215 protein-coding genes, 2 tRNA genes, 5 pseudogenes, 2 riboswitches and 3 other annotated features are annotated in these 230,686 nt (G+C 48.1%); of the genes and pseudogenes, 53 read left to right on the top strand and 169 right to left on the bottom strand.

Going from position 1 to position 230,686, the window contains the following annotated elements; genetic code table 11:
- Positions 1–26 precede the first annotated feature (26 nt).
- From AC15IQ_RS10555 to istA (AC15IQ_RS10545), 3 genes are all read right to left on the bottom strand, one after another.
- On the bottom strand, positions 27–1,217 hold the full coding sequence (locus AC15IQ_RS10555) for a macrolide family glycosyltransferase (protein ID WP_483179018.1): 1,191 nt from the start codon (positions 1,215–1,217) through the stop codon (positions 27–29).
- Between the two features lie 695 nt (positions 1,218–1,912).
- A complete protein-coding gene (gene istB / locus AC15IQ_RS10550; RefSeq protein WP_483176950.1) occupies positions 1,913–2,662 on the bottom strand; it encodes an IS21-like element helper ATPase IstB in 750 nt (249 codons plus the stop codon).
- The gene (istA, locus tag AC15IQ_RS10545; protein ID WP_483176949.1) at positions 2,619–4,175 is read right to left on the bottom strand and encodes an IS21 family transposase; all 1,557 of its coding nucleotides are present in this window, start codon (positions 4,173–4,175) and stop codon (positions 2,619–2,621) included. The genes istB (AC15IQ_RS10550) and istA (AC15IQ_RS10545) overlap by 44 nt, the downstream gene beginning before the upstream one ends.
- Positions 4,176–4,311: 136 nt before the next feature.
- Here istA (AC15IQ_RS10545) and AC15IQ_RS10540 point away from each other — a divergent pair.
- A pseudogene (locus AC15IQ_RS10540) lies at positions 4,312–4,437 on the top strand (ATP-binding protein); the annotation flags it as partial.
- Positions 4,438–4,484: 47 nt separating this feature from the next.
- Here the strand turns inward: AC15IQ_RS10540 and istB (AC15IQ_RS10535) are convergent.
- The 21 genes from istB (AC15IQ_RS10535) to istA (AC15IQ_RS10435) form a co-directional block, all read right to left on the bottom strand.
- Positions 4,485–5,120, bottom strand: coding sequence for an IS21-like element helper ATPase IstB (gene istB / locus AC15IQ_RS10535; protein WP_483177252.1), 636 nt, complete (start codon positions 5,118–5,120; stop codon positions 4,485–4,487).
- Positions 5,077–6,633, bottom strand: a complete 1,557-nt coding sequence (istA, locus tag AC15IQ_RS10530) for an IS21 family transposase (RefSeq protein ID WP_483176949.1) — start codon at positions 6,631–6,633, stop codon at positions 5,077–5,079. Before istA (AC15IQ_RS10530) ends, istB (AC15IQ_RS10535) begins: the two co-directional genes overlap by 44 nt.
- Before the next feature lie 249 nt (positions 6,634–6,882).
- Positions 6,883–7,236, bottom strand: a complete 354-nt coding sequence (gene tnpB, locus AC15IQ_RS10525; RefSeq protein ID WP_483179017.1) for an IS66 family insertion sequence element accessory protein TnpB — start codon at positions 7,234–7,236, stop codon at positions 6,883–6,885.
- Complete coding sequence (gene tnpA / locus AC15IQ_RS10520) at positions 7,233–7,544, bottom strand: IS66 family insertion sequence element accessory protein TnpA (protein WP_483179016.1); 312 nt, start codon at positions 7,542–7,544, stop codon at positions 7,233–7,235. Before tnpA ends, tnpB begins: the two co-directional genes overlap by 4 nt.
- Positions 7,545–7,811: 267 nt before the next feature.
- Positions 7,812–7,973, bottom strand: coding sequence for a hypothetical protein (locus AC15IQ_RS10515; protein WP_483179014.1), 162 nt, complete (start codon positions 7,971–7,973; stop codon positions 7,812–7,814).
- A gap of 236 nt (positions 7,974–8,209) precedes the next feature.
- On the bottom strand, positions 8,210–8,692 hold the full coding sequence (locus tag AC15IQ_RS10510; RefSeq protein ID WP_483179013.1) for a hypothetical protein: 483 nt from the start codon (positions 8,690–8,692) through the stop codon (positions 8,210–8,212).
- Positions 8,693–9,184: 492 nt separating this feature from the next.
- The gene (locus AC15IQ_RS10505) at positions 9,185–9,652 is read right to left on the bottom strand and encodes a hypothetical protein (RefSeq protein ID WP_483179011.1); all 468 of its coding nucleotides are present in this window, start codon (positions 9,650–9,652) and stop codon (positions 9,185–9,187) included.
- A 126-nt stretch (positions 9,653–9,778) separates the two neighbouring features.
- Complete coding sequence (locus tag AC15IQ_RS10500; RefSeq protein ID WP_483179010.1) at positions 9,779–11,419, bottom strand: transposase; 1,641 nt, start codon at positions 11,417–11,419, stop codon at positions 9,779–9,781.
- Between the two features lie 122 nt (positions 11,420–11,541).
- Complete coding sequence (locus AC15IQ_RS10495) at positions 11,542–11,883, bottom strand: hypothetical protein (protein WP_483179009.1); 342 nt, start codon at positions 11,881–11,883, stop codon at positions 11,542–11,544.
- A gap of 898 nt (positions 11,884–12,781) precedes the next feature.
- A complete protein-coding gene (locus AC15IQ_RS10490) occupies positions 12,782–13,468 on the bottom strand; it encodes an ATP-binding protein (protein ID WP_011641594.1) in 687 nt (228 codons plus the stop codon).
- On the bottom strand, positions 13,461–14,933 hold the full coding sequence (gene istA / locus AC15IQ_RS10485; protein ID WP_483179007.1) for an IS21 family transposase: 1,473 nt from the start codon (positions 14,931–14,933) through the stop codon (positions 13,461–13,463). Before istA (AC15IQ_RS10485) ends, AC15IQ_RS10490 begins: the two co-directional genes overlap by 8 nt.
- Before the next feature lie 253 nt (positions 14,934–15,186).
- The gene (locus tag AC15IQ_RS10480) at positions 15,187–15,756 is read right to left on the bottom strand and encodes a TIR domain-containing protein (RefSeq protein ID WP_483179005.1); all 570 of its coding nucleotides are present in this window, start codon (positions 15,754–15,756) and stop codon (positions 15,187–15,189) included.
- Entirely contained in the window at positions 15,757–17,190 is a 1,434-nt protein-coding gene (locus tag AC15IQ_RS10475) for an SIR2 family protein (protein WP_416197191.1), read from the bottom strand.
- A 154-nt stretch (positions 17,191–17,344) separates the two neighbouring features.
- Complete coding sequence (locus AC15IQ_RS10470) at positions 17,345–20,500, bottom strand: type I restriction endonuclease subunit R (protein WP_483179003.1); 3,156 nt, start codon at positions 20,498–20,500, stop codon at positions 17,345–17,347.
- 13 nt (positions 20,501–20,513) lie between these two features.
- Positions 20,514–21,584: a restriction endonuclease subunit S gene (locus tag AC15IQ_RS10465; RefSeq protein WP_483179001.1), complete on the bottom strand. Its 1,071-nt coding sequence runs from the start codon at positions 21,582–21,584 to the stop codon at positions 20,514–20,516.
- Complete coding sequence (locus AC15IQ_RS10460; protein WP_483179000.1) at positions 21,581–23,539, bottom strand: type I restriction-modification system subunit M; 1,959 nt, start codon at positions 23,537–23,539, stop codon at positions 21,581–21,583. The genes AC15IQ_RS10465 and AC15IQ_RS10460 overlap by 4 nt, the downstream gene beginning before the upstream one ends.
- Positions 23,540–23,581: 42 nt before the next feature.
- Positions 23,582–23,791: a helix-turn-helix domain-containing protein gene (locus tag AC15IQ_RS10455; RefSeq protein WP_058259153.1), complete on the bottom strand. Its 210-nt coding sequence runs from the start codon at positions 23,789–23,791 to the stop codon at positions 23,582–23,584.
- A 440-nt stretch (positions 23,792–24,231) separates the two neighbouring features.
- Positions 24,232–25,032 carry an ExeA family protein gene (locus tag AC15IQ_RS10450; RefSeq protein WP_483176941.1) on the bottom strand — a complete coding sequence of 267 codons (801 nt, stop codon included), beginning with the start codon at positions 25,030–25,032 and terminating at the stop codon, positions 24,232–24,234.
- Positions 25,025–25,492 (bottom strand): Mu transposase C-terminal domain-containing protein, encoded by a 468-nt coding sequence (locus tag AC15IQ_RS10445; RefSeq protein WP_483177253.1) that lies wholly within the window; start codon positions 25,490–25,492, stop codon positions 25,025–25,027. The genes AC15IQ_RS10450 and AC15IQ_RS10445 overlap by 8 nt, the downstream gene beginning before the upstream one ends.
- Positions 25,493–25,507: 15 nt before the next feature.
- On the bottom strand, positions 25,508–26,257 hold the full coding sequence (gene istB / locus AC15IQ_RS10440) for an IS21-like element helper ATPase IstB (RefSeq protein WP_483176950.1): 750 nt from the start codon (positions 26,255–26,257) through the stop codon (positions 25,508–25,510).
- Positions 26,214–27,770: an IS21 family transposase gene (gene istA, locus AC15IQ_RS10435; protein WP_483176949.1), complete on the bottom strand. Its 1,557-nt coding sequence runs from the start codon at positions 27,768–27,770 to the stop codon at positions 26,214–26,216. Before istA (AC15IQ_RS10435) ends, istB (AC15IQ_RS10440) begins: the two co-directional genes overlap by 44 nt.
- An 85-nt stretch (positions 27,771–27,855) precedes the next feature.
- Between istA (AC15IQ_RS10435) and AC15IQ_RS10430 the strand changes: the two genes are divergently transcribed.
- The 3 genes from AC15IQ_RS10430 to AC15IQ_RS10420 are packed head-to-tail and all read left to right on the top strand — an operon-like array spanning position 27,856 to position 31,129.
- Positions 27,856–29,142, top strand: coding sequence for a recombinase family protein (locus tag AC15IQ_RS10430; protein ID WP_483179056.1), 1,287 nt, complete (start codon positions 27,856–27,858; stop codon positions 29,140–29,142).
- Positions 29,143–29,574 (top strand): recombinase, encoded by a 432-nt coding sequence (locus AC15IQ_RS10425; protein WP_483178999.1) that lies wholly within the window; start codon positions 29,143–29,145, stop codon positions 29,572–29,574.
- A complete protein-coding gene (locus AC15IQ_RS10420) occupies positions 29,561–31,129 on the top strand; it encodes a recombinase family protein (protein WP_483178997.1) in 1,569 nt (522 codons plus the stop codon). Before AC15IQ_RS10425 ends, AC15IQ_RS10420 begins: the two co-directional genes overlap by 14 nt.
- A 74-nt stretch (positions 31,130–31,203) precedes the next feature.
- Here AC15IQ_RS10420 and AC15IQ_RS10415 read toward each other — a convergent pair whose 3' ends face one another.
- Both AC15IQ_RS10415 and rlmD read right to left on the bottom strand, forming a co-directional pair.
- On the bottom strand, positions 31,204–33,582 hold the full coding sequence (locus AC15IQ_RS10415) for a hypothetical protein (RefSeq protein ID WP_483178996.1): 2,379 nt from the start codon (positions 33,580–33,582) through the stop codon (positions 31,204–31,206).
- Positions 33,583–33,891: 309 nt separating this feature from the next.
- Positions 33,892–35,157, bottom strand: a complete 1,266-nt coding sequence (gene rlmD / locus AC15IQ_RS10410) for a 23S rRNA (uracil(1939)-C(5))-methyltransferase RlmD (protein WP_483178994.1) — start codon at positions 35,155–35,157, stop codon at positions 33,892–33,894.
- A 285-nt stretch (positions 35,158–35,442) separates the two neighbouring features.
- Between rlmD and AC15IQ_RS10405 the strand changes: the two genes are divergently transcribed.
- Both AC15IQ_RS10405 and AC15IQ_RS10400 read left to right on the top strand, forming a co-directional pair.
- Entirely contained in the window at positions 35,443–36,990 is a 1,548-nt protein-coding gene (locus tag AC15IQ_RS10405) for a helicase HerA-like domain-containing protein (protein WP_483178992.1), read from the top strand.
- Positions 36,991–37,402: 412 nt separating this feature from the next.
- Positions 37,403–37,930: a hypothetical protein gene (locus tag AC15IQ_RS10400; protein WP_483178991.1), complete on the top strand. Its 528-nt coding sequence runs from the start codon at positions 37,403–37,405 to the stop codon at positions 37,928–37,930.
- A gap of 135 nt (positions 37,931–38,065) precedes the next feature.
- Here AC15IQ_RS10400 and AC15IQ_RS10395 read toward each other — a convergent pair whose 3' ends face one another.
- The 3 genes from AC15IQ_RS10395 to AC15IQ_RS10385 are packed head-to-tail and all read right to left on the bottom strand — an operon-like array spanning position 38,066 to position 41,022.
- Complete coding sequence (locus AC15IQ_RS10395; RefSeq protein ID WP_483178990.1) at positions 38,066–38,980, bottom strand: glycine betaine ABC transporter substrate-binding protein; 915 nt, start codon at positions 38,978–38,980, stop codon at positions 38,066–38,068.
- Positions 38,981–39,002: 22 nt separating this feature from the next.
- A complete protein-coding gene (locus AC15IQ_RS10390) occupies positions 39,003–39,833 on the bottom strand; it encodes an ABC transporter permease (protein WP_483178989.1) in 831 nt (276 codons plus the stop codon).
- On the bottom strand, positions 39,826–41,022 hold the full coding sequence (locus AC15IQ_RS10385) for a quaternary amine ABC transporter ATP-binding protein (protein ID WP_483178987.1): 1,197 nt from the start codon (positions 41,020–41,022) through the stop codon (positions 39,826–39,828). Before AC15IQ_RS10385 ends, AC15IQ_RS10390 begins: the two co-directional genes overlap by 8 nt.
- Positions 41,023–41,210: 188 nt before the next feature.
- Positions 41,211–41,346: riboswitch (cyclic di-AMP (ydaO/yuaA leader) on the bottom strand.
- 266 nt (positions 41,347–41,612) lie between these two features.
- Here AC15IQ_RS10385 and AC15IQ_RS10380 point away from each other — a divergent pair.
- Both AC15IQ_RS10380 and AC15IQ_RS10375 read left to right on the top strand, forming a co-directional pair.
- The gene (locus tag AC15IQ_RS10380; protein ID WP_483178985.1) at positions 41,613–41,822 is read left to right on the top strand and encodes a CDGSH iron-sulfur domain-containing protein; all 210 of its coding nucleotides are present in this window, start codon (positions 41,613–41,615) and stop codon (positions 41,820–41,822) included.
- Between the two features lie 233 nt (positions 41,823–42,055).
- Positions 42,056–42,751 carry a LolA family protein gene (locus tag AC15IQ_RS10375; RefSeq protein ID WP_483178984.1) on the top strand — a complete coding sequence of 232 codons (696 nt, stop codon included), beginning with the start codon at positions 42,056–42,058 and terminating at the stop codon, positions 42,749–42,751.
- A gap of 96 nt (positions 42,752–42,847) precedes the next feature.
- On the opposite strand, the gene AC15IQ_RS10370 is transcribed toward AC15IQ_RS10375, so the two are convergent.
- The 8 genes and pseudogenes from AC15IQ_RS10370 to AC15IQ_RS10335 form a co-directional block, all read right to left on the bottom strand.
- A complete protein-coding gene (locus tag AC15IQ_RS10370) occupies positions 42,848–43,687 on the bottom strand; it encodes a phosphoenolpyruvate hydrolase family protein (RefSeq protein ID WP_483178983.1) in 840 nt (279 codons plus the stop codon).
- A 26-nt stretch (positions 43,688–43,713) separates the two neighbouring features.
- Positions 43,714–45,096, bottom strand: a complete 1,383-nt coding sequence (locus tag AC15IQ_RS10365) for a Tm-1-like ATP-binding domain-containing protein (RefSeq protein WP_483178981.1) — start codon at positions 45,094–45,096, stop codon at positions 43,714–43,716.
- Complete coding sequence (locus tag AC15IQ_RS10360; protein WP_483178979.1) at positions 45,080–45,820, bottom strand: 2-phosphosulfolactate phosphatase; 741 nt, start codon at positions 45,818–45,820, stop codon at positions 45,080–45,082. Before AC15IQ_RS10360 ends, AC15IQ_RS10365 begins: the two co-directional genes overlap by 17 nt.
- Before the next feature lie 101 nt (positions 45,821–45,921).
- Positions 45,922–46,770, bottom strand: a complete 849-nt coding sequence (locus AC15IQ_RS10355; RefSeq protein WP_483178978.1) for a phosphoenolpyruvate hydrolase family protein — start codon at positions 46,768–46,770, stop codon at positions 45,922–45,924.
- A 15-nt stretch (positions 46,771–46,785) separates the two neighbouring features.
- Positions 46,786–47,634 (bottom strand): annotated as a pseudogene (locus AC15IQ_RS10350) (RuBisCO large subunit C-terminal-like domain-containing protein); the annotation flags it as partial.
- Between the two features lie 109 nt (positions 47,635–47,743).
- Positions 47,744–47,878 carry a hypothetical protein gene (locus AC15IQ_RS10345; protein ID WP_483178977.1) on the bottom strand — a complete coding sequence of 45 codons (135 nt, stop codon included), beginning with the start codon at positions 47,876–47,878 and terminating at the stop codon, positions 47,744–47,746.
- A 42-nt stretch (positions 47,879–47,920) separates the two neighbouring features.
- The gene (locus AC15IQ_RS10340; RefSeq protein ID WP_483178976.1) at positions 47,921–48,079 is read right to left on the bottom strand and encodes a hypothetical protein; all 159 of its coding nucleotides are present in this window, start codon (positions 48,077–48,079) and stop codon (positions 47,921–47,923) included.
- 196 nt (positions 48,080–48,275) lie between these two features.
- Positions 48,276–49,307, bottom strand: a pseudogene (locus tag AC15IQ_RS10335) (NRDE family protein).
- A 266-nt stretch (positions 49,308–49,573) separates the two neighbouring features.
- Between AC15IQ_RS10335 and AC15IQ_RS10330 the strand changes: the two are divergent.
- Complete coding sequence (locus AC15IQ_RS10330) at positions 49,574–50,035, top strand: CBO0543 family protein (protein ID WP_483178974.1); 462 nt, start codon at positions 49,574–49,576, stop codon at positions 50,033–50,035.
- A 94-nt stretch (positions 50,036–50,129) separates the two neighbouring features.
- Here the strand turns inward: AC15IQ_RS10330 and AC15IQ_RS10325 are convergent, their stop codons facing one another.
- The 12 genes from AC15IQ_RS10325 to AC15IQ_RS10270 all read right to left on the bottom strand — a co-directional run bounded on the left by AC15IQ_RS10325 (position 50,130) and on the right by AC15IQ_RS10270 (position 62,360).
- Complete coding sequence (locus AC15IQ_RS10325; RefSeq protein WP_483178973.1) at positions 50,130–50,720, bottom strand: indolepyruvate oxidoreductase subunit beta; 591 nt, start codon at positions 50,718–50,720, stop codon at positions 50,130–50,132.
- A 2-nt stretch (positions 50,721–50,722) separates the two neighbouring features.
- Positions 50,723–52,480, bottom strand: a complete 1,758-nt coding sequence (gene iorA / locus AC15IQ_RS10320; RefSeq protein WP_483178972.1) for an indolepyruvate ferredoxin oxidoreductase subunit alpha — start codon at positions 52,478–52,480, stop codon at positions 50,723–50,725.
- Between the two features lie 144 nt (positions 52,481–52,624).
- On the bottom strand, positions 52,625–53,173 hold the full coding sequence (gene yyaC / locus AC15IQ_RS10315; RefSeq protein WP_483178971.1) for a spore protease YyaC: 549 nt from the start codon (positions 53,171–53,173) through the stop codon (positions 52,625–52,627).
- A gap of 7 nt (positions 53,174–53,180) precedes the next feature.
- On the bottom strand, positions 53,181–54,293 hold the full coding sequence (gene hisC / locus AC15IQ_RS10310) for a histidinol-phosphate transaminase (RefSeq protein WP_483178969.1): 1,113 nt from the start codon (positions 54,291–54,293) through the stop codon (positions 53,181–53,183).
- A gap of 185 nt (positions 54,294–54,478) precedes the next feature.
- The gene (speE, locus tag AC15IQ_RS10305) at positions 54,479–55,309 is read right to left on the bottom strand and encodes a polyamine aminopropyltransferase (protein ID WP_483178968.1); all 831 of its coding nucleotides are present in this window, start codon (positions 55,307–55,309) and stop codon (positions 54,479–54,481) included.
- Between the two features lie 17 nt (positions 55,310–55,326).
- Positions 55,327–55,638 carry a hypothetical protein gene (locus AC15IQ_RS10300; RefSeq protein ID WP_483178967.1) on the bottom strand — a complete coding sequence of 104 codons (312 nt, stop codon included), beginning with the start codon at positions 55,636–55,638 and terminating at the stop codon, positions 55,327–55,329.
- Positions 55,638–57,005, bottom strand: a complete 1,368-nt coding sequence (locus AC15IQ_RS10295; protein ID WP_483178966.1) for a replicative DNA helicase — start codon at positions 57,003–57,005, stop codon at positions 55,638–55,640. Before AC15IQ_RS10295 ends, AC15IQ_RS10300 begins: the two co-directional genes overlap by 1 nt.
- Before the next feature lie 44 nt (positions 57,006–57,049).
- Positions 57,050–58,204: a DnaD domain protein gene (locus tag AC15IQ_RS10290; RefSeq protein WP_483178965.1), complete on the bottom strand. Its 1,155-nt coding sequence runs from the start codon at positions 58,202–58,204 to the stop codon at positions 57,050–57,052.
- Between the two features lie 224 nt (positions 58,205–58,428).
- Positions 58,429–60,027 (bottom strand): MBL fold metallo-hydrolase RNA specificity domain-containing protein, encoded by a 1,599-nt coding sequence (locus AC15IQ_RS10285; RefSeq protein WP_483178964.1) that lies wholly within the window; start codon positions 60,025–60,027, stop codon positions 58,429–58,431.
- Between the two features lie 52 nt (positions 60,028–60,079).
- Positions 60,080–60,556: a hypothetical protein gene (locus tag AC15IQ_RS10280; RefSeq protein ID WP_483178963.1), complete on the bottom strand. Its 477-nt coding sequence runs from the start codon at positions 60,554–60,556 to the stop codon at positions 60,080–60,082.
- Positions 60,557–60,699: 143 nt separating this feature from the next.
- A complete protein-coding gene (locus AC15IQ_RS10275) occupies positions 60,700–61,866 on the bottom strand; it encodes an aminotransferase class I/II-fold pyridoxal phosphate-dependent enzyme (protein ID WP_483178961.1) in 1,167 nt (388 codons plus the stop codon).
- A gap of 5 nt (positions 61,867–61,871) precedes the next feature.
- Complete coding sequence (locus AC15IQ_RS10270) at positions 61,872–62,360, bottom strand: Lrp/AsnC family transcriptional regulator (protein ID WP_483178960.1); 489 nt, start codon at positions 62,358–62,360, stop codon at positions 61,872–61,874.
- Between the two features lie 77 nt (positions 62,361–62,437).
- Positions 62,438–62,646, bottom strand: a binding site (T-box leader).
- A gap of 99 nt (positions 62,647–62,745) precedes the next feature.
- On the opposite strand from AC15IQ_RS10270, the gene AC15IQ_RS10265 reads away from it, so the two are divergent.
- Positions 62,746–63,069 (top strand): hypothetical protein, encoded by a 324-nt coding sequence (locus AC15IQ_RS10265; RefSeq protein WP_483178959.1) that lies wholly within the window; start codon positions 62,746–62,748, stop codon positions 63,067–63,069.
- Between the two features lie 29 nt (positions 63,070–63,098).
- Here AC15IQ_RS10265 and AC15IQ_RS10260 read toward each other — a convergent pair whose 3' ends face one another.
- The 3 genes from AC15IQ_RS10260 to AC15IQ_RS10250 form a co-directional block, all read right to left on the bottom strand.
- A complete protein-coding gene (locus tag AC15IQ_RS10260; RefSeq protein WP_483178957.1) occupies positions 63,099–64,244 on the bottom strand; it encodes an alkaline phosphatase family protein in 1,146 nt (381 codons plus the stop codon).
- A 62-nt stretch (positions 64,245–64,306) separates the two neighbouring features.
- Positions 64,307–65,971, bottom strand: coding sequence for an ABC1 kinase family protein (locus AC15IQ_RS10255; protein WP_483178955.1), 1,665 nt, complete (start codon positions 65,969–65,971; stop codon positions 64,307–64,309).
- A gap of 64 nt (positions 65,972–66,035) precedes the next feature.
- Positions 66,036–66,332: a phasin family protein gene (locus AC15IQ_RS10250; RefSeq protein ID WP_483178954.1), complete on the bottom strand. Its 297-nt coding sequence runs from the start codon at positions 66,330–66,332 to the stop codon at positions 66,036–66,038.
- Between the two features lie 314 nt (positions 66,333–66,646).
- Between AC15IQ_RS10250 and AC15IQ_RS10245 the strand changes: the two genes are divergently transcribed.
- Positions 66,647–66,723: transfer RNA gene (locus AC15IQ_RS10245), tRNA-Lys, on the top strand.
- Between the two features lie 173 nt (positions 66,724–66,896).
- Here AC15IQ_RS10245 and AC15IQ_RS10240 read toward each other — a convergent pair.
- The 4 genes from AC15IQ_RS10240 to AC15IQ_RS10225 all read right to left on the bottom strand — a co-directional run bounded on the left by AC15IQ_RS10240 (position 66,897) and on the right by AC15IQ_RS10225 (position 70,224).
- Positions 66,897–67,190, bottom strand: a complete 294-nt coding sequence (locus AC15IQ_RS10240; RefSeq protein ID WP_483178953.1) for a ferredoxin family protein — start codon at positions 67,188–67,190, stop codon at positions 66,897–66,899.
- Positions 67,187–68,485 carry an FAD-dependent oxidoreductase gene (locus AC15IQ_RS10235; RefSeq protein WP_483178951.1) on the bottom strand — a complete coding sequence of 433 codons (1,299 nt, stop codon included), beginning with the start codon at positions 68,483–68,485 and terminating at the stop codon, positions 67,187–67,189. Before AC15IQ_RS10235 ends, AC15IQ_RS10240 begins: the two co-directional genes overlap by 4 nt.
- Positions 68,486–68,549: 64 nt before the next feature.
- Positions 68,550–69,455 (bottom strand): electron transfer flavoprotein subunit alpha/FixB family protein, encoded by a 906-nt coding sequence (locus tag AC15IQ_RS10230; protein WP_483178950.1) that lies wholly within the window; start codon positions 69,453–69,455, stop codon positions 68,550–68,552.
- Between the two features lies 1 nt (position 69,456).
- A complete protein-coding gene (locus tag AC15IQ_RS10225; RefSeq protein ID WP_483178949.1) occupies positions 69,457–70,224 on the bottom strand; it encodes an electron transfer flavoprotein subunit beta/FixA family protein in 768 nt (255 codons plus the stop codon).
- 303 nt (positions 70,225–70,527) lie between these two features.
- Here AC15IQ_RS10225 and AC15IQ_RS10220 point away from each other — a divergent pair, with 303 nt between their 5' ends.
- From AC15IQ_RS10220 to AC15IQ_RS10210, 3 genes are read left to right on the top strand one after another with little or no spacing between them, the layout of a single operon-like run.
- Positions 70,528–71,739 carry an efflux RND transporter periplasmic adaptor subunit gene (locus tag AC15IQ_RS10220; RefSeq protein WP_483178947.1) on the top strand — a complete coding sequence of 404 codons (1,212 nt, stop codon included), beginning with the start codon at positions 70,528–70,530 and terminating at the stop codon, positions 71,737–71,739.
- The gene (locus tag AC15IQ_RS10215) at positions 71,736–72,959 is read left to right on the top strand and encodes an ABC transporter permease (protein WP_483178945.1); all 1,224 of its coding nucleotides are present in this window, start codon (positions 71,736–71,738) and stop codon (positions 72,957–72,959) included. The genes AC15IQ_RS10220 and AC15IQ_RS10215 overlap by 4 nt, the downstream gene beginning before the upstream one ends.
- Positions 72,952–73,689 carry an ABC transporter ATP-binding protein gene (locus AC15IQ_RS10210; protein ID WP_483178944.1) on the top strand — a complete coding sequence of 246 codons (738 nt, stop codon included), beginning with the start codon at positions 72,952–72,954 and terminating at the stop codon, positions 73,687–73,689. Before AC15IQ_RS10215 ends, AC15IQ_RS10210 begins: the two co-directional genes overlap by 8 nt.
- 26 nt (positions 73,690–73,715) lie before the next feature.
- On the opposite strand, the gene wsfD is transcribed toward AC15IQ_RS10210, so the two are convergent.
- On the bottom strand, positions 73,716–75,236 hold the full coding sequence (gene wsfD, locus AC15IQ_RS10205; protein ID WP_483178942.1) for a glycan biosynthesis hexose transferase WsfD: 1,521 nt from the start codon (positions 75,234–75,236) through the stop codon (positions 73,716–73,718).
- A 216-nt stretch (positions 75,237–75,452) separates the two neighbouring features.
- Here wsfD and AC15IQ_RS10200 point away from each other — a divergent pair, with 216 nt between their 5' ends.
- On the top strand, positions 75,453–75,845 hold the full coding sequence (locus tag AC15IQ_RS10200) for a GtrA family protein (RefSeq protein WP_483178940.1): 393 nt from the start codon (positions 75,453–75,455) through the stop codon (positions 75,843–75,845).
- Positions 75,842–76,783, top strand: coding sequence for a glycosyltransferase family 2 protein (locus AC15IQ_RS10195; protein WP_483178939.1), 942 nt, complete (start codon positions 75,842–75,844; stop codon positions 76,781–76,783). Before AC15IQ_RS10200 ends, AC15IQ_RS10195 begins: the two co-directional genes overlap by 4 nt.
- Before the next feature lie 74 nt (positions 76,784–76,857).
- Here AC15IQ_RS10195 and AC15IQ_RS10190 read toward each other — a convergent pair whose 3' ends face one another.
- Positions 76,858–77,316 carry a ferritin-like domain-containing protein gene (locus AC15IQ_RS10190; protein ID WP_483178938.1) on the bottom strand — a complete coding sequence of 153 codons (459 nt, stop codon included), beginning with the start codon at positions 77,314–77,316 and terminating at the stop codon, positions 76,858–76,860.
- Between the two features lie 269 nt (positions 77,317–77,585).
- On the opposite strand from AC15IQ_RS10190, the gene AC15IQ_RS10185 reads away from it, so the two are divergent.
- Entirely contained in the window at positions 77,586–78,278 is a 693-nt protein-coding gene (locus AC15IQ_RS10185; protein WP_483178937.1) for a DNRLRE domain-containing protein, read from the top strand.
- 96 nt (positions 78,279–78,374) lie between these two features.
- Complete coding sequence (locus AC15IQ_RS10180) at positions 78,375–78,752, top strand: hypothetical protein (RefSeq protein WP_483178935.1); 378 nt, start codon at positions 78,375–78,377, stop codon at positions 78,750–78,752.
- A 559-nt stretch (positions 78,753–79,311) separates the two neighbouring features.
- Here AC15IQ_RS10180 and AC15IQ_RS10175 read toward each other — a convergent pair.
- The 11 genes from AC15IQ_RS10175 to metA all read right to left on the bottom strand — a co-directional run bounded on the left by AC15IQ_RS10175 (position 79,312) and on the right by metA (position 90,804).
- Positions 79,312–80,598 carry a homocysteine synthase gene (locus tag AC15IQ_RS10175; protein WP_483178934.1) on the bottom strand — a complete coding sequence of 429 codons (1,287 nt, stop codon included), beginning with the start codon at positions 80,596–80,598 and terminating at the stop codon, positions 79,312–79,314.
- A 32-nt stretch (positions 80,599–80,630) separates the two neighbouring features.
- Positions 80,631–81,017, bottom strand: coding sequence for a Fe-S cluster assembly scaffold protein NifU (gene nifU, locus AC15IQ_RS10170; protein WP_483178933.1), 387 nt, complete (start codon positions 81,015–81,017; stop codon positions 80,631–80,633).
- Positions 81,017–82,189 carry a cysteine desulfurase NifS gene (nifS, locus tag AC15IQ_RS10165; protein ID WP_483178932.1) on the bottom strand — a complete coding sequence of 391 codons (1,173 nt, stop codon included), beginning with the start codon at positions 82,187–82,189 and terminating at the stop codon, positions 81,017–81,019. The genes nifU and nifS overlap by 1 nt, the downstream gene beginning before the upstream one ends.
- Positions 82,190–82,240: 51 nt before the next feature.
- Complete coding sequence (locus AC15IQ_RS10160) at positions 82,241–82,663, bottom strand: RrF2 family transcriptional regulator (protein WP_483178930.1); 423 nt, start codon at positions 82,661–82,663, stop codon at positions 82,241–82,243.
- Between the two features lie 281 nt (positions 82,664–82,944).
- Positions 82,945–83,880, bottom strand: coding sequence for a cysteine synthase A (cysK, locus tag AC15IQ_RS10155; protein WP_483178929.1), 936 nt, complete (start codon positions 83,878–83,880; stop codon positions 82,945–82,947).
- A 95-nt stretch (positions 83,881–83,975) separates the two neighbouring features.
- Positions 83,976–84,515 (bottom strand): response regulator transcription factor, encoded by a 540-nt coding sequence (locus AC15IQ_RS10150; RefSeq protein ID WP_483178927.1) that lies wholly within the window; start codon positions 84,513–84,515, stop codon positions 83,976–83,978.
- 86 nt (positions 84,516–84,601) lie between these two features.
- Complete coding sequence (locus tag AC15IQ_RS10145; protein WP_483178926.1) at positions 84,602–87,169, bottom strand: heavy metal translocating P-type ATPase; 2,568 nt, start codon at positions 87,167–87,169, stop codon at positions 84,602–84,604.
- Positions 87,170–87,330: 161 nt separating this feature from the next.
- Positions 87,331–88,056 carry an urease accessory protein UreH domain-containing protein gene (locus AC15IQ_RS10140; RefSeq protein ID WP_483179055.1) on the bottom strand — a complete coding sequence of 242 codons (726 nt, stop codon included), beginning with the start codon at positions 88,054–88,056 and terminating at the stop codon, positions 87,331–87,333.
- Positions 88,057–88,109: 53 nt separating this feature from the next.
- Positions 88,110–89,036: a quinolinate synthase NadA gene (gene nadA, locus AC15IQ_RS10135; protein WP_483178925.1), complete on the bottom strand. Its 927-nt coding sequence runs from the start codon at positions 89,034–89,036 to the stop codon at positions 88,110–88,112.
- Complete coding sequence (gene fdhD / locus AC15IQ_RS10130; protein ID WP_483178923.1) at positions 89,033–89,842, bottom strand: formate dehydrogenase accessory sulfurtransferase FdhD; 810 nt, start codon at positions 89,840–89,842, stop codon at positions 89,033–89,035. The genes nadA and fdhD overlap by 4 nt, the downstream gene beginning before the upstream one ends.
- A 14-nt stretch (positions 89,843–89,856) precedes the next feature.
- A complete protein-coding gene (metA, locus tag AC15IQ_RS10125) occupies positions 89,857–90,804 on the bottom strand; it encodes a homoserine O-acetyltransferase MetA (protein WP_483178921.1) in 948 nt (315 codons plus the stop codon).
- Positions 90,805–91,129: 325 nt separating this feature from the next.
- Here metA and mnmA point away from each other — a divergent pair, with 325 nt between their 5' ends.
- Positions 91,130–92,263: a tRNA 2-thiouridine(34) synthase MnmA gene (mnmA, locus tag AC15IQ_RS10120; RefSeq protein ID WP_483178919.1), complete on the top strand. Its 1,134-nt coding sequence runs from the start codon at positions 91,130–91,132 to the stop codon at positions 92,261–92,263.
- A gap of 87 nt (positions 92,264–92,350) precedes the next feature.
- Here mnmA and istB (AC15IQ_RS10115) read toward each other — a convergent pair whose 3' ends face one another.
- On the bottom strand, positions 92,351–93,100 hold the full coding sequence (istB, locus tag AC15IQ_RS10115) for an IS21-like element helper ATPase IstB (RefSeq protein ID WP_483176950.1): 750 nt from the start codon (positions 93,098–93,100) through the stop codon (positions 92,351–92,353).
- Positions 93,057–94,613: an IS21 family transposase gene (gene istA / locus AC15IQ_RS10110; RefSeq protein ID WP_483176949.1), complete on the bottom strand. Its 1,557-nt coding sequence runs from the start codon at positions 94,611–94,613 to the stop codon at positions 93,057–93,059. Before istA (AC15IQ_RS10110) ends, istB (AC15IQ_RS10115) begins: the two co-directional genes overlap by 44 nt.
- Before the next feature lie 136 nt (positions 94,614–94,749).
- Between istA (AC15IQ_RS10110) and AC15IQ_RS10105 the strand changes: the two are divergent.
- Positions 94,750–94,875 (top strand): annotated as a pseudogene (locus AC15IQ_RS10105) (ATP-binding protein); the annotation flags it as partial.
- Positions 94,876–94,922: 47 nt separating this feature from the next.
- Here AC15IQ_RS10105 and istB (AC15IQ_RS10100) read toward each other — a convergent pair.
- From istB (AC15IQ_RS10100) to AC15IQ_RS10090, 3 genes are all read right to left on the bottom strand, one after another.
- Positions 94,923–95,558, bottom strand: coding sequence for an IS21-like element helper ATPase IstB (gene istB / locus AC15IQ_RS10100; protein WP_483177252.1), 636 nt, complete (start codon positions 95,556–95,558; stop codon positions 94,923–94,925).
- Positions 95,515–97,071 (bottom strand): IS21 family transposase, encoded by a 1,557-nt coding sequence (gene istA, locus AC15IQ_RS10095; protein ID WP_483178918.1) that lies wholly within the window; start codon positions 97,069–97,071, stop codon positions 95,515–95,517. Before istA (AC15IQ_RS10095) ends, istB (AC15IQ_RS10100) begins: the two co-directional genes overlap by 44 nt.
- Before the next feature lie 331 nt (positions 97,072–97,402).
- On the bottom strand, positions 97,403–97,843 hold the full coding sequence (locus AC15IQ_RS10090; RefSeq protein ID WP_483178917.1) for an RrF2 family transcriptional regulator: 441 nt from the start codon (positions 97,841–97,843) through the stop codon (positions 97,403–97,405).
- Between the two features lie 286 nt (positions 97,844–98,129).
- On the opposite strand from AC15IQ_RS10090, the gene AC15IQ_RS10085 reads away from it, so the two are divergent.
- The 3 genes from AC15IQ_RS10085 (at position 98,130) to AC15IQ_RS10075 (ending at position 101,230) form a co-directional block, all read left to right on the top strand.
- Entirely contained in the window at positions 98,130–98,321 is a 192-nt protein-coding gene (locus AC15IQ_RS10085; RefSeq protein WP_483178916.1) for a prolipoprotein diacylglyceryl transferase family protein, read from the top strand.
- Between the two features lie 88 nt (positions 98,322–98,409).
- Positions 98,410–98,811 (top strand): ArsR/SmtB family transcription factor, encoded by a 402-nt coding sequence (locus tag AC15IQ_RS10080; RefSeq protein WP_483178914.1) that lies wholly within the window; start codon positions 98,410–98,412, stop codon positions 98,809–98,811.
- Between the two features lie 37 nt (positions 98,812–98,848).
- On the top strand, positions 98,849–101,230 hold the full coding sequence (locus tag AC15IQ_RS10075) for a heavy metal translocating P-type ATPase (RefSeq protein WP_483178913.1): 2,382 nt from the start codon (positions 98,849–98,851) through the stop codon (positions 101,228–101,230).
- 157 nt (positions 101,231–101,387) lie between these two features.
- Here the strand turns inward: AC15IQ_RS10075 and AC15IQ_RS10070 are convergent, their stop codons facing one another.
- The 7 genes from AC15IQ_RS10070 to AC15IQ_RS10040 all read right to left on the bottom strand — a co-directional run bounded on the left by AC15IQ_RS10070 (position 101,388) and on the right by AC15IQ_RS10040 (position 107,775).
- Positions 101,388–102,449 (bottom strand): acyltransferase, encoded by a 1,062-nt coding sequence (locus tag AC15IQ_RS10070; protein ID WP_483178911.1) that lies wholly within the window; start codon positions 102,447–102,449, stop codon positions 101,388–101,390.
- Between the two features lie 134 nt (positions 102,450–102,583).
- The gene (locus tag AC15IQ_RS10065; protein WP_483178909.1) at positions 102,584–104,245 is read right to left on the bottom strand and encodes an ABC1 kinase family protein; all 1,662 of its coding nucleotides are present in this window, start codon (positions 104,243–104,245) and stop codon (positions 102,584–102,586) included.
- Between the two features lie 198 nt (positions 104,246–104,443).
- Positions 104,444–105,241: an energy-coupling factor ABC transporter ATP-binding protein gene (locus AC15IQ_RS10060; RefSeq protein ID WP_483178908.1), complete on the bottom strand. Its 798-nt coding sequence runs from the start codon at positions 105,239–105,241 to the stop codon at positions 104,444–104,446.
- On the bottom strand, positions 105,222–106,136 hold the full coding sequence (cbiQ, locus tag AC15IQ_RS10055; protein WP_483178906.1) for a cobalt ECF transporter T component CbiQ: 915 nt from the start codon (positions 106,134–106,136) through the stop codon (positions 105,222–105,224). Before cbiQ ends, AC15IQ_RS10060 begins: the two co-directional genes overlap by 20 nt.
- 4 nt (positions 106,137–106,140) lie before the next feature.
- Positions 106,141–106,452, bottom strand: a complete 312-nt coding sequence (locus AC15IQ_RS10050; RefSeq protein ID WP_483178904.1) for a PDGLE domain-containing protein — start codon at positions 106,450–106,452, stop codon at positions 106,141–106,143.
- Entirely contained in the window at positions 106,445–107,161 is a 717-nt protein-coding gene (cbiM, locus tag AC15IQ_RS10045) for a cobalt transporter CbiM (RefSeq protein WP_483178903.1), read from the bottom strand. Before cbiM ends, AC15IQ_RS10050 begins: the two co-directional genes overlap by 8 nt.
- Before the next feature lie 17 nt (positions 107,162–107,178).
- Positions 107,179–107,775 (bottom strand): FmdE family protein, encoded by a 597-nt coding sequence (locus AC15IQ_RS10040; RefSeq protein ID WP_483178902.1) that lies wholly within the window; start codon positions 107,773–107,775, stop codon positions 107,179–107,181.
- 75 nt (positions 107,776–107,850) lie between these two features.
- On the opposite strand from AC15IQ_RS10040, the gene AC15IQ_RS10035 reads away from it, so the two are divergent.
- On the top strand, positions 107,851–108,063 hold the full coding sequence (locus AC15IQ_RS10035; RefSeq protein WP_483178900.1) for a hypothetical protein: 213 nt from the start codon (positions 107,851–107,853) through the stop codon (positions 108,061–108,063).
- On the opposite strand, the gene AC15IQ_RS10030 is transcribed toward AC15IQ_RS10035, so the two are convergent.
- The 5 genes from AC15IQ_RS10030 to AC15IQ_RS10010 form a co-directional block, all read right to left on the bottom strand.
- On the bottom strand, positions 108,056–108,202 hold the full coding sequence (locus AC15IQ_RS10030; protein WP_483178899.1) for a hypothetical protein: 147 nt from the start codon (positions 108,200–108,202) through the stop codon (positions 108,056–108,058). The genes AC15IQ_RS10035 and AC15IQ_RS10030 overlap by 8 nt on opposite strands.
- A 267-nt stretch (positions 108,203–108,469) precedes the next feature.
- Positions 108,470–109,234 carry an exodeoxyribonuclease III gene (locus AC15IQ_RS10025; RefSeq protein ID WP_483179054.1) on the bottom strand — a complete coding sequence of 255 codons (765 nt, stop codon included), beginning with the start codon at positions 109,232–109,234 and terminating at the stop codon, positions 108,470–108,472.
- A gap of 26 nt (positions 109,235–109,260) precedes the next feature.
- Positions 109,261–110,100 carry an Mrp/NBP35 family ATP-binding protein gene (locus AC15IQ_RS10020; protein WP_483178897.1) on the bottom strand — a complete coding sequence of 280 codons (840 nt, stop codon included), beginning with the start codon at positions 110,098–110,100 and terminating at the stop codon, positions 109,261–109,263.
- Positions 110,101–110,103: 3 nt separating this feature from the next.
- The gene (locus AC15IQ_RS10015) at positions 110,104–110,556 is read right to left on the bottom strand and encodes a YaiI/YqxD family protein (protein ID WP_483178896.1); all 453 of its coding nucleotides are present in this window, start codon (positions 110,554–110,556) and stop codon (positions 110,104–110,106) included.
- Positions 110,553–110,738 carry a hypothetical protein gene (locus AC15IQ_RS10010; protein ID WP_483178894.1) on the bottom strand — a complete coding sequence of 62 codons (186 nt, stop codon included), beginning with the start codon at positions 110,736–110,738 and terminating at the stop codon, positions 110,553–110,555. The genes AC15IQ_RS10015 and AC15IQ_RS10010 overlap by 4 nt, the downstream gene beginning before the upstream one ends.
- A 433-nt stretch (positions 110,739–111,171) precedes the next feature.
- Here AC15IQ_RS10010 and AC15IQ_RS10005 point away from each other — a divergent pair, with 433 nt between their 5' ends.
- The 3 genes from AC15IQ_RS10005 to AC15IQ_RS09995 are packed head-to-tail and all read left to right on the top strand — an operon-like array spanning position 111,172 to position 113,555.
- Positions 111,172–111,768 carry an RNA polymerase sigma factor gene (locus AC15IQ_RS10005; protein WP_483178893.1) on the top strand — a complete coding sequence of 199 codons (597 nt, stop codon included), beginning with the start codon at positions 111,172–111,174 and terminating at the stop codon, positions 111,766–111,768.
- Positions 111,746–112,843 carry an anti-sigma factor family protein gene (locus tag AC15IQ_RS10000; protein WP_483178892.1) on the top strand — a complete coding sequence of 366 codons (1,098 nt, stop codon included), beginning with the start codon at positions 111,746–111,748 and terminating at the stop codon, positions 112,841–112,843. The genes AC15IQ_RS10005 and AC15IQ_RS10000 overlap by 23 nt, the downstream gene beginning before the upstream one ends.
- Positions 112,821–113,555, top strand: a complete 735-nt coding sequence (locus AC15IQ_RS09995; RefSeq protein WP_483178890.1) for an SIMPL domain-containing protein — start codon at positions 112,821–112,823, stop codon at positions 113,553–113,555. The genes AC15IQ_RS10000 and AC15IQ_RS09995 overlap by 23 nt, the downstream gene beginning before the upstream one ends.
- A gap of 70 nt (positions 113,556–113,625) precedes the next feature.
- Here the strand turns inward: AC15IQ_RS09995 and AC15IQ_RS09990 are convergent, their stop codons facing one another.
- Positions 113,626–114,183 carry a hydrolase gene (locus tag AC15IQ_RS09990; protein WP_483178889.1) on the bottom strand — a complete coding sequence of 186 codons (558 nt, stop codon included), beginning with the start codon at positions 114,181–114,183 and terminating at the stop codon, positions 113,626–113,628.
- A 156-nt stretch (positions 114,184–114,339) separates the two neighbouring features.
- The gene (locus AC15IQ_RS09985) at positions 114,340–114,534 is read right to left on the bottom strand and encodes a hypothetical protein (RefSeq protein WP_483178887.1); all 195 of its coding nucleotides are present in this window, start codon (positions 114,532–114,534) and stop codon (positions 114,340–114,342) included.
- 295 nt (positions 114,535–114,829) lie between these two features.
- On the opposite strand from AC15IQ_RS09985, the gene AC15IQ_RS09980 reads away from it, so the two are divergent.
- Positions 114,830–114,915, top strand: a tRNA-Leu gene (locus tag AC15IQ_RS09980).
- A gap of 28 nt (positions 114,916–114,943) precedes the next feature.
- On the opposite strand, the gene mnmL is transcribed toward AC15IQ_RS09980, so the two are convergent.
- A complete protein-coding gene (mnmL, locus tag AC15IQ_RS09975; protein WP_483178885.1) occupies positions 114,944–115,663 on the bottom strand; it encodes a tRNA modification radical SAM protein MnmL/YtqA in 720 nt (239 codons plus the stop codon).
- Here mnmL and AC15IQ_RS09970 point away from each other — a divergent pair.
- Complete coding sequence (locus tag AC15IQ_RS09970; RefSeq protein ID WP_483178883.1) at positions 115,653–115,889, top strand: hypothetical protein; 237 nt, start codon at positions 115,653–115,655, stop codon at positions 115,887–115,889. The genes mnmL and AC15IQ_RS09970 overlap by 11 nt on opposite strands.
- 727 nt (positions 115,890–116,616) lie before the next feature.
- On the opposite strand, the pseudogene ribH reads toward AC15IQ_RS09970, so the two are convergent.
- The 34 genes and pseudogenes from ribH to AC15IQ_RS09800 all read right to left on the bottom strand — a co-directional run bounded on the left by ribH (position 116,617) and on the right by AC15IQ_RS09800 (position 150,635).
- Positions 116,617–117,064, bottom strand: a pseudogene (gene ribH / locus AC15IQ_RS09965) (6,7-dimethyl-8-ribityllumazine synthase).
- Positions 117,065–117,093: 29 nt separating this feature from the next.
- Entirely contained in the window at positions 117,094–118,290 is a 1,197-nt protein-coding gene (locus AC15IQ_RS09960; protein WP_483178882.1) for a bifunctional 3,4-dihydroxy-2-butanone-4-phosphate synthase/GTP cyclohydrolase II, read from the bottom strand.
- Between the two features lie 14 nt (positions 118,291–118,304).
- Entirely contained in the window at positions 118,305–118,940 is a 636-nt protein-coding gene (locus AC15IQ_RS09955) for a riboflavin synthase (protein WP_483179053.1), read from the bottom strand.
- A 47-nt stretch (positions 118,941–118,987) separates the two neighbouring features.
- The gene (ribD, locus tag AC15IQ_RS09950; protein WP_483178881.1) at positions 118,988–120,103 is read right to left on the bottom strand and encodes a bifunctional diaminohydroxyphosphoribosylaminopyrimidine deaminase/5-amino-6-(5-phosphoribosylamino)uracil reductase RibD; all 1,116 of its coding nucleotides are present in this window, start codon (positions 120,101–120,103) and stop codon (positions 118,988–118,990) included.
- An 85-nt stretch (positions 120,104–120,188) separates the two neighbouring features.
- Positions 120,189–120,304, bottom strand: a riboswitch (FMN riboswitch).
- 50 nt (positions 120,305–120,354) lie between these two features.
- Entirely contained in the window at positions 120,355–121,008 is a 654-nt protein-coding gene (gene rpe, locus AC15IQ_RS09945; protein WP_483178879.1) for a ribulose-phosphate 3-epimerase, read from the bottom strand.
- On the bottom strand, positions 121,005–121,895 hold the full coding sequence (gene rsgA / locus AC15IQ_RS09940) for a ribosome small subunit-dependent GTPase A (RefSeq protein ID WP_483178878.1): 891 nt from the start codon (positions 121,893–121,895) through the stop codon (positions 121,005–121,007). The genes rpe and rsgA overlap by 4 nt, the downstream gene beginning before the upstream one ends.
- A 31-nt stretch (positions 121,896–121,926) precedes the next feature.
- A complete protein-coding gene (locus AC15IQ_RS09935; protein ID WP_483179052.1) occupies positions 121,927–123,750 on the bottom strand; it encodes a protein kinase domain-containing protein in 1,824 nt (607 codons plus the stop codon).
- A gap of 21 nt (positions 123,751–123,771) precedes the next feature.
- Positions 123,772–124,485 carry a Stp1/IreP family PP2C-type Ser/Thr phosphatase gene (locus AC15IQ_RS09930; RefSeq protein ID WP_483178876.1) on the bottom strand — a complete coding sequence of 238 codons (714 nt, stop codon included), beginning with the start codon at positions 124,483–124,485 and terminating at the stop codon, positions 123,772–123,774.
- A 73-nt stretch (positions 124,486–124,558) separates the two neighbouring features.
- A complete protein-coding gene (gene rlmN / locus AC15IQ_RS09925) occupies positions 124,559–125,629 on the bottom strand; it encodes a dual-specificity RNA methyltransferase RlmN (protein ID WP_483178875.1) in 1,071 nt (356 codons plus the stop codon).
- On the bottom strand, positions 125,622–126,968 hold the full coding sequence (gene rsmB / locus AC15IQ_RS09920; RefSeq protein ID WP_483178873.1) for a 16S rRNA (cytosine(967)-C(5))-methyltransferase RsmB: 1,347 nt from the start codon (positions 126,966–126,968) through the stop codon (positions 125,622–125,624). The genes rlmN and rsmB overlap by 8 nt, the downstream gene beginning before the upstream one ends.
- A 55-nt stretch (positions 126,969–127,023) precedes the next feature.
- A complete protein-coding gene (locus AC15IQ_RS09915; RefSeq protein WP_483178872.1) occupies positions 127,024–127,698 on the bottom strand; it encodes a zinc metallopeptidase in 675 nt (224 codons plus the stop codon).
- Positions 127,699–127,700: 2 nt separating this feature from the next.
- The gene (locus AC15IQ_RS09910; RefSeq protein ID WP_483178870.1) at positions 127,701–128,453 is read right to left on the bottom strand and encodes a DUF116 domain-containing protein; all 753 of its coding nucleotides are present in this window, start codon (positions 128,451–128,453) and stop codon (positions 127,701–127,703) included.
- 11 nt (positions 128,454–128,464) lie between these two features.
- On the bottom strand, positions 128,465–129,397 hold the full coding sequence (gene fmt / locus AC15IQ_RS09905; protein WP_483178869.1) for a methionyl-tRNA formyltransferase: 933 nt from the start codon (positions 129,395–129,397) through the stop codon (positions 128,465–128,467).
- Positions 129,398–129,410: 13 nt separating this feature from the next.
- Positions 129,411–129,863, bottom strand: coding sequence for a peptide deformylase (gene def, locus AC15IQ_RS09900; protein WP_483178868.1), 453 nt, complete (start codon positions 129,861–129,863; stop codon positions 129,411–129,413).
- Positions 129,864–129,907: 44 nt separating this feature from the next.
- Positions 129,908–132,292, bottom strand: coding sequence for a replication restart helicase PriA (priA, locus tag AC15IQ_RS09895; protein ID WP_483178866.1), 2,385 nt, complete (start codon positions 132,290–132,292; stop codon positions 129,908–129,910).
- A 114-nt stretch (positions 132,293–132,406) separates the two neighbouring features.
- Entirely contained in the window at positions 132,407–133,597 is a 1,191-nt protein-coding gene (gene metK / locus AC15IQ_RS09890) for a methionine adenosyltransferase (RefSeq protein WP_483178865.1), read from the bottom strand.
- Positions 133,598–133,620: 23 nt separating this feature from the next.
- On the bottom strand, positions 133,621–134,823 hold the full coding sequence (gene coaBC / locus AC15IQ_RS09885) for a bifunctional phosphopantothenoylcysteine decarboxylase/phosphopantothenate--cysteine ligase CoaBC (RefSeq protein ID WP_483178863.1): 1,203 nt from the start codon (positions 134,821–134,823) through the stop codon (positions 133,621–133,623).
- 1 nt (position 134,824) lies between these two features.
- A complete protein-coding gene (gene rpoZ / locus AC15IQ_RS09880) occupies positions 134,825–135,034 on the bottom strand; it encodes a DNA-directed RNA polymerase subunit omega (protein ID WP_483178861.1) in 210 nt (69 codons plus the stop codon).
- A 7-nt stretch (positions 135,035–135,041) separates the two neighbouring features.
- Positions 135,042–135,632: a guanylate kinase gene (gene gmk / locus AC15IQ_RS09875; RefSeq protein WP_483178860.1), complete on the bottom strand. Its 591-nt coding sequence runs from the start codon at positions 135,630–135,632 to the stop codon at positions 135,042–135,044.
- 19 nt (positions 135,633–135,651) lie between these two features.
- Positions 135,652–135,912, bottom strand: coding sequence for an extracellular matrix/biofilm regulator RemA (gene remA / locus AC15IQ_RS09870; RefSeq protein ID WP_483178858.1), 261 nt, complete (start codon positions 135,910–135,912; stop codon positions 135,652–135,654).
- Positions 135,913–135,942: 30 nt separating this feature from the next.
- Complete coding sequence (locus tag AC15IQ_RS09865) at positions 135,943–136,821, bottom strand: YicC/YloC family endoribonuclease (protein ID WP_483178857.1); 879 nt, start codon at positions 136,819–136,821, stop codon at positions 135,943–135,945.
- 101 nt (positions 136,822–136,922) lie between these two features.
- On the bottom strand, positions 136,923–139,631 hold the full coding sequence (locus AC15IQ_RS09860; RefSeq protein ID WP_483178855.1) for a calcium-translocating P-type ATPase, SERCA-type: 2,709 nt from the start codon (positions 139,629–139,631) through the stop codon (positions 136,923–136,925).
- Positions 139,632–139,816: 185 nt separating this feature from the next.
- A complete protein-coding gene (locus AC15IQ_RS09855) occupies positions 139,817–140,446 on the bottom strand; it encodes a uracil-DNA glycosylase family protein (protein WP_483178853.1) in 630 nt (209 codons plus the stop codon).
- A 67-nt stretch (positions 140,447–140,513) separates the two neighbouring features.
- Complete coding sequence (locus AC15IQ_RS09850; protein ID WP_483178852.1) at positions 140,514–140,906, bottom strand: hypothetical protein; 393 nt, start codon at positions 140,904–140,906, stop codon at positions 140,514–140,516.
- 13 nt (positions 140,907–140,919) lie between these two features.
- Positions 140,920–141,798 carry a C40 family peptidase gene (locus AC15IQ_RS09845; protein ID WP_483178850.1) on the bottom strand — a complete coding sequence of 293 codons (879 nt, stop codon included), beginning with the start codon at positions 141,796–141,798 and terminating at the stop codon, positions 140,920–140,922.
- A 220-nt stretch (positions 141,799–142,018) separates the two neighbouring features.
- A complete protein-coding gene (locus tag AC15IQ_RS09840; RefSeq protein WP_483178849.1) occupies positions 142,019–142,864 on the bottom strand; it encodes a PHP domain-containing protein in 846 nt (281 codons plus the stop codon).
- A 64-nt stretch (positions 142,865–142,928) separates the two neighbouring features.
- Complete coding sequence (locus AC15IQ_RS09835; RefSeq protein WP_483178848.1) at positions 142,929–143,846, bottom strand: dipeptidase; 918 nt, start codon at positions 143,844–143,846, stop codon at positions 142,929–142,931.
- Positions 143,847–143,963: 117 nt separating this feature from the next.
- Entirely contained in the window at positions 143,964–144,224 is a 261-nt protein-coding gene (locus tag AC15IQ_RS09830) for a stage V sporulation protein S (protein WP_054694695.1), read from the bottom strand.
- 117 nt (positions 144,225–144,341) lie between these two features.
- Positions 144,342–145,127 (bottom strand): TIGR00282 family metallophosphoesterase, encoded by a 786-nt coding sequence (locus tag AC15IQ_RS09825; RefSeq protein WP_483178846.1) that lies wholly within the window; start codon positions 145,125–145,127, stop codon positions 144,342–144,344.
- 10 nt (positions 145,128–145,137) lie between these two features.
- Complete coding sequence (locus tag AC15IQ_RS09820) at positions 145,138–145,632, bottom strand: hypothetical protein (protein WP_483178845.1); 495 nt, start codon at positions 145,630–145,632, stop codon at positions 145,138–145,140.
- A 134-nt stretch (positions 145,633–145,766) separates the two neighbouring features.
- Positions 145,767–147,296, bottom strand: coding sequence for a ribonuclease Y (rny, locus tag AC15IQ_RS09815; RefSeq protein WP_483178844.1), 1,530 nt, complete (start codon positions 147,294–147,296; stop codon positions 145,767–145,769).
- 382 nt (positions 147,297–147,678) lie between these two features.
- Complete coding sequence (gene recA, locus AC15IQ_RS09810) at positions 147,679–148,704, bottom strand: recombinase RecA (protein WP_483179050.1); 1,026 nt, start codon at positions 148,702–148,704, stop codon at positions 147,679–147,681.
- A gap of 102 nt (positions 148,705–148,806) precedes the next feature.
- Positions 148,807–149,367, bottom strand: a complete 561-nt coding sequence (gene thpR / locus AC15IQ_RS09805; RefSeq protein ID WP_483178842.1) for an RNA 2',3'-cyclic phosphodiesterase — start codon at positions 149,365–149,367, stop codon at positions 148,807–148,809.
- A complete protein-coding gene (locus tag AC15IQ_RS09800) occupies positions 149,364–150,635 on the bottom strand; it encodes a competence/damage-inducible protein A (protein ID WP_483178841.1) in 1,272 nt (423 codons plus the stop codon). The genes thpR and AC15IQ_RS09800 overlap by 4 nt, the downstream gene beginning before the upstream one ends.
- Positions 150,636–150,800: 165 nt before the next feature.
- Between AC15IQ_RS09800 and AC15IQ_RS09795 the strand changes: the two genes are divergently transcribed.
- Genes AC15IQ_RS09795 through AC15IQ_RS09785 form a run of 3 tightly spaced genes read left to right on the top strand, consistent with a single transcriptional unit; the run spans position 150,801 to position 152,639 of the window.
- Entirely contained in the window at positions 150,801–151,172 is a 372-nt protein-coding gene (locus AC15IQ_RS09795; RefSeq protein ID WP_483178839.1) for a GntR family transcriptional regulator, read from the top strand.
- On the top strand, positions 151,172–151,867 hold the full coding sequence (locus AC15IQ_RS09790) for an ABC transporter ATP-binding protein (RefSeq protein ID WP_483178837.1): 696 nt from the start codon (positions 151,172–151,174) through the stop codon (positions 151,865–151,867). The genes AC15IQ_RS09795 and AC15IQ_RS09790 overlap by 1 nt, the downstream gene beginning before the upstream one ends.
- A complete protein-coding gene (locus AC15IQ_RS09785) occupies positions 151,857–152,639 on the top strand; it encodes a hypothetical protein (protein WP_483178836.1) in 783 nt (260 codons plus the stop codon). Before AC15IQ_RS09790 ends, AC15IQ_RS09785 begins: the two co-directional genes overlap by 11 nt.
- 104 nt (positions 152,640–152,743) lie before the next feature.
- On the opposite strand, the gene AC15IQ_RS09780 is transcribed toward AC15IQ_RS09785, so the two are convergent.
- From AC15IQ_RS09780 to AC15IQ_RS09745, 8 genes are all read right to left on the bottom strand, one after another.
- A complete protein-coding gene (locus tag AC15IQ_RS09780) occupies positions 152,744–154,213 on the bottom strand; it encodes an AAA family ATPase (protein WP_483178835.1) in 1,470 nt (489 codons plus the stop codon).
- 16 nt (positions 154,214–154,229) lie between these two features.
- Positions 154,230–154,757 (bottom strand): hypothetical protein, encoded by a 528-nt coding sequence (locus AC15IQ_RS09775; protein ID WP_483178834.1) that lies wholly within the window; start codon positions 154,755–154,757, stop codon positions 154,230–154,232.
- A gap of 166 nt (positions 154,758–154,923) precedes the next feature.
- Complete coding sequence (gene pgsA, locus AC15IQ_RS09770) at positions 154,924–155,463, bottom strand: CDP-diacylglycerol--glycerol-3-phosphate 3-phosphatidyltransferase (protein WP_483178832.1); 540 nt, start codon at positions 155,461–155,463, stop codon at positions 154,924–154,926.
- Positions 155,447–156,784 carry a 30S ribosomal protein S12 methylthiotransferase RimO gene (gene rimO, locus AC15IQ_RS09765; RefSeq protein WP_483178831.1) on the bottom strand — a complete coding sequence of 446 codons (1,338 nt, stop codon included), beginning with the start codon at positions 156,782–156,784 and terminating at the stop codon, positions 155,447–155,449. Before rimO ends, pgsA begins: the two co-directional genes overlap by 17 nt.
- A gap of 14 nt (positions 156,785–156,798) precedes the next feature.
- Positions 156,799–157,551 carry a helix-turn-helix domain-containing protein gene (locus AC15IQ_RS09760; RefSeq protein ID WP_483178830.1) on the bottom strand — a complete coding sequence of 251 codons (753 nt, stop codon included), beginning with the start codon at positions 157,549–157,551 and terminating at the stop codon, positions 156,799–156,801.
- Positions 157,552–157,593: 42 nt separating this feature from the next.
- Positions 157,594–158,559 (bottom strand): winged helix-turn-helix transcriptional regulator, encoded by a 966-nt coding sequence (locus AC15IQ_RS09755; RefSeq protein ID WP_483178828.1) that lies wholly within the window; start codon positions 158,557–158,559, stop codon positions 157,594–157,596.
- A gap of 42 nt (positions 158,560–158,601) precedes the next feature.
- A complete protein-coding gene (locus AC15IQ_RS09750) occupies positions 158,602–160,851 on the bottom strand; it encodes a DNA translocase FtsK (protein WP_483178827.1) in 2,250 nt (749 codons plus the stop codon).
- Between the two features lie 102 nt (positions 160,852–160,953).
- A complete protein-coding gene (locus AC15IQ_RS09745; RefSeq protein WP_483178825.1) occupies positions 160,954–161,736 on the bottom strand; it encodes an undecaprenyl-diphosphate phosphatase in 783 nt (260 codons plus the stop codon).
- 131 nt (positions 161,737–161,867) lie between these two features.
- On the opposite strand from AC15IQ_RS09745, the gene AC15IQ_RS09740 reads away from it, so the two are divergent.
- Together AC15IQ_RS09740 and AC15IQ_RS09735 are read left to right on the top strand one after the other, a co-directional pair.
- Positions 161,868–162,608 carry a ClpP family protease gene (locus tag AC15IQ_RS09740; protein WP_483178824.1) on the top strand — a complete coding sequence of 247 codons (741 nt, stop codon included), beginning with the start codon at positions 161,868–161,870 and terminating at the stop codon, positions 162,606–162,608.
- A 2-nt stretch (positions 162,609–162,610) separates the two neighbouring features.
- Positions 162,611–162,829: a YlzJ-like family protein gene (locus AC15IQ_RS09735; protein ID WP_483178823.1), complete on the top strand. Its 219-nt coding sequence runs from the start codon at positions 162,611–162,613 to the stop codon at positions 162,827–162,829.
- Between the two features lie 158 nt (positions 162,830–162,987).
- Here AC15IQ_RS09735 and AC15IQ_RS09730 read toward each other — a convergent pair whose 3' ends face one another.
- The 8 genes from AC15IQ_RS09730 to AC15IQ_RS09695 form a co-directional block, all read right to left on the bottom strand.
- The gene (locus AC15IQ_RS09730; RefSeq protein ID WP_483178822.1) at positions 162,988–164,652 is read right to left on the bottom strand and encodes a ribonuclease J; all 1,665 of its coding nucleotides are present in this window, start codon (positions 164,650–164,652) and stop codon (positions 162,988–162,990) included.
- Between the two features lie 217 nt (positions 164,653–164,869).
- Positions 164,870–165,748: a 4-hydroxy-tetrahydrodipicolinate synthase gene (dapA, locus tag AC15IQ_RS09725; RefSeq protein ID WP_483178820.1), complete on the bottom strand. Its 879-nt coding sequence runs from the start codon at positions 165,746–165,748 to the stop codon at positions 164,870–164,872.
- A gap of 21 nt (positions 165,749–165,769) precedes the next feature.
- Entirely contained in the window at positions 165,770–167,005 is a 1,236-nt protein-coding gene (gene dapG / locus AC15IQ_RS09720; protein ID WP_483178818.1) for an aspartate kinase, read from the bottom strand.
- Positions 167,006–167,009: 4 nt separating this feature from the next.
- Positions 167,010–168,026 carry an aspartate-semialdehyde dehydrogenase gene (locus tag AC15IQ_RS09715; RefSeq protein ID WP_483178817.1) on the bottom strand — a complete coding sequence of 339 codons (1,017 nt, stop codon included), beginning with the start codon at positions 168,024–168,026 and terminating at the stop codon, positions 167,010–167,012.
- A 72-nt stretch (positions 168,027–168,098) separates the two neighbouring features.
- Entirely contained in the window at positions 168,099–168,704 is a 606-nt protein-coding gene (locus AC15IQ_RS09710) for a dipicolinate synthase subunit B (RefSeq protein WP_483178816.1), read from the bottom strand.
- A gap of 17 nt (positions 168,705–168,721) precedes the next feature.
- Positions 168,722–169,636 carry a dipicolinate synthase subunit DpsA gene (gene dpsA / locus AC15IQ_RS09705; RefSeq protein WP_483178814.1) on the bottom strand — a complete coding sequence of 305 codons (915 nt, stop codon included), beginning with the start codon at positions 169,634–169,636 and terminating at the stop codon, positions 168,722–168,724.
- A gap of 228 nt (positions 169,637–169,864) precedes the next feature.
- The gene (gene dapB / locus AC15IQ_RS09700) at positions 169,865–170,662 is read right to left on the bottom strand and encodes a 4-hydroxy-tetrahydrodipicolinate reductase (RefSeq protein WP_483178813.1); all 798 of its coding nucleotides are present in this window, start codon (positions 170,660–170,662) and stop codon (positions 169,865–169,867) included.
- 173 nt (positions 170,663–170,835) lie between these two features.
- Positions 170,836–171,261 carry a hypothetical protein gene (locus AC15IQ_RS09695; protein WP_483178812.1) on the bottom strand — a complete coding sequence of 142 codons (426 nt, stop codon included), beginning with the start codon at positions 171,259–171,261 and terminating at the stop codon, positions 170,836–170,838.
- 151 nt (positions 171,262–171,412) lie between these two features.
- Between AC15IQ_RS09695 and AC15IQ_RS09690 the strand changes: the two genes are divergently transcribed.
- Positions 171,413–173,188, top strand: a complete 1,776-nt coding sequence (locus tag AC15IQ_RS09690; protein ID WP_483178811.1) for an Rqc2 family fibronectin-binding protein — start codon at positions 171,413–171,415, stop codon at positions 173,186–173,188.
- Between the two features lie 26 nt (positions 173,189–173,214).
- On the opposite strand, the gene AC15IQ_RS09685 is transcribed toward AC15IQ_RS09690, so the two are convergent.
- From AC15IQ_RS09685 to htpG, 16 genes are all read right to left on the bottom strand, one after another.
- Positions 173,215–173,508, bottom strand: a complete 294-nt coding sequence (locus AC15IQ_RS09685; protein ID WP_483178810.1) for a hypothetical protein — start codon at positions 173,506–173,508, stop codon at positions 173,215–173,217.
- Between the two features lie 20 nt (positions 173,509–173,528).
- The gene (pyrE, locus tag AC15IQ_RS09680) at positions 173,529–174,104 is read right to left on the bottom strand and encodes an orotate phosphoribosyltransferase (RefSeq protein ID WP_483178808.1); all 576 of its coding nucleotides are present in this window, start codon (positions 174,102–174,104) and stop codon (positions 173,529–173,531) included.
- Positions 174,098–174,832: an orotidine-5'-phosphate decarboxylase gene (pyrF, locus tag AC15IQ_RS09675; RefSeq protein WP_483178807.1), complete on the bottom strand. Its 735-nt coding sequence runs from the start codon at positions 174,830–174,832 to the stop codon at positions 174,098–174,100. Before pyrF ends, pyrE begins: the two co-directional genes overlap by 7 nt.
- A gap of 125 nt (positions 174,833–174,957) precedes the next feature.
- The gene (locus AC15IQ_RS09670; protein WP_483178806.1) at positions 174,958–175,902 is read right to left on the bottom strand and encodes a dihydroorotate dehydrogenase; all 945 of its coding nucleotides are present in this window, start codon (positions 175,900–175,902) and stop codon (positions 174,958–174,960) included.
- A 154-nt stretch (positions 175,903–176,056) separates the two neighbouring features.
- Positions 176,057–176,839, bottom strand: a complete 783-nt coding sequence (locus AC15IQ_RS09665) for a dihydroorotate dehydrogenase electron transfer subunit (RefSeq protein ID WP_483178804.1) — start codon at positions 176,837–176,839, stop codon at positions 176,057–176,059.
- Between the two features lie 27 nt (positions 176,840–176,866).
- On the bottom strand, positions 176,867–180,091 hold the full coding sequence (carB, locus tag AC15IQ_RS09660; RefSeq protein WP_483178803.1) for a carbamoyl-phosphate synthase large subunit: 3,225 nt from the start codon (positions 180,089–180,091) through the stop codon (positions 176,867–176,869).
- 24 nt (positions 180,092–180,115) lie between these two features.
- Entirely contained in the window at positions 180,116–181,180 is a 1,065-nt protein-coding gene (locus AC15IQ_RS09655) for a carbamoyl phosphate synthase small subunit (RefSeq protein ID WP_483178802.1), read from the bottom strand.
- A 7-nt stretch (positions 181,181–181,187) separates the two neighbouring features.
- Complete coding sequence (locus AC15IQ_RS09650; RefSeq protein WP_483178801.1) at positions 181,188–182,480, bottom strand: dihydroorotase; 1,293 nt, start codon at positions 182,478–182,480, stop codon at positions 181,188–181,190.
- Complete coding sequence (locus AC15IQ_RS09645) at positions 182,464–183,405, bottom strand: aspartate carbamoyltransferase catalytic subunit (RefSeq protein ID WP_483178800.1); 942 nt, start codon at positions 183,403–183,405, stop codon at positions 182,464–182,466. Before AC15IQ_RS09645 ends, AC15IQ_RS09650 begins: the two co-directional genes overlap by 17 nt.
- 251 nt (positions 183,406–183,656) lie before the next feature.
- Positions 183,657–184,211: a bifunctional pyr operon transcriptional regulator/uracil phosphoribosyltransferase PyrR gene (gene pyrR, locus AC15IQ_RS09640; protein WP_483178798.1), complete on the bottom strand. Its 555-nt coding sequence runs from the start codon at positions 184,209–184,211 to the stop codon at positions 183,657–183,659.
- A gap of 173 nt (positions 184,212–184,384) precedes the next feature.
- Positions 184,385–185,488 (bottom strand): glycosyltransferase family 4 protein, encoded by a 1,104-nt coding sequence (locus AC15IQ_RS09635; protein WP_483178796.1) that lies wholly within the window; start codon positions 185,486–185,488, stop codon positions 184,385–184,387.
- Positions 185,489–185,516: 28 nt separating this feature from the next.
- A complete protein-coding gene (locus AC15IQ_RS09630) occupies positions 185,517–186,044 on the bottom strand; it encodes a phosphatase PAP2 family protein (protein ID WP_483178795.1) in 528 nt (175 codons plus the stop codon).
- Between the two features lie 340 nt (positions 186,045–186,384).
- On the bottom strand, positions 186,385–187,296 hold the full coding sequence (locus tag AC15IQ_RS09625) for an RluA family pseudouridine synthase (protein ID WP_483178794.1): 912 nt from the start codon (positions 187,294–187,296) through the stop codon (positions 186,385–186,387).
- A complete protein-coding gene (gene lspA, locus AC15IQ_RS09620; protein ID WP_483178792.1) occupies positions 187,293–187,739 on the bottom strand; it encodes a signal peptidase II in 447 nt (148 codons plus the stop codon). Before lspA ends, AC15IQ_RS09625 begins: the two co-directional genes overlap by 4 nt.
- A gap of 229 nt (positions 187,740–187,968) precedes the next feature.
- Positions 187,969–189,819, bottom strand: a complete 1,851-nt coding sequence (locus AC15IQ_RS09615; RefSeq protein WP_483178791.1) for a PAS domain-containing protein — start codon at positions 189,817–189,819, stop codon at positions 187,969–187,971.
- Between the two features lie 237 nt (positions 189,820–190,056).
- The gene (gene htpG, locus AC15IQ_RS09610) at positions 190,057–191,952 is read right to left on the bottom strand and encodes a molecular chaperone HtpG (protein ID WP_483178790.1); all 1,896 of its coding nucleotides are present in this window, start codon (positions 191,950–191,952) and stop codon (positions 190,057–190,059) included.
- 385 nt (positions 191,953–192,337) lie between these two features.
- Here htpG and AC15IQ_RS09605 point away from each other — a divergent pair, with 385 nt between their 5' ends.
- From AC15IQ_RS09605 to AC15IQ_RS09595, 3 genes are all read left to right on the top strand, one after another.
- Positions 192,338–192,910 (top strand): nitroreductase family protein, encoded by a 573-nt coding sequence (locus tag AC15IQ_RS09605; protein WP_483178789.1) that lies wholly within the window; start codon positions 192,338–192,340, stop codon positions 192,908–192,910.
- A 362-nt stretch (positions 192,911–193,272) separates the two neighbouring features.
- Positions 193,273–194,532 carry a peptidase T gene (gene pepT / locus AC15IQ_RS09600; RefSeq protein WP_483178788.1) on the top strand — a complete coding sequence of 420 codons (1,260 nt, stop codon included), beginning with the start codon at positions 193,273–193,275 and terminating at the stop codon, positions 194,530–194,532.
- Between the two features lie 347 nt (positions 194,533–194,879).
- On the top strand, positions 194,880–196,574 hold the full coding sequence (locus tag AC15IQ_RS09595; protein WP_483176844.1) for an IS1634 family transposase: 1,695 nt from the start codon (positions 194,880–194,882) through the stop codon (positions 196,572–196,574).
- Between the two features lie 174 nt (positions 196,575–196,748).
- Here AC15IQ_RS09595 and AC15IQ_RS09590 read toward each other — a convergent pair whose 3' ends face one another.
- Positions 196,749–197,561, bottom strand: coding sequence for a peptidoglycan-binding protein (locus AC15IQ_RS09590; RefSeq protein WP_483178786.1), 813 nt, complete (start codon positions 197,559–197,561; stop codon positions 196,749–196,751).
- A 439-nt stretch (positions 197,562–198,000) separates the two neighbouring features.
- Between AC15IQ_RS09590 and AC15IQ_RS09585 the strand changes: the two genes are divergently transcribed.
- Positions 198,001–198,210 carry a hypothetical protein gene (locus AC15IQ_RS09585; protein WP_483178784.1) on the top strand — a complete coding sequence of 70 codons (210 nt, stop codon included), beginning with the start codon at positions 198,001–198,003 and terminating at the stop codon, positions 198,208–198,210.
- Positions 198,211–198,263: 53 nt separating this feature from the next.
- On the opposite strand, the gene AC15IQ_RS09580 is transcribed toward AC15IQ_RS09585, so the two are convergent.
- The 4 genes from AC15IQ_RS09580 to AC15IQ_RS09565 all read right to left on the bottom strand — a co-directional run bounded on the left by AC15IQ_RS09580 (position 198,264) and on the right by AC15IQ_RS09565 (position 201,759).
- On the bottom strand, positions 198,264–198,710 hold the full coding sequence (locus AC15IQ_RS09580) for an Hsp20/alpha crystallin family protein (RefSeq protein ID WP_483178782.1): 447 nt from the start codon (positions 198,708–198,710) through the stop codon (positions 198,264–198,266).
- A gap of 243 nt (positions 198,711–198,953) precedes the next feature.
- Entirely contained in the window at positions 198,954–199,430 is a 477-nt protein-coding gene (locus AC15IQ_RS09575) for a MaoC family dehydratase (RefSeq protein WP_483178781.1), read from the bottom strand.
- Between the two features lie 127 nt (positions 199,431–199,557).
- Positions 199,558–200,628 carry a class III poly(R)-hydroxyalkanoic acid synthase subunit PhaC gene (phaC, locus tag AC15IQ_RS09570; RefSeq protein ID WP_483178780.1) on the bottom strand — a complete coding sequence of 357 codons (1,071 nt, stop codon included), beginning with the start codon at positions 200,626–200,628 and terminating at the stop codon, positions 199,558–199,560.
- A 24-nt stretch (positions 200,629–200,652) separates the two neighbouring features.
- Positions 200,653–201,759 carry a poly(R)-hydroxyalkanoic acid synthase subunit PhaE gene (locus AC15IQ_RS09565; protein ID WP_483178778.1) on the bottom strand — a complete coding sequence of 369 codons (1,107 nt, stop codon included), beginning with the start codon at positions 201,757–201,759 and terminating at the stop codon, positions 200,653–200,655.
- Between the two features lie 276 nt (positions 201,760–202,035).
- On the opposite strand from AC15IQ_RS09565, the gene AC15IQ_RS09560 reads away from it, so the two are divergent.
- Together AC15IQ_RS09560 and AC15IQ_RS09555 are read left to right on the top strand one after the other, a co-directional pair.
- Positions 202,036–202,626 (top strand): TetR/AcrR family transcriptional regulator, encoded by a 591-nt coding sequence (locus tag AC15IQ_RS09560; protein ID WP_483178776.1) that lies wholly within the window; start codon positions 202,036–202,038, stop codon positions 202,624–202,626.
- Between the two features lie 113 nt (positions 202,627–202,739).
- Positions 202,740–204,917, top strand: a complete 2,178-nt coding sequence (locus AC15IQ_RS09555) for a PocR ligand-binding domain-containing protein (protein ID WP_483178775.1) — start codon at positions 202,740–202,742, stop codon at positions 204,915–204,917.
- 154 nt (positions 204,918–205,071) lie between these two features.
- Here AC15IQ_RS09555 and AC15IQ_RS09550 read toward each other — a convergent pair whose 3' ends face one another.
- The 8 genes from AC15IQ_RS09550 to AC15IQ_RS09515 form a co-directional block, all read right to left on the bottom strand.
- The gene (locus tag AC15IQ_RS09550) at positions 205,072–205,614 is read right to left on the bottom strand and encodes a nitroreductase family protein (RefSeq protein ID WP_483178774.1); all 543 of its coding nucleotides are present in this window, start codon (positions 205,612–205,614) and stop codon (positions 205,072–205,074) included.
- A 256-nt stretch (positions 205,615–205,870) separates the two neighbouring features.
- The gene (ccsB, locus tag AC15IQ_RS09545) at positions 205,871–206,710 is read right to left on the bottom strand and encodes a c-type cytochrome biogenesis protein CcsB (protein WP_483178773.1); all 840 of its coding nucleotides are present in this window, start codon (positions 206,708–206,710) and stop codon (positions 205,871–205,873) included.
- Complete coding sequence (locus tag AC15IQ_RS09540) at positions 206,697–208,055, bottom strand: cytochrome c biogenesis ResB family protein (RefSeq protein WP_483178771.1); 1,359 nt, start codon at positions 208,053–208,055, stop codon at positions 206,697–206,699. The genes ccsB and AC15IQ_RS09540 overlap by 14 nt, the downstream gene beginning before the upstream one ends.
- Before the next feature lie 176 nt (positions 208,056–208,231).
- Positions 208,232–209,038 carry a formate dehydrogenase subunit gamma gene (locus AC15IQ_RS09535; protein ID WP_483178770.1) on the bottom strand — a complete coding sequence of 269 codons (807 nt, stop codon included), beginning with the start codon at positions 209,036–209,038 and terminating at the stop codon, positions 208,232–208,234.
- Between the two features lie 16 nt (positions 209,039–209,054).
- A complete protein-coding gene (locus AC15IQ_RS09530) occupies positions 209,055–209,720 on the bottom strand; it encodes a multiheme c-type cytochrome (RefSeq protein WP_483178769.1) in 666 nt (221 codons plus the stop codon).
- Between the two features lie 24 nt (positions 209,721–209,744).
- A complete protein-coding gene (locus AC15IQ_RS09525; RefSeq protein ID WP_483178767.1) occupies positions 209,745–210,374 on the bottom strand; it encodes a TorD/DmsD family molecular chaperone in 630 nt (209 codons plus the stop codon).
- 51 nt (positions 210,375–210,425) lie between these two features.
- The gene (locus tag AC15IQ_RS09520; protein ID WP_483178766.1) at positions 210,426–211,130 is read right to left on the bottom strand and encodes a 4Fe-4S dicluster domain-containing protein; all 705 of its coding nucleotides are present in this window, start codon (positions 211,128–211,130) and stop codon (positions 210,426–210,428) included.
- Positions 211,131–211,145: 15 nt separating this feature from the next.
- The gene (locus tag AC15IQ_RS09515) at positions 211,146–213,743 is read right to left on the bottom strand and encodes a molybdopterin-dependent oxidoreductase (RefSeq protein ID WP_483178764.1); all 2,598 of its coding nucleotides are present in this window, start codon (positions 213,741–213,743) and stop codon (positions 211,146–211,148) included.
- A gap of 360 nt (positions 213,744–214,103) precedes the next feature.
- Between AC15IQ_RS09515 and AC15IQ_RS09510 the strand changes: the two genes are divergently transcribed.
- From AC15IQ_RS09510 to AC15IQ_RS09460, 11 genes are all read left to right on the top strand, one after another.
- Entirely contained in the window at positions 214,104–214,808 is a 705-nt protein-coding gene (locus AC15IQ_RS09510) for a FadR/GntR family transcriptional regulator (protein WP_483178763.1), read from the top strand.
- A gap of 136 nt (positions 214,809–214,944) precedes the next feature.
- On the top strand, positions 214,945–216,900 hold the full coding sequence (locus tag AC15IQ_RS09505) for a sigma-54-dependent Fis family transcriptional regulator (RefSeq protein ID WP_483178762.1): 1,956 nt from the start codon (positions 214,945–214,947) through the stop codon (positions 216,898–216,900).
- Between the two features lie 433 nt (positions 216,901–217,333).
- Positions 217,334–217,589: a binding site (T-box leader), on the top strand.
- A 121-nt stretch (positions 217,590–217,710) separates the two neighbouring features.
- Positions 217,711–218,253: a 2-oxoacid:acceptor oxidoreductase family protein gene (locus AC15IQ_RS09500; protein ID WP_483178761.1), complete on the top strand. Its 543-nt coding sequence runs from the start codon at positions 217,711–217,713 to the stop codon at positions 218,251–218,253.
- Between the two features lie 42 nt (positions 218,254–218,295).
- Complete coding sequence (locus tag AC15IQ_RS09495; protein WP_483178760.1) at positions 218,296–218,553, top strand: 4Fe-4S binding protein; 258 nt, start codon at positions 218,296–218,298, stop codon at positions 218,551–218,553.
- A 4-nt stretch (positions 218,554–218,557) separates the two neighbouring features.
- Entirely contained in the window at positions 218,558–219,703 is a 1,146-nt protein-coding gene (locus tag AC15IQ_RS09490; RefSeq protein WP_483178759.1) for a hypothetical protein, read from the top strand.
- Between the two features lie 116 nt (positions 219,704–219,819).
- Entirely contained in the window at positions 219,820–220,758 is a 939-nt protein-coding gene (locus AC15IQ_RS09485; protein WP_483178758.1) for a thiamine pyrophosphate-dependent enzyme, read from the top strand.
- 230 nt (positions 220,759–220,988) lie between these two features.
- On the top strand, positions 220,989–222,509 hold the full coding sequence (locus tag AC15IQ_RS09480; protein ID WP_483178757.1) for a spore germination protein: 1,521 nt from the start codon (positions 220,989–220,991) through the stop codon (positions 222,507–222,509).
- On the top strand, positions 222,506–223,747 hold the full coding sequence (locus tag AC15IQ_RS09475; RefSeq protein WP_483178756.1) for a Ger(x)C family spore germination protein: 1,242 nt from the start codon (positions 222,506–222,508) through the stop codon (positions 223,745–223,747). The genes AC15IQ_RS09480 and AC15IQ_RS09475 overlap by 4 nt, the downstream gene beginning before the upstream one ends.
- The gene (locus AC15IQ_RS09470) at positions 223,725–224,849 is read left to right on the top strand and encodes a GerAB/ArcD/ProY family transporter (RefSeq protein WP_483178754.1); all 1,125 of its coding nucleotides are present in this window, start codon (positions 223,725–223,727) and stop codon (positions 224,847–224,849) included. The genes AC15IQ_RS09475 and AC15IQ_RS09470 overlap by 23 nt, the downstream gene beginning before the upstream one ends.
- A gap of 29 nt (positions 224,850–224,878) precedes the next feature.
- Entirely contained in the window at positions 224,879–225,049 is a 171-nt protein-coding gene (locus AC15IQ_RS09465; protein WP_483178753.1) for a hypothetical protein, read from the top strand.
- A 271-nt stretch (positions 225,050–225,320) separates the two neighbouring features.
- A complete protein-coding gene (locus AC15IQ_RS09460; RefSeq protein ID WP_483178752.1) occupies positions 225,321–226,001 on the top strand; it encodes a GNAT family N-acetyltransferase in 681 nt (226 codons plus the stop codon).
- 156 nt (positions 226,002–226,157) lie between these two features.
- Here AC15IQ_RS09460 and AC15IQ_RS09455 read toward each other — a convergent pair whose 3' ends face one another.
- Positions 226,158–228,713, bottom strand: a complete 2,556-nt coding sequence (locus AC15IQ_RS09455) for a PocR ligand-binding domain-containing protein (protein ID WP_483178751.1) — start codon at positions 228,711–228,713, stop codon at positions 226,158–226,160.
- 166 nt (positions 228,714–228,879) lie between these two features.
- Positions 228,880–229,122 (top strand) — a binding site (T-box leader).
- Positions 229,123–229,218: 96 nt separating this feature from the next.
- Here AC15IQ_RS09455 and AC15IQ_RS09450 point away from each other — a divergent pair.
- Positions 229,219–230,586 carry a TrpB-like pyridoxal phosphate-dependent enzyme gene (locus AC15IQ_RS09450; RefSeq protein WP_483178749.1) on the top strand — a complete coding sequence of 456 codons (1,368 nt, stop codon included), beginning with the start codon at positions 229,219–229,221 and terminating at the stop codon, positions 230,584–230,586.
- The last annotated feature ends 100 nt before the right edge of the window (positions 230,587–230,686 follow it).

Raw genomic sequence — 230,686 nt, 5'->3', positions numbered from 1 at the left:
GTTTATCGACAAACTGAAATTTGGCTCTATTTCACGATTTTCTCCAGAAATGCTCTGCCTTCTTTTACTCCACCGCATCTTTTGAACCCATTCGAGATTTCGGTTGCCGCTGCTTTATAAGAACCATCATTCAGCACCTTCTCGATGGCATTCCTAATCTCCTCCACTGACCTTCTGGAAGCTGGCAGCATCACACCTGCCCCCAGTTCTTCCGTGCGTTTTGCCACAGCCCACTGCTCCGGTGTCTGTGGTGACAGAACTAGCGGAACCTCGAAATACAGTCCTTCTGATGCAGAATTCATACCGCAGTGTGTGACAAATGCATCCGCAATATTCAATACCGCCATCTGATCCACAGAATCATACACCTGTATATTCTCAGGAAGATTCGTGAATTCATTGGCTGTCTCACCCATGGATACAATCACTTGATAGTCCGTTCCCCGAAGCGCTTCCACGCAGTTCTCATACATCTCCCTGTTGCTTACAACCGTACCCATGGAGATATACACCGTCTTCTCTGCAGCCTTTTCCATAGGATGCTTCACTGGACGAATGGATGGACCGATGAAGCAGTATTTACCAGAGAAAGTCTCGGCATAGGGCTGAAACTCTTTCGATGTATATACAATCGTATTGGTCTGATTGTCATTTGAAATCAGTTCTAAAAAGCTTTTTACCGGATATCCCATCTCCTGAAGCCTTTTCAACTGCCTTTTGATTTTTGGCAGAGCAAGAAGCGTGCTGAACAAACCTCCCATGCCCTGATCCATGTATTTCGCAGAGTATCGGTTAAATGCAAATGTGGTAGTGGAACAAACGTAAGGAATTCCAAACTTCATTGCCGCCAATTTACCACTGAAAGCCATGGAATCCGCAACAATCAGGTCTGGCTTCATGTCCGGTATTACCCGACCCATCAGACCATCCATTGCCAAAGTGGATGCAACAATCAACTCGATGGAGAAAGCAAGATCCTTTCCTACTCTGTTGCCGCCGTCCTTTGCGTCGATATCCAGATCATATGCATCGCAGGGAACAAATGTCGCTCCCGTACCCTCAATCTTTTCCCTGAATTTCTCAAAAGAAAAATAAGTCACCTCATGTCCTGCCTCAATCATCTCTTTCACAAGTCCTAGAGTAGGATTGGTATGACCGTGGGCAGGAATACAAAACCATGCAATCTTCATCCTATTCACCAGCCTTTCCAGCAGCACTCAATATCCTCCGAAGCATTTCTTCAAAAATCTCTGCCTTCTGCAGTCATTTTCCACGTACGGGATAGAAGTACCCTTCTCACCCTATCGTTATTCTAGGGGCTCATTTTCATCAATCCTGTCGCCTCAACTCAACCTGGTCAGCGCCTATATGGACGCCTATTACACCGTCGATATGTTTCCATAAACACACTAAACTTGAGTAGATAAGATTGTTGTAGCCCCTACAAACCTTGATTTTAAGCCGTTTTCTAAAGACTACTTTCTTGACAAAAGGCACACTGTCTCCACTGGCTCGAGTTGATGTTATTGATGTCTGCGTCCTTGGGAACAGGTCAACCGGTTTTAGTGTTTTCGAGGTATGAGGGAACAAATTAACTATTTTATAGTTCTCGGGAACAAGTCCACCGCTTTTTCTCGTTATTGAAAACGATTTGAAATCGTGTGGTAAACTATTAACCGTAATCAGATTTGAAAATGATTGCAACATTTTATTGAACTATTTGATTTTCGAATAGTTCAACTATACCTCTCTTATTCCAATTTCCTTTAAATAGTTATATATGTGATCGTAAAATTCTGGCTTTCTGGTTTTGTCATTTTCGTCACCATAGGGAACAAATATAATAAACCCTTGGCGAGCTGTAAGCGGTCAAGTATTTTGGAGAAATTTTGGCCAATAATTTTCCATAGGACTACAGTCTTAGTATAGAATCTCGATGTTTAAGGCGGTAACTGTCGCCGGTCAGATTGAATATCTCACTATGATGAGCGATTCGATCCAGGATAGCGGTAGTTATAACCGGGTCTCCCATCAATTCGGCCCAGTCTTCAAAACCCTTGTTTGAAGTTATTATTAAGGCCGTCTGTTCATAAAGTGATGATATCAATTGAAAAAACAAATTAGCTTCCTGCCTGGTAATGGGGACAAAACCTATCTCATCAATTACCACTAAATCTGAAGCCATGATCCGTTTCATCCTCTGGCGGCTCCGGGTTGAGGTAGTTTCCAGCTTAAGATGCTTGATTAAATCATCCATATTTACGAAGCTTACCTTGTAACCTTTTTTCACAGCCTCAAGCCCGATAGCTACAGCCAAATGAGTTTTCCCCACTCCCGGAGGCCCAAGGAAAATCAGATTGTAGAACTTCTCAATCCATTGCATATCCAGCAATTGATTAACCTGTTTACGGGTAATAGAACGCTGAAATGCAAAATCGAATTCATCTATGCTTTTAACAAAGGGAAACCCCGCCATCTTCATCCGGCGCTCTTCAGATCTTTTTTCACGGTAGTTTATCTCTCCCTGCAGCAGCCGGTTAAGAAAATCCAGATAGGATATGTCGGTACTGCTTGCTGTCTGCAGGGTTTGATCCAGGTTGTCTCTGCACCAGGAAAGGTTAAGGCTTCTTAAATAAGTCCTGGTTTCTTCGGCCTTGTTCAATACTCATACCTCCATAAATAGCGGCGTATTCGCTAATATTTCTGATCTCGGTTTTAATCCGATAGGCAAGAGGTATGGCAGACGTATCAAGTATAGTTTCCGCCGGGCTGTTGTTTTGCTGGGCAAAATACTCCAGGGCGGTCTTGAATTCAACTGCGCTAAAAATACTCCTTTCCACACAATAATCTAATGCCTGGGATATTGTTTCCAAAGAGTAATTTTTAATCGTTTGGATAATGAGATTATACTGGTCACGAACATATCTGGGTTTTTCTTTACGAATACCATCGAGGAAAACAGCTGCTATTTCACTTCCTCCCATATTGGCCAGGGTATCTTGATATAATTCGGCTATCCGGGCAGAATGGTCGCGTTTATGATTGTTATTCCTGATCAATCGGCCTTTATCCAGAGATATTTCATGACGGGCCAGCTCTTCATCGGTTTCAAGGTCAAAAACGATTAGTATGCCCTGGTCTGCTTTAATCTTCACTTCTCTTTCAGGATGGTAAGTGCCCAGGGGCAAAGTATATCGGTTGCTGTTGTACCAAATGATATTGTCTTTGCGTACCTGTCTTGTTATAATTTCTTCAGGTTGATTAATTATGGTCGGTATCGGTTTTAAGTGTTTTTGTTCTTCTTTAAACACTTCTGCCGGTACCTTTTTTGTTGTGCCATGTATATTGGCGTTTGCTGTTCTGTTCAGCCATTCTATACACCCCTGATTAAATGCTTGAATGTTGTCAAATATCCGGTGCCTGGCGTAGTTGCCTTTGGCATATTTGATAACTGCCTCAATTTTGCCCTTGGTCTCCGGATCACTTTTGCGGCAAAGATATATCTTAAAACCCATCTGCTGCCGGAATCTCTCGAATTCTGCTGTGTATATGATATCCCCAAAGTTTTCGTTTATAGCCAGGAGCCTGTCCTGATCGTACACAATTTCTTCTGGCACCCCTCCTATGTATTCAAAGGCCCGATAATGCACCTGTATGAATCTGGCTGCTGTAAGTGGCTTATCGTCCCATTCAACATATTTATAACGGCTGTGTGAGAGAACCAGCCCAAATCCTGTGAGCTTTACCCGCTGCCCCTGGGTATTTACCAGGGTGGTAAAACCTAAATCTACTTGTGCCTGATAACCCATGGGCAGTTCTTCCACTGCTTGGTATTGACGCTGGATAATAGGCTTCTTAATGTTATACTGAATCCGTAAACTCCTGATAAATCGTCTAAGCGTTCTCTCCTTTCCCTGATAATCTAAATAATGCTGTTTAAGCCAATCTTGTATTTGTGCTGATGACATGTCGGGATGTTCCTGTAACCACCTCACAATTTGTTCTTCGTATTTTTCAAGCTTTCTGGTTCTTTTTGTGTTTTTTCTTATTTCGTCATATTCGTCTGGCGTCACCTCCCAATAACGATCAACTGTTTTCCAATCTATGCCCAACTGCCGTTGAACTTGTGATTTATTAAGCCCCATCTCCTTTAGCTGCTGTAATTCTTGATACATCGGCCACCCCTTCACCTGGTTCCTCTCCTCGCATAATTGTAGTCTTTTACCCTACAATTTTAGCTGGTTTGGAACATTAAGGTAAATATTCTCCGTTTTTAGTGGCCAATTTTTCTCCCTTTTATTTTACCGTTTACAATTGATGGGAGACCCGGTTATAACTACCGCTATCCTGGATCGAATCGCTCATCATAGTGAGATATTCAATCTGACCGGCGACAGTTACCGCCTTAAACATCGAGATTCTATACTAAGACTGTAGTCCTATGGAAAATTATTGGCCAAAATTTCTCCAAAATACTTGACCGCTTACATCAATTCGGCCCAGTCTTCAAAACCCTTGTTTGAAGTTATTATTAAGGCCGTCTGTTCATAAAGTGATGATATCAATTGAAAAAACAAATTAGCTTCCTGCCTGGTAATGGGGACAAAACCTATCTCATCAATTACCACTAAATCTGAAGCCATGATCCGTTTCATCCTCTGGCGGCTCCGGGTTGAGGTAGTTTCCAGCTTAAGATGCTTGATTAAATCATCCATATTTACGAAGCTTACCTTGTAACCTTTTTTCACAGCCTCAAGCCCGATAGCTACAGCCAAATGAGTTTTCCCCACTCCCGGAGGCCCAAGGAAAATCAGATTGTAGAACTTCTCAATCCATTGCATATCCAGCAATTGATTAACCTGTTTACGGGTAATAGAACGCTGAAATGCAAAATCGAATTCATCTATGCTTTTAACAAAGGGAAACCCCGCCATCTTCATCCGGCGCTCTTCAGATCTTTTTTCACGGTAGTTTATCTCTCCCTGCAGCAGCCGGTTAAGAAAATCCAGATAGGATATGTCGGTACTGCTTGCTGTCTGCAGGGTTTGATCCAGGTTGTCTCTGCACCAGGAAAGGTTAAGGCTTCTTAAATAAGTCCTGGTTTCTTCGGCCTTGTTCAATACTCATACCTCCATAAATAGCGGCGTATTCGCTAATATTTCTGATCTCGGTTTTAATCCGATAGGCAAGAGGTATGGCAGACGTATCAAGTATAGTTTCCGCCGGGCTGTTGTTTTGCTGGGCAAAATACTCCAGGGCGGTCTTGAATTCAACTGCGCTAAAAATACTCCTTTCCACACAATAATCTAATGCCTGGGATATTGTTTCCAAAGAGTAATTTTTAATCGTTTGGATAATGAGATTATACTGGTCACGAACATATCTGGGTTTTTCTTTACGAATACCATCGAGGAAAACAGCTGCTATTTCACTTCCTCCCATATTGGCCAGGGTATCTTGATATAATTCGGCTATCCGGGCAGAATGGTCGCGTTTATGATTGTTATTCCTGATCAATCGGCCTTTATCCAGAGATATTTCATGACGGGCCAGCTCTTCATCGGTTTCAAGGTCAAAAACGATTAGTATGCCCTGGTCTGCTTTAATCTTCACTTCTCTTTCAGGATGGTAAGTGCCCAGGGGCAAAGTATATCGGTTGCTGTTGTACCAAATGATATTGTCTTTGCGTACCTGTCTTGTTATAATTTCTTCAGGTTGATTAATTATGGTCGGTATCGGTTTTAAGTGTTTTTGTTCTTCTTTAAACACTTCTGCCGGTACCTTTTTTGTTGTGCCATGTATATTGGCGTTTGCTGTTCTGTTCAGCCATTCTATACACCCCTGATTAAATGCTTGAATGTTGTCAAATATCCGGTGCCTGGCGTAGTTGCCTTTGGCATATTTGATAACTGCCTCAATTTTGCCCTTGGTCTCCGGATCACTTTTGCGGCAAAGATATATCTTAAAACCCATCTGCTGCCGGAATCTCTCGAATTCTGCTGTGTATATGATATCCCCAAAGTTTTCGTTTATAGCCAGGAGCCTGTCCTGATCGTACACAATTTCTTCTGGCACCCCTCCTATGTATTCAAAGGCCCGATAATGCACCTGTATGAATCTGGCTGCTGTAAGTGGCTTATCGTCCCATTCAACATATTTATAACGGCTGTGTGAGAGAACCAGCCCAAATCCTGTGAGCTTTACCCGCTGCCCCTGGGTATTTACCAGGGTGGTAAAACCTAAATCTACTTGTGCCTGATAACCCATGGGCAGTTCTTCCACTGCTTGGTATTGACGCTGGATAATAGGCTTCTTAATGTTATACTGAATCCGTAAACTCCTGATAAATCGTCTAAGCGTTCTCTCCTTTCCCTGATAATCTAAATAATGCTGTTTAAGCCAATCTTGTATTTGTGCTGATGACATGTCGGGATGTTCCTGTAACCACCTCACAATTTGTTCTTCGTATTTTTCAAGCTTTCTGGTTCTTTTTGTGTTTTTTCTTATTTCGTCATATTCGTCTGGCGTCACCTCCCAATAACGATCAACTGTTTTCCAATCTATGCCCAACTGCCGTTGAACTTGTGATTTATTAAGCCCCATCTCCTTTAGCTGCTGTAATTCTTGATACATCGGCCACCCCTTCACCTGGTTCCTCTCCTCGCATAATTGTAGTCTTTTACCCTACAATTTTAGCTGGTTTGGAACATTAAGGTAAATATTCTCCGTTTTTAGTGGCCAATTTTTCTCCCTTTTATTTTACCGTTTACATCAATTATCAAGTCCGAATTTTCTTGCATATCCATAGCTATATTATACCGTAAAATCGGCCTTTTTGCACTATGAAAATGCCTAAATATCCGGGTTTAGAGCCGTTTTCTGTTAAAGAATAATTCGTTGTTTAACTGCTTTATGAGCCTGAGTTTGTTTTATAGATAAGCCATCCAGCAGCCAGCGGAATTCGCGGTAGCTGATGCTAACCACCTCGGTTTTATCTGTCGGCCAGTTAAACTTGCCGCGCTCCAAACGCCGGTAATGCAACCAGAAGCCATTATGTTCCCATTGTAATATCTTGAGTTTGTCACGCTTGCGATTGCAGAACACAAATAGACTCGGGCTAAACGGATCCAGATCAAACGATTCTTTGACTAACACTGCCAATCCGTCAATCGATTTTCTAAGATCAGTACTGCCGCAGGCCAGATAAACCTGCCTGCTTGATATTTCACTTATCATATTGTCTGCAGGACCTGCATGATCTCGCGCAACAGCTGCTGATCAAATCCTTTTTTGACCTCAATTGTTGCTTGTCCGATATGCACTGCTATGGTGTCTGGGTCAAGACTTACCCGGTCTAATCCCAGGGCAAGCCATTTTACAGGTTGATTGTTGTCCACCTGGCCGAAGCGCAGCTTCTTACGCCAATAGTAAAATTGATGTACTTTGATTGAATGATCATTGCACCAGGCAGCTATGCTTTTATCGCTGACTTGATGTTCTGCCAGACGCTGTTCCCACAGGCTGCGCAGATCATTGCCTATCATTCCTGAACACCTCCTTGTTTTTGTGTTCAGGTTATTTTCTCACCTTTTGTTGCTGCGTTCATATGTGTGAAGTTTTTGACGCTTACCTTGATTTATAGGTGTTCGCTGTTTGACGCTTACAGCCCTATGCCACTATCAGGCAGCGCATTGACCGGCACCGCATCTGGACCGATCCCAAGTCGGGGAGTATGTAAAACGGCACCTGGCTTATGCAGGCGCCGAACGGAATATTTTCTCGGATAATCTGTTGACGAGATATTTAAGTTTTCAGGTGGAGCAGTTGGAATGGTCAACAGGACCTGCGCTCACTGCTTGCTCTATGGGGCGCAGAACAAACGAAATATCATTGATGATCATATGGTTAAATTGGTTGTTAAGGGAGAATTGAATTAGTTCTCCCTGCCCCGATGGGGCATCTATTGCCGACATCACGCCCGTCAATTTTTGGACAATTTACACCGTCTATCGCTGGACATTATGCGGGAGCAGTAACACAATAACGCTTAAAATGGCCAGTGCAGTAGGCATTGCTCCTCCTAAAGATTATTGTTTGTTAGGTATATAATATACGTAACAAACAATATGAATGAATGATTTCCAAGTTAATGATATCGCGCTTAAATCTATCCCACAACCGCCCGAGCAGGATTTTCCTACTGGACTTATCAAATACAGGGTTCATTCAGTTCTTTAGCTTTAATACTCTCAAATAATTTATTATCCACTAAAGTTAGCCAATCCTTCAACTCGGTGGTATTCATACTATAATAATCCGACAAGGCGGCTATTGTGAGGGTTTTCCCATTTTCCAGGCCAAATCTTTGTATAATGAGCTTTTGCTCCGATTCCTCCAAGGTGTTCATTACTTGAATAAGGAGATCCCCTGACAGGGATCTTATTAAGGTCAAAGTCACTTTAAAATCCCCGTCCTTCTCTTTATGTAAGGAAAACAGCATAGAAATCAAAATGGCGTTCAATGTTGCAATGAATACTATCTTTAAGTTTGAACCTTCAATTACAGCATAAGAATATGCGGTTACAAAAATAATAAAAGGAGATAAAATCAATAAGGCAGTTTTGTCAATATACCAGTCGCCTAAATGATCAGCTTGTTTTTTAAACTTATACCATAAATAAACAACTGGCAAAACAAAAACGCTATATAAGGAAAACCTAAATCTAAAGCCCGAGCCCGATAATTTCGTTAAGGTTACCAATATGAAAAGCAACGATATTACTATGAAGTGGGGTAACTTGTTAGTCATAAAGCATACATCCTATTCACATAGCAGCGACGAGCAAAGATAGTCTTCTTGCGTATCGTGGTCATATCTATTCAGGGTTAGATCGGTCAATCCGCACATTTAAGACCAGTTCCCTTATCATTACATTAAATAAAGTTTATTTATTGCCATGTTATTTGTACTGAAGTAAAGTCAATACCATCTCCACCACTAGCTCCATCTGGGTCATTTAGCATATCCGCAGTTGCCCACGTAAGCACCTCATGCCAAGCCATTTCCGACTCAGTATAAGCAGTTATAGCGAAATAATAGGTCTTACCAGCGTACAAGGTTGGCATTAAAGGTTCTGATATATTACCACCAAAACTATTAGGCAAAACCGATAATGCGACGCCGTTAGAGTATATATTTTTTACTTGCCAAAAACACTGATGTTGAAGGATCAACTTCATAGATATCAAAATCAACAGATGCATACGCACTGCTGTTAATAATTCCAGCTGTTGCACCTGCTACTTGTAGATACCCATTATAAGTGCCTTGAATGTTGACTAAGGCGCTACCTGAACCAGAACCAGTAATTGAAACTAGTAGACCAATTGAACTCATTGCGTAACCTGAGCCAATCCCACCGGGACATTGGTAATCACTTTTAGCATCTGCCCAACCCGTTCCGTCGAAACCATGATCTGCTTTGGTTCTGTTCGGAATATCAGAGGTTAAAGAAAACCCCGAATTTGCACTAGTGAATACTGCGTCTGCACGATTAAACGTCTCGTTTGTACCAACGTTTAAAGATTCTATTTTAGATTGTTTTTCGAGTAGTATTAGGTTTTTCGAGACTAATTCTTGATTCCACTGCAAAAACAGGTTGTTTAACCCCTATGGGGGTTTTCAATAGTAAAAATTGTCTTGAGCAGATAGCTCAAAAAGTTCTTTTTCAACTGAAGATCGCTAATTTAGACCTCCATTACTATGGTTTTGTGTTCGTTAACCTAAATTTGGGCATAATATCCCTGCTTTTGGCCTTTTCGGCTTCCTTAGCTTGCCCAGAGCCATCCGGGAAAACTGCTTAATATTTCGGGCTATAATTTTGTAAGCAGTGACCAAGTAAGTTTTTAGCACGCCACGTGTGTAAAGGTTATTCAGATCTTCCCCTCTTTTTAGAGCGGAGTTGGTTGCTTCGATTCCAGCACGATAACTGGTGTTTTCACGTCTGACCGCAATATTGTGTATTTGATCTCTAACCCGGTCAGCCTGGATGGTTTTTAAACTAACCCGTAATATCCGGTCTTTCTTCTGGGTCTTTACTGGACATATATCAAAATTCGGGCATCCTTGGCAATCCTCGTGTTTGAAGTGGCAACTGCTAGTCTTGGAACCGGGATTGAAATCGCTTCTAAATGGGATCTTGCCCTGGGGACAACTGATTATTTTCATATCATCATCAAACTTAAAACTGGTTGTGGAAAGTTTATCTGATGGAGCCTTACGTCCGGTCATATCTGTATAGTGTAGGTTAACCTCTAGCTCATCTGCCATTTCTATGACCTCTTGGCCGTAGTAACCTCCATCTAAGTAGATGTCCTTTACATCCGTCCTTTGTTTGATGATGGGTATGCGCTCCTTAGCCATCTCTACATCGCTGATGTTATTGGGTTGTACTGAAAAGTCGGTAATCACCTGAATCGGGTTTTCTTTGCTACTGGTTTCGCTCACGTTTAAAACGTAGCCGCTATGGTTCTTACCCGCTTTGTTACGGAAGGTAGCGTCACTATCATAAGCTGATTGCAGGGAACCGCTTTCAATTTCACTACTGGGCTTGGCGAGCCATATTCCCTTAGATTCATCGAAGGCAGCCTGTTCGCCTAGAAAACGCTTAAGCAGAACCATTTCTCGTTTTGAAGCAAGGTTACGATCCTTATTTGCCAAGTTATCTACCTCTTGCATGAGGTTAAGGACTTTCTGGAACCTGCTTTCCAGTTCCTGATTTCTAGTTCTGTATAGTAAATCAGTTCTGAAGCTATCTCTTAACACTTGTTTGAGATTATCGGAAAGCATGTTAGAAGCAATGCCTCTTACCGCTTGAACCAATACATCCAGGGCTAACGAGAGTCTACCGGCTTTCTTGATATTGGGAGAAATCAAGGTAGAATCCATACGCTGGTCATCGGTTTTTATCCCGGCTTGTTCGATAAAATTCTTGGTTAGGATTTCAAACTGTTGGAAAATCACTTCATCTTGCTCGGGATACTCTAATATGTGCCTATAAACTCTTTCTCTGAATTCGTAAAGGGTACGTTCAGCCAGGTAAACCTCACCCAGGTTTCTTATACCTAGGGCATAATTGACCTGGAAGTTAAAGTAGAACTGCTCGATTAATTCTTGATCAGTATAACCAAACATGTTTTTGATAATCTCTAATGACATCAGTATATTAACTGGAACATTGGGTCTGCCGGTATCAAGACAATACATGGGGGCAAACAGATCTTCGTTGATTTTACAAAAAACATGTTCATAGAAAACTGGTGCCCAGGTTTTGTTTAGTAGTTTGGCTACACTTGGTCTCATGGACTGGTAATGGCTAAAAAGTTCATCTTGATAGTGACTATCGTTTTTACGGAACATACTGCAAAACCACCCTAAAGTTAGTTTATCTTTTATTTGCTTTAAATATCTAACTATTACTTCGATATTCACAGTGGTTTATCCTGCTGTTTTACAATATTTTTGGGGTTTTTGCAGTGGAATCATTCTTCTATATTAGTCTCCTTTTTCTTTGTTGCTTTTTGGATTTGATCATAGGTAAATGGTATCTCTAAAACCGCATCTGGATTTCTGTTAATATAATCAGAGACTATCTTATCCTTAAGTCTATTCAAATCTGCCTCATCAAGTCCTTGTATCATATCCCTACTTAGTTCTTTATAGTTTATGACGTTTTCTTCATTTACAACTAATGATTCGTCCACACCAATTGCCTGATCCTCCATGGCTTGTGTTACTGGTGTTATTATAAGTGATAATATCAATACTAGTGCGAATAAAAATGATTCTTTCCTTTTCTCAATGGTTTTCTCCCTCCTTTTCATTTAAGACATTAAAAAAGCTATTCTGTGATATTGTTTTTTCACGACATCGATGTTTTATACATAGTGGATTAAAACAGTGAATTAAAACTAGTTGAAAAATAATTTAACAGCATCTAGCTACACTCATAAGCCTCACTCCTCTCCCATCCTGTATTGTATTTTTACATTCCGCTCCAAACACTGCTCTAACTACGGAAATATAAGGGGTATAATGCCCCCCATTGTCAAGGCACTAAAGGTGGATTTCTAAGTTAGCCTCCCTTCTTTGTTTGATGCTATCAGGCGGCGGGGGTAAGCACGCCATAATAAACCTGTTCTAGGTATGGGCCTCCGATTGATGAATGCGGCCGGTATGTATTGGTTCTTGTCCAGCTGATTCTTCCGTTGTCGGTTCTGACCAATTCCCCCTTTCATAAACAGTTTTTTGGATCGCTGGTTAGTTAGGGTGCTTTATATCATAATTTACAATAATATTATAATATGTAAATATTTATAATGCAAAAGAGCCATTTGAGGGTGTGAATACTCTTACAATTAGGACATAGCGAACTTGTGAGCAGTAGGGAGCGCAAATGGCTAGCAGCCTGTGCGAATCAGCTACGAATATTACACTGACGGCATAGTCAAAGCCATCGACTATCCCAATGGACTAAGAACTGATATATATAACAACAACTGTTTGAAACCGCGAATTTTCACGCGTTACCCCACGCCCGTTTCCGGGGCAAAAAGTGGTAGAGATTTAGACCCCCCTACCCCAGAAACTGCAGAAAATCTCAAAAGTTAAGCTAATCTTAGGATTTCGTGAGATTTTTTGCATCTATATAAAACCGTTAATCGGCATAGTTTTCAAATTTGAGTATTAACCCTTTTCTAGAAAAGAGGTGAGTATTTTAATTTATCTGTCGGTCAAGCGAATGATCTGACAATTGGCTGTTATTCTATCTAACAGAGTCTGACAAAGATGTTTGTCTTCCACTACATCTAACCATGTAGATATTTCTCGATTGGTAATAAAAATGATACTTCTTGTTTCATTAAGAAAAGTAACTGCTCGATAAAAAGCCTGCAACTCTGACCTGGTTGGTTCTAGATAAAAAACATCATCAATAATAATCAAGTCGCATTCCCGCATATAGGAGAAGGTTGCGCCTGCTTTTGGGTTTATATCTTTGTTCTCTAGAATAGATATAAAAACATCAATGGATGCATAGTAAGTTTTATGTCCATTGTCGATCGCTGTTTCTCCAAGATGAACTGCAAGACTAGTTTTGCCTGTCCCGCATTTACCAAGTAGAATAACGTTTTGTTCTTCATTGAGCCACGTCAAATGGGATAATTGTTTTATCTGCCATTCCAAACCTTTGTTTAAATTTGGTAATTCAAATACCTTGTTGGGAAGTTTGCTTGCCCTTCTTAGCTTGATCTGTTTTTGTCTGGCTCGTATCTCTAGTTCTTTATGTAGTATCATCTGAAGATAATCTAGGTTGGACAGTTTCTCATCATTCAAATCAATATATCCCCTGGAAATATTCCATAGATTTAGCTTCTTAGCCAACTCGCGGATTTCAGTTATATCAGCCATCGATTTCCCTCCTTATCTCCTTGCTACGTGTCAGATGGTTGAAATACTGTTGATTTGGTAAGAACTTCTTTGCTATCTGCTCACCATGCTTATACATTATGTAAGCCAAAAGTTCATAGGCATTGCAGCGTTCAGTTTCAATGCAATATCTTACCCCATCAAGCATTTGCTCCATCGAATAAAACTTCGTCATGCGATTTAAGCGAATACAATGGCTATTAAAATATTTTGGTTGTTCCTGTTCCATCCGCCGTATAAATTCCTGAGCTATTTCATGCTCTGCAAAATATTGTTTTATAAGAGCATGAGAAACCCTGTTTCTGTTGTTTTTTTCCTCAGCTTTGAATATCTGTCCAGTATCTTCTGTTACTGGATACTTAGCTAATAATTCATTAGTATCAGTATCATAAAATAGAAGTATTTTACCATCATCCTCAATACGTATACGTTGATGTGCATCCATCACACCGACATCAATCTGATAACGATTCCCTTTATAGCTGACCACTCCATTGGAATCAAAGGATGCTACAGTACTTGATACCTCTGAATATGGTTTAACATGAAAAAGCTGTTTTTGTTCTTCAATAAACATTTCTCGTGGCACTTTTCTAGTCACAGTATGAACTCTCCCGTTGCCTTCTCTATCCAACCATGCAAGAGCTGCACTGTTAAGACTGTCAATTCCGGTATATACCCTCCCCTCCAGAAAACTTTGCTTAACATATCCAATTACCTCTTCTACCTTACCTTTACTCTGAGGATCTCTTGGCCTGCATAATGAAACACTGTAGCCGATACGCTTTACATATTCTTCAAAGGCCGGTACAAATATAATATTACCTAGATTTTCGCTACCCACATAGACCCGATCAAGATCATATAGAATTGTCTGTGGTCTTCCTCCAAAATATTGAAATGCATAGTTATGAGCTTTTATGGCTGTTTCGGTCGTGAAGGGATCCGGTGAAAAGCAAACAAATTTCATTCTGCTATAACTCAGAACCATACAAAAGAAATATACCCTCACAATTCGTCCATACATATCTTTAAGTTTATATTGACCAAAATCAGCCTGAGCTTCATATCCTGGTGGCGAGACTTCACGTGGCGAGATTTTCCGCTTACTGGTATGCTGATACCCATGCTGTTCCCTTAAGGCCTTCATATAGCGGTAGAATGTAGCTCGTTTAACTTGTAAATCGGGAAAGGCTTCCATCAATTTAAGATAGACATTTGTGTCCCGAATTTGCGGGCATATTTTCAATTGCTCTAATATGTACTGTCGATAATTATCCATATGATACTTTTCCTGCTCAGCTTCCCTTACATAATCTTCTTCGCTCATATTCCAGTATTTGCTGACAGAAGAATAGGTTATCCCCAGCGCTTTAGCAGTTTTGGTCTGGGCAAGTCCGAGTTCTTTGTATTCTTGGATTTTTTGGTATTGCTCGATACCGATCATGTGTTTTCCTCCTTGGTTTTGTTTTAGGAACGAACATCTATAGCGGCACAATCATAGGCATCACCTCCTCTTCAACAGAAGATTAATTTTTATGATAAAGAAATAAAACCAATCATGGACAAGCGCCGCTTGTTCATGATTGGTCCTCATTTCTATTATTAGTTATTTATTCACTGCAGTAAAAGATTTTATGTGATTAAAATACAATATGTATATTCGTTTATAAACCGATCATCTTCACCATCAGACGGATTTATTCGATCCATTTATCAAAATTATTATACCCATCATCAGCAACCCAATCATAAACCTTGAAATACTTTGACAATTGATAAGCTTTCCCCCATTCAGACTGTTGAATACCGCTTATTCTCCATCCATCAAGATCGGTATATTTGACCCATTTCCCATTTTTATATTCTAGCAAATTAAGTTTTTGACCGTCATTGCTAAATTCAATTGCAAGATAGTCAAATGGATTAGCCCCCAATTTTTTTGTTTTTTGATCTTTACCTGCTATGGAATTAATATGAATGCCCAATAACAAATTTCCTTTTTCCAGACTTTTCATGATTTCATATCTAACCCATCTTCTTGAGTATGTTTCAGAACCTATTAAAACAGCTGTAACTGATGTATTTTTAAGTTCGCTATTGATTAAGCGTTTTAATGCTAAATCGCTTTCTTTCTTCGCATCTTCCCATATAGAAGCATCAAAATAACCTGCGCCTTCATGTTTTGTTGTTTTATGATTTCGAACCACGTTTGCACGAAAATCAATTACATCTTGATAATGAAAGCTGAAAAAAACTCTCTTAGCCATCTAAATTCTCCTCCTTAACTCATCTATTATTTTAAGTATAGTACTAATAATTTCATGTGGTATCAAAGAATTCCCAAGGATTTCAAACAATGGCTTAAATACTTGTTCATCAGAATAATACCTTGAAAAATCATTCATTACTTCTTCCCATAAAACCCTAGCTTGAAAACCTGTTGCCCCTACTGGAATTACATTTAATCCCATTGATTTCGCTATTTCAAATTCCTTTCTCACACCATCGGCATTGACAATCTTCCCGTCAACCATTTTATTGCCAAATAAAAAAATCGCTATACCAGATTCAGAAATTATGTTCCGTCTATAAAAATCCCATAGGTCAGGAAGTGACTTGTCACCACTTGCTTTTTGTGGAAATGGTCTTAAAATTAAGTTGTTTTCAATTCTTTTTTTCTTTTCTGATTGTAAACAATCAAGCGCACCATTAATCACATAACTCCCTACGCCTAGACCGAATCCAGAAATAATTGTGCAATCACTTTTCACCAGTTCATAACTTAAGCCATGCAAGAGTTCTTTTGCAATGTCCTCAGACATTGCACCGTAGTCTTCAGCACTTCCAGATATAAAGATACTATTTTTTCTAAAAGATTTTTCAATCATTCTTAAAATATTAGTTATTTCTTGGTACTCATTAACTAATATGGTTTTAATCGAAAATCTTTTCAAATCATTTATCTGAAGTTCCTGCTTAATCCTTGCATAATCATAATCCTCTTTATTGTCAAAATCTGTTTCAACTATTTTTTTTAGAAAACAATAATGAGGACGTTGATTTCCCTCAAGCCTTATTCTTATACGGCTAAGGATATAGTTTAAGTTTGGATCATTAAAACTGAATCCTATAAACAAGAATGTCTTTGATACCAGGTCACCTTGTAATGCAGTAGTGAACAACGAATGCGTTAGCTCATATTTTTCATAATCATCCCGTGTTATAACTGCCTTATGAACTTGACTGACATCACCATGCATTTTATAAATAACCGCATCTCTGTCACTTAACGTAATTGCAAGATTTTCCGGATCAATTTTTACATCAGGATTTTTACCGTTTTCTCTAAGTGCTGTTTCAATTAAGGTGTCATAATTTGTTGTCCAATATGTCGTAATAGGCAACCTGGCTAAAATCCTATGGTTCTCAGTAATAGAAGCACGTCTTTGAAATTCATCAATAATAATCTGATTTAACCTACCTCTTCCACTATGTTCATTGCAATAATACTGAGCAAGAGAGATTAGATCATGTTGTTCTTTTTCTACCTTTAAATGAAGCTCTTCCGCAACACTTCGGAGTAGTTCTGTCCAATTCACAAACCCTGCTCCACTGGAAAGTCCTGCTCCAGCAAAAATAGCTGCATTATTTTCTCTTAACGCTTTAGAAAAATCGTCAATAAAAGGTTTTAGATTCTGCAACCCTATTCACCTCTTCCTTTTAAATTTTGACTTCAGAGTTAGCGTCAATACATCCTTTATATAGCCTATATCTCCATCGCGACCATATCTTTCTTTTCTTCACTGATTATGAACTTTTGTATTTATTAAAACACTGAACCTTTATTAACTGTCTCTATGCTGCCGGATAAGTAGTATATACAAACTCATAAATCTTTCGGCGATATTCATTTAATAATCTATCATCGTAACTATCAGGTAGTTCACTCCATAGGGTATCTCTGATAAGTATATCGACTGCTGCCTGAGTTTCTTCCTTTTCTGTCCAATGATCCAATTCACTGATTTTATCCTTGATTCGTTCCAACAATACCTTGGCAAGCTTTTTAACCTTTTTAATCTCTGCGGGAGTAAGTGAATCCTTTAAAAGCAAATCGTACATAGCCAATTCTTCGTCATTGTTAAATCCTTCCCGTACGTATCTTTTCTCCTCATCATCCAGATCATTTACGAAGTTAGTTAAGTCAATAAATGTTTTCTCTATGGCAGCTTTGTCCTGTTCAGCATTGTATTCCTCAATAATTTTCTGATATCGTTCATAATAGTTAATACGTGATGGGTTGCGCTTCATCATATTATCCAGCCTGTCATTGATAAGCTCCTGTAAATCTTTCATAAGAAGATTCTTATTCTTAACACGTGCAAATTCCTGCTGCAAGCGTTCAAAGTCAATATGGCTAATATCAAAGCGGCGACTTTCAGCTAAGTATCCACCACCATCTTCGTTTACATGATCTGGTAGCTTAACAACTTTGATATATTCACTAACTATATTGTGCAGCTGAATCATTAAATCTGTATTATCCGAATGCTTCCTTTTTTCCTGCATCTGGTCATAAACTGCACTGATAGCATTTTTATAAGCTCGGTACTGATCTGTGATTTCTTGTTTTTCGACATACTTAAACAGTTTGAATAATTCCCTAACCATAACTTCAAAACGTTTCTTCACTTCCTCTGAAACACACATGGCATTTGCTCCCTCTTGAACCAAGGCTAACTTGTCAAAGTCAACTGCCTGAACAAGAGCTGACAAATTAAAATCATGCTGTTTCATGTACTCAATGATATCATTGGTTAATTCAATGATACGAGCAATCAATTCTGCTTTATCAGGAGCAGGATCAGACCCATCAGTTCCGCCTTTAGTTTTTGTATAATCAGCCAAAGCCTTCCTCAGTGCTTTAACAACACCAACATAATCAATAATTAGGCCATTGCTTTTTCCCTCATAAACACGATTCGCTCGTGCTATGGTTTGCATTAAGGTATGTGCCTTTAATGGCTTATCCAAATAGATTGTAGAAAGGCATTTCACATCAAACCCTGTCAGCCACATAGCGCAAACAAATACAATTCGAAATGGATTATCAGGATCCTTAAATTCCTTGTCCATTTCTCGTTTTTCCATTTTGCTGCGATGGGGTTTAATATCCAGTCCCCATTTTTCAAAAGTAGCTACTTCATTTTGTTCCTGGCTGATAATAACCGCCATTTCTGTGTTTTTCATCCACTCTAGCCTACGGCTGATTTCCATGTATTCCTGCTGTGTGGCTCCAGATAGCGAAGATTCAATTTCTTTTATTTTTAGCTCCCAATATTTCTGAGCTAAATTAAACATTCGAACTGCAGTTACTTTATTGATACAAACAAACATGGCTTTGCCCGTTGTCCACAACTCAGAGTAATGCTCTACAAAATCCTTTGCAATGGTATCCAAACGTTTTTCACTGGTAAGGACATGTATGTCCTTAGCTAGTTCCTGTTCTAGTTTAGCCTGCTGATTGACATCCAGATCAGCCTGTTCTATTGCATCTAGTAGTTCATCATTAATTTCAGGATTATCTATCTCCAGTAGATCGGCTCTATTCTCATAATATAGAGGAACTGTCGCTCCATCATCTACAGCACGCTTGAAATCATAAATGGAAACATAACCGCCAAATGTTCTTTCGGTAATATTGTCGTAAGCGAACAGCGGTGTACCTGTAAATCCTATACGGGAAGCAGTAGGAAGCAATGTACACATATTATCAGCAAATATACCATTTTGTGTACGATGTGCTTCATCCGATAAGATTATAATGTCGTGGTCAGGAATAATTGGTGGTTCATCTGGTTTATTAAACTTATGTATCAACGTAAATATAAAGCTTGGATTTCCTTTTAACTTCTGAATTAAATCTTCACCGCTAGTAGCAATAAACTGTTTGGCCTTCGTAGTACCAAGCAAACCACAAGCTTCAAAGGTATCACTGATTTGCTTATTCAGCTCTTCACGATCTGTCAAAATAACAAATGTTGGGGAGCCTGCAAATTTTCGCCGAATCTTTTGTGCAAGAAATACCATGGAATAACTTTTCCCGCTACCCTGAGTATGCCAGAAAACACCCAGCTTACCATTGTTCAGTTTTCGATTCTTATAAGATTCAACAGCTTCGTTAACACCAAGGAACTGATGGTTTCTTGCCATAATTTTTGCCGTTGCACCACCAGAAGTATCAAAAAGGATAAAATTTTCAAATAAATCCATGAAGTTTTTCTTATTACAAATACCTCTCAACATGGTTTCCAGTTCCACTGACCCAGTATCATCTTCATGTAAACGTTTCCAATCATTGAAAAACTCGTATTTACTACCTAGGGTACCTACTTTGGATTCCAAGCCATTGGACAACATCACAAAGGCATTGAAATGAAATAGCTGGGGAATGGTATCTAAATAGTCAGTGTAATTGCAGGTGTAGGCATCCTGTACATCTACATTTTGCTTTTTCAACTCTATAAAAAGCAGTGGAATGCCATTCACAAAGCCAACAATATCGGTTCTGCGACGATATAAATCACCATGAATCTTCATCTCCTTTACAGCAAGAAAATGGTTCTTTTCAGGCTCAGAGAAATTAAACACCCGGACCAACCTATCCTCCTGATCGCCGTTAGCTTTCTTAACTTTTATAGGAATGCCATCTCGAAGCATTCCATATTTTTCGCGATTAATCTGCATTAAGCTACTAGAGGATGTATAAGCAAGAAGTGTTTTAATTGCAGAATCACAATACTCTTCAGTTAGCCAGTCGTTATTTTCAAACAGTGCCTTACGAAGGTACTTGGTAAGAACAATTTCTTTATAACTTTTACGCCCGAAGGTACCATTCACGCCGAGGACTTCCTTATTATAGGCAAACTGAACATCCCACTCTAATTCATCATGAAGTAGGTTTCCCGCACTATTTTGCACTAATATATTTTCAGAATACTCCCAGCTCATATGTACGCCTCCTTTACACCTCTATTTCACCGTTCATCAGTTTAGGAAGTAGAAAATCACGTGATTTTTGTAATAAAAATATTTTATCTATTAGAATCTGAATGACCTTAAAGTATATCTCGACAATACTTTCAAACTCTTCTGATATATTCTTAGTAGGAACTATAATTTTGCTTGCCTTTAGGTATTTAAAATGCCTAGCATAGTGATAGTTTGACAAATCAATGTTCAATAAACTGCAATATAGTAGATGCTGTGGCATTTCTTCGACCCCTGATACAATAAGCTGAGTACCATCTGCTCCTTTAGCGAATGGAAAATTTATTAATTTCAATATCCTAGTATGATCGCCAAAAACAATTACTGGAACTCCTAAATCAACAATAGTTTCTCTGTCATCTGTATACCCTGCGATAAACTCTCTACTTTGGTCAATTATTGGGATTTCTCCACTGTTGTTATATTCTGATTTCTTTACTTGCTTAGTACGTGGTGTCTTCGAGATTAAAGAGCCAACTTCTTTATACTCCCACCCCTCCGGCACACCATCAACTATCTTAGTGTTTTCATATCCAGGGAATCGAAGATTAACAAACCATTCTTTATACAACCGCATAGCTGCTTCTTCCAGTAACTTAATCTGCTTTTGATTGTTATCAATTAAATCATCATAGGCAGAAAGAATGTTAGCAATTCGTTTTTGCTCATCTATATTAGGAATCTTGATTTTAATTTGCTTAAGTGTTGTTTGTGTTATTAGAGGCTGAGCAGCACCTCCAGCATAGTTATTCAAATTTAGATTTTTCAATAGATAATAGCAATAATTTATATTGGCAATATCTTGTTTTGGTTTTACTACAATAGTGTTATCTGAAGCCCAAAACTCATCTTTGCATCGCATAACAGAACCACAATAAGCACCCACTCTCCCTAGTATAATTGCGTCTTTATATAATTTCCTATTTGTTAATCCGATAATTCCATTTGAACCATATATTGGTACATTCCCTTGCTCACTACTTTTTGTAACTTTTCCATTATAAAAGTCTAAAATATTAGCAAGTGTAGTATCTACTAACTTCATATCCCCAGCTCCTCAAAATTCGCTGAAATTGTATCCATTAACTGGTTTGCCTCTGACTGTAATGTTAAGAGTTCCTTATGAATTTCAGTCATTCTTTCTTCAAAGTTTTCATCATCTTCTTCTACAGGAGCTACTCCCACATATGCACCCGGAGTAAGGCTCCAGTTCTTTTCTTCTATTTCATCTATAGTTGCAACTTTACAAAGTCCCAGAACATCGGTATATGTGCCGTCTCCGAATTTTTCAGTGAGCCACTTTGCTTCTTTTATAACTGTGCGGCATGCTTTAATTTGAGATACTACTTCCTCAATGCGACTAGAAACAGATTTCTTGAAACGGTCCCAAGTTGTTGCGGTTTCATCGATGGTTTTAGCAAACTCCTTAGCTTCATCCTTCTCCAATCCATCACCGTACTCACAAAGTGCTTTTAACGATGCATTAAGTTCTGTAGTATACTTTTTCAACAAATCATTCAGCGGTAACAGCTGGTTAATATCCTCTGAAATTATAATGATATCTGAAATCTGAACTCTCAATGGTTTAAGTTTCTCACCATAGCCATTCAACAATATCGACACACTTTCAAATTCAGCATCTAGTTCTCTACAATCATTGATAATTTGAGTACTATAATCCTGTAATAGTTTTGTGTATTTCTCCGTCTCTCCACGATAGAGCCAGACAATGGCATTTAGGTTTTTCATCTGCCATTCACTCCACTCATTGAGTGTTCGATCCACTACGGTATAGTAATTACGTGAATCTATAAAAAGAACTTTATCCTTTAATTCTTCTTTCTTCCCCTTATCAAAGAACCACAGGGAGCAAGGTAATGAAACCTTGTAAAAAAAATTATTAGCCACTGACATTAAACAGTCTACATGCCCGGTCTGAATAAGCTGTTTTCTTATTTCTCGATCCTTATTGCCGCTATCTGTAGCAGAAGCAGCCATAACAAAGCCAGCTCGTCCGCTATCATTTAAATATGCATAGAAATATGAAATCCAAAGATAATTAGCGTTAGAGACTTCCTTTTTCTGATTTACCCCCGGCAGCCCAAAAGGTAAGCGTCCTGCATTCTGAGTAGATTCTGCTTTTACTTTATCTACATTAAATGGAGGATTAGCCATTACATAATCGCAGCTACCTTCCAGATTATGAGCATCATGATAGAAGCTGTTAGCCTCATCACCAGACTTGATTTTTGCATTCAGACCATGTACAGCCATATTCATGATACATAACTTAGCGTTAAACTCCACTTTTTCTTGTCCATAAAAAGTCATAACAGAATTAGCATTGATGCCTTCAGCATTAACAAAGTCACTGGAAGAAACAAACATCCCACCACTTCCACAGGCTGGATCCAATACTATCCCATGAGTTGGCTCAATTATATTTACAATCATCTTTACTAAAGATTTAGGTGTAAAGAAAACTCCATCATCCGAAGCGATAGCTGAAGCAAATTTATTTAAAAAATACTCATATATACGTCCAAGGATATCATCGTTGATTTCATTCAATGCACTATTGTTAAAAATACGCAACAATTCTTTCAACAAATCATTTCTAAAAGAAGTATATGTTTTAGGTAGTATTCCTTTCAATTGAGTACTCTCTGCCTCAATAAGCTCCATAGCTTCATTGACTGCTTTCCCACAATCAGCATCGTCTGGTAAATTGAGCAAATAATCATATCGTGCCTTCTCAGGTAAAAAGATAGCACTTTTCTGCTTAAAATCACTTGACTCAACAGGCAGTACACGACCATTTCGAACTGGACGGTCTTTTAGTATTTCTGCCTCTACATATTTAAACCGGCTATATGCATAACGCAAAAAGATTAAACCAAGAACCGGCATGCAATATTCTTGAGAACTTAATTTAGAACCTTGACGTAAGAGATCTGCTGATTCCCATAATTCTGATTCTAATTTTCTTATATTTATCATTAAACAAGCCTCCATTTGATTGATATTTCACAATAATAAATACTAATTCCGTTTGGTATCCATTTCCATGATATCACAGACGTCACATTCCAACGCTATACAGATTTTTTGTATTATTTCTGTACTAACATTTTCGTTTTTACCAAGCTTTGTTATCGTAGCAGAACTTATACCCGCAAGCTTCTGCAAGTCTTTCTTTTTCATATCTCTATCAATAAGAAGCTTCCATAGTTTTTTATAACTAATTGCCATTGTAATCACCTCTATGTATGTATAATTACATGATATCATTAGCATCATTATATTGCAAACATTTTCTTTAAGTTCGCATGATTTTTTATTTGTATTCAACAATTATTACTCTAAATCCTATATTGTCAGGTGTATAGAATGTTACATCCATCCCATCTACTCAACCCTGCTTATTTATCTATTCTGTCAACTCACCCCTATCTAATATCAGTCTCAAATTTCAATCAAAAAAACACCCTCGATATGTTTCCATGAACATACATCGAGGGTTTAAGTCGATTTGACAAATTTATTTTTATTTTATCAAACACAGTATTTTAGAGGCTTTGCGGACTTATTGTTACTGCCACCCCATAATGTCCGGTGATAGACGGTGTAATTTGGCCAAAAGTTGACGGATGTGCTGACCGTTTGGGCAGCCCCTTAAGGGGCAGGGAGAACTAACTCAATTCTCCCTGAACAACTAGCTTAACCATATGATCATCAATAATGTTACGTTTGTTCTGAGCTCCATAAAGCAGACAATGAGTGCAGACCTTGTTAACCATTCGCGCTGCTCCACTTGAAAACTTGAATATCTCATCAACAGCGTTATCAGAGAAAATATCATGTTCGGCACCGGCATAAGCCAGGTGTCTTTTTACATATTCGCCAACCTGAGAGCGATCCAGGTGAGGCAGCTTGCATTGTATGTCGATGCGTTGCCTGATGGCCGAATAGGACTGAAGCTTAAGCCTATCCCAGAGTTCATTCTGGCCTACCAGAATCAAAGCCATCGGGCTTTTGGCGTCCATTTTGAAATTCAACAGGAACCTGACTTCTTCCAACATCTCTTTGTCCAATAGATGGGCTTCATCCACGATAACCACGGGCTGCAGGTGGTGGATACCCTGCATCAGTTCGATCTCTTTATGTAGTTGCCGTTTAGCGTCTCCCCGGTAGAATTTAGCCTCACAGCCCAATTGCTCTAATAGGCCTTTGTAGAAATGCCGAGGTGTTAACTTGGAATCAGCCAAGTACATCACCATATACCGAGATGTGTCCAGGATTTCTTTAAAGCACCTTATGGTAGTGGTCTTACCGGTTCCACAGTCTCCGGTTAATACTGCAAACATCTGCCGCTGGGCGGTGTACTCAAGCCTCCCCAGGGTTTCTTCCAGCAGGTGTGACTGATACAACTGATCAGTGGGTATATCCCTGGAAAAAGGTGTCTTTTGGAGACCATAGAAACTTTCAAACATGCCCTTCGCCCTCCTTGCTTACTGAACGATAGGAAACGGCGGGGGTATAGTTGTCTTTGCGCTCCTGGTGCTTAATAGCTGCTGCTTGGAGCAGCCTTGATGAATCAGTGGGTTCTTTCTGCATGAATTCGGGTAAGGGCGGTCTCTTACCCGCCCGTTCTCCAATCACCAGTTGCCGGGCTTTAAAGGGCTGGTGTCCTTCATATTCGATGGTAAGTTCACTAATATCTGCCGGATCGAAGATGACATCGACTTTGCAGCCGATAAAAGTCAGACCTACTTCGTATTTTCTGCTTTCAAAGCTGATACAGCCTGATTTATCTACCTTTCTTTCCTCACAGTGCATAAATGCACTGGCTAGTATTTCCGGATCAAGGTATTTCAAGGTCTTACGGTCACTCTGGTATGCCACTGCCGGACTAATGTAAGCGGTCAAGTATTTTGGAGAAATTTTGGCCAATAATTTTCCATAGGACTACAGTCTTAGTATAGAATCTCGATGTTTAAGGCGGTAACTGTCGCCGGTCAGATTGAATATCTCACTATGATGAGCGATTCGATCCAGGATAGCGGTAGTTATAACCGGGTCTCCCATCAATTCGGCCCAGTCTTCAAAACCCTTGTTTGAAGTTATTATTAAGGCCGTCTGTTCATAAAGTGATGATATCAATTGAAAAAACAAATTAGCTTCCTGCCTGGTAATGGGGACAAAACCTATCTCATCAATTACCACTAAATCTGAAGCCATGATCCGTTTCATCCTCTGGCGGCTCCGGGTTGAGGTAGTTTCCAGCTTAAGATGCTTGATTAAATCATCCATATTTACGAAGCTTACCTTGTAACCTTTTTTCACAGCCTCAAGCCCGATAGCTACAGCCAAATGAGTTTTCCCCACTCCCGGAGGCCCAAGGAAAATCAGATTGTAGAACTTCTCAATCCATTGCATATCCAGCAATTGATTAACCTGTTTACGGGTAATAGAACGCTGAAATGCAAAATCGAATTCATCTATGCTTTTAACAAAGGGAAACCCCGCCATCTTCATCCGGCGCTCTTCAGATCTTTTTTCACGGTAGTTTATCTCTCCCTGCAGCAGCCGGTTAAGAAAATCCAGATAGGATATGTCGGTACTGCTTGCTGTCTGCAGGGTTTGATCCAGGTTGTCTCTGCACCAGGAAAGGTTAAGGCTTCTTAAATAAGTCCTGGTTTCTTCGGCCTTGTTCAATACTCATACCTCCATAAATAGCGGCGTATTCGCTAATATTTCTGATCTCGGTTTTAATCCGATAGGCAAGAGGTATGGCAGACGTATCAAGTATAGTTTCCGCCGGGCTGTTGTTTTGCTGGGCAAAATACTCCAGGGCGGTCTTGAATTCAACTGCGCTAAAAATACTCCTTTCCACACAATAATCTAATGCCTGGGATATTGTTTCCAAAGAGTAATTTTTAATCGTTTGGATAATGAGATTATACTGGTCACGAACATATCTGGGTTTTTCTTTACGAATACCATCGAGGAAAACAGCTGCTATTTCACTTCCTCCCATATTGGCCAGGGTATCTTGATATAATTCGGCTATCCGGGCAGAATGGTCGCGTTTATGATTGTTATTCCTGATCAATCGGCCTTTATCCAGAGATATTTCATGACGGGCCAGCTCTTCATCGGTTTCAAGGTCAAAAACGATTAGTATGCCCTGGTCTGCTTTAATCTTCACTTCTCTTTCAGGATGGTAAGTGCCCAGGGGCAAAGTATATCGGTTGCTGTTGTACCAAATGATATTGTCTTTGCGTACCTGTCTTGTTATAATTTCTTCAGGTTGATTAATTATGGTCGGTATCGGTTTTAAGTGTTTTTGTTCTTCTTTAAACACTTCTGCCGGTACCTTTTTTGTTGTGCCATGTATATTGGCGTTTGCTGTTCTGTTCAGCCATTCTATACACCCCTGATTAAATGCTTGAATGTTGTCAAATATCCGGTGCCTGGCGTAGTTGCCTTTGGCATATTTGATAACTGCCTCAATTTTGCCCTTGGTCTCCGGATCACTTTTGCGGCAAAGATATATCTTAAAACCCATCTGCTGCCGGAATCTCTCGAATTCTGCTGTGTATATGATATCCCCAAAGTTTTCGTTTATAGCCAGGAGCCTGTCCTGATCGTACACAATTTCTTCTGGCACCCCTCCTATGTATTCAAAGGCCCGATAATGCACCTGTATGAATCTGGCTGCTGTAAGTGGCTTATCGTCCCATTCAACATATTTATAACGGCTGTGTGAGAGAACCAGCCCAAATCCTGTGAGCTTTACCCGCTGCCCCTGGGTATTTACCAGGGTGGTAAAACCTAAATCTACTTGTGCCTGATAACCCATGGGCAGTTCTTCCACTGCTTGGTATTGACGCTGGATAATAGGCTTCTTAATGTTATACTGAATCCGTAAACTCCTGATAAATCGTCTAAGCGTTCTCTCCTTTCCCTGATAATCTAAATAATGCTGTTTAAGCCAATCTTGTATTTGTGCTGATGACATGTCGGGATGTTCCTGTAACCACCTCACAATTTGTTCTTCGTATTTTTCAAGCTTTCTGGTTCTTTTTGTGTTTTTTCTTATTTCGTCATATTCGTCTGGCGTCACCTCCCAATAACGATCAACTGTTTTCCAATCTATGCCCAACTGCCGTTGAACTTGTGATTTATTAAGCCCCATCTCCTTTAGCTGCTGTAATTCTTGATACATCGGCCACCCCTTCACCTGGTTCCTCTCCTCGCATAATTGTAGTATTTTACCCTACAATTTTAGCTGGTTTGGAACATTAAGGTAAATATTCTCCGTTTTTAGTGGCCAATTTTTCTCCCTTTTATTTTACCGTTTACAACTGGTCAGAAAGCTGCTTAATCTTAATGTTTTCATCTATTTTGAGAAGGAAAATATCAACACGGGGTCAATGGAAAGCGAACTCATGCTGTCAATCCTGTCTGGACTGGCTGAAAATGAGTCGTTCTCCATTGCTGAAAATAACAAATGGGCGATAAAGCGCAGGTTTCAGAATGGCACCTATAAAATTTCCTATCCGCCTTACGGCTATGACAATGTGGACGGAGAAATGGTTGTCAATAAATCTCAAGCTAAAATTGTCCGACACATTTTTGACGAAGTCCTTTCTGGCAAAGGAACATACAAGATCGCAAAAGAACTGAACGACAGAAATGTACCGACCAAAAAAGGCAGTCGCTGGACGTCAACAACGATACGAGGGATTGTAAGCAATGAAAAATATACAGGCGATGTTGTTTTCCAAAAGACTTATACTGACGAGCGCTTCAACCGCCATAACAACCATGGAGAAAAAGATCAATACCTAATTCGGGATCATCATGAGCCGATTATAAGCCATGAGGAGTTTGAAGCCGCACAGGATATTATCGAACAGCGCGGTAAAGAAAAACGGCTGGAGAAGCAAAGTAAGAAATATCAAAACCGTTATCCATTTTCAGGCAAAATCATCTGCGGTCAGTGCGGCGGAACCTTTAAAAGAAGAACCCATGCGAGCGGCAAACATAGAATTGCGTGGTGCTGCTCCACTCATATAGCGGACATCAAGAAATGCTCTATGAAATTTGTGCCGGAGTCCGATTTAGAATATGCGTTTGTCACCATGATGAACAAGCTCATATTCGGACATGAGATTGTCCTGAAGCCTTTGCTCATCAGTCTGCGCGGAATGAATTCCGACGAAACTCTGGAAAGCATTCGGGCGATTGACAAGAAGCTTGAAGAAAACACAGAACAGCGAAATGTTCTGGTTGGGCTGATGACCAAAGGCTATCTTGAGCCTGCCGTTTACAATAAGAGCAATAATGAATTGTTGCAAGAGGCAGAACGCCTGCGCCGCCAAAAGGAATCCATAACGCGATTCTTGAATAATGACTTCCAAAACCTAAGTGAAGTCAGTGCTCTGCTGCAGTATGCTACCAAAGCATCAATGCTAACGGGCTTTGACGGTGAATTGTTTGCCCGTTTTGTGGAGAGGGTTCTTGTTTATTCTCGTGAAGAAATCGGATTCGAACTAAAATGCGGCATTACGCTAAAAGAAAGGTTGGTGAGATAAATGAGCCATATACCATTTGGCTACCGTATTGAAAACGGAAAAGCCGTAATTGATAAAGAGGCTGCAGAGCAGATAAAAACATTGTTCCAATTTTACCTGAGCGGCGATTCCTTGGCGACAGCAGCTAAGAAAGCAGGTATTAAAGCTTTCCATTCCGGTATCGGCAGAATGCTACGAAATACCCGATACCTCGGTGATGAGTTTTATCCGCCGATTATTGACAAAGACACTTTCAACACTGCCGAGGCGGAACGAATTATGCGGGCGGAAAGACTCGGCCGTACCAAAAAGTTTAAACAAGAAAAAGATGTCGTTTATCCTACCATCTTTCGCATGAAAGAAGGAACAGAGGAACTCGACGACCCATTCGCGCAGGCGGAATACGCCTATAGTTTAATTGAAACGGAGGTGAACAAGAATGACAGCAAGTAAAAGCGTCACCGTGATTCCGGCAAGGAAGCACGCGCTCAAAAGCAAGGACGAAGAAAAGCCGAAGCTCCGTGTGGCGGCTTACTGCCGTGTTTCCACAGACAGCGAGGAGCAGGCTACCAGCTATGACACACAGATTGAGCATTACACTGCCTACATACAAGGGCACCCCGACTGGATGCTGGCAGGAATATTTGCGGACGACGGTATTTCCGGTACCAATACTAAGAAGCGTGAAGAATTCAACCGCATGATTGAAGAGTGTATGGCCGGTAATATCGATATGATCATTACAAAGTCCATCAGCCGATTTGCCCGAAACACACTGGACTGTTTGAAGTATATCCGCCAACTAAAGGACAAGAACATTCCGGTCTATTTCGAGAAAGAGAATATAAACACCATGGATTCCAAGGGCGAGGTTATGCTCACAATTATGGCATCTCTTGCGCAGCAGGAAAGCCAATCTTTAAGTCAGAATGTGAAATTGGGTTTGCAGTATCGTTACCAACAAGGTGAAATACAAGTCAACTGCGCACGGTTCCTCGGTTATACCAAGGATGAGAATAAGCGCCTTGTGGTTGTACCCGAAGAAGCCGAAATCGTAAAGCGCATTTATCGAGAATACCTTGAGGGTGCCAGTATGCTGAAGATTGCCCGTGGGTTAGAGGCCGACGGTATCTTAAACGGCGCAGGCAATGAGCGCTGGCACACCAGTAACATTAATAATATTCTACGAAACGAAAAGTACATCGGAGATGCGCTCTTGCAGAAAACCTACACGGTTGATTTTCTTACAAAAAAGCGGGTTAAGAACAACGGTATCGTTCCGCAGTATTATGTAGAGAACAGCCATGAAGCCATCATCCCGCGTGAAGTTTTCATGCAGGTGCAGGAAGAGCTTATCCGCCGCCGTATTGTGCACACAAGCCCGAACGGAAAGACCAGAACTTTCAGCAGCAACCACGTGTTTGCTCAAATAATCATCTGCGGCAAATGCGGTGAGGTTTTTCGCAGGGTTCACTGGAACAATCGTGGTAAAAAGTCCGTCGTCTGGCGCTGCGTCAGTCGCCTAGAAAACACTGGCCTGTTCTGCGATGCCCGCACAGTGCTTGAAAGCACCATTGAGCAAGTGCTGGTCACCGCTATCAACCAAACACTTTGTGACAAGGACTCTTTCCTCACTACTCTACGGGACAACATCGCCACCGTCATAAATAGAGAAATTGACAAGGCGTTGGCGGATATCGAGAAGCGGCTCGAGGAACTGCAAACGGAGCTATTAAAGCTGGCCACTTCTAATGCGGATTATGAGAAAGTTGGCGATGAGATTCACCGACTGCGTGACCAGAAGCAGAAACTACTTCTTGAAAACGCCAACCGTGATGAACTTAAAAAGCGTATGGCTGATATGAGCACATTCCTAAAAAAGCAATCCACCGCTCTTGCCGGATACGATGAGCAGCTTGTCCGACGGCTGATTGAGAAAGTTACGGTCTTTGAGGACAAATTTACTGTTGAATTTAAGTCTGGCATGACGGTGGATGTAAATGAATAAGCAAGGAAACAAACGAGGCACTCTACGCAATTTGACGTAGGGTGCCTTTGGTTTGTAGAACATATATAACTTCATTATTGAACTAATCCCTCTTCGAACGAACTCTTAAATTTCAACAAGTTTTTTCTCGCAATTTTCATAGCTTCTACAGACTCCTCGGCATTCTTTATCTGTCTTTTCAGCTCCTTTTTCTCTTTACCGTCAGCAACATCGGCTTTTAATCTTAACTCTGTTAATCCGTTTTCAATATTCCTGATGTTTTGGACATATTGTTCATAAACGGAATTTGAATACTCCGTGTCATGTTCATCATTCAGGAATATCTCGCGAACGGAGACAAGCAATTTTGCCGACTGTAAAATTGTGTTCTGTTTGCCTATAAGGCCAGCAACTCCTACCGCTCCGCCGATACCTAAGCCCGCGCCTATTCCAAGGGCAGCCCCTCCACCAACAATCACAGCAGTTCCGCCTATCATTCCAGCACCACCGACTGCGATTGCACCACCACCAAGATAAGCAAGGCAGGCACTTGTCAAGGCAGCGCCACTAAGACCAGCAAAGTTCGATCCGACCAAAGCAACTGCGATGGGTCCGGCTAAAGCTCCGGCTGTTGCGATGGTGACTATGGCGATACCGGCGGTTATTGCGCCTCCGATAAGAAGCCCCTTGAGCACCTCTTTCATTTCAAAAACGACCTTTTCGTAGCATTTACGAAGACGTTTTATGTAACCTTTATGGTAGTAATCACCATCAAAATATGAGTCAAGAAACGCATCACCACTATTTTTGGAATACCCGCAAGTAGGTATTTGCAGCTTGCTGTATTTTTTGTTCGGGACAGTATTGCCCTTTTTATCTTGTTGTACGCCCAACGGGTAATATGGCTCAAAAAGCATAGCTTCAAGGAGAACCAATCTGAACCAGGTTTTTTGAGGGTCGTTTTCTTCGATTTTTTTAATGAGTTCCTGTTTTGAATACCAATGAAGCGTAGCACCCTCAGTTCCTAAAAAGTTCGCAAATCCATTTGTTATATATGTTTTCCACTCGTTTAACCACTCGTATTTCAACTTCTTAATTCCATCCTTGCTTATGGGTTGTTTTGTGGTTTCGATATCATTAAGGGTCTTGTAGTATTCGAGGTTGTACAAAAACTCCGTTTGCTCAACCGTTAACCCAAGTTTGTCCATATCCATATCCGCACCTATCCTTGCATAAATGTTATCATCTTCTTGCATATACGCAAACCGCTTTATGTCCTCATACACTTTTTTTATATGCTTGATATTCCGGGCTTTCAGACACCAAGACACGTCTTCACCTATGGCCATAGCGAAACGACCGACACCAACATAGTTAATCGAAACCCAGTATTTCTGTGTTATGACCGCTTCACCGACATCTACGGTTGTAAATACGCCTGTTGAAATTGTGAGCATTCTGGCTATAGTGGGATTGTTCAGCGGCTTCACATTATCCCAGTTTATCTGGTTCAAATCTGAAACCAACTGTATCTCGTTCGATCGTATTTCTATTGCAAGGTACCGAATGAAGTAGAATGTCCTGACAATACAGTCGTTCGCCACAACCGGAACAGCCTGTCTTCCAAGTTCGATGCCAACTCCTAGTTCACCACGCAAGTCAAACTTGATAACTGTTTCTTTAATAATCTTGCCGTTCTCATCGTGCTTTGCAAGCAGAGTACCGTTGAATAGCTTCGATAGGAATTCCGACAGCGAATTCTCACTGACATTCATATTTTTGAAAATTGGCAGGACAGAAAGTTCTTTTGCTAAAGCAAGCATAGGACCAGGTATTCCAGTGCCGCCACTTTTGCCGACTGAACTGCTCGAACCAGCAACATCACTAACGAGATGAAAGAACCAAGTAATCGTACCGAAGAGTATCTTCGACGGTACATCGTCTCCGATAAAAGCTCTGCTCACTTCCGGCACATCAACAATCTTAAAAGAACCGCTCGTATCCGTGCCGTAAGATTTGTATGTAAACTGTGTAAGAAGTGAGAACATTAGCCCGACGATAGTGGGATGGTGGGCAAAGTCACGCAGATGATGTTGAAGACCGCCACCGAAGTCAGGAGTATTTCCATCGCTTGGTATAGGAAACTTCTTCTCAAGGAATTTTACAGCAGATTCCAAATCATCATTTTTGCAGCCAAGCATCTTAGCTGTTTTTGTGACAAAACTGTCTATTTTATCGCTTGCAATACCCCGTCCGCGTTCTAAGCTAAACTCTCCGACCCATAGTATGTCGAGCATGCTACACAGCACTCCGCTAGCGACTGAAACCAAGTAGTCTAAATTGTCTGCTTGGCTTGACAGCAATTCTATCTGGCTATCCAAGTCAAAAATTATCCTATCGAGGTCATACTCCGTATTAATCGCAGCCTCGTTATAAGGTTTTAGTTCAATTTGCAGATTATCTGTTTCATTCATTCCAAGCGACCTCCTGGTTTCAAACTTTATTTATTACATTTGAGATGAAATGCAACTCCTTTTAAGCATACATCCAACCTGACCACACAACTTCAAAAACTTCCGAAAAAACATCTAACCTGACCACTCGCGACCCCTGACATCTAACTCGGCCACTCGCGGGGCTATGACATCTAACCTGACCACTTGACTATTAAATACTGCCTTTATGGACTTGTTTCCGCGAAGCGATATTTTTATGTTTTTCGCCTGGTGGGTTTCACACCCATGTGTGCTAAAAGCATTGATATATAAGGGTTTTTCGCACACTCACTCTTTTACCCTTGACATCAATACTACGCACTCGACGTGCCTGGTCCAGGGAAACATGTCCAGCGGTTGGACTTCCTTAACATAGTATCCTGCCTGCTTGAAGAGGGCTAGGTCGCGGGCTAGGGTAGATGGTTCGCAGGAAACGTAGACTACCCGGGGGATGTTTAAACGAGCCACGGACTGCACCACCCCAGGTGCGCAACCGCTGCGGGGCGGGTCCAGGATCACGGCATCAAAGCGGTTGGTCAAAGTGGGCATCACATCTTCTGTTAAACCGGCCAGGAATCTTGTATTGCGCAGCCCGTTTAAACGGGCATTGGCCTGGGCGTCTTTCACAGCGGGCTTAAAGGCCTCAATACCCATGACTTTTCGGACTTGGCCAGCCAGGGGCAGGGCAAGTGACCCCACCCCGCAGTAAGCATCTAGGATTACTTCATTGCCTTGAAGGTCAAGCCATTGGGTGATGATCTTCAAGATCTGCTCGGCCTGGCCGTGGTTGACCTGAAAAAAGGCCATAGGTGATATTTCAAAGCTGGTATTATGCAGCTGCTCGCGTAGCAATGGCTCGCCTGATAATACCGAACACTGCTCCGCTTGGTGGTGTATCCATGAAACGCCCATTGGGTACTGGCCTTCAAGCGTTTGCAGAACCAGCTTCCGCTCTATACCTGATACAATAACCATGATTTTATGATCAACGGATGATTGCCTAACGGTTATTTCTAAGGCAGGCAGTGGCTGTGGCAATTGCCGTAACTGTTCCCCCACAGTGTTACTGATTTCCTGCATAGACTCACTGATTAACAGGCAATTCTTGACTTCCAGAATATCGTGGCAATCGGAGCGATAATATCCCAAATGCCAGCCGTCACGGCTTGGCCTGCCATGCCAGGCAACTTTGTTGCGATACCGCCAAATATCAGGGGATGGCAAGCAAGGATTAACCGTAGTATCTATCTTCCCTACCCTTTGCAGGGTCTGGTCTACTACTCGGGTTTTTAATTCTAACTGCAAGTCGTATTCAGCGTGCTGATAGTCGCAGCCCCCGCACTCCCAATAGTAAGGACAGGGTGCCTCGGTTCTGTACGGGGAAGCTTCCAAGACTGCATTGAGCCGCGCGCGGGCGAAGTTCTTCCTGCGCTGGGTCACTTCTATATCCACAGTCTCGCCGGGAAGCGCGCCGGGCACGAACACCGCCAGCCCTTCCAGTCGGCCTACTCCCTGGCCGTCGTGACTGATGCCATCAATTAAACAACGTGTCAAACATATCACCTGCTTTGTTTTTCTGCTGTAATCTTTGTTATCATTCAGAAGACAAATCGGAACCACTCCCATTTGCCCCTTCATTCCCCGTCTGGCTTGTTATCCCTAGAATCAATTAAAAAGTGACTTCCATTTGGTACAAAAGATGGGCTAATGAGGGAATGCCACCATTTTGTCATTGAATTGCTCATCTACATTAATTCTGTGTTATTGTTATCATACCCCAAATTAAGAAATCCACGGACTATAAGTTAGCCTGAACCACTGTAGGAATTACCTCGGTCGATGTTGAATTATGAAACCATTGAAATAAATAAGAGAGTAAAGGAAGTGAGCATCCTGGACAGCAATCTCTTTATTGCCCGAGGAGAACACGACTTATACCTGCTGGCCAATATGGCCAATCGCCATGGCTTGATAACCGGAGCCACTGGCACCGGCAAAACTATTACCCTGCAGGTCCTGGCTGAAGCCTTTAGTTCCATAGGCACCCCGGTTTTCCTTTCAGACATTAAGGGGGATCTGTCCGGAATGGTAGAGGCAGGCGGCAACAATCCCAAGATAGCTGAACGGATAGCACAGTTAGGACTAAAGGGTTTTCAATATCGAGCTTTCCCGGTACATTATTGGGATGTTTTCGGCAAACAAGGCTTGCCGGTGCGGACCACGGTTTCAGAAATGGGTCCCCTGCTCCTAGCCCGACTCCTTAATCTCACCGAAATCCAAAGCGGAGTCTTAAATCTGGTGTTTCGCATCGCTGACGACCAAGGGCTCTTATTGCTGGACTTGAAAGACCTGAAATCCATGCTGGTCTATGTAGCGGAAAACGCCTCACAGTTTACGATTGAGTATGGTACCATGTCCAAACAGTCCATTGGCGCCATACAGCGCGCCCTGCTGGTCCTGGAAGAGCAGGGCGGGGATATGTTTTTCGGAGAGCCGGCGTTGGACATTAAAGACCTGTTCCAAACCGATGCCGATGGCATGGGGGTAATCAATATTCTGGAATGCACTCAGTTGTTCCAATCTCCTACTCTTTATTCCACCTTTATGTTGTGGCTGTTATCGGAGTTGTTCGAGGAACTGCCCGAGGTGGGTGACCCTGAAAAGCCTAAAATGGTTTTCTTCTTTGACGAGGCTCACCTGTTGTTTAATGACGCCCCCAAGGTGCTGATAGAAAGAATTGAGCAGGTGGTGCGGTTGATCCGTTCCAAAGGCATTGGCATTTATTTCATCAGCCAGAATCCTGCCGACATCCCCGATCGGATTTTAGGACAATTGGGCAACCGGGTGCAGCATGCTCTGCGCGCCTATACCCCCGGGGATCAGAAGGCTATCAAGGCTGCAGGCCAAACCTTCCGGCAGAATCCGGCTTTCGATGTGGAAAAAGTCATCACCGAACTGGGAGTGGGAGAAGCCCTGGTGTCCTTTTTGGATGAGAAAGGACGCCCTTCTGTAGTGGAAAAGGCTTTCATACTGCCCCCCCGCAGCATGGTAGGACCAGCCCCTGAAGCCAGGAAAAACCAGGAGTTGGAACGCTCCCCCTGGCGAGGCAAATACCTGCACAGCGTGGACCGTGATTCAGCCTATGAATTTCTGCAGGATAAAATGGATCGGGAAAAGAAAGCTGCACAGGCAGAAGAAGCCCGGAACCGCAGTGCCAGAAGGGGTAAATATGAAGACACTTATGGAAAACCAAGCACAACGCGAAAACGAGGCCGCAAAGCCGACAGCACCATGGAGAAGATGGCCAAAACGGCAGTAAATACGGTGGGTCGCCAGGTAGCCCGTGAACTGGTACGCGGCCTGCTAGGCTCGTTTTTACGGAAGTAGGGCCATATATTTAAACATCCCGCATATTATTGTTTTCAGAGAACAAATCAAAGGTTATCCCAGGAAGTCGGTTTAACGCAAATGTGAGTCTAATACTAGCCATGTTAAATGGCCGAGCTATGTTTGATATTAATATGGTTTAATGGAAAAATTTATAATATAATTAGTAAAACTTGTAAGGGGATGGTGATAAAAAAGCCTGGAAACCGAAGACTGATGGCCTTACATCAATAGAAGAGGCATTTTTAATTACTATCATGTGCTGAGCTTTGTAGAGTACGAGGCAGGCTCGTGAACTAGCGGTATACGCAAGAGAAATATAGAGGAGGTCACGGTCTACGCATTCTGCGGGCAACTGATAATACGATACAGTCAGTTATGAGATTAAAGAAGAGTTGGAGGTATAGAAGCGGTGAAAAAAGCGTTCTCAATTTTAATTATGTTAATCATCGTTATGATGGCTTCATCTTGTGGCAAAAGCGAAACTCCGGTTGAGAACAAACAGACCAGTGCCCCTGTAAAGAAAGCTGATACAGAAGTCTCTGCCAGGATTAGCTTTGATAGGAGCAGTAAGGAAGATAACAGCACCTATAAAGAGCATGTTACTGCTTTATGGGAACAGACCAAACCCCTGCTAAGGGAAGATATAAACAAGGACTACTCAAATGAAGAATTCAAGAAGCTCGGTGCTGAAATCGATGCAGCCTGGGTGAACCTTCAGGTACATAGTTCATTTGACCACAGTGATGAAATAAATAGTATTACGGATCCGAAATACAACAACATTGTTGAGGATATCATGATGTTGGTTGATGAGCTCTATGGTAACCGGGGTGCGAGGCCTGAAGAAAAAATGGATGAAATCAGGGCCAATTTAAAGAACAGCAAACTGGAATACAAGATAAACCAATTCGACCAGACTATCAAGAATGCCAAATAAAAAACATACCAATGCCCTGTGTGCTTTAGCCTTATTAACCCGCACCGGGTGCCTTCACACACATTGTACAGCGCATACGCCGGTACACCTAAAAAAGATCCCCGCCGGTGCGGGGATCTACGCTGTTTGATGTGCTTATTTCATCAGTTCTTCAATAGAATTGATAGTCACATAGCTAGGTACTACTAACCCGATACGGGCATCTTCAAAGCTGGGCCCCAGATCTTCCACCTTGTCTTTGACCGCTGCCATGTAATCACCATGAGTAATGGGCAGCCAGGCGGTAAATATGGCATCACCTTCACCGGCAGCCAGGCCTTCATACATGGCTCCCGCCCCTACCGGAGTCATTTCCACTTGATACCCCATAATATTCTGCAGCACATCGGCCATTACATGGGTTTCTGCCCTAGCACAGGCCCATTCCACATAGAGCAGCTCCACCTGTCCTTTGTCAAAGTTAGTGGTAGTCTGGGAGGCATCATATCCTTCAGGCAGCCAGCTGTTCACCAATTCCTGGTTTTCCTGCACCCACTTGCGGGCAGCAGCCTTATCATCGCCCAAATCTTCAGCTAATGCCATGGCGGAACCGATCTGTTTGCCGTCCCATTTGAAAGCATCACAAACCTCGTACACTTCAGGCATGTCGGCTTTGAGGCCTTTGCGCACTATGGTATTGATAGTTTCCGCCTCACCATATACTTTCTTGGGGTCTTCCAAGAATTTCAGGTCCCAGCGGGCAAATTTCCAATGTGGAGTCCATCCGGTTACGATCACCCATTCCTTATTATCAATGGCTTGCTTCAAGGCAGCCGCCATAGTGGCGTCGCTTCCTTCAACAACCTCGTAATCCAGACCATACTGTTCAACAGCTTTGTCGGTAGCCTGCATGAGTCCAGCCCCGGGATCGATACCTATAATCTTGCCCTTAAACTGCTCCTTCACACTCTGATCCCCTGCAGGGGGATTAGCAGTATTGTTAGAACACCCTCCCACTGCGAAAGCAGCCATCATAACCACGACCAACAGTAATGCCATCCTTCGTTTCATCAACAAATCAATTTCCCCTTTCCTATTTATTCTTTCCTAGATTCTGAGTTATCCTATCCAGGATAATGGCAATCACCACGATAGCCACTCCTGCTTCAAACCCCATTCCGAATTTAAGCGTCTGTATGGCTCTCCAGACCACACCACCTAAGCCTTTGGCGCCTATCATAGCAGCGATGACCACCATGGACAGTGACAGCATAATACATTGGTTGATCCCTGCTAGTATTGTCGCTCGGGCCAGAGGCAATTCAATCTTAAACAGCATCTGAAAAAAGGTGGAGCCAAACGATTTACCCAGTTCGATTAATTCTTCTGGAACCTGTCTAAGGCCAAGGTCGGTGAGTCTTATCACCGGGGGCATGGCAAAAATTATAGTAGTAAGAACCCCCGGAACCACGCCTAACCCGAAAAAGGGAATAGCCGGCAATAAGTAAACAAAAGCTGGCAGTGTCTGCATGAAATCCAAAACCGGGGCAATAATTCGATGAGCAGTAATGCTTTTTGCAGATAGAATGCCTAATGGAATCCCTATCACGGCACACAATAGAACAGCTGCTATCACCATAGCTAAGGTCTCCATAGTGACTGCCCATAACTGCACATTGTAAATGAAAAACAAACCAATCAATGAGAATATGGCCATTTTACCGCCGGTTAGCCACCAGGCCAGGAGTACCATAACGAGAATAAACAGCTCCGGCGGGATACTGATTAGAATCAGCTGCAGCCCTTTAATAAAGCTTTCCAATTGCTCGGAGAAGGCCTGTGTGGAGGCACCCCAATGTCCCTGCAGGAAATCGATGCTTTGGTCGGTCCATCGGGCTAGCGGTAATCTAGGAATACTATTCATGACTTCCTCTCCTCTCACCGGCCAGGCCTGCGATTACGGAACCTCGCACCAGTACACCTTTTAATTTGCTTTGCTCATCAATAACCGCAACAGGCACCTTGCAGTAAGCCAGAGTATCCAGAATGTCAGCCAGCATAGTATCTGGTGCGGCAGTAGGCATGTCATGCTGAATTATACCATCCAACTCTCTGATGCCCTTATCAACCAGATCCGAGGCGTCTTCAGCCTGTACATATCCCTGCAATCGTCCGCTACGGTCGGTTACAAATATAGTGGATAAACCGTGTCTTTCCATAAAGGTCAGGGCGGTTAAAGGACCGTCTTTGGGATGGGCCACCGCGCGGGGTTTGACCATCACTGCTGAGGCTGTCAAGGCCCGTGAACGATTGACATTTTCCACAAAACGAGCCACATAATCACTGGCTGGTGAAAGCAGTATCTCTTCGGGATTGCCTATCTGCACTATTCGGGCATCTTTCATCAAGGCTATACGGTCCCCAACTTTCAAGGCTTCGTCCAGATCATGAGTGACAAATAAAATGGTTTTTTGCAGCTTTTGTTGGATATCCAAAAGTTCATCCTGCATATCCTGCCTGATCAGAGGGTCCAGGGCGCTAAATGGTTCATCCATAAGCAGAATATCAGGATCGGTGGCTAAAGCCCGGGCAATACCCACCCGCTGCTGCATACCGCCGCTCAGACTGTCGGGATAAGAATCTTCCCATCCCTTTAACCCGACCAATTCTAAGGCCTGACTGGCTTTTTCCAATCGTACCGGGCGTTGTACGCCCTGTACTTCCAGGCCATAAGCGATATTATCTAAAATCGTCCGGTGAGGCAGTAAAGCGAAGCGCTGAAAGACCATAGCCATTTTCTCTTGGCGAAGCTTCTCCAAGCGCTGCGATGACATTTGGTTGACATCCTCACCATCTATTAATATCTGTCCCTCTGTCGCCTTAATAAGACGGTTTATGCAGCGCAGCAAACTCGATTTGCCACTGCCTGAAAGACCCATAATTACGAAACATTCACCCTGCTCTACGGCAAAAGAAGCATCTCTGACCCCGACCACCTGTTTGGTCTTTTCCCGTATTTCCTGGTTGCTTGAGCCATTATGCACCATTTGCAGTGCTTTATCCGTATTATGGCCGTAGATCTTGGTTAGATTTTGAACTTTGATTTTTTCCATTACATCCCTTCCTTCATTTCTCGCTTAATAGCAAAGAAATATAGCCCGTATGCATAATGCAACCGGTCGTTCATTAATAAGGTGACCATTCGAACCAATTAATATCACCGAAGTAATTTAGGAAAAAGGGAAACACCTTCAATTGAGAATTATGCAGGCTTTTAATTAAGAAGGAATTCAATTCCCCATTCTCCCCCTGAAAACGCTGGCGAGGTTAGCTGACGGATTCGGGCTGTGGGTGGCCCTACCAGATAAACTGGATTCACCCCAATATTGGTTCCCCCGCTTCCGGCAAGTCTGTCCGGAATTTAGCTTGAGAATGGCCGATTTTGTTGGTCTTTGATGTTCTATTTTGGATATTCCTATGTTATAATAGCGGATTTACAATTAATTAGACAAATAGGCTTAGCCTGGATGTGCCGATTTTATCAGCATTCTCACATGGTAACGTCTATTTGAGGCCATTTTTCAGCCTTTTTGGCCCTAATGAGTCCTTTAAATCCATATTCATAACTGCTGCCATAGTGACTTCATGCATGCGGCAAGCCTGCTATGGGAAAGATAAAATAGCAATTGCAGGAGGTTATGAAATGGCAGATACGCGCATTCAGATTTTGAATCAGGGTCCCATAATTATTGCCGGCCATGCCGACTTGATAGACGATAACGGCAAGACCATTCCCCGTCAGGAACCGTTCGCCTTATGCCGCTGCGGTCAATCAAAATCCATGCCCTTTTGTGATGGTATTGAAAGAGGCCATATGAAAACCTGTTCCCGAGCCAAGGATATCTTAAAGTAGATAAAGGCGAATAAATCTCCCTGCTCCTCGACGTAGTAGTCTTTTATTATTTAAAGATAACCCTAAATCATACTGACCCTGTCATCCGCCCCGGTATTAGTTACCGCGGGCGGATTTGTATTTTTGTAGAAAAACGGTATGATTACCTGATAAACAGGGTTTGACAGCTTGAGGCATTATTGTTACTCTGCAAACAGGTGAGGAAAATTTATGTAAAGAAAGGGGCAGTATTGATGAAGAGATGGATCGTAGCAGCGTTGGTATTAACCTTGATGCTGAGCAGCCTGGCAGGTTGTGCCGGCAACAAGGAAGAGGGCACCCCGGCAGCGTCACAGACACCTCCAGCCCAGCAACAACAGAACGTCGACAACAGGCTTAGTGACCTTATGAAATCGGCCAGCCAGGCCAAACATATGTCATTCGACATGGTAATGACCATAAGCGGTCAGGGACAGTCGCTGAACACCTCTGGCAAGATGTACATCAGCGATGAAAAAGTGAGAATGGAAATGGAAACCATGGGAATGAAGATGATTACTATCACCAATGCCCAGGGAGAGGTATATATGTACAACCCTGATGCCAAAACCGCCATGAAAATAACCTCCCCGCAGAATGCTGCGGAACTTCCCAATGAGTGGGCTGATGAGAGCGGTGATATTTCGAAATTCAACGTAGTCGGAGAAGAGAAAAAGGACGGCCACGACTGTCTGGTAGTAACCACTACAGAAGGCACCGATACCACTAAAATGTGGTTGCGCAAGGACATCGGCATGCCGGTAAGAATAGAGCAGACTACCTCTGAAGGTCCAATAGTGATTGAATACAAGAATTATCAAATCGGCCCTCAGGACAACAGCCTGTTTGAAATACCTGCTGGCACCACCATAACCACTATGAACGTTCCTCAGGCACCAGGCGGCAACTAAATCTAACGTCAGGGCGGGACAGGAGGAGTTGATCCTTCGTCCCGCCTTTTTTACTGTCACATATCTATCAGGTAGTCGCAGTCATCGTGATTGATTTCAAGGCGCGGTTTTAGAAATATTTTTATATTCCCTGGTTATAGCTATAACCGCATTTTCGGTTGGGGTACGCTCCCCGCTTGATCCGGAGGCATATCCATCAGCGTCAGAATTTACAATGGAATACTGTGCCGTATCCACATCGGCAAAAGGACCGCCATGGGTCAAAACTAAAACCTCCGGGTTTACGCTGCGAGCGGCAGCACACATTTTCTGAACTTCAGAGGTGGCCGACTCCAATGTCAATACCTCTTTGGCCCCGGTAAGACCACCGCTGGTTACCCCCACGATGGCTCCGATCACATCAGCGCCAGCTTCTGCCATAATGCCGGCTTCGGTTTCATTGAAAGCCCAGGCAACGGTGAACACATCCATCTGATGTGCGGTCTTTATCAATTCCACCTCGCGGCTGAAACCGATCCCGGCGTCCTCTAATTGCCGGGCGAATTGTACTCCGTACAGCCCCGCAAAAGGCTCGTTGGTGATCCCAGAAAAGCCTAGCATCAGCATTTCATCAATGATGTTCTCCAGCTTGATAGCCGGGTTGTGGGCACCAATGCCTGCAATGCACGGTGCCTCCTTGACCACTGGAAGGATCTCCAGGGCCATTTCTCTAACCCGGTCATTACAGTCATCATAGGGCATCCAGGCAAGTAAGGTGGGCAATCCCATCATTCGGCATTTAGCCGTGGAATAAACTGCCACCAGGTCAGCGCCACCCAGATCAGCGCATTTGGCAGTTAATCCGGTTCCGGCTCCGAACATAAGCAAAGACCGGCCTCGATTGGATTCATCCCTCAGCCGCTGTACTACTTCATTGCGCAAATATTGTACCGCCAATACACCAATCCTCCTAGAAAGCACGATCAAAACGGTATTATATACTGTAAATCGGATTTGCTGCCTTTACGCCAGGTGCCATTCAGCATTTCTAATAAAAGACCCGCCATCAAGTCGGCAAATACCGGGTCATTCATGTGTTTATCCACCAGAATCACTTCGAGATTGTCTTTGTTAGCATCGATTTTCGCCTTGAGGGCTTTTACATATTCCACTGAGCGCCGTGACCATTCGGGATTCTGGCTGTCTGCCGCCCAAACCGGCCCGGCTCCGGGTCCCGCCCAACCGAGTTCAATGTCCGGGCTGGCCAGATCGCAGGCCCCCCAACCCCGCATGGGCACGCAGAGTACACTGGGCCCCCTGGCGGCATTCAGCTTGTCGGCCATATGCTCCCCGATTCTATAGACTTCATCCATTGATACCCCAATACAGGTAACAGTGGGATTATGTTCATACAATCCTCTTCCCGGCTGATCAGTCTCTTTGAGCAACCTTTCCGGCACAGTGCTTTTAGGTCCGAAGTTGATCAAATCCAGACCACCGGGTGCCACTACCTGGGGAATACCCATCTCACCTGCAGCCGTCATGCGGTGCGGCCCGGCTCCTAAGACCCCTCCCAGCATCTCATCACCGATCTCATGGGTAGTGATGTCCAGCATGCCGGTTATATAGCCATCCCGAATCAAATCTTCCATGGAACGTCCTCCGCTCCCAACGGCATGGTTGATTATGACATCATAGCCATCCTTTTCGATTATGGATGAAGCTCTCAGTACACAGGGGGTGGTGACTCCAAACATCATACATCCGATCAGCGGTTTGTCCTGGATGCCTTCCATTTCAGGTGCGGATGCCATGCCAACAACAGCCCCGGCGGCATTGTTGAGTATTTGCCGGGTTACTTTATTAAGTCCGGCTTCCGCTATAGGATATATCATACAAATATCACTGGTGCCCACATATGGTGCCACGTCCCCTGAGGCCATAGTGGTCAGCATTATTTTTGGAACTCCTATCGGCAAAGCCTGCATAATCCGGGTGGCGATGCTGGCCCCCATGGAACCGCCATAAGCGATGATTCCATCTACTGCGCCGTCCTGAAACATTTCCTTGACCAGTTTGATAGCGCCACTGGCCACCAGGTCAGAAGCTAATTTCCGGTCCAGGGCGAAGATGTCCTCTATCTTTTTACCTTCCCTTTTGACTACTTCACTGAGGCTGATATCAGCCCAGCCGACCTCATGCCCGACGCTCAGTTCAAGCACTGTAGCCTTCCCTCCGGCCGCTCTTACCCGCTCCGCCAGGAATTTGATCTCTTCTCCTTTGGTGTCCAGTATTCCGGCCACTATAATCTGTGCATTAGCCAAGTTATCGCTCTCCTTTTCATGATTGTCATTGGTTCCAATCATCAAACCAAATCAGATTTTGCTCCACTTTCATTTGCGGCACCGCCGCTGACAGGTTGGTTTGCAGACAGTATTCAAAATCTTCATTACCGCCTATCTCCAGCAGACGCTGCCCGCTGGCCGATTCTTTAAAAGCCGTCCGGGCATCAGGGTAAGCCTCGACCAGTTTTCGAGCCGCCTTGGAAGCATCTGAGAATCGTAAAACAAATCCTGATTCGGCCGCTGCTTTCTCCATTTCCATCAACAGATATCCCGCGCAGTAAGCGTCATCGAGTACAAAGCGTCCATATTGACCGGCACAGACAATTGTGATCTCGCATTGAGCCGCTTGTGCGGTGATAATGGCGGCACTTACGCAAGCCCGGGCGTTTAGGAGGCAGCCGATGAATAACTCCAGGCATCCCCGGGCAGTCTCGATCACCCGAGTGCCGTTGCTGGTACAGAGCGCAACTTCTCGGTTTCGCACCGGATGACACAACACTTCCGCAGGGGAGTTCTCCATATCAAACCCTTTCAGTTTTATTCCCTGCCATTCGCCGCTGGTTAGCATGCCTCGTTCTTTTGCCAGCTTCCTGGTGGCGTCCGGTGCGGCCAGGGTGTACACTCTCTGGCAACCCTGGTCAAGCAGTGTGACCATAGTGCTGCTAGCCCTGATCACGTCGATTACAATACCGACGCTGTCATTTGTGGCAGAGTCATATTCTCGTATGGATAGCACAGTATCCACGCTGAGCGACGAATCTTTTTTAATAACACATACCCCGTTTTCTAATGCGGTATTGTAGCCAGCTGAGAGCTGGATCGACCCAGCTCTCAGTGCTGCACGGTTTACTGCTTTTTAATTGGTATATTCTTGAACTCCTGACAGGCTTGTTTCAACGGCACTTCAATGGGAATGCGTTCAATGCTGGATGCCCCCAAAAATCCGATGGAGTCAGTGTGTTCGTAGATATAGCGAGTATCTTCCGGATAGGCAATGGGACCACCATGGGAGAAAATCATTATCTCTTTATAGCCTTGCCGGGCTGCTTTGGTCATTTCATTAATCAAATCAGCCGACCTCTCCAGGGTGAGTTTATTTTCAGCATACTTGGAGCCGATCGAACCTCCGGCCGTCAAACCCATATGGCAAATCAGCACATCCAGTCCGGCTTGCCCTACCAGGCGTGCCTCCTCGACATTAAAAGCGTATCCCAGGGTAAACAAACCCAATTCCTTACCGATCTTGAGAGTTTCTATCTCCACCCCATATCCCATACCGGTGTCTTCCAGTTCCTGGCGGAATCGGCCGTCAATCAGGCCTACGGTGGGGAAATTCATTATGGCCGAAAAACCCAGATGCTGCAGATGGGTCAAGTAAGGGCGCATCTCTCTAGTGGGATCGGTTCCGCAAATGCCTGCTATCATGGGGGTCTCTTTAATCACCGGAAATACCCGGTGGGCCAAATCGATTACTATTTGGTTGGCATCTCCATAGGGCATAAGGCCTGCCAAAGAGCCTTTGCCGTCCATGCGGAATAATCCGGAATTGTAGATCCCGATCAGGTCCACTCCGCCCTGTTCACTAAATTTGCCAGAAATACCTGTGCCGGCACCGGCTATGATGATGGGCTTGCCAGCATCAGTCACTGCTTTCAAACGTGCTTTTACCTCTTCGCGGGAATATTGTTTTGCCATTACAGACTTTCCTCCTTAACCTTTTATATCAAAGATGCCAGCCTCTTCCTCTTCCATGAGGCCCCAGGCATCTATGGCAGCTTGCAATTCGGGATGCTGTTTGCCTGCTTCCACCAGAGAAATCCCTGCCACTGCGGCATCGATCACCTGGCGCATAGCCCGGGCCCCTGCGACTGGCCCCATGGGATGGCCGTGGATAGCGCCGCCGCAGCCTATGATGCTGTCAGCTCCCAGATCGCGATAGATGGCATGAACGCAGTTGGGCATGACTCCGCCGCCCGGCATGGGGAATACCGGTTTGATGTGGCACCAGGGGTTTTCCAAATGGTGTCCGATTTGCAGATAACGTTCCCTCAAGAGCGGGAATTTGCCGAAGGGGCTGGGGAATACCACCATATCGGCTCCGGCCAGTCGGGCCAGTTTGCCCAGAATGAGATAGGAACTCATCCCCGATACCGGCGATTCATACATGGTTCCGGCAAAGTCAAGATGGGCCATTATGGGGATGTTGATTTCAGGATTTTCTGCCAGGTCTTGCATGGCGGAAATGCCAACTGTGAGGTAGTTTATCATGATGGCATTAGCCCCTGCGTCGATAGCTCTTTTAGCATTGTCTAGAACCTTCAAGGCATTGTCCGTAATGTTAGGGGTGTACAAAACCTTGTGCCCGGTCGCTTCATAATGCTGCCGAATAGCCTCCATATATAATTTGATGCGCTGTTGACGGGGATTGAAAGGCGGATCGGCAATCAGTTCATCATCTTTAATAATATCCACCCCTCCTTCGACCGCTCTGGAAAACAGTCGGCATCCCACTTCAGGGGTGTATCCGGTACAGGGCTTGATCATGTTGTTTAATAGCGGCCGGTCATAAACCCCAGAAGTTCGCGAACCCTGCTACCCGAATTTAGGACCTTTAAACTGTGCCAGAAAATCTGCAGGAAACTTGATATCCAAAGTTTTAGCGGGCCGATCATGAAATGTTGCCGATTATGGTGGACAATAGCATGGGGATCTGCGGGCCGAAATTTACTGCCGGGAAAGCCAGTTGGAACACCCACTCGCGTGTATCCTGCCATTTCGGCACCTCATATTCATTGCCAGGCACCTCGTAAATCCCACTACCTTGGCAACATATTTCTCCTCACCCTCAGGGTCTTTCTGGCACCGCCACCCAGGTGCCGGTGGTTTGTTCGATAGCAATTGAAGCGATCTTTTTAACAATATCCACTTCTCTTGCAGTCTGCAAATAGTAGGTAGCCAGCACATAGCCACCCATAGCCTCAATCTGTTCCGGCAGAACCATCATATTAGGTCTGACAAAATCGACTCCTCCTTGTGAATAGTGTGAATGCAACAACCAATGCCTTACCGTGCCATCGCACTCTGGTCAGAACATCAAACGCCGCGTTATTCTATATTCACAGGGTGCTCCTCACCCGGACAAAATATTACAAATTACAAAGGCCCCGGGGTTTGCCCCGGGGCCTTGGAAAACAACTGCCCTATTTTATGCTGTCGTAGAATGTCTTCAAATCTTGTTTATACTCGCTATTGAGATCGTGCCAACGAATACCTTGAATAGCGCCTTCCAGGCTGCAAAGCGTGTTGTATCAGGTGTCCCCCTCTTGTTTGCGCAGCCTGACAAAGGCCTCCTTGCTTCCCATCTTTAGCAATGCAGATATATCTTCAACCCCGATGGAGGCCAGGCGTTTTTCCATGTTCTTACCAATATTAGGCAGATCGCTGAGCCGCAACTTGGCCTCAGGGGGCAATATTTCGCAAGATGCCTGTTCCCATTGGTCGACCTTTAAGGGTTCAAAACTGCGTTCCCAAAAACGCATACGCTGCTTGCGGTCGATTAGTAAGATGGTAGTAACCCTGGTGCCATAATTATATTTCTCACTGCACACGAACATCGGGCCTAGCATGCGTTCCAATTCCAAACCGACTCCGGTGTCAGGCAGGTCTTGATCCTCAGGATATTCCTGGTCGGCCATGATCTCAAACAACTGTTCCACGTCTATATCAGCTGGATGCAGGGCTTTACTAAAAGCAGCAGTGCCTTTGCTAACTTTGGGCCAAGGAACATCGAGCAGACTATTGCTCAAACCATGTACTCCTGGTTCAACCTCGCGAATTTGCCTCTCCCGATTGGAATAATAGAACAGTTCGCGATAATTGCCCAGCAACAGATTAAAACCGTTGTAGTCAAGGCCGGTTGCTTCAATTGCCTCCAAATAGTGCTGCGGCGAGAGTTCACCGGTGAGATAGTTCTGCACCAGGATGCCCCGAGAAGGAGCATTGTCTACGTGGTTAAATGGATCACGGTAGTTGGTTATAGCGGCAAAACTGCCTTGCCGATTGACCCCCAGCCAGGTACCGCCTTTCTGCAGGTCCCTTCCTGCCACTATATCGGGAAAATCCTCCCAGACCCCTGCAGGGGCCGTAGGGCGTTTATAAAATTCATCGCGATTGGATGCCAGAACCAGTTTATATAGCGGATGACAGTCCCAGCCAAATAAGATAAGACACATGTTATGCTCTCCCCTTCAAACTTCAGCAATCAGCATTCGGCAATGTCTCCAGAATGCATAAAATATAGAAATATAATACCGCAGATAAATCAGATAATAAAGCAACTTACAAAGGCGGTTCGTTAGTAGCAATAATAAGCAATGTTTCGACATATGTAAATTTCTGAGTTTTTGCGGAAAGAATAAGGACAGGAGTGTTTTGCATGTATGCTAAGGTACTGTGAACTGATGCATCGGATTAAATTTACATTTAAGGATTTTTATTAATGTCGAAAGAAAAAGTCATTGAGATATCATCCTGGGTATTATTAGTCATCCTGCTTTTAGTTTTTGTGCCATTTAGCAGGATTCGCGAAGCCCTGGTGGTTTTTTTCGTCAAACAGACGATTACTTGGTATTTCGGCGTACTGGTGGTGCAGTACGGTCTGATCGAATATCCACTGCGTTTTTTTCCCAAGGCTACCAACACCAGCTTCACTTTCGAATTTTTCATATACCCTGCAATTTGTGTTTTATTCAACTTATATTATCCATTTGGGACCAGCTATTTGTGGCAGTTTGCCTATTATGCCGTTTACACCTCGGCTATTACCGCATTTGAGGTCGTTTTGGAAAAGCACACCAACCTGATTACATATATACGGTGGTCGTGGTTTTGGACCTGGGTCACAATTTTACTGACTTTCATAATGTCAAACTGGTTTTATCGCTGGTTCTTCAATCTCTAACCGTTGAATACTCTTCAAAACAGCCAGGTGCAAGCAGGGTCAGTTCTTGTATCCCTGCTTGCACTTTCAATGCTTCACAATATATCACCAGGCACTATGCTGAATACAGTTCCAATCCGGCCTTAAAGGCCTGCAGATTAACTTCCAGGGCCTTGGCCGGAACAATATGTCGGATGGCTTTTTCGAGCTCATTGATGGGCAGATGAACAGCCGCAGTCAAGACCCCTAGTAAAACCACATTGGCGGCTTTAACATTGCCGCAGGCAAGTGCGGTACTGGTGGCGTCAACTACCAAGGTGTCAGGCACCAGGGCTTGAATGCGCTCGACGATATCATCGGGATATTTGACCTTGCCGCTCATCACTGGAAGAGGGTCGATCTGCTCATTGTTTATTATTACTCTGCCCCCGGGCTTCAGATAGTCCAGCCAGCGGGCCGCCTCGATCTTTTCAAAAGCCAACAGAATGTCAGCATCGCCTTTTTTGATAATGGGTGAATAAACCTTGTCCCCGTAGCGCACTTCAGAAACCACGCTGCCGCCCCGTTGAGCCATACCGTGTATTTCTGATACCTTGACATCAAATCCCATCTGAACGGCAACATCGGCCAGAATCCGACTGGTTAAAAGGGTGCCCTGACCGCCCACTCCGACGATGAGAACATTAGTTACCTTTTGCTTATCCATGTTTATCCCTCCACTACCTTGATGGCATCAAACTTGCAAACTTGTGCGCAGAGACCACAGTTTACGCAGGAGTTCTCATTTATAACAGCCTTGCGCTCTGATTTCACCGGCGAATCCAAATAGACCAGTCCAGTGCAACCGAGCCTGATGCACACTGAGCAACCATTGCAGATATCCTGATCGATGTAATATTTCTGACTGGCGGGCTCGTGGGGAATGAGCACACAAGGCCGCTTGCATATTATCACCGAAGGTTCGCGCCGTTGCAATTCGGTCTGCAGTGCATCCTGCAGTTGTTCCAGATTGAGAGGATCCACCACTTGAACATGTTTCACTCCGATTGCTCTCACCAGGGCTTCCAGATCCAGGCGTGCGGTGGGCTCCTGGCGTATGGTCAGCCCAGTGGCGGGGTGATCCTGGTGCCCGGTCATGGCGGTGGTATCATTGTCCAGTATCAATACCGTCGAAGTGCCCTGGTTATACACCACATCTACCAGAGCGGTAATGCCGGAATGCACGAAAGTGGAGTCCCCAATCACCGCCACTACTTTGTCAGCAAAATCAAGCCCACGGGCTTTTTCCATGCCCAACGCTGTGCCGATACTAGCCCCCATGCATACACAGGAGTCCATACCTTCAAGCGGTGCGATAGCTCCCAGGGTGTAGCAGCCGATGTCCCCCATTACCGCCAGTTTCATCTTTTTGAGAGTATAGAACACCCCCCGGTGCGGACACCCGGCACACATCACCGGAGGCCTACCCGGCACCTGAGTGCTCAGCCCGAACTGTGCGGCAGATTCAATTCCCAACAGTTTCTCTTCAATCAATTCCGGGCTGTACTCGCCTATTAGCGAAAACAGTGATTTGCCCTCCACTGCCAGCCCCAGTGTCTTCACAAAGGTCTCTATTACCGGTTCCAATTCTTCAATTACGATCAGCCTCTTGACCCCGGCTGCGAAAGAACGAATCAACTGTTCCGGCAAGGGGTTTACCAATCCCAACTTAAGGATAGAAACCTGAGGCAGCACTTCCTTGACATATTGATAGCATATCCCGCTGGTGATGATGCCCATCTCTCTGTCTCCCCACTCAATGCGGTTCAAGGGGGTTTCCTCAGCGTACTCTTTCAGGCGCAACAGATTTTTCTCCACTTCCACATGGCGGGTTTTAGCAAATCCGGGCAGCATGACGAATTTGGGAGCATTTTTCTTATACAAGGGTAATTCCCTGGGCTGGGGATCTTCACCGGTTTCCACCAGGGTCTGTGAATGCGCCAGACGGGTGGTAATTCTGAACATGACCGGGGTGTCATACGCTTCACTGATATCAAATGCCAGTTTGCAGAAGTCCAGAGCTTCCTGACTGTCAGAAGGTTCAATCACCGGCATCTTGGCGAAGATACCGTAGCCACGGTTGTCCTGCTCATTCTGAGAAGAATGCATGCCGGGGTCATCGGCAGATACCAAAACCAATCCGCCGTTTACTCCGGTATAGGAAAAGGTATATAAAGGATCAGCGGCTACATTGACCCCAACGTGCTTCATGGCCACCAGTGTTCTGGCTCCGCCGATGGAGGCTCCAGCGCCTACTTCCATGGCTACTTTTTCATTTGGGGCCCATTCCGCATATACTCCGGGAAACTCTGCAAAATTGGAAACGATCTCGGTGCTAGGTGTACCAGGATAAGCAGCAGCCACAGTAGCTCCGGCTTCAAACGCTCCCCTGGCAATAGCTGCATTGCCTATCATAAGTCTTTTCATGCTAATCCTCCTTACCCCATAGGTCTAATACAAAAAAGCCTCCACCCCTTAGCGATGGAGAGACATTGCCTACAATACTGAGCTTGGGACGGGTATTGATTCAAATGAATGATAACACAGGTCAACTTTTCGTGTAAATAACAATTACCTCCACTGGTTCCCGCTTCTGGTGGAGTCCCAATGGAGCAAGGCCTGGCTGACCAGACAGGCCATATGATATACATGGGCCAGCGAACCGTAGGTAATCGGTCTGGCGGTACGCTGGTTATGTCTTACCCCTACTACTCCGGTAATGGCTAGCTCGCCTACAGCAGGCAGGCGTTTGCCTACTGCTTTGGCGGGCAGCAATGAGCCGCGCCGTACCTTAATAGTGCCGATTTCAACCTCTGTACCCACCGAAGCGTCGATAGCGATCTCAAAGCGATCATGATGGGCCTCTTGGATGAGGCGCAGCTCGCGTGGAATGTTAGAGGCATGCAGGGGATGGTCCAGGTCTCCGTATACCGGCACTGCAATCCCCGCTTTATTTAGCATGGATCCGGTAAGAGGCCCGAAACAATCCAGAACATGGCGGTCTGAGCCGATGCACAGTATGACCGGGGGCCCAGTGATATCTTTTAAGGCATCGATTATTACCGCCTGCAGTTGAACTGCCACTCCGGCTTCAGTGTAATGCTTGTTGAAAAACACCATAAAATTATTATCCCTCAGTTTCCTGCAAGACCGACTGTAAAGCATTGATAAAACGCTGGTTTTGCTCGGGGGTGCCGATGGTCACTCGTATTGCGGTAGCACAGCCAAAACTTTGGCAATTGCGTATAATAACACCTTTATTTAGCATGCCCCGAAAAACCTCGCCTGCATCCCGGTCTACATCAACAAAGATAAAATTGGCTTCGCTAGGGGCATACTTCAAGCCCAGTGCATTCAGTTTCTCATACAGAAAGGCCTTGCCGGCCCGGTTGTTCTCCAGGCTCTGGGCTATATGCTCCACATCATCAAGTGCTGCCATGCCGGCATATTGGGCCAGGCTGTTTACATTGAAAGGTTCTCTGACCCGTTCCAGGGCTGCGATGACCTCCGGACTGCTTATACCATAGCCTAGGCGAAGTGCGGCCAGGCCATACAGTTTGGAAAAGGTCCTGAGCACAATGGTCTGCGGCCTTTCACATAAAAGGGTTTGCGCGCTGACAAAATCAGCACTCTGCACATACTCTCCGTAAGCCTCATCGACCACTAGCAAGACCTCATCAGGAAGGCGGCGGCTGAATGCTCTCAGGTCCTCCTCCCGTACCATGGTTCCGGTGGGATTATTGGGATTGCAGATAAAGACCGCTTTGGTCCTCGAAGTAACACGCTCCAGCATGGAGTCAAGGTCATAGTCATTACCCTGAAGTGGAACTTTAATACAACTTGCCCCCATTATGGTAGCCACAAACTCGTATTCGGAAAAAGTGGGGCGAGGCACTATAACCTCCTCGCCGCTGTTGATGAAGGCTTCAGCCAGCATCTTCAAGACCTCATCAGAACCGTTGCCAGTCACGATACAATCGGAAGTCAGATTCAACTTAGCCGCCAGCTTTTTTCTCAGCTCGAAGTAATTACTGTCAGGGTAAATATGCATATCATCCAGGTGTTGGCTGATAGCATCCTTGGCCATAGGAGAAGGTCCGAGAGGATTCTCATTGGAGGCCATTTTTATCACATCTGTTAACCCCAACTCCCGTTGCACTTCTTCGATCGGTTTGCCTGGTACATATGGCGCCAGCTTGAATATTGGCGGCCTAGCCTGACGGGCAACGTAGTTTTCCACTTTCCAACCTCCGTCTGTATAACCTGAATACCGAGACAGCTGCTCGGCATACGATGCTAAAAAACACAGGTGTTTCTTACGGAATAACCGCCAAAAAACACCTTGCACAACAAGATTCAATTCCCAGGGCGTGCCGTCCTTCCGTACTGCTCGCCTTAAGCAAGCCTTAGCATCTTGCTTCCAGACTAACCCAGTCGTTCCCGTATGAACTGCGGCAGAGCAAATGCCGCCTGGTGAATCTTTCTATTATAGTATTTTAAACCATCGATATTATCACTGTCATCTGATAATTGCAGCGGATCGTAACATTTGCTGGCCGCAGTGAATGACCAGAAGCCGCTCACATATGTGGGCACAACCGCTAAATACACCCGGGTGAGCGGAAATATGCCACTTAGATTACTGACCACGGTATCGAATATCTGCGGATAGAACAGTGGTGATTCGGATTGTGCTACCAACATGCCGTCTTCATTAAGGGCCTGGTAGAGGTCCTTATAGAATGCCTGGCTGTACAGCTGAATGGCCGGTCCTACCGGATCGGAGGAATCGACCAGGATGATATCGTATTTTTTATCTGTTTCACGGGCGAATTTGATGCCATCGTCTATATACAGTTTCACACGATCGTCGCTGAAACCCTGGGCAACTCCAGGCAGGAAGGTTTGACTTAGCTCAACCACGCGGCGGTCGATCTCCACCATATCCACTCCGGTAACCTGGCGATGTTTCAGCACTTCGCGAAGAGTACCTCCGTCACCGCCTCCGATGATCAATACCTCTTTCGGGTTGGGGTGGCTCATCAGCGGTACGTGGGCCATCATCTCGTGATAGATGAATTCATCCTTCTCGGTATATTGCACTGCTCCGTCCAGGATCAGGGTGCGGCCCCATTCTGCCAAATCTGCTATCATCAGTTTTTGAAAGGGAGTAGTCTCCTGATGGAGCAACTGCAGCATACGCCATTGCACCGAATAACCAGGGGTGTTCTCTTCACAAAACCAATTTCCCGTCATAATATTACCTCCCTTGCTTAGGACAACTCCCCCAGGCTGATCAACTCGCGCAGCAATGCCAGGTTGTGCTCCCAATCGTCCTGATCTTTGAAGTCCATAGCCAATAGAGTTGCTTTAATGATAGTATCGATTTCCTCATGTTCCGCAGCGGGCTGCCAGTTTTTCAGCAGATCGATCAATTCCCGCTGCTGTTGTTTGATAATGACCGCTTCCAAGAGATTGAGCAGGAAGTTCAATTCTTCCAGCTCTATACGACCGGTCATGAAAAGGTCCATTATAACCGTGGCGGTATCATCGTAAAGCTTTTTCCATTCTTGTTCGCCCGGCATCAGCGCCCGATCCTTTCAGCATCCTTCATTGACTGCTTCTGCAGGTCAAATTGGATAGGAATGCGCACCCCGCTGCGCCCGTCACGGTTTTTTTCTATAGTAATGTAATAATTCGGATTGAGGTATTTCTTCAGCTCTTCATCTTCGACCAGGTCTTCCTTGGGAATAGGGCTCAGTTTAAGCATAAGGTCGCACTCGTTCTTCATTCTCTTGGCGCCCTGCAGGGTGCCGTCAGGATTCAGCTGAACCAGGCACATGACTGCGATCTTCAGGTTTTGAGCCAGCATCTTTTGAGTCTTCACGATCTGCTCTAGAATCTGCCATTCCTGCAAGCGCGGATCATGCTTTTCCATGCGTCCGATGTAGTCGATTATCATCAGATCGATTTTTTTTTGGGTCCTGAACTTGCGTGCGATGGAAATAGTCTTCTCCGGGGTCAGGTTGGGGCAGGGATAGGAATAGAACCCGCTGCTGCGCAACCTGGAATAGCCGTTCAAGATGATCGACAACTCATTTTCATTTATATCACCGATGCGGATGCGATCATGTTCGATTAATGACAGAATGGATCCCCATCGTAAGGCAATCTGTTGGCGGCTCATCTCAGTATTGAGATAAAGCAAGTTCATACCCTGGTCGACAGCCACCGCCTTGGCAGTATGAAGGGCAAAAGCGGTTTTCCCGTGTCCGGTCTGAGCCCCTAAAATGATGAGATCGCCAGGCTTATAACCTAAAGTGATGCGGTTTAAGCTGTCGAACCCGGTGGTCAGACCATCTAATGGTATGACTCCTTTATATACTTCCTGTATCTCGCGGAAGCGCAGGAAGCGGCGCTCCACTTCATCATAGCCCAAATTGGCCATATCCTCGGGGGTGTCAACATGATCATCAATCTCTAAGGCGGTTAAATTGGTGAGTTTCTCTTCGGCCTCCATCAGCAGCTGCTCCACATCATGGTCAGCTTCATTATGTAGTAATTCCATGCTATTCTTGAGGAATTCCACAAATTTGCGCACCCGGGCCTTGTCGCGCACCTTTTTGATCCAGTATTTGATATTCTCATCGTCTATGTAGTGTTCAACGATGTGTTTCAGTTCTTCTATATCCCGGGTACTCTTCAGTAATCCCAAAGAGTGCCCCTCTTTCAAGACCTCCACATAGGTGGGTCTTATCTCCCGGGCGTATAAGGCTACCGTCAATTCAAACACGGTGGCATGCTTGGGTGAATAGAAATCGGCCGCATTCAGGCTGTTATGGGCCTCTATGCACGCCTCTTCGGAGTGCATTATGGAGGACAACACCCTCTTCTCACTTTCCAGGTCGAACATCAATTCATCTGCCAGTTGCTGGCGGATACTAACGGCCATTTTGTCACCATCCTAAATATAAAACGGGGATGTCCCCGTTCATATTATACCTTAGTTTTAATCTCTTCAGCATTGGGAGGTATGTAAATTTCATAATCAAGAGTGGCTTTGGGCTTGTTCCCCGACCTGACAGTTTCCGTCTCTTTGCGGTTCTTCCGCTTTAACAGCTTGAAGCTCTTGATCTCTGCCTCCACCTCTTCCAATTGGCGTATCTCTTTGCTCATCCAGTTGGAGAGGACACTATCCACATATTCCAAGCCTCCGCTTTTGGTGCGTTGGCACATGATCTCACCAGCCTTCATGATCATGGCGTGGGAAAAGCCCCAGTCATAACGCCATTTATGGTATACCCGGCGCCTGGCTTCAGCCTCCATATCAATACCGGTAAAACCTTCGAACTCTAACATATCGGGATCAAAACCTGGATTGCGCGGTGCATTGCTCGCACTCCGGTCCACAAACCGGCTGAAATAAACCTCCAAACCATCCAGATTGATGATGGCGTATTTCTTGACGTCTGACGCTATGCGGCTGATCTCCCGGGGGTTTTTTATGCCGCGTTCAAAGCACAATTCCAACATACACAACAGCAATTCGGGTTTTAAGGCCATATCCCCCAACCAGCGCCTCAGTTCAGCTACCATGCTGGGACTGACCAGGCTGCCGGTCTTTTCAGCGATGAAATCAGCCACTTTCTTAAAATCATTTTGGTTAACCATGGCCACCGGAAGAGGCGCTGGCTGTCTTTCCTGCAACTGCAGCTGCAGTTGTTCGATCTGCTCTTGATATTGCTTTATAACCGCCGGGGATAAGGCCGCATCTGCCCTTCGCCCGGAAAAATGGGGGTGATCCCGAATCAGGAGACTTTCCAGCTTGTCCATCAAGGGTTCGATATACACTATCCTTTCGCTCATGCCGTTGCCGGGTTGCATGATCTCTACAAGTTCTAACTTCTGCAACCGTTTCAGTTTGCTGTTCAACTTCTGTTTGCTCAACGAAGGGCAGACCTGCAGTACTTTTCCGATCTCCACCCCGGTGTTGTATAGCGGTTTGCTCTGTTGGAATGCATAAAGGATGGTGGTGAGTATACCAATATCATCGGTATTTATGTCCAGTTCCTTGGAGTACTCAAAAATAATGCCGGGTACATTGACACTTCCCCAGCGAATCATCTCCACATAAGCAGATCTTTCAGACATATAGCAAATTCCTCCAACCAGCAGGTAAAGGCATTATAACACTATATTCCAGACTCTAACAAGGCACAGAATTTTGAGATTACAAAGCGTTGAAGAACATAATTCCAGTTAAATAGGAGTGAAATATATATGTAGACAAATACTGCAGGTTTTTACCCTTGACGGATTTAAAAACCTGTTATCTTGGTATTTCAAGGCACCCGTTCCATCTGGGGCGCTTTAATTTATGTGATCTGGCGGTTGAGCTGCTGCTCCAGTTCTTGAACCGCCTTCATAATCTTGTCGTAGCGGCCTTCTTTCCAGTTTTCCTTAAACATGTCGTGCAGTTTCAAGGATAGGGCCAGGTAGGCCTGCTCAGCCTGCAAGGCTTGCGGCATGATGCCCTCCCGGTATTCCATTTTGGGTTCCAGGGGTTCTAAGGCTCCCAGGGTGAATTCATCCAGCCATTGGGGGATAAACACCGGCAGGTTAAGTTCGGTGCGAAAATGCTCAGCCAGGGCATTGAGCGATTCGTCTTCGCCGTGCACCAGGAAGACGCCCTTGGGCGGAGTTACAAAGCCCTTTACCCAATTGGTCAGACCTTTTTTGTCAGCATGCGCGGAATAAGCCTCTATGAATTGGATGTCAGCCTTTACTGCCACTTTTTCGCCGTGAATGGTCACTACTTTTTCACCGCTTAAAATGCGTTTACCGAGTGTACCTTCAGCCTGGTAACCCACAAAAAGCACTGTAGCTTCCGGACGCCATAGATTGTTTTTTAGGTGGTGCTTGATCCTTCCGGCTTCACACATGCCGCTGGCTGATATTATAATGGTTTTGCCTTGACGGGCATTGATGCCCACAGACTCTTCCTGAGTTCTGGTGAACTTGAGATTCATAAGCTTCAAGGGGTGCTGGCTGTTGGGTTCCTCCACATATTGGCGGGTGACATCATCATAAAATTCGATGTGTTTTTGAAAAATCTCCGTGGCCGCAATAGCCAGCGGGCTGTCGATGAATACCGTGATCTCTGGATCCAATTTGCCCTCAAGGTTTAACAAAAACAGATCATAGAGCAGATCCTGGGTTCTTTCCACGGCAAAGGCGGGTATGACTAGATTGCCGCCTTTGGCCATGGTACGGTTTATCACATCCAACAGTGCTTCGCTGCGGCTGCTGAGTTCAGGATGGAAACGACTGCCATAGGTAGATTCCAGGATGATGTAATCAGCGCTTTCTATAGTTGAGGGATCTTTTACAATTGGCTGCCCACTATTGCCCAAATCTCCGCTGAATACAAGTTTAATGCGTTTGCCATCTTCCTCCACCCATAATTCAACTATACAAGCCCCCAGTATATGTCCGGCATCGCGCAATCGCAACTGAACTCCCGGGGCCACATCTATCACTTCATCCTGATTTAGGGAACGGAAATGCTTTAAACTCCTGGTAGCATCTTCCACGGTGTATATAGGTTCGATGGCAGGTTTGCCCGCCCGGCTCAGTTTGCGGTTCTTGCGCTCAACTTCAGACTCTTGTATATAGCCTGAATCAGGCAAGAGAATCTGAGCCAGTTCTTCAGTAGCGTGACTGCAGTATACTAAGCCTTCAAAGCCATGTTTACAAAGCTTGGGAATCAGACCGATATGATCGATATGGGCGTGGGTCGCGATCAAAAATTGAATTGATTTGGGGTTGACGGTGAATTCCTGGTAATTTCGTTCCTGTAATGTCCTGGGTCCTTGAAACAATCCGCAATCTACGGCAAACCGGGTTGCCCCGGTCTCGATAACGAAAAAAGAACCGGTTACACTGCGGGCAGCTCCTAAAAATCGCAGTTTCATGTGCTACGCCTCCGATATAATTCCTGCCCTCAATTATATCGTATATGGAGGCTTATACTGCAACTATTTTGCACATCCCGCGATGCCGGGAAAGAGTGTCGAACCCCTGATAGAACTCTATGATTTCCATCTTGATGCGGCTGGAGCTCTGGCTGCGCAGGGCTTGCTCCAGGTTGGCGAATCCGTTGCGGCCGAATTCCTTGACGGTTTCGTTGCTGTCCAGATCCTCGATCAGTTCGGCATATTTGTTGTGCACTTTTTCGAATAGGGCATAATAGAGTTCCTTGATCTGCATGACCCGACGGGTTATCTGCTGCAGATCCAATTCCTCAAGTTCGATCAGGTGCAGCAGGCTATGCAGCAGATTAATGAGCAATTTGTTGTGGAACACCGCTGCCATGACATCGCGTTTATACTGTTTGCACAACAAATAGCGCAAATACTCTTGTAATTCACGTTGCGACGCTGGAGTGAGCTTCTGATAATTGGTAAGTAGTTCTATATCTTTGAGGCCAATGTCTGCAAACATCGGAAAAAACCCCCTTTGCATTCCTAACAAAAGGGGTTCAACCAGAAGAGCATTAGTTCCTTTAAAAATATTTCGTATTATTACTGGGCTTTTCTCGCAAATTCGAGGCCATTTTGCATTTTGAGAGCATATCCAGGCCTATTTTAGTATTTCCGGTGTCGATTCAGGAAGCTGCCCATCCTCGAAACCGCCTCTTCGATATGATTGACATTGGCTGCATAACAGCATCTGACAAAACCTTCGCCGCAGGCTCCAAAGGCATTGCCGGGAACCACTGCCACTTTCTCTTCTTCCAATAGCTTTTCGCAGAATTCCTCGCTGCTCATCCCGGTGCAGCGAATGGAGGGGAAGCAATAGAAAGCGCCTTTCGGTTCAAAACAATTCATGCCGATATCGTCGAAACCGGCCAGGATGATGCGGCGGCGGTAATTGTAACTCTCCACCATCTTGCGCATCTCCTGCTCGCCATTGCGCAAGGCTTCAAGTGCAGCCTTCTGCCCCATAATGGAGGCACACATGATGGAATACTGGTGGATTTTCTTCATGGCATCTATGATGTCGGAATGTCCGCAGGCGTAACCGACACGCCAACCGGTCATGGCGTAGGCCTTGGAAAACCCATTCAACAAAACTGTACGGTCGCGCATTCCCGGAAGCGAAGCAATAGAAACATGACTGCCGTTGTAGGTTAGTTCAGAATAGATTTCATCGGTAATTACTATAAGGTCGTTTTTGATAATTATGTCCAGCAAAGCAGTCAGGTCTTCCTCGTGCATGATGGCCCCGGTAGGATTGCTGGGATACGCCAAAACCAGCACCTTGCTGCGGGGAGTAATACATTTTTCAAGTTCTTCAGGCTTGAGACGGTACTGATCGCGATTGAAGGTCTGCACCGGCACCGCTTTGCCGTGGGCCAGCATAGCCCCAGGAGCATAGCACACGAAAGAGGGTTCTGGCACCAAGACCTCGTCCCCCGGTTCGACCAGGGCCCGCATGGCCAGATCCACGGCTTCACTAACCCCGATGGTGATCAGAATTTCATCTTCCGGAGAATAGCACACCCCTATCTTGCGCTTCTGATATATGGCTATCTCCTCTCTCAATTCGATCAACCCGTGATTGGAGGTATACATGGTATACCCATGCTCCAGAGCATGGAAACAGGCCTCCCGTATATGCCAGGGAGTGACGAAATCCGGTTCCCCCACCCCCAGGGAAATGACCCCTTGCATCTGTGAGGCCAGGTCAAAAAACTTGCGGATGCCAGAAGGAGGCACGGATTTGACCACATTCGAAATATATCTGTCCATGCTGCTCACGGACTAATCACCAGCCTTTCATCTTCACGGGCATCTTCAAATACAAAATTGTCGACTTTGTAAGTTTTTAGTACAAAATGCGTTACTGTGCTCTGCACCTCGTCCAAAGTGGATAATTTGTGGGAAACAAAGTTGGCTATTTCCTTCAGATTACTGCCTTCGACAACCACAGACAGATCATATGAACCGCTCATCAAATGCACGCTGCGAACCTCGGGGAACCTGCAAATCCTCTCTGCCACCCCGTTAAAGCCTACTTCCCGCTGAGGGGTCACTTTAACCTCAATGGTGGCGGTCACACCGTTGCCTTCCATTTTATCCCAGTTAATTACTGTGTTGTAACCGAGTATAACCTTGTCATTTTCCATTTGCTGGATAGCACGGATGATGTTGTTCTCTTCCTGGCCCAGCATGGTAGCGATCATTTTAGGGCTTAACTTGGCTTCATGGGAGATCAGATTAAGTATCTGTCTCTTCAGTCCCATAACAATTCCTCCTTCTGGCATAATTACGGGTTTGGCTCGAGTAGGTCATATTTGTACAAATAAAAAAACCCTCATCCTCAAGGGACGAGAGTTGCTCCCGCGGTACCACCCTAATTGGCCTCAGCCCGGCTTCATATTGTTAACGGCAATGCCGTCCGGCTTTCTACCTGGTGGTATTTAACCGGAACTCGCAGGTGGCCTTCACTGTCAGCCCACACCGGTTCTCACCTTTCCCCGGCTCTCTTCAGTCAAGCTGTGCAGCTACTCTTCTGCTCATCGTTTATAGCTATTTAATTGGCTTATTGAAGCATGATAACATGCTTCGTCCTGACCAGTCAAGCACCGGCTTAAAATATCCTGTCGAAATTTTTTATGAGGCTCCTATATGGCTACAACTTTCCCCTTAAATAGCAAAACTTTTCCTGAACTATTTGAAATGTTCACGCATATTATTAATTTAAACAATCTGGAGGTGATCGATTTGCATCCTGCAAGGAATCTTAGCCCCGAAGAGTTATCGGTAGCTATGAAGCTGGACAATTATTTTAACCATGTGGAGATGGACTTTCTGGAAAAAGTTTTCCAGGCCCGGCTTATAGCTACTCATGAACTAGAATCAGGCCAGCCCACTTCTGAAAAGGAACGTAACCGCATCATAACCTTCATGGATACCTTAGACACCATCTGGCATAAGCTGACCGGGCAATGAAAGCCGCGGTCAGCCATTTCGTCCCTTCCTCATTTAAACAACAGGAACCTCTTTTTCAAGAGCAGATATTCTACCCCATAACCTGCCAGCAGTAAAGCTATTATACCCAGGAACAGAACACGCTCTATGGTCAGACGCTGACTAAGATTGGCTATGACGCCTTCTTTCTGTCCGGCATAATCGAAAATGCTCTGCCTTTCCTCTTTCATAGATGCGATCTGATGGTAATTGCGATAGATCTCATCCTGCATCAAGTAGTATTGTTCCCAGTTGGCGGTACGCTCCTCTTGCAAAGCCTTGACCCACTGGTTCAGTTGGGCATTGCGCTCATTACTGGTATAGAGCAAGGCATCATACAGCGGGATGCCCCGGCTGCCTGCCGGCGCTTTTAATCCCGAGAGCATGCACAGGGTGGGAGTGACATCGATCACCATTGCATGGTTGATACGAGTTCCCATCTGAAAACCAGGTCCATGGATGATCAAGGGGACCTGTGCGCTGGTGGAAACATTGCGTGGCGAAGTCACAATAATGATGGAATCATAATATAGTTTTTCATTACGCAGAAAAGTCAAGAATTCACCGATGGCCTGGTCAGTTTTGGTCAAACTCTGATAATAGCGTTTATTATCCAATGTGAGCACAGCCTCCCGGCAGTCGTTGAGCACGATGTAATTGAAGTAGGGTCTGGCTTGTTTAAAATGTTCCACCACTTTGGAAAGCCGTTCCTGATCGCTGATCTCAGCAGCATATTGGGCATAATGAGCCGCGCCATAATCTAAGGACTTCAATTTGCCGCCGCTGCCGTCATACAGCATGAAAGACCGGCTGCTCTGATTGAAAACATCCAGTATGGTGGCCATTTGTACCCGGTCTTCAGAACTGTAGAATTTATGCTGTTCAGGGATGGCACCGGTTAGCAGCGACACTTGCGCGGCTTCAGATGTTTCCGCTCTCACTCCCAGGCAGTGTTCATCGATAACCCCCTCACCAGCCAGGTGTTTGATGTTTGGTAAAGGATTGCTATTATATCCCTCATAGCTTAGCCCATCTACTGAAATTACAAAGATATGCTTTAAAGAGGATGCTTCTGCTCTTGGGGTCGGCGGCAGGATGGTTGTCAAGGCGAGCATAAAAATAATAGTTATTATAAGGACTAAATAGGTTTTTCGCACCGTGATCCCCCCTACATGATTATGATTCATGTATATTGGAGAGGATGAGCTAATATGCTGGTTCAATAACGGCCGCTGCGGATTATTGAGTAGGCCAGGTATAGGCCGATCAATACCGCCAATATGAACCCCACCTCTACCAGAGGGAAATGTCTTAAAAAATAAGTCTCGGCTTGATCCACGATAAGTGAACAGCCCATCAGTATACTGGACATCACGATGGCCAGACAAATGCGGTTGGACACTATGTCTATGCGAATCATCAGGTCCCTCAAATTGCTGTATTCCATCTTAATCTGCAATTCGCCATCTTCCAGTTGCTTGACCATATTACTTACACTACGCGGCAGGGTTCTGGCAATATCAGATGATTCGAGCGCAATGGCCCGAGCCTCGGCCGCGATACGCCTAAGAGAATAGCGCTCTTTGAGGGCCTTTTTACCGTATGGGCGGGCTATGTCAACCAGGCTGATGCCAGGGTCCAGCATAGTCAAGATGCTCTCCATAGTCAGCAGCATCTTTACCATCAGAGTCATTTCGGTAGGCATGCGCAGGCGGTGTTGGACTGACAGATCCAGTATCTCTCGTAAGGCTGCGCCGAGATCGATACCAGTCAGCGGAACCCCGTAGTACTTCTGGGCCAATCGGCTTACATCACGGCGCAGATTGCTGAGATTGACGGTTTGGTCATCACTGGCTATACTCAACAAGGCCCGGGTTACCCCATCGATATCGTAGCGCATCATGCCTATGACCAGGTCGATGTATTTATCACGGGTGAGTCGGTCCACGAAACCCACCTGTCCGAAATCATATAATACGATCGCTTCCCCTTCTGCTATGGCTATGTTGCCGGGATGTGGATCGGCATGAAACAGGCCATCCACATAGATTTGTTGAAACAGACATTCGGCCAGGTTTTTCACTACTGCTTTGACTTTAAGACCACTGGTACGGATCAGATTGATATCAGAAGTCTTTATTCCCGGCACATACTCCATCACCAAGACCTTTTCTGAACTGTACTGACAGTAAACCCGAGGTATAATAACGTGTGGATTATTGGCATAATTTTCTAGAAAGCGCTGCGCATTAAGAGACTCTTTACGGAAGTCCATCTCATTGCGGATGGCTATGCCTAATTCCTCCACCAGTTCACTGACGCGGTAATGGTGGGCCCAGCTTTGGTGACGCTCTGCATAATGGGCCAAATCCATGATAATAGCAAGGTCTATCGCCACTTGCTGATCTATGCCGGGACGCCTGACTTTGACTATGACCTGTTCGCCGCTTTTTAGCTGGGCCCGATGCACCTGTCCGATAGAACCGGCAGCAATCGGTACGGCTTCAATGGCCGCAAAAACCGTTTTGATATCCAGACCCTCCCCCATCATCACCGCCGCCACCTCTTCAAATGCAATAGGAGGCACCTCGTCCTGAAGTTTTTCCAGCTCACAGATGTAGTCCGGACCCAAAATATCAGCCCGGGTACTCAGCAACTGTCCCATTTTTACAAAAGTAGGCCCCAGTTCTTCACAAACCAGCCGCAGACGTTTGGGTAAAGAGTCCCCCAAAGACACATAATTCCGCCCCCCATAGCGCAGCAACCAGGGGTGGCGGTAACCTACGCTGTTGACCATAAAACCGAAGCCGTTTTTCACCAGCACATTGGCTACCTCGCGATATCTGGGCAGCCTTTTTAAATGAGCCAAAGGGGCGTATCTCAATTGACACCTCCAAAAGTGCAAAAGCCGGGCTATTGCCCGGCAGTGTATATTTCCTTGGTATTGATCAAAGGGTCGAAATCTTTTCCTCTAAGGCTTTTATCCTGGTTTCCAGAGCCTCCAGGTCCTTCCTGCTAACCAGGCTGAACTGGTTTTTGATCTCTTCATACTCCTCTTTGATCATCTGGCGGAGCTGTTCTTTTTCTTCCGCTCCTTTCTTTATGGCTTCATCAATAAACTGTTTGGCCTCTTCTTTATTGACATCGCCCTTTTCTACCATCTCATTCATCATTTTTTCAGCCTTTTCCCTGGTCAAGCTCAAAGCTCCCAGTCCGAAATATATCATTTTTCTCATCATCGGCATATTAGTCCCTCCTTGCTCTGCAATCTATAACCAGAATATCATAACTGCCGCGTCAATACTATTTTGCCCAGTCAATCCATAATCATGCAAATTCTACCCCGACATCTTTTTATAAAAAGGGATGCCCTTTTACCCGGCATCGGCCGCGGCAGCTAGGGATTATGGGTACATTATCCAGCGTTCTGGCTATGCTGGTTAGAGCCGGGATGAAAGCTTCTGTAAGGCTCTTATCAAGAATCTTTTTGCCTCAATCACCTATTTCCTGTATTGATTTCTATGAATACAGGCGGTATAATATCAATTGCGGCACAAATGGGCCATTAGCTCAACTAGGCAGAGCAGGTGACTCTTAATCACAAGGTTGAAGGTTCGATTCCTTCATGGCCCACCATTCGAAAAAGAAGAAACCACGGCAGCTTATGCAGTCCGTGGTTTTGTTGTTGGGTCCGTTTATTCTGGAGCAAGGTGCAGAAATCGAGCTGTATTCCGTTAATAATGCGGGGTTAGTCTATATACCGCAACCAGTGTGGTGAGACGCGGATCACTACGTGGATTTGGCGTTTATCAGCCGCAACGGTAATTGACCCCGAAGGTGCCTCGGGGGTAGACCCATTTAATTATACCCTTTTCTTTGCACATCACCCGGCAGGTTCCGCATTCCAGGCAACCGGCATAGTCGAAGCTCATCTCCCCGTTTTTGTCCAGTTTATATAAAACCGCCGGGCACACATACAGACAGGCTTTGTCACTGCAGCGGGCACAAATGGCTTTGTCTATAATGATATGTGCTTCTTCTTCATCCACATTGAATTTGTTTTTGCTTAACAGTTCAGGTGCTGACAGTCTCGCTATACTCATAGTGATCTGACCCCCTTAATGCCCAGTTTCGCCAACTGCCAGACGGTTAAGCCATTGGCTTTGATCGCTCCCAGCACATTGTCTTTCATTCGCAGCGGCACTTCACCACTGATTCTAAACAGATTTTCCATGATATCGTTGGCCAGGTTGGGTATTTTGTCATATATCCAGGGGGTCTCTAAAACCTCAAAGTACCCGTCTGCCGCTTTCATGGCAGGCAGGAGTTTTAAGCGGTTCAGCTCCTGAATGTAGTTAGGACCGACCGAAGCGATGTTTTCGGCAGCGGCTATAATGGCATTGGCGGCTGCGATGCCGCTCACTATGGCCAGGTCGATGCCACGAATGGAATATCCGGTATTGATCACAAACCCGGCAGCGTCTCCTATCATCAGGAACCCTTCCCGGTGTAGTTTGGGATGGATGCCCCTAACGCCTGCTTCACTTACCAAATGGGCTGAATACTCGATTGTTTCCCCTCCAGCAATCAATGGGGCGATGGCTGGATGCATCTTCAGATCCTGGAATATTTCATGGACTGACCTCTTGTGCTGTGCCACTTCCTCAGGGGTAAATACACATCCCAGCGATATGCTCTGTTTATTGGTATAGAGGAAACCGCCGCCGTGAATTCCTTCGGTGCATCCCAACAGCATGCGCGCTGCACCTTCATCAGCTTGGAGGTTGAAGCGCTCGGAGATGGTCTGGGCAGGAAGTTCGATCACTTCCTTGACCCCTACTCCCATGGTTTTAGCCGAGATATCTTGTATCAGCCCGGCCTCTTGGGCCATGAAGGAATTGACCCCGTCGGCAGCTATGACCACATCGGCATACATCTCATCTTCACCGGCAACTACCCCTGCTATTCGGCCTTCCTCTTCGATGAGCCGGTCGACTTTGATCCCGCAGGCTACGATGGCACCCATCTCTTCCGCTTTACCCGCCAGCCATTCATCGAATACCGCCCTCAACACGGTAAATGATACCGGGGCTTGATCCTCAGCATTGAAGCCGGGTTGGTGGAAGTCGACGGTGATGGCCCGCTGACCTGCTAGCAGCATTATTTGCTCGTGGGTCACCCTTCTTTCCAGAGCTGCTTCGGCAAATATACCAGGTTCCAGCATTTCCAGGGCATAGGTGTAAATCCTGCCCCCGGTTACATTTTTGGAACCCGGGCTATCGCCCCGTTCTATTACCAGTACGTTCTTGCCGGCTTTAGCCAGAGTATAAGCACAGGCGCTTCCGGCTGGACCGGCCCCCACTATTATGGCATCGAATTTATCTTCTGCCTGGCTCAAATTCAACCCCCCCTTTATTCCGGGTATGGTTTACCCGGTGCACTCGCATTATATTGTAATCAGATTATTTCTTTAGAGCTTCGGTCAGCATCGGCACCACTTGATAGAGGTCTCCCACTATGCCATAGTCGGCCGCCTTGAAGATGGGTGCCTTCTCATTGGTGTCAATAGCTACGATCAGGCCGGCATCACGGATGCCGTAAACATGCTGTATTTGACCGGAAACGCCCATGGATAAATAAAGCTTGGGCTTTATAACCGCTCCCGAAATACCGATATAGCTCTCCACGGGGAGCCAGTGCCTTTCCTCTGCTATGCTCCTGGTACAACCCAGTTCCGCTCCCATGACATCCGCCAGATCTCTGGCTATCTGCAGGTCCTCCGCCTTATCCAGGGCCATGCCGACACAGACAACTTTTTCGGCCTTGGAAAGGTCTACTCCTTCTTTGACGATGGGGGCTGTTTCCATTAGTGAGACCCGGTTATCAGCGGGCAGTTCCAGGGATAGGATGCTGGCTTCACCCTGTGCCGTTGCAAATTTACCGGGCGGAATAGTTATTACACTTAATCCGGAGAGTTTTTCGGTTTGTTGTACTGCTCCACCGTACATCATCCTGGTACAGACGATTTGATCGCCCTCAAAACCAGCGGCAGCGATGTCGCTGACCATGGCACAGTCCAAATAACCTGCCACTCTGGCGGCCAGGTCACGGCCTCGGGGGGTGGCACCCACGGCAAACAATTCTGCGCTCTCGTCTTTCAACATCACAGCTATAGCCTGGGCGTAGTTCTCGATCATCTCGCTTTCGCCTTTAATGGCTATTATTTTATCTGCTCCGGCATTCTGTAACGCTTGAGCATCTTTCTCACCCAGGGTGAGCACCACAGATTGTCTTCCGTTTAACCGGGCAAATCCGATTATTTCCCTGGCGATATCGGCTTGATCGCTGTATACAAATATGCCTGCCACTTTACAGAACACCTTCCTTTCTCAGTGCGGCGACCAGCGCTTTGACTTGCTCGGCCAGATCGCCCTCATTAAAAATGATGTTCTTACGGTCCATTATATAACCTTTTATTTCACTGATTGTGCTTAGCGGGCTTAAGTCTACCCCTAGATCAGCAGCCTTAAGTTCATGGACAGGTTTTTTGCCAGCCGCCAGGACCGCCTTGAGTCCGGGGATAGGCGCCGGGTTGATCTCGGGCAAAACTGCCACAACTGCGGGGAGATCTACTTTAACCGTCTGCAGGCAGTCATCCAGTTTTCTTACTGCAGTCAGCGTATTGCCAGTGAGTTCCATTTTACTGACGGAGGTAACTACCGGCAGATCCAGGAACGCACCAATGCGAGGTGCTGTTTGCCGGGAATAGGTATCGCTGGCCCCTTCCGCACAGATTATCAAACTTACATTCTCTAATTTTTTGATGGCGGCAGCCAGGGCCCGTGCAGTTGCCGCCCCATCCGCCTGGCTGGCTTCCTGGGCTTTTATGTAGCAGACTTCATCAAGCCCTCTGGACAGGGCATCTTTGAGGGACGGTTTGGCATCGGAGGTCCCAAAGGTCACTCCGACCGCCTTGCCTCCCAGGACCGCTGCCGCCTGTATGGCGGCTTCAATGGCGTTTTTGTCATAGTCGCTGATTTTTCCCTTGGCCTTGCTCAAGTCGATGCTCAGGTCGGCATTTATTCGTATATCTGCTTCATCGGCAACCCACTTGTAACAGGCGATCACTTGAGACATACTAACACCTCCTCGAAATTTGCACCCATTCCAGAATGTTTGATGGCGAAATGGGTTATTACATCTAATTATATAATTGCTGTCACTATACCATATTTAAGCCACCTAACGAAAGATGGGCGCTTTGGCTGTTGAGCCGGGAATAGTGATTCGCCAACATACCAGCATGAGAAAGCCTCGGGATGAGAAATTACCTGTCAGATCATAGTACAACTGGAGGTTTTTTGAACCACTGACGCGAACTAATGCTATAATTTGTGATTATGGGGACTTATCGCAGTTATCACTGGGGGAGGTACAAAATTGAGTCAGTTGAAGAAGCGCCCGGTTCAATTATCGCTGGCGGCAATTTTTTCCCTGTTTCTACTCTACCGGCTCTTATATATCGCCCCTATTCCGGCTTTATTAGTTGAGCCCAGCGAATTTCAGCCCGTATTGCAGTTGGGTGGGGAGGTTATTCCCGGTCAGAATCACAGTTTGTCCAGCCTGGTATCTGCTACTGTTACTGATATTCTAGTCAGTGAAGCGGCATCGGTTAAAAAGGGCGATGTTCTGCTGACAATGGATGATGGGACCGCCCGCCTGCAGGCTGAACAAGCCCGCCAACTTCTGACTCAAGCACAGTTGCAGTATGAGCAGGCCAGTTCATTGGATTTCCAGCAAGCCCAAAATACATTCCTGGAGGCCCAACAAAGGCTTCAAGAGGCGGATCTGGCTTTGCAGCGCAGTCTGCAATTAAAGGCCGCTGGAGCAATCTCACAGCTTGAACTGGAAAAGGCTCAGAACGAGTTGACTCTGGCCAGGGAAGCCGAGAATTATGCCCGCATTCTGCTCGAGTCATACAGCTCGGGGGGTAGTAATCTGGCCTTGCTGGCCAATGTGGTAGAACAGAAAAAGATTGCCGTTGAGCAAGCTGAGTTGGAACTGGCCAAATACCGTATCACCGCTCCCGAGGACGGCACTGTTTTAGACATATCTATAAGCACCGGCGAACAAGCCATACCAGGCCAGGAGATAATCAGGATGAGTTCCGGCCCCAATACCAAAGTCAAATTACTGCCCGATCAGCAATATGCTTCCATGATCAGCACCGGCATGGCAGCCTCGGTATGGATACCGGCCGATGCGCAAAAGACCTACCAGGGACAGGTTAGCAAGGTTGCCGTACTGGCCGACCCCGGACAAGGCACACTGGAGTTGGAAGTAACTCTGCAAGATGCATCCGGGTTGACCGCTGGCACTCTGGTTACGGTTCAATTGACCTCACTCCACGTATCTTCCGCATACATTATCAGCGATGAGTGGTTGAGCAGTGTAGACGGGCAACCTGGGGTCTGGTTAGCCGACAAGTCCGGACGGGCTCAGTTTCGCTCCGTCACCCTCGGTCAGAGAGGGGCGCTCGGTACCGAGGTACGGGAAGGGTTGCATTATGGTGATATTATCCTGCAACCGGGCAATTTTAAGTCTGGACAAAGAGTCAAGGCCGAACTTTCCTCCACGGAGCAGAAAACATGATATCCTCCATACGATTTGAGCTTGAACTGGCTCTGCGTTTCCTCACTGAAAACCGAGGCCAGACCACCCTGATACTGCTGGGCATAACCATCGGGGTGGCGGTGATGGTATTTCTGTCGGCGTTGATTGACGGACTACAGGCTGATTTAATAGATAAGACGGTCGGCTCCTCTCCGCATATCATTGTCACCCGCCAGGCTCAAGAGCCGCTGCAGCTGCCTGAAGGCAGTTCCCATACCGGTCTATTCCCACTGCAACTGCAAAGGAGCGGAAACCGGCCTATTGTCGAATGGCAGGCCCTTACCACCGCCATGCGCCACGACTCGCAATTGAGTGCGGTCTTGCCGGTACTTGACGGCGCTGCAATAATACGTCGGGGTTCGGTTTCAAAGAGTGTAGCCTTGAGAGGTATGGCGCTGGCTGAAGCTGATCCTATATACCACATAAGCGACAGCATTATTGCCGGCAGTCCTAAGATGGAACCGGGATCGTTGTTGATAGGCTCTGAATTGGCCAGTGAGCTGGATCTTAGACCCGGAGACACAGTAATGCTGGAAATCATTGGCCAAGATCCGATTTCACAGCTGGTCGGAGGGATATTCGATCTGGGAGTACAAAATCTCAACAAGCGCTGGGTGATAATTGACCGTACCCGGGCGGCCTCTCTGCTGGGTATGCAGGATCGGGTGACCGAGATTGAGATGCAGGTCAATGATATTTTCTCCGCTTCAGACCTAGCCCAGCGCTGGGCTGAACGTTTGCCCGGATATGAAGTAGTGAGCTGGCAGGAAAGCAATGCCTCACTGTTGTCCGCACTGAAGAGCCAAAGCAACTCCAGTTACACGATTCAGTTTTTCGTACTTCTGGCCGTAACCCTGGGGGTGAGTTCGGTGCTGGCTATAAGCGCAGTACAGAAATCCAAGCAAATCGGAATACTAAAGGCTATCGGCATACGCACTGCCAGTGTGGAAAGGGTGTTTATGCTGCAGGGAGGTATTCTGGGGACGGTTGGCAGCATCGGCGGTACTATTTTAGGAACCGCCATGGCGCAAATATTCATTTTTATGGCCAGTTCTGACCAGCAATTTGCTCTTTTATTGAAACCTGCCACTGTAGCGATCATTGTCGCCCTGACGTTACTGTCAGCCATCCTGGCAGCCTACCTGCCTGCCCGCCAGGTGGCCCGCACCAATCCTGTCGAGGTGATTCGCAATGGCTGATACTCTGCTCAAAGCCAAAGCTATAATAAAAGAGTTTGGAGCTCCGGTTCCCACCCGGGTCTTGCACGGTATTGATCTGAGTATCGAATGCGGGGAATTCTGTGCCCTGATCGGCAATTCAGGATCAGGCAAGAGCACTCTGCTCAACATTATCGGAGCCCTGGACCGGCCCAGCGGGGGTCAGGTTTTCATTGAAGGGATTGACCTGGCTGGGTTGACCGATGATGAACTGGCTTTTTTCCGCAATCAGACCATGGGATTCATTTTCCAATTCCATTTCCTCTTACCACAATTCACCGTGCTGGAGAATGTCCTCATTCCCCACCTGATCTACCGGGGCAAAGCGGATAAATCTGCCCGTGACCGTGCCATGTACCTGTTAGAACAGGTAGGTCTGCTTCATCGCCGCGACTATAAGGCCAATTCCATTTCGGGGGGTGAACAGCAGCGCGCCGCCATCGCCAGGGCCTTGATGAACCAGCCCCGGCTGATTCTTGCCGATGAACCTACCGGCAACCTGGATTCCAAAAACAGTGCCCATATTTTCAATCTGATGCGGAAAATCAACCAGGAAAATCAAACCACCTTCCTGATAGTCACCCATGATCGCAATATGGCCTTTTCAGCCGACCGCATCATTGAGCTGAAAGACGGCCTAATAGTCCGGGATGAGTGCGTCTGCGGGCAAGATCCGAATCAAATGTTGGCCGTTATTGAACCCTTATACTAAAACCCGCGATCAATCTCAGACTATGATCAAATATCAAAATCCTTGCTTACCGCACTATGGATTTTGGATATGGGGCTGCAAGCATAGTCCATTATGTGGCTTATTAACCATGAGGCCGAAACTACTACCATGATATCGAAAGTGAAATTGAACAGGAAAAGCTGCTTGGCGGTGTCGGCCTGACCATTTCCCACCAGGGGCATCGGAAACTGCAGCCAACCGATCACCATTATGCCGGCCAACAATGTTATTGTCAAACGGATTGCGGCTGAATATGCGCGCCGCAGATATTCACGCGTGCCTATCCCGATCACCAGCAGATAAAACAAGACCAACAGCCACAACTGACGGGGTGCATACTTCTCCCTGAGAACTGACCACGAGGTGAAGCGATTGAATTCGCTGATCGGGGTGTCACTGTATTCTTGCGGGTATTTTCCCAATGCGGTTGAGGTGGTAAAGGCCTGGCTGGCGGTGTATTCGAGGCCCGTGAACAGCCTGGCGGGATGGGTGACATAATAGCGCACCAAATCAGTATTGCCGATTTTGCCGTAAAATTCGTCTTGCATCAACTGACTGGAGGGAACATATTTATATTCCGATGGCGGCAGGAATACATGCTTGCCGGCATCTGCCGCCAAATCCGGACTTATTCCCAAATTCAACAGGTCTTGGGCGGGATCAGGTGAATCCTTTAAGATGCCATAGAATACCGCATTATAAATGGTATACCGGCCCATCTCTTTATTGTTCCGGGCAAACCCCAAGGGATAGACGATCAACAGCAACCCTAATAGTACCAGTATCTTCTGTCGTCGGTTAAATGACCGACGGTTCTTCCAACAGAGCGTAAATATCATAATTACTATGATCGGCCAGGCCGATAAGACCTGCAGTTTGGAACCGAGGAACAGCAGACCCGCGGCAAATATCAATACTATGGCAGGAAAAACCCCGGACGGAGATTTTACTACATAATGCCGATGGATGTAGTACATCCACGCGGCAATATACAAAGCCAGTGATGTTATCATCATGGGTTCGCCATACAGACTGTTGAACCATACCAAATAATTTCCATCCCAAAACACCCATAAACTGATTAGTGAGAAGACCAACAGCTTGATATGGCTGTGCACCGGGATAAAGGCAAATATCGCCACTATGGCCAGGGTATATGCGAAGGCATAGAATATGGCCAGATACCCGGTTTTGAATGTATCCTTTCCCAGCAACAGACAGACCTGGTTGATAGGCTTTATAACATAGGCCATGCTGGTCACTGCCGGTCGTTTTAATAGACTCCCGCCATGGTCAGCGACTATCTCGTAGTCGCTCACAGTATAATCCAAAAACCTCACAAATTCAGGATTGTTGGTGTCATCTGCCGATACTCTCAAACCGGACACATTCATGACCCGGTCAAAATCGCCTTGATCGGCCACTCCAGGATGCGGAGTCCTCCAGAGCACATCAGCTATGATCAGCACCGCCATGAGGCCGACGGTAAGAACCAGCCATCTCCTGACCTTCTCATTGCAGGCCATAAAATGCTTCTCCTTAAACGGGTTTGGTCTTGGCATGTCGAAACAGCAGTGCATTAGAGCTTGCACTATCCGGCTGCACCCAAATTAATGCATAGTATATCCATAAATTGGGTAGAATACACTTGTGAAAACCCGTAGGCAGATACCGGCATTTTGGCCTATTAAAGCCTTTACGGAGGAATTATTATTATTAACCTAATCAGGCATCATCAAACCGTGCTTTTATATCTGGGCTTCGGGGCCGCGACTACTCTGGTCAACTTTCTGATATACCTGCTGTTATCGAGGCAGGCAGATCTGCCCTACTTGATGGCCAATATCATTGCCTGGGTGTTGTCAGTATGGTTTGCTTATGCCACAAATCACCGTTTTGTCTTTGGGAGCAAAACAACTGGTTTCCTGCCCCGTTTAGCTGAGTGCTCGGCTTTTTTCGGAGGCCGCTTATGTTCCGGCCTTATCGACATGGGCCTCATGCTAGTGATGGTTGATATGCTGCAAATAGACGATTTGTTGGTAAAGATTATTGTCAATCTGGTAGTTATCATCTTCAATTACCTTTTCAGTAAATACATCGTGTTCCAACATCAAGGACAAGGAGAAGTGCTGTGAAGAAAAAGATATCTCTGGTGGTGCCTTGTTACAATGAACAGGAAGTATTGCCGCACTTTTATGCTGAGGTAGTCAAGCTGGCGGCCCAGATGCCTTCTGTGTCATTTGAATTCGTTTTTGTGGATGATGGTTCACAGGACTGCACCCTGCCCATAGTCAAAGATCTGCAGCGGGCCGACCGCCGGGTCAAATATCTGTCGCTTTCCCGTAATTTCGGAAAGGAATCGGCCATTTATGCGGGTCTTAAAAATGCCAGCGGTGATTATGTGGCCATAATGGATGCCGATTTACAGGACCCGCCTATGCTCATTAAAGATATGTATCATATTATTAAAACCGAAGGTTATGACTGTGTTGCCACCCGAAGGACCAACCGCAAAGGCGAACCACCGATACGATCCTTTTTTGCCCGCCAGTTTTATCGAATTATAAATGCCTTATCCAATATCGAGCTGGTGGATGGTGCCAGAGATTTCCGGCTGATGAACCGGCAGATGGTGGATTCCATTGTGCAAATCTGTGAGTATAACCGCTTTTCTAAAGGGATTTTTGCCTGGGTGGGTTATAAAACTAAGTGGATGGAATACGATAATCATGAAAGAGCTGCCGGTCAGACTAAATGGTCCTTTTGGAAGCTTTATTCATACTCTCTGGATGGGATCATGGCTTTTTCCACCACTCCCCTGGCAGTGACGTCAGTGGTCGGTTTGGTTTTCTTCCTGGCTTCCCTGATGCTGATTCTGGTTATGGTAATCAGGCAGTTGGTGTGGGGCGGGTCAGTCTTTGGATGGTCGTTTATGATCTGTATCCTGATGTTTATCACCGGGATTCAATTGTTTTGCACCGGCATTGTGGGCCAATACGTATCCAAAACCTATTTAGAAACCAAAAGAAGACCTATATATATTGTCAAGGAATTCAGCGATGAATGTTCATAATTCGCTAAGATGAGGCCCTGCCAAACGCTCGCACCTAAAAGAGCCCGCATGGTTGCGGGCTCTTTCGACGGTTGTTAGCATTCGCTCAAAGCCAATACTGCCAACCAGAACCTGGCGTGTCCATATTCATCTCCGGCCACACTGAGAATAAGCGCTTTTAAGAGCGGATCGTCGACCAGATTAGCCATGGTCGCATACATCGAAACAGCACCTATTTCATCCATAATGGCATCTTCCACCATTTGACAGAAATCACCTTTGTCATCAGGGCAGGGATGATGCCTTTTCTTCCTTACTTCCTTCTTATCATCTTCCCAGTATCTTTCGGGCATCTTATCATCGTCATAATCCCAGTCCCGCTTAGTTATCCTATCTTCTGATTGATAATGTTTTTTGGGCATTTTCTCTTCCTGACACCACTCAGGCATTTCCCACCAGTCCTCTTTACAATGCCACACAGGCATCTCAGGCTTACAATTCCAATGCCAGGTGGGCTTCTGGTCGCATCTGATTCTGCCTTTCTTTTTTGACATGCAGTATACCTCCTAAGTTAGATTACCCGCATCGGGTTATACCATTTTATGGAACGCCTTCTAGTGCAGTGCCTGTACCTGTTAAACTTTCCCCATTTGTAACATAATGGGCAATCCATCCGTATACTGGTAGAAAAACAAAGGAGTGGAATACATTGGACCCTTCCGCATTAAAACAATATATTAAAGTTGCCAAGAAGAGCAAAATCCAGGTTGCGGACTTGTGCCGTGACATAGCAGATCACACACCCCACAGAGATCTTGTGAAAATGTTTCAGGAAAAACTCCGCATCAAGGAGGATAAATATTATCGCCTGCTCGAAGACATGATCCGCGATCGTAAACCGCCCGGCAAGCGGCGGAAGGAATCAAGCCAGGATCACAAACCTTCCTACACGCCTCCTATAAGCGAATATCTAGAGGCAGACGCCGAATTGGAATGTCTCACCATTCCACTGTGTCAAGAGGTTTTTATCAGTAAACGGTGCCACGACGAAAACTTTTCAGACTATGAAACTCTGTTTGTAGGCAGAGATGAGAAGCCGAACAATGTATTCCGCACTCTGCTGCAGTTTGACCTTGATCGCATACCTGACAATTGTACAGTGATAAAGGCTGATTTGATTATTTCGCTGTGCAGCAATGAATTGCCGGGGAGAGGCCTCCCTATTTACCTGCATCCGATCCTGACTCGATGGTCAGCAGACCGAGTTACCTGGGATGATCGTCCGGAAATAGCTCGGGAATACTGGAGGTCCTTTGTGCCGGGTGGAGTTTTGGATGAGATCTGTATCGATGTCCTCGACTATATAAGGGATTATTCTGAATGCCCCAATCATGGGATAATGCTTTGCGGAACCGAATCTAAAGATGGCTTTATCGGAATTGAGGCTAAAGAATGCGGTCCCCGTCAGAACGCGCCGTATATCAGAATAACTATGGAATGCGAGGAAGAGGAATAAGCGGAATTAATAAATCCCTATTTGGTGGGGCAAGATATATGAAATAGGCATGATTTTTATACTGCTGCTATTTCAATTTGCGATAGGGGGATGAATTTGCGCCTGGTAGAATGCCCTGAATTGTGTTTTTGGTGCGGAGAACCCACTGGCCGCACATCGGTCTTTGAAGCCACCTGCCCTGAAGATTATGATCTGCCGGGCGTACTGGCCAGTTACGAACCTTGCCCGATTTGCCGTCGCACCTGGGGTCTGGGAGTGGTGCTTTTCGAAGTAGTCGATGAGAATAAGAGCAGTCGGCCTCCCCTGACGCCAGGCTATTCCCCTACCGGGCGCTGGTTTATAGTACCCCCGGAAAGTATACGGGAACACTTCGATTATCCGGAACAGGTCTTGGCCACGGGCAAAGGTATAATTGATCCTGAACTGGCAGACTGTCTTATGGAGAGTTTCATGGAGGGGCAGATCGTCCACTAGCGAAAACCATGTACACGGTACCTTTTAACACATTCGTTTGTTCACAACATATGTAGTCTCACAGGGATCTCCGTAGTTATCTTGTGTTTCAGCTGAGCCGGTGTTTTCTAAATATACAGTCTCACCTAAAAACGTCATGCCCTCCCATGTTATTGAAACAAACACAGAAAAGACTCAAGCCCTCACATATTGAGGGCTTTCTATTGTTCAACTTCAATGCTATGGCGGAGAAGTTTTCGAAACACTGGGCCAAGATTTAAATAACCTAGTCTATCCGAAACCGAAAAACCTGACAAAGGAATTAAGGAAGTTCTCTCCAAACCTAAGCAATTTTCAAACCTAAACTTGAAACGTAACTCTAAACCAAAAACAGAACCTATCTGACTACTATGGGCTAAACTAAACCAATGACTCTAAGACAGTATACATTTACTTCTCCGCCATTGCACCTTTATTATAACCGGTGTCAGAAGCCAAAGCAATACCCGGTATAGTCTTAATTATTTTCCAAGGCAGTAATATGTTGCTATTCAGGTATCAATATTGATAAACCCCAGAATTAATCAGCTGCCTCCAAAGCTTGCTGCAGATCCTCTATTAAATCCCAGACATCCTCCAATCCAATTGAAAGGCGTATCATATCCGGGGTGACCCCGGCCCGGATTTGTTCGCTTTCGGATAGCTGGGCATGAGTGGTGCTGGCCGGATGTATGACTAAGGACTTGGCATCAGCCACATTGGCCAGATGGGAGAACAATTTGAGGTTATTTATAAATTTTATTCCGGCTTCAACTCCGCCCTTAATACCGAAGGTGAATATGGAACCGCTGCCCCGGGGCAGGTATTTTAGAGCCAGTTCATGATACTTGTTTCCTGCTAAACCAGGGTAGTTGACCCAGCTGACACGAGGATGGGCTTGCAGCCAGGAGGCGATCTCACCAGCATTTTGAACATGGCGCTCTACCCTTAGGGATAAGGTCTCCAGGCCTTGCAGCAATAAAAAGGCATTAAAGGGGCTTATGGCTGCCCCGGTATCACGCAACAGCTGCACCCTGGCCCGGGTGATATAAGCGGCTGGTCCGACATCCCTGGCATAACACAAACCGTGATAGCTGGGATCCGGCTCAGTAAAACCGGGATACTTACTGCCTGCTGACCAGTCAAATTTGCCTGAGTCTATTATCACACCGCCAATGGAGGTGCCATGGCCTCCAATGAATTTAGTGGCGGAATGCACCACTATATCTGCCCCATAATCAAAAGGACGCAGTAAATAAGGGGTTGCAAAAGTATTGTCCACAATCAGCGGCAACCCATTTTGATGAGCAATTTCAGCTACTGCTTCTATATCGATTATATTTATGCCGGGATTGCCGATACTCTCAATATAAAGCGCTTTGGTCTGCTGGCTGATGGCCTGGCGGAAATTGTCCGGATCATCAGGATCAACAAATACGGTTTTCATTCCCAAACGAGGCAGGGTATAGGCCATTAAATTATAAGTCCCGCCATACAGGGTGCTGGCTGCTACTATCTCATCTCCTGACCCGGCCAGGTTCAAAATCGCATATGTAATGGCGGCAGAGCCTGAGGCTACCGCCAATGACCCAATCCCACCCTCCAACAAGGCCATGCGCTGTTCAAAGACATCTGTAGTGGGATTCATAATACGAGTATATATATTACCGGGTTCCTCCAGGGCGAATAAACGCCGGCCATGTTCTACATCACGAAACACATAGGAAGTAGTCTGATATATTGGCACCGTCCTTGAACCAGTGGCCGGATCTGCAGTCTGCCCGCCATGCAGTTGTATAGTATCGAAACGGTATTTATAGTCTTCCATCATATTCCCCTTTATAAGAATGACCTTCAGTTTTACTGACGGTTCGCTTTCTGCTCATGCTTTTCCATATAGTTCTTAATGGCCTCATGCAAAGCATCTGCGGCAAGATTGGAACAATGCATTTTAACCGGAGGCAGGCCATCCAGCGCTTCCGCAACACTGCGGTTAGTGATCCGTTCCGCTTCGGCCAGGGTTTTGCCTTTAACCAGTTCGGTCACCATGCTGCTGGTGGCGATGGCCGCCGCACAGCCAAAAGTTTTAAACTTTATATCCTGAATAATATCATCCTCCACCTTGATCTCGATGTGCATGATATCCCCGCAGACCGGGTTGCCTACTTCACCACAGCCATTGGCATCGGGTAGTTCGCCCACATTGCGGGGGTTCATAAAGTGCTCCATCACTTTTTTGGAATACATCAATAGCTGCCTCCTTTGCTGGCCAACGGCGACATCCGGCGCAAATTGGCGATAATACGGGGCAAAACCTCCAGTACATAATCTACATCTTCCTGGGTATTATCCTTACCCAGGGTCAATCGCAATGAACCGTGAGCAATCTCATGGGGGAGTCCGATGGCCAGCAATACATGGGACGGATCCAGTGCCCCGGAGGTGCAGGCCGAACCACTGGATGCCATAATCCCATAGCTGTCCAGCATTAGCAAAATCGACTCACCCTCTACGAACTCGAAACAAACGCTTACACTGCCCGGAACCCGCAGCTCTGGATGCCCGGTGACTATGGTATTGGGGATGGATTTTACAATGCCCTCTCGCAGGCGTTGGCTGAGCCGGTTAAGATGCTCGGCGCGCTGCTGCATCTCTTGGCCGGCAATTTCAGCGGCTTTGCCAAATCCTACAATCCCCGGGACGTTTTCCGTCCCAGCCCTAAGCTTGGACTCCTGTCCCCCGCCGTGGAACAGGTTCTTGATACGAATCCCTTTTCTTACATATAGACAGCCTATTCCTTTTGGTCCATGCAGTTTGTGGCTGGAAGCGGAGAGCATATCAATACCCATTTTCTTAACATCTATGGGAATTTTGCCGAAAGTCTGTACTGCATCGGTATGGAATACCGCGCCTGCTTTATGGCTGATAGCAGCCAATTCTTCTATAGGTTGAACCGTACCGATCTCATTATTGGCATGCATTATCGAGACCAGTGTGGTATCCGGGCGGATAGCCCCGGCCAGGGTTTCCGGTTCCACCATCCCCTGATGATTGACCGGCAGGACGGTTACATCATAACCGAGGCCAGCCAGGTAATGAAAGCTGTCTAATACGGCATGGTGTTCAATGGCCGAGGTAATCAAATGCTTGCCCTTTTTGCTGTTATTCAGGGCATAGGTGATGATGGCCTGATTGTCAGCCTCAGTCCCGCCGCTGGTGAAGATAATCTCTCTGGGGTTGGCGTTTAACAGGGCTGCTATCTGTTCTCTCCCAGTTTCTACCGCTTTTCGAGCGGTTTGACCTTTACTGTGGACACTGGAGGCATTGCCAAATTCGCTAGTATAATAAGGTATCATGGCCTCGAATACTCTGGTATCTACCGGGGTGGTAGCGCTGTGGTCCATGTATATGGATTTCACTCCTATTACCTCCTTTGTTTAAGTTGCATATCATTAACCACAAATACTTTCCTATGGTACATCTGTGGCTTCATTTTTCAGGTCTTCCAGTGAATAGGAATCCAGGACCTGGTTCATGCTATCCCTTAGTTTAGACCAGATGCGGCGAGTTACACAGAATTCCGCCCGGTCACATTCATCGGGATTTAATTCATTTACACAGTCTACTGGGGATATGGGGCCTTCCAGTGCCCTGATTATATCCCCGACCGTGATCTTATCAGCCTCACGCCCCAGAATATAACCGCCTTGTGAACCGCGCACACTTTTTACCAAGCCGTTTTGTTTTAAGGGGATAAGCAATTGTTCTAAATAGCGGCTGGACAGATTTTGATGTTCTGCAATTACATGGATGGGAACCGGACCCTTAGCGTGCTGCAGGGCTATTTCCAGCATAGCCCTTAATCCGTATCTTCCTTTAGTAGATAGTTTCATAGCATTCCTCTTTTCCTAACCCCATCTCTTTACAACCCCCATTGATCTGTTTACCAATATTATCTTATCCCATCAAGACCAGTTTATCTCTAAACCGGCTATCAAGACCATGAGAAACATGAACTGCAATTGTGTTTGAATTTAATATATCATATACCCTATAGTTTTACTAGAGTATAACAAAAAAATGAAACCCGGTTATCATAGTCCTGTTCGAAGCCTGATAACCAGGTATTATTAATCCGGGAAAAACGCTTATACCCTGCAGCCTTTCTAACTTCTTATACTTCTTGAAACAAGGCAGTTGAAAGGTATCTCTCTCCTGTATCCGGGAGTAAGACTACAATGGTTTTTCCAGTATTCTCTGGGCTAAGGGCCAGTTGTGTGGCTGCAAAAACGGCAGCTCCAGATGATATGCCAACCAGGAGGCCTTCAGTACGGGATAAAAGCCTGGCAGTTTCGAGGGCTTCGTCATTTTTGACTTTAAACACCTCATCTATTATGGTCATGTTTAGAACCTCAGGCACGAATCCAGCTCCGATCCCCTGTATTTTATGAGCTCCTGGTGCCCCTCCCGATAAGACTGGAGAGTCGTAAGGCTCAACCGCTATAATCTTCACTGACTGCTTTTTGGCTTTTAAGACCTCCCCAACGCCGGTGATAGTCCCACCGGTGCCAACTCCTGCTACAAAAATATCCACCGACCCCTCGGTATCGTTCCAGATTTCCACAGCCGTGGTCTGACGGTGCATGGCCGGGTTGGCCGGGTTATTGAACTGCTGTGGAATGAATGAATTGGGAATTTCTTGAGCTAGCTCCTCAGCCTTCTTGATTGCCCCCGACATGCCCTGAAGGCCTGGGGTGAGGACCAACTCTGCCCCCAGTGCCTTAAGCAAATTTCTACGCTCCATGCTCATGGTGTCAGGCATGGTCAAGATCAGGCGATACCCCCTGGCGGCAGCCACAAAGGCTAAACCTATGCCGGTATTGCCGCTGGTCGGCTCGATGATAGCGGTGTCCTGGCGAATCAATCCTTTTTCTTCGGCGTCTTTGATCATCGCATAACCGATGCGGTCCTTAACGCTACCAGCCGGGTTAAAATACTCTAATTTGGCGATTAACCTGGCCTGCAGGTTATGATGGCGATTGTAGTTACTCAATTCTAATAACGGAGTATTTCCAATCAGGTCAGTAAGATTCTTAGCTATGTTGCTCATAAATTTACCCTCCAACTATTTAATGCCTACTAATCATATATGATTTAATGGTTTTATTTAATCACAGGCAGTACCATATGTCAATAGAAAGGAACTTAAGGCCAAACAAATCCGCCCCCGGTTTTCAACAAGGTGGTGAGTAGTTTGAATTCGTTAGGGGTCAGATTAACCGCCACTCCAGCTTTTTTCACCTCATGGCGGGCAAAATCCACCACCAGGTCCTCCCCTTGAAATGACATTATCTTGGCCAGCGGGGCAGCATCTGGGCCGCTTCTGCGCAACAGGGCCGCCACCCTGGCGGTAAGCTGCCTGGGGCTGAATGGTTTGGTGATATAGTCGTCAGCACCGATATCAAGTCCATTGACAATATCAGCTTCTTCAATTTTAGCTGTAAGCATGATAATAGGTACTCGTGACTTATTGCGCAGCTGCCGGCAGATCTCCTCTCCGCTTATGTCAGGAAGCATCAGATCAAGAATAACCAAGCCGGGATGAATTTGCTCATACAGTTCCAATGACCTCTGACCGCTGCAAGCTGTGTAAACCTCATAACCGCTTTGTTCCAGATATGATTTGATCACTTCAGTAATCTTAAGCTCATCATCGACTACCAGAATTCTATTAGCCTGACTCAAAATGAACCTCCCTTTATCAATGCAAGGCGAGCTATTTGAAACAACTCGCCTTGGCTCAAGTGTTGGTGGTGTTGCCGTTACTGGCCTCATTCTCCCTTTTGATCCGGTTTCTTATCGGCTCTCAGATCCAATTTGGGGGCCGCAGCAGCCACATGCTCCTTGCCTTTGCCTCTTGGGGAATTCACAACCCGCGCCGCCGGTTCTGGATTCAATGCTGCACTACTGTTGTCCCGGTCATTCCGGTGGGGATTAAAGCGCTTCAAACTAAGGGAGTTGGTTACTACTGAAACTGAACTGAAAGCCATGGCAGCTCCAGCTATTATAGGATTCAACATGCCCAGAGCAGCGAACGGTATGCCGATAATATTATAAATAAAGGCCCAGAAAAGATTTTGCTTGATTTTCCGTATGGTCTGCCGGGACAGCCGGATTGAGGCCGGAATTGTGCGCAAGTCCCCCCTCATCAGAGTGATGTCAGCCGCCTCCATAGCCACATCAGTGCCGGTGCCCATAGCCATGCCGATATGGGCTGTGGCCAGGGCTGGGGCATCATTGATGCCGTCTCCTACCATTGCTACAGCTTTTCCTGCCGCTTTGAGTCTCTGTACTTCTTCGGCTTTGTTTTCCGGAAGCACCTCTGCCAGAACATTGGTGATTCCTACTTGTCTGGCTATGGCTTCAGCGGTGCGGCGATTGTCACCGGTTATCATGTAAACCTCGATGCCCATATTCTGCAGATCTTGGATAGCTTCCCGCGAGTTTTCCTTGACTGTATCGGCTACCGCGATGATTGCCTCCAAACGGCTGTTAATCGCCATCAGCATAGCAGTTTTGCCCATATCTTCCAGGGCGCTGATTGATGCCTCTATGGGTTCTACAATAATGCCATTATCGATCATAAGCCTTCTGGTTCCCAGATAGATCTCCTTCCCATTAACAACAGCTTTCACACCTTTACCGGGTATAGCCTCAAAGCTGTCCGGATCTGGCAGATGATCATATTCGGCCCGGCCTTTTTCATAAATGGTCGCTCCAAGTGGGTGTTCCGAGCCTTTCTCCGCCTGGGCCGCCAAGAACAGCAAGTGATCCAGATTCACTTCACCCAGGGCTATGATATCGGTTACTTCGGGCTTGCCTTTGGTTATGGTGCCGGTTTTGTCCAAAACCACCGCATTAAGCTTGTAGGCCATCTCCAGGTGTTCTCCGCCTTTTATCAGAATGCCGTTTTCGGCTCCTTTTCCTGTACCTACCATAATCGCGGTGGGCGTAGCCAGTCCTAACGCGCACGGGCAGGCTATAACCAGTACCGCTACGGCACTGATCAGTGATTTATTAATACCCCCACCGGATAAATACCAGGCCAGGAAAGTGATGAAAGCAATAGCCAGCACTACCGGAACAAACACCCCCGCCACCCGGTCAGCGATTTGCTGAATAGGGGCTTTGGAACCTTGAGCATCTTCAACCATTTTTATGATTTGGGCCAAAGCGGTGTCCCGGCCTACCCGGGTGGCCTCAAATTTAAAGGTTCCGAATTTGTTAAGGGTTGCACCAAAAACCAGGTCACCAGCCTGTTTATCTACCGGCAGGCTTTCTCCGGTAAGCATGGACTCGTCCAGAGCGGAGGTACCTTCAATTATTTTTCCATCCACAGGTACTTTTTCTCCCGGTCTGACAACTATGATTTCACCCAATTCCACTTCTTCAACCGGAATATCAACTTCCCGGCCGCTTCTGATTACCCGGGCGGTTTTGGCCTGCAATTGGGCCAGCTTTTTTATGGCCTCAGAGGTTCTTCCTTTGGCGACCGCTTCCAGGTATTTGCCCAAGAGGATCAGAGTGATGATTATAGCTGAAGCCTCGAAGTACAGGCTTTTCATCATCCCTTGAGGAACCACCTCATAGAACACGTTGTACAGGCTGAAAAAATAGGCCGCCGAAGTTCCCATGGCAATCAAGACGTCCATATTGGCACTGCCGGATCTCAAAGCAAAATAGGATTGTTTATAGAAGCGGGCCCCAATAATAAACTGCACCGGGGTGGCGATTACCAACTGAAAATAGGGATTGTGTAAAAATGTTGCCAAGGGGCTATGGATTTTAAATAAGCTCAAAACCATGGCTATAACCAGAGGTAAGCTCAAAACCGCGGAGGTTATCAGCAACCACCGCAATGAACTTATTTCTCTATCTTTAGCTTCCTGCTGATGGTCAATATTTGTATCCTCAACCCGCTCTGCGTTATACCCCAGGTTCTGAATGCTCTGGATCATTTCACTGATTTTGGCCTGTCCGGGCTGGTAAACCACCCGGGCCTTTTCGGTGCTCAGGTTAACATTGGCCTGTTTTACCCCTTCCAGGCCCTTCAGTTTTTTCTCTATGCGAGCCGCACAAGCGGCACAAGTCATACCAGATATTTTTAAATCGACCTGTTCATCGGTCTTTTCTCGGATCACCTCATATCCCAGCTTCTGCACCACCTGGTCAATCTGTTCCCTTGCCACCGCCTTTTCGTCATATTCAACCGTAGCTCTTTCCAGGGCCAAATTGACATTTACTGATTCTACACCTGCAACCTGCTTGAGTCCCTTCTCTATCCTGGCTGCACAAGCTGCACAACTCATGCCCGCTATCTTGATCGATTCTTTGTGCATATAAATGCACCTCCTTAAACTTTTGCCTATATGAATGAGTTGTCATTTTACCGGATATCTATTATTTGACGACTCTCGCCCTATACATTACTAAAGGTGTACAATAGAGGCTGCCAAGGTGACATCGCTGGCTGCCTCTGAACCGCTGCATCTGTCCTCGGTTAATTGGCAGTTTCACCCGTACCCTTGGCACAGCAGCCACCTCTGGGAAAATAAGCTCCCGGTGAGGGTGCCAAATCCTTTTCGCTTATATCTGACAGATCATCGACTACGGTTATGGTGCTGCTTATCATACCCATCCAGCAAGTATAAGTGATCTTTCCGGTCTCTTGGGGAGTAAATTCTATCACATTATCACCTGGAACCAATTCTATCTGAGTATTGTACTGAGGTATTGTAATCGGGTTGTTGCATCCGTTCAAATCGTTTTCGGCAGCCCTTATGGTCCATTTTACCGGTATACCTTTTTGCACTACTATAGGTTGATAGCGCCCGGATTGCAGTGTGGTTTCAACAACCTGCGTTTCGCCTTTTATGGAGGCAATATTCCCGGCATTTGCAGTTGAGGTCGAGGCATAAGCCAGATTGATTCCAGACAGGTTTAAACCTCGACTTAACATCAATATACCAAGAAACATAACCAAAACACCACTTACCTGCAGCATACGCTGTTTGAAAGTACCGGTTAATAATGAGCTGACCGTACCCAGGCCGAACATCAGCGGGACTGTGCCTAGGCTAAAGAACAGCATAGATAATGCTCCGGCCCAGGCGCTGCCAGTTCCCAGGGCATATATTTGCATGGCCTGCAGCGGGCCGCAAGGCATAAGACCGTTCATCAAGCCGACAACAAACGGCCTGTGTTGTTTATTGTAAAAGGGGGCTATGCCCCCTCATCTGATAAACATTTTCTATCATGACGATGCTTATTAGAAACCATTTACGATGCCAGTTCAATCATTTTTTCCAAAGCTACCACCGCCTGGCGTGCTACATCCTCCGGAACGGTTATGACCGTCTCCAGATTATCGATAGAATGCAATACTTTATTTAAGGTGATGCTTTTCATATTGGGGCAAATCAATTCTTTGGAAGCCAGAATGAGCTGTTTTTCCGGGCACTGTTTCTGGATGGCATGAAAGATGCCTGATTCTGTGCCAATGATAAACGCGTTTGCATCGGACTCCACCACTTTTTTCAGGATGCCTGCGGTGCTCCCTGCATAATCAGCCAGTTTTACCACTTCCGGGTCGCACTCCGGGTGCACCAATACCGGGGCCTCAGGGTGAAGGGCTTTGAGCTTGATGATTTCATCTTTGGTTACCACCGCATGGGTAGGGCAGGATGAATCAAAAGCTGCGATTTCACGATCCATTTCCCGGGCAACATTCCTGGCCAGGTTCTGATCGGGTACGAAATAGATATTTTTTTCCCTGGGAAGACTTCGGATTATCTTTTCCGCGTTGGAGGAGGTTACACACACATCGCTAACCGCCTTAACCTCCGCTGGTGTATTGACATAAGTTACCACCAGTGTATCGGGATGCAGTTCTCTATATTGGCGAATATGCTCAGCCGTTATACTATTGGCCATCGGACAGGTAGCTGCCGGTTCAGGGGACAAAATAGTCTTATCAGGACAGAGAATAGCAGCTGTTTCGGCCATGAAGTCCACCCCTGCCACCAGTATGTTTTTACTCTCAGAATCGCGGGCGGCCAGGGCCATAGCATATGAATCCCCTACAAAATCGGCGATCTCCTGTATCTCGCCGCGCTGGTAATAATGCGCGATAATAAAAATGTCCTTCTCTTGCTTTTTCTTAAGGATTTCCTCTTTAATCTGTTGATTCTTTTGGCTAGTATTCATACCACTTCCCGCCCTTCTAAAAGCACTCGTTCTGGGTGTGTGTAAATGTTCAAAGACTGCCCGCGGGCAAATCCTACGATACAGATGTTCAGTTCATCAGCCAATTCAAGGGTCAGCTCGGTAGGGGCCGACCGGGACACAATAACGGGCACATTGCCTCGAGCCGCTTTGATTAGGATTTCGGAGGCTATACGACCGCTTAACAGCAGACATTTGTCGGCAGTATCGATTCGGTTTAGTATAGCATAACCCAAAACCTTATCGACGGCATTATGGCGCCCGATATCCTCAAAATGAGCAACCAGGCCATTGTTACCTGCCAGTGCCGCACTGTGTACCCCCCCGGTAAGGCGGAACAATTCAGCTTTTTCTTCAAATTGGGTCATTAATTCCAGTACTCTTGCAGGCTCCAGTTGTAAATCGCTGTTTACAGCCTCCAATTGGCGGGCATCATTGATGAAATACAACCCGGCCCTTCCTTTCCCGCAACAACTGGCCATATGCCGGCGCAGAAAGTTGTCGCTGATAGTCACCGGCTGCCTGGTTTCAATCCACAATAACCCTTGCTCCTGGCGACAGCGGATGTCTTCGATATCATCAAGGCTGTGGATTATACCCTCACTGAGCAAAAAGCCGACCGCCAACTCTTCATACGCCCCTGGTGAGCAAACCATGGTGGAAAATTCGTTATGGTTCAAAAACACCGTTAGCGGTTTCTCCTTAACCACCCAGGCTGTTCTGCTTGCAGTATGCCCTTCTATAAATGTCATAATAGGCCATTCAGTATACAGCTTTATCTCCGCCATACTAGATTCCTCCACTATTCCAGATGCCAGGACCCGGGTGGGCACTGATCAAGTATGCCCAAATCATACGGAGTTTCTTGATAAACGTGATAATTTAGCCAATTGGAAAAGAGAAGGTGACCGTGACTGCGCCACCTCACCAAGGGTGCCTGCCCCGGGTCATCATCCGGGAAGTAGTTTTTAGGCACTGCAATATCGAGTCCTTTGTTTTTGTCCCGGTCGAATTCCGCCTTCAGTGTAAGAGGATCGTACTCCGCATGACCGGTGACAAACACCTGTCTTCCATCTCGGCTGGCCAGTAGGTAAACCCCGGCTTGATCGGACTCGGCCAGGATCTCCAACTCCCCAATCCCCTCCAGGTCTTGCCTGCGTATCTCGGAATGACGGGAATGAGGTGCATAGAAAACATCATCAAATCCACGCAACAGCGGCCGATTTAATTTGAGTGCCCGGTGTTCAAATACCCCAAACATTTTTTGTGGCAGGGCAAACTTATCAATGCCGTAATGATAATATAAACTGGCCTGAGCCGCTACACAGATGTGGAGGGTCGAATAAACATGGGTTTTGGTCCATTCCATAATCTCTTTCAGTTCTTCCCAATAGGTCCATTGAGCGAATTCAAGGTGTTCCACCGGTGCCCCGGTTATTATCATACCGTCGAATTTCTCTGCCTTTATCTCCGCAAAAGTGGTATAAAAGGTTTCCAGGTGAATTTCCGGGGTGTTTTTAGATTCGTGGCTTTCCGGGCGCAACAGAACGAATTCCACCTGTAAAGGGGTATTGGCTAGTACCCTTAAGAGCTGGGTCTCGGTGACGATCTTTTGCGGCATCAGGTTTAATATGGCTATCTTCAAAGGCCGGATATCCTGGTGGACGGCCCGCCTTTCTCTCATAATAAATATGTTTTCGCTCTGCAGCACTTCTCCGGCTGGCAAATTATCAGGTATTATGATTGGCACAAATTTATCCTCCATTTCAGTCCTATTACCGATGACCCAGCGAATATCCGCCCGTAAATAGCTTGCCATTCACCCGCCTAGTATTATGCCCCCAATATGGCAAATAGCGGCAATGAGGCTGATTCATCTTCAGCCCGTACGGCTTGAATCCCCCGCATAAAGATTTTCGAGTGGGGTCATCTTCAGTAAAAACCACACTAAAGTATATAGAAAAATCATCTCTATAATTCCTATAAAGATGATAGTATATAAAAGAATTTGAATCAAGATATCAATGGGGATATGGTTATAATCATGACAAATAATATTTTAAAAAGGATTGGTGGTGCTGGTTATTAGTAAGGCTACCTCGGTATCACCCAATAGGCCTGGAAAGAACAAAAACCTGCCCAAAAAGGTATTCGTTGCTATGAGTGGCGGAGTTGACAGTTCAGTCGCAGCCCTCTTGCTCCAAAAAGAGGGCTTTGATGTGACTGGCATCACTATGCAGATCTGGCCATCCGAACAAGAGCAAAACAAAACCTGCTGCGGCCTGGAGGCGGTCAGTGATGCCCGCCGGGTAGCCTGGAAACTGGATATACCCCATTATGTTATGAATTTCCGCTCCGAGTTCACGGCCCAGGTTGTAGACCATTTTTGCCGGGAATACTTGGCGGGCAGAACCCCCAACCCTTGTATCGACTGCAATCGTCTCATCAAATTTGCTGCCTTCCGCCAAAAAGCCTTAGCCATGGGAGCAGATTTCATCGCTACCGGTCATTATGTGCAAAATGTTTATGATGCGGAGAGCATGAAACACCGTCTCTTCATGGCCCAGGATAAAAACAAAGACCAGAGTTATGCGTTATACAGCCTCACCCAGGAACAATTGCGAACCACTCTGTTTCCCCTGGGTGATTTCCGCAAGCAAGAGGTCAGGACAATGGCCAGAGAAGCTGGTCTGATAGTGGCCGATAAAGCCGACAGCCAGGAGATTTGCTTTGTTGAAAAGGGTTCCTACGCTGATTTCGTAGAAGAGTATTTGCATCACCGGCCTGAGCCCGGCCCGATTATTGATACTGGCGGCAAAAGGCTGGGTACTCATTCCGGCCTATACCGTTATACCATCGGTCAGCGCAAGGGACTGGGCTTAGCCCTGGGTCATCCGACCTTTGTGACCGGCATCGAACCAGAGAGTAATACGATTATTATAGGCGATAACCAGGAGCTGTTTAAAAACGGCTTAAGGGCTGACCAGGTTACCTATATTTCCGGGGAAGTACCCAGAGATGACCTGACGGTGAATGTCAAGATCAGATATTCAGCCCCAGCGGTGCCCGCAATCCTAATCCCTTTGGGGCCAGACCAGGTTGAGATCAGGTTCGCACAACCTCAGCGAGCCATAACTCCTGGTCAGGCAGCGGTATTTTACCAGGGAAACGAAGTCATTGGCGGAGGGATTATTATAAATTCCCAATAGTTATTGAGAGGCTGAACCCCATTCTTATGACCAGGTGTAAGCGGTCAAGTATTTTGGAGAAATTTTGGCCAATAATTTTCCATAGGACTACAGTCTTAGTATAGAATCTCGATGTTTAAGGCGGTAACTGTCGCCGGTCAGATTGAATATCTCACTATGATGAGCGATTCGATCCAGGATAGCGGTAGTTATAACCGGGTCTCCCATCAATTCGGCCCAGTCTTCAAAACCCTTGTTTGAAGTTATTATTAAGGCCGTCTGTTCATAAAGTGATGATATCAATTGAAAAAACAAATTAGCTTCCTGCCTGGTAATGGGGACAAAACCTATCTCATCAATTACCACTAAATCTGAAGCCATGATCCGTTTCATCCTCTGGCGGCTCCGGGTTGAGGTAGTTTCCAGCTTAAGATGCTTGATTAAATCATCCATATTTACGAAGCTTACCTTGTAACCTTTTTTCACAGCCTCAAGCCCGATAGCTACAGCCAAATGAGTTTTCCCCACTCCCGGAGGCCCAAGGAAAATCAGATTGTAGAACTTCTCAATCCATTGCATATCCAGCAATTGATTAACCTGTTTACGGGTAATAGAACGCTGAAATGCAAAATCGAATTCATCTATGCTTTTAACAAAGGGAAACCCCGCCATCTTCATCCGGCGCTCTTCAGATCTTTTTTCACGGTAGTTTATCTCTCCCTGCAGCAGCCGGTTAAGAAAATCCAGATAGGATATGTCGGTACTGCTTGCTGTCTGCAGGGTTTGATCCAGGTTGTCTCTGCACCAGGAAAGGTTAAGGCTTCTTAAATAAGTCCTGGTTTCTTCGGCCTTGTTCAATACTCATACCTCCATAAATAGCGGCGTATTCGCTAATATTTCTGATCTCGGTTTTAATCCGATAGGCAAGAGGTATGGCAGACGTATCAAGTATAGTTTCCGCCGGGCTGTTGTTTTGCTGGGCAAAATACTCCAGGGCGGTCTTGAATTCAACTGCGCTAAAAATACTCCTTTCCACACAATAATCTAATGCCTGGGATATTGTTTCCAAAGAGTAATTTTTAATCGTTTGGATAATGAGATTATACTGGTCACGAACATATCTGGGTTTTTCTTTACGAATACCATCGAGGAAAACAGCTGCTATTTCACTTCCTCCCATATTGGCCAGGGTATCTTGATATAATTCGGCTATCCGGGCAGAATGGTCGCGTTTATGATTGTTATTCCTGATCAATCGGCCTTTATCCAGAGATATTTCATGACGGGCCAGCTCTTCATCGGTTTCAAGGTCAAAAACGATTAGTATGCCCTGGTCTGCTTTAATCTTCACTTCTCTTTCAGGATGGTAAGTGCCCAGGGGCAAAGTATATCGGTTGCTGTTGTACCAAATGATATTGTCTTTGCGTACCTGTCTTGTTATAATTTCTTCAGGTTGATTAATTATGGTCGGTATCGGTTTTAAGTGTTTTTGTTCTTCTTTAAACACTTCTGCCGGTACCTTTTTTGTTGTGCCATGTATATTGGCGTTTGCTGTTCTGTTCAGCCATTCTATACACCCCTGATTAAATGCTTGAATGTTGTCAAATATCCGGTGCCTGGCGTAGTTGCCTTTGGCATATTTGATAACTGCCTCAATTTTGCCCTTGGTCTCCGGATCACTTTTGCGGCAAAGATATATCTTAAAACCCATCTGCTGCCGGAATCTCTCGAATTCTGCTGTGTATATGATATCCCCAAAGTTTTCGTTTATAGCCAGGAGCCTGTCCTGATCGTACACAATTTCTTCTGGCACCCCTCCTATGTATTCAAAGGCCCGATAATGCACCTGTATGAATCTGGCTGCTGTAAGTGGCTTATCGTCCCATTCAACATATTTATAACGGCTGTGTGAGAGAACCAGCCCAAATCCTGTGAGCTTTACCCGCTGCCCCTGGGTATTTACCAGGGTGGTAAAACCTAAATCTACTTGTGCCTGATAACCCATGGGCAGTTCTTCCACTGCTTGGTATTGACGCTGGATAATAGGCTTCTTAATGTTATACTGAATCCGTAAACTCCTGATAAATCGTCTAAGCGTTCTCTCCTTTCCCTGATAATCTAAATAATGCTGTTTAAGCCAATCTTGTATTTGTGCTGATGACATGTCGGGATGTTCCTGTAACCACCTCACAATTTGTTCTTCGTATTTTTCAAGCTTTCTGGTTCTTTTTGTGTTTTTTCTTATTTCGTCATATTCGTCTGGCGTCACCTCCCAATAACGATCAACTGTTTTCCAATCTATGCCCAACTGCCGTTGAACTTGTGATTTATTAAGCCCCATCTCCTTTAGCTGCTGTAATTCTTGATACATCGGCCACCCCTTCACCTGGTTCCTCTCCTCGCATAATTGTAGTCTTTTACCCTACAATTTTAGCTGGTTTGGAACATTAAGGTAAATATTCTCCGTTTTTAGTGGCCAATTTTTCTCCCTTTTATTTTACCGTTTACAATTGATGGGAGACCCGGTTATAACTACCGCTATCCTGGATCGAATCGCTCATCATAGTGAGATATTCAATCTGACCGGCGACAGTTACCGCCTTAAACATCGAGATTCTATACTAAGACTGTAGTCCTATGGAAAATTATTGGCCAAAATTTCTCCAAAATACTTGACCGCTTACATCAATTCGGCCCAGTCTTCAAAACCCTTGTTTGAAGTTATTATTAAGGCCGTCTGTTCATAAAGTGATGATATCAATTGAAAAAACAAATTAGCTTCCTGCCTGGTAATGGGGACAAAACCTATCTCATCAATTACCACTAAATCTGAAGCCATGATCCGTTTCATCCTCTGGCGGCTCCGGGTTGAGGTAGTTTCCAGCTTAAGATGCTTGATTAAATCATCCATATTTACGAAGCTTACCTTGTAACCTTTTTTCACAGCCTCAAGCCCGATAGCTACAGCCAAATGAGTTTTCCCCACTCCCGGAGGCCCAAGGAAAATCAGATTGTAGAACTTCTCAATCCATTGCATATCCAGCAATTGATTAACCTGTTTACGGGTAATAGAACGCTGAAATGCAAAATCGAATTCATCTATGCTTTTAACAAAGGGAAACCCCGCCATCTTCATCCGGCGCTCTTCAGATCTTTTTTCACGGTAGTTTATCTCTCCCTGCAGCAGCCGGTTAAGAAAATCCAGATAGGATATGTCGGTACTGCTTGCTGTCTGCAGGGTTTGATCCAGGTTGTCTCTGCACCAGGAAAGGTTAAGGCTTCTTAAATAAGTCCTGGTTTCTTCGGCCTTGTTCAATACTCATACCTCCATAAATAGCGGCGTATTCGCTAATATTTCTGATCTCGGTTTTAATCCGATAGGCAAGAGGTATGGCAGACGTATCAAGTATAGTTTCCGCCGGGCTGTTGTTTTGCTGGGCAAAATACTCCAGGGCGGTCTTGAATTCAACTGCGCTAAAAATACTCCTTTCCACACAATAATCTAATGCCTGGGATATTGTTTCCAAAGAGTAATTTTTAATCGTTTGGATAATGAGATTATACTGGTCACGAACATATCTGGGTTTTTCTTTACGAATACCATCGAGGAAAACAGCTGCTATTTCACTTCCTCCCATATTGGCCAGGGTATCTTGATATAATTCGGCTATCCGGGCAGAATGGTCGCGTTTATGATTGTTATTCCTGATCAATCGGCCTTTATCCAGAGATATTTCATGACGGGCCAGCTCTTCATCGGTTTCAAGGTCAAAAACGATTAGTATGCCCTGGTCTGCTTTAATCTTCACTTCTCTTTCAGGATGGTAAGTGCCCAGGGGCAAAGTATATCGGTTGCTGTTGTACCAAATGATATTGTCTTTGCGTACCTGTCTTGTTATAATTTCTTCAGGTTGATTAATTATGGTCGGTATCGGTTTTAAGTGTTTTTGTTCTTCTTTAAACACTTCTGCCGGTACCTTTTTTGTTGTGCCATGTATATTGGCGTTTGCTGTTCTGTTCAGCCATTCTATACACCCCTGATTAAATGCTTGAATGTTGTCAAATATCCGGTGCCTGGCGTAGTTGCCTTTGGCATATTTGATAACTGCCTCAATTTTGCCCTTGGTCTCCGGATCACTTTTGCGGCAAAGATATATCTTAAAACCCATCTGCTGCCGGAATCTCTCGAATTCTGCTGTGTATATGATATCCCCAAAGTTTTCGTTTATAGCCAGGAGCCTGTCCTGATCGTACACAATTTCTTCTGGCACCCCTCCTATGTATTCAAAGGCCCGATAATGCACCTGTATGAATCTGGCTGCTGTAAGTGGCTTATCGTCCCATTCAACATATTTATAACGGCTGTGTGAGAGAACCAGCCCAAATCCTGTGAGCTTTACCCGCTGCCCCTGGGTATTTACCAGGGTGGTAAAACCTAAATCTACTTGTGCCTGATAACCCATGGGCAGTTCTTCCACTGCTTGGTATTGACGCTGGATAATAGGCTTCTTAATGTTATACTGAATCCGTAAACTCCTGATAAATCGTCTAAGCGTTCTCTCCTTTCCCTGATAATCTAAATAATGCTTTTTAAGCCAATCTTGTATTTGTGCTGATGACATGTCGGGATGTTCCTGTAACCACCTCACAATTTGTTCTTCGTATTTTTCAAGCTTTCTGGTTCTTTTTGTGTTTTTTCTTATTTCGTCATATTCGTCTGGCGTCACCTCCCAATAACGATCAACTGTTTTCCAATCTATGCCCAACTGCCGTTGAACTTGTGATTTATTAAGCCCCATCTCCTTTAGCTGCTGTAATTCTTGATACATCGGCCACCCCTTCACCTGGTTCCTCTCCTCGCATAATTGTAGTCTTTTACCCTACAATTTTAGCTGGTTTGGAACATTAAGGTAAATATTCTCCGTTTTTAGTGGCCAATTTTTCTCCCTTTTATTTTACCGTTTACACCAGGTCTCGCCAGCTGTATTGTCATGGTGATAGCCGAGTGGCTTGATTCGCTTTTAAGGTCTTCGGTAATACCGAGACCACCTTTTCGGGCTATATGAGCATATCCCTGATACGGATTAATGATGCTTTTAAGCGAGGAAAAGGTGGTATTTAAAATCTGTCCCTTACCCATGCAATTTGTGGATATACAGGTCAAATATAATACATAAGAGCACCAGGCTCCTGCGTTTTCCAGTATTCGATCAACAGATCTTCCAAGCTGATGTTGTCAACCACCTTGTCGATATTCGCATTGATCTTATCCCATACCTGGGTTTTTAAACAGTTTTCAACCGGATTAGTGGCTTCGCTATCAGTAACCTTGACTACAGCCAGATCCCCTTCCAATGCCCGAAGTATTTGGCCAACTGTAATTCGATTTAAGCTATCTGCCAGCACATAGCCTCCCTGAGCCCCTTTTATGCTGACTACCAGTCCAGCTTTTCTAAGGGTCGAGAATACCTGCTCCAAGTAATTGGTAGAGATATCCTGTCGTTCAGCTATGGTATTTAAGGCAACATGGCCGCTGCCTGAGTTTATAGCAAGATCAAGCATCGCCCTCAAACCATAACGGCCTTTGGTTGACATCTTCATTATCCAGCCCCCACATATAATATAGTTTTCATATATGAACAATAATATATCATCAACAGTGAATGCAAGCATTCCTACTTTGAAACCATGATTACCCGCCTGTCCTTAACGGTAACACTTCTCGATATCAGTATGGCTGATAGTGTGGGAAATCCGCACCTGAGCGGGCTTTGTTTACTGTTGAATACTTCTTCATAAAATATTCATTTGTTAACGCTAGTCTGGTTAAAGAACTAATTGCCTGACCAGTGACAATAAGCCCTGAACAGAAAGGACTTTGGAACATATGGATAGAATTCTGTTTCAGTTTGGCCCGTTGACAATATACACCTTCGGAGCGGCCATAGCAGTAGGTTCTCTAACCGCCTACCTACTAGCCAGTAGAGAGGCTAAAAGAAACGGTCTGGATGAATCAAGCCACAATGGTTGCCCTGTTCCAATATACAAGTCTTATCCCCAGACATCATTAGCAAACTGAAGTGAAATACTTATTTACAACATATAAAATCAATTATACAATTTAACATATGAACACTTATTCATATGTATTTCTGGGAGGGATGACTATGGCGGATCGTGAACAGGTTGACCGCTGTGAAGTAACATGCATCCATGAAGAAGCGGTTTCTGCAGTGAAGCAGATTATGATAAGCGATGATGAGGCCCAGTCACTGGCTGATATTTTTAAAACCCTGGCTGACCGCACCCGGGTCAAGATGTTATTTGCCCTCATGCAACGAGAATTGTGCGTCTGTGATCTGGCTGCAGTAATAGGAGCATCGGAATCATCAGTCTCCCATCAGTTAAGGGTATTGCGTACCAACAAACTGGTGAGGTTTCGCCGTGACGGCAAGATGCTTTATTATTCACTGGCTGATGATCATGTAATAACCCTATTTAAACAGGGTTTGGAGCACGCTAGCCACGATGAAGCCTGGGCTGCCCAGTTTCTTGACTTGTGTAGATAATCATCCTTAACCAGGTGCCATTTAAGGAGCGATAATTATGGGAGAAGCAATTGAGATAAAAGATCTGGAAACCACTCGCAGTCTATATTTAAAAGGCCTGGACTGCCCGGACTGCGCAGCCAAAGTCGAGAAGGCGGTCAGAATGATGCCTGGTGTCGCCTCCGCTACCGTTATCTTCCCATTGGGAAAACTGAATGTTGCTTTCGATGCGGCACAAATGGGGACCAAGGAGCTCATAGAGAGGGTTCGAGCCCTGGGTTATGAGGCCCAACTGGATTCCGGAGACGCCGGCCCCCGTTCCACTACCCTGCGCATCGAAGGTATGGATTGCGCCGACTGTGCGTCCAAATTGGAGAGGCGCATCGCAGCCTTACCGGGAGTTGAAGAGGTTTTAGTCAATTTCGGAGCCGCCAAATTAGCTGTCACTCATCAGGGATCTGTCACTGAGATAATAAACACCATTAACAGCATGGGATACCAGAGTGAGGTTGACGAACCGTCTCAGCCCAGCAATAAAAGTCCCTATTGGAAGCGTAATCAATATGTTATGCCTACAGCCATTTCCTTGATCATGTTGATCCTGGGGCTGGTGACTGAATGGATTGGTTACAATACCCCTGTATCAACCGGATTTTTCATAGCCGGAATCATCCTGGGCGGTTTCCTGCCCGCCAAGAATGGCATGGCTGTTTTGCTCAATGCCCGTGAACTGGATATGAACATTCTCATGTCTATTGCGGTTGTCGGCGCCGCAGCTATTGGAGAATTCGAGGAGGCTGTAGCGGTGGTCTTCTTGTTCTCCCTGGGCAATGCCCTGCAGGGCTACACCCTGGATAAGACCCGCAATTCCATTCGTACTCTAATGGATCTGGCCCCTAATCAAGCCCTGGTAGTTCGCAATGGGGCTGAGATCACAATGCCTTTAAATGATATTGTCATTGGAGACGTCATTATAGTCAGGCCGGGAGAGAAAATTGCCATGGATGGCAGGGTCATTGCAGGCTTATCCACGGTAAATCAGGCTTCGATAACCGGCGAGTCGGTGCCGGTTGAAAAAACCGCTGGTGATGAGGTCTATGCAGGCACCATCAATGAGCGCGGTTCTATGCAGATCAAGGTTACCCGCCTGGCTAAAGACAATACCATATCCAGAATAATTGCCATGGTGGAAGAAGCCCAAGGACAGAGAGCCCCTTCGCAGCAGTTTGTAGATAGATTTGCCAAATACTACACCCCTCTGGTGATAATCGGGGCTGCCCTGGTGGTGGCCATCCCCACCATGTTTATGGGACAGCCGTTTCACAAATGGTTTTATGAGGCTATGGCTATGCTGCTGGTGGCCTGCCCCTGCGCTTTGGTGATTTCCACCCCGGTCTCGATAGTGGCCGCCATCGGCAGCGCAGCCCGCCATGGGGTTCTGGTTAAGGGCGGTCTTTATCTTGAAGAAGCCGGAGCCTTATCGGTAATTGCCTTTGACAAGACCGGAACCCTTACAGTGGGAAAACCACAGGTGACCGATGTAATACCTGTTAATGGCTTTTCTGAGGATCAAGTTTTGTCAATATCAGCTGCCATCGAATCCAGGTCAGAGCACCCCCTGGGTGAGGCTATTCTCAAATATGCCCGGCAAAAAGGGTTGGATATCCCTGCAGTGAGCGGCTTTGAGGCGGTTTGGGGCATGGGAGCCATAGGCCGGGTTGATGGTGTATCTTATCAAATCGGTAATGTGAGATTCTTCAGGGATAATAATATTGACATTGATCTGGTGGAAGACAATATAAGAAGACTGCAAAATCAGGGCAAAACCGTCATGATTTTGGGGGAAGAAGCTAAAATTCTGGGGCTTATCGCTGTAGCTGATGTTCTCAGGAACAACAGCTATCAGGCTATACAGAAGTTGAAAAAGCTGGGTATTAAGAAAACTGTAATGCTTACCGGTGACAATGAGATAACTGCCCGAGCTATAGCATCTCAGGCCGGAGTGGACGAGTACCGGGCTGATCTGCTGCCCGAGGACAAAGTAGAGGCTGTGAAAGACCTTTTACGACAGTGCGGCAAGGTAGCCATGGTCGGCGATGGGGTGAATGACGCCCCAGCCCTGGCCATTTCGACCGTAGGTATTGCGATGGGTGTTGCGGGAACCGATACCGCCCTGGAAACCGCGGATATAGCCTTGATGGCAGATGATTTGACTAAACTATCTTACGCAATGAAACTAAGCCGCCAGACCGTGTCGATTATCAAGCAAAATATAGCTTTTGCCCTTATAATCAAGGGTTTGATTCTATTACTGGTCTTTCCCGGATGGCTGACCTTATGGCTGGCGGTAGTTGCTGATATGGGCAGTTCGTTGCTGGTAACTCTTAACGGAATGAGGTTATTAGGGGTAAAACAAGAGCAATTAGAGAAATTAATGTAATTTATCCCCTCCCACTCTGTCCGATTTAAATCACAGGGTGGGCCTTCAGTATACCCCGTGGGAACCGTGAGTAGCATACGAACCGGGCTCAGGATCCCTGCATGCGGTTTTCATAAATCGATGGACTGCCCCCACGGTATTCAGAGATGTTTTATCCCTAATAACGGGGTCTGTAACTCTGCCCGCCCAGAAGCCAAAGTAAAGGGGCATGTCGCACACAGTAGACGCCTGTCACGGTTATAACAACAGTCAGCACATAAAGCATCATCATACCCCCAGGTCCTTCCCAGGCAGCAGAAACACCCATCTTATGTACTATGCGCTGCAAGAATAAAAGCACTACGGGGTGGGAGAGATAAATCAGAAAGCTCTGTCGGGAAAGCCAATCAGTGATTGGCAGACCTTTGCCTCCATATTTTAAGGTTAAACTGTAGAAAAACAGGAAGGACATTATTGCATAGATCATTATGGTGGGTTTTCCAGAGGAAGCGTAGCTGGCGGTGGTATGACCGTCCCACAGTAAAAAGGCCAGGCTAATTGCCCACAGCATTCCCCATCGGCCTGATCCTGAAGCCAGAACCGACTCAATCCGGGTCCTGAATTGTGCCATATACATTCCCAGGCCAAAATAGCCGATCCATATGGGAAATGCCACCAGATATACCTGCGGATGGACAACGCCGGGCAACGAATACCTGCCGATGGTATTAAGGTATAATACTACCTGACAGAACAGGCACAGTGATAGCAGTGAAATCACAAAGCTCACAGCATGCTTTTCTATCCAGGCTTTCAACAAGGGGTAGAGCAAATAGCACTGAATTATTATGACCATGAAATAGAGGTGATAGGCACCGGTCCCCCAGAGGAGATGCCTGCCCAGCGCGGCCATGAACACTCGTGTGTCAGGCCAGGTATGAAGCAGGTATTGAGTCACCAGGGTGTAAAATAATGTCCATAATACATAAGGCCATAGGATTTTACCGAAGCGCTTGCGATAAAAACGTCCCACCGATTCCCTGCAAACCGATGTGATATCCTGATAATAGAGCAGGAATCCTGAAATAATTATGAACATGGGTACAGCAAAACGCACCACCTGATTGAAAAGTAATCCTCCTGCAGATGTGCCCGCATAATCAGCCGATACATGGATGCCAATGACCGCCAGGGTGGCCAATACCCTCAATAAGTCAAATACCTGTAAGCGTCCTTGCATATCGCCCTTCCTCATAGCAACATTGATCCTATTGTAGCACGGGCGCGAGGGCATAATAAAGCCTGGGTTATCGTTGCTGCAGACTTGTACGTCATCAAGATATACTTTTGACATTGGCACGCCAGGTAGGGGGCTCAGAATCGTCGTCCTGAAATTAGGAATGCATATAGGCCCATCAGTACTGCAAAGCCGCTGGTAGCCATAAGGACATTGTTCAAGTGAGCCACGGGATGGTCCCCCGCCACCAGCAGCAAAGAGGTGCTGACCAGGCCGCCGGCAATAATCAAGCTGGCGCTGATGCGATTTGAGATCTGAGTGATTTTAGCCTCAAAGTTTTTCTTTAGCTCATGTTTGTGAGATACTTCCAGCTCACCCTGCCCGGCTACTTTGATTAAATGGTTCAAGTTGCGGGGGAAAGTAAACAAAGGCCTGATTTCTCGATAGTAATTGCGGCGCAGGCTGCGGTAGATACCCTCAGGTTTTACCCTCTCCTGGAACATCTCCCGAATTAACGGGCCAGCCACCTCGGAGAAGTTGAAATTGGGATCGAGTTTTTTGCCCACGCCATCCACAGTTATCAAAGCCTTCAAAAGAGCAGTGAGATAATTGGGCAAGCGTAGTTGATAACGGTAGGCAATATCCATCATTTCCCGCCGCAAGCGGTCAGCGTCAATATTCCCCATGTTAGATGAATATACTCTTTCTGCCAGGTCCGAAAAGTCAGCCTCGAAACTGTCCAGATCAACTCGGTCATTTAATATTCCCATGTCATATAAAGCACTCATGGCACTGTCCAAGTCTTTTTTTTCAATCCCTAGAAGCAGCCGCCCCAGGTCAGTCAGCCTTTTTTCTGTTAATAAGCCGATTTGTCCAAAATCGATAAAAGCTATTTTATCCTCATTCAGGACCAGTATGTTCCCTGGATGGGGATCGGCCTGAAAAAAGCCGTGCATCATAACCTGCGTCAAAAAGGCCTGTGTTCCCAAACGGGAAATCTTATTGCGATTCCATCCCCGAGCGTCGATGGTATCCAAATCACTGAGTTTTACTCCATCAATGTATTCCTCGGTCAGAACCTTTCTGGTGCTGTATTCCCAATAAATGCGAGGAATAACCACTGAACTGTCAGCGGCAAAATTCACGCGCATTCTATCAGTGTTCTTAGCCTCCCGTTCATAGTCCAATTCAAGGCGCAATATTTTAGCATAATCCTCAATCATAGCCTGTAAGCCGATCTGCCTGGCGTCTGGAGAGTGTTTTTCCGCCAGGCTGGCTAATTCTGTTAGTATCTCCAGATCATCTTCCACCAGGTTTTCGATGTTCGGGCGCTGCACTTTAACTATGACCTCTTCACCACTTTTTAAACTAGCCCGGTGCACCTGTCCAATAGAAGCAGCCGCCAGCGGTACAGGATTAAAGATGGCAAAAACCTCCTCGACCGGTCCAATCTCGGCTGCTATCTGGGCTTTGACCTGATCAATAGGAAAAGCGGCTACTTTATCTTGCAGCTTCTCCAATTCTTCAATAAAGGCTGGTGAAAGAATGTCTGATCTAGTGCTGAGCAATTGACCGAACTTAATAAATGTAGGGCCCAATTCCATCAGGGCATTGGTCAGCTTGTCTGCCATACAGCTATCTGATTCCCTTTGGCATTTTTGTACGGAATATACCGCAGGTAAAGGCACCACGCTATCTAGTCCCAAACGGTGTATGAAATAGCCCAGCCCATGCTTCAGAAAGGTCTTGATGATTTGCCGGTAACGGAGACCATGTCTTATGTGCCTATTAATATTCAAACAGCTACCTCCCTTGAGTTTAGGTTCGACTGATATTAAACCAAATATGTCCTACTCTATAAGAAGAACGCTCATGTATTTAAAGCCATTTCAGCGGCTTTGCCCACACTACCATATCCGGCAGGTTTTCAGTCCCGCGACGCTTATTTCGCTCCGGTCCTCCCCCATAAGTTACCGGGCCGTTGTTCCCGGCGGTGATCAACCATGGGTATAAAGGTGAATATGCCGGTTTTCATCATGCTCGTGTGTGAATTCATCGATCAGGTTGACCCGGCTCAGTAAAGCCCGGTCCGACAAAACCTGCTGAGTGGGACCGTCGAAAACCAGGCGATGGTCCTCACTCAAAACCAGGCTGCGCCGGGTAATGGTGTGAGCCATTTCAAGATTGTGAGTGGACAAGATTATAGTGCGTCCGCGACGATTCAATTCCAGGAGGAGGTGGGTCAGCCAACGTTGGCTTTTGGGATCAAGTCCGGCACCGGGTTCATCCAAAATCAGCACCTCGGGGTTCAAGATCAACACCGCGGCCAGGGCAACCTTGCGTTTCTCTCCTCCGCTCAGTCGGTATGGGGGGCGGTCTCTCAGATGCCCTATGTCCAGCATTTTCAATATATCAGCGGTGCGGCGCTTTACTTCCTGCTCGGTCAAGCCCAGTTGCGAAGGCCCGAAGGCGATCTCATCCTCCACCCGGCTGGTAAACAGTTGTACATCGGAACTCTGAAAGATAAACCCCACCCGGCGATGAAACCGCTGTGCAAAACGATCATCTTCCAATAGTTCCTCACTAATTGCCTCACCAAAGGCTTTGAATGAACCTGCCTGGGAATGGAGCAATCCGCACAGCATCTTGAGCAGGGTTGATTTGCCGGAACCGTTGGCACCCAAGACGGCCACACTCTCTCCGGCAACAACATCAAATGAAATGGAATCGAACACATTTTCACCGGGCTGATAAGCGTATGCGGCCTGTCGCAGTTCAAAAATCTTTTTTAGCATTATCTGCTCCTATAAGTATAATTGGCATCGGTGGAAACGACGCGGCGCTTTCCTGGGGCACCACCTGCTTGCACTTTGCTACGCTGTAACAGCGGGCTGTCATAGCCTGGAAAACCTCTCCCGCGAGCAGCATGCTCTTGGCGAAGAGAAATCCTAGCGATGAACTCAGCAGAGTCATTTGCTGCCTGTATTTCAGCGGTCCCACTGTCCTCATTCTGCGAGCCTCATACATTTCTATCGAGGTTTTAAGCAGCATTATCAGATAGCGGTAACTCATCTCCATAATAAATGCGAATTGTGCCGGAATTCCAATAGACTGCAATGATTTGAACAATCTGGCTATAGGTGTGGTCATCACCAAGAGGGCCACCATGGAAAGTGAGATGCCACTTCTCAAAAAAAGTATGGTGACTGCTTCCACACCCTGACGTGTGACGAAGACAGGTTTGGATAGTGCTGCCGGCCCGCTGATCTCGCCCTGATATAGGGTAATGAGGGGTGTGCCGTCTGACACTATATTAAGTACAGCGGGCAGACCGACCAACAAGGTTATGACAGGAATTATTCCCCATATCCGCTTTTGCAGGGTCAATACCGGCAGCCCGGAGGCTATCATCAATCCCAGGCTTACTGCCCAGACAAACAGCAATAAGCGATAATCTCTCAGCAGTGACAGCGCCACCAGGATGAAGATGCACCCGGCTACTTTATATTCTGGACGCAGGGTTTGCAGAAACCCTGGCTGTCGGGCCCATTTCTCCGCCAACACATCATCCGTCATAATACGTTTAAGGCTCTGCAGACTTTTGCCCACAAACCTGCCGCTGCCAGTCTTGACCGAGGTGCCCAGCTGATGGTCGGTTTCACCCATCCATTCCGGTATATACAGTTCCATGTTTTTAATCTTCGATCATCCGGCTGAACAACATGATTGTTGCCACCACCAGAGCCATACCAACAAATCCAGAAACTATGTATCCCACCACTGAACCCAGAGTACCTTGCAGACCGGGGATGGTATAGTCGGCCAAAATGGCATATTTCCAGGTATCAGCTAAAGCCGCCAAACCGGTCGGCAGCATCCCCACTTCTTCAATCAGCTCTTCGATCCCCCACTCCCCAAACGCGGTTCCAGTAGCGATAAGTCCCAGCGGTGTGAGCAGCAGCAAGGCCAGCAGTCCCCACCACAATTTGCTGTAATGCTTAAACACTGGCCATAACCCCCTTTTTATTTTCCCTGTTATTTCGGTCTGTACCAATTAATTCGGGATAGGTCTGGGCTACAAACAGCACTCCCAACACGGTAAACACGCTTTCCACTGGTCCGGCAAAGAGCAGGTGCTCTCCCATCATTACGGTTACGGCAAACTTCAAGGGATACATGAAGTACAATGGAGTTCCATCAGGTGCTTGGAACAGATGGTATTGCATACCGAACATTAATGCGGTTGACAAGGCGGCTAGATTGATTCCAATGTAGCCTCCACAAGCAGCAGCCACCAGGCCGCGCAATGAACTGATTTCTGCCTTGGCTTTGAACAGGCGGTAAGCGTAGTAGCCGCTAAAGGACATTAGAAAGGCAATATTAAAACAATTGGCCCCTAAGGTGATGATGCCTCCATCACCGAAAATCAAGGCTTGAATGGTTAATGCCACCGCAACCGCGACGGTTGCCGCCCAGGGGCCCAGCAATATGGCGATAAGCACTGCACCGACCGCATGCGCCGAACTGCCTCCCGGTATGGGCAGATTAAGCATCATAATAATGAAAGAAAACGCAGCGCCAACCGCCAGCAGCGGCACCTGCTTCTTCTTCATGGTGGTCTGTACCTTTTTAACCGCTACCCCTATAATGGGAACCATGACCGCAGCAATCGGCAGTGCTGTCAAAGGGCTCATATACCCGTCTGGAATATGCATTTAAATCAAAACTCCCTTCACCTAGCCAAGTCAAAACAGGGCTGGCACAGAATCCCCTCAACGGTCTTGATGGCTCTTGGTTCCATGACTCCTTCCCCACATTTGCCACAGGTCAGGGTCTTATGAATAGAAGCCCGCGGAGGGAGTTCGGTTTCAACTTCATTCCATGCAAACAGTTCTTCATAAGGACAAGTCGTGATATATTGAAACAACTCTTGCCTGACCTGCTCAAGTTCGGCCTGTTCGTTCTGATTAAGGTCGTTTCGCTCTTTCAGTTCCCGGTAGCGTTGCCCTGCCGCGCCCATTGAGGCACGCTTCATCTGCGCAATACGCAAGGCGCGGTTGCTTGAGCGGTCTATAATGGTATACACCGTCTTGCCATAATCCCTGAAGATAAGGTTGCCTTTGCCAAAGGTACACCCTAATATGGACTGCAATGCATCCACACCACAAGAATCGGTTTCCACTATGGCCACGACATCCTCATCTTGATCTCTTTTAAGATTAAGCTGTTCCATGGCCAATTCAGCCGCCCGCACCCCCATTAACAAACCAGGGCAGATATGGCCATGAAACTGTATAGCCAGTTCCAGGGGGGATATATCTTTATACATCAGCGTAACCCACCTTTCTAATCTTAATCCTTATCCTTGTTTTTCTGGCAATAGATTCTAACTCGGTTTACTTAATTGGCAACAGCTCGTCTGCCAACACTGATCACAATACTGCAGCGGTTCACTGCAATCATAATCTTTACAGTTGGAGAGGAGGTTGGCATTGCTGCACAAAAACAGAAACCACAAAAACTGACCGGTGTTTTAAGGTCAATCTTTATGGTTTGGCTTGCGATTATGCAATTACCTGGTTTTAAATTGATGGCCTTGATGGCCACCACTATTTAACCAATTCCTCTGCTAGGGCTTTGCTCTTTTCAGATAATTTTAATGCCAATCGAGCTGCGTCTTTGTTCTTGCCGAGAATTAAAGTAGAGGCCAGATCAGCAAGCAAATTCTTCAATTCTAATAATAGTTTGGTTGCCATCTTAACCCTCCGTTCATTTCATAGTCGACAATTTATCCAGCTAAATTCCTAATATACACATCATCACTATAATTATATACATCTGCGGCCGGAATTCGTACCCCTTTTTTGTTTTCCCCCAATTGTTTATATGCACTATTAAAGCGATGAAAACGTATATTTATGGGCCCAAATGTACAGAAATTTCGTGAAGTTCCCTTGTAGGCCACAAATCTTGCTAATAACTAATAATAAAATGCCACGCTTCTAAATGGCTTGCCCAATAATTCAATACTGGAGATGTAAGGTAATGGGGCAATGGTCTGAGCCGGTTACCTGATCGAGAATGGCGGAATCGACGATTTGAGGTACCATGGGACGGCTGACATAGAAATAATCAATACGCCAGCCGGCATTGCGTTCCCGGGCACGGGTGCGATAATCCCACCAAGAATACTGAACTTTGTCCGGGTAGAGGTGACGAAAAACATCCACATAGCCCATTTCCAGAAACCGGTCCAGGACATCCCTTTCAATTGGTAAAAATCCTGAACGTTTTTCATTATTTTTTGGGTTTTTCAGGTCTATCTCCCGGTGCGCGGTATTAAAATCTCCACAGATAATAATATTGGCCTGATTTTTTTTCAGCTCCTCACAGTAATCTATCAAGGCTTGGTAGAACTGCAGTTTGAAGTTCAGGCGATCGCTGTTCATTTGTCCGTTGGGAAAGTAGACGTTCAACAAGGTAAATTGCGGATGGTGGGTAATCAGTATACGGCCTTCCACATCCAGGATTTCCACCCCGGTCGTCATCCAGCAATCCAATGGGGCTTGACGAACATAGGTGGCTACACCGCTGTAACCCTTTTTGGCTCCAATATTCCAATAACTCTGGTAGCACGGGACCTCCAGCAGTGTTTGGTGCAATTGTTCCGGGCTGGCCTTGGTCTCTTGCAGGCACAGGATATCGGGGGCTTCACGTTGCATCCATTCGATGAAGCCTTTGTTGTATACTGACCGAATGCCATTGACATTCCAGGAATAGATTTTCATTTCCCCCACCCCAGTAGGTATTTTCATTAGGGCAGTTGTTCCATCACCTTAAGGGCGACGGCATCCATTTCCGCCGAATGATATTCTTCTATCTTGCCATCATCGACCAAAGCGTTGAATATTCCATCCCAGGGCAGGCCACCCAAAAACTCCACCCCGGCCTCCTGCGATACCTTAACGCCCTGGCTCTTTCCGAAGATCTCTATCTTCTCATTGCAATGCGGACATAATGCATGGCTCATATTCTCAATAAGGCCGATTATCGGTAATTGCAGTTTCTTGGCCATTTTTATGGTCTTCTTAACCACCATGAAAGCCAAGTCCTGTGGTGAGGAGACGATGATGATGCCATTGACCGGCAGAGACTGCATGACAGTCAAAGGTATATCACCGGTTCCAGGCGGCAGGTCCACTATAAGGTAATCCAAATCGCGCCAGTCCACATCTGACCAAAACTGTTTGACTGCACCGGCCAGCATCGGTCCTCTCCAGATCACCGGGTCGTCCTCATTGGGCAGGAAAAAGTTTATGGACATTAATTTGATGCCGCTCTTGCTTTCGGGGGGTATCATGCCATAATCCCCTGCTTTAATGTTGCCTTTGATGCCAAACGCTTTCGGCTGACTGGGTCCGGTGATATCAGCATCCAAAATTCCCACCTTTTTGCCTTGACTGGCCAGGCTCAAGGCCAAAAGCCCGGTCACCGATGATTTACCCACCCCGCCTTTGCCGCTCATCACAGTGATGACATTGCGGATGTTGTTAAGAGTCCCTACCAGAGTATTAGGCTGATTTTCAACCCCGCAAGAACTGCGATCCAGGTTGCATCCAGCCGCGGAGGGACATGTGTTGCACTTGTCTGACATTGATCAGTCTCCTTTCAAATCGCTGCTGGTCTGCAGCAGCTTCAAAAAATTCATTTCAAAAAGCTGATCCTGAGCTATATTACGCTTGGACGGACCGGATATCCTCATCCCCGCACGTCTAGCTCTGGCGTTTAAATAACGCCAGCTGAGCAAAGTGTCTATATTACCCTCGTCATACACCTTGCCATTCGGATGTATGGCTATCGCTTGCCTGCTAAGCACCATCGCAGCCAGTCCGTAATCTTGAGTTATCACCACATCGCCTTTATTTGTCCGGTTGACGATGGCTATATCAGCCGCTTCAGGCGAGAAATCGACCAGTATTACCTGGGCATAGCTGCTCTCGATAGCATGGTGGGGATTGCTGACCATAATCACTTCCAGACCATATCGCTGGGCGATTTTTTCTATAATCTGCTTGACTGGGCAGGCATCTGCATCTACCAGTATTTTCATGGGCAATCAACCGTATCCAGGACCGAGTCAATAATCAGGACGACTGGATTTAGGCCTTTGCTGGCCGTTAAACCCATCAAATCCACCACCAGCATCTCCGCCAAGGAAAAAACCCTGCTGTCAGGGGCAAGGCAGCGTGTGAAAATAGTATCTCCCCGTCTCCGAGAGCCATGTATGCGCATCACCGCTTCACCTCTTTCCCGGTCAGAAAAAATCCTGCCCAGGCGACTATCGGACAGCTATCAGTCACCCCCAGATCTATGGGCTGCATTGGCAAAACGCATTGCTGGGGTTATATCACTATGGTGCTAGAGTCTACAGTGCAACCATAAAGAGATAAGTCAAGAAATAAGTCGATTTAAGACCGGTATCTTTACACAGAAGTTATATTTTCTGGAGGAAATCATCGCTCGGTTCCAGCTTAGCTAGAAATACCCTTCCCTGACCTCCTGGTTGATAACGCAAGCTTTTTCACTTTTAATCAATCATAAAATAGTTTAACACAAATTGGACGGGCTTATAGTTAAAAATTATCACACATCTACAGCCGGTTGGTGTAAGCTGAGAATGTTAGTTTCGTATTGTTTATGAACGGGGATTGGGGAGCTGATTCTATTGATTAGCGACGAGATGCTGGCGTGGCAGACTCTGAGCGGTGATATAGCAGCTTATGAAGAACTGGTCAACCGATATAAAAATCAGGTCTTTGCCATTGTCTATCGCATTATCAACCATGCGCAGGAAGCTGAAGACCTCACCCAGGAGGTATTTCTTACCGTATACGAGAAGATGTACCAATTCGATCCCAATAAAAAATTTGCCCCCTGGATATATCGGATAGCCACCAACACCAGCATAAGTGCTTTGCGTAAGCGTAAAAAAATAGCCCTGGTTAATTTTGATGAGGCCTATAGCGCCCCAGCGAATGGTTATGCCCCAATACAGACAGGCGATCCCCATTCCGTGTTCGAACAGCGTGAGTTACATCGCGAGATTGATGCTGCCATAATGGCCTTGCCGGAAAACTACCGGGTAGTGATCGCGCTACGCTATCAAATGGATTTGGACAATCAGGAAATAGCCGACACACTGGGAATAAGTAAGGAAAATGTCGAGGTTAAGGTGCATCGTGCCCGCAAGGCCCTGCAAAAAGTATTATTGAATCGCCGCAACGAAAGGGGGATAAATCATGAATTGTCAGCAAATCGATAAATACATCTACGAATTTTGTGACAAACAATTGTCTCCCCAAATGCATGACGGCATTCAAGCGCATTTGGACCAATGTGAAAGCTGCCGCGATAAAGTAACCGCAGCCGACCAAGAAGGCCAGCTCTTGCGCAGTATGGATATCATTCCGGCTTTAGGACCGGAATTTACCGACCGGGTGCTAGCCGCAGTCAAGCAAAAGCATGGCGGCGCGGCCTCGGCGGCTTTTCTGGCCGGGCCTTCATCCCGTTATCCACGCCAATTGCGCTGGTGGTGGGGTGCAGCTGGTGCGGCCGTTTTGTTGCTGGCATTATGTTCACTGCCGATGCTAAATATGCAGATGCCGTTGGGAATCAAACTCGCTGAACAGAGTGCCGCTGACCGTGCGCCGGTTGAAACGGCCCCGCTGCTGGTGAGCCCCTCGGCTTCTCCGAAAAGTGATGCAGAGCCTCCCCAGACGGTGGCAGGCCAGGAAACCACTGACCGGCCTATCCAAAACGCTCAGCAGGATATTGCTAAAAAACAGCAGAATTCTGCTACCAAAAGGACAGACGCTTCACCACCAGAGTCGACCCAACCTTCCCAGACGGCGCAACTCTATACCTCCGCAGCCCGCCAGGAGCAGATGGTAAGAGCACCCATCTATTCCAGTCCTAACCGTGGAACTGAATTGTTGACCCTGCATCCTGTTAATCTGCCCCCGGAATACTCTCTGCAGAAGGTTATCAGCAACTCGGACCAGGAAATCACTTTTGTATACCTGAATCAGTTGACCCGGCAGGAGTTAAACCTGAGACTCACAGCATCGGTTGAAGCAGCGGAGGAGTTGGATCAGGCTCCTGACGCCCCCCTGTTATTGAGGAGCGCTGTGCCACAAGATGTGGAAAATTCGGAGGGATCAGCTCAGCCAGCAGAGACGGTGATCGCGCACAACAGCTTAAAAGCCAGGATGGATTACAACCAACAGTCTTATGAAATGGTTTTGAGCGGCGATGTGGATGATGAGCTATTGGCTGCTATAGCCGATAAAGTTAAATTGGAGGAGGGACATAAAGGTGTTAAAACGGAAAATCCATAAAAGCGGCCTATTCAGCCTGATAGTGCTGCTGGTGATGGCCCTGGCCGTGCCGGTAATGGCCGCTGATGCCCCTGGTCAGTACAATGGTCCTGTAGTGGTGGTGACCGCTACTGGAACGGCCACCGCAGTGCCAGACCAGGCCCGTATTTCATTGGGAGTGGTAACCACTTATAAAGATCTGGCCCAGGCACAGGACGAAAACAACCAGAAAACCGAGCGGGTAATTGCCGCTGTTCAATCCATGGGTATAGACAAGAACCGCATCCAGACCAGCAATTTCAATATCTATCCCCAATATGATTACAAAAACGGCTCCAGCACCCTGACCGGTTATCAAGTCCGCAATGAGATCACCGTAGTAGTGAAAGATATTAGTAAGGTCGGAGTTATTCTAGACGGGGCTGTACAGGCTGGCGCCAATAGTGTGAATTTTGTCTCCTTCGAAAAGTCCAACCTGGACGGGGCTGAAAACGAAGCCCTGGTCAAGGCTATATCCAGGGGGCGCGACAAAGCGCAGATCATTGCCGCTGCCGCCCAGATGAGCCTGGGGGGTTTGGTGAGCATCAGCGAAGACCATAATACCGCTTTCTACCCCAATGTCGCCAATATTGCCCTGGATTCTGCCAAAGGCCTGGGCGAAGGCAGCGTGCCCATCAACCCCGGGGAGCTCAAGGTAACCGCTTCAGTCACCATGGTTTACCAGTTGAAATGATTACCATAGGCTTCGGTATATGAACAGGAACCCTGGCGGGGGAGACTCCCCCGCCGTTGCTATTCCGGGACTATTTCAGCAGTGGCGACAGGGCTTTAAACTCAGGGGTCCCAGAAGTCTTGAGGATATCAAAGAAGACGGTCTCGGCATTGGTTGTCACCGCTCCCATCTGTTTCATCAAGTCCAGTCCGCTGCGGTAATTCGGTTTGAACCTGGAGCAGACCGCATCTTCAACCAAGTGAACGGTGTAACCAGCCTGGAGCAGGTCCCTAACCGTCTGGTAAACACAAACGTGAGTCTCGCTGCCGGTGACGATAATCTTGGACCTGTTGTGGGCGAACAAGGCTTTTCTCGTATCCAGGGTGCAAGCCGTGAAGGACATTTTCTCTATAATCTCAGTCCCTGCAGGGAAATTCTCCTTCAGTTCGGGGACCGTAGGCCCCAGGCCCTGCGGGTATTGCTCGGTGACCACCACCGGTATGCCAGTCTGTCCAGCCAGTTTCAGCAGCAGGTTGGTATTTTTGATCACCGCATCCTTGTATTTCATTGCGTTCAGCAGCTTGTCCTGTAAATCAATGATCAATAATAAAGACTCCAATCGATCCAGCCTGAATCTGCTAATTTCCATGCCAACTCCTCCTTATTTGAGCATGCCACAATTGTAGCATTAATCGTTGACTGCTTAAAGCACCAGGGATGCGGATGTCTTGGAATCTTTGGCACCGCCACAGTAAAGGGATGGGGGCTAAATGAAGACCAGCCCGGCCATCCCTTTAATTACTATTTAGCAACTTCCGTACTTGATAAGAATCAACTGCACATAGTAGGCCCTTAGTATCTTTAGGTTTCTCAGCCGATACTTCAGGGCGGACTCCTCTTCCTCATTCTGGGCATGGGCTATCTGTTCCTGCAGGTACTCGATCTGATCCAGGATTCTGGTCAAAGATTTTTCCAGGCGGCTCTGACTGCGGGTATTCATTTATCATCCTTCTTTTGTGTTTCTGATATAGGTAATATATCCTTCAAGAGCATCATCCGGTGCTAGTACCAGCAGTGCCAAAATTTATCAAGCCCACCACGTAAACGGGAATGCTGGAATATGACGAAAGTTGTGCCACCTCTGCAGGTCAGGTTGGCCTAGCTGCATCAAGTCTGGCCAGGGCTGAGAAATACCCCCAAAATACGCTGACCGACAACAATGTGGCATAGAATTGCTTGACAAGCGAGCCAGGCATGTAATATAATTTGTCTTGCTGAGCATAAATTAGCACTAAGCGGCAGTGGCGGAATTGGCAGACGCGCTAGATTCAGGTTCTAGTCCCGCAAGGTGGTGGAGGTTCGAGTCCTCTCTGCCGCACCATAGGAAATACCGGGGGTTTTTAACCCCCTTAATTCGTTTCTGGGCCTTTTCTACAGCTGTTGCTATAGAGTCTGCCCTGCCAGGTTTCTTTTTCAAGCAGGGCCCGTTCGATCTGGTTCAAGACCTCACGTTTATGCAGGCTCCACTGCGGCACCAGCAGCAGGTGGCGGGGGCTGTCTCCGGTCAAACGGTGCACGACCATTTCCGGGGGAAGGATCTCCAATATCTCTGCCACCAGGTTTACATATTCCTCCTGATCTAAAATTCGAAACGGCTGCTCCTGGTAAGAGATCCCCAGGGGGGTGTTTTTCATCACGTGGAGCAGATGTATTTTTATACCTGCCAGTCTGCACTGAGCTACGTAATGAGCGGTTGCCATCATGTCCTCACGGCTTTCCCCTGGCAGTCCCAGGATTATATGGGCGCAAATATCGATGTTATGGCGGCCCAGAATCTGCACTGCATTTTCAAAATCAGCCTGCTCATATCTCAGATTCATGGCCCGGGCAGTTGCAGCATGGATTGTCTGTAGGCCGAGTTCTACCCATAAATCAGTATGACACTTGACCTCATCGAGCACCTCGATTACCTCAGGAGGCAAACAGTCGGGTCGGGTAGCAATCGCAAGTCCGACCACCCCAGGCTGAGCGGCGGCCTGCAGGTATAGGTCCCTGAGCCTCTGGGGATGATCATAGGTATTGCTGAAAGCCTGAAAGTAAGCAATATATTTAGGCCATTTGAAGTGCATTATAATCTTAACTTCTGGCAAATTGCTGCACCAGGTCAGGCGGCGCGCTTATGAAAATCACCTGATCCCCGGAACGCAGAACAAGCAACCGGAAGACGATAAGTGCCATCCGGTGGGGCGTAATAAATCCACGGCGTCAAGGGATTTGAGCTTTGCTATATTTGTTACGCAGATGATGATTCAGACTGTGGTAGCGTTGTCACTTATAGCAGGCGATCAGTCTTGAACATGCTTCCTCATACATTCGAAGGTCGGCAGTACCTGGATTTGGTGAGCTATTCATGCCTTAGCCGCCAAGGTATAATGATAAATGGTATCTTGGCAAGAGGAGGGTAAAGTGACGTAACCAAAGACAATATCGTTGTACTCGGCCTGGTAGCCATGAAATGGCGGTGGCGTTCGGGTTATGGACCGCCAGCCTGCTCCGGGCCGGTGCAGATCCTGGGGCAAAACGATGTTCAATCAGGGGACATGCAGAGTACAGACCGGTCAGTTCACCCAGTACGATTTTACTGTCGGAGAGTCAACTCCAGGCTGAATCAGGGCTGAATTTAACAGCAAAAACCACCAGGCATGAGCACCGTCTGTTTCGTCAAAGCCAGGACTGTACAGCACGTACGCTATACCAGCTGGACAAACTCATGGTCATGCGCCATAGAGATGCAATTATCGACTGCACGAGGCATTAAAATTAGGCATTACCACGAACCTGCGGCTGATGATCTCATGGCTTATGGGCCGGTTATACGGCTGCGCCAAAAACCGGGTTCAATCAGGTCGATGTATTTACGGCGACAATGATGGCGCGGTAATCATTCAAGTCAGGGATAATGTGGTAACCAAAATAATCATACAGAAGGAACATCCGCGGTAGATTTGTCAGGGGACGGTTGTTGACGAAGCATTTTGTTGTCAACAGCGTCTGTTCAACCCTCAACTTTGCTATAGCTGTTTTATGAATTGATAGGCATCTCGATAGCGGTAACGGTAAACCGACCTTTATTGCCGAACCTTGGTCGGCCCGTTCTATAGCCTGCTCGATGGTGTCGTGGTAATGACCCGTAAGATCACCGGAACCCCGGACTGCAATCCCACCTGGGCTATGCCTTTGGTGACTTCGGCCGATACATATTCAAAGTGCGGGGTGGCCCCACGAATCACGGCTCCTAAACAGATTACCGCGTCATATCCTCTCCGCACCATCTGCTGTGCAGCCAGAGGCATTTCGAAAGCTCCCGGCACCCAGGCCACATCGATGTTATCAGGCTCCACATCATGGCGGATCAATGCATCCATACAACCGGACAGCAGTTTATTAGTGATGAATTCGTTGAATCGTGATACGATCAATCCGAAGCGCTGCCCCTGCCCCACCAGTTTTCCTTCAAATACCTGTGCCAATGCTATTCCTCCTCAATGTTGATGATCGTTTACAGGTTGACCAGAAGATGGCCCATCTTCTCTTTCTTGGTCTGCAGATAGTGGCGGTTTTCCTCCTTGCTGGGGACCTCGATGGGAACCCGCTCAGTTATCTCCAGGTCGTAGCCTTCCAAGCCCTTGACCTTTTTGGGGTTATTGGTCATGAGGCGCATCTTGTGTATACCCAGATCGGCCAGAATCTGGGCCCCTATACCATAGTCCCTCAAATCTGGGGCAAATCCGAGATTGATATTGGCTTCAACCGTGTCCATGCCCTTGTCTTGCAGCTTATAAGCCTTGATCTTATTGCATAGCCCGATGCCGCGGCCTTCCTGGCGCATATATAACAGAACCCCCTTGCCTTCGGCCTCGATCATCTGCAAGGCCCTCTGCAGTTGATCACCGCAGTCGCAGCGTGAGGAACCCATTACATCCCCGGTGAGGCATTCCGAATGCACTCTTACCAGAATTGGTTCTTCCGGCTGCCATTCGCCTTTGACCAGAGCCAGGTGTTCTTTATTGTCCAATAAGGACTGGTAGGCCACCGCTTTGAAATCGCCAAAATGCGAGGGGAGTTTGGCATCCGCCACCCTTACCACCAGCTTTTCACGACGCCGCCGGTATTCGATCAATTCGGCTATGGTGACGATTTTTAAATCGTGGCGCTGGGCGAACTCAATTAATTCCGGTACCCGGGCCATATTCCCATCGGAGCTCATTATCTCACAGATGACTGAAGCCGGATAAAGACCAGCCAAACGGGTCAGGTCGACCGAGCCTTCGGTATGCCCGGCCCGGCGCAATACCCCACCCTCGCGGTAGCGGAGCGGGAAGATGTGCCCGGGTCGCCTGAAATCCTTGGGGGTGCTGTTGGGGGATATCAGGGCGGCTATGGTGGCGGCCCTTTCGTGAGCAGATATCCCGGTGGTACAGGTAAAGTGGTCCACCGACACGGTAAAGGCAGTCTCATGGCTGTCGGTGTTGTTGGTCACCATCTGTTTGATGTCCAGCAGGTCCAGGCGTTTACCTTCCATGGGCACGCATATCAGACCACGGCCATGGGTGGCCATGAAATTGATCACATCAGGGGTGGCCTTTTCTGCGGCTACTACTATATCCCCTTCATTTTCGCGGTCTTCATCATCGACCATGATTATCATTTTGCCCTCACGAATATCAGCAATGCCTTCTTCAATAGTGTTGAACATAATAAGTGCCTCCTTTATAAAAATCCGTGCTGGGATAGGAAATCCATGCTCATGGAGCTCTTCTCGGTCTGCTGCGCACCTGTAAGTAGTCTCTCCACATAGCGGCCAATAATATCACTCTCCAGGTTCACCTCATCTCCGGGCTGTTTGGAACCGAGAACGGTGAGATGGGCGGTGTGCGGGATGAGCGAAACAGTCAGAAAATCGCGGCCCACCTCCACCACAGTCAGACTGACCCCATCTATGGCGATCGAACCTTTGGCCACGGTGTATTTCAATACCTCCGCCGGGGCCTTGATGCGCAATATTATGGCTATATCAAATGGCTCCCGCTTGACTATGGAACCAACGGCATCCACATGCCCTTGCACCAGGTGTCCTCCCAGGCGGTCAGTGAGCTTTAAGGCCCGCTCCAGATTGACCCAGTCGCCAGCGCTGAGACTCTTTAGAGTTGTCTTATTATAGGTTTCAGGCATCACATCAGCCCAGAACTGCCGGGATTCATATTTGACTACGGTCAAACAGACCCCGTTAACAGCTATACTGTCACCCAGTTTGACATCCTCTAAAACAGTTTGAGCCTTCACACCGAGACGAATGGATTGCGCCCCAAGTTTGATTTCACTTATGTTGCCGATCTCTTCAACTATTCCGGTAAAAATAATCTCTCACCGCCACTTCCATTTGCATACTTCGTTCAACGATAGGCTGACTTTTTTACATAACCGCTCACCAGTAGGTCGGGGCCGATGCAGCTTATCTCCAAATCCTCGATCCCAATGGCTTCCGCCATAGTCTCCAGTCCGCGGCCCTCTACGGGAGTCGGTGCATTACTTCCACCGATTATCTTGGGAGCGATAAACCAGTAGATTTTATCGATCAGCCCGTATTTCAACAAGCTGGCATTAATTCCTCCGCCGCCCTCCACCAGCACGTGGCTCAGCTTGCGATGGGCCGCAGTCTGCAAAACCTGCTCCAGGTTCAGATCATCACGGGAACCGTCCACGGCAATGACCTCTATGCCTATATCCTGAAGCCGCCTGACCTTCTCAGGATCCGCGCTATCAGCGGTGAAAACCAGGGTCTTTTGCTGCGTGCTGCTGGCCGCGATCTGGCTTTCTAAGGGCAGGTCCAGGGCTCCGTCTATTATTAGCCGTACCGGGTCCCGGCCCTGCCGGTCAGCAAGTCTCGTATTCAGTCGGGGATCGTCAGCCATAACCGTGCCTATGCCAACCAGTATAGCGTCAGCCTGATCCCTCATCTGATGAACCTTTAAGCGGGCCAGGTCAGAGGTGATCCACCTGGAATCCCCAGTATGAGTGGCAATTTTGCCATCAAGGGTCATCGCCGTTTTCAAAGTAACAAAAGGCAGCCCGGTACAGATATATTTCAAAAAGACTTCATTCTGTTTTTCGGCTTCCGCTTGCAGCAACCCGGTTTCGGTCTCGATGCCGGCCTGGCGCAGAGTGTCGATACCGCGCCCATTTACCAATGGATTGGGATCCTCCATAGCCACTACGCACCTTTTTATTCCCGCCGCTATCACGGTCCGGGTGCACGGCGGTGTCAAACCCTGGTGATGACACGGTTCCAGGGTCACATACAAGGTCGCCCCCAAAGCTTTATTCCCGGCTTGATTGAGGGCATGAACCTCGGCATGAGGGGTGCCAGCTTTTTGATGGTAGCCTTCGCCTACTACTTCACCATTCTTTACCACCACTGCCCCGACCAGGGGGTTGGGGCTGGTGCGTCCAGTTGCCAAGGCTGCCAGTTCCAAGGCCCGGCGCATATATCTCTCATCATGCTGCTGCAATTCACTGCCTCCCAAAACACAAAAAACCCGACGCTTTCATCGGGTTGGACATAACAAGCTAGGCTGAACAAACCGTGCTCAACCAGCCCTTCTTCTACCATCCAGACTGTAACTGTCGGCCCCGGAGTTTCACCGGATCATGCCTTGCGGCTCGCGGGCTGTACCGCCGATAGGGAATTCCACCCATCCCCGAAGAAAGGTTAATATAATATTTTTGATATACTAGATAGTAGCACTAGTAATGCTTAAGGTCAAGCTTTAAGGGCTTTCAGGCTCTGAATGGCTTCTTGCAGCCCGCTCCCCTGAAACACATAAGATCCCGCTACCAGGACATCACATCCCGCTTGGACAGCATCCCAGCCCGTTTTATCGTTTATGCCACCGTCGACCTCTAAATAACAGTTCAGCCTCTGGCTGTCTATCATGGCTCTGATATTGAGGATCTTGCTCAAGACGCTAGTTATGAAACGCTGTCCCCCGAAACCGGGGTTGACAGACATCGCCAACACCAGGTCAAGTTCGGGCAGTATAGGCTGCAAAAGGCATTCCGCGGTGGCCGGATTTAGGCTCACCCCGGCCTTGCAGCCACATTCTTTGATGGAAGCGATCACCCGGTGTAAATGGTGGCAGGCTTCAATATGGACCGTAATCATGTCGGCACCGGCATCGATAAAAGCCGGTATCAATTGTTCCGGTTTTTCGATCATCAGGTGCACGTCCAAAAACAGACCGGTGATTTCCCGAATGTCAGCAACCACCTGCGGACCGATGGTAAGATTGGGAACAAAGTGACCGTCCATGACATCAATATGCAGCCAATCAGCACCGGCCTCTTGCACCGCCTTAATATCTTCTCCCAATCTGGTGAAGTTTGCGCTCAAAATCGAAGGGGCAATCAGTATCACCGGTAGCACCTCTCATTCCTCATCACTTCCTCCAGTATAGCCACATAGTTCTGGTAGCGCAGTTCAGCTACTGTTCCGCTCTGCAGGGCATCTTTTACTCCACATTCCGTCTCCCGATAATGCAGGCAGTCCAAAAATCGGCACTTCTCCTGATGAGGCGCAAATTCCGGGTAATAAGCTGTCAACCGGCGGCTAACCAGATCCTCAGGCAGATCAAGGGTGGAAAATCCCGGGGTGTCTGCTATCCATCCCCCCTCAGGCAAGGGATAAAGCTCCACATGCCTGGTGGTGTGTCGGCCCCGTCCGATTTTGCTGCTTACCTCCTGTGTCTTAATGGTAAGATCTTGGGCTAGGTTATTTAAAAGAGTTGATTTTCCAGTTCCGGAGGGCCCGGCAAATACAGCGATTTTATCCGCTATGGCACAGCGCAGCTGATCCAAACCGCAGCGCTGTTTGGCCGAGGTATTGATAATCGGGATGCCCAGGTCGGGATAGATGCTCATAATGGCCCGGGCTTTGTCACTGGCCTGTAGGTCGCATTTATTCATGATGATCACAGGGGTTAGACCGGCATGAAGGGTCAATACCAGTAACCTGTCCAGAAGCATCGGCACCGGCTCTGGACGTTCATAAGCCATAACGATCAACACCACATCCACATTGGCGATGCGAGGCCTGTATAGCTGGTTGCGGCGAGCGACAATACCCTCCAGGATGCCATGTTCCTCATCTATAGGGGTGAACATGGCTTTATCACCAGTCAGTATCAACTGTTGTTTCACCTTGCCGCGCAGTTTACATTCGTATATTTTGCCAGTGGAATCCTGCACGTAATAAAAACCGCTGTATTTTTTTAGAATCAAGCCAGTAACCGGTTGATGGGGCATCTACTCCCTCCCTCATTATACCGAAGCCCTGTTATTGAAGGTTGAACACCTTGTAGCGTTCCTCATCAAGCCGCACTTCAGCCGTTCCGCTGCCGCTGTAGCTGACTCCCACGCTGACACTGGTTCCGGAGTTATGAGTTTGTTTATACACCTGACGACTACCCTGACTGTCGGTGACATTAATCACTACCTGATAGGATTTCTGTCCGGTAGGCAGAGTAAACTGCAGTGTCTTGGTTTTAGCCGTCCCGGTGCTGCCTTTGCTGACCACCAGATTCACAGTGCTGCCCTGTTCGATTAAGATGCCTGCAGTGGTATCCTGGGAAATAACTACATCTACCTTATAGGTGCTGCTCTCTTGTCGGGTGACCTGACCCAGTACCAGTCCGTACTCGGACAGCTTTTCTTTAGCCTTTTCCAGAGTCATGCCTTCCAGAGCAGGCATAGGCACCTTGGGTGGGGTTTTACCCTTGCTCACCAGGAGATTCACTTTGGACCCTTTGACGGCTTCTCCGCCCGATGGACTCTGAGAGATCACTATTCCCTGTTCATAGCGATCATCATAATTCTGCGATACTTCTCCTCGAACCAGCCCGGCGTTGCGGAATTGTATCTCAGCGTCGGCCTGAGACAAGCCCACCACATGCGGTACCGCCACCATCTCCGGCCCTTTAGACAGCACCACCGCAATTTCCCGACCGGTTTTTACGGTCTGTTCCGCTGGCGGTTCCTGAGAGATGATCAGGTCTTTTTCCACCTCATCGCTGAAGTTGCGGCCGGCTACAGCTATTTTTAGGTTCAGGGCGGCCAGCGTGTCGGTGGCTTCTTTTAGTTCCATCCCTTGCAGGTTGGGAACCTGAACTTCCTTGCCGAATATGCTGCCGCCCATCACCCACCAAATGCCTGACAATAAGCCCAGGATAGCCACTGCGATTATTACCATGCCCGCGGGCCGGAATTTACGCCGCTTGGAAGGCGTTTTTTGCCCAGCCTGGATAGGGCTCATAATAATGGTGGTACCGTTGCGTTCCTTCCTCATCCAGCTTAGTGAGGCGTCCTGGGAGATGAGAGCATTGCTCATTTCCTCGGCAGTAGTGAAGCGGTGGGAGGGGTGTTTTTCCAATGCTTTGAGGATCACCGCCGATAGTGCTTTGCTGACCGCAGGATTGATCTGTTCGGGGGGCAGAGGTTCATCATGAATATGTTTCAAAGCTACGGTAATGGTGCTCTCAGCGTCAAATGGAGGCCTACCGGTGAGCATCTCGTATAAAACACAGCCCAATGAATATATATCAGTGGCCGGAGTGACCGGTTCTCCCTTGGCCTGTTCCGGAGATATATAGTGCACTGTCCCAACCAGGTCACGGGCAAAAGTAAGGGTTTTTTTGCTGATAGCCTGGGCGATGCCGAAGTCGGCCACCTTGACGATGCCTTTTTTGGTAACCAGTATATTATGTGGTTTGATGTCTCGATGTATAATGCCATTTTCATGGGCATGGTGAATGCCCTCACAGATCATAATGGCGATTTCGGAGGCCTTTTCCGGTGACAGGGGGGCCTCGGCGGCGATTATCTCCTGCAGGGTCTGCCCTTCGATATATTCCATCACTATGTAATGAACGTCGTTTTCCTGCCCGACATCAAAAATGTTGACTATGTTAGGGTGTGATAGGCGAGCTGCGGCCAGGGCTTCGGTTTTAAAGCTCTGCACAAAAGCTTGGTCCCGGGAGTATTCTTCCTTGAGGATTTTGATAGCTACGATGCGGTCCAGACTTTTGCAGTGCGCTTTGTACACTTTGGCCATGCCGCCTTCGCCGACACCCTCCAGGAGTTCATATCTATCGCCTAAAACCATATCTTTCACTCTCTTAACCTCCTAGTCGGTGAGTAGAAGTATGAGGGTTATATTGTCATATCCGCCTCGGGCCAGAGCAGTCTGGACCAATTCCTCAGCGATCTCGTCCAAATGATGGGGATTCTGTTGGTAGATCTCCAAAATATCCTCGGGAGTCAGCAGGTCGCTCAAACCATCACTGCACATCAGTATTGCATCTCCATAAGCCAGTGGAACCTGGCAGCTGTCTATCTCCACCCGCGGGGCGATGCCAATAGCCCGGGTCAAGATGTGGTTATAGGCGCTGCTGCGGGATTCTTCCGCTGTTATCAATCCCTGGCTAACCATTTGTTCAGCCAGGGTGTGATCCCGGGTGAGCTTCTCGATCTGTCCGTTGCGTATCAGAAATAAGGCGCTGTCCCCTACATGGCCTACAAAGAGGCGATTTTCCCATATCAAGGCAACGGTCGCAGTAGTACCCATATCGTGCAGGTCAGCATTGGCCTGGCTCTCTTCCCAAACCATGCGGTTGGCGTGTTGTAGGGCACCCTCCAACGGAGTTATGGAGTTGCCCGGCGGGTTGTCCTTCACCCAGGCATGAATGCTGCGAACGGCGGTCCGTGAAGCCACATCACCACCGCTATGCCCCCCCATGCCATCACAAACCGCAAAGAGTCCTCTTGCGGTATCTACCAGATAGCTGTCTTCATTTTTTTGCCTGACCCTGCCGATATTAGTTGCTACACTTACTCTCATTATCCACCCTGACCCATTAGGTGCGAGTCTTTAGGGTCGCACCTGTTTATACTCGTGGCCTCTCTCCAGCTGATCAACTTTGTTTTACCGCCAATTGTCCACAGGCAGCCTCAATGTCTCCGCCATGTTCTTCGCGCACACTCACATTAAGCCCGGCCGCCTTCAGCCAGTTGCAAAAGGCTTGAACATCCTGCGCCTCAGGCTTGCGGTAAAGTAAACCATCTACTTCATTATAGGGAATTAGATTGATATTCGCCAGTAAAGGTTTTACCAGCTTAGCCAGGTTTTCCGCATCTTTACGGCTGATATTGACCCCATCTAACATGATATATTCGAAAGTCACCCGGCGTCCGGTTTTTTCCACATATTTTTTGACCGCTGTCATTAAAGCAGCCAGAGGATATTTCTTGTTGATCGGCACCAATTCATCGCGCAACTGGTCATCGGCGGCATGCAGAGAAATGGCCAGGGTTATCTGCAGGTCCTCTTCAGCCAGGCGCAAGATGCCGGTAGCTTCTCCGCAGGTGGAAATGGTAATGTGGCGCTGGCCCAGCTGAATACCGCGCGGGTCATTGAGGATGCGAATAGAATGGATCACTTCGGTCAAGTTCAGTAAAGGCTCTCCCATGCCCATGTACACCACATTGGTTATCAGGGGCTCTTCAGGATTTTTAAGGCGTCTTTTCAGTTCACGCCGTGAACCTAAAAATTGACCTACTATTTCATGAGCAGCCAGGTTGCGCTGAAATACCCCTTGCCCGGTGGCACAAAAAGCGCAGCGCAGCGGGCATCCCACCTGTGAGGATACGCACAGTGTATAACGTCCATTCAAGTCGCGGGACTGGGGTATCAATACCGTTTCCACCCGTTTCTTGTCATTCATCTCCATCAAAAACTTGCGGGTTCCATCAGAAGCCACCCGCTGTTTTAGTACCCGAGGGATCGAAATACGCGCCCGATCATCAAACTGCTGCCTGACTTGACGGGGCAGGTCGCTCATTTCATAAAAAGAGGAGGTGTCTTTTACATAGATCCAGCGGTGCAGTTGCCGTCCTCGAAAACGCGGCTGTCCCAGCCTGGACGCGAAATCCTCCAATTCCCCGATATTCATCCCTATCAATTCGATCTTGTCGATACTATTCATCCGCACCCAATCTCCTCATTAAAGCATAAAACATCCCATCACACCGATATCGGCCCGGCCATACGGTCAGGCTTCCCCTCTTAGCCGCTTGGATATCCCGCTCTTCAAGGGGGAAAAAATTGATTTTATCGTCAAAGCCCTGCGGAACAAAATCTTTGCCCCGATCCTTTAGAAACGCCTCCACCACACCCTGGTTCTCAGCCGGATTGATGGTGCAGGTGCTGTATAACAGCAATCCTCCCGGGCTTACTAACCGTGATGCAGCCTGCAGTAGTTGGTATTGCAGTTTGGGCAAATCTTGAAGCGTTTCTGCCTTGAGGCGCCATCTGGCATCAGCACGGCGATTCAGCACTCCCCAACCTGAGCAAGGGGCATCAAGAAGCACCCCGGCGGCTTCAGTCAGTCCGGTTTTGAGGTGCAATAGGTCGCAGTTTATGGGAGTCACACTGTTTATCCCCAAGCGGCGGCAGTTGGCTTTCAAAAGCTCCACCTTGTGGTTATGCAGCTCTACTGCCCTGATCTCACCTATATCCCCCATATATTCCGCCAGGTGAGTACTCTTTCCACCCACCCCAGCGCCAAGGTCATAGCACAGCGATCCCGGTTCGGGAGCCAGGATGGCCGCAGCCAGCATAGATCCCTCATTCTGCAAGTAGAATAAGCCGGACTGATAGGACGGCAGTTCAGTTATGGGCTTTTTAAGGCCGGATATGTAGACCGACCAGGGGGTATATGCTCCGGCCTGAGCTGTAACTCCCTCGGTTTGCAGCATGTTGATCAACTCCGGGCGTTCAATACGCAAGGCATTGTTACGCAACACCACTGCCGGGGGCTGATTCATGTATAGCAGCAGCTGCTCTACCTGGCTCAGATCGGCCAGTTTCATAAACTCCCTCACCAGCCAGTCGGGATAGGAATATTTTACCGCCAGGCAATGAACCGGATCATCTTGCGGAAGTTGTATCTTATCACGGTTGCGCAAAATATTGCGCAGCACCCCATTTACCATGGCTCCAACCCTTTTTCCCGCCTTGGCTTTAGCCATTGTGACAGCATCATCCACAACAGCATAATCAGGTATGCGGTCCATGAACAAAAGCTGATAAAGCGAGATGCGCAGAATATTGCGCGTATGAGTCTGCTGTTTAGAGACCGGCCATGCCAAAAACAGGTCAAGCACCCAGTCCAGGTGCCTGACCATGCGTATGCTGCCATTTACTATTTCGGTTACGAGATGTCGGTCTAACCAGGAAAGGGTGCTCTGGCGCAGGCTGCGTTCCAGGGCCAGATTGGCATATTGCCCTTTTTCCAGGACCTGATATAATATGCGAACGGCCATCAGGCGGGCCTCTGCCCCCGTTTGAGAATTTATTCCGCCGCGGCTAATAGGCTCTTTAATCGTCATTTCCCCCTGTAAAAATCATCAAATAATAGAGCAGGTTAGAAACCGCTGATATAGTGGCCGCCAAATAGGTTAGGGCAGCAGCGCCCAATACTTGTTTGATAGCCGGGATCTCGTCATGGCTGACCAGGCCGGCCGAACTCAGCTCCGCTACTGCGCGCTGTGAAGCGTTTATCTCCACCGGCAGCGTGACTACGTGGAACAGGACCACCAGGCTGAACAGGATGATACCGCCCAGTATCAGGCTGGGGCTTTGCATAACAAATCCCAGCAAGAGGATGGGAAAGGAGGCCGAAGAGGCAAAATTGCTGATGGGCACGATGCTGTGGCGCAATTCCAAAAGCCCATAACGCTCACTATGCTGTATGGCATGCCCGCTCTCATGTGCCGCCACCCCTATAGCCGCCAGGGAATTACTGCCATATACACTCTCTGACAAGCGCACCACCTTGGCCCCAGGGTCGTAATGATCTGACAACGATCCCGCCACCGCTTCAATGGCGATGCCTCCCATCTGGTTGCGGCGCAGTATGGTGGCGGCCGCTTCCCTGCCGGTGATGCCGCGCTGAGACCTGACCTGTGAATACCTTTCAAATGTGGATTTGATTTTGAACTGTGCATAAAAAGATAAAGCCAGAGCCGGTAGAATAAAAACCAGATAAATCATAGCTAGCCTCCTTTGCTAAGTGTGAGCAAAGCTCGTTCGATCTCTGCCACATCAACGTCTGTATTGATACAGGGTCCATTAGGCCTGCAGTTTAAGACACCCAATACTGGAAGTCCGCCGCTGTCTTGTATGCCCGAAGACAGGTCGCGTTCACAGGCCACGGCAATAACCGCCTTGGGATGGTTTTCCTGTATCCATTTTCTGGCCAAAGTGCCGCCGGTAGCCACGCGCAGTCTAACCTGATAGCGGTCGGCTAATTCCCTTAAATCACTTATTTTACATTTACCGCAATTCTTGCAGTTGTCAACGTCTATGGTTATTTTGAACTTGCATTCCGAATCCTGCAGGCAGTGCGGCAACAGGATCATGATATCGGAAGTCTTTAAGGACAGTTGTTTGTTGCCTACTAAATAGTTATTCACTGATATATAAGATTTGAGGATTTTTTCTTTTTCGATGCCAAAAAATTTTCCTATCGCCAGTGCTATGGGAAACAATAATTCATTAGCCCAGAGGGTGACCGCCTCCAGCGAAGGTACGCTTTTGGAGCGGATGATCATAATTACGATGCCCAGTATTCCCAGGCCCAGAACAACGAAAATCACCACCGCCAGGTATGCCAGGCTTATCAGTACCACCTGGTTGATAAGCAGGGCCCGGTTGGCGAACAGATACCACAGCAGAGCTGCCAGCCCGACTGCCATCATCAGGCTTACACTCAATAAACCGACATAGAGACGTTTTTTGACCTGCATTACCCTCTCCTTCAAGTTCCCAGGGCAAGTCCCGCCGATATACGCTGGCCAGCTGCGAAATCCCGGGCTGGCATGCGCTTGCGTCCCTCTTTTTGAACCTCCAAGAGTTCCAGCAGGCCTTGTCCGGTAATGACCAACAGGCCGTTTGATACCGCTTCGATTTGGCCTGGAGCTCCATCCTGAGCGGTGGTGCTGACTACGCGACTGCGGAACACTTTGAGTTTGCTGCCTTTAAAAGTGGTGTAGGCGCCGGGTTGCGGACTAAGGGCGCGGATCTGATTATGGATCACCAACGCCGGTTGCTCCCAAGAGATCAGTTCATCGCTTCTGGTTAGAGCCGGAGCATAAGTAGCCTGGCTGGCATCCTGAGGCTGACGGCAGGCCGTACCTGAAGTGAGATCTTCTATGGTCTGTAACAATAGCTCTGCCCCCAATACAGCCAGCTGATCCTGCAGTTCACCATAATCAATATCATCATCGATGATCATCTCCGCCCGTCTGATCATGTCGCCGGTATCCAGGCCCTTATCCATAAACATAGTGGTCACCCCGGTCAGTTTCTCACCGGCCATGAGTGCCCTCTGAATAGGGGCCGCGCCGCGGTAACGGGGCAGCAGTGAGCCATGCACGTTAATACATCCATACTGCGGCAGAGTGAGAATATTCTCCGGGATGATCTGTCCATAGGCTACCACGGTTATCAGATGAGGATTCCAGGCTGATATCTGCTGCAAAGCATCCGGAGTTTTGATTTTATCCGGTTGGAATATCTCCAGCCCCTGCTTTAAAGCATACTCCTTGACAGGGCTGTAAGACACTTTGTGCCCCCGCCCCCGTGGTTTGTCGGGTTGGGTTATGACCCCGCAGATGGTATGCCCGGCCTCTAAGAGGGCCTGCAGACTGGGCACCGCGAATGGGGCTGTTCCCATGAATACTATCTTCACTAAGCTTTCCTCATCATTCTCTTCTGGTCTCAATGGCTTTGTCAATAAACAGTATCCCGTCCAGGTGATCGATCTCATGCTGCAAAGCCTTGGCCAGAAGATCGCTGGCGGAGATCTCCACCTCTTCTCCATGACGGTTTAAACCCCTGGCCTTAACGTGCAGGGAACGCGCTACCCGCCCGATGATTCCGGGTACACTCAGGCAGCCTTCGGTGCTGATCTTTTCACCCTCACGACTGATGATTTCTGGGTTTATCAGTTCGATATACTGCTCTCCGGTATCAATTATTATAAGGCGCTTTAATATCCCTATCTGCGGGGCCGCCAACCCCAAGCCCTGTTCAGCATGAAGGGTATCACGCATATTGTCCAGAACCCGCAGAATGCCATCATTGATCTTGGAAACCGGTGCCGAGCGGGCCCGCAAGGTTTCATCAGGAAGCTTCAAAACTTGGTATACCGCCATTAAACACTCTCCTTACATGGCATTTAAATGTACCTTTTCGTTGGTTACAATGTCGACAGAGGGTCTATATCTATCTCTATGCGCACTTGCTGAGGATGTTTCAAAGCGAGCAAGCTCTGTCCTATACTGCTCAACATCATCCTGTTATCTGCCTTAACCAGAATCTGCTGCCGATACTTGCCGCGCAGCCGGTTAATGGGGCATGGCGCCGGGCCCAGAATGGTTATCTGATCTTCTTTGGCATCTATTATCTCATAAATCCGATTAGAAAGGTCTGCAGCAATAAGCTGGCCCCGCTTTTCTTCGACATCCCAGACTACTATACGCATTATGCAGGTGTAGGGCGGATATTGCAACAGCTCCCGAGATGCGATCTCGGCCTGAAAAAAGCCTTCATAATCCTGCTGCGCAGCCCAGTTAATCACGTCGTGGTCTGGGTTGTAGGTCTGTATCAGCACCTCTCCGGGGTCCTGCCCCCGACCGGCCCGCCCCGAAGCCTGAACGATGAGCTGCATGGTGCGTTCATAGGCGCGGAAATCAGGCCGATGCAGAGAAATGTCGGCATCCACAATGCCCACCAGGCTTACCCCTGGATAATCCAGACCTTTGGCCACCATTTGCGTACCGATTAATATATCCATCTGGCGGGACTTCATGCTATCCAAAATGGTTTTCTGCACTCCCTGCCGTCGGCTGCTGTCCATATCCAGCCGTCCGATACGGGCCTGCGGGAAAAGCTTCATGACCTCTTCTTCCAGCTTTTGTGTACCCAGGCCCAGCGCTGATAACCCTGGGACCCCGCAGGCAGGACAGGCGTGCAGCACCTGCTGGCGATAGTCGCAGTAGTGGCATAGATAGCTGTCAGTGTCGCGATGAAACGTCAAGGCCACCGCACAATGGGGACACATAAGGCTTTCCCCGCAGGCGCGACAAATGGTAACCGGTGCATAACCCCGGCGGTTGAGGAATAAGATGGTCTGCTCCCCACGTTGCAGGCGTTGCTGCATAGCTTCAGCCAGTTGTACCGATATGGCCCCATGAGCACCCTGGCGATAATGCTGGCGCATATCTATTAGTATGACTTTTGGCAAACGGGCCGGGGCGATACGCTCAGGCATAGTCAACAACCGGTAATCACCGTGTACTGCCCGATAATAACTTTCCACGGCCGGGGTGGCGCTTCCCAAGATAACTGTAGCGGATTGCCTGGCAGCGCGGAATAAGGCCACCTCACGCGCATGATAACGCGGGGTCTCTTCCTGTTTATAAGTGGTCTCGTGCTCTTCATCCAATATGATCAAACCCAGCCTGGGAAGCGGCGCAAATACCGCTGAGCGAGTTCCCAGAACCACCCCGGCTTCACCGGCTTTGACGGCCTGCCAGGATTGATAGCGCTGCCGGTCCGGCATCTGGCTGTGCAGTACCGCCAGTCCCGGGAAACGGGTTTGATACAATTGTTCCAGGTGCCGTGTCAAAGCGATTTCCGGCACCATCATGATGGCCTGACGCCCGCTATCCAGCGCCTTTTGAATGGCCTGCATATATATTTCTGTCTTGCCGCTAGCAGTGACCCCATGCAACAGCCACACACCAGGCTGCTTATTGATAAGATCAGGCTCCAAGGCCGCCAAAGCGGCATGCTGCTCCGCGGTCAGGCTGGGTCCTGATGAAATCGGCTGAGCCGCCGGGGCCGACAGGCGCAAATACCCCTTCTCCAGCAAAGCCTTAAGACTGGACCGGGGCACAGCCCGTTCCAGGGTTTCGGCGGCGATAATGCCATGCTGCCTACACATTCTCAATGCTTCCGCCTGGCGAGGGGCCTTTTGGTTCAACTGGCCCTCCACCTCTTGAAGGTCAATATCTCCCAGGGCATAATAGCGCTCCGCCTTAGGAGGCTTCATCTGATAATAGCCCGAGACGGTTATCAATCCCTGGAGTTTCAATTGCTCCAGCTCATTAGCATTGAGGACTTGCAGGGCTTGCTGATAAGGCAGCGGCCCTGATGACCATAAACGCTGCATCAGTTCACCAGCGGAAGAATCAATTTCTGCTGGATATTGAGCCTCCCCCGGTTCCACCAAGGGCACTACCACCCGCCCCTTTTTATGCCGCAAGGGCCTCGGCAGCATGGCCTGAAGCGCCACCGAAACCGGGCAAAGATAGGTTTCAGCCATCCACCTGGCCAAATCCAACATAGCCTCATCGACAACCGGTAAAGGATCGAGAACCTGCAGGACCGGCTTTAAAACCTGGCCTGTATCTGGAACGCCCCTGGCCACCACATAGCCTTCGCAGAGCTGGGCACCCAAATTTACCAATACTCTTTTCCCCAAGAGGTCCTGCTCGATCAGACTCCGGGGGACCCGGTAAGTCAAGTAATTATCCATTCGAGCCGTAGGCAGGTTTATAAGAACTTGTACACACTGCATACTATATCCTTTATCAGACGGTTTGGTAAAAACGAACCGCAGATGGATGCGACCGGCCCGGTGGGCAGCTTGTCATCATTAACCTGCGGCATAGTCTTAGCTATGTAATGATCTCTATAATCCGGCCTGTTGTCTCAAAGACTCGGCTTTATCAGTCTGTTCCCATGTGAAATCGGGATCATTGCGGCCGAAATGACCATATGCCGCGGTCTTTTGGTAGATCGGCCTGCGCAGCTGCAAATTCTTGATGATTGCTCCAGGCCGTAAGTCAAAGTTCTTATAAATCAACTCAATGATGGTTTCATCAGGTATCCGCCCGGTGCCAAAGGTCTCCACCCCTACTGATACCGGGTAGGCCACCCCAATAGCATAGGCTAATTGTATTTCACAGCGGTCGGCAATACCTGCGGCAACGATATTTTTGGCCACATACCGGGCTGCATAAGCCGCAGAACGGTCCACTTTGGTGGGATCCTTGCCGGAAAACGCCCCGCCTCCATGACGGGCCATACCGCCATAAGTATCCACAATGATTTTGCGCCCGGTCAAACCAGTGTCTCCCTGTGGGCCTCCTATGACAAAGCGCCCGGTGGGGTTGATAAAGTAACGCGTCTTGTCATCCAACATGTTTTCAGGCACCACCGGTTTTATAACATGTTCCCGCACATCCCGTTCGATGGTGGCATGGTCGACCTCGGGATGATGCTGGCAGGAAATCACGATAGTATCAATACGGGTAGGCTGGTTATCGATGTACTCCACGGTGACCTGAGTCTTGCCATCAGGACGCAGGTAGTCGACAATTTGCTGCCTGCGCACCTCGGAGAGGCGCATGGCCAGTTTATGGGCCAGTGAGATAGGCATCGGCATCAGTTCCGGGGTTTCATTGCTGGCATAGCCGAACATCATCCCCTGGTCGCCGGCTCCCAAGCTCTGCTGGGCTTCATCTTGCATCTCCCCAGCCTTGGCTTCATAAGCCTGGTCCACCCCCAGGGCGATATCACCGGACTGTTCATCCAGCGATGTGATCACCGCACAGGTTTCCGAATCAAAACCGAATTTGGCCCGGGTATAGCCAATATCGCGCACCGTCTGCCGAACCAGCTTGGGAATGTCCACATAACATTCGGTGGTGATCTCCCCGGAAACCATGACCAGGCCAGTCGTCACCAGGGTCTCTGCTGCCACCCGGCCATTAGGATCCTGGGCCAGGATGGCGTCTAGTATAGTATCCGAAATCTGATCCGCTATCTTATCGGGATGCCCTTCAGTAACCGATTCTGATGTGAATAATCTCTTGCTCACCGATTTCATCTCCTTAATTTGGCTTACAGCATGGCTACTACTTTATCTATAATAGCTGCGGCTACATCCCTTTTACTCATCTTGGGAAGCGCGGTGCTCTCCCCGTCGCGGTCAATAAAAGTGACTATGTTAGTGTCGCTGGCAAAACCTGCGCCTTCTATGGTTATATCATTGGCAACTATAAAATCCAGGTTCTTGGCGGACAGCTTTTTGCGGGCATTTTCCATCAGATTTTCGGTTTCAGCCGCAAATCCCACCAAGATCTGGCCGGGTTGTTTTCTAGCGCCCAGATTCTTGAGTATATCCGGGGTGCCCACCAGTTCCAAGACCAGAGTCTGGTCCCTTTCGCCGGTTTTCTTGATCTTCTGTTCAGCCGCCCGGGCTACGGTGAAATCCCCTACCGCAGCCGCACCGATGATAATATCACAGGCTGGCTGATACTTGAGCATAGTGTCACACATCTCCTCTGCGCCCCATACCGAGACCACTTTGACCCCTTGCGGAGCAGGTAAATAGGTGCGTCCGCTGACTAGAATCACATCGGCTCCGCGAAATACCGCCTCTTCGGCGATGGCATAGCCCATTTTCCCGGTGCCGCGGTTGGAAATAAAACGCACCGGGTCTATGTCCTCGCAGGTTGTCCCGGCATTGATCAGGACCCGCTTGCCCATTAAATCAGTACGGGGAAAAAGCATGGTCTTAATCTGTTTATAAATCGCATCCACCTCAGGCAGGCGTCCTTCTCCGCTGACCCCGCAGGCCAGCATACCGGTTTCCGGATCCATGAAATTGACGCCCCTATTGATAAGCTTCTTAATGTTTTCCTGCACCATGGCATTGCGATACATATTGGTGTTCATGGCCGGTACTACCAGGATCGGGGCGGTGTTGGCCAACACGATGGTGGAAAGCAGATCATCTCCTAAGCCATGAGCCATTTTAGCGATGAAATTGGCGCTGGCTGGAGCGATCACCAGCAGGTCCAACTGCTCAGCCACCCCGATGTGCTGCACCTTCCACTCCTGCGAAGAAGTCCACATATCAGTCAATACTTCGCGCCCCGAAAGGGTTTTCATGGTCAAAGGGGTGATGAACTGTGTGGCTGCTGCGGTCATAATTACGATTACATCAATATCCTGTTCATCTTTCTTCAGCCTGCTGACCAGATCAGCCATTTTATAAGCGGCAATGCTGCCGGTAATACCTATACCTACTGTTCTCGGCATGTCAGTCCTCCCTGGAATCCGGCAGCAGTTCCACATTCAGTTTGCCGTTGCTGATCTCTTCTAAAGCCTCGGTGACCATGGTGGATAACCGGTTGTTTTCATTGTTCTTGTTCTGTTCCGACAAGACTCTGGCACGTTTGGCCACAGCAACCACCACCGCGTATTTGCTGGATGCGATCTGCATTATGTCTTTTGTAGACGGAGGTATCATGAAATAATCACCCCAGATTCAAGTTTTTCCTTTTACAGCGCTCCGCCATAATGATGGAACGCACCTTGTCAACCGCGTCTTCAACACGGTCGTTTACCACCACATAATCGTAATATTTGATATGGTCCATCTCTTGTTGGCAGGCCGCCAGCCTGATCTGTATGCTTTCTTCGGAATCATTGCCCCGCCCGCACAGGCGCCTGGAGAGTTCTTCCACTGAAGGTGGGGAGATAAAAATGAATACTCCCTGGGGCATTTTTTCCTTGACCTGCAGAGCTCCCTGTATATCGATCTCCAACAGCACATCTCTTCCCTGACTGAGCATAGAGGTTACATACTCATAAGGGGTGCCATAAAGGTTTCCATAAACCTGGGCCCATTCCAACAATTCTCCCCCGGCGATCATTTGTTGAAACCGTGCCGGGGTGACAAAAAAATAATCCAGGCCATCGACTTCCCCCGGCCGCGGGGCACGGGTAGTAGCCGAAATGGACATCTGTAGATCATCGACAAGTGGCATTACCGCATTCCTCACCGTGCCCTTACCCACCCCGGAGGGTCCGGATATGACGAAGAGAATGCCTGTTCTGGTGCTCAATTACAACACTTCCTAAAGGTTAGACTTCTTCATTAGTATCCTTGGAAGTCAATCGATTGGCTACAGTTTCCGGCTGAACGGCTGAAAGGATGACATGTGCGCTGTCGGAGATAATCACCGCTCTGGTTCTGCGTCCATAAGTAGCGTCGATCAGGATGCCTTTCTCCCTGGCCTCCTGAATTATCCTCTTGATGGGCGCAGATTCTGGGCTGACTATTGCCACGATGCGGTTTGCGGCTACGATATTGCCAAATCCAATATTGACTAACTTAATATCCATAGTACCCGGTTAAACCGGTTCACCTCCTAGCTATTCTATGTTCTGCAATTGTTCGCGAATCTTCTCCAGTTCTGCTTTAACATCGACTACCACCCGGTTCATCTCCAGGTCATTGGCTTTGGAGGATACAGTGTTGATCTCCCGAAACATCTCCTGCACCAGGAAATCACACTTGCGCCCTACTGATTCATCTGAATTCATCAATTCCTGTAAATGCATGATATGACTCTTAAGCCTTACCATCTCTTCGGTTACGTTAATGCGATCGGCGAATAAGGCTGCCTCCTGCAGGATGCGCTGTTCGTCTATGGATTCACTGGCGAGCAATTCGGCCAGACGGTTCCTGAGCTTGTTCAGGTACTCCTCCACTACCAGAGGTGAACGAGCTTCCAATAACTCAACGGCTCGTAATATCCCTTGATTACGAGCCAGGATGTCTCTGCTCAAATTAATACCTTCGCGGGTGCGCATTTCAACCAGGCTTGTCAGGGCTTGGTTTAAGGCTTCACGAGTCACTTGCCACACTATCTCCAGATTTTCTTCCTGGTCCTCCAGGCTGAAAACCTCTGGCAGCCGAAAAAGCTCAATAACGCTTATTTCCGGTGAAATATTTAGATTTCCTGCTAATTCCTTCAAATAGTTATAATAAGCTAAAGCCAATTCTTTGTCAACCTTAATGGCCCGCTTAGAATCTTCGGTTTTTTCGATAGTAAGGCTGATTTCTATGCGTCCCCGGGCCAACACTTGTTTGACTTCTTCCTTGACCTTTTCCTCTAAGATACTGTAACGCCGCGAGGTCCTGATGTGTACATCCAGGAAGCGGTGGTTGACCCCGCGCATCTCACAGTTAACCACATAACCCTGGCCGCGAACCTGGCTGCGGCCAAATCCGGTCATACTTCGTACCATACTGCACAACCCTTCATTATTAATAAGATTTGGAAAATTGTTTTACCGAATGCCTAATATTATACACTATTAGAAGAAGCTATGCCCAGCAATTGAGCATATTAGTCGGCAGGCAGCGAGGCAGGAGCCATGAGGCATTTATACAGATACCCCAGATAACGCCACAGCAGTTTGCTTCCGGTAATGACCAGAATTAAGCCCCATTGCCAGGCGTTGAGGGCACAGGTGAAAAAAATGTTCTGCAGGGCAGGCACATATAAAACTGATAGCTGCATGCTGATAGACAGGCATACCGCCAATACCAAAAAGTTGTTTTTGAAGAATCCCAGTTCAAATGGAGAGTATCGTTCTGAGCGGCATTCAAATACGTAGCACAATTGGGCGAAGACCAATGTGGTCAAGGCCATGCTGCGCGCTAATACGAGCGGTTCATCATAGTTCATCCATGATGCCGCAGCCATCCCTACCACAAACGCAAACAGTGTGACTGCCGCTATATAGACACCGCGGCTCAGGATAATCCATCCCAGACGGCGTGCAAATATGTTCTCACTGCGGGGTCGGGGTTTTTGGCTCATGATCCCGGGTTCAGGCGGTTCCAATCCTAAGGCCATAGCTGGCAGTCCATCAGTGACCAGATTGACCCACAATATCTGAATAGGCAGCAGGGGCATAGGCATTGCCAGGAGCGAAGCCAGAAACATCACCAGCACCTCGCCGATGTTGCAGCCCAAGAGATAGCGGATGAATTTACGGATATTGTCATAGATGGCACGGCCTTCGTGCACTGCTTTGACAATGGTGGAAAAATCATCGTCGGCCAGTATCATGGCGGCAGCTTCCTTGGTGACATCGGTGCCGGAAATCCCCATGGCCACCCCTATGTCGGCAGCCTTCAGAGCAGGAGCGTCGTTCACCCCGTCTCCAGTCATTGCCACCACTTGTTGCCTGGCCTGCAGCACCTTGACTATGCGGTGTTTGTGCTGTGGGGAGACCCGGGCAAAGACACGGGCTTGAAGCGCTCCGTCATACAATTCTTTATCTCCCAGGCGGTCGATCTCCATTCCGGTGATCACCGCTTTCCCGCCCATACCTACCTGCGAGGCAATAGCCTGGGCGGTCAAGGGATGATCGCCGGTGATCATCACTGGAACGACCCCCGCCTGAATGCACTCTGCTACCGACTGTGCCACCCCGGGACGGGGCGGATCTACTATGCCACAGATCCCCAAAAGGATCAGGTTGGATTCCAATTCCTGGTCGGTTAAGGTCTGGCTTTCCGCAAGCGAAATGTCACGATAAGCAAAACCAAGTACCCGCATAGCTTCCTGAGCCCACTCATCCTGCATCTGCAACAGCTTGTCGCGCTGTTCCCTGTTCAAAGCAACTGCCCGCCCATTGACCATAGCCTTGCTGCAGCGCGGCAGAAGCATATCCAGGGCACCCTTGGTCAATACCTGTAAACCGCCCTCACCATGGGTAACCACGCTCATCATCTTGCGCTCTGAATCGAAGGGGACCTCCCTGACCCTGGTATGCTCTGTTTCACCCAGCCCGGCCTTTAAGGCCAATACCTTCAGAGCGCCTTCGGTCGGATCCCCCTGTACAATATCCTCTCCGTAAAGTTTCTCCAGGTAGGCATTGTTGCAGTGAAAAGCAGCCATTAAAAGCTGTTTAAAGGCTTGATCGGCAACAGGCAGGTATGGCTGCCCATTCCAGGTAAACTCCCCCTGTGTCCGGTATCCTTGCCCCTTGACTTGCAGGACCCGATCCAAGGTGGATACTCTGGTGACCGTCATTTTATTCTGGGTCAGGGTACCGGTCTTATCAGAGCAGATCACTGTGGTGCAGCCCAGGGTCTCAACGGCGGAGAGACGCCTGACGATGGCGTGGTTTTTTGCCATGCGCTGTACCCCCAGGGCTAAAACCACCGTCACGATAGCTGGCAGACCTTCGGGGATAGCAGCTACTGCCAGGCTGATGCCGGTCAAAAGCATGGTCATAAGGTCCTCGCCCCGGTATATCCCCAGGAGAGCAACTGCCGAACATACTGCCAAACAAATTATTATAAGCATTTTGCCGAGCTGATCTAATTTGATCTGCAACGGGGTGGGGGCTGGTTTGGTTTCTGAGATCATCCGCGCTATCTGCCCCATCACAGTGCGCATTCCAGTCTCCACCACCACTGCAGTGCCTCGTCCGCGGGTAACCGTAGTTCCCATAAAGGCCATATTGATTTGATCTGCCAAAGGAGTCGAGGCCGCCAGCAGGGAATCGGCCACTTTACTTACCGGAATTGATTCCCCAGTCAGAGGCGACTCATCTATTTCCAGATTACTCACTGCGGCTAAACGCAAGTCAGCCGGTACTTTATCACCGGTTTCCAGGTAGACTATGTCCCCGGGCACTAATTCTGCGGCCGGAACCTTGCGGCGCTGCCCGTCCCTTAATACCAAGGCATACGGCGATGCCATTTTTTTAATCTCTTCCAGAGAGCGCTCAGCACGGAATTCCTGGACAAAACCCAGCAGGGCATTTAATACCACAATAGCCATAATGGTAAAAGCATCCGCCATGTTGCCCACCAAACCTGAGATAACGGTAGCGCCGAGAAGAACCAGCACCATGGTATCGGTAAACTGGCCCAGCAACATAACTAAAGGGTTTTGCCTATGTCCTTCTTCGAGGATATTAGGATACTGTTGCTGCAGGGTTTGCACCTGATGTGTCAAGAGGCCTTTATCAAGCCTGGTGTGCAGCTGTTTGACGGTCTGTTGGACAGAATTTTGGTGCCATAGGGTTTGGCTCATGGTAGGCCCCCGTTTGCTCTTTTTGAATAGTTATTCAAGCAAATGGGGCGAAAGAACGGTAGACAGGCAAAAGGGGCACTGACAAGTCTTGCCAAACTGGGCTATAAGGCGACAGGTAGCGGTCGGCTCTAAGCTGAAGCCGCATACCAGCACTGATCTAACGGCAGAATTACAATAAATGCAAGTCAGGCGGAACAGGAGGAGGCCAGTTGACGGCATTCATCACTGGTGAATAACTTTTCATTGTGGGCGACTATGAAGCTGCGCTGGTTGGAATAAAAGAACTGTCCCGGCGATAAGCAGTCAAATATGCCATAGCATTTGAGCACAAACTCACCTACCCGCTCTCCCATGAGCAGCACATAGCGGGGGGACAATATTTCGATCTCCTCTATCAGATAAGCCAAGCAATTGATGATTTGCGCAGTGTCCGGTTTGACGTGAACACCGGTGCAGGGTTCTTCAGTAAGTATGCAATGATAATCCTTGTCAAGAAGTTTGCTGTCAGTATAGCAGCACACACTGTGCCGTGTAGAGCAGACCTTGGGGGTGCAACGCATCATATAAGTGTGATAAATCCGGTCTGCACCAAAACAACTCTTTATCAGCCGGCGCAGTTCTATAACCCGTTCCAGGTCGGCAGTATACTGGTTTTCAGTCTCAAAAACGATCATGATATCAGGATGCAATTCACCTTTGCCCATGGCCGGTCGACGCACACAATGCAGTTGTTCCGGGCAGCGGCGGCATTCGGAGATGCGGTCCTCCAGATCGATGATACGCCGGATATTTTCCTCCCTGAAACCGTTGACCAAAATTTGACCTCCCACCCCAGTATTACGAACTGTAACAATTGGACTTCGGCTTATCTACGCCAAATTACTAGTCTATTTTATAAAGATATTCTCTGGTGCGGGGATTGATGCCCCAGGTTGCATCAGATAGTTTATTGGTTATGTAACTGCGCATGTTGTCATCTAGATCAGGATCGACTATGTCCATAATCAGATAAAAAACTCGTAATACATCATTCATATTCATCATTAAGCGTTTAGCGGGTGCCTTTTTAAGGACGTCTTCTTTACGACCGTAGAAATAGATCATCCTCTTTATTACCCAGAGCATCTCCACATTGGACCAGGCCTTCTGCTGCAGCAGTTCCTCCAGGAGAGCATCAGGTCCCTGGCTGTATTCACGTTCCTCCATGGCCTTCCATTCCAGGCTGCCAAAAATCGTTTTCGGCAGAAAAAGCAAGCCTTCATTCTCTTCTGGCATCGTTGTCCCCCATTTACTGGATTATACGCCTGGCTCCGTAGTAGGAGCGGCTATAATAACTTTCTGACAGGGATGAATAAATGACTCCCCCGCTGCGCGGCGAACTGGAGTGAATGAACTGACCGCTGCCAGTATAGATCCCTACATGGTCAATACTAGAGCTATAGCATTTGAAGAACACCAAATCTCCCGGCTGAAGGTTGCTCTTGGCCACTGCGGTACCCAATCCATATTGCGCCGCAGCAGTTCGTGGCAGGCTATATCCATTCTGTTTAAACACATACTGCGCGAAACCTGAACAATCGAAGCCTCCCGGCCCGCTGCCTCCATATTTGTACGGGGTGCCTAAATGTTGCGCGGCCGTTTTGAGAATACGCATGTAGGTATCCGGCGCACCCGAACGGGATACAGCGACTGGTTCGGGAAGAATGCGCAAAGTAACCCCTGCATCTAGGATGTCACTTTGCAGATTATTTATTTGCATCAAATAGCTTACGGAGATCCCGTATTGAGCAGCTACTGTGGCCAGACTATCACCGGGCTCTAACACATATTGTTGTTCCCCGGTGGTTGGGGTTGGGTCCGGGGTTGCCAAAGTTTGTACTACCGGAGCGGATGCGGTCACTGTGGCTTGGTTTACCCGCAGGGTCTTCCCGGCCTGTATAAAATCACTCTGGAGATTGTTCAGAGCTTTGAGTTGATCAACTGTCATGTTGAATTTAGCAGCAATGGAACCCAGACAATCGCCGGATTGGATGGTATAGGTGCCGTCAGCGGCTGAACCGGCAGGAGAAGTGGCCGGGGCTTGGGGCGCGCTGTTGCGGAGCTTAAGTACATCGCCTATCTGCAGTTTATCACTGCTGAGGCCATTAAGACTTATTAAATATTCCACAGTAATACCATTTTGGTTAGCAATTTTCCATAATGAATCACCCGATTGGACAGTATGAGTAAGTGGCTGAGCCACGGCCATTGTCGAGGAGGATGCCCATAGTAGAAAGCTCAGTGAAATTGTTACAAATTTTCTCAAGATATCCTACCCTTTCCAGAATATTACCAATAATGTAGTATATTCTACAAAACCGGATAATCTCCTGCCCAGGGAAGGATTTTTATTGAGTTTTTCGACTTATTGCTCTCTTGTAAGCCCTGATTTTGGCCATGTAGTCGGCAGTTATTCCTGCAGAGCCCAACCGGTTGCGCGAATCATCGCCTTTTGTGCCGTGAAAGTCAGAGCCCCCAGTCACCAGCAGTCCCCGGCGCGCTGCCACATCCAGAAAATAATCGGTTTCCCCAGTACTGTGTTCGGGGTAAAAAGCCTCCACGCCTTCCACCCCCAGGTCTAGAACCTCTTCTACTAATCGAGGTTGACGCAGCAGACCAGGATGGGCCAACACAGTTATGCCCCCGGCGGCATGGATCAATTCGATGGCTTTCTGAGGGGTGAAGCGGTAGCGCGGCACATAAGCCGGGCGGCCTCGGCCAATAAGCTTATTAAAGGCTTCACGGATAGAAAAAACATAGCCTTTTTCCATCAAGGCTAGAGCCACATGGGGCCTGGCGATCAAATCCTCGCGGGCCAGTTTTTGCACCTCTTCAAAAGTGATCATATAGCCCATATCACGTAAACGGGATACCATACGCCGGGCTCGCTCAAACCGGGCCGCTTTGATGTCCTGCAGATTGTCCAACAGTGGCCGGCACCGATAATCTATATAGTAGCCCAGGATGTGGATCTCCCCTGCTTCGACTTCGGTATTGAGTTCGATTCCCGATATCAATTCCAGATCAAGATGCTCCTTTGCCAGGCACGCCCAAGCTGTATGCAACCCATCTACGGTGTCATGGTCTGTTATGGCGATTCCCGGCAGCTTCATTTGCGCAGCTTGGCGCAGCACCTCGGTTGGGGTGAACAATCCGTCTGATGCACTGCTGTGAATATGCAGGTCATATACCATGTTTTCACCTCTCTACAGCAATCTCTTAAGCGTAGCCGTTTATATTATATACCATCAAGTATTATCATGCAGAGAATACCCTTTTCAAGAAATCCAGGGCATTGTCATGCATAACCGCCTGGCACTCTGACTCACTGAAGCCCCTCTTTAAAAGACGCTGTTCTAATTGCTTATATTCTTCCACACCTGCCAGGACGAGCTTATCTGCTCCGTCAAAATCCGATCCCAAGGCCACATGCCTGATTCCGACCAATGAGGCGATATAATCGATATGGTCTACCAGCCGGTCCAGATCAGGGTTCTCTGCCTCTACGAAGTCAGGCACCAGGTTCACCCCGATGATCCCCCCATGCTCACTTAAGGCCAGGATTTGCCGGTCATTTAAGTTGCGGGGATGGCCACACAGAGCGTAGGCATTGGCATGGGAGACCATGGCCAGACCACTGAAACAGTCCAGGGCTTGATAATAACTGCTTTCCGCCACATGTGCCAGGTCTAGAATGCTTCCCAGGGATTCCATGCGGGCCAGGAGATTCCTCCCTATGGTACTTAGGCCAGCCGGTTCTTTGTCCAGGACCCCGCCTGCAAAGGCATTATTGTAATTCCAGGTTAGACCCAGGCTGCGTACCCCCAGCTGATGAAACAGCGGCCACAGCGCTGCTTCTTTCCCCAGAGCATCGGCACCTTCCAAGTGCAATATACAGGCCAACTGGCCGTGTGCTAATGCCATGGATAGGTCTTCTGGCTTTTCCACCACCCGTGCCCCCATGGCTTCGTTGAACTGGGATTGAAAGGTAGCAATTTGGTGTAAAATCGCTCTCAACACCACATTATCATCCTGGTCATGCTTAAAAAGGGCAAAGAACTGGGCTGTCATGCCTGCATCCAGGGCCCTTGTTATATCAAAATGAAAAGGATTTTGCCAAAGGGTATGATTGCTCTCAACCACCCGCGATAATGTGTCACAATGCAGATCGATCATGGAATACCTCCCGTTATGATCCTGAAATATGCCCGCTCGCATTGAAAAACAATAACCTGCCATATCAGCAGGTTATCAACTTTGTCCTCTAATTATTTCTAAATAGTCTGGCTTATTTTACCGCGGCTCTATGATAAGCTTGATCGCCGTCCTCTCTTCGCCATCTATCATTATATCAGTAAATGCCGGTATACAGATGAGATCCATACCGCTAGGAGCAACGAATCCTCTCGCTATCGCTATTGCCTTGATTGCCTGGTTGATGGCACCCGCTCCAATTGCTTGTATTTCTGCAGCTCCTTTTTCTCTTAGTACGCCTGCAAGTGCTCCTGCAACGGAATTTGGACTCGATTTTGCTGAGACTTTTAATACTTCCATCTAATAACCCTCCTCCTCATATCTTTATATAGGCGCGTTGCTCCCTACATCTATATTCTAAATGGAAGCATCAATTCCTTCTTTTGAGAGTCTAATGAGCTGGATAATTTTTCATAATCATTCGTTGAGTAGCTTTGAGATTCGTGTGATTTTGCTCACCTGGTAGCTATCCTCATCGACAGTCAGTAAAACCCCTTCAAGCTGGGCTTTGCCACTTGCTACTTCCAGACGCACCGGACGGCCAGTAAGGAATTTTTCCAGGACCAGCTCTTTTTTCATTCCCAAAACCGACTCATACGGTCCGGTCATACCCAGGTCGGTAATATAGGCAGTGCCCCCCGGCAGGATACGCTCATCACTAGTCTGTATATGCGTATGGGTTCCTAATACCGCCTGCACCCGGCCATCAAAATAATGGCCGAAGGCAACCTTCTCGGAGGTGGCTTCGGCATGAAAATCCACTATGATTATGTCGGCCTTGCCCTCGATTTCGGTTAACACCTCGTTCACAGCAACAAAAGGACAATCCAAAGGAGGTAGAAATACCCGCCCGGAAGCGTTTATCACCGCTATCCTGGTGCTGAACCCGGCCTTGTATATGTGATAACCCTGGCCCGGGCAGGGGCCTGGATAGTTAAGCGGTCTGATCAGGCGGGGTTCGTCATCAATAATACGAAAAATATCCTTGTTATCCCAAACATGGTTGCCCATGGTTAAGACATCAATCCCGGTAAACAGCAATTCATGCATAACATCGCCGGTTAAGCCCCGACCTCCAGAGGCGTTTTCAGCATTGGCGATCACAAAATCTATCTCAAATTCCTGCCTGAGCACCGGCAACAGATTCTTGACCGCACGCCGTCCAGGTCTGCCCACGATATCTCCGATAACCAGAATGTTCAAAGTTCAGCCCTCACTTATTGAAGACCAGCACTCTTCCCCCTTCCCGATAGGAGAGAAAGCGATTAGTCTCCGCGTCTTCTCTACTTATCTTCTGTATTAAGTTCCTCTTTACCTTCCTCTTTAAAGATTCTTCTATCTCCATATTGTTGCTGTCGCGATAGACTTGATTTTTAAAGGCGTCCGCCAGCAGTGTTATGTAAAGCTGGATTTCTTCCTCGGAGACAGTATAGCTATCGCGGTGGTAACGCAATAAAATAAGCCCGGGCGCATAATGTCGATATTCTAAGCTAATCCACCGGGGCTCGGTGCCTTTAAAACTATGAAACAGCTTTACAGCAGCTATGACCTGCTGTTCAAATGCGGTTTGTTTTTCGGAACTCAATTCGCCTTGTAGTGCGGCCTCAAAGATCAAATGTTCATGATCGGCTTCATATCTCACAGCACTTAGCTCGGGATAATTCAGGCTGGCACTTATGAAGACATCCAGACCGGAATCCTGATACATATGTATTTTCTCCTTAAACTGCGTAATATAAACGAATTCTGCAAGAGGGGAGAAAATCCTGCTCATTAAAATATGTAAAATATAGAAAACAGGGCTCTTATGAGCCCTGTTCCATGATTTTGGCTAGTGGGTAATTATTTGGCATACTCCACCGAACGGGTCTCACGGATAACGATAACCTTGATCTGTCCGGGATAATCTAGATCTTGCTCCACCTTGCGGGCAATATCCCGGGCCATATTGATGGACTGCAGGTCATCGATCTGTTCCGGTTTGACGATTATGCGCACCTCGCGTCCGGCCTGAATAGCGAAGGACTTGTCGACTCCTTCGAAGGAATCGGCCAGGTTCTCCAGTTTTTCCAGGCGCTTGATATAGGCCTCCAGGGTTTCGCGGCGGGCACCGGGACGGGATGCTGAGATGGCATCAGCAGCCTGCACCAGGACAGCCTCAATGCTCTCCGGCTCGATATCATTGTGATGAGCCGCTATGCAGTGAATGACCTCTTTGCTCTCGCGGTATTTCTTGGCCAGTTCCACCCCGATCTCTACATGGGGTCCGGAGATTTCATGGTCAACTGCCTTGCCGATATCGTGCAACAGACCAGCCCGTTTGGCCAGGGCTATGTCTACCTCCAATTCCGCAGCCATAACACCGGCCAGATGTGCTACCTCAATGGAATGTTTGAGCACATTCTGTCCATAACTAGTGCGATATTTCAGTCGACCCAGGAGCTTTATCAGTTCGGGATGCAGGTTGTGCACACCCACCTCAAAGGCAGCTCCTTCTCCGGTTTCGCGGAGTTCTTGATCCAGCTCTTTCTGAGCTTTCTCCACCATCTCTTCGATGCGGGCGGGGTGGATGCGGCCATCGGAAACCAGGTTCGAAAGGGCCTTGCGGGCTACTTCACGGCGTATGGGATCAAACGAAGAGAGAATGACCGCTTCCGGGGTGTCATCGATGATCAAGTCCACCCCGGTCTGGGTTTCAAAAGTCCTGATATTGCGTCCCTCCCTGCCGATGATGCGACCTTTCATTTCATCATTGGGCAGGGCTACTACCGACACCGTGGTCTCTGAAACCACATCAGCCGCACATTTTTGAATCGCCAGGGAGACAATGTTTTTGGCCCGTTTGTTGCCCTCTTCACGAGCTTCCGCTTCCAGGGTCTTGATCAAACTGGCCGTTTCCTGACGAATCTGTTGTTCCACGTTATATAACAGTAAATCTTTGGCTTCTTCAGATGTCAGCCCGGACAGTCTTTCCAGCTCCTTAAGCTGTTGCGACATCACGGTCTGCAAGTCCTGATTGGTCTTTTCTGCATCCCTGATTTTATCCTGCAGTTGGTTCTCCTTAATCTCCACATTCTCGTTCTTTCTGTCCAACTGCTCTTCTTTTTGGATCAGGCGCCGCTCTAAGCGATCCAGTTCCCGGCGTCGTTCCCGGATCTCCTTCTCAGCCTCCTGGCGGTTGCGATGCAGTTCCTCTTTGCCCTCCAGCAGAATTTCCTTTTTTCGAGCCTCCGCAGCTTTAGCGGCCTCATCCACGATGCGATGCGCCTCCTCTTCTGCAGCACCCAGGCGGCTTTCTGCTATTAAGCGTCGGCCATAATAGCCGGCGATTAAACCAATGGCCAAAGAAAGGGTTATAACAATAAACTGCAATAAAGTGTTGATTCGTGTTCACCTCCTTAAAATATTTTGCGAATCCTTTTTATTTGACAAACAAAAAACCAGGTCAATACCTGGTTTTACGAAGTATCATATCCATTTTCTCACCCATAACGGAAGGCCGATGGAGAATCCTCTCTCCCAGAAATCCATCCCTCATTGCACCGCTATGCAAGCTTGCTCAACCTACAAGACTATTTTAAATATATTTAAATGATCCAGTCAGGCCTATTCCCCAGTACTTGTCTGCCTGTTTGTCACTTTTCATCAGTGTAAATATATATAAATCTGGCCGTCTTTTTGGTCAAGGTAATTCTTTAGATAGGATACTTCTACCAGAGTCCTATCTAAATTTTATTTACTTTCAACTACAGTGTCAAGATTCCAGTTCTGTTGTACGTTGGGCACGGCCTGCCGCCAATTTCTCACGGATCAGATTCTGAAGATTCCTGGCAAAGTCTGGATTATTTCTCAGGTATTCTTTGGCGTTCTCCCGGCCCTGTCCCAAACGCTCACCCTGATATGAAAACCAGGAACCGCTCTTCTGTACGATCTCCATGTCAGTGGCAATGTCTAGCAGGTCGCCCTCTCGGGATATACCGCTGCCGTACATGATATCGAACTCCGAGGTCTTAAAGGGCGGAGCCACCTTATTCTTGACGATTTTTACCTTGGTGCGGTTGCCGATCAACTCCGAACCCTGCTTGATGGTATCCCCCTTGCGCACCTCCATACGCACCGAAGAGTAGAATTTTAGTGCCCGGCCCCCGGAGGTCGTTTCGGGATTGCCATAGACTATTCCCACTTTTTCACGGATTTGATTGATAAAAATACAGGTTGTCCTGGATTTGCTGATATGGGCGGTCAATTTACGCAGGGCTTGCGACATCAAGCGAGCTTGCAATCCGACGTGCACGTCACCCATTTCACCATCTAGTTCCGCTCTGGGAACCAGGGCTGCAACCGAGTCAACCACGATAACATCGATAGCTCCGCTTCTGACCAGGGCTTCGGCTATCTCCAGAGCCTGTTCGCCGCTGTCCGGCTGGGCCACCAACAGATTGCTGATATCCACCCCCAGCCGTTTGGCATAGAGCGGGTCCAAAGCGTGTTCGGCATCTATGAAGGCCGCCATACCACCCTGGGCCTGAGCTTCAGCGATAGCATGCAAGGCCACCGTGGTTTTGCCGGAAGATTCAGGTCCGAATATCTCTACCACTCGCCCCCGCGGGAGGCCCCCTACTCCCAGTGCCAGGTCAATTGACATGCATCCTGTGGAGATAACTTCCACATTCATGGCGGCATTTTCACCTAGGCGCATAATGGCGCCTTTGCCGAACTGCTTCTCGATATTTTTGATGGTGCTGTTTAAGGCCTCCACCTTGCCTTGATTACCCTCCATCTTGTCCACAGGATCTCCCCCTCAAACATATGTTCGCTTTACCTGATTATAAACGATTGTTTTCGTCGCTGTCAATGCACATTTTGTAAATTACTGGTAAACTTAGCCGCGCAGAGCATAGGCTTGATCTACCTTGTATTCGGGTCCTTCCTTGGAGAGCCGGCTTTCCATCAAATAGAAAGCCTGCACCGCAAACAACCCGCTCCTGGTGACAGTATCCAACTGGTCAGCCTGATGCAATAAAGCATCAATATTTCGCTCTGAACGCACCCTGCCCAGGGTGATGTGGAAACGGTGGCTTTTCTCGGGTTCAAAACCTATATCCTGCAGATACACATCAATGCGTTCTGCCAGAAACTCAGCTTTATCCAGATCACCATCCAATCCCATCCAAACCACCCGGGGTTTCCGCTTGTTGGGGAAGAAGCCCAACCCATTTACTTTGAGATAAAAAGGCGGACAGTACTCGCTCACCTGCCGGAGACGCTCCCTGATCCTGGCCAGCTGCTGCTCATCTACATCGCCCAGGAATTTAAGGGTGAGGTGGTAATTCACATACTCCACCCATTTCACATCCGGGTTGGCACGGGCCAATTGCACCCGGACCTGTTCAGCCTGATCCTTAACTACCCTCGGTGCAGGGATGGCCACAAATGCCCTCATTGTCCGCCCCCCCCGCTCATCAGCCGGCGCCGCACCAGATCCAGGGCGCTTTTCGCAGCCAGGGTGCGAATCCCATTGCGATCACCGACAAATCTCATCTCCTTCACTTCCAGGTTGTCTTTGCAGGCCAGGCCGATATAAACCAGGCCAACCGGTTTTGCCTCATTGCCCCCATCCGGGCCGGCTATTCCGGTGATTGATACTGCTATATCCGCGCCGGAGCGCTGGCGCATACCCAATGCCATCTCGGCGGCGGTCTGTTCGCTGACAGCGCCATATTTCTCCAGGGTTTCCGGCTTTACTCCCAAGAGCCCCTGCTTGGCCTCATTGCTGTATGATACCACCGACCCCCAAAAATACTGAGAGCTGCCGGGCAGATCGGTGATCATTTTACTCAATAACCCGCCACTGCAGGACTCCACTGCAGCCAGGGTCAGCCTCTTCTCGGTCAGATGCCGGGCCACTACCCCAACCAGAGTGTCGTCACCCTCACATACGATGTTTATACCGAGCGCATCTCGGATGCGCTGGCTCAGTTGATTCAGGCGACGCGCGGCCCGCTCTTGGTCATCCTGGCAATTTCCACTGTCCACAGTGATTTTTATTAGTATCTCTCCTTCCTGGGCTAACAGTGCGATGCCATAATCTGCACCTTTATCCAGGATTCCGCTCAATATATCTTCCACCTGGGATTCGCCTGGCCCCAAAACCCTGATGACCCTGGATTGCGAAGCCGGGCCGGTCATAATCTCATCCCCCCGCAGCAGGGGTTCCGCAGCATTTAGGTACATATCCTGCATCTCTCGGGGAGGTCCGGGCAGCAGTATCAATACCTTGCCATCCTGGGCCAGATACATCCCCGGGGCTGTCCCGAGGCGGTTTTTCAATACGGTAGCCTGCGGCGGAAACATGGCTTGTTTGCGGTTGCTGTCTGTCATCCGACGGTTGCGTTTGGCGAAAAAAGATCTGATGGTCTCAAGCTCTTCCTCCACCAGTTGTAATTCGCAGCCCATCAATTCACAGGCCACTTCTTTGGTGAGATCATCGCGTGTCGGCCCCAGGCCCCCCGAGGCAACTACCAGATCGGCCAGATCCAGGCCAGTTTTAAATGCGGCCGTCATGGTTTCGCGGTTGTCCCCCACGATGCTCTTGCCCATCACCTTTATGCCCAATTCTCCGAGTTTCTGAGCTAGAAACATGGAATTGGTATCCACTGTAGTACCCAGCAAAAGCTCGGTTCCGGTGGATATTATATAAGCCTTTTTCATGCTCGTTTTTCAACTCCTTTAATCCATCCTTATTATTATAAGCATTTTCTGCTGATAGGACACCAGAAGTATAGCTTCTTCCATTCATTCCTCAATAAAGCGTTTGCAAATCAAATATGGTTATAGTACACTAGTGTTATAGTACACTAGACGGGAGGTGAGCCAGTGTCTTTCGACCCTTCACGACCTATTTATCGCCAAATCATCAGCGAATATCTAAAAAAGATGATTCGCGGCGAACTTAAATTCGGTGATAAAATTCCCTCTCAGCGCGAATATGCCGAGATGGCCCGGGTCAATCCCAACACCGTTCAGCGGGCTTATCGGGAAATGGAACAACAAGACCTGGTGGAAACTTTGCGCGGTCAAGGAACCTTTGTGAAAATTTCAGAACAAAACCTGGAACATAGCAAAGCCCAACTGGCCAGAGAATATGTGCAGCAGTATCTGCTGGAAATGCGCGAACTGGGCTTTGATAACCAGGAGATAGTAAAGCAGTTGATAGACCAGATCGAACTACAAGGAGGTAATGATTAGTGATCGAGTTCCAGCAGGTAAGCAAGAGATTCGGCCGCACTGTGGCCTTAAATGATTTTTCAGCGCAGTTTAGGGCGGGAAACATAAGCGGGTTGTTCGGTCCCAATGGCGCTGGCAAATCCACAGCCTTGAAAATGATCGCCGGGCTTAACCGACCAGATTCCGGACGTGTATTGATCGACGGAGGAAGCCCGCAGGATCTCAAGATGAAAGTGGCTTTTTTGCCTGAAATCGACCATTTTTACAGTTGGATGGATATACGGCAGGCGGCGCGGTTTTTGCAATCATTCTATGCCGACTGGGATGAAGTGAGATTTGGGGAGCTCATGGAATACTTAAATCTGAATAAGGATATGAAAATTTCGGCTATCTCCAAAGGACAACGTGCCAAGGTCAAACTTTTGCTGACCCTGTCCCGTCGAGCGCCATATGTTCTGATGGATGAACCCCTGTCCGGGATCGATGTGCTCACCAGAGAGGAAATCATAAAGACCCTGATCCGCGATTTTCGTGAGGGCGAGCAGAGCATAATCATATCCACCCATGAAATCGCCGAGGTTGAAGGCATAGTTGATGAGGTTATATTTATCCGGCAGGGTTCTGTCCAGCTTCAGGGAAATGCTGAAGACCTGCGCCAGGAGCGGGGTATGTCCCTGCTAGAAATTATGAAGGAGGCATTTCGTCATGCAGGCTAATGGTTATCGGATGTTTTCCGCCCTATACCGCAAAGAGCTGCGCGAACTGGCCATAGACATAGTAATCGTAACCGTACTGGCGGTACTGGTCAATGTATATCTTTTTTTCAAATTGAATCATGGCCCTTATGTGCATTTACTCATAGTGCCCAATCTGATGCTTTTGGGACTGGCCGGCTTGCTGCCTTTTATCTCCTCTTTCAAGCTGATCTCCCGAGAATGGAAGAGCAATACCATCTATATGCTGTTATCCCTGCCGGTCAAAGGAACTGCGGTATTGGGAGCTAAAGCCGCCGCTTTACTGACCCAATATGTGGCAGGGACTATGGCCGTGGCGGTCAGCTCGGTTCTGGTCAGTTTAGCCCTGGCCGGCCCGGAAATCGGTGCGGCTATCAGGCAATTATATATTCATCCGGAGATAAACTTGAATCAGTTGCTGGGCACGGGGATGCTCTGTTACATCCTCAGCATGGCGGGATTGGTTTATCTGGTGAGTATCAGTTTCGGCAGTCAGATGGTGGGCAAATTGGTGAGATCCCATTCAGGTCTGGTTACTTTGGTGGTTTTTATCGTCCTGTTGTATGTGGTACAGTATCTGGGCGCTCTGTTGGCATACCCATTCAGCCCTTATTTCTCATTGTTGCTGGCTGATCAGTGGACTGTGGCGGCCTTCAACAAGTTACTGCTCTTGTGCACCGTATCCTTATTAACTGCCAGCAGCTTCATCTATCTGGGCTCAGTTTGGATCTATAACCACCGCATCGAACTGTAGGCAGGGGTGGTTCTTGAAGGGCTCATTCGGTTTGGGTACAGGATGGCTATCAACCAATGCGGGTATGGGGACGGGCACAAAACCGTCCCATGCCCGTTTGTAAGCTAGTTGATGAGTTCCACAAAGCGCTGTCGGTCTATGGTCTCCTCTTTCTGAATACTGGACGCCAGTGACAATAGGGACTCCTTTTTATCCAGCAAAGTTTTAATGGTCCGTTCCTCAAGGTCCATGATGATTTGCTTGCACTCTTTAAAGAGGCTGTCCTGAGGAAGGTCATCGGCATGTACGATTCCCAAGGAGGATAATCCCGCCTCCACTATTTGCCGGGCAGTGTCCCAGCAGACTTTGAAATCACCTCGGGCTCCGGTGCTGCGGTTGCCGTATTTGATTTCCTCGGCTGCTGCGCCTCCCAGGGCTATCATGATCTCATTCTCCAATTGCTCACGAGTATATAGATATTGGTCATCGGGAGGATTCTTGCGCATAAAGCCCAAGGCCTGGCCACGCGGCACTATAGTGACTGAGGATACCGAACCCGGCATCAAAGTCTCACTCAACAAGGCATGACCGCTCTCATGCACGCTGACCCGTTCAATTTCCTCTATAGAAGGCTTGCGGTCTAGTTTTTCACCCAGTATCACCTTATCGATGGCTTCATTGAAGTGATAACTCATAACCTGATGGCTTTTCTCCCGCATGGCCAGTATGGCGGCTTCATTGGCCAAGCTCTCCAGGTGGGCCCCGGAAAAGCCGAAGGTTGCAGCCGCGATAGTATCAAGATCTTCGTAGTTAGCCAGCGGTTTATTGCGGGTGTGAATCTCCAGTATCTTTCTGCGCCCCTGCCTGTCAGGCAGGTCGACCTGAACCTGGCGGTCAAAACGTCCTGGCCTTAAAAGAGCCGGATCCAGCATATCAGCGCGGTTGGTGGCCCCGATAAGCAGAATGCGCACTGAATCATCGGGATTGACACCATCCATCTCCACCAACAGTTGGTTCAAGGTCTGGTCGTATTCCATGTGACTGGTGTTCTTGCCCCTTTTAGCCCCCAGGATCTCCAATTCATCGATAAAGATTATGGCGCTGGAACTGTTCTGTTTAGCGGCTTTTTTGCGAGCCTCAGTGAATAATTGTCTAACTCGTTTCGCCCCTACCCCGGCATACATCTCAATGAACTCACTGCCTGAAGCGGCGATGAATACCGAACTGGTATAATTGGCCGCAGCTTTAGCCATCAGGGTTTTACCGGTGCCTGGCGGTCCGACTAAGAGTACCCCCTTCAGCGGCCTTATGCCCATCCTGCTGATCAGTTCAGGGCAGCGCAGGAACTCTAAGGCTTCGCCCAATTCATTTATGGCGGTATCCTGCCCCCCGATATCATCAAAGGAGATTTCCTGGCTGCGCTTTTTGCTCTGCTGTCCACCCAGAATGCTGAATCGGATCGCTCCCTGCATGTTCAAGAACATATAGGCGACAACCGCCAGCCCCCCAAACAGCATTAAGGGCATGATATTAACGTCGATAATGGCCAGGAAGACCAACACGGCAGCTCCCAGCCCTATCAAAATTTCTTTCATCTGCGATTCTCCTCACCTAGGTAATGTTCTGGCTGCTTTTCACTTCAATGACTCGGTAAAGACTGTGCTCCCCTTCAGCCAGATGCAGGTATAAATAGCGGTCATCGACGTAGAGGCGATAGTTGATGCCAGCGTCGACCGCATATTGGCTTACAGTCTCCTCCAGCCATACATAGCGATGCGTGGCCGCAGCCTCATATATGGCCGGCTGAAGATGCAGATAGGCTTGCTGTAGCACCTTGTCCTCAGGATCGGTCAAAATCAGCTGATAAGGGCCACCTTTTAGGTTTTTATCCAAGATCTCCACTATGGCCTGGTACTCCTTCTGCAGGTTTTCGACCTCCTGGAGTTCAACCGCGAAATGGTATTGCCCCTCCACTTTTGATATCTCGACTTTGGCAATGGCTGGACGAGCCTGCAACTCGCGTTCCAGCGGGTTGACCATGCCATACTTGGAATATAACTGGTAGCCACCCAGCAGCAGCCCCAGTGCACAAACAAAGACCAGCAGGGAAATGGCAGTTCTAAAATCGCCTTTTTTCATTTAGCCAACCCCCTTTTCCCGTAATTATAACATAGACTAAAGTCCCTAACTTTGGACAATATATGGTAGGGCAACCAGCCCCTGAATAATTAAAGGCCGCATTTAGCGGCCCTGTCATGTTGGCTATATGGTATTGATTACCACCACAATCAGTCCTGGATAGAACTCACAGCAGTTCCCTTGTTCTTATGTAACGGTAAAAGTATTCACCACCCGAATAGACGGTGATTATTAAAGCCAAATATAGCAACCATGTCCCCAGGGACAGAAAAGTAGTGACTGCAAAATTATCCTGCAAGATAATCGCTACCACTGCCACGATCTGGCTGATGGTCTTTATTTTGCCCCACATACTGGCGGGAATGATGACCCCTTCCTCCGCCTTGAGGATACGCAATCCGGATACCGCAAACTCCCGGCCTAAGATGACTATGGCTATCCATCCAGGTACCCGCCCGAGTTCCACCAGGCTTATCAAGGCGGCGGTGATCAGGAGTTTGTCGGCTAAGGGGTCGAGTATTATCCCCAATTTGGTAACCTGTTTCATCTTGCGGGCCAGATAGCCATCCAGGCTGTCGGTTAGTGCCGCGATAACAAATATTGCTGCTGCTATGTAATCGCCATTGGGCACCTTGACCGAGATAATGACGACGAAGACCGGTATTAAAATAATGCGCAATAAAGTAAGACTATTGGGAAGATTCATCTTCTGCCTCTCCGATCATATCGTAATTCTTGACCGCTTTAAGTTCGGACTTGACAAACTCGCCGACGGGCAATGCCCGGGCGCTTCTGATCATGGTTATGCCATCGACCTCTGGTGCCTGATAATAACCTCTCCCCAGGTAGAGATGCCTGGAAACCTTCTCGGTAATCAATACCTTTTGCCGGGTGCCGATGCGGGCAATGTTTTGGCTGCGGCTGATGCGGCTCTGTAATTTCATTATTCTGTCCAGTCGCTCCTGACTGACTTCATCAGGAACTATAGCGGGCATCAATGCCGCTGCGGTGTCTTCCTCAGGGTTGTAACGGAACGCGCCCAGCCAGTCAAACCTGGTTTCAGCTACAAAATCATAGAGGCGCTGGAAATCATCCCGACTTTCTCCAGGAAACCCTGTCATCACCGTGGTCCGCAGCACTAACCCCGGAATCTGACTCTTTATCCTGACCAACAGCTTTTGCAAATGTAAGCTGTCATGCTTGCGGTTCATGGCAGCCAGGATGCGGTCTGATACATGCTGCACAGGAATATCCAGGTAGGGCACTACCTTATCATGAGAGGCAATCGCCTCAATCAGCACCTCATCCAAATGTGCCGGGTGAAGGTACATCAATCGTATCCACTCTAGCCCTTCGATGTTCTGCAAACCGTCTAGAAGTTCTGGCAGTGCTTTTTGGGCATACAGGTCCATACCGTAGGCGGCGGTATCCTGAGCGATAACTACCAATTCCCTAACCTGGTCTTTTTCAACCAAACGGGAGGCTTCCTGAAGCAGCTGAGGCAAAAGCCGGGAACGCAACCCCCCTCGTATGGTGGGGATAGCGCAATAAGTGCAGCGGTTGTCACACCCATCGGCAATGCGCAGGTAAGCCATGCCTTTGGGGGTGGTGAGCACCCGTCCGCTGAAGTTCAGGCTCTCTGTCCCAGGTTCCTGGCAGGCTATGACCCTTTGACCGGTCTGTATTTGATCTACAATTTTGTCTATCTCATCACAATGAGAGATGCCTACTAAAGCGTCCAGTTCAGGCATCTCTTCCAGCAAATATTCACGATAGCGCTGCGCCAGACATCCGGCAGCAACCAGATATTTCAGTTGTCCCCCGCTTTTTAATTGCCCGGTCGCTATGAGTTTGTCGACAGCTTCCTGGCGGGCATCATCAATGAAAGCGCAGGTATTGACTATTATCAAATCCGCTTTTTCAGGCTGGGATACCAAACGGTGACCGGCTTTTTTAAGCCGATATAGCATCACTTCACTGTCAACCCTGTTCTTGGAACATCCCAGGCTTATTAGGCCTATATTCACTGCTAAATCCTTTGCTACGAACCTAAGCGGGCTACCCGGAACTCCTTCTGGATAACCTCGCCCCTCTCTCCTAAGGGTCCGATTTTATCTCCGTTATAATAGACCTCGATCCCCCCGGCATTGCCTACCGTCAACAAGACCGCTTCACGCCCCTCAAAGACCTTTTCCTGTCCTGCGGTGAGGGTGCTGGAGAATACTGTCTGACCGTCCACGATAGCCTTAACCCAACAGTCGCTCAGGGCGGACACACGCACTGTGGCGCTCTGAGTGGGATTAAGGGGATTGTCTTGGTTGTTGTCGGTCTCATTGCTGGGCGCCTTGGGAGGCGTGGCCGGCTGGCTCTGCTGCTGTTGCGGGACCTTGTCAGCCACATTAGGGCTGCGATCGGTAATGGCTCCTACCACCATATTGCCCACCCACACTACCGCCAGCAAGAAAGTGCCGGCCACAATTATATTGCGCCAGTTCATAGATTGAAGCTGAAAATCAGGCCTGGTTTTGCGGGGCTCTACCATGGTTATTTCCACTTCCTCATGCCCGTAGGCCATCTCCACAAACAGGTTCACCATTTCTGTTTCGTCAAGATTTAAATAGCGGGCATACTTCTTTACAAAACCGGTCGCATAGACTCGTGGTGGCAGGATATTGAACCTTTCCTTCTCGATGGCATCCAGATAAAGCTTGCGTATTTTAGTCTCTTCTTCAATATACTCAAGAGTAAGCCCCATACTCAGCCTTTTGTCCTTAAAAACCTGACCAAATTGCATTTTGTCAACTCCTTTATATGGTCAAAACCAGTTGGTCTGTCATCACGAACCCGCTGTTGCTGTGCCTACGCCCATGCGCACCGCTTGCCGCAGGGGATAATTATTGGAGAGGCCATATACCAGGCCACACAATAGGTACAACAGTTGACGGGAATAATGAAACGACTGATTAGGAAGTAAGGAATATTCTTGAATTCCTTGTTGTTTCATATGTATTACGGCAGAATGGCCATCTGTTATTATACAGTGTTCCATCCCAGCATCTATCAACTCCTGAATCGGGCCTCGATAAGAATCGAATTTGAACAGATCCTCCAAACCTAAAACCACAACATCATAACCATCCAGATACTCAGGGAGGGTTTGACCATGCTCCAGGCTCAAACAGGTGCACATACAGGGCAGTTTCTCCCCATCCTTGCTCAACGCCTTGCGATAAACATATTCCTGCCAGGCAGGCTCAACCACCAGCCATTCACAATTGAATATGACCCATTCGCGGAGGTTTAGCGCCTTTTCATAATCATCGGCGAAAAAGCCTTCGCTAAATAGTATTTCCCCATCACATCTTATCTGACGGGTGGTACGCCGACTGTTATGGCGGTATATATTGGATATGTCAACCTTTTTACTGGACAGGTGACTGACCATTAAGTCTCCCTGTTCATCGTTTCCAATAACAGATACTATCTTAACATTCGACCCGAAGTCGGCCAGGGTCTGGCTGGCTTTGTATGCAAAACCACCCCAGTTTAAATCGATTGCAGTTGCCCCGCCCTGTTTCTTGACCTCTACGGTCAGCACACAGTTCCCCAAGACAACAACAGAAACCGCCTCATTCAGCACATAGCCTTTACCCAGGATCACGCCTTTCTTCATCAGGTTGGATATATGCACCGCTACCGAAGAGCGGGTGATTCCGAACCTCTGGGCCATTTCCTCCTGGGATATGAGGGGTTCCTTCTTGAGCAGGTCGAGAATCTCCTTTTCCCGGGAGGTTAACCGCATGATTGCTCCCCTTGCTGAACGATTGATCTCTTGATTTTCATACTAACATAGTTTATTCCTGGCGTATAGTTTTTCAAATTGCTCCTCATCAATCAAGACTTCGCGTCGTTTATTGTTATCCTGCTCTGATATCAGGCCTCTTTCTTCCATCATATCAACTAATCTGGCAGCGCGGGCATAGCCCACCCGCAAACGTCTCTGCAAGAGTGAAACTGAAGCCTTTTTCCCTTCGACGAAAATCTTCAGGGCATCCCAGAACAGTTCATCTTCGCTGCCATCACCGTCATCACCGTCTTCCAATTCCAGGGTTTCGATCTCATCAGGCGTATCGGCTTCATTGAACTGAGCTTTTATGTACTCCACGGTCTGTTCGATATCACGATCAGAGACATAAGCCCCCTGAATGCGGAAGGGCTTGGCTGCTCCCACGGGGAGAAACAGCATATCTCCTTTGCCCAGCAGTTTCTCAGCCCCGCCAGAGTCCAGTATGGTACGGGAATCGGTCTGGGATGAAACCGCAAATGCTATCCGTGAAGGAATATTGGCCTTGATTATGCCTGTGACTACATCGACCGAAGGCCGCTGTGTGGCTACGATGAGATGCATGCCGGCAGCACGGGCCATTTGGGCCAGGCGGCAAATGGCATCTTCCACATCTACGGGTGCTACCATCATTAAATCGGCCAGTTCATCGATGATTATAACAATATACGGCAGTTTCTCGGCAGTGATCTGATTGTAGCGCAGAATGTCCCGGGCTCCGCTGCTGGCGAAGAGCTGATAGCGCTTCTCCATCTCCCTGACCATCCAGCGCAGAATCAAAGAGGCCTTTTTGGGATCGGTCACCACTGGAGTCATCAAGTGCGGTATGCCGTTGTAAACGGTCAACTCCACCATCTTGGGATCGATAAATACCATCTTAAGTTCTGTTGGTGTGCTGTGATACAACATGCTCATAATAATACAGTTCAAACACACACTCTTGCCCGAACCGGTAGAGCCCGCTATCAGTAAATGGGGCATATCACCTAAGCGGGCCACTACCGCATTGCCGCTGATATCCTCCCCCAGGGCGAAAGCCAACGGACTCTTCAGCTTCTTGAAGGCTGGAGATGATATCAGACTGCGTAAGCCCACACTGAGTATTTTGCGGTTAGGCACCTCGATGCCGATGGCGGCTTTTCCAGGTATAGGGGCCTCGATACGGATGCCCGGTGCCGCCAAGTTGAGCTGCAGGTCATCGGTCAGGCTGATGATGCGGCTGATTTTCACTCCCGCACCCGGGGTCAATTCATAGCGGGTGACTGCCGGGCCGCAGCTCACCTGGTTTACCTTGACCGCCACTCCAAAGCTGGCGAACGTGTCCTCCAATACGGTGATACTCTCTTTAATGTTCTTTTTATCAATAAGCCGTTCATTGCTGACATCACTCAACAGATCTAATGGAGGCAGGCAGTAGTTTTCCTCCTGGCGGGGCCGTGCTTTGACAAGCTGCAGAGGCGCGACTGGCTCGGGATCCGCCTGAACAGCTGCCATAGGCAGCGGCTGCTGGATATCTACTATCGGCACCGGGGGGCGCTCTTCACGCCGGGGAACTGCTGTTTCAGGTTCTATCACTACCGGGGCCAGATTGACTGGCGACGGTTGGTTTTCCTCCGCAGGAGCCTGATAAAACATGACCTCGTCAAGGCGTACCTTAGCCTGCAGTAGGCCTTTGCGCAGGGTTTTGAGAATGGTTTCGGCAGGTTGATCGATCAGCATCAATACCCCTACCAACCCGGCGAACAATGCCAGTATGCTCAGACCCACATTGCCTACCAACCGGGTCAAGATATAAGCCAGGCTCCCGCCCAGATAACCTCCACCCAGCCCGGCCTGTCCGGCTTCCCAATGATTCATGCCAGCGGGAGTTTTATATACCGCTACCATAGTAATTCCCACCAGACTGACGATCAAAAACCCCCACATCTGAGTCGACCAAGTGTTCTTGTTGATACCCAAGTGGGCTGACCAGCCTAGAAGGAACAACGGTCCCAGAGCCGCTGCGTCACCGCATAAAAACTCCAGCCCTGCCTTGATGCCTGTCCCCAGCCAGCCGATGATGCGGCTGTCATCCGGCAATCCCTGGGCTTTGCGCAGGCATACAAAGGCAAACACCGCCAGGGTAAAAGCCAGCAGCGATAATATATCAAATTTAAGGTGTTCCAGCGCACCGGGCGATGCTTTTTTATCCACCGCAGGGGTGACTTTTACCGTCCGGGTACGGGTGGCGTTCTTTTTTTTGACTGCCATCACAGCCTCCCAGTGTCTGTCTAAAGTCAAGGTTTAATTGGTGATTTCTCCTATATCTGTATAATTCCTGCCACACAGCCGTAATTATAAAGGCTCTGTCTTCTAGCTCATAAAATACCAGCCCAGGGTTGCAAGCCCTAGTGCCCATACATACCATGAGAATATCGAAAGGCGTCCCTGGTTCACCAGGCGCAAGACCACTTTAATGGCTATATAGCCGAACAAAGCGGCCGACAACAGGCCGGTGATGATGGCCGCAGCTGAAATACCGCCCATAGCTCCGCCGCCCAGGTCCTTGAGCTCCAAAAGCCCGGCACCCAGGATAACTGGAATAGAGAGCAAGAAGGAGAAGCGGGCTGCAAAAGGCCTTTCCATTCCCGCTAAAAGACCTGCTGAAATGGTGGAACCAGAGCGGGAGATCCCTGGCACGATGGCTATAGCCTGCAAAAGTCCCACAAACAAGACATCCTTATAGCTGGTCTCTTCGATCTCTTTAAGCCCCGGATGGGCTAATGCCCATTTTTCGGATACCATCAGTACCACACCGGTTATCAGCAAACCGATTCCCACCACTAATAATGATTTAAAAGTCTGTTCAAAAATCGGTTCCAAAAGAAAGCCTGCTGCCGCCGCAGGGATGCAACCAGCAACTATCAGAAAGGTCAGCTTGCTCCAGGGTTTTCTCAGCAAAGCGGCGATGTCGGACCAAAAGGCCACGAAAACCGCCAAAAGTGTGCCAATATGCACCAACACGTCAAAAGCCAGCGGGGTGTTTTCTAAGCCCAACCAATGCTGGAAAATCACCAGGTGGCCGGAACTGCTAACGGGGAGAAACTCGGTCAATCCTTGCACTGCGCCTAATATTAGAGCCTGTATTACGGTCAATTTCCATATACCTCCCAGAAAACTAGCTTAGTAAATTATAGCACAGCCATTTCAAAACATGCCGCTTTCTTCGCTATGACGGTTTAATATGGAAGGATTTTGTGCGGGTGTAGGTTTGATTGGGCTGGGGAATGCTAATCAAAGAATTTATCAAGGAAGGGGTAATTCTTTTGACAGATCCAAACCTCCCCAATCAGGAAGAACCCAGGCAAGATGACAAAATAAATGCCATAAAGGAACTGGGTACCCCGGAAGTGCCAGGGTTTAAGAGTGATATTCATTGCCTCACCATCAGCGGGCAGATCGAAGGCCACATGGTATTGCCGCCGCAGAATAAGACCACCAAGTATGAGCATTTCATACCCCAACTGGTGGCTGTAGAAGAGAATCCCAATATTAAGGGATTATTAATAGTTATGAACACAGTCGGCGGCGACGTAGAGGCCGGCCTGGCCTTATCGGAAATGATTGCATCCCTTTCTAAGCCCACCGTATCTATCGTAATGGGCGGAGGGCATTCTATCGGTGCAGCCATAGCGGTCAGCTCGGATTACTCACTGATAGCACCTACTGCTACCATGACCATACATCCGATTCGTCTGACCGGATTGGTCATCGGGGTGCCGCAGACCTATGAATACCTGGATAAGATGCAGGACCGGGTGGTGCGCTTTGTGGTGGAGCATTCCCACATCACGGAAGAGACCTTCCGGGAATTGATGTTCAGGACCGGGAACCTGGCCAGGGATATTGGCACTGTATTGGTGGGAGAAGACGCGGTCCAGTGCGGTTTGATCGATGCGGTAGGAGGCATTCGCGATGCCATCGCCAAGATCAACCAGCTTAAGGAACAGAAGGGGCTTTTGCAATGATCATGTATTCATCAGATCCAATGAGTCTGGTTTCCTGGGAGGCACACGCCAATTACCGCATACCACTGGCTTCCGGGGGGCACGTGGAAGCAGAAGGCCTGGAGGGAGGCAAAATCCGCATCCTATCGGTATCAAGCACTGATCCTATGGATTATCTGGACCTGCGCTACCAACCCGGCAATATCCTCAACCTGGACCCGACTGGGGCTACTCTGGAGTAAATCAAAAGGGACTGTTTTAAATGTCCAAAATGGACATAGTAGGGCAGTCCCTTTTGTGCTGTTCAGGAGGCCACAACCCTCCCACTTGCCACCTGCATTTTGTGCAAAAACGGAATAATCAAGGGGCTGCCCCTGTTGGAACAGCCCCTTTTGTCTGGCTATATTTCCATGATTATGGGCAGAATCATGGGTCTGCGCCCGGTCTTTTCATACAAATGCCGATTGAGTTTCTCTCTTACCTGAGCCTTGATCATAGCCCATTCCGTAAGTCCCTTTTTCATGCATATATCCAGGGCTTCCTTGACCTTTTCGCGGGCATCTTCCATCAATTGCTCGGATTCGCGCACATAGACGAAACCGCGGCTGACCAGGTCAGGGCCGGCTACTATCTCCAAGACTTCTTTATCTATAGTCACCACCACGATAATGATCCCGTCCTGAGCCAGTTGCCGACGGTCGCGCAACACAATATTGCCAACATCGCCCACCCCCAGGCCATCGACCAGGATCTTGCCTGAAGTAACTTTCCCGGCTATCACGGCTTTCTCCTCATCCACCTCCAGAATCTGACCATTCTCCATCACGAAGATGGCTGAGCGTGGCATATCCAGGCTTTCGGCCAGTTTAGCATGGGTCATGAGGTGCCGGTACTCGCCATGTACAGGCATGAAATAGCGCGGTTTGATCAGGTTTAAAAGCATCTTAAGTTCTTCCTGGGAGGCATGGCCGGAAACATGCACCCCCATGCTTTTTTGGTAAATGACCTCCGCACCCTGGCGGTAGAGCAAGTCCACAGTACGGGCTACCAGTTTTTCATTGCCGGGGATGGGGGTGGCGGATATAATCACCGTATCACCGGGCTCGATCGCCACCCAGCGATGATCGGCGGTTGCCATTCGGGTGAGGGCTGACATGGGTTCACCCTGCGAACCGGTAGTCACTATTACCATCTGCTCGGGAGGGTACTGGCTGATATCTTCAATATCGACCAGTATCCCTGGGGGAATATCTATATAGCCGAGTTCACTTGATACCTGAACATTATTGACCATACTTCTACCTGACACGGCTACCTTGCGGTTAAATTTTTCGGCAGTATGGATCACCTGTTGGATGCGGTGCACATTAGAAGCAAATGTGGTAACAATGATGCGGCCATCGCATTTGCCGAAAAGGTCATCAAAGGTATTGCCCACCACTTTTTCGGACATGGTGAATCCGGGCCGCTCAGCGTTGGTGCTGTCGGACAGCATGACCAGAACACCCTTTTCGGCAATCTCCGCCAGTTTACGAAAATCCACCGTCTGTCCGTCCACCGGGGTCTGGTCGAGTTTAAAATCTCCGGTATGCAATACTATCCCCAAGGGGGTATGAATGGCGATACACATACAATCAGGGATACTGTGGCATACCCTGATAAACTCCACCTGCATTTCGCCGAAATCGATGCAGTCGCGGGGTTTGACCACATGCAGGGCGGCATCCTCTATATCATGCTCGCGCAGTTTGTTGGCAGCGATGCCAATTGTCAACCGACTCCCATAAACCGGCCGGTTGATCTCTTTGAGCATATAGGGCAGTCCGCCCACATGATCCTCGTGTCCATGGGTCAACAGGACCGCCTTGACTTTTTCCTTGTTCTCGATCAAATAGGTGATATCCGGCAATACTATATCAATACCCAGGAGCTCATCCTCGGGGAACATCAGCCCTGCGTCAATTACCAGAATGGTGTCACCGTATCTGATTGCCGCCATGTTTTTCCCTACTTCCCCCAATCCGCCCAGGGGAATTATCTGCAAGCGGGAATCAAGTTCTGACACTCGGTCACCTCCTTATTAAATTATTGGTTGTTAATGAAAGATACCACCGCACACTTCCATTTGGCTTATTATAGCTGATATCAAGGCAGGTAACAACTGCAAGCGCAACTTGCCATTAATTGCTGCAATGCAAAAAGGGACAATGCCAAAGCCAACTCTTTCGGGATGGCTTGCGCAATGCCCCTCTAATCTCTGCAATTGTTTTATAATCAATTAATTATATAAGATGATAACGTTCCAAGAGCTGCCTTAAGAAAGCCTGTTCGCTTTCCGTCGGCGGCGTCAACGGCAGACGGTAACCTCCCATGTCATGACCCATGATATTCAAAGCCGCTTTGACCGGGATTGGATTGGTGGTGACAAACAGCCCTTTAAACATGGGGAATAATTCCCGATGCAGGCGGCTGGCTTTGCCTACCTCTCCAGCTACGAATGCTGTAATCATTTCTGTCATGGCTAAACCGATCACATGCGAAGCAATGCTCACCACCCCATGGGCTCCCAGGGCCATCAGGGGCAGGGTAAGCGAATCGTCACCCGAGTACACCTTGATCCGCTCAGGTATCAGGCTCAACAGTTGTGAAACCTGATCCATTGAGCCGCTGGCCTCTTTGACGGCGGTAATATTCTCCACCTCGGAGAGACGCGCAATGGTTTCAGGCAAAAGGTTGGAACTGGTGCGGCCGGGCACATTGTAGAGCATCACCGGCAAGGTCACGCTCTCGGCGACTTTACGAAAATGCTGGTATAAACCCTCTTGAGTCGGTTTGTTATAATAAGGAGCTACTACCATAATCCCGGCCACTCCAGTTTTCGCCGCCGCCTGGCTCAACTCCACCACTGCCGCGGTATCGTTGCACCCGGTGCCGGCCCAGACCGGAACCCGCTCTCCTACCCGGTCCTGCACGGTCTGGTACAGTTTCAGTTTTTCCTCATCGCTTAATACAGGCGACTCGCCCGTAGTGCCGCATACTACTAGACCCTCACTGCCATTATCGCAGAGGTACTCGGCCAACTCGGCCGCTTTGGCGTAGTTCACGCTCAAGTCTTCGTTATACGGAGTCACCATCGCTGTCATCATTCGGGGTTGTGCCATCCTACGATCACCACCAATTAATTAATTTTTTCCCAGTTCGAATTTATCATGAAGGGCTCTGACAGCCTGTTCCATTTGTTCTCGATTGACCAGACACCATATATTGGTATACGAATCCCCGGATTGGAGGATGGGAATATCATGTTCGGATAAGGCCTCCACCACCCGTGCCATCACCCCTGGAATCCCGGTCATAGCAGCACCAACTATGGCTACCTTGGCACAATTGCGATCCACTCCGGGGCAAAAGCCCATCCCCCGCAGAATTCTTTCGGCTTCAGCAGCCATATCACCTGCTACGGTGAACAATAAGAGATTGGGCTGAACACTAATAAAGTCGACACTTATATTGGCCTGAGCCAGGCCTTTGAAAACCTGCAAAGGCACACTTCGTCCATTGACCGTGTCATCTATCTCGATCTTGAGCTGGGCTATATTAGAAGTATAAGTCACTCCGGCAATAAGTGCATCTCTAATAATGCTGATGTCGTCATAGCCCATGGTCTGATGTGTGACTAAGGTACCGGTGGAATCAGAGAAGGTAGAGCGTACCCGCAGCGGTATGCCACGATGCATGGCGATTTCCACCGCCCGGGGATGAATGACTTTGGCGCCGTCGCGGGCCAGCTGGCAGATCTCGTTATAAGTGATAGCGTTTAAGAGCCTGGCATTGGTTACTATGCGCGGGTCAGCGGTCATGATGCCTTCCACATCAGTGAATATGTCAATGAATTCCGCATTCAAAGCCACTCCCAGTGCACTGGCGGTAGTGTCGCTGCCTCCTCTGCCCAGAGTAGTCAGTTCGCCTGCTTCAGCCATCCCCTGAAAACCTGCTATTACCGGCACTATTCCCTGTTCCAGGCAATCCATCACCTTCTTGGGGTTGACGTACAAAATGTGGGCGTTGCCATGGTTTCCATCAGTTACCAATCCCGCCTGGGCGCCGCTTAAAAAGCGGGCTGATATCCCATGGGCGTTTAGCTGAGAGGATAACAAGAGCCCGGAGATCATCTCCCCGCAGGACATCAAGAGGTCTAACTCGCGCAGGTTGGGAGTTGGATTGACTTCTCGCATCAGATTGATGAAGGTATCGGTGGCATAGGGATCTCCGCATCGTCCTATGGCGGAAACCACTACCGCCACCCGGTAGCCTTCTTGCACGGTCTGACTGATTATCTGGCAGACCCTCGCTCTGGATTCCGCAGTGGCCAGTGAGGTGCCACCATATTTCTGGACTACTATTTTCAGTCTAAACACCTTCCTAATAGAGGTTTCTGGCGGCGACGATCTCAGCGATCTGAATGGCATTGGTCGCCGCCCCTTTCCTGATCTGATCGGCAGCCACCCATATTACCAGGCCATTGTCAGAGGACAGATCACGGCGAATACGGCCTACAAAAACCTCATCTAGGTAGGAACTGAGTAAAGGCATTGGATAGATATTCAAACCGGGATCATCCTGCACGACCACCCCAGGGGCAGCGGCCAGGATCTGCCGGGCTTCTTCAGGGGACAATGTTTTTTCGGTTTCAATATTTATGGCTTCAGAATGACTGCGATAAACCGGAATGCGTACTGCAGTTGCCGCTATCCGCAATTCAGGAGCATGCATGATCTTCCGGGTTTCCCAGACCATTTTCATTTCTTCTCTGGTATAAGCATTGTCTTCGAAAACATCGATGTGTGGAATGACATTAAAGGCAATAGGATGCTGGAAAACGTCCAAAATCGGCTCAGTGCCGCTTAAAGCGGCTTGAACATGTTGATCCAATTCATCCAAACCTGCTTTTCCGGCGCCAGACACAGCCTGGTAAGTGGATACTACGATCCTCTTGATGGTGGCGGCCTTATGCAAGGGATTGACGGCTACAACCATGATAATGGTTGAACAATTGGGGTTGGCGATTATGCCTCGGTGCCAGTTTATATCATCCGCATTCACCTCCGGCACCACCAGGGGCACCTCTGGCTCCATGCGAAAAGCATAGCTGTTATCTATAACCACGCAATTCTGGGCTACAATATCCCTGGCCATCATCTTGCTGACATCGGAACCGACTGCCAACAGGGCAATATCAGCCTCTTTAAAGGCTTTTTCGGTGGCTCCTGCCACAATATGCTCTTCACCCTTGAATTTCAAACGGGTTCCGGCTTCACGGGGATCTGCCAGGCAAATCAATTTCCCCACCGGGAACTTCCTCTCTTCTAAGATCTTGAGCATTTCCTGCCCTACTGCTCCAGTTGCTCCAACTATTGCCAGCTTAATTCCTTCGGCCATCGGACTAGTACCTCCTGCTGCTAAAAATACTATTTATATAATATAGCACACCACTTGGGCCGACTCAATGAATTAGCGGGGTCCGAGCAAAACCGGCTGCAGCTGTTGACCTTTTAAGGCTGCCACGATGGTATCCAGCACCAGGGTCATGTCAGCCTGCAGCGAATTGCACTTCTCCAGCGGATTATCCTGTCTGAAAGGGACAAAATAAATGTTTTTAGTATTCAGTAAAAGCCCGATATTTTTAGCATTTATACCTAAACCGTCATTGGTGGATATGGCAATAACCACTGGACGCTGATTTCTAAGCTGCGCCTTCATGGCCATCAATGCCGGGGTATCGACGATGCCATTGGCGAATTTGGCGATACTGTTTCCGGTGGCGGGCATGACAGCCACGATATCCAAGTACTTCTGAGGTCCGATTGGCTCGGCCCCTACTATGCTGTTGATTATGCCGTGACCGGTAATATCCTGTATTTCCCTTTTCAAATCATCTACCCGGTAAAACCGATTATCGGTCTGGTCGGTGGTATATGAAAAAATTGGATAGAGCTCGGCTCCAGCTTCATGAAGCCGCTTGATCTGCGGTATGACCTCTCCTACGGTACAGTGCGACCCAGTAATAACCACACCGATTTTGATATTATCCAGTCTGGTGTTAATTGTCCCCTGCACTTATTCTCACCTCCGTTTCAATCCAGGAGCAGGGGTTCACCCAACCTGGATAGTTCTTCCACAATCAGTCGAGGGATGACCTCGGCTAAGATCTTTCCCGAGGAAACTGGAGCTACTTTGCCGGGTAATCCTGGGGCCAGAATGGCCTTAAGGCCAAAGCAATTGGCGGCTTCAAAATCTGTCCCACCCGGCTGAGCAGCCAGGTCTATGATGATCACATTAGGATTGGCGTACTTTAACGACTCGGCCGTCAATACCTGAGCGGGGACAGTATTGAATACCAGATCGCTGACCTGCATCAGCTGTTTGAGCTGTTCAAACCCGGCCCGCTGGCATCCCATTTCATGAGCGCGGGCTAGCTGGCCAGGGTTGCGGGCTACTACAGTTACTTCTGCGCCCAGAGCCTTAAGGCATCGAGCCAGGGTTATGCCGATGCGCCCGAAACCTATAACACAGGATTTACTGCCATGGATGGTAATGCGGCTTTCCATCATGGCTATCTGCAGAGCGCCTTCCGCAGTGGGGATGGAATTGGGTATGGCAATGGCATCGATCTCGGCTATCTCCATAAGGTTTAAATTGAGGCTCTGGCACCACTCCTTGAGGTAGGGACGGGCGGAACCGATCATCACCAGAGCTTGCTCGGGCAGCATCTGCAGAGCCGCATAGGTTAATACCAAGGGTTTCTCAGTAAAAACGGCACGAATCACCCCTTCGGGATTGGTTCCGGGAAGAGGCATTATCAATACCTCCGCTTCCTGGCATGCGTCCTCGACAGTGTTCACCAGCAGGGCGCCATGACACACCATTTCACGGGGAAAACCGGCCACTGTAACCGTAGCCCCCATTTTAACCAGTTCATGCACCAGAATGGCTTCCCGCTCATCCCCGCCCAAAACGGCGATCTTTATTCCTGACAAGACTGAACTCACTGTCTTCCTCCTTCATGGATGTAGTGGATACAATTATTAGCATTATATGAGCACCGGGAACGGCTGGTGCTTGTCAGAAACGGGCTTATAGCAGCACCGCAGTTGACTAGGGGCTTTGGGGTGAGGCTTGTATACACATGCAGATGGTAATTGGTGGATTAGAAAAGAAGGCAAAAAAGCCGCCGGGTAATCCCGGCGGCACCAATTTCAGTTATTGCAGGGTCGGTTTCACATCAAGGCATCCATCCCATAGATCAGGCCGTTAAGGCCTGGTATCTTCCTCACCACCATTATGACCCCGGGCATGAAACCAACCCGGTCATAGGAATCGTGGCGAATGGTCAGACTCTGTCCAGGACCGCCGAAAATCACCTCTTGATGAGCTACGAATCCGGGCAAACGCACGCTGTGGATGCGTATATCACCGGCTTTGCCTCCCCGGCTGCCAGGAATTTTTTCAAATTCCCGGGTATTTTTGGGGGGCAGAATTCCCCGGTTGGCCGTGATCATCTCAGCGGTTTTGATGGCGGTGCCGGAAGGCGCGTCCATCTTCTGGTCATGATGGGTTTCAATTATCTCCACATCGGGGAGGTAGCGGGCGGCTTCCTGAGCAAATCTCATCATCAACACAGCTCCGATGGCGAAATTGGGTATAACCGCCACAGCAGTTCTATTGTCTATAGCTAATCGCTCCAGCTGTGAGAGTTCGGTTTCGTTAAGGCCGGTGGTACCAACCACACATGCCACCCCCCGGGACAATGCGGTCCGGGTGTTATTAAAGACTGCCTGGGGATTGGTGAAATCGACCATAACCTGCGGCCTTTCCCTTTCAATGAGAATTTCCAGGTCATTTTCCAGCTTGAGGCCACAATCAATGCCGGTGAGCACCGCGAATGCTTCATCATGATAAGCTATATCCAGCAACCCCACAACATTTATGTCAGACTGGCTGTTCAAGGCTTTGACAGTTTCCCGCCCCATCTTGCCTAAAGCCCCTACAACTATTACCTTGATCGGTGTAGACATACTCGAACCTCCCGTTGTTACTTAGCATTAAGTGTTATATATTTTGTGAGCTGAGTCAAGATTTGTTATAATCTGCATTATTCGGGGGCAATAAGGCCACCTGCATAGAGCAGCTCCGCTACAAATAGAAATGCCCGGGGATTTCCCGGGCTGAGCGTTGGTGCAAGTTGCATTTAAACTTGATTATATAACCTGGCTTGGGCTACCACGAACTTGATGATCTCCTGCACCATACGCCGTTCCGAAAAAGTCAGGGCAGTCTTTTCATCCTTGGCCCGGCTTACTACCTTCATGAAGCGCTGGGTGCACTTTATTTCGTGTCTGATTTTATCTATCGTCTCCTGTTCGCGGACATTGGCGTAGAGCCGATTGAGATGATCCAGGACCAACTTCTCCCGGTTGGTCAGGGCTATTACAGCAGCCTGTTCCAGGAGTTCATGTTTACTCAAGTCATAGCTGAGGAAATTATATATTAAGGCCAGACGTTTACGTTCTTCACGAGCCAGAAGTATCTCGGTGCTGATTTCCTTCTTGGAACCCTCCAGTTGCATAACCTGTTCAAGTATGTTGTTGTATATACTGACCACCAGCTGAGACACGTAATCACCTCCCGGCCTTTTATTATATGTTGTTAATATTTTTAGTTCTCTTTTCTTGGCGGTATTCCTTTTTATATTTTGTTAATATAGACAGAGAATATCGACAATGACTACAATTACCGTTTTGTACCAGAGAAGGTGAGGATTTGATATGCCTTTTGACGGATTCACCATATCTGCTTTGTGCTTTGAATTAGACCAGGCTTTGCAGGGAGCCCGCATTGACAAAATCCACCAGCCAGAAAAGGATGAACTGATGATCTCCATCCGCATGGCTCATGGCGGCAATCACCGCCTCTTGCTGTCAGCCAATGCACGCTGGGCCAGAATGCATCTGACCACGACCCGCAAGACCAATCCGCCCCGGCCTAGTGCCTTTTGCATGCTGTTGCGCAAGTATCTCGAAGGCGGCAAGATCAGGGCAGTAAAACAAGTCGGTTTTGAACGCATAGTAATGATTGATATCGAAGCATTGGATGATTTTCGGGAGTGGACTATCCGCCGTTTGATGTGCGAATTTACCGGGCGGCACTCCAACCTCATACTGATCAACCCGGAGAATAATATTATCATTGATGCCATCAAAAAATTCAGCAGTGAAGTCAGCTCTTACCGCGAGGTTCTGCCCGGAAAGCCTTATGTAGAGCCTCCCGCACAGGATAAACTCAATCCTTTGGATACCGCATATGAGACCTTCTGCAGAGGCATCTGGGAGAATGAAGATACTGCCCTATCTCAGGCCTTGTTCGGCTTATTTTCGGGCATCAGCCCCTTCACTGCCCGGGAGATATGTCTGATGAGCGGCATAAACCCGGCCTTGCCTGCGGCGCAGAGCGGTGAATACGAATTGGGCAAACTGTATCAAAAGGTGAGAGATCTGCTCGAAAAGGTGCAAAACGGTGCAGCCCAGCCCAGTATCTCATTTCATAACGAAATGCCCATAGAGTATGCCGCATACCCTATTGAGGCCGACCAGCGGCGTGATTTCGATTCCATCAATTCGGCCTGCGACCACTTCTATACCGCCAAATTAAATAATTTGCGCCTGGAATCATGGAAAACCAACCTGTCCCGACACATCAAACTCATCCTCGACAAAGCCTATAAAAAGCGCTTCTACCAGGAGAGCGACCTCATCCAGGCCCGGGGTCAGGAGAACTACAAAACCTGGGGCGAGTTATTAACCGGATATGCCTACCAGTTGGAAAAGGGCATGAGCGAGGCGGTGGTGGAGGATTATTCTACCGGAGAGCAGGTGGTCATACCCCTGGACGTGCGCTTAAGTCCTATCAAGAACGCACAGCGCTATTTTAAGATCTATAACAAAAGCCGCAAGACCATTGCCCATTTGGAAAGTCTGATGGCTGCCAATCAATTGGAGATCGACTATCTGGAATCGGTCTTGTTGTCTATTCAACAGGCTGAAAGTACTAGCGATATGGAAGAGATAAGTGAGGAATTGGAACGGGATAAGGGCGGCAAAGGCGCCAAAGGCAAAAAATCGCCCCCCCGCACCGTGCCGCGTCGCTATCTTTCCAGCGACAACATGGAGATACTGGTAGGGCGCAACAACCGCCAGAACGACAGCCTCACATTAAAACAATCGGAATCCCAGGATCTGTGGCTGCACACTAAGAATATCCCCGGCTCACATGTCATCGTGCGCCTGCCCCGCAAAATTAGGACCATACACGACGTGCCTGATGCCACCTTGGAGGAGGCAGCGCTGTTAGCCGCCCACTTCAGCAAGGCCCGTCAGAGCGAAAAGGTGGAGGTAGACTACACCTTCCGTTCCCAGGTGCGCAAACCGGGCGGTGCCAAGCCGGGGATGGTGATATACGATAATTATTGGACCATTGTCGTCAATCCTCAGGAGCCCCGGGTGACCAGTTTGCTGGAGTCGGAAATCAAAGACGGTGAGCCTTGATATAGAGCTGCGGTCTTAAGCGGGCACTATTCTACGCGAAGGGATCCATCTTCATTGACGGTTACGGTGTTGCCCGGCTCCAGAATGTAGACCTTATTCTTGACCTCATCAACAGCCACATCACGATTGATCAGGGTGGCAACCTCATTAGCTGTAGCCAGGGTGCGGATCTGCACCCCGTTATCATACAGCTGCAGGGTCAACTGCCCGTAGTCCTTTTTGATCACATCACTCTGGCTGTACTGGTACGGCTTCATAAACACGTATTCATAGCCGCCTTCTTTAAATTGCATCTCTTTGCCATTAAGATATACTCTCATGACGCTGCCCCTTCAGCCGCTTAAGTCCGGCTGCCGGGTTTTACCACCGGCAGTCTGCCTTCCTGGCACAGCGGGCATTCGTCAGCTTCCCAGCTGCTGATGTCTAAAGTCAGAACCGCCTCAAGCTTTGCCCCGAAGTCCACCTGACCGTTGCTGCGATCGACCAGTACCCCTACCCCGACTACCTGGCCGCCATGCTGCTGAACCAACTCGATCACCTCTTTGACCGATCCCCCGGTGGTGACCACGTCTTCCACCACCAGGACGCGCTGTCCCGGTTCGATGACGAAACCGCGCCTCAAGGCCATAAGGCCATTTTCTCTCTCGGTGAAGAAACCCGGTACTCCCAGCTGGCGGGCTACTTCATAGGCAACCACAATGCCCCCCATAGCCGGTCCGACCACCAGTTCAACCCCGTCATCCCGGAAAGCCTCGGCCAGATGCCGGGCTAGTTGCTCGGTGAACGCCGGATATTTCAATACCTGGGCCATCTGCATATACTGATTGCTGTGCCTTCCCGAGGTGAGCCGGAAATGGCCCTCTAAAAGCGCTCCGGCCTGGCTGAATATGTCTATGGCCTGTGATTTTTCTAGCATGATGCTGCCTCCAATTCCTCAATTATCTTCTGCGCTGCAGAAACTTTATCAGCTGCTGCGGTAATCGGCCGCCCGATAACTATATAATCGGCCCCCAGTTCAATGGCCTGCCTGGGCGTGGTGATGCGTTTCTGATCATTGCTCTCTGACCAAGCCGGTCTGATTCCCGGGGTGACGATCTTGAATTCCGGCCCACAGGCGGCTCTGATCGCGGCTATCTCCTGAGGTGAACATACCACTCCGCCGATGCCGCATTCTTTGGCAGCCAGAGCCCATTTGACTACCACTTCTTCAACGCTCCAGTTCGAAATCAACATATCGTTTTCCAGTTCACTCTGGGCAATACTGGTCAATACCGTCACCGCCAGCGTGAGGGGAACTGCCAGGCCTCGCCTGGCCGCTTCTTGCTCCACCGCTCGACTCAGTTCGCTCATCATGGTCCTGCCGCCGGCCGCATGACAGTTGAACATACGACAGTTGAGCCGGGTCATGACCCTGCCTGCTGACGCTACCGTATTGGGGATATCATGGAACTTCAAGTCCACAAAGACCTCACCGCCGTAATCGCTGATTTGCGAAACAATATCAGGTCCAGTGCTGTTGAACAATTGCATGCCAACTTTAAATACCCCCACAAAGGGGGCCAATTCCTGAACCAGGTCCAAAGCCTGGCGCCTGGTATCCACATCCAGGGCTAAAATGATTCTATCCTTCGCCTGCAACGCCATTCCTCCTCAGGTATTAATCGTTATTAAAGATTTGACGGCATTCTTTTGCTTGACCACAGTCACCCGTCCTGTCCACAATGCCGTCGCTTCTTGTGTGACCAGTTATTAGGTTCCCCTCAAGCTAATTAAAAGCGGTGTGCGGCGCCGACCAAATCCCCAATCTTATCAAGACCATGCTCGGTCAGATACTGTTTGATACCCAGGCTGAGTTCAGCCGGCAAGGTTGGATTGACGAACAGCCCGGTTCCTATCGACACCGCGGTTGCGCCTGCCATGATAAATTCCAGAGCGTCAGCAGTGTTGACAATGCCGCCCCCGCCCAGGATAGGCAGGTCCACTTCCCGATAGACCTGATAAATCATGCGCAAGGCTACCGGTTTGATGGCCGGACCGGATAAACCCCCGAAAACGTTGCCCAGCACCGGACGGCGAGTTTTAATATCTATTGCCATCCCCAACAGGGTATTGATCATGGCCAGGGCATCAGCCCCGCCGCGCTGTGCGGCCCGGGCGATAGTAACGATATCGGTGACGTTAGGGGACAGTTTAGGGATCACCGGCAGGCTGGTGCGGGCTTTGACCGCCGCTACCACCGCTTCCACCATGGCCGGGTCGGTTCCGAACTGCAGCCCGCCCTGTTTCACATTGGGACAGGAAATGTTTAGTTCAATAGCCGCCACCCCGGATTGCTTGTCAATGATGGCCGCGGTATGCTCATAGTCCTCCACGGTATTACCGGCAATGTTAGCCACCACCGTAACCCCGTGCTGGCGCAACCGGGGCAGGTACTCGGTCACAAAGACTTCCACGCCAGGGTTTTCCAACCCGATGGCATTGAGCATGCCCGCCGCGGTCTCACAGATGCGCGGCGGCGGATTGCCCACCCGTTTCTCCAGGGTGGTCCCTTTGACGATCACTGCTCCGATAGAAGCGGAATCTATGTAATCCTGGTATTCAAATCCATAGCCGAAAGTGCCCGACGCTGCCGCTACGGGATTCTTCATCCACAGCCCACCCAGGTTGACCGATATATCGGGACCTGGTTTAGATATGGCCGCATCCTTGTGCAAAGTATGGCCCTCCTATCCAATTATTTACCCAATTTTAACACAGGCCTAATTCCAGCTTAAAATATTTGTTCTACAATCTGATTACAGTGTTGGCAAAAACTAAATGTCCCTTTGTGTCCTCACAGATAATGACCGGTCTACCGGTCATTATTGCTTAGGCCATCAAATCCATGCTGAAGACCGGCCCGTCTTTGCACACCTTCGCATAATCGGCATCTTCAGGTTTCAGCTTGCGGGCGCAGCCCAGACAGGCTCCTACTCCACAGGCCATGGTCTCTTCCAGGGAGACCTCTCCGGGTATCTGGTGGCTCTGGGCATAGTCAGTGACCGCCTTCATCATTCCTTCCGGGCCGCAAGTATAAATCATATCGATTTTTATTGCAGGTGCCATTTGGTGCAACAGTCCCACCACCGTGCCCTGGTAACCCAGGCTGCCATCCATAGTTGCCGGCCAGGCTTCAATTCCCAGTTGCTGAAATTTGCGCTGATAGACCGCCGCATCCTGCAATGAGGCCGCTCCATAGGCAGCCTGAACAGTACAGTCCTGCGCCTTTAATACCCGGGCCAGATAGATCAGGGGGGCTATGCCGACACCGCCCCCTATCAGAAGAATGCTTTGCCCAGTCTGAGGCAAAGTGAAACCTCTCCCCAGAGGTCCCATCATATCGATATATTCCCGGCTTTTCACCCGGCTGAGCAGTTCCGTGCCTCGCCCCACTACCTTGTAAAGCAGGGTTATGCTGCCCAGCTCCTGATCCACATCATACAGGCTGAGCGGCCGTCTTAGTAGGGGATCACTAGTCCCTCCAGGACGAACGTGCACAAATTGTCCGGGTCTGGCACCAGAAGCAATTTGTGGAGCCAGCACTTCTATCTCATACAGTCCCTGGGCCACTTCCTGGTGGGCGGCCACCAAAGCTTTTTCTACAGCAGGCATGGTTTTACCTCCGACTAAAATATATCATCAAATTTGGCTATGATATTCAGCCACATATTCCTGCAGGCTTAACACTTTTTGAGGCTTAGCACCTTCATCGCCTTTCAATACCTGCAGGATTACCTTCAAAGTATCGAGCGAGGTCAGGCAGGGGACATTTAATTCCACCGCTGCGCGGCGGATATGGAAACCATCGCTGAACGGCCTGCGACCCTGAGTCAAAGTATTCACCACCACATCCACTTTACCCTGCCGAATCAGATCCACAATGTTGGGGGAGCCTTCCTTGAGCTTTTTGACCGTCTGCACTTCAATGCCATGATTGCGCAAAGCCCGGGCAGTTCCTTCGGTGGCGATGATCTTGAAGCCCCGCTCGGCAAATTCCGCTATGACCGGGATGGCTTCGCCTTTGTCCTTGTCGGATACCGTGACCACCATGGTGCCGGAACCCTTGATATCCACCCCGGCTGATTGCAGCCCCTTATAAATGGCGCTGTTCAAGCTATGGGCAATCCCCAACACCTCGCCTGTGGATTTCATCTCCGGCCCCAGGTTAATGTCCACCTGTTGCAGTTTATTGAAGGAGAATACCGGCACCTTGACCGCATAGAAATTCGGGGTCACAAACAATCCGCCCAGGTATCCCAGTTCTTCAAGACTTTTGCCCAGCATGATCTCGGTAGCCAGTTTGACCAGCGGGATGCCGGTTATTTTACTGATAAAAGGCACCGTACGGCTGGAGCGCGGATTGACCTCCAGTACATACAGTTCATCTTCAAATTCTACGAACTGTATGTTGATCAGGCCTATCACCTTCAATTCCCTAGCCAGAGCAGTGGTGTGTTCAACCACCTTATCCCTGATGGCGGGGCTCAAGCTGTAGGCAGGGAAAACTGCTATACTATCCCCGGAATGCACCCCGGCCCGTTCGATATGCTGCATGATGCCGGGGATCAAAACCTCCCTGCCGTCACAAACCGCATCTACCTCAATCTCACGGCCCAAAAGGTATTTATCCACCAGTACTGGATGTTCTCGGCTGGCCTTGACCGCAGTATGCATATATTGACGCAGTTCTGCTTCACTGTACACGATCTCCATAGCCCGCCCTCCTAGAACATAAGAAGGCCTGACCAGGACCGGGTAGCCGATCTGCCTTGCCACCAAAACTGCCTCATCAGGGTTGAATACGCTTTTTCCGGGTGGGCGGGGTATGCCCAGTTGTGCTACCATGGCGTCGAAGCGGTTGCGGTCCTCGGCCCGATCAATGCTGTCATTGCTGGTGCCGAGCAGCTTCACTCCTGCCCTGGCCAGAGGATTGGCCAGATTGATGGCGGTCTGCCCGCCGAATTGCACTATCACCCCTTCGGGACGCTCTTCTTCTATGATGTTCATCACATCTTCATACACCAATGGTTCAAAGTACAGCCGGTCAGAGGTGTCAAAATCGGTGCTTACCGTTTCAGGGTTATTGTTAGCGATGATGGCCTTGATTCCGGCCTGTCGTAATGCCCACACACAGTGCACCGAACAGTAGTCAAACTCCACACCCTGGCCGATGCGTATGGGACCGGAACCAATCACCAGGACTTTGCGCTGCCCCTCCTCATGTTCGGCTTCATTTTCCTCCTCATAGCAAGAATAAAAATAGGGTGTTTCGGCATCGAACTCAGCTGCGCAGGTGTCTACCAGCTTGTAGGTGGGGAGAATTCCATAGGATTGGCGCAAACGGCGCACTTCATCCTCACAGCAGCCTTTCAAACAGGCGATTTCACTGTCAGAGACCCCTATCTTCTTGGCTTCAAAGAGAATATCCAGTCCCAACGGGGTCTCTTGCAATCGTTTGGAGAAATCTATGATGTTTTTAAATTTCTTTAGAAAATATTTATCGATAGCGGTAATGCGGTGCAATTCCTCGATCGAAGCCCCGCGCACAAAGGCTTCAGCAATGATAAAAATCCGTTCATCGTCAGCATCGGATAACCGGGCTTTCAGTTCCACATCGCTCAGTTCGGTCAATTCTGGCAGCCGCAGGCCGTTAATGCCGATTTCCAACGAGCGGATGGATTTTAAGAACGCGGCTTCAAAACTGCGGTCGATAGCCATGACCTCACCGGTGGCCTTCATTTGCGTACCCAGGCGGCGGTCGCCGAATACGAACTTGTCAAAAGGCCAGCGCGGCACCTTAAGGACAACATAGTCAATGGCCGGTTCGAAGCAGGCAGTAGTTTTGCCGGTGATGGCGTTGGGGATTTCATCCAGGTTGTAGCCGAGGGCGATCTTGGTAGTCACTGTGGCGATAGGATAGCCGGTGGCCTTGGAGGCCAGGGCCGAAGAGCGGCTGACCCGGGGGTTGACCTCGATGACAAAATATCTCTTGCTGAAGGGATCCAGAGCGAATTGCACGTTGCAGCCCCCGGCGATCTTCAAGGCACGGATGATTTTCAAAGAGGCGAAGCGCAGCATCTGATACTCTTCGTCGGTTAAAGTCTGAGCCGGGGCGGCCACAATGCTGTCGCCGGTGTGTATTCCCACCGGGTCGATGTTCTCCATGCTGCAGATGGTGATGCAGTTGTCATTATGGTCTCGCATCACCTCGAATTCAATTTCCTTGTAACCGGCCACACTCCGCTCTATCAGGGCTTGATGGATAGCGCTGCTCTTTAAGCCACGGGTTACGATCTCGGCCAGTTCATCATCATTATTGGCGGTGCCGCCTCCGGTGCCACCCAAAGTGTAAGCAGGCCGGACAATCAGAGGATAGCCCACCTGGGCGGCGAAATGCAGAGCTTCACCCACGCTATGCACTATGCTGCTCTCCGGAATCGGCTGGCCGAGCTCTTCCATGGTGGCTTTGAACATCTCCCGATCCTCGGCGCGATAGATGGCATCTAGGGGCATCCCCAATACCGGCACTCCTTTTTCTCGCAGGATACCGGCCTTGTCCAGGGCCAGAGCCATATTCAAACCGACCTGCCCGCCTAAATTAGCGATGATTCCATCGGGGTTTTCCCGATCCAGAATTTTTACCACCGTTTCTACGGTGATAGGCTCCATATAGACCCGGTCCGCAATGTCGGTGTCGGTCATTATAGTGGCCGGATTGCTGTTTAATAGAATTACCTCCAAACCCTCTGACTTGATGGCTTTACAGGCCTGTGTGCCGGCATAGTCGAACTCCGCGGCCTGCCCGATGATGATCGGGCCGGAGCCGATGACCAGCACCTTTTTGAGGTTACTGTCCAATGGCATAATATATCCTCCAGTCAAGGCGCGCTATTTCAGCGCACCCACAAAGTCGTCCAGATAAAAACCGGTTTCACTGTATCCGGGGAACCCTTCGGGATCAAACTGCACCGAAAATATAGGCAGGCGGCGATGCCTGATGCCTTCCACGCTCCCGTCATTCAGGCTGCGCAGAATCACTTCAATATTACTCCCCAGAGTATCTTCTTCAACTTGAAACCCATGGTTTTGGGTGGTGATGTACACCCGCCCCGTCTTAAGATCTTTTACCGGATGGTTGCTGCCGCGATGCCCGTAAGGCAGGCGGCTGATGCTGGCACCTAGAGCCAGGGCCAGAACCTGGTGCCCCAGACCAATACCAAACATAGGCTTCTTGCCCAACAGGTCCCGGCAGGCGGCAGCGGCATAGGAGATAGCGGTAGGGTCGCCGGGGCCATCGGAAACCATAATCCCGTCCGGATTCAGTTCCAGGATTTCGACTGCAGTGGTGCCGGCGGGAACCGCTACCACTTCGCAGCCACGCTCGGTCAACAGGTCTATATAGCCGCGCTTGGTGCCCAAGTCGAGCATGACCACGCGGCTTTCTCCGTTCCCAAATTTCATAATGTTCTTGCGGGTAACATACTGTACCAGATCTCCCTGCAATTCCCGGCGGGCGTTCTCCGCCTTGGCGATCAAGCCGGCCAATTGATCTATAGTATCAGTAATAATCCCGCCCATACTACCCTCACGGCGGATCGCCCGGGTCAGAGCGCGGGTATCGACCTCGGTCAACACCGCTATCTCGCTTTTGTTGAGGAAGCTGATCAAATCGGTTTCCATCTCATAATGACTGGGAAAATCGGTAGCTTCGCGCATCACCAGACCGCGCAGCATAGCCCCGCGGGAGGCATAACTCTTTTCTACCAGGCCTACATTGCCTACCAAAGGGTAGGTCATGACTACTATTTGACCGTAATAAGAAGGGTCGGTTATGATATCTTGATAGCTGATCATGGCGGTGGTAAAGACCACTTCACCACCCGCCCGAAGGCAATCGTTCAATAGTTTTCCGGTAAAAACCCGGCCGTTTTCGAGCACCAGGTAGCCTTTCAAATCAATGTCACTCCTCCGCTATGTTGCCGTCAATATAGACCAGTTTGCCGGCCACGATGGTGGCCCAGGGCCAACCGGTAAGCTGCATGCCTTTAAATGGCGTGTTTTTGCCCTTGGAATAGAATTTTTCAGGTTCCACGATTCTAGTCAATTCAGGATCGATTATGGTGATGTCGGCGGCATCACTGATGTTGAGACGGCCTTTGGGCAGGTTTATTATGTCTGCCGGGCCGACGGTAAACAGCCTGACCAAATCCGCTATGGGCAAAATACCGGTGTTGACCAGTCGATCCATTATCACCGCTACAGCGGTTTCCAGTCCCGAAATTCCCGCTGCTGCCATGTCGTATTCGCAATCTTTGCTCTCCAAATGGTGAGGGGCGTGATCAGTAGCCAGGCAGTCGACCGTGCCGTCTAAGAGAGCCGCCCTTAAGGCCTCGATATGTTCGTGGCTGCGCAGTGGCGGAGCCACCTTGGTGTCAGTGTCATAACTGCCCACTAGCTCATCACTCAAGGTCAGGTGGTGGGGGGTTACCTCACAGGTAACCTGAAGCCCTTCAGCTTTGGCCTGGCGGATCAACTCCATGGTGCCAGCCGTGGAAGCATGGCAGATATGAAGCTTTCCTCCGGTGAGGCGGGTGAGGATTATGTCCCGGGCTACCATGGCTTCTTCTGCAGCCGCTGGAATGCCTTTCAGACCGTAGAAGGTGGAGTAAAAGCCCTCATGCATCTGCCCTCCGGCACTCAGATAGGCATCTTCGCTGTGGGTCAACAGGGGTACCCCGAACATCTTGCTATATTCCAGAGCATTGCGCATCACATCCGATCTCATTACCGGTCTGCCATCATCCGAGAAAGCCACACAACCCGCTGCCAGCAAGTCGGTATATTCACTTAATTCTTCTCCGCCCTGTTTCTTAGTTATGCTGCCGATGGGCAGCACGTTAATTACTCCGCGGCGCTGGGACTGCTCCTTGATAAAACGCGCCACCGCCATATTGTCGATGACCGGATCAGTGTTGGGCATACAGCACACCGTGGTGAAGCCGCCGGCGGCGGCAGCACGGGTGCCGGTGGCCAGGTCTTCCTTGTATTCAAATCCCGGTTCACGGAGATGTACGTGTATATCTATAAAGCCGGGGCATACGATTTTGCCTTGAGCATCCAGGATTTGTGCATCCTTGGCTCTGATATTCTTGCCTATTTTCGCGATTTTGCCATTATTCACCAGGATGTCGAGCAGCTCGTCACGCCCGTTTTCCGGGTCTATAACTCGCCCGCCTTTAACCAGCAATTTCATCTTTGGCGCCCCCCATCATCAGGAATAAAATGGCCATCCGCACTGCTACTCCGTTGGTCACCTGTTCATTGATCACCGCCTGAGTGCTGTCGGCCAGGCTGCTGGATATCTCCACGCCGCGGTTCATTGGCCCGGGGTGCAGTACTAATACGTCATCCTTGGCCCCTTTGAGGCGCTCTGGGCTTACCATGTAAAGTTCGGCATACTCATCCAGGGAGGGAAACAGGCCGGCTTGCTGCCGTTCCCGCTGCACGCGCAAAACGTTCACCACATCGGCATCCTTGACCGCCGCCTCCAGGCTGTAATAACTCTTAACCCCCAGTTTTTCCACCTCCGGGGGGATTAATGTAGCTGGTCCGACCACGCGGATCTCACATCCGTAGCGGGATAATCCGTATATATTGGAGCGGGCTACCCGGCTGTGGCGGATGTCGCCCACAATGGCCACTTTCAGGTTTTCCAGGGTGCCTTTGTGCTCCCTGATGGTGAACATATCCAGGAGGGCCTGGGTGGGATGCTCATTTTGCCCGTCACCCGCATTGACTACCCGCATTTTAGTGCAGCGGGCCGCATAATGGGGAGTACCGCTCATGCTGTGGCGCATCACCATGAGATCAAAGCCCATCACTTCTATGGTCTTGAGGGTATCGCGCAGACTTTCCCCCTTCTGCACGCTGCTGGTATTGACAGCCAGATTGACAGTATCGGCGCTGAGATATTTGCCCGCGATCTCGAATGAGGTACGGGTACGAGTGCTGTTCTCATAGAAAATTGTTACCATGGCTTTGCCCCTCAAGGTGGGCACCTTTTTTATATCCCGCTTAATAACGTCTTTCATGGGTATTGCTGTATCCAGAATCTGATCGATCTCCTCCCTGCTCAGATCCTTGATGCCCAGTAGATCTTTTCTGCGGTCCAGTTTCACCTTAAAGCCTCCTTTAACTGCTGCCTTTGCCACTAAGCCCCATTCGTCCCACTATGCTGCCTGTCATTCGCTTATGCTGCATTGCATACAAAACCATTGCTCTGCCATCCCGATTGTATAAGCCATGGTCTGATCCGGCATCCCCCGGCTTATGGCACAAAAAAACCTTCCCCGTTGATGCAAGGAAGGTGCCCGTGTCTGCTGGGTTTCTCCCTTGCCGGCCTCTCTGGACCAGTTTAAAGGGATGTTATTCAGGTTTCATTGATCGGCTCCTGTATTACTACCTTATCTATTCCGTCGATCTCCGCCACCAGGACTGATACTATCTCCTGTGCCGAGGTGGGAACATTTTTGCCTATATAGTCTGCTTTGATGGGCAGTTCCCGGTGTCCCCGGTCCACTAGCACTGCCAGTTGAATACGTTTGGGCCGCCCCAGATCGATCAAGGCATCCATAGCTGCCCTGACGGTGCGACCGGTGTATAAGACATCATCCACCAGTATCACCACTTTGCCGTTGATGTCGAAATTCACCTCGGTGCGGTGCACCATAGGCTGGGTAGAAAGCATGGTGAGGTCATCACGATACAGGGTAATGTCCACGATACCGACCGGCACCTCTACCTCTTCGATAGCCCCGATGCGTTCGGCCAGCCGCTGCGCCAGCGGTCCGCCGCGGCGGCGGATCCCCACCACGACCAGGTCCTGCACGCCCTTGTTCTTCTCCACGACCTCATGGGCGATCCGAGTCAGGGCTCGTTTCATTCCCACCTCATCCATGATTATGTTTTTGTCACGCAGGTTCAAATATCATCCCCCCTGGTCTCCGCCAAATAAAAAGCCTGCCTGGTCCGTAAGACTCAAGGCAGGCGCAACCTGACACATTAATCCTTGCTAGCCTCACGGGGCCAACTTAAAGGCTCTTAAGCAATTCTAAACAAAGCTGCGGTCTGTGTCAATTTTTTTATTGCCTAAAACCGTTAAGTCAATTGGTACAAAGTCTGATAAAAATCCGCCAGTATACCGTCCCAATTGCGGGAGCGGGCGTGGTCCAATGCTCCTTTAGCCAGGGTTGCCAGCAACTCGGGCTGTTTGATTAAAATTTCAATCTGATCCGCCATATCGGCAGCATCGCCAGCCTTAAAAGCCAGACCGTTATGACCCTCGATAAGATTGTCCTCGACTCCTCCGGCGGGGGCTGCCACAACTGGCAGCCCCGAAGCCATGGCTTCCAGTATCACATTGCCGAAGGTCTCGGTCACCGATGGAAACACGAAGATATCGGCTGAGGCATACAGGTCATAAAGATCCTGTCCGCGTTGATAGCCTAAAAAGACTACATTTTCGATCTTCGTTTCCTCTAGTTTTTGGCGCGCCGGGCCATCCCCCACCATGAGCAGGCGGTACTTCAAGCCGCGCCGGTTCAAATGGGCGGCCGCCTCCATCAATACCTCCAGGTCCTTTTCCGGGGCAATGCGACCCACATACAGGAGTATTTTTCCCTGTGGGTCTTCCATATAGCGCAGGCGTATTGCTTCGCTGCGATAGGCAGGGTTAAACAGCTCACTGTCAATTCCATGGGGGCAGTGGCGCAGATTAGGGATGTCATGCTCCTCTAAGAGGCGCAGGGTGCTCACTGAAGGGCTGAAATTGACCTGACAATGCCGATGGAACCAGCGCAGATAGCGCCAGCCCGGTTTTTCCAGGAAGGGCAGGCCGTAATAGCTCAGATATTGCACGAAATTGGTGTGATAAGTGGATGTTAAGGGCAGGTCATGGCGAAGAGCGTATTTCATCCCCTGCCAGCCCAAGGTGAATTCGGTGGCCAGATGAACCACATCAGGCTTGAATTCGTCCAGTATACGAGCAATCTCATGATAACGCGGCATGGTGATCAGCAGTTCCGGATAAAGCGGGAACTTACTCCCGCCAAAAGTAAAAACCCCGGGTTCAGACTTATCCCCCGGAACAAAATACACGTATTCTATTCCATTTTGCTGCATATAATCTTTCATTTTCCCCAGGATGACGCTGACCCCATTGACCTGAGGGAAATAGGTATCTGAAAAAATCGCGAGGCGCATGGTATTTACCTTCATCTACTTTAAAGTATTATATCCAATAGTGTGAAGCCATGTAGAATGATGCCAGGGCTATGCCCAATCCGGCCAGGACATCGCTGGGATAATGTGCTCCCAAATATACCCGTGACACCCCCACGATGCCTGCCATACCCAGAGCCAACGGGGCCAAATCAGGCGCTACCCAACTTACCGGCAAGGCCAGGGCAAACGCGGCACAAGTATGGCCGGAAGGAAAGGATCGCTTTGATGTGGGCGGCTTATTGGCAATGATATCTTCCAGGACCTTGAAAGGCCGTTCGCGGTAAACCATACATTTAATGGTGTGCACCAGGGTCTGGCTGATAATAAGGACAACGGCCATATCCCGCCCCAAAGCGTAAAGATGATTGTTGTCGGAGAACATCAATATCACCGGCACTGCTACCACTACCGGCAGTGAACCCAAATTGGTAAAAACCTGCATTAGTATGTCCAGGACCCGGCATTTATAATGCTGGTTGATAAAATAGAGCAGCTTTAACTCGCGGCCACGAAAAAAACCGATAATAGAATTCAACTATACTCTCCTCCCCAACCGCCGTAACCGGTCGCAAGTACACAATATTGGGTTGTTCATTATATGAACTACCCCATAAAAATATCCTTCTCCCCTAGCATCACTTATTATATTACCTAATACGACACAGCTTGTAACTGTTTTTTTGTGTCCCCTCAGGTCCGCAGCCGGGAAAGGAATTGTTGAAACTCAGCAGGCGGATCTGAACTGAATTCAAGGTAGGCCCCACTGGCAGGGTGGTTAAAACCTAAGACACTGGCATGCAAAAGCTGAGAAGTCACCCCTGCAGGAATTATATTACCTAATACGACACAGCTTGTAACTGTTTTTTTGTGTCCCCTCAGGTCCGCAGCCGGGAAAGGAATTGTTGAAACTCCGCAGGCGGATCTGAGCTGAATTCAAGGTAGGCCCCACTGGCAGGGTGGTTAAAACCTAAGACACTGGCATGCAAAAGCTGAGAAGTCACCCCTGCAGGAGACTGGCGTGAAGTATAAAGAGCGTCACCAACTACCGGATGTTTGAGATACTGCATATGCACCCTGATTTGATGAGTGCGCCCGGTCAACAACGTCACCTTGAGCAAAGTGTATCCGTCAAACCTCTCCAAGACCTGATACTGGCTGGTCGCAGCTCTGCCGTCAGCTACCACCGCCATTTTCTTGCGATCAGTCTTGCTGCGCCCGATAGGCGCCTCGATGCTGCCCTGATTCTCCTTTATGACCCCGTAAACCACGGCCAGATACTGGCGCAGAATGGTGTGGGCCTTGATCTGCTCAGCCAGGGATCGGTGGGCGGCGTCATTCTTGGCTACTACCATCACCCCGGAAGTATCCTTATCCAGGCGGTGAACAATGCCGGGACGCAGTTCGCCATTGATTCCGGAAAGGTCCTTAACATGGTAGAGCAGGGCGTTCACCAGGGTGTGTTCCCAGTTGCCGTGGGCGGGGTGGACCACCAGACCTTTGGGTTTGTTTACCACCACTACATCGTTGTCCTGATAAATGATCTGCAGTGGAATGTCTTCGGCCTGCAGCCTGACCGGAAGCGCTTCCGGCACCTCCACTGACACCACCTCCCCGGCACGGACTTTATAGCTGGCCTTGCGCATCTCACTGTCCACCCGGACCTGGCCTTCAACGATCAACTTCTGCACTTGAGAACGCGACAGGCTGCCGACACTGTCCGCAACAAAGGCGTCCAGACGCTCCCCTTCCACATCTTCTCCCACCAGCAGAGAGGTTTTATGGTTCATTGCTCAATACCATCCTTATCAAACCAGATAAAATACCCGACCAAGAGGATACCCCCCGTAACAATGGCTATATCAGCCACATTGAAGACCGGAAACCAGTGAAAATCTATAAAATCCACCACATGACCGAGGCGGTAACGGTCAAGCAGATTGCCCCATGCCCCGCCGGCCATTATGCCAGCAATATGTTGCACCAAAGGTTCCGGTTTGGCCAATAGGTTATAGCCCGCCAATACCAGCACCACCATTACCGCAGCTATTATAAAGAATACGGTCTGCCCCTGCAACATGCTGAAAGCGGCGCCACGGTTGAATACATGGGTAAACCACATCACCTCAGGCCAGACTTCCACACTCTGACCGGGCATTATCTTCATCCCCACCATCCACTTGCTCCCTTGGTCGATCAGCACCACCATGGCCATCCAAATCCAGAAGCGCACTGTATACCTCCCTATCACTGTCCGGTATGTTCCATTTTACGCCACCGCACCGGACAACACAACTGCCGCTTTAAGCGCCTCAGGCCAGCTCAACGCCGGATTCATCCCCATTTCCCTGCAGCTCAGTCTCACCACCGTTGCAACCCCGTAGAAAAACGTCAGACCCAGGTGATGCCTTGCCGATGTAGGCCTCACCTGGGTCCAACGCCCCTCTTCTCCTCTTCTAAATCTAAAGGATGCGGATCATGCCTCCGCTGAATTGACTTTCATGGGGAATGTTCTGCACCTCGACCTGGGCTGAAGTCTTGGTGCCGTCCTTACAATTCCATTCCAGGGTATTGATTTTGGACGAAGGGTTGAGCAATTTTTTAGCGGTCCTGGCTCCCAGCACAGTCTTCAGTTCTTTGCCGACTAGCTGCGAAGATTTCTCATAGCCCAAGAATTCCGCCATGGCTTCAGAAGCAGCATCGATTTTCCCTTTGTGGTCATAAGTCAGGACACTGGCTCCTAAGCTGTTTAAGGCCGCCAGTAGCTGCTTGCACTGACCTTCCGATTCCCTGAGCCATTGCTTATGGTTCTGCAGGATGGTATGGCGTTCAGTAACATCGCGCAAACACTCAATGGCGCCTAGCAGCCTGCCGTCGGCGCTGTACCAGGGCATGGCCCGCCCCCACAGATTGCGGCCTTCGCCGCGCAGCTTAGGGGTCTTGAATTCGCTTATAACCGTGTAATCATCCACCTCAATTACCTTATAATACTGTTTGACCTCTTCCGGCCTCAATACCAGGTCAACCATGATAGGCCTCCTGCTATCATAAAAAGCCAGTGCATACTCGAAATTGCCCCGCCCCAGCATGTCGCTGGCCTTAATGCCGGTAAGTCTTTCCATAGCTTTGTTCCATACCACCACTTTACCTTCCATATCGATGGCCATGGTGGCATCGGGCAGGCAGTCCGCCAGTCCCTTCAAATCCTGTTCAGATATAGTGAGCCGGTTCATTTCTTCCTTGAGACGGGTCACACTGCGGGCTATACCTTGAATGGCTACAGTTTTGCCGTTAACATAAAGAGGCCAAATGCTCACATCCAGGTGCAGCAAGGTATCCCATTTGGTCATTACCGACAGTTCATAATTTATATGCCTGCCCGGAGCGAGACGCTGGTATTGAAAACCACGCAGCAGTTCCAGGCTCTCGCCGGCCGACAATTCCTGTATGTTCATGCGCACCAGTTCGGCCACCGAGTACCCGGTAATGCGTTCTGCCGCCGGGTTGACCGATATCAGGTTGCCGCCCAAATCGTGCAGGAATATCATATCACTGGCATTGTAAAAGAAATCTTCATATGTATCGCGTGAGTGGCGCAGCTTCTCGCTGGCCAGTTTGACCGGATTGATGTCGCGAATGGATGCCATCAGACGGGTGCGGTCTTCAAAAACCACTCGTTTTGATTTGACCTCTATCCAGAACACCCTGCCATTGCGGTCGCGCATCCTCCACTCCATGGATTGAGAGCGAGAATCGGAAGACATGCGCAGCCAGCGCTTGAATTCCTCACCGCTATAAGGCGGTTCTTCCGGGCAAAGATCGCCGATATTGAGCCGCGTTAATTCTTCCCGGCTGTATCCGAACATTTCACAGGCGGAACGGTTCATATGCAGGATCTCGGTGGTGTATGTATCCAGGAGGAATATGGAATCCCAGGATTCATCGAACACTTCATGATATTTGCTGCCCAGTTCCTGAGCAACCGCTTCGAAGCGGCGGGCGGCACTGACATCGTCAAATATTGAAACCAGGCCATCGGGAGTAGTGTAGATCCGTTCTACGAAGAAGCGGTGACTGACTTTGCTTTCAACGCTGCCCATACGTCCCGTTTCAAGAACCTGCATGTATGCATCCTGAGTGCTGCTGCCCACTAGTTCGGGCAGTACGTCCAGCCATTTCTGGCCAATAATGGCATCCGCCGCTTGACCCGCCAGGCGGGCATAGGCGGCATTACAATACACGATTTGCAGGTCTTTATTGATAGCTACCAGTGGAGATTCGATGCAATCCAGGAAATATCTGTAGCGAACCATTGCCTCAGCTCCTCTTTTAACCCTCTTAACCCAACAATTTATCCTCTCTAAATTGTAATACCTTTACAGCATTTTGATATAATTCTTTTTCGACTGTTTGAGAACATAATCCTGCTCCAACAACAATTTTTATTTAACCGGCAAATACCAGCATCACCGCCTGCAATATGCACAAAAAGGGGAGAGCACTGCTCTCCCGCTCAATTGTTATTGGTAGCTCATACACCATCCATCCGGTTAGCTGAACTGTCCGGCCATGATCTCGCACATAGCGTTGGAAAAGGCTACCGGATCCTCAATGTTCAGGCCTTCAATAAGCATGGCCTGGTTATAGATAATATCCGTATACAGCTTCAGCCGCTCCTGGTCTTCGGCAAACAAACGGCGCAGGGTCGGAAAGATGGGGTGATTGGCGTTGATCTCCAATACCCGCTCAGCCTTTACCGTGTTATCTTGAGGCCTGCTGCTCAATATCTTTTCCATCTCCAGCGAGACCATGCCTTCACTACTAAGGCACACGGGGTGCGACTTAAGACGCTGCGAGAGCTTAACAGATTTGACTTTGCCGTCCAGAACCTCCTGCATAAAATCCAGCAAGGGCTGATTCTCCTGAGACTGTGCTTGAGCCGCCTGTTTGTCAGCCTCATCCTCCAAGCCCAGGTCGCCGCTGGAAACGGAGCGGAATTCTTTATCCTCATACTGGTGCAGTATCTTAAGGGTGAACTCATCCACATCATCTGTCAAATACAGGATTTCAAATCCTTTGTCCTTCAACAACTCAGTCTGGGGCAGTCTGTCGATGCGGTCTACTGTTTCCCCGCTGGCATAGTAAATATACTTCTGCTCCGGCAGCATGCCCTGATGGTATTCCTCCAGAGTAACCAATTGCTGGGCTTTAGAGGAGTAAAACATGATCAGTGGCAATAACAGCTCCCGGTTAAGACCGAATTCCTTATAAATGCTCCACTTTAACTGCAAACCGAAACTCTTGTAGAATTTCTCATACGTCTCGCGCTGATTATTGAGCATATCTAACAGTTCGCTTTTAATCTTCTTTTCCAAATTCCCGGCAATCAGCTTCAACTGCCGGTCGTGCTGCAGCATCTCCCGGGAGATGTTCAATGACAAGTCCTGCGAATCCACCAGGCCGCGCACAAAGCTGAAATAATCCGGGAGCAGATCAGGACATTTTTCCATGATCAAAACCCCGTTGGAATAAAGCTGCAGGCCTTTCTCATACTCTTTGCTGTAGTAGTTGTAAGGGATTCGGGCAGGGATGAACAACAGCGCGTTATAAGTGGCCTTGCCTTCAGTCTTGCTGTGAATGACCCGCAACGGGTTCTCAAAGTCATAAAACTTTTCTTTATAGAAATAATTGTAGTCTTCCTCGCTCAGTTCGCTCTTGTTCTTACGCCAAATGGGAATCATGCTGTTCAGGGTTTCAGTCTCCCGGTAGGTTTCAAATTCACCCTCTTGGCCTTCTGCCGGGCGTCTTTTCTCCACTTCCATTTTTATAGGGTAGCGAATATAGTCTGAATACTTTTTGACTATACGGCGGATAGTATACTCTTCCAGAAACTGATCATAGTTGTCGGTATCACTGTTGTCTTTAAGAGTCAGGATAATATCAGTTCCAGGAACTGCCCGCCCGGAGCTGTTGATGACATACCCATCCAGACCCTCTGATTCCCAGTGCCAGGCTTCTTCAGAGCCGTATGCCCGAGTGATCACATCTACCCGTTTGCTGACCATAAAGGCAGAATAGAATCCCACTCCGAATTGCCCGATGATATCTATATCTTCCAGGTTCTCCTCATTTTCCTGCATAAACGCCAGCGAACCGCTGTTGGCGATGGTTCCCAGGTTGCTCTCCAATTCTTCTGCGTTCATGCCGATGCCATTATCGGATATGGTAATGGTTCGAGCAGTCTTGTCGACTTCTATCCGAATAGCGAAATCCTCACGGGTGAGACCCACATGCTGATCAGTCAGAGAGATAAAATACAGCTTGTCGATGGCGTCGCTGGCATTGGAAATGAGTTCTCTCAAGAAAATCTCGCGATTAGTATAGACCGAGTTGATCATCAAGTCCAACAGACGCCTGGATTCGGTTTTGAATTGAATCTTTTCCATGCTCATCACCTCGAAAAAATCAATAATTGGACACTCTGGTCCAGAGTTGTCAAAAATATATATACTTCAATTCGGGATAAAATTCAATATCCCAGATAATTTCTTGGTGTCGAAAAAGTGGGCAGTATATCCCGTCGGTATTGCATCAGCCAGGATTTCATGGGGTATAATGCACAGAAGGAGGTGGCACCCTCCGCCTGCGCTGGACCCGTCACATCATATACTCTTCAGCATCCTAAATCGACCAAGAGGTTGTCTCTTGGCTTTAAAAAGGTTTATCTAGTTGCCGCCAATCGTTAAAGCACACTGCTCACGTGTTCCCATAATTAGTAAATCATTGTATAGTGGTAATTGTAGAAATAATATTTAGCGGAGGAGGAGTAATATGGATATTTTTACTGCCATTAAAGGGAGACGTTCCTATCGCAGCTTTTTGAGTCAGCCGGTAGAAGAGGAAAAGCTGAATGCTATTTTAGAGGCTGGCCGCTGGGCTCCCTCGGTGATGAACCTCCAGCCCTGGAAGTTCCTGGTAGTAAGGAACCCAGAGGTTCAAGCCCGTTTGAAGGCCAGTTGCCAGGAAACCCTGAAGAAAATTTACGAAGCCAGCGGCTGGAAATGGGTCAGCAAATTTAATATTGATTTCTTAACCGAAGCCCCGGTGATTTTAGTGGTAGTAGGCGACCCCAAGAAAACTGGGGCAGATCAATTTCTACCCGGCCGGGGCACCGGTTATGCCTTTTCTTGCTGCGCCGCCATTCAGAACATGCATCTGGCCGCCCATGCACTCGGTTTGGGCACCTTATGGTTCAGTCTTTATGAAACCGACCAAATCAAACAGCTGCTAAACATTCCTGATGAACTTGATGTCGTCAGTATGATTGTGCTCGGCTATCCCACTCAACCTGAAGCAACTATCAATAGAAAACCCCTGGAGGAAATGGTAACCATAATTGATTAAAACCGAACCGGCCGTGACCGTCACAGTGTTTTTATCCGGTGTTAATGCTCCAAAACATCTCCTTGACCAGTACTGATACTGCTTCCGCTGTACATTGCGACCATTCAGTCTCCACGCTGAGCGTTCGTCTTCATGGCCATCCTTGCATGGGCAGTGCTAATTGCTTCTCTTCGTCGTTTTACTGCTTGACAAGCAAAGCCCTGTCAAGGCGGGAGGACTTAGCAGGCACACTTCAGCCTCCCCTGAAAAAGCCTATGGGGATGTTTTACAACCGCTCTTGAGTGTCGATTAGGTTAGGATGAACACAGCCTCAACGGGAAAAAGCTATAGAAGAAAACCGACTAAGTCCGTAGGAGGAAAATATGCAATCATTACTGGATAGGTTCTTAAAATATGTGAGGATTGATACACAGTCTGCCGTACAAAGCGGTACTCATCCCAGCACCCCAGGCCAGCTGGAATTGGCGCGCCTGCTGGAAAAGGAGCTGTGGCAGTTAGGTTTTAGCAAAGTAAGCCTCAGTGACAAAGGTTATCTAATGGCTGAAATACCTGCTAACACAGATAAAAACATTCCCACGGTTGGATTTATTGCCCATCTTGATACCAGTCCGGAAGTAACTGGCAAAAATGTGCAGCCCCAGGTGTTTGCAGACTACGATGGCGGTGACCTGATGCTAAATCAAGCCATAAACCTGACCTTAAAAGTACGGGACTTTCCAGAACTGAGCCATTACCAAGGCCAAACCATCATTACCAGCGACGGAACCACCCTACTAGGAGCAGATAATAAAGCCGGCATCGCCATAATTATAACCGCGTTAGCCGGCATCCTGGCACAGAATAATTTTGAACATGGCAGGCTGGCGGTAGCTTTTACCCCCGACGAAGAGATTGGTCACGGTGCGGACTATTTTGATGTGGCTGCTTTCGGGGCAGATTTTGCTTATACAGTTGACGGCGGCGCATTGGGAGAGTTGGAATATGAAACCTTCAATGCAGCCCTGGCACAGCTTGACATCAAAGGCTGTAATGTTCATCCCGGCTCAGCCTATATGCGTATGAAAAATGCCAACCTGCTGGCTATGGAATTGAATGCCATGCTGCCTCCACAGGAGCGTCCAGAATATACCCGTGATTATGAAGGCTTTTACCACCTTACCAACCTGCAAGGCAACGTGGAGGCAGCCCAAATGACTTATATAATTAGAAATCATGACCGGGGCAGGTTTGAATCCAAGAAAGCCTTCTTGAAGAGCTGCGTAGATTTCCTTAACAGCAAGTATGGCCCAAAGACAGTCAGTCTTCATATGCAGGACCAGTATTATAACATGAAAGAAAAGATTGATCCGGTGTATCACATAGTGACTCTGGCTGAATTGGCCATGCTTAAGGAGGGCGTAACCCCCTTGATCAAACCGGTGCGAGGGGGTACAGATGGAGCCCGCTTGTCCTACATGGGTCTGCCGTGCCCCAACATCTTTACCGGTGGTCATAATTTTCACAGCCGCTTTGAATTCATAAGCCTTGAATCGATGCATGCGGCAGTAAGAGTCATTACCCGGATAGTTCAAATGTTGGCTGTTTCAGATCCAAAAAGCACCGGAGAGCCGCCCCGGTGCTGAGCTGTTATGGACATCTAAGGAGAGTGAGCATAAAGGCAAAGGGGCCAGGAGTATGTCATTCCTTCCATTGGAAAATAGGGCATCCACTTCTCACCTGCCGCTTTGGCTAGCGAAAACCTCTGTTGGCAATGTTGACGATGATCGAGCAGCACCTTAAGCAGTCGAGAAACGCCCGCTGATTGGCGGGCGTTTTTCCTGACTTTTGCAGATAAGCTGAAAAGAATACCCGTGTAAATGCTGTAATATTAGTATTTATCGGGTATTTTTTATATCCCTCTACTGTATATCTAACGTATGTATGTTATAATATGGTTATACTATACTTGGTTCATACGAGGGGTGCAGGCATGAGCAGTCTACAGGTATATAACAGCCGAGGGATCAAATATGTGAGAATCGTGGAGTCTTATCGGGATCCAGTTAATAAGAAGCCCAAGACCAGGGTACTTAAGGTATTAGGGCGTGCAGACGAATTGGAAGCGCAGGAGCCTGGAATTCTGAATCGTTTGCGCAGAGAATGCCGGGAGTCCAGGGCTTTCAACGAGAGTCTTAAACAAGAAGCAATATTTAAAGATATCCAGCATTACCTGGAAGGATCTGATAACGACGCTGCTAAAGGCTTTCCTATTCGTAATTACGGCGTTAAGGTATACGAGAGTATCTGGGATGAATTGAAACTTGATTACTTCTTCGATTATCGCCAGAAGCGTGATTCCAACCTTAAGTTCAAAGTCAAAGATACGACATCTATGCTCGTTTACTTCCGGCTGCTAAAACCGGCATCAAAGAAAAAGAGCTTTGAACAAAAGGAGTTCTTTATCAACTCCAAGGAAATGAATTTAGAACAAATATACCGGAGTCTTTCTTTTCTTGCCAATGAAAAGAAATCTCTGGAAAGGCACTTGAACAAGCAGCTATCACTTAAAATGACACGCAACCTTGGAGTTGCTTTCTACGATGTTACCACTTATTACTTTGAGTCAGTCAGAGCCGATGAACTTAAGAAGTTCGGTTATTCTAAAGACAACAAAGTAAATCAGGTCCAAGTCGTAATGGGGCTCTTAATTGACGATGAGGGCATCCCAATTAGCTATGAACTGTTCCCCGGAAATACCAATGATTTTAAGACGCTGGTGCCAGTTATGGAATACTTACGGGAAACCTATGGCATAAAGAAGATTATAATAACCGCTGATCGTGGGCTAAATTCTAAACAGAACCTGGCCTACCTCAGGTCAAAAGGTTTTGATTATGTCATGGCATACAAAATCCGATCTGCAAGTAAAGCAATTAAGAACCTAGTTCTTGGGGACGAGGGCTACACTGTGGAGAGCCCGCAATTTAAATGGAAGGTCTGCAATTTTCAGAACAGTGTTAAGATTAATGGCGAAAAAGTCTTGCTCGATGACAATATGGTGATAACTTGGTCAGCTAAACGTGCTGAGAAAGACCGTAGAGACCGCGAACGATTGATAGAGAAGTCCCGGCGCCTTGTGGACTCCAAATCCAGTCTCAAAGCAGAAATGAAAAAGGGTGGCAAAAAGTATGTGCAACTGGCCATTTTTGATGACGATCACGTTTCATTCAACGAAAATCAGGTTGAAATGGATGCACAATTCGATGGATATTATGGAATTCAAAGCTCGGACAAAAGCCTGTCAGCGGCGCAGGTGATAGGGATCTATCAAGGCCTTTGGAAGATTGAGGAGAGCTTCAGGGTTATGAAAAGCAATTTAGAGGCCAGACCCATCTTTGTTTGGACAGAATCGAGTATTCGCGGCCATTTCGTAATGTGCTACCTGGCTTTGGTAATCCAGCGGTATCTAGAATACAAACTCAGAAAAGAAAAACTTGAGTTGTCTACCGAAAAGATCCAAGATGCTCTTCGAAGTGCTAATCTTACTGTTATTGATGATGCAAAAAGCAACAGCTCATATTATCTAAAGAACCAATCAAATGAAGACTTTTCGGCAATCCTAAGTACTTTACAACTTCCTGAAATCTTACCGTATGGTAAACTGAAAGACATCCGCAAAGCTTAGATATACAATCCTACAATTAAAAGAAAAGCTCTCAATTGCCTATCATCTAGGGGCGCGGAGAGCTTTCTTCTTCCTCTATTTTGCAAAAGTCAGGAGAAACGCCCGCTGATTGGCGGGCGTTTTTTATGTTAGCCAGGTTGTCAATGCGGTTTATTATAAAATTTATGTATGACACTAATATAACAATTCATAGTGCATAGCATCACCGTAGCTGTTTCCCCAACTGAAACCGGCTGGACCGAAGGCCTTTTCCCACAGTATCAGATTGGGGTCGCTTCGTTCCCAGGAGTTGACATAACGTAAATGAGTGGCGGCATTAATATCTATAGCCGTCCCCCAGGAATGATTACTCAGTCCTTTAGCCGGATTCCAGTTTATATGCCTGGGCACATAGGTTCCGTCCATTGTCCAGACCAGACTGAGCAAGGATACGGTGCGTCCATTCACAATAGCGCTGCCATTTTTGATAAGGTTGAAGGCTTGGATAAACTGATTCGCGGCTAGTCTGTGCACCTGCACATTGCGATTCAGGCCGGGCAACTTAATGGTGACGATATTGTTAGCCACCCACACCGGGTCGACTTCGATCCTTCCCCCGGTCAAATCACGATAGCGGAACTGCCCGAAGCGGCCGTTGGCTTTGCTCAGTTTGGGATACCTGACCATATCGGTCTTTTCCCCCCGCGATACCGATGTGTCAGTGTACAAGGCCGCCCGGGTATTGGGACCGACGATACCGTCAGGGGCAAGAAAAACACTTCTTTGAAAGTTTACTACTGCTTGATATGTATTGGGGCCAAATATGCCGTCGGCCGGCCCGCACCAGAAGCCCCTGGAATTGAGCGTCGCCTGCAATTGCATTACTTCATTTCCCCGTGAGCCCCAGGCAAGGTTAGCGGCAGCGGCATTGCCTGGGGCTGCTACAGACAGAGCAGAGAACATCAGGGCAGTCATCAATACTATGCTGCACAACTTTTTGATCGGCATGCAAGACTCCTTTCATAACTGCCTCCTTTAGAGAGGACTGGTCTGATATATTACGGCGAGCACACTGGTAGTTTTGTTATAGTCTAAAGAAAAGACCATTTATCCTCAAACCGCCTACAGACTCTCTTAATTGGACAAGACTGGCTGTAATGACAAGTCCTGAAGAGAATTATGCAATTTTGTTTTCCCAAGCTAAAATTCGGGGTAATGGGATATGCTGACAACTGGCTATCTCTCACTTGCCTACCAGCGATTATGGCACCAGCTTGCAAGGTTGCTCAAACCCGGCAAATACGGGTTTATTTGCTGGGCAACCGGTTGCGGTATGGAAAGCTCTCTGATATAGAGCGGCAGAATGTGGTAAAAGGCCAGATGATGTAAATATACCCAACAAACCCAAAAAAGAGATAGCCTGGGCTGTCAGCATATATTCAGTTATATGATGGTTGAAGTGGATTCCGGCAGGTTAGGACAAGATTCACAAACAGCTTATCGGGCAATATTTTTCCTGGCGGGCACAACATTCAGCCGCAAGGAATTTATCAGCCTGGAGTGCGATCCAGCTGCAGTGCGGGTTGGTCAGATATTCTGCTGCTGTCTACTGCCGGTTGTTGGGGTATGCCAGCGGCAGAGCAGTAACCCAGCATAAATAAAGCACTAGGAGGGGCTGCCCTAGTGCTTCTTCATAGATAGTTGAAAGGATCATTCTATATCAATTTTGAAGCTGCTCTCTTTTTTTGCCAGCTTAGGAACATTGACATGCAACATGCCATCTTCCAGCCTGGCTTTAATGCCATCAGCGTCAGCATCAGCCAGATACATGCTGCGCTGCATGGAGCTTACGCGTCTCTCTTTGTGGATGTAATTCTTCTTTTCTTCTTCCACATTCTCTTCTCGGTTGACAGAGATGGTGAGCCGACCTTCGTTGAATTCCAGGCTGACCTCCTCTTTGGAGGCTCCGGGCAATTCGGCGTCGATAATATATTCCTTTTCAGTGTCCTGAACATCGATCTTGAAAGTATCTGCCGCCAGGCTTCTCGGCATTATGCGGGTATCATTAAAAAAGTCATCAAGCATGTTGTAAAATTCCTCAAAACCAGAAGGCCTCAACCACAACTTGTTTCTGTTAAAAGGAACCAGTCCAGCCATTCTTAACAACTCCTTTTCCGTAATATTTGTTAGCACTCTTGCCCCGCGTAGGCTAACACCATTAATTATTCACTTACCCATCATGTAACATACACCCCAAGGGTTGTCAATATCCTTGTTAAGCAAAAACTACTAAAGGCCTGATTTCCAGCTATCACGCGAAAACCCAGGCCTTTGAAGATGAAGCTACAGTTCTTTCGCTATCCCCTGCGGGACAATCCGCCCGGGGTCTTTGGGCTGTGCCTAGGCCTTTACATTTATAGCCTGGGCTGCTTCTATTCCCGGACAGGGCAGGTCAACGATATGCTGACGGGGCGGTATTACTATGGCCTCACCTTCGATGAGCAGTTCCCCTTTTTGGTTCACGCACAAGGTACGCAAACGCACTCTGCCTTTGTCCAGCAGTTGAATGACTTCGGTCTGGGCTCTGATGGTGTCCCCGATGTAACAGGGCTTTAAAAACCTCACATTCTGAGCCTCATAAATAGTACCCGCTCCTGGCATCAGATTGCCGACTACATTGGAGATCAGGCCCATCAAGAGCATCCCATGTACGATGCGGGTTTTGAAGTGGCCCTGTTGGGCTCTCATCTGGTTTACATGCAACCAGCTGAAATCTCCGGTTATGCCGGCGTATTGATAGACATCGGTTTCGCTGATGGTCTTTTCCACATAACCGGTATCCCCGACCTTGAGTTCGCTGTAAGTATTCTCCACCATATAAAAATCTCCTTTTAATAACCCCATTGATTTTAAATCAATCATCTCATAATTACCTTTATAGCAGTTGATAAGGCCTTAGGCCTGCGGCTGTATCAAAACCTATCCGATTCAATCGAGACAGTGTCTATTTATCTCTTTCCCACAGCCATTCCGCTATCTTGGGCGCCAAAAGCTTTTGGGCTTTAGCGCTGACATACATGCCGATATGACCAACTGGGAAACCTACCAATTCGTTATCAGCACTGCTTATATAATCATTGAAAGGAATGGTGGCAGATGGTGGTACCAGGTGATCTTGCTCGCCATAAATGTTGAGTACCGGCATGTCGATATCCTCCAGGTCAACGACCCGACCGCCGATCTCCAGGGTGCCTTTGACCAACTTATTTTCCTGATAGAAATCTTTGATAAAACGCCGATAGGCTTCACCGGCTTGGTCGGGGCTATCCAGAATCCATTTTTCCATGCGAATGAAATTGGCCGCTGTTTCCGGATCATCAAAGTTATCGATAATGCCCAGGTATTTATTGATCATCAATTGAAAAGGTTTGAGCATATCAAACCCGCCGTTTAAGAGTTCCCCCGGGATTACCCCGAAGGTATCCACCATGTTATCTACATTCAGGTTCTGGCTCCATTTAAAAAGCAAGCCATCTGAAGCCCCGGATTCAAAGTCGATCGGCGCTACCATGGTAATGAGGTTTTTAACCTTCTGGGGGTTTAAAGCGGTATAAACTGCAGAGAAGGTGCCCCCCTGGCAAACCCCCAGGATATTCAACTTGCTGGCACCCGATTCCTTCAAGACCCGATTAACGGCATTTTCAATGTAAACATCGATGTAATCATCCAGGGTGATATACTTATCCTCGGCAGTGGGGTATCCCCAGTCAATGATGTACAGATCCAATCCCAACTCCAGTAAATTCTTGATCACGCTGCGGTCAGGTTGCAGATCCATCATATAGTGACGGTTTACCAGAGCATAGATTATCAAAGTGGGCACCTTGCAGGTCTTTTTAGCCAAAGGCCGGTAGTGATAGAGCTTCATCTTGTCTTCCTGGTATATCAGGTCTTTAGCGGTAGTGTCCGATTGGGGGTCTCCCATATTGACAAGCAAATCCAAACTGCTGATGAATTTCTTCTGGCTTTCCAGCATTTCGCTGATGTTTTTTTCTATATCGAAAACGCTTACCATTTTACCCTCCTCAATCATGCTTCTTCAATTATTCTTTGACTGGTTGTTTTTTGCTTTGCCCTCTTTTAATGCGGCGATTTCTTTCTTCAAACTGCGGATTTCTCTTTTCAAGCTGTCCAAGGTTTTATAAACACTGTCCATATCATTTCTGCTTGGGTAGGGTAAAAACTCCAATTGTTTTTCAACAAGACCATCGAACTCCTTTTTGAAGTTGACCCCGGCATCCAAGGCTTTCCCCATGACCTCGGAGAATTCAGGGGTGGCGAAAACCTTGAGATAGGCCTCTTCATTAGTTTTCCACCAGTAATCATAGAATTCTTTATAGGTTTTAGGATTGGTTCCTGCCACCACCATCTGTTGGTATTCTTTAATTATTTTCTGCAGGGTCTGTTGATTGACTTTGACCATTGTTCCCATGAATTGATTCATGGTGTTAATGTAACTTATCAGAGCATTTATGCTATGCATCTGCTTCTGCATCATCTCTCTGTTCATGGAAAACTGTGGAATGCTAAAAATTTTACCGAAGCTGGCCGAGAAATTCTCTTGCCACAACTTGTTGAATTCCACATAAGCCTCCTGATCACCGCCTATGCTCTTGTGCAGTAGGGCTTGCAGTTCGTTGGCGGTCTGCAACCAGGGCCTAAACATGTTTTTGCTGCTTTCTTCGGCCATATCATGGATTTCCATCGACTGTTTGAAAAGATTCTGTACTTGTTCAGGCCACAGCGGTAGGATATTATGGTTGAGCATCTGAACATAGTCTTTTTTGCATTTGTCATAGAACTCTGTCACATCGCTGTCCGGCCCGACTATGGCCGTATTCAGGCTCTCCCAGAAGGACTTGAGATTCTGATAAAGATTAACGCTTCCCAGCATCTTATTGACCAATTCCTGCTGCTGTGGATATGCCTCAGCTATGCTCTTCATACTCTGATCAAAAAATGCGCTGGACATATCCATCCACTTCTGCATCAAATCCTGAACCGGTTTCATACTCACCTCAAACCAGCCTGAGGAATTATTTTCTTTCTCTTCCGACCTGGGTTGGGGGTTAATGCTTTCCTGGAAAAGATTCAACATATTTTGCTGAAAATTTACCCAATCCCCTAAAAAGTTTTGTGGTGTCATTAAACATCCTCCTACATAACTTATTATTATATTGGTGTTTCATTATTGTTATTACTGCTAATTTGTCTTTTGTGCCTGTGTCCCATTTTATCGGTATTTGTCGGCACATATGGTTGCGCAATTGTATTAGAATAGAAACACAACATCAACTATTTTAAGGATTTCCCCAGACAATTCAATGGTCAAATTGACCCATAATGTGGCTTAACTCACTGGAACCGAGACTTAGTTGCCTATTTACTTATTTGTTAATTTCTGTAATAAGGGTGTGAATGGATGAAACCATCGGACCTGCGCGTGAGGCGCAGCAAGAAGATGATTAAAACGGCCTTTTTGGAGTTGATCGCGGAAAAAGGCTACCAGCATGTCACCATAAAAGATATTGCCGAGCGGGCTATGATCAACCGCAAAACCTTTTACAATAGATACGAGAGCATTGATGCTTTATTCCAAGATATATTGCATGAAAGCACTTGTGCATTATTGTCCCCATCAATTTGTCAGGGTGGTGATGAAGACTCATCACCTGTTTTGTTGTCAGCAAACATCCATGCGTTTCTGAGAAACCTGAGCCGCAATAAAGAGACTTTGCGGACCCTTCTCAATCATGTCTCGGTATACGTATTAAACCAGCAGATCGAAAGGTGCCTTCAATCACATTTTTCGGAGAAACTGGCCGCAGCCAAGGATGAGGAACTATATCCCCAAAATCAGTATCCACATACGTTGCTTAACAGTCTGACCACCTCTTTTTACATGGTAGTTGCCAAGTGGTGGCTTACTCAGGAGGAATATTCAGAAGAACAGGCCGCCATCATTGTAGAAGACTTTATTAAAAACGGCTTCCCCATCTCATTCATGATTTGAACACTCCACACCAAAATGCACAAAAAAAATGCCAATTACCATATTCGACAAATTGCGTCGGTTTTATAGGTTATTGTTATAGAAAATATGACACTATAAGGGGCAAACATATCGTGAGTCGAAATGTCCAAACCTCTCAACAGCTGTTCGTTCAGTTGTTGCAGCAGGCGGCCAAAATGGTTGGGGTTAACCAAACACGTCCCATCTTCAATCATGATGTCTGCGATGGGACTGCGTCCTCGGACTCGGATAGCAGCCCGGTGCAGACTCCAATTGCGGATGGGCGGTTAAACCGGCCGACCATCAATTGTGCCCGTACATACCATATCTCCGAACTTATCGATCTTCCCCTGCTGCAGCAATTGATGGACTCATTCTATGAACTGACTGGAATACGACATACTTTAATGGACTCTGACAACAATATTTTATGCCGCAACGGCTGGACCGAGATATGCCTGAATTTCCACCGCGCCTGTCCTCAGACTGAAAAACGCTGCCGTATGAGCAACACTTATGCCTCGCAGCGCCTGCGGTTTGGCTCTTATACCAAAATCCACTGCCTTAACGGTTTGATCGATTATGCCACTCCGGTGGTGGTGGACGGTCAGCATCTGGCCACACTCTATTTGGGACAAGTATTTAACGAACCACCTGACGAGGACTTTTTCCGCCAGCAGGCTCATGACTTTGGTTTCGACGAGAACGCTTATATACAGGCCCTGCATAAGGTGCCCATCATACCTGATTCAGAAGTTCAACTAATAATGAGGTTTTACTCCCATATGGCACAGCTGATGGCTTCGATGGGCATGGAGAGGATACGCCAATTGGAGGCCGCCGACCTGGCCTTAAAACAGAGTGAAGAACGTCTGCGACTGGTTCTGGAGGCTAGCCATGATGGCTTTTGGGATTTTGACCTGAAGAATCAAAGCACATATTTAAGCCCTCGCTGGGCTGAGATGCTCGGGTACTCGCAACAAGAATTGGAACCCTGCCTTGAAACCGCGACAACCTTGATGCATCCTGAAGACTACCCGCTGGTCAGGCAGGCTGCTATCAATCACCTGTCAGGGGCCAGTCCTTTTTTTGAAGCGGAATACCGCATGCTGACCAAATCCGGTCAATGGAAATGGATGTTGGCCCGCGGCCAAGTGGTCTCCCGGGACCATAACGGTAAACCCCTGCGTGCCGCCGGGACCTGCACCGATATCACCGCACGCAAAGAGGCTGAAAACACTCTGCGCTCTTCCGAGGAGAAATTTTCCAAGGTATTCCATAACAGTCCCATAATGATGACTTTGATCGATCTTTCGCAGGGCATTTTTCTCGATGCCAATCAGGCCTTCTGTGATAATCTGGGATATGAGCGATATGAAATTATAGGCATACCTCACAATGATATCGATATCTATGTGGATGCCCAAATCAAGGATTCGCTGGATCAAAAGTTATTAAAGGATGGCAAAGTGGAAGGCTCAGAGGTGCGTTTCCGCAGCCGTTCCGGGGATGTGCGACAGGGTTTGCTGTGGTGCCACTTAATACAGTTAAACGGCACCAAATGCCGACTTGCCAGCCTTATCGACATAACCGAACAAAAGCGCATCGAGCATGAGATGTCACGACTATCCGAGCTCAATCTAATCGGGAGCATGGCGGCCAGTATCGGTCACGAAATCAGAAACCCTATGACTTCAGTACGTGGTTTTTTGCAGTTATTCAGGGAGAAGTACAGTGAAGATATCGAATTCATAGACCTGATGGTAGAGGAGTTAGACCGGGCCAATGCCATCATAACTGAGTTCCTGGGTATGGCCAAGGATAAGGCGGTCTGTTTCAGGCCTCAAAGCCTTAATCAGGTGGTTTTATCCCTCTATCCCATGCTCGAGGCTGAAGCCAATGGCAAGGGCATGAAAATTGACCTTAAGCTGGGTCATACCCCCAAGCTCTTGATCGACCAGAATGAGATTCGGCAGGTACTGGTAAATCTGGCTAACAACAGCCTGGAAGCCATGACCTATGGCGGCATACTCACCATCGGAACCAGTGTGACCAATGATGATGTGGTACTGTATGTCAAAGACCAGGGACCGGGCATCAGACCGGAGATTATGGATAAAATCGGCACCCCTTTCTTTACCACCAAAAGAAATGGAACCGGGCTCGGACTTTCGATATGCTACAGTATCGCCGCTCGACATAATGCCCGTTTAGTGATCAAAAGCAATGCCCAGGGCACTACCTTTGAAATGTGCTTTCCCAATTGTAGTCAGAGTGGGTCCAACAGTTAGCTGGTGGTCATACTGAGGGAACGGCCCTTACAAAGGGAACTTAATTGTACAAAAACAACGGCTGTCCCCAAGGTCCATTTTGGAATATGAGACAGCCTCTCTTATGTAGAGATTCAATTGATATGCGGCAGGCTGTTATAAAATCGCCTGCAACCTACCTAACATAATTCACATTGTCAGTTTCAGCCCTATCAGGGATTTTGACATCTTCTGCAGCGTAGCCCAGGGTAACGCATAATATCACCGCATTGCCTTCAGGAATACCTGCGAGAGCAGCCAAAGCCGCATCGGCTTTAAAGCCCAGTTCAGGAGTAGCCATCAAACATGAGCCCAGCCCCAGGGCGGTGGCGGCGATAGTCATATTGGCGCCGGCGGCAGCTATATTAGCCAGACTGTAGGGATTCTTGGCAGAACCGGACAAGACCACCAGGGTGGGTGCCCCATAAAGCGGATCAAATCCAGGTATCTCTGCACGGCTTACCATCATCTTAATACCCGAATCCTTCATCGCCTGTACGGAAACTGCGGATATTTTGTTGAGCAGTTCAGCATTCTGAATCACGCTAATCTGAAAAGGCCCAGCATTGGGAGCTATTTTCCCGGCCTTTATTATCTGCTCTAAATCCGCATCCTTGATCTGTTCGGCTTTGTACTTTCGGATACTTCTTCTCCGGGCAATCGCATCGAGTGTATTCATGAATTAAACCTCCTTATAGCTTTTAATAAATAGTCTATCATATCCTGTAGTGCATAAAAATTCCAGATAAGCACCAAAATGAGCATCTAAGGGCATTCTTCACCGCGACAATTTAAATCGCGGCTTGTTCCCCAGTTATTCTTCTGCTGTGACAACCGTTTTTCCGAACAGGATCTGATCAGGCGGGTAAAGAATATGGGGACGCAAGGATGTCCGCATCCCTGCGTCCCCCAAGGGAAGAGGGGGGAGCATATTATCAAGCGTAGCTGTGCAGTCCCACCAACCAGTAATTGACTCCAAAGAAGGTGAACAAGACCGCTGCGAAGCCGATGACCGCTATCACTGATGAACGTCGGCCACGCCAGCCGTAGGTCTGCCTGACATGCAAGCAGGCCCCGTATATCAGCCAGGTAATCAATGACCAGGTCTCCTTTGGGTCCCAGCTCCAGTAGGACCCCCAGGCCTGTTCCGCCCATATGGCTCCGCTGATAATAACCATGGAAAGCAGGAAGAACCCTATTGTGATGAAGCGGTAGCAAGACTCGTCCAGTACATCCATACCGGGCAGGTTCTTGTATAATCTCGAAGTAGTGGATTTATTCTGGGCATAGCGTTCTTTAACCAAATGCATGACCGCCAGGGCAAAAGACACTGCCAGTGCTCCATAAGACAAAATGGCAGTTGCAACGTGCACACTCAACCAATTGCTTTTTAAGGCCGGCATCAGCGGGGTGATCGCTTTTTGGCTGGCCGGCATCTCAACCGCTGCGTATGCCAGAATGCCCCAGACTATGGGTAGAAGGAACAAACCTACTGCCTGAAGGCGGTGACGGTATCGCATCCACATGTAAAACAAGACAATTCCCCAGGCAAATGCCACCAAGAACTCAAACCCATTAGACAGAGGCAGTCTTTCTGCGCTTATGGTACGCAGTATTAAAGCCAAGGTATTGGCTGCCCAGCCACAAGCGGTGATATAGTCGGCAAAGCGAGTAACATGCTCGTGCTTAGCGGCGAACCCCCATACAGACAGCAGGATGGCCGCCGTGTAGGCCACGAAGGCGGTACTGAAAGCCAGATCTTCATATATTCCCATTGAACAACGCCTCCTCGCTCTCGCTGGTCATTTTTTGATTTACAGTACCCGTCCCCCGCTGAATTGCCTGGCTAATAGTTTCGATACTCTCTGCCAGCATCAACTGATTTTTACCGGTAATGCCACCTATTAAAACCTGAACTGACGCCCCCTCCTGCTTTAAAACGATCCACAACCGGTGCGGATTAAGAAAGAATGACATACCCATACCAGTCAGGAGGAAAAACGAACCCAACCAAATCAAGGGCACCCCGGGATCTTTTTTGACCAAAAGGCCGGTATAAGGCACAGTGCCGACGAACTGAACGGTATTTCCCTGTTCACCAATCGATATCGGTGTTTCAAATCGAGCCTTGCCCATGCTAAGGTGCTGACCGCCCTTAAAGACCGCGTAAACCAGTTCCGTACCGGGAACGGGGTTATCGGCGACGGTATTAGCGTCAGAGTTCGCAGCCGGCATTTCCGATTCAGAAGCATAGGCAACCAGACTGTATTCTGTGCCCGGTATCGAGAAACGCTGTCCTGGCAATATCAATCCCAAACGTATCACATTGCCATCGGCGCCATCGATGCTTACTCTGATGGCCTCCCCGTAGGAAGCTTGATAAAACTTGATTCCCTGGTACTTAAACGGGCTGTTGACGCCAATAGTTGCGGTCTGCTGGACTCCGCCATCGGCAATAATGCTTACCCGGCTGAAATACCCGGCGGGTGACGAATCAGCATAACGTTCGATCAAAAAGTCATTCACCTGCAGTTTAAAGCCCTCTGTGCCTGGAGCAACTCCCGTCCCGGGAATGCTGTCCAGACCGAACACGGCTCCCACAGGCACATTTATGCCGCTTTGAAACCCGAACACCGAGCCGATTAATACCCCCAGCATGATTATCAGAAAACCGCCATGGGTGATGACTGATCCCCACCGGTGTAGGCGCCCGTGTTCAGCGCCAATCCTATATTTTCCCGCAACTGGCCGGTCTGACCAAGTATCGTATCCCCGGCCTCTAAGCAGCCTGATTATACTATCGCCATGCTCCGTACAGTGACCAGTTATGGAAAAACCGACCTGTTGCTTTAGTTGGGACACTTGCTTACATTCCAACAAAGGCCTGGGGCCTTTATCACAACGAGCGATGGTGGTAAGGCGATAAAAGCTGCAGGCCATCAGATTCAAGGCGGCAAGTGTCAATAAGGTCGCATACCACCAGGAATGAAACACATCATCGAGCTGCAGCAAGTTGAACCACTTTCCTGCAGAACCATGCAAGCCCTGCTGCTGCGGTAAAATCGTTCCTGCTATGGAGGCCAGGATGATGACCAGGACCAGAACCAGGCCCGTTTTCATGGATCTGAATCTAGTCAACCAGCTTTTATCGCCAGACAATCGATCACTTCCTTACAAAGGATTAAGTCACAATAGCTTCTTTGGGAAACAGCAGCCTTCCCTTCCCTTCATATCAATCCCAGCGGCAGTAAATCACATAGGAAGATATTATCAGGTGCGGGTGGCGCATTCTTACCTCACATCAATCCCAGCGGCAGATAGCCCCACAAGAACCAGATTAACACCGCCGCATAGACTACCATTTGAATGGCTATCAATACCCTGCTGCGACGGAATCTGGAGCCTTCATATACAACTGCCTCCTGGCCTACCACCGGAGGGGTGTCGTGCTTTAATTCCAAGGGATGGAATTCCTCCATCTCCTTGTGCGAGAATTTGCCGTCCAGCCACACCTTGTTCATGGGAAATACCATGGGGCTGAAATGAGCATTATAAAAATGCCATACGAAAACCGCCATTATGGCCAAGATGGCTTCGTCGCTGTGGGCCACCTGGGCGCTATCAATGAAGGTACGGGACAAAAACTGTGCGGAAACTTGAGGAAACCAGAGTATCAGTCCCGAACCGACCATGATGGCTATGCCCCAGAAGACCGCCCAATAGTCAAATTTTTCCTTGTAGGAGTAGCGGTCAAATTGAGCTCCTTTCTTGGTCATGCCCAGACAGTAAGCCATATGGTCCAACAGGTCGGTGACGTCTTTTAACGTCGGGACCATGGCCTTAGAACTCTGTTTGGCCACCAGCAGACAGTAGGCCAGGTAGCCCAGGTGGTATACAGCCGCGATGATCATCATTACGGCAGCAACCTTATGAATGGTCAGCATGGTGTGGAAACCGCCAAAAACAGCGCACAGCTTGACTGCCCAGGCCTTGGCGGCATACTTTAAGGGCAGCCCGGTCAAGGCCAGGATAATAAAACTCACAAACAGCAATATGTGCTGCAGACGGTGATGAATATTCCACCTCTGATATACACTGCCCACGAAAACTCACCCCTTTCTAGTTCTTTTTCCGTCCGGACCGTTTAAACAGGTGGAACAGTTCCACTTCCATATGCACGATTAGGCCCACTACTGTCAAAATGGTCAGCCAGACAAAGAACTTGAGTGTATTGTGTTCCGCTATGCCAGTGCCAGCAGCCAGGGATTTATGCTCTGTACCTTTAATAAAGTTTTCCTGAGCTTCCCCCCCGTGGCACTTGGCACAGGTATCCGGCAGCCGGGTGGCTGAATAGGTGGCCTGAGGATCAGATCTCTCCAAAACATTGTGAGATCCATGGCAGTCGATGCAATTGGCGGTTTCGATACTGCCTAGAAGCAGGCCGCGCCCGTGAACACTCTCCATATAGGAGTCCAATTCCTCAGCGTGGCAGGCGCCACAGGTTTCCGGGATATGCTGCGGTGATATCAGGGTTTCCGCAGGTTTCTCGTAATCCGCCCGGTAGTCTTGAAGATGTTCACTGCCGATATTGGGATGGCAGGCTAAACACGTAAAATCACTGTGGACCGATGTGGTTATAAACGGCCCCACCTCAGCATGACAACTGAGACAGTTTTCATTGCTGAAGTCGGGTTGTGCGGTATCAGCCACAACTAGACTGGCCGATCCTAACACTATTAAGAACATGCTAATAGTCAAAGCTAATAATTTTTTTGACAAGGGCATTGATAGAATCACCCCTTTATGCCTCTAATTCTGATCGAGCTGGTCGATGGGCTGAAACAGTGTCCGGAGCATATCGCCCATACCTTGGTAAAACGGGCTTTTGGCATGTTGGGAAAGCCTGTCTGCTACACTCAGCCCCAAATGGTTAAGGTGTTTTGACAAGGTTTCCTCTTGCAGCCGCAATGCCATTTGCTCTTTATCGGAATTTCCGTTTTTTATTGCTTCCATCTCCTGATAGATGAGATAAGACATAAACTCCAATTCCAGAGCGATATGATCCGGAGGCAATTTGAATTCACTGCCCGGTCTTAACCCGGCTTCATCGTACAACCTGGCTATCTGGAAGGTTGACTCCTGAAAGAGCTTGCCTTCCTTATAGACTGATTCAAACAAGGGTACCAGTCTGGGTTTGGATACATAGCACATGCGGGTGTACTCCTTCTGCAAGTCCAACAAAAGCTCATCTGTTGAATCGAAAGCAGCGAGATAGTCGCGAAATGCTTTATACCTATCCTCGGGCAGGTTCTCCATAAATGGATTATTGAGCAGATCCTCTACAAAGGCTTCATCCGGATAGTCCAGGGCTTTGGACATCCAAAAATAGACTTTTATATTGGTGCTCAGCTCTTCCAGACGTTTTTCATCAATCTGCATTTATTAACCCCCTGATCTTTTGGTGAGCGCATAAATGCGCTCACGTCAGGTCTACTCGTCTTTGGCAATCTCGGTTCTTCTGGCGCTGTATTTCTTTAAGCCCGCATAAGCGGCCGCAGCTACAGCTACAACACCTACTGCTGTGCCGCCCATAGCCACCGGACTCATACCTGCCTTGAATTTATCCACGGCGGGATAGCCCACTGCAGTAGGATCGGCTTTGGAGAGAATCAGCATACTGGTGCCGCCGTTCTCCTCCAGACCATAGATGTGCATCCCGCCAGCTTTGGCCATCTGTTGAGCTTTGGCTACCATGGCTGCTCTTTCCCCGAATTCCAGAGCACCGGTGGGACAGACCTGAACACAGGCGGGAATGGCTTGTTCATCCTTGCCCAGTTCGCGATGGGCGCACATGCTGCATTTCACTATCTGATTGTGCTCCTGGTCCAACATGGGTACATGGAAGGGACATTTCTGCACACAGGTGCCGCAGCGAATGCACACGTTAGTATCCCATAAAACCGGCCCATAATCACTCTTGGTCAAAGCCTTTTTGGGGCAGTTGTCCACACAGGTAGGTTCCAGGCAATGCATGCAGCGCTGGTGATACATACCCTCGTCATTTATCTGCACCACTGTTCTGGTGTTGCCGTTGGCAGCTACATCATGTAATCTGTTCTCTTGCACACATTTGTAGAAACAACTGTTGCATCCGGTACAGAATCTGCTGTCTAGTAAAATTGCGTATTGTTTCATATTTCACTACCCTCCCTAGGCCTTTTTGATCCGGACATAAACATCCTCAACCCAGCCCATACCGGTGGGGTCATGCTGTTTACAGATAGCCGGATCTTTCTGCGGAATCAAGTCGCCGTCGCGGTAGCCCCATACACCATGCTTTAGCCATTTGGAGCGGTGGCCGATGCCGTGGAAGAGCATTACACAATCATCCCGGGTTATGCGCGAAGACATGAAGACTTTGGATTTAACCGGCCTGGGCAGCTCCGGCATATGCTTGGGGTTGGTTTCCAGAATGACTTCGTCCCCATTCTGCAGATTGAGCTTCTTGCCAGCATTGGGGCTGATCCAAACGCAATCGACGCGGTTTTTCTCCGAGAGCTTATTAAGAACTGGATTGTCAATGAAGTTGGGATCGGCATGCATGTGCCACCCGGATCTGGTGATGAGCAGGGAGAACTCGTATTCTCCTTCCGGTGAGGTCCAGCGGGGTTGGAAGGTGGGTAAACCGTCAAAACCAACCTCAGCGAACTCGTCAACATACATCTTGACTCGGCCATCAGGTCTGCCATAACCGATTTCACGGATGGTCTTGTAGTTTTCATAAGGTTTCTTATCAATCCAGAAACCGTCCTTATCCTTCATAAATTCGGCTTTTGTCTCAGCTGCACCTACCGCTTTGAGGGCCGGGTCATACATATTACCCTTAATCAGCTTAGCCGGATCTGAGCTGCCATCAGTGGTCCAGTATTCAGGCGCCAGAGCCATACCGATCATGTTAGCCACTTTGCCCCATCCTATGACATCACCAGGGGGTTTTTGCACCGGGTCTCCTCCCACCAGACAGGGCCATTTGGGATAATACTGTCTGATGTCCAGTTTGGATTCTTCATACTGATGGGGAGCTGGCAGAACATAATCACACCAGTAGGCATTGTCATCCGGGTACAGGTTCCAGTCGACCACCAGGTCCATATCCATCATAGCCGCTTCAGTCATCTGCGGTTGGATCAAGGCAAACAGTCCGCGATGCGGTCCTCTAAAGAACAGCATCTTTATATTTTTCTTGTGATAAAGACCGTGCCCTACCATGCCGTAATGGCCGGGTGCGCTGAAGTCCTTGTTCTTATAAATGTTGTCAGTAACCGGGAACTGATCGCGATAGTCAGCAGGACTTGCCGGCAGTTCCGGGTATGGCTTTACTATGGGATCCACATCTTCCAGCCAGGGGATTTTCACCCCGCTGAGGAATAATACCGCTCCATCATGATCCAGAGAGCCGGTTAACATATGCAGGATATTGATGGATTGCATCAACCTCCAGCTATTGGAATAATTGGGCCCCGCCGCGTCGCGTTTAAGATTGGGTATGCATACCGTTGGTGCGGCCTGGGCAAACTCACGGGCGATCCTGTCGATATCCGCTGCCGGCACTTCACTGACCTGTTGCGCCCATTCCGGGGTGCAGTCTTTGACATTTTCCTGCAGCAACTGCAAAACCGGCTTGGCCGTTATCTGTTGGCCATTGTGATCAAAGGTGAAGGGGCCGCCATCGAAGGCCATATCTTTGACGGTGTTTACCGGGACCGCTTTCTTTTCGGTATTACTCCAGGCCAGCCAGGTGCCCTGCGCATCGGTGAGGCGTTTTTTGGTGGCCACATCTATCAACACGCCGGCATCGCTGTAGTCTCGCAAGAAATCAGTCTGATACAGCTTGTTGTCAATTATTACTTTAATCATGGCCAGAGCCACAGCCAGGTCGGTTCCAGGCTTGATGGCGTAGTATTCATCGGCCATGCCATCTGTTAATGGTGTTCTGACCGGGTTAAAGAATACGATTTTGGTGCCATTGCGCTTGCCTTCCACGATGTGGTTTAAGATGCCAGCCTTGGCCGTCTTGCTGAAAGAGTCGAATCCGAACCACAGCATGTATTTGGTCTGACTGTAATCAAATCCCCACAGAGAATGAGTAACCGTATAAGTGCTGGAATAATACTTGTTGGGAGGATTGGTGATCATCAAAGAGTTCAGATAGTAATGAGTTCCGAAACACTCAGTTCTCTGATCGCTTCTGGAAACCCCCAGAGAACGGCATAAACGGTTGGTATAGGGGTCGCCCGGACAGGCAAACAACATTTCGTCACGGGAGTAGGTCTTCATCTTGGCGATGATTTCATTGACTGCATCCTCGGTCTTGACTGTAATCCAACCGGGGTCCTCACCCTCACCGCGTTTGGGATTAGTTCTTTTTAGTGCAACCAATAAACGGTCGGGGTTGTACATGCCATCCACGAACCCCATGGCCTTAATGCAATACTTGCCACGGGCTACCGGGTCTTCAGGCCGTCCTTCAATAGTTAAAGCTCTTTCCAAACCGGTTACCTGGTCCACCCCGACTACGATGTCGTAATGGCAATCACATTCGCATGCCCGGGCACATACCTGCGGTACTTTTTTCTTTACCAGATAACGTGGTTTTTCCTGGGGATGCTCCCCAAACGCATAGGCTACATCGAAGTTACGCAGCGGGGAATCCATCACCATGATAGCGGTGGATATACCGGTCCATTTCAGGAATGACCTTCTGCTAAGTTTCTTGTGGGTATTCATGGCTTCACTCCTTTTCCTCATTCAAGCAGTGTAGTTAGATTTAGCAGACTGTTCTTACCGACCTCCTTAACAGTAAATGTTTTAGTTTTTCGCAGGGCTTTGACGATTAAAGGTGCAATTTGCATGCCATTCTCACACTGTGTGCTGCACTGCCCGATATATTTGAACTGCTTTCAAAATACTCTGCCGGGTCAAGATTGGAATTGTGTCACTGCAACGTTAACTGATTGTTACACTGTTAAGTTTTTGTTACAGTCTTGAACTACCTAAAATAAAGTTTTTTCTGGCGAACAATCAAATTTTGTTGTATACTCAAATCAAGGTGGTATATTGGTATACCACCTACTGGGAAAGTCCTATTAAACGAGGTGCAATAGCCATATGTACAAGCCCATTGCCAGAGCAAGCGAGGCTCAGTCGGTAAGACTTTATGAGATTATTATTAATCGAATTAAGGCTATGATCTTGGATGGCAATCTGAAGGTAGGCGACAAATTGCCTTCAGAACGTGAACTGGCGGAGATGTTTCAGGTCAGCAGGGTGCCGGTGCGAGAAGCCCTAAAAGTTCTGGAGTTCATGGAAATCATACAGAATATACCCGGTGACGGTCTGTACCTTAAATATGTTGATATAAATGATTTACTATTGAAAATCGATTTTATGATAGAAACCAGCAGCGATATAATCTCTGACTTGTTTGAAGCCCGGCAGGCCATTGAACTAAAAGCGGTTGAACTGGCATCGGCCAGACGGACTGAGGCCGATATACAGGCCATGGACGACATTCTCAACGAAATGGCAGCCGATATTGCAAGAGGGGGAGACGGCATTCAGGCCGCCACCCAGTTCCACACTGCCATTAGCAAGGCTTCTAAGAATAAGGTGCTCACTCGAATAAATGATCTCTTGAACACGTTGACAGAGATGTCCCGGGAAACCTCACTGAAAGAACACGGGCAAGCCCCGGTAGCTCTGGTTTTTCACCGGCAAATCCTGGAGAAGATCAAAGAACAGAATATACTGGAAGCCAAGCAGCTCATGCAAGAACACCTGGATATGACTGAAAGAACTGCTTTTCATGATTAGTCACAGTTGTACCTAGACGTAGTGAATTTGATTTGGTTATACGGGGAATCCCAGATGTTGTGGTGAATGGTGACCTTTGTTGGTATACCAATATACCGGCATACGCCATAAGCCCAAGAATTTGTGAGGTGATTTGATGCCTAAGCCCCAAGCCATTGATGCGTTCACATCTGCCAGCAGAGAGATTGACCCGGCTGTAGTCTCGTCCTGGCAGCGCTCCCAACAGGCGGGAGTCGATCCCCACCGCACGCCCTACGAACGCTGTTTTCCGTACAAAGCCGATCTTATCTACAAGTATCCCGAACTTCTGGATGTAGCCGCAATAGCCATGAATGACATCTACAAATCCTTGAAAGGCTCTGGTTTCAGTGTCTTACTGGCAGACCCAGAAGGGTGGCTGATCGAGAGCATTCCCCCCATCAAACAGCAGTGGTTGAATAATTGGAGTGAGGAGGTTCTGGGCACGAATGCTATTGGCACCTGCATCAAAACCGGAGCCGCCATTCAAATTTCCGCTGCCCAGCATTTTCATAACGATTTAGAATCCTTCACCACCTCAGCAGTACCAATAACAGATGAGCATGGGGATCTGCTTCTTGCTTTAGGCCTTATCGGGCCAAGCTATGAAGACCATACCCGGGTGCTTTCTATGCTGCATAAAGTTTCTAAAATCATTGTAAACAAATGGCAAGTGGCTGAACAAAATAAGAAACTTTCCCTTTACAGCAGCCGCCTCAAAGACATCTTCAATCTTATGGTGGATGGTGTGGTCGTAGTAAGCAGTGACGGAGACATCGAGGATATGAACCGCGCAGCGGCTAAAATTCTGGGTAATAAGGCTGGCAGTTGCAAAGCCCAGGCTTTAAAAAAGATATTTGCCGGGAAAACTTGTTTTACTTCTATGCTCAATTCAGCCAAGCCCTTCAGTGACGTCGAACTGCTATTAGACTCCCCCGCAGGCCGGGTCCATTGCCTGGCTTCAGGTCAGCCCAGCATGGATGATAAGGGTCATATCACCGGCGGAATCGTCATATTACACAGTATCGACAGGGTACACCGCATGGTCAACAGTATCTATGGAACCCGCGCCGAATTGAATTTCGATGACATTATCGGCTCCAGTCCCGCAATCAGAAACACAATAAAGCTGGCCAGGTTGGCCGCCGATACCATGAGCAATATATTGCTTCAGGGCGAGAGCGGCACCGGGAAAGAGATCTTTGCCCAGGCTATTCACAATCACAGTTCATGCTGCCAGGGACCATTCGTGGCCATTAATTGCGGGGCTATTCCCAGGGAACTGATAGGCAGTGAACTGTTCGGCTATGTCGAAGGGGCTTTCACCGGTGCCAGGAAGGGTGGCAAGGCAGGCAAATTTGAAATGGCGGCAGGAGGCACCCTGTTTCTAGATGAGATCGGCGACATGCCATTGGACCAGCAGGTGGTGTTGCTGCGCGTGTTGCAGGAGAAACTTGTAACCCGTATAGGCGATTCCAAGAGCATACCTGTGGATGTCCGCATTATATGTGCATCCAATAAAGATCTGCTGGTAGGAGTTGAAAAAGGCACTTTCCGCCAGGATCTTTATTACCGCCTCAATGTAATCTCTATTTCCATTCCGCCCTTGCGCAATCGCAAAGAGGATATCGCCCTGCTGATGCGGCACTATTTGTCAAAGCTGGGGGCCGAAGCAGTCATTGTTGATAGAATTATGAACCCGGCGATCATGCACTGTCTGAGTAAATACAATTGGCCTGGCAACGTGCGCGAACTGCAGAATATTACGGAGAGACTGGCTATTATGGCCGACTCCCAGCCACTCACTATTACCGACCTGCCCCCTGAAATATTAACTTTGCACCAAGGCTCTGTACCAGATGCAGCAGTCTTGCGGGCAGATAACATCGAAAAAGTTCCTTATCTGCAAAAAAAGCAAAATCTATTAGCGGAGCAGGAATCCGAACTGATTTTAAGCCTTCTGCAGAAGTACGGCGGCAATTTAACCCAGGTAGCCAGAGCCATGGGATTTTCCAGGACCACCCTGTATCGTAAACTGAAACTATACCATATATCTCAAAACCAACGCACATAGCCTGCCAGTTATGGTTATGGTCCTTACCCTAAGAGACTGCTATTCACCTCGTATAATTACAGGACCATTCTGCATTGCCAAGGTTCAAATTCCTGGTTGAGTAAATCCGGCGAATAATGAAACATGGACTGTAATTCCTGTAACCATACACAACCAGGGTTATCTGGACCCATCACCACAAAGCCATTCTGAACCACACGTCAGCCTCCAGGGAATGCCGGAAAAGCCTTTATAGGCCACGGCAGCAGTCTGCCAGCCCAATTCGCACACTCCCAGTTGAACAATAAACCAGTCTGGGTTAAACTTGGGCCAACTCCATATAGTTTTGCATCCCCGGTTAAGGGTGCCAAGGTTTCTAAAACAGATCACGCTGCTGTATCAAAGGAATTGTTGACAGAAAAACAGCGGGTAAGTAAAATAAATCGTATATACTAAATAGACGATGATAGGAAATAGTAAGCCTGTCCCCGGGCTACAGAGAACCGCCATCAGCTGCAAGGCGGTCGATGGGGAGAGTTGAACTCATCCTGGAGTCGCCGACCGAAATCGTTTAGAAAGTAGGCTCGGCCGGCACTTTCACCGTTAACAGGAAGCGGGCGGCGGATCGCACAGATTTCGCAACCCATAGAGTGAACGGCATCAGCCGTTAATGTGAGTGGTACCGCGGAGCATAACCCTTCGTCTCAGAATATGAGAGCGAAGGGTTTATTTTATTTTGGGGTGACATGAGTATCAGAGGATGTCTGGGTTCATTGTAAGCTTGGATAACAAATACCTCTGGCAAGCCCATGGAAGAATGGAGGAGTATTTATGTTAGAACTTAGAATCAATGGATTTGGCGGGCAGGGTTCGGTAACCCTGGCTCACCTGCTGGCACAGGCGGCGTTGGAAAACGGCGAACATGGCCAGGCATTGCCTTTCTTTGGGGTGGAACGCCGGGGAGCGCCGGTACGTGCGGCGGTGCGCATGTCCCCCACCACTATACACGCTCACAGTCAATGTGAGCTGCCCAATTTTGTGGTAGTGATGAGTGAAAAACTGGTGCAGGCGGCAGTCAATGAAGGCATCTGTGAGACCGGCACGGTCATCATCAATGCTCCCCAGGCCTTAGCGGTAAATAACTATCCCACCTGGCAGGTGGATGCCGAAACCATTGCCCGCGAAGCCGACCTGTTTTCAGCCGACGGGCCTAATATCAATATCCCCTTGTTTGGCGCGGTGTGCCGGGTCTTAAACATCCCGCAGAACATCATGGAACAAACATTAATGAACAAATGGCCGGGTGCTAACGGCCGGCGCAATCTGGGCGCAGCCGGCAAGGCTTATAATACTGTGGCTCAGATCGGCGTGTAAGGCCCAAACCCTTGATTTGAATCAGTGAAAGGAAGGAAATAAATGAGATCAGTCACCAAAGCCTACCGGCCGATTTCCTGGCCAACCCTGGGTGCCGGCGGCGACACCGGTTCATGGCGAGTGCACCGTCCAGTGGTCAACCATGAGCTATGCACCAAATGCCAGTTTTGCTGGGTCTATTGCCCGGAAGCGGTAATCGACCGCAAAAAGATAACTATAGATTATCGTTACTGCAAGGGATGCGGGGTATGCGCGGTGGAATGCCCAACTGGGGCCATCGCCATGGAAAAGGAGGAGTAGCGGCATGAAAACAGCTCAAGTCATGATGGCCACCGGCGCCAATGCCGCCGCCCTGGCCGTAAAAAGCGCCCGGGTGGATGTAGTGCCCGGCTACCCCATTACCCCTCAGACCAGCATTATGGAAGCGGTGGCTGCTATGGTTGAAAACGGTGAACTCCACGCCCGCTTCATCCCGGTGGAAGGTGAGCACAGTGTTCTGGCCGCAGCTGTGGCCGCTTCTGCGGCTGGTGCGCGGGTTTTTACCGCCACCTCCGCCAACGGCTTGTTATACATGCACGAAGTTTTACATATGGCTTCCGGAGGACGTTTGCCGGTAGTGTTGTGCAACGTAAACCGCGGTATCTTTGCTCCCTGGACCCTGTGGGCCGATCATCAGGACTCATTTAGTCAACGTGATACCGGCTGGATCCAATATCATTGTTCCTCCAACCAGGAGGTTTTCAATACTATCCTCCAGGCTTTTCGTGTGGCTGAACAGATAAATATACCGATAATGGTCAACTTTGACGGTTTTGCCATCTCTCATTGCCTGATGCCCCTGACGGTCCCGGCTCAGGAGGATATCGACCGATTCCTGCCCCCGCATCAACCGGAATGGCGGCTTGACCCTAATCACCCCTCTTCCTTCAGCAATGTCACCATGGCTTCCGAATATGCTCCCTTTAGGCAGATGCTGTCCGATGATATCATGGCCGCCATCCCGCTGGTAAAACAGGCAGCTCAGGAATATAAGGATTGCACTGGTATGTGGGATGGAGACAGCATTGAGACCTACCGGCTGGACGACGCCGAAGTGGTGGCCTTTGCAGTCAACAGCATGGCGGCTGAATTGAAGCTCTCCGTAGATATACTGCGTGAACAGGGCATCAAAGCCGGGCTGTTAAGACCGCGGCTCTATGTTCCTTTCCCTACAGAGGATATTATCCAGGCCTTGCCCGAGAATGCCCAGGTAATGGTCTTAGACCGCAACTATAACTTCGGACATCCCGGCGGCATCTTAGCCGCAGAGCTGAAAAGCGTACTGTTCGGCCGCCGCAACGATGTTATCGTCAAAAACCGGGTGATGGGGATTGGCGGTATCGATCTGACACGCCGCTTTATGGCCGAGCAGATCCTGGAGATGATGGACGACAAGAAAGGCCTGCTGTAAACAGTATTCTCACGCAGGCCTTACAGTACTTTTTTCGCATTCGTTGCCGTACTTACGGCAACGGATATACCTCCTAGAGGAATAAACGGGTTAGACCATGAAAGGAATGGGTAAATATGGCTACCAGTATCAAAAAGCTACCAGAAATAGAGCAGGTTTTAAGCGGCAACGGGGCTTGCGGAGGCTGCCCCGCCACCATGGCCTTGCGCATGGTGGGCAAGGCCTTAGGTCCCAACGCCATCATGCTATTGACGCCCGCTTGCTCAGTAGCCAGCATGGGCATGACCCCCAAGCTGGGCTACAACTGGCCTTGCATAAATATCACTTTTGCCAGTGCTGGCTCTTCCGCCTCAGGTATTTCCCATGCGCTGGAAATCATGCAAGAAAAAGGCCGCATCGAAGGTGAACTCCCTACCGTGTTTAGTTGGGTGGGCGACGGCGGCACCTATGATATCGGCTTCCAGGCTCTCTCCGCCGCTGCTGAGCGCAACGAGAATATCATTCACTTCTGCTACAACAACGAAGCTTACAGCAACACCGGTGTGCAGCGCAGCGGAGCTACTCCGCGCGGCACCTTCACCACCACCACTCCGACTGGCAAACGCCAGCCTAAGAAGAATATGGCCCATATGATGCTGGAGCACAATATCCCCTATGTGGCTACCGCCACCGTGGCTTACCCGGCCGATCTGTATGACAAGGTAGTAAAGGCCAAAAGCATCAAAGGCATGAAATACATCGAAATCCTGGCCCCCTGTTATCTGGGCTGGCAGTTTGATATGCCCGACACCGTTCAGTTGAGCCGCATGGCGGTGCGCAGCGGTGCCTGGCTGCTATGGGAAGCGGAAAATGGCAAGATCAGCTTTAGTAATCCTACCGCACATTTCATCAACGGTAAAAAAACCCCTGATCAAGTAAATGAGTACTTAATGAGGCAAGGCCGCTTTAGCCGCCTGCTTCAAGGGCCTGACGCCAAAGAGCGCATCGCCGAAATTCAGGGCGACGTGGACCGTGAGATCGCTTTCATGCGAGAACGGGCCAAGATCACTATATAGATTTAGGATAAACCACATGTGACAGGGGACGGTTCTGTGACACAAGGGAAGCGGTTAAACCGCTTCCCTTGTGTCACAGAACCGTCCCCTGTCACATCTCACATGCAGAACCGTCCCCTGTCACATGCCGGTGGGAATTCGTCCGTTACAGGGTATTTTCCATTTCCCAATTGGGCAAATTCTACCTAATATTGCAGTTTTTATTTTATCACGGGGACAGGTGTATCGATATGCAGCAAAAGGTAAGCGGAGATCTTCGTAAAGACGAACAATTATTGATTGATACTATCGGTCAAGGTCTGGATACCGAATACCGTCATTTGCTTGTTCCGGCCTTAAACAACGCAAGTGTTCTAATCGTATACATTAAAGGACTGATCAATACCACTGAACTCGAAGATGCCATTATCAGGCCATTGACCGCACCAAGTCGAAACGCCAATGAAAAAGGTGCCAAAAAAACGCCCCTCCCCGAATTCATAGAGTCAACCTTGTTCATCGCGGGAGTGAAACAGAGCCAAGACTGGACCGAAATATGTGACGCCATCGTCTCCGGGGATTCAGTACTTTTAATAAACAAATATGATGCTGCTTTTATCCTGGCCAACAGAGGTTGGGAGTCGAGAGCCATAAGCGAACCCACTTCTGAGGTAGAAATAAGAGGCCCCAAAGACAGCTTTGTGGAAAACCTCATGCCTAATATGGCGTTGATTCGGCGACGGGTCAGAGACTATGGTCTGCGCTTTGAGGGTATGCGCCTGGGCGACAGATCTAAAACCGACGTGGTTATGGTTTACATCGAAGGCCTGGTCAATGATCAGATATTGCACGAAGTAAGAACGCGCCTGCAGAAGATAAAGACCGACGCCATTATGGTCAGTAATTATATCGAGGAATTTATCGAAGACTCCAAGTATTCCATCTTCCCCAAGATGGAACGCACTGAAAGGCCTGACAAAGCCTCAGCGGCGATATTGGAAGGGCGAATCGTAATAATGGTAGATAATACGCCCTTTGTGGTCATCGCTCCGTCAGTATTCTGGAATTTTTTACAATCCCCAACTGATTACTATGAGAAATATATTCTGGGTACTTTTTGGAGATCGATCAGACTCCTGGCTATGTTTCTGGCCATATCCAGCTCATCGGCCTATGTGCTTCTGACCTCCTTTCACCAGGAAATGCTGCCGACCTCACTAGCCCTCAAGATCGCCGCTGACCGCCAGGGGGTCCCGTTTCCAGCCGCTATCGAAGCATTCGTTATGGAGGTTTTGCTGGAAGTGATGAATGAGGCCGGGCTGCGCCTTCCTAAAGCCTTGGGGCAAACCGTAAGCATAGTGGGAACCCTGGTGATCGGCCAGGCTGCGGTCCAAGCCGGTTTGATAGGCCCGGCCCTGGTTATCGCAGTGGCTACCGGCGCTATCTCATCCTATGCCATTCCCTCGTTTGCCATGAGCAGTGCCATACGGCTGTTGCGCTTCCCGGTCCTGTTTTGTTCTTCTCTATTTGGCATCTTTGGCTACCTGGGGGCGGTAATATTCATCACTCTTTACCTGATGTCACTGCGCTCATTTGGCGCGCCTTTTTACTCGCCGATAAGTCCATTTCAAAAGGATGATCAAAAGGATACCTTGCTCAGGCTGCCGCGCCCCCAAATGAAAAAGCGTCCATCCTTGGCTAAACCCCAAGACAGCGTTAGACAAACCACCACTCCGCGGAGTCAGAACAAATCAGAAGAGGGCGGGCCATGATACGCAAGTTGGTTGCATCAATATTATTAATTATCACCCTGGTGATCCCCAGCGGCTGTTGGGATATGCGAGAAATAAATGAAATCGGACTGGTGATGGCGGTGGGTATTGATAAATCCCCCCGGGACCCTAATCTGTTTCTAGTGACGGTCCAAGTTGCCAATCCCCAGGGCTCCGGTTCCAGCGGCGGCGAAAAGCAGAAAAACGAATCCCAGGTTTGGATAGCCAATGCCGAGGGAAAGACTATTTTCGATGCCATAAGGGAAATCGCACGCTTTTCCTCGCAGCGCATCATGTGGGCACATAACAATATCATTGTGGTGGGAGAATCCCTGGCCAGGGATGATATTACTCCCGTGATTGATTTTTTCACCCATAATCACGAACTGCGTATGAAAACCTGGATGGCGGTCACACCACTCAGTGCCGGCGATGTGGTCAGCAGCAATGTAGGTATGGGCAATGCCCCGGGGAGATCCATAACCGAAGTATTCCGTTTTCAGAATCTGACCGGCCTGGGTCTGCCCAGCGATCTGCTCAATGTGTATCATGATTTCACAAGTGAAAACAACAATCTATTGATCTCCAGTCTAACCTTGAACGAGGCCTTGACTCAAGCTGGTCTGGCTGACATCTCGGAAAACATTGTGGAGCAGATTGAGGTATCAGGATTGGCAGTCTTCGATAAAAATCGAATGCTGGGGTATCTTACCGCCGATGAAGCCAGGGGGCTGTCATGGTTTTTGGGCGAAAGCCCCAATTTGGTGATTTCCCTGCCCCATCCCCAAAATCAGAATAAATCCGTGGCTGTTGAAATGAACGCGGTGAAAGCTAAAATTGACTCCCGGCTTAACCAGGGTGCTCCCGAGTTTACTATTGAGATCTCGGGAAGCGGTCATATTTCCGAAGAAGACACCTTTTCCTCCTTGACCATAAACGAATTCAAAAGCACCTTGGAGAATCTGGCTGAACAACAAATCGCCGCCGAGATTCGCTCCAGCGTAAGCAAGGTGCAGAAGGAATATCGGAGTGATGTGCTTAGATTTGGCAAAACAGTCCATGTGCAGCATAAAAAAGAGTGGAATCGGGACCTAAAATACCGCTGGGCGGAAATATTCCCGGAATCTGAAGTAGAGGTGGTAGTGAAAGTCTCCATCGAATCCAGCACTCTCAATCAGGTTCCGCTAAGAAACTATAAGGAGCTGGCCAATACCAATGACCAAAGCCAAGATAAGTAGAATGCAATACTTTTTGCTCATTCCCAACCTGCTTTTTCCCAAGGCGATCGGTATAACCGCAGGGGTAACCGCAAGGCGGGTGGGGGGAGATGCCTGGACGGCCATGTCCATCGGTTTTGTAGTTGGGGCCTCAATACTTCTACTAATGATTCTCCTTAGCTCCAAATTCCCCAACCTTACATTGATCGGTATTGCGGATCAAGTGTTGGGAAAGTGGCCCAGCAAACTGGTGGGCCTTGTCTTGCTCATATTCTTCATAATTGGTTTCGCAGTATCTGCCAATGTTATGACCCTGCATCTGAAGGAGTACTTCCTGATAGAAACACCCTTTATCATTATTTGCCTGATCTACATTTTATTGTGCATGTATGGCGTTGCTCTAGGGGTCGAAAATATTATCCGCTATGCCCTGTTGGGTTTTTTAGGATGTCTGCTGATAAATATTACGATGGTATTCGGTACCATCAACGACTTCGAATGGATTAATTTCCTGCCCGTGTTTGACCGCGGGCTTATGGCCAATATCGCTGGTTCCATTTATGTTTTGGGCGACCTGGCACTGGCCATCATGGCTATAGGTATGATATTTCCCATGCTCAATGACAGCAATAAGGCAGGATGGCTAACCTTTTGGGCTTTGGCCACATCCGCTGTGATCATTATGATTTGGCCTATACTTGAATTGGGAGTGATGGGTGCCGGTGCCATGGAACAGTATGTGGTGGTATGCATGCAGCAGATCAGATGTGCTCAGTTAACCAGATTTCTCCCCCGCTATGAGCTGATCATGGTGTTCTTTTTTACCTTCGCGACTTTTGTACAGTCGGCTACCCTGTACTTTTGTGCGGTGTATAGTGTCAAACAGACGATCAGTGTTAAGAAAGACTGGTATATTGTGGTGCCGCTGGCCTTTGTACTATTGCCCGTGACCTATTTCATGGCTCGGGATCACAATGACTATGTCAATTTTCTGGATTACCCCTGGTCCCAGATATGCACCGCCTTAAGTATCGGGATTCCCCTGCTCCTATTTATCATTGCACTTGTCAGAGGGCAGTTGATGAAAGACAACCAGAGTGCCGCCGGAAGCAGCAGTGCTTGATCTGGTAAATTGAAATGGCAGGTGACGGTATGCTTGAGAAATATAAATTCTTTATATTCAACCTGGTTTTCCTAACCGTATTCGGCATTATCTTCATAATCGGGTACACTCGTCCCATTCCCGACGCGGAGGCCATTCAGAGTTATGCCCAGTCAGGCCAAAATCAAAACCAGCCTCCAGGCTGCCTGTGGTGCCCGTAGGGAGCATATCAAAGCTAGGAGGCGTTCTTTACCTCCCCCGGATAGAGTCCGCTGGAGGTGCTCTCTGCCCTTAAACGCCAAGCCAAGCAAAATCGGCCATGGTGATGTTTGTTGGTTTTATTATGAAAGCCAGGGGAGCTTCGGTGAAATCCGTCTGCAGTTGTGCCCAACACTATCCAAAGGCTCATTTGCTTTAATAAAAGCCTCAATAAAGGTGAACGCTAATGATACAAGTATTCTGCACTATTTACTGTTCAGAGGGGACGATACTGTGGAAGGACGGGTAAATGACGGTTACATCTGGGATCGTTTAGTCAGGCAGCGGCAGGGAATACAAAGGCTTGCTCGCAGCACCTTGCCCAGGCTGAGAAGGCTGACGATCAAGAAACTGGCCAACCACCTCATGAGTCTTCTCTACAAAAGCGCAATACTATTGGTAATCATGAAACCGCTGGAAGCTGCTCCGCAGTTACAGGCACCCGAGTTGCCCATTGAATTCAGGTTTTTAAACCGCAGTGATACTGGCAAAATATCGGCTCTAAACGGATTGAGCAAGGATAGAATTGCCGAGTTCTATGCTGAAGGTTCCAGATGCCTGGGAGCCTTTTTTCAAGATAAGCTGGTGGCATTTTCCTGGTGCCATTACCGGGATCACCACTTTCCCTTTTTCGGTTATTGCCTGGAGGTGGGGGATGGGGTATACATCGGACCCGACTATGTTGATGCCGAATTCCGGGGACACAGAATACACGGTCACCTCTTGACCAGGTTGTTTGAGCACTTGTACCGTGAAGGTTGCCGGACGGTTTGGAGCAGTGTTTTGAAAAACAATCACGCCTCAATTAAAGGCCTCAAAAGGGCAGGCTTTATCCCCCACCAGCAAATTGAGGTGACCCGGATATTCAAGACCATCGCCTGCAAAAGGTTAAAACTGCTCAACCATTGGCCATAGCAACGCCCGGCTACATCAATACTCCCCATATCGGTTAACTGCAGCTCCAAAACAACTAGCCTTTATTCAAAAACCAGTTAAAACCGGATATGATAAAGGCGACTGCAATATTTCCAACAGGTTTTCATACGTCTGACAGGGATGGTCCATCATCGGTTATAACTCAGGAATTGGAAAGCTTATAAAAAAGGTCGTACCTTTTGGGCTGGTCTCTATGTCAATTGAGGCATTATGCCGGGCTGCTATACGGTAGCAGACCGCGAGCCCTAAGCCATTTCCCTGCTCTTTGGTGGTAAAGAACGGTGTCCCCAGTTTTTCAAGCGAATCAGGTTCTATTCCAGAACCCTGATCCTCAATGGCTAGTACTGCCTTTTCATTCTCTACAAATGTTCTAATAGTTATGACTCCGCCTGAAGGCATCGATTCCAGCCCGTTTTTCAGCATGTTAAGTATAAGCTGATGAATTTCTTCTTTATCGAGGAGCAGATCTGGCAAATCATGCAGGTCTTGATAAATGTATTGATTCTTGATCAGTGCACTTGCTTCAATTAGCGGAAGTGACTTATTAATTATACAATTAAGACTCTGTGAAGTCATATCTACCATTTTATTTTTAGCCAATGACAGAAACTCAGTAATAATAGAATTTGCCCGGTCCAGTTCTTCGATCATCAGATCAAAGTAATCCTTATCTGGTTTATAATCTTCCCTTTCCTGTAAGAGCTGAAGATATCCGCGCACAGTTGTCATAGGATTTCGCATTTCATGGCCGATACTGGCTGACATTTGTCCTACCAGATTGAGGCGGTCTAATCTGGTCATCTCGGTTTCCATTTTTCTCTGTTCAGTAATATCGACTAGTATGCCAAGTATACAAGGCTTGCCGTCAACAACGATGTTTTCTGATGACATCAAACCGAGTCTCGGCTCGCCTTTCCTGTTATAAAACCTGATTTCCCTATCCCTGACCGATTGATGGTTCAACAGCATTTGATCAACCTGCTCTAGATTGGAGGGATCAGCGAAGATTCCTAATTCCACCGGGGTTCTTCCGATGGTTTCTTCATAACTGTATCCTACACATTTGCAATGGGCTTCGTTGACCATTATGAATTTGTTGTCATCTAAATTGAGAATAACCATTGGTATGGGGCTGGTATTAAAAGCCTTAGAGAACAGTTCCTCTGACAAGCGGATTTGATCCTGGATGCGCTTGCTTTCGGTGATGTCTTTACTGGCGCTCAGGAAATGGGGTTCCCCATCGAGTTCGATTATTTCCCCAGAAAGAATATAGTTTCGTATTGCACCGTCCTTTGATCTGAAATCGACTATAAAATCCTTAACGCTTCCCGTTTCCTTAAGCAGGTTAAATAGCCGCTGGCGGTCTTGAGGATAGGCATAGATATTCAATTCGTGGCAGGTTTTCCCTATAGCCTCATGCCTTTTAAAGCCGGTGTTTTTAATGAAAGCGTCGTTTACTTCAAGGTAGCGCCCTTCGCTGACGGTACTTATAGTCATGGGATCGGGACTGTACTGAAAGGCTTTCAGAAACTTCTGATGTGATTGAAGCATAGCTGCTTCAGCCTGTTTGAGGCGGGTAACATCAATATGTATTCCTACCATGTTTAAGGGCTGACCGGCTTCATCTCTGTCCACTACCCAGCCACGGGACAAGATCCATTTCCAATCTCCTGATTTGGTCAGCATGCGAAACTCTATTTCATAATTGGCGGTTTTCCCCTGCAGTTGTTCATTAATGCTCCGCACTGCTGCCGCCTTATCATCTGGATGGACCAATTTTTCCCAGGTTTGAAGGCAAGGCTCCAGTTCTTCTGGCGAATACCCTAGCATTTGGGCCCAGCGTGGGCTGTAGTATACTTCACCGCTGGCGAGGTTCCAATCCCAGAAGCCGTCGTTATGGGTCGCCCAAACCAGTTTCAGCCGTTCCTCACGATCTTGTATGATCTTGTCTGCTTGCTCCAGTTGGCGTTTTCGCTCCAAGCCCATGGTTGTCAGCATCTGACCCAATTTAGAGTAAAACTCCATAATTGCGGCCACCTGCTCTTTGGGAATTACTGGCACCCTGCGTAAGGCCTCCATATACCTTTCTTCATCAAATCCGTACTCTTTGGCTTGCTGGCGGAAAAAATCCTCATCAGGCGGCTCATGAAGCAACTGCCCCAGAAAAATGCCGCCCAGCAGCTGATCTTCGACAACGATAGGAGTACTGTAGTCCATAAGTCCGTTTAAACACTGATAGCCCACATATGATCCGTCATTCAAATGGGCAGCCAGGTAGCTATCACTTTGGCCACATCTTGCGGCGGTCTGTGGACATCGTCGATGGAATTGATTGCATATATCCTGCCAGCCTATTCCACCCATGACAGTATTGCTTTCATCGTGCAGCCCGTGCGGTATCCCGGTAGCTTTATAGAATGATTTCAACAATTGCTGCAGAGATTCAACATCCACCAGATCTGCAAGCCTGTATTTAACGGGTACAGGGTTGTCAGTGAACTGCTTCTGAAATGAGTGATTTACGAAGAATTCAGATCTGCCCGTAAAGAACCATTGCCGCGGAGACTGATATTCAACTGCATTTGCAGGATATTGTTGATTCTTTAGGGCAGCAGATTCCAATTCAGCATTTCTTGACCTCAGTTCGATCAGCTCTTCTATTAATTGTGCTTTAGTTTTATTTCTGTCCATCAGATTGATATACTCCTAAAGAATGGTTAACTCATATTATTTACAATATACCATTCTATAAGCATAATTTGTCGAAAGAGTGTGGAGCAGACACGCGGGTAAGAATTGGTGGGCACTTTAACTGTTTTAGGCTTGACAAATCCGGGACTTTGACTGTACAATCCAGGTAATACCGATGAGTCAGAGAAGTATGCCCGAAGCTTAGCTTACAGAGAGCTGCAGGTGGTGGGATTGCAGCAGTGACAGGCGGGTTGAATGGACTGACGAGGGTGGCTGCGAAATGGAGCAGAGTAGTGGCCAACGGGAACTCCGCCCGTTATCAAGGGAGCACGCATGCTGGTGCGTGGAATGAGTGGGTCATTTGACCAATTTGGGTGGTACCGCGTGAGTATAAGCTCATGTCCCTTTGAGGACATGGGCTTTTTTATTCGGTATCTGCGCAGATTATATTCAAACACCAGTGAAGATTAGTAAGAGCCAAACAATAAAAAGGAGGAAAAGAAAAATGGCTAAAGTTCCCTACAAAACCTATCTCACTGAAGAGGAAATACCCAAGCAGTGGTATAATATCCGCGCAGATATGAAAGAACAGCATGATCCTTTTCTAAATCCTGGGACCCTTCAGCCTATAACCACTGAAGACCTTTATCCCATATTTGCCCGAGAGCTATGCAAACAGGAGATGGATGCCGAAACCAGGTATGTGGATATCCCTGATGGCGTCCTGGAGTTCTACCGTATGTTCAGGCCATCTCCCTTAATTCGTGCCTATAACCTGGAGAAAGCACTGGATACGCCGGCCAAAATTTATTATAAATTCGAGGGCAACAATACTTCCGGCAGCCACAAACTGAATGCCGCCGCAGCCATGGCTTATTACGCCAAAGAAGAAGGGTTAACCTCATTAACCACCGAGACTGGGGCCGGTCAGTGGGGCACCGCCTTATCCCAGGCCTGCGCTTTCTATGGCCTGGATCTGACCGTATTCATGGTCAAAGTCTCTTTTGAGCAAAAGCCGTTCCGTAAATCGGTCATGGAAACCTATGGGGCTAAAATAATCCCCAGCCCTTCTGACACTACTGAGGTGGGCCGGGCCATTCTGGCCAAAGACCCCACCACCGGCGGCAGTCTGGGCTGTGCGATTTCCGAGGCGATTGAAAAGTCTCTGGGAGATGAGAGTTGCAGATATGCCCTGGGTTCAGTCTTGAATCAAGTGCTCTTGCACCAGTCGGTCATCGGTCTGGAAAGCAAGATTGCCATGGAGAAGATCGGGGAATACCCCGACATCGTGGTAGGCTGCGCTGGGGGCGGATCCAATCTGGGGGGCCTGATGGCTGCCTTCATGCAGGATAAACTGACTGGCAGGCACAATTCGCGGTTTGTCGCCGTAGAACCGGCTTCCTGTCCTTCCATGACCCGGGGCCGCTACGCCTATGACTTCTGTGATACCGGCAAAATCACCCCCTTGGCCAAGATGTATACCCTGGGCAGCCAATTTATTCCTTCGCCCAACCATGCCGGAGGATTGCGCTACCATGGCATGTCACCCATCCTCTCCAAACTGTATCATGATGGCTACATGGAAGCCATCTCTGCGGAACAGACCAGGGTTTTTGATGCGGCCACCCTATTCTGCAAACGGGAGCAGATCCTTCCTGCTCCTGAATCAGCACACGCTATCTATGGCGCGGTGCAGGAAGCTTTAAAGTGCCGAGAAGCGGGCGAAGCCAAAACCATCCTGTTCGGCCTGACCGGCACCGGCTATTTCGATATGCATGCTTACGCACAATACAATGATGGAACCATGTCGGATTACATCCCTACTGATGAGGACTTACAAAGGGGATTTGACAGCCTGCCCAAAGTAGAATAATTGCTTCACAAGCAGATACGGCTCTTAAACGGTTGATTATACCGACCTGTTTAAGAGCCGTGCTATATCATTTCCCTATACCACTTGATGAATAGCATTC

The organism is Syntrophomonas sp. DTU019, assembly GCA_913757435.1.
Classification (GTDB): Bacteria; Bacillota; Syntrophomonadia; order Syntrophomonadales; family Syntrophomonadaceae; genus DTU019.
This window is presented reverse-complemented; position numbering and strand designations above follow the sequence as displayed.

Bases quoted from the DNA above. Each gene is read 5' to 3' on its own strand.
- AC15IQ_RS09495 (WP_483178760.1), top strand. From the start codon at position 218,296: ATGAGATCAGTCACCAAAGCCTACCGGCCGATTTCCTGGCCAACCCTG.
- AC15IQ_RS09850 (WP_483178852.1), bottom strand. From the start codon at position 140,906: ATGCCAGAAGAGAATGAAGGCTTGCTTTTTCTGCCGAAAACGATTTTT.
- AC15IQ_RS10030 (WP_483178899.1), bottom strand. From the start codon at position 108,202: ATGGCAACCAAACTATTATTAGAATTGAAGAATTTGCTTGCTGATCTG.
- AC15IQ_RS09525 (WP_483178767.1), bottom strand. From the start codon at position 210,374: ATGCAGATTGATGAAAAACGTCTGGAAGAGCTGAGCACCAATATAAAA.
- iorA (WP_483178972.1), bottom strand. From the start codon at position 52,480: ATGAAAAGACTTATGATAGGCAATGCAGCTATTGCCAGGGGAGCGTTT.
- AC15IQ_RS09480 (WP_483178757.1), top strand. From the start codon at position 220,989: ATGCAGCAAAAGGTAAGCGGAGATCTTCGTAAAGACGAACAATTATTG.
- AC15IQ_RS10175 (WP_483178934.1), bottom strand. From the start codon at position 80,598: ATGGAAGACTATAAATACCGTTTCGATACTATACAACTGCATGGCGGG.
- fdhD (WP_483178923.1), bottom strand. From the start codon at position 89,842: ATGGCGGAGATAAAGCTGTATACTGAATGGCCTATTATGACATTTATA.
- AC15IQ_RS10415 (WP_483178996.1), bottom strand. From the start codon at position 33,582: ATGAATGAAACAGATAATCTGCAAATTGAACTAAAACCTTATAACGAG.
- AC15IQ_RS09585 (WP_483178784.1), top strand. From the start codon at position 198,001: ATGATGGTTGAAGTGGATTCCGGCAGGTTAGGACAAGATTCACAAACA.
- AC15IQ_RS10040 (WP_483178902.1), bottom strand. From the start codon at position 107,775: ATGTATAAAGATATATCCCCCCTGGAACTGGCTATACAGTTTCATGGC.
- wsfD (WP_483178942.1), bottom strand. From the start codon at position 75,236: ATGGCCTGCAATGAGAAGGTCAGGAGATGGCTGGTTCTTACCGTCGGC.
- AC15IQ_RS10280 (WP_483178963.1), bottom strand. From the start codon at position 60,556: ATGTTTGCAGACATTGGCCTCAAAGATATAGAACTACTTACCAATTAT.
- AC15IQ_RS10425 (WP_483178999.1), top strand. From the start codon at position 29,143: ATGAGCCATATACCATTTGGCTACCGTATTGAAAACGGAAAAGCCGTA.
- AC15IQ_RS10070 (WP_483178911.1), bottom strand. From the start codon at position 102,449: ATGCAAGGACGCTTACAGGTATTTGACTTATTGAGGGTATTGGCCACC.
- AC15IQ_RS09665 (WP_483178804.1), bottom strand. From the start codon at position 176,839: ATGCCTGCTGTAGAAAAAGCTTTGGTGGCCGCCCACCAGGAAGTGGCC.
- AC15IQ_RS10515 (WP_483179014.1), bottom strand. From the start codon at position 7,973: ATGTCGGCAATAGATGCCCCATCGGGGCAGGGAGAACTAATTCAATTC.
- AC15IQ_RS09450 (WP_483178749.1), top strand. From the start codon at position 229,219: ATGGCTAAAGTTCCCTACAAAACCTATCTCACTGAAGAGGAAATACCC.
- AC15IQ_RS09520 (WP_483178766.1), bottom strand. From the start codon at position 211,130: ATGAAACAATACGCAATTTTACTAGACAGCAGATTCTGTACCGGATGC.
- istA (WP_483178918.1), bottom strand. From the start codon at position 97,071: ATGTATCAAGAATTACAGCAGCTAAAGGAGATGGGGCTTAATAAATCA.
- pepT (WP_483178788.1), top strand. From the start codon at position 193,273: ATGCAATCATTACTGGATAGGTTCTTAAAATATGTGAGGATTGATACA.
- AC15IQ_RS09560 (WP_483178776.1), top strand. From the start codon at position 202,036: ATGAAACCATCGGACCTGCGCGTGAGGCGCAGCAAGAAGATGATTAAA.
- AC15IQ_RS09575 (WP_483178781.1), bottom strand. From the start codon at position 199,430: ATGGTGGAGAATACTTACAGCGAACTCAAGGTCGGGGATACCGGTTAT.
- AC15IQ_RS09490 (WP_483178759.1), top strand. From the start codon at position 218,558: ATGAAAACAGCTCAAGTCATGATGGCCACCGGCGCCAATGCCGCCGCC.
- AC15IQ_RS09960 (WP_483178882.1), bottom strand. From the start codon at position 118,290: ATGTTCAACACTATTGAAGAAGGCATTGCTGATATTCGTGAGGGCAAA.
- AC15IQ_RS09860 (WP_483178855.1), bottom strand. From the start codon at position 139,631: ATGAGCCAAACCCTATGGCACCAAAATTCTGTCCAACAGACCGTCAAA.
- AC15IQ_RS10270 (WP_483178960.1), bottom strand. From the start codon at position 62,360: ATGGGACTGAAGAGACAGATACTTAATCTGATCTCCCATGAAGCCAAG.
- AC15IQ_RS10390 (WP_483178989.1), bottom strand. From the start codon at position 39,833: ATGAATAGTATTCCTAGATTACCGCTAGCCCGATGGACCGACCAAAGC.
- AC15IQ_RS09785 (WP_483178836.1), top strand. From the start codon at position 151,857: ATGCAGGCTAATGGTTATCGGATGTTTTCCGCCCTATACCGCAAAGAG.
- AC15IQ_RS09915 (WP_483178872.1), bottom strand. From the start codon at position 127,698: ATGATTTATCTGGTTTTTATTCTACCGGCTCTGGCTTTATCTTTTTAT.
- AC15IQ_RS10225 (WP_483178949.1), bottom strand. From the start codon at position 70,224: ATGTCTCAAGTGATCGCCTGTTACAAGTGGGTTGCCGATGAAGCAGAT.
- istA (WP_483176949.1), bottom strand. From the start codon at position 27,770: ATGTATCAAGAATTACAGCAGCTAAAGGAGATGGGGCTTAATAAATCA.
- AC15IQ_RS09605 (WP_483178789.1), top strand. From the start codon at position 192,338: ATGGATATTTTTACTGCCATTAAAGGGAGACGTTCCTATCGCAGCTTT.
- AC15IQ_RS09510 (WP_483178763.1), top strand. From the start codon at position 214,104: ATGTACAAGCCCATTGCCAGAGCAAGCGAGGCTCAGTCGGTAAGACTT.
- pgsA (WP_483178832.1), bottom strand. From the start codon at position 155,463: ATGAATCTTCCCAATAGTCTTACTTTATTGCGCATTATTTTAATACCG.
- AC15IQ_RS10490 (WP_011641594.1), bottom strand. From the start codon at position 13,468: ATGGCTGATATAACTGAAATCCGCGAGTTGGCTAAGAAGCTAAATCTA.
- AC15IQ_RS10160 (WP_483178930.1), bottom strand. From the start codon at position 82,663: ATGAAACTATCTACTAAAGGAAGATACGGATTAAGGGCTATGCTGGAA.
- AC15IQ_RS10420 (WP_483178997.1), top strand. From the start codon at position 29,561: ATGACAGCAAGTAAAAGCGTCACCGTGATTCCGGCAAGGAAGCACGCG.
- AC15IQ_RS10185 (WP_483178937.1), top strand. From the start codon at position 77,586: ATGTTTCAGGAAAAACTCCGCATCAAGGAGGATAAATATTATCGCCTG.
- AC15IQ_RS10340 (WP_483178976.1), bottom strand. From the start codon at position 48,079: ATGATGGTTCTGCCGGAACAGATTGAGGCTATGGGTGGCTATGTGCTG.
- AC15IQ_RS10075 (WP_483178913.1), top strand. From the start codon at position 98,849: ATGGGAGAAGCAATTGAGATAAAAGATCTGGAAACCACTCGCAGTCTA.
- dapB (WP_483178813.1), bottom strand. From the start codon at position 170,662: ATGTCTACACCGATCAAGGTAATAGTTGTAGGGGCTTTAGGCAAGATG.
- nadA (WP_483178925.1), bottom strand. From the start codon at position 89,036: ATGAATACTAGCCAAAAGAATCAACAGATTAAAGAGGAAATCCTTAAG.
- pyrF (WP_483178807.1), bottom strand. From the start codon at position 174,832: ATGGCGTTGCAGGCGAAGGATAGAATCATTTTAGCCCTGGATGTGGAT.
- AC15IQ_RS09930 (WP_483178876.1), bottom strand. From the start codon at position 124,485: ATGAGAGTAAGTGTAGCAACTAATATCGGCAGGGTCAGGCAAAAAAAT.
- cysK (WP_483178929.1), bottom strand. From the start codon at position 83,880: ATGAGCAACATAGCTAAGAATCTTACTGACCTGATTGGAAATACTCCG.
- AC15IQ_RS10285 (WP_483178964.1), bottom strand. From the start codon at position 60,027: ATGAAACTGCGATTTTTAGGAGCTGCCCGCAGTGTAACCGGTTCTTTT.
- remA (WP_483178858.1), bottom strand. From the start codon at position 135,912: ATGGATATTAAGTTAGTCAATATTGGATTTGGCAATATCGTAGCCGCA.
- rpoZ (WP_483178861.1), bottom strand. From the start codon at position 135,034: ATGATACCTCCGTCTACAAAAGACATAATGCAGATCGCATCCAGCAAA.
- AC15IQ_RS10190 (WP_483178938.1), bottom strand. From the start codon at position 77,316: ATGTCAAAAAAGAAAGGCAGAATCAGATGCGACCAGAAGCCCACCTGG.
- priA (WP_483178866.1), bottom strand. From the start codon at position 132,292: ATGCAGTGTGTACAAGTTCTTATAAACCTGCCTACGGCTCGAATGGAT.
- AC15IQ_RS10480 (WP_483179005.1), bottom strand. From the start codon at position 15,756: ATGGCTAAGAGAGTTTTTTTCAGCTTTCATTATCAAGATGTAATTGAT.
- AC15IQ_RS09935 (WP_483179052.1), bottom strand. From the start codon at position 123,750: ATGGTTTTAGGCGATAGATATGAACTCCTGGAGGGTGTCGGCGAAGGC.
- AC15IQ_RS09565 (WP_483178778.1), bottom strand. From the start codon at position 201,759: ATGACACCACAAAACTTTTTAGGGGATTGGGTAAATTTTCAGCAAAAT.
- AC15IQ_RS10365 (WP_483178981.1), bottom strand. From the start codon at position 45,096: ATGATTGGAACCAATGACAATCATGAAAAGGAGAGCGATAACTTGGCT.
- AC15IQ_RS09690 (WP_483178811.1), top strand. From the start codon at position 171,413: ATGCCTTTTGACGGATTCACCATATCTGCTTTGTGCTTTGAATTAGAC.
- AC15IQ_RS10395 (WP_483178990.1), bottom strand. From the start codon at position 38,980: ATGAAACGAAGGATGGCATTACTGTTGGTCGTGGTTATGATGGCTGCT.
- yyaC (WP_483178971.1), bottom strand. From the start codon at position 53,173: ATGGTGTTTTTCAACAAGCATTACACTGAAGCCGGAGTGGCAGTTCAA.
- carB (WP_483178803.1), bottom strand. From the start codon at position 180,091: ATGCCATTGGACAGTAACCTCAAAAAGGTGCTGGTCATCGGCTCCGGC.
- AC15IQ_RS09750 (WP_483178827.1), bottom strand. From the start codon at position 160,851: ATGGCAGTCAAAAAAAAGAACGCCACCCGTACCCGGACGGTAAAAGTC.
- speE (WP_483178968.1), bottom strand. From the start codon at position 55,309: ATGACGGGAAATTGGTTTTGTGAAGAGAACACCCCTGGTTATTCGGTG.
- def (WP_483178868.1), bottom strand. From the start codon at position 129,863: ATGGCGGTATACCAAGTTTTGAAGCTTCCTGATGAAACCTTGCGGGCC.
- AC15IQ_RS10275 (WP_483178961.1), bottom strand. From the start codon at position 61,866: ATGGACAGATATATTTCGAATGTGGTCAAATCCGTGCCTCCTTCTGGC.
- AC15IQ_RS09580 (WP_483178782.1), bottom strand. From the start codon at position 198,710: ATGGCTGGACTGGTTCCTTTTAACAGAAACAAGTTGTGGTTGAGGCCT.
- AC15IQ_RS09840 (WP_483178849.1), bottom strand. From the start codon at position 142,864: ATGGTATATGACCTGCATATTCACAGCAGTGCATCAGACGGATTGTTC.
- AC15IQ_RS10290 (WP_483178965.1), bottom strand. From the start codon at position 58,204: ATGTCTGAAAGATCTGCTTATGTGGAGATGATTCGCTGGGGAAGTGTC.
- AC15IQ_RS10215 (WP_483178945.1), top strand. From the start codon at position 71,736: ATGATATCCTCCATACGATTTGAGCTTGAACTGGCTCTGCGTTTCCTC.
- AC15IQ_RS10010 (WP_483178894.1), bottom strand. From the start codon at position 110,738: ATGCGCATACATGGCTCTCGGAGACGGGGAGATACTATTTTCACACGC.
- AC15IQ_RS09475 (WP_483178756.1), top strand. From the start codon at position 222,506: ATGATACGCAAGTTGGTTGCATCAATATTATTAATTATCACCCTGGTG.
- AC15IQ_RS09485 (WP_483178758.1), top strand. From the start codon at position 219,820: ATGGCTACCAGTATCAAAAAGCTACCAGAAATAGAGCAGGTTTTAAGC.
- AC15IQ_RS09830 (WP_054694695.1), bottom strand. From the start codon at position 144,224: ATGGAAGTATTAAAAGTCTCAGCAAAATCGAGTCCAAATTCCGTTGCA.
- AC15IQ_RS10495 (WP_483179009.1), bottom strand. From the start codon at position 11,883: ATGAAAAGGAGGGAGAAAACCATTGAGAAAAGGAAAGAATCATTTTTA.
- AC15IQ_RS10145 (WP_483178926.1), bottom strand. From the start codon at position 87,169: ATGCACAAAGAATCGATCAAGATAGCGGGCATGAGTTGTGCAGCTTGT.
- phaC (WP_483178780.1), bottom strand. From the start codon at position 200,628: ATGGTAAGCGTTTTCGATATAGAAAAAAACATCAGCGAAATGCTGGAA.
- AC15IQ_RS09550 (WP_483178774.1), bottom strand. From the start codon at position 205,614: ATGAATACACTCGATGCGATTGCCCGGAGAAGAAGTATCCGAAAGTAC.
- AC15IQ_RS09635 (WP_483178796.1), bottom strand. From the start codon at position 185,488: ATGCGCCTCGCGATTTTTTCAGATACCTATTTCCCTCAGGTCAATGGG.
- AC15IQ_RS10375 (WP_483178984.1), top strand. From the start codon at position 42,056: ATGAAGAGATGGATCGTAGCAGCGTTGGTATTAACCTTGATGCTGAGC.
- AC15IQ_RS10295 (WP_483178966.1), bottom strand. From the start codon at position 57,005: ATGGCCGTTAGTATCCGCCAGCAACTGGCAGATGAATTGATGTTCGAC.
- AC15IQ_RS09530 (WP_483178769.1), bottom strand. From the start codon at position 209,720: ATGCCCTTGTCAAAAAAATTATTAGCTTTGACTATTAGCATGTTCTTA.
- thpR (WP_483178842.1), bottom strand. From the start codon at position 149,367: ATGAGGGCATTTGTGGCCATCCCTGCACCGAGGGTAGTTAAGGATCAG.
- AC15IQ_RS10015 (WP_483178896.1), bottom strand. From the start codon at position 110,556: ATGAAAATACTGGTAGATGCAGATGCCTGCCCAGTCAAGCAGATTATA.
- tnpA (WP_483179016.1), bottom strand. From the start codon at position 7,544: ATGATAGGCAATGATCTGCGCAGCCTGTGGGAACAGCGTCTGGCAGAA.
- AC15IQ_RS09595 (WP_483176844.1), top strand. From the start codon at position 194,880: ATGAGCAGTCTACAGGTATATAACAGCCGAGGGATCAAATATGTGAGA.
- AC15IQ_RS10450 (WP_483176941.1), bottom strand. From the start codon at position 25,032: ATGTTTGAAAGTTTCTATGGTCTCCAAAAGACACCTTTTTCCAGGGAT.
- AC15IQ_RS09500 (WP_483178761.1), top strand. From the start codon at position 217,711: ATGTTAGAACTTAGAATCAATGGATTTGGCGGGCAGGGTTCGGTAACC.
- AC15IQ_RS09820 (WP_483178845.1), bottom strand. From the start codon at position 145,632: ATGTATCAGGATTCCGGTCTGGATGTCTTCATAAGTGCCAGCCTGAAT.
- rlmN (WP_483178875.1), bottom strand. From the start codon at position 125,629: ATGAATAGTATCGACAAGATCGAATTGATAGGGATGAATATCGGGGAA.
- AC15IQ_RS10500 (WP_483179010.1), bottom strand. From the start codon at position 11,419: ATGTTCCGTAAAAACGATAGTCACTATCAAGATGAACTTTTTAGCCAT.
- istA (WP_483176949.1), bottom strand. From the start codon at position 4,175: ATGTATCAAGAATTACAGCAGCTAAAGGAGATGGGGCTTAATAAATCA.
- AC15IQ_RS09465 (WP_483178753.1), top strand. From the start codon at position 224,879: ATGCTTGAGAAATATAAATTCTTTATATTCAACCTGGTTTTCCTAACC.
- AC15IQ_RS10085 (WP_483178916.1), top strand. From the start codon at position 98,130: ATGGATAGAATTCTGTTTCAGTTTGGCCCGTTGACAATATACACCTTC.
- AC15IQ_RS09800 (WP_483178841.1), bottom strand. From the start codon at position 150,635: ATGAAAAAGGCTTATATAATATCCACCGGAACCGAGCTTTTGCTGGGT.
- nifU (WP_483178933.1), bottom strand. From the start codon at position 81,017: ATGTATTCCAAAAAAGTGATGGAGCACTTTATGAACCCCCGCAATGTG.
- AC15IQ_RS09985 (WP_483178887.1), bottom strand. From the start codon at position 114,534: ATGAATACCCGCAGTCAGAGCCGCCTGGAAAAATCTTTGACCAGAATC.
- AC15IQ_RS09540 (WP_483178771.1), bottom strand. From the start codon at position 208,055: ATGAAAACGGGCCTGGTTCTGGTCCTGGTCATCATCCTGGCCTCCATA.
- AC15IQ_RS09650 (WP_483178801.1), bottom strand. From the start codon at position 182,480: ATGAAATTGCTGGTTAAAGGCGGGCGAGTTATAGACCCGGAAAACGGG.
- htpG (WP_483178790.1), bottom strand. From the start codon at position 191,952: ATGGAAAAGATTCAATTCAAAACCGAATCCAGGCGTCTGTTGGACTTG.
- AC15IQ_RS10470 (WP_483179003.1), bottom strand. From the start codon at position 20,500: ATGAGCTGGGAGTATTCTGAAAATATATTAGTGCAAAATAGTGCGGGA.
- mnmL (WP_483178885.1), bottom strand. From the start codon at position 115,663: ATGCACTTCAAATGGCCTAAATATATTGCTTACTTTCAGGCTTTCAGC.
- AC15IQ_RS10080 (WP_483178914.1), top strand. From the start codon at position 98,410: ATGGCGGATCGTGAACAGGTTGACCGCTGTGAAGTAACATGCATCCAT.
- istA (WP_483176949.1), bottom strand. From the start codon at position 6,633: ATGTATCAAGAATTACAGCAGCTAAAGGAGATGGGGCTTAATAAATCA.
- AC15IQ_RS09865 (WP_483178857.1), bottom strand. From the start codon at position 136,821: ATGGTACGAAGTATGACCGGATTTGGCCGCAGCCAGGTTCGCGGCCAG.
- AC15IQ_RS10025 (WP_483179054.1), bottom strand. From the start codon at position 109,234: ATGAAAATCTATTCCTGGAATGTCAATGGCATTCGGTCAGTATACAAC.
- AC15IQ_RS09715 (WP_483178817.1), bottom strand. From the start codon at position 168,026: ATGGCCGAAGGAATTAAGCTGGCAATAGTTGGAGCAACTGGAGCAGTA.
- AC15IQ_RS09755 (WP_483178828.1), bottom strand. From the start codon at position 158,559: ATGCGGTTAACCTCCCGGGAAAAGGAGATTCTCGACCTGCTCAAGAAG.
- AC15IQ_RS09835 (WP_483178848.1), bottom strand. From the start codon at position 143,846: ATGATCGATCTGCATTGTGACACATTATCGCGGGTGGTTGAGAGCAAT.
- AC15IQ_RS10405 (WP_483178992.1), top strand. From the start codon at position 35,443: ATGTTGAATTATGAAACCATTGAAATAAATAAGAGAGTAAAGGAAGTG.
- AC15IQ_RS10330 (WP_483178974.1), top strand. From the start codon at position 49,574: ATGTCGAAAGAAAAAGTCATTGAGATATCATCCTGGGTATTATTAGTC.
- AC15IQ_RS10460 (WP_483179000.1), bottom strand. From the start codon at position 23,539: ATGATAAATATAAGAAAATTAGAATCAGAATTATGGGAATCAGCAGAT.
- AC15IQ_RS10020 (WP_483178897.1), bottom strand. From the start codon at position 110,100: ATGTCAGACAAGTGCAACACATGTCCCTCCGCGGCTGGATGCAACCTG.
- AC15IQ_RS10060 (WP_483178908.1), bottom strand. From the start codon at position 105,241: ATGCTAAAAAAGATTTTTGAACTGCGACAGGCCGCATACGCTTATCAG.
- AC15IQ_RS09760 (WP_483178830.1), bottom strand. From the start codon at position 157,551: ATGCAATTTGGTCAGGTTTTTAAGGACAAAAGGCTGAGTATGGGGCTT.
- AC15IQ_RS09990 (WP_483178889.1), bottom strand. From the start codon at position 114,183: ATGGAAATTAGCAGATTCAGGCTGGATCGATTGGAGTCTTTATTATTG.
- tnpB (WP_483179017.1), bottom strand. From the start codon at position 7,236: ATGATAAGTGAAATATCAAGCAGGCAGGTTTATCTGGCCTGCGGCAGT.
- AC15IQ_RS10455 (WP_058259153.1), bottom strand. From the start codon at position 23,791: ATGGCAATTAGTTATAAAAAACTATGGAAGCTTCTTATTGATAGAGAT.
- AC15IQ_RS10000 (WP_483178892.1), top strand. From the start codon at position 111,746: ATGAATTGTCAGCAAATCGATAAATACATCTACGAATTTTGTGACAAA.
- rsgA (WP_483178878.1), bottom strand. From the start codon at position 121,895: ATGCCCCATCAACCGGTTACTGGCTTGATTCTAAAAAAATACAGCGGT.
- AC15IQ_RS09455 (WP_483178751.1), bottom strand. From the start codon at position 228,713: ATGGACAGAAATAAAACTAAAGCACAATTAATAGAAGAGCTGATCGAA.
- AC15IQ_RS10210 (WP_483178944.1), top strand. From the start codon at position 72,952: ATGGCTGATACTCTGCTCAAAGCCAAAGCTATAATAAAAGAGTTTGGA.
- AC15IQ_RS10385 (WP_483178987.1), bottom strand. From the start codon at position 41,022: ATGGAAAAAATCAAAGTTCAAAATCTAACCAAGATCTACGGCCATAAT.
- cbiQ (WP_483178906.1), bottom strand. From the start codon at position 106,136: ATGGAACTGTATATACCGGAATGGATGGGTGAAACCGACCATCAGCTG.
- istA (WP_483176949.1), bottom strand. From the start codon at position 94,613: ATGTATCAAGAATTACAGCAGCTAAAGGAGATGGGGCTTAATAAATCA.
- AC15IQ_RS09775 (WP_483178834.1), bottom strand. From the start codon at position 154,757: ATGAAAAAAGGCGATTTTAGAACTGCCATTTCCCTGCTGGTCTTTGTT.
- AC15IQ_RS09740 (WP_483178824.1), top strand. From the start codon at position 161,868: ATGCTAATCAAAGAATTTATCAAGGAAGGGGTAATTCTTTTGACAGAT.
- AC15IQ_RS09735 (WP_483178823.1), top strand. From the start codon at position 162,611: ATGTATTCATCAGATCCAATGAGTCTGGTTTCCTGGGAGGCACACGCC.
- AC15IQ_RS10090 (WP_483178917.1), bottom strand. From the start codon at position 97,843: ATGAAGATGTCAACCAAAGGCCGTTATGGTTTGAGGGCGATGCTTGAT.
- AC15IQ_RS10325 (WP_483178973.1), bottom strand. From the start codon at position 50,720: ATGGATAAGCAAAAGGTAACTAATGTTCTCATCGTCGGAGTGGGCGGT.
- dapA (WP_483178820.1), bottom strand. From the start codon at position 165,748: ATGGCACAACCCCGAATGATGACAGCGATGGTGACTCCGTATAACGAA.
- istA (WP_483179007.1), bottom strand. From the start codon at position 14,933: ATGATCGGTATCGAGCAATACCAAAAAATCCAAGAATACAAAGAACTC.
- recA (WP_483179050.1), bottom strand. From the start codon at position 148,704: ATGGAGGGTAATCAAGGCAAGGTGGAGGCCTTAAACAGCACCATCAAA.
- ccsB (WP_483178773.1), bottom strand. From the start codon at position 206,710: ATGGGAATATATGAAGATCTGGCTTTCAGTACCGCCTTCGTGGCCTAC.
- rsmB (WP_483178873.1), bottom strand. From the start codon at position 126,968: ATGGCCGTTCGCATATTATATCAGGTCCTGGAAAAAGGGCAATATGCC.
- AC15IQ_RS10465 (WP_483179001.1), bottom strand. From the start codon at position 21,584: ATGAAGTTAGTAGATACTACACTTGCTAATATTTTAGACTTTTATAAT.
- AC15IQ_RS10240 (WP_483178953.1), bottom strand. From the start codon at position 67,190: ATGAGTATAGCGAGACTGTCAGCACCTGAACTGTTAAGCAAAAACAAA.
- pyrE (WP_483178808.1), bottom strand. From the start codon at position 174,104: ATGCTAGAAAAATCACAGGCCATAGACATATTCAGCCAGGCCGGAGCG.
- AC15IQ_RS09910 (WP_483178870.1), bottom strand. From the start codon at position 128,453: ATGCAGGTCAAAAAACGTCTCTATGTCGGTTTATTGAGTGTAAGCCTG.
- AC15IQ_RS09625 (WP_483178794.1), bottom strand. From the start codon at position 187,296: ATGAACCATAAAACCTCTCTGCTGGTGGGAGAAGATGTGGAAGGGGAG.
- AC15IQ_RS09615 (WP_483178791.1), bottom strand. From the start codon at position 189,819: ATGGTTCGCTACAGATATTTCCTGGATTGCATCGAATCTCCACTGGTA.
- cbiM (WP_483178903.1), bottom strand. From the start codon at position 107,161: ATGCATATTCCAGACGGGTATATGAGCCCTTTGACAGCACTGCCGATT.
- AC15IQ_RS10355 (WP_483178978.1), bottom strand. From the start codon at position 46,770: ATGGCAAAACAATATTCCCGCGAAGAGGTAAAAGCACGTTTGAAAGCA.
- AC15IQ_RS09515 (WP_483178764.1), bottom strand. From the start codon at position 213,743: ATGAGGAAAAGGAGTGAAGCCATGAATACCCACAAGAAACTTAGCAGA.
- AC15IQ_RS09780 (WP_483178835.1), bottom strand. From the start codon at position 154,213: ATGAAAGAAATTTTGATAGGGCTGGGAGCTGCCGTGTTGGTCTTCCTG.
- AC15IQ_RS09505 (WP_483178762.1), top strand. From the start codon at position 214,945: ATGCCTAAGCCCCAAGCCATTGATGCGTTCACATCTGCCAGCAGAGAG.
- AC15IQ_RS10300 (WP_483178967.1), bottom strand. From the start codon at position 55,638: ATGCCGGGCGAACAAGAATGGAAAAAGCTTTACGATGATACCGCCACG.
- AC15IQ_RS10250 (WP_483178954.1), bottom strand. From the start codon at position 66,332: ATGCCGATGATGAGAAAAATGATATATTTCGGACTGGGAGCTTTGAGC.
- AC15IQ_RS09685 (WP_483178810.1), bottom strand. From the start codon at position 173,508: ATGAGAGTATATCTTAATGGCAAAGAGATGCAATTTAAAGAAGGCGGC.
- AC15IQ_RS10380 (WP_483178985.1), top strand. From the start codon at position 41,613: ATGGCAGATACGCGCATTCAGATTTTGAATCAGGGTCCCATAATTATT.
- AC15IQ_RS09470 (WP_483178754.1), top strand. From the start codon at position 223,725: ATGACCAAAGCCAAGATAAGTAGAATGCAATACTTTTTGCTCATTCCC.
- coaBC (WP_483178863.1), bottom strand. From the start codon at position 134,823: ATGCCGAGAACAGTAGGTATAGGTATTACCGGCAGCATTGCCGCTTAT.
- AC15IQ_RS09590 (WP_483178786.1), bottom strand. From the start codon at position 197,561: ATGCCGATCAAAAAGTTGTGCAGCATAGTATTGATGACTGCCCTGATG.
- AC15IQ_RS10265 (WP_483178959.1), top strand. From the start codon at position 62,746: ATGGCTACAACTTTCCCCTTAAATAGCAAAACTTTTCCTGAACTATTT.